This window comes from Pseudomonas sp. (assembly GCF_046581935.1).
Taxonomy (GTDB): domain Bacteria; phylum Pseudomonadota; class Gammaproteobacteria; order Pseudomonadales; family Pseudomonadaceae; genus Aquipseudomonas.
In genome coordinates this window covers 57672-288357 of the sequence record NZ_JAYGFK010000001.1, presented here as the reverse complement: position 1 = coordinate 288357, position 230686 = coordinate 57672, and the positions used below count along the sequence as shown (strand labels likewise).

Sequence of the window (230686 nt, the reverse complement as noted above, 5' to 3'; positions counted from 1 at the left end):
TTTCACCCAAGGCACCGTAGGCTTCGGTCTTGATGTACTCGGTCTGTACAGCGTGAAACTGGACGGTAATCGTGGTGCCGCAAACACCCAGCTGATGCCGATCCATGACGACGGTCAGGCCGCCGACCAATTCGGCCGCACCGCCGTCGCAGCCAAGGCCAAACTCTCCAAAACCGAGCTAAAAGTCGGTGAGTGGGTCGCTGTGCTGCCGGTCCTGCGCGCTGACGACGGCCGCTCGCTGCCGCAAACCTTCCAGGGCGCGCAACTGACATCCAACGAGATCGACGGTCTGACCCTGTACGGCGGCCAGTTCTGGAAGAACAGCCAGCGTAACGATGCCAGTCGCGAAGACATGTCCTTCGGCGGTGTGAAAGGAGATGACTTCAACTTCGCCGGCGGTGAATACAAGTTCAACGGCAACAACACCATGGTCGGCGTCTGGCATGCCCGCTTAGAAGACGTTTACCAGCAGAGCTACGTGCAACTGACCCATAGCCAACCGGTCGGTGACTGGGTATTGGCTGCCAACCTCGGCTACGTCAACGGTAAAGACGAAGGCGCGGCCAAGGCTGGCAAGCTGGACAACAAGGTCTACCAGGGAGCGTTCACCGCCAAGACGGGTAACAACACCTTCACCGTGGCGTACCAGAAACTGAGCGGCGACACCAAGTTCATGCGTATCGACGGCGCCAGCGGCGGCACCCTGGTCAACGACGGTTTCACCAACAGCTACGACAACCCGGAAGAACGCTCCTGGCAGCTGCGTCATGACTACAACTTCGCCGGCATGGGCATCCCGGGTCTGACCCTGATGAACCGCTACGTAAGCGGTGATAACGCCCGCCTCGGCGGACGTGATGACGCCGAGGAGTGGGGCCGCGAATCCGAGCTGGCCTACACCCTGCAGGAAGGCACGCTGAAAAATCTGAGCGTGCGCTGGCGCAACTCCGACGTGCGCCGTGATGGCACTGCCCAGGACGTCCATGAGAACCGCCTGATCATCAACTACCCGCTGTCGATTCTGTAATCCAGCGCAACATCGGCATTGATTACTCCTTTGTGTGAACCTTTCAGCCCGTCCTAGCGACGGGCTTTTTTATTAGCGCGCGGATACGCGTGTGGCAGGGTGCGTTGGGTTTGGCTGAGTGCTCGGAGTACTGCTGTGTGCGGTTATCGAACACAAAAGTAACTAGTTAGAACATTTTGCTTGCCCCCATACAATGACCTGCCAATACTCCAGATTACCCTCAGTCGAATCCCCATAAGCGCCGCCCACGGTGCCGATTCACTCACTGGAGTCGCAGCATGCAGCGTTCAATTGCCACTGTCTCGTTAAGCGGTACTCTGCCGGAAAAACTCGAAGCTATTGCCGCCGCTGGTTTTGACGGTGTGGAAATCTTCGAAAACGACTTGCTCTACTACGCCGGTAGCCCGCGCGATGTGCGCAAGATGTGCGCCGACTTAGGGCTAGCCATTACTCTGTTTCAGCCGTTCCGCGACTTCGAAGGCTGCCGCCGCGACCGCCTGGAAAAGAACCTCGACCGCGCCGAACGCAAGTTCGACCTGATGCAGGAGTTGGGCACCGACCTGGTGCTGGTGTGCAGCAACGTGGCAGCCGACTCGCTCGGCGATGAACAGATTCTGGTCGATGACTTGCGCCTACTCGGTGAGCGCGCGGGCGCGCGCAACCTGCGCATCGGCTATGAAGCGCTGGCTTGGGGGCGCCATGTAAACACCTGGCAGCAGGTGTGGAACATCGTGCGCCAGGCGGATCATCCGGCCCTAGGCGTGCTGCTGGACAGTTTCCATACCCTGTCGCTAAAAGGCGATCCACAGGCAATTGCCGATATCCCCGGTGACAAGATCTTTTTCGTGCAGATGGCCGACGCGCCGATCCTGGCCATGGATGTGCTGGAGTGGAGCCGGCATTTCCGTTGCTTTCCGGGGCAGGGCGAGTTCGACCTGGCTGGCTTCCTCGCGCCTATCCTGAAAAGTGGCTACAGCGGCCCGTTGTCGCTGGAAATCTTCAACGACGGTTTCCGTGCCGCACCGCCTCGGGCCAATGCCGCCGACGGCCTGCGTTCGCTGCTGTACCTCGAAGAGAAGACCCGTCTGCGCCTGGAGAAAGAGGCGGCTCTGCCGGCAGACCCGCAACTGCTGTTTGCGCCGCCGCCAGCCAGTCGCTACGACGGCGTGGAGTTCCTCGAATTTGCCGTGGACGAGGCGCAGGGTGCCAAGCTGGCTGGTTGGCTGGAACGCCTGGGTTTTGCCCGCAGCGGCGTGCATCGCTCCAAGGCCGTCAGCCTGCTCAGCCAGGGTGATATCAAAATCGTGTTGAATGCCGAACCCTATTCCTTTGCCCACAGCTTCTTCGAGGCCCACGGCCCGTCGCTGTGCGCCACCGCCTTGCGGGTCAAGGATGGTGCCTCGGCGCTGGAGCGCGCCCGCGCCTTCAAGGGCCAGCCTTACCGTGGCCTGGTCGGCCCTAACGAGCACGAGATTCCTGCTGTACGTGCGCCAGATGGCAGTTTGATCTATCTGGTAGAGGGCGCCGAGCCGGGCAGCACCATTTACGATAGCGATTTCGACCTCGACAGCCAGGCAGGTGTAGGTGGTGGGTTACAGCGCATCGACCACATGGCTATGGCTTTACCGGCGGATAGCCTGGATAGCTGGGTGTTGTTCTACAAGAGCCTGCTGGATTTCGAAGCGGACGACGAAGTGGTGTTGCCGGACCCTTACGGCCTGGTCAAAAGCCGCGCGATCCGCAGCCGCTGCAGCACCGTGCGTTTGCCGCTGAATGTCTCGGAAAACCGCAACACGGCGATTTCCCACGCGCTGTCGAGTTACCGTGGCTCGGGCGTGCACCATATTGCTTTTTCCTGCGCGGACATCTTTGCCGAGATCAGTCGGGCCAAGGATGCCGGCGTGCCGTTGTTGGATATCCCGCTGAACTACTATGACGATCTCGCTGCGCGCTTTGATTTTGATGACGAGTTCCTCAGCGAGCTGGCCTATTACAACGTACTGTACGACCGCGACGCCCAGGGTGGTGAGCTGTTCCATGTGTACACCGAGGCGTTTGATGAGCGTTTCTTCTTCGAGATCATCCAGCGCAAGAACGGATATATCGGCTACGGTGCGGCCAACGTCGCAGTACGTCTGGCGGCCATGGCTAAGAGTCGCAGCGCGCGCAACTGAGTGCTCGCTAGTTGCCAGGGCAACTGCTCAGTAGCTCTGGCGTCTTCCTTCGGCATGGCGTCGCGCCCATAATCGGCATTATCAGTACTTGGCCGTGAGCCCATAACAATGACAACTGAATTGCTCGAGCCTGCGCTCGAGCCTGCGCTCGAGACTCCGCGCAAGAGCCGTAAGAACAACCCGGAAAAAACCCGTGAGGACATTCTCCAGGCGGCTATCTCTGAGTTCGTTAGCTATGGCCTCTCCGGTGCCCGCGTTGATGCTATCGCCGAGCGCACCAAGACCTCCAAACGTATGATTTATTACTACTTCGGCAGTAAAGAGCAACTCTATGTCGAGGTGCTGGAGAAGCTTTACGGCGATATCCGTCGTACTGAAGGGCTTTTGCAACTGGCCGAGTTGGAGCCGCGTGAGGCGCTGGCGCGGTTGGTTGAGTTCACCTTCGATCACCACGACCGCAACGTTGATTTCGTGCGCATCGTCTGCATCGAAAACATCCACAATGGCGAGAATGTTAAACAGTCCAGCACCATCCGCGCGATGAGCCATAACGTGCTGCAGTTGCTGGATGAAACCCTGCGCCGTGGTGAGGCTAGCGGCGCGTTTCGTCAGGGTCTGCAGGCGCTGGATGTGCACCTGCTGATCAGCTCGTTCTGTTTCTACCGGGTGTCCAATCGACACACCTTCAGCCATATCTTCCAGATCAACCTGGCCGATGATGACGCGCTCAAGGTGCGGCACAAGCAGGTTATCTGCGAGTCGGTGCTGCGCTACCTGCAGGCCTGATTTTCATATCGTGCAGAAACGGCCATGGCGATCTCGCCATGACCGCAGGCTTAGCCATTCATGCTGTGGAAGTGGGCCTGCATGCGTTCGGAGTCAGCGGCAACGCCGCTGAACAGTTCAAACGCCTTGACCGCCTGAAACACTGCCATGGTGCCGCCATCCAAGGTGCGGCAGCCGAGGGTGCGGGCATGCTTGAGCAGCTCGGTTTCCAGCGGGAAGTAGATGATTTCCGCTACCCATAAACCGGCGTGAAGATATTCAGCAGGCAACGGCATGCCGGGCAGCTTGGCCATGCCTACTGGGGTGGTATTGACCAGTCCATCGGCGGTGGCCACTGCGTCGGCCAGATCGCTGCCGAGCACGGCGCGGCCATGGCCAAAATGCGCATTGAGATTGTCCACCAGGCCCTGAGCTCGGCTCGGTTCGACCTCGAAAATGCTCAGTTGCTCAACTCCTTCGCTGAGCAGGGCGTGCGCCACTGCAGCGCCAGCGCCACCCGCGCCCATCTGCACCACGCGGCGCTTGGCTACATTGCCCAGCCCTCGACGCAGGCCTTCGGCAAAGCCCAGGCAGTCGGTGTTGTGACCGACGCGTTTACCGTCTTTGAGCACCACGGTGTTAACCGCGCCAATGCCGCGCGCTTCATTCGATAGCTCATCGAGCAGCGGGATAATCGCCTGCTTGCAGGGGAAGGTGATATTGAGGCCGGTGAAACTCATCTGCTCGGCGCTCTTGAGCAGTTCGGGCAGGGCGTGGATGTCCAGCTTGAGGGCATCCAGGTCGATCAGTCGATAGAGGTAACGGATGCCCTGGGCATCGCCTTCGTGCTCATGCAGGGCAGGGGTGCGCGAGGCCTGAATACCGGCACCAATCAGGCCGGCGAGAATCGATTTCTGGGTGGTCTGGGTCATGGTTTAGGCTTTTAACAGGTGAGCAAAATGGTCGATGGCCAAGCGATAGCCGTTGCTGCCCAAACCGCACAACACGCCGACCGCAATGCCGGAAACAAAGGAGTGATGACGAAACGCTTCGCGTTTGTGCACGTTGGACAGGTGCACCTCGATCACCGGCAGCTCGCTGGCTACCAGCGCGTCGCGAATTGCCACCGAGGTGTGGGTCCAGGCACCGGGATTGATCACGATGCCAGCAAAGCGACCGCGTGCCTGGTGAATCCAGTCGATCAGTTCGCCTTCGTGGTTAGTCTGGCGAAACTCCAGTTGCAGTTCGTGCTGACTGGCTGTGTTTTGGCAAAGTTGGGCGATGTCGGCGAGGGTTTCATAGCCGTAGTTTGCCGGCTCGCGGGTGCCGAGCATGTTCAGATTCGGGCCGTTAAGTACCAGAAGGCTGTGATTCATTGCAATGACCTCTGCTTGTTATTGTGCGTTGGCTGCAGGTAGTTGTACGTCGCTGCAAATAAAAATGTACTAAACGGTTAGTTTGGTCAATTGGCCTAGTGCTGCAATTCTTATCTGTTGCCTGATGCGAGCTGTGTAATGAGGGGGTTATGTATTGCTTGGCTGCGCGTCAGGCCTTGCAGCATCAGCTTTTGCGGCTTGCTGGTGTGGCTCTATCACAGGCATAAAGCCTGTTCGATTAACGCCCGTTTTTTACGTGTTTGAGCGGTAAAGCGCCTAGGGCAATGACAGCGCTGGGTAAATGGCAGCTCTGTAAGCAGTAGCACTGCGTTACCCATAACCAATTCTTTGGTTGTACAGCCGCTTGGCGTTAGGCTTGTGGCTCACTATCCGCTACGGGTTTGCCGTGAATATCGACAACCGCATCAAGTTTCGTCACCTGCTGTGCTTTCTCGAAGTGGCGCGCCAGGGCAGCCTGGCGCGTGCCGCCGAGGTATTGGCGATCAGCCAGCCAGCGGTGTCGAAGACCCTCAAGGAGCTGGAGGAAGTCCTCGCTACCAGTCTGTTCGAGCGCAGCAAGCAGGGCGTTACGCCAACGGCGGCTGGGTTGGCTTTTATGCGCTACGCCGGGCCGAGTGTGCAGGCGCTGCGTGAGGGTGTACGCAGCCTGCGCAGTGGCGAGCATGAAGCCGGGGCGGTACGTCTGGGCGTGTTATCGACGGTGGAAAGCTCACTGTTGCCCGATGTCGTGCGGCGCTTGCACGAACAGCATTCGGCGTTGGTGGTCAGCGTTGTGACCGGGCTTAGCGCCAATCTGCTTGATCAGTTACGGGTCGGTACGCTGGACCTGGTCGTTGGCCGTATGACTGACAGCCCGCAGATCGAGGGGCTGACCTTTGAGCATCTGTACAGTGAATCGATGGTGTTGGTAGTGCGCCCTGGGCATGCGCTGCTCCAGGTTGACCTGCGTGATCGCAGTCAGTTGGGCAACTATCCGGTGGTGCTGCCGTTGGCCGGCACTACCATTCGCCGTTATGCCGACAGCCTTTATGTGCAGTGCGGCATCGTCATGCCGCAGCAGCGCCTGGAAACTCTCTCGGTGGCGCTAAGCCGTCGCTATGTACAAAGCAGCGATGCGGTGTGGATTGCGCCGCAGGATGCCGTGCGCCAGGACCTGGCGCGTGGTGAATTGCTGGAGCTGGATATTGGTCTGAGTGAGCCGGGTGGTTCGGTAGGTATTTGCAGTAACCCCACGGCGGCGCTTTCTTTGGCGGCGCAATGGTGCTGCGAAGCATTGCGAGAGGCGGCGGCTGACTATCGCGAAAACCCTTATCCATAACCATTGGGTTATGGGTAAGGGTGATCTTTTCAATTTCCAGCAAGCCCCCACTGTTGGAAACTTTGGTATGCCTGAGCCTGCAGGCCGCTCCAGCCATTCCAATAAGAGGAGATCGATATGCTTGATGCGCAGAACAGTCGCTTTGTCATTCGTGACCGTAACTGGCACCCCAAGGCCTTTACCCCTGACTACAAAACTTCGATTGCCCGTTCCCCGCGCCAGGCGCTGGTGAGCATTCCGCAGTCGGTCTCGGAAACCAGCGGTCCGGATTTTTCCCACTTGCAGATGGGCCAGCATGACAACGATCTGCTGCTCAACTTCAACACCGGTAGCCTGCCGGTGGGGGAGCGCATCATCGTTGCTGGACGGGTCATCGACCAGTACGGCAAGCCGATCCCGCATACGCTGGTAGAAATGTGGCAGGCCAACGCCGGTGGTCGCTATCGGCACAAGAACGACCGCTACCTGGCACCACTCGATCCCAACTTTGGCGGCGTCGGCCGTGCGCTGACTGACAGCCAGGGCTATTACAGCTTCCGCACGATCAAGCCCGGTCCGTACCCATGGCGCAATGGCCCGAATGATTGGCGGCCAGCGCATATCCACTTTTCCATCAGTGGTCCGTCGATTTCCACGCGGCTGATCACCCAGCTGTATTTCGAGGGTGACCCGCTGATCCCGATGTGCCCGATCGTCAAATCAATCGCCAACCCAGAAGCGGTACAGAGCCTGATCGCCAAGCTCGACATGAGCGCGGCTAATCCGATGGATTGCCTGGCTTATCGCTTCGACATCGTGTTGCGCGGGCAACGTCAAACCCATTTCGAAAACCGCTAAGGAGGAACCGACTATGCCTATCCAACTGCTGCCGGAAACCCCTTCGCAAACCGCCGGCCCCTACGTGCACATCGGCTTGGCCCTGGAGGCCGCCGGTAACCCGAGCCGCCCACAGGAAATCTGGAATCAGATGGCCAAACCGGGTGCACCGGGCGAGCACATCATCCTGGTTGGCAATGTCTACGACGGTAATGGCCACCTGGTACGTGATTCCTTCCTGGAGTTTTGGCAAGCCGATCACCAGGGCCGTTATGACAGCGCTTTTGATCTGGAAAAACCGTTCAACAGTTTCGGTCGTACCGCCACCACCTTTGACGCCGGTGGGTGGACGCTGCAGACGATTAAGCCGGGCGTGGTCAATAACGCTGCCGGCGTGCTGATGGCACCGCATATCAACGTTTCGCTGTTTGCTCGCGGCATCAATATCCATCTGCAAACCCGCCTGTATTTTGCTGATGAGGCGGAGGCCAATGCCAAGGATCCGGTGCTCAACTTGATCGAACAGCCGCAACGCCGCGAGACTTTGCTGGCCCATCCCTGTGAGGTGGACGGCAAACCGGCCTATCGCTTTGACATGCGCATCCAGGGTGACGGTGAGACGGTGTTCTTTGACTTCTAGTGGGCCGGCGGCGGATCAACTGATTCGCCGCCACTTCGATGCCTTGCTAGCGGCCCATGGTTACCGGGCAGATAGCGCACAACAGGCAGCCATTGACCATCTCGGTCAATGGCTTTCTGCGTTTTTGCAGCCGCGTAGGCGCTGGCTGCGCCGCCGTAGTGCTGGGGTTTACCTGCATGGTGGCGTAGGGCGCGGGAAAAGCTTTGTGCTCGATGCGTTCTTCGCCGCCGCGCCAGTGGCACAGAAGCGCCGTGTACATTTTCATGCCTTTCTGCGGGAGTTGCAGCAGCGTATGGGCGCCTACGCCGGCCAGGCCGATCCGTTGATCAAGGCTGCCGACGAAATCGCCAGGCAAACGCGTTTGTTATGTTTCGACGAATTCCATGTGCACGACATCGGCGATGCCATGCTCCTCGGCCGCGTGCTCAACGTGTTAGTGGCGGCGGGCGTAGGAGTGGTGTGTACCTCCAATTACCCGCCAGCCGGATTGTGTGCCCATCAGTTGTACCGCGCGCGATTTCAGCCAAGCATTGCGCTACTGGAGCAGCGTTTTGATGTGTTGCCGCTGGACGGCGGCAGTGACTACCGGCAGCGTTCGGCGCGTGCCTGGGGTAGCCTATGCTGGCCGCTGCAGGAGCAAGCGGACTGGTTGGGTGCTGAGTTGGGTTTGAGCCGTGCGGCTAAGTGTGATTCGAGTCTGCTGGTCAATCAGCGAGCGCTGCATCTACGCGGCTATGAAGGCTCGCGGGCCTGGCTGGACTTTTCCGAGTTGTTTCGTAGCCCACGCTCCAGCGCCGATTATCTGTGGTTGTGTGGCGAATTTCGTGAGCTGGCCATTGGCGGTGTGCCATGTCTGGCCGGTGAGGGCATTGATGTGCAACAGCGTTTTTTGAACTTCATCGACATTGCGTACGACAGTGGCGTCCAGCTGCTGCTCGGCTGTGCCGGCAGTCTGGATGAACTGTTTCCGCGCGGCCTGCATGATGATTTCGCGCGCACCCATAGCCGCTTGCAACAGTTGCAGGCGGTGCCGCTGACTGTCGCCAGCATTAACTGAGGGCATCTGATGTTGCAGATTCTCAGCATCACCGCGCCCATCTTTATCCTGATCAGTATTGGCTACCTGGCCGCGCGCAATGCCTTGGTCAGCCCCGAACAGGTTACCGGCATGGGCCGCTTCGTGGTCACTCTGGCCTTGCCGGCCCTCGTAATGAAAGCGCTGCTTGAGCGTCCGCTGCACGAGGTGTTTGACCGTAATTACCTGCTGGCCTATGGCTTGGGCTCGCTGGCGGTGTTCGTGTTGGGCTTTCTCTTCGCGCGCCTGCTGCGCCGCGAAAGCACCAGCGGCAGCGCCATCACGGCCATGGGCATGTCGATATCCAACAGCGGTTTTATTGGTTATCCGATAGTTGCCATGGTCGTCGGTGAAAAAGCTGCCGTGGGTCTGGCGCTGGGTATTCTGGTGGAAAATCTGCTGATGCTACCTCTGGGGCTGATGCTGGCCGAGGCCGGTGTACAGCAAGGGGGCGGGCTGAGGGCGGTATTGTTCGGCACTCTCAAGCGTCTGGCGAGTAATCCGATCATCATCGCGCTCAGTCTCGGCCTACTGCTGGCGTTGCTGGATGTGCGCCTGCCGGCAGTACCGCTGAGGGTCGTCGACATGCTGGCGCAGGCCACAGCACCGATAGCGCTGTTTGTGATCGGGGCCAGTCTGGTCGGGCTCAAGGCTGGTGGCATGGTTGGTGATGTGCTGCAGGTTAGTTTTGGCAAGCTGATTCTGCACCCGCTGGCGGTACTGCTGATGTTTACCTTGATCCCCGTGCAGGACCCGGTATTGCGTATGGCCGGGGTGTTGTTTGCCTGTTCGCCGATGATGAGCATCTACCCGATTATCGGCCAACGCTTCGGTCAAGCCGGGCGCTGTGCGGCGGCGTTGCTGGGCGCTACGGTGCTGTCGTTTCTGACGATTAGCAGCTTTATCGGCCTGCTAGGTGCCCACTAGGCTGACTGATTGCGGCAGTACTTGGCGTTTGAGGTTAGTAAAGAGAAATTGCGATTATCGAACCAGGGTTCGATAATCGCGCAAAGTTTGGGCTCACTGCACAGGACAATAACAATGAGTGAAGACTCCCGCCTGCCACTCTCGACCCTGGCACCACCCATCGTTGCTTCACCGGCCAAGCGTATTGACGCATTGACCGGCGACCCCAATTTTATGACCTCCCTGGCCCGAGGCCTGGCGGTAGTCCATGCATTTCAGGAGCGTAAGCGCCACCTGACCATCGCCCAGATCAGCCACCGCACCGAGATACCTCGCGCCGCCGTGCGCCGTTGTTTGCACACTCTGATCAAGCTGGGTTATGCCACCACCGACGGGCGCACCTATTCGCTGTTGCCCAAGGTGCTGACCCTGGGCCATGCCTACCTCTCATCGACGCCATTGGCGGTTACCGCCCAGCCGATTCTTGACCGTATCAGCGAGCAACTGCACGAGGCTTGTTCCATGGCCACCCTGGAGGGCGACGAGATTCTCTACATCGCTCGCTCCGCTACCCCGCAGCGACTGATCTCGGTCGACCTCAGCGTCGGTAGCCGGCTGCCGGCTTACTGCACCTCCATGGGCCGCATCCTGCTGGCCGGCCTCGATGACCTGGCCCTGGACGACTACCTGGAGCATGCCGACCTGCAGGTAAAGACCAGCCGCACCTTGCACACCGGTGAAGCCCTGCGCGGCAATATCGAAGAAATACGCCAGCAGGGCTGGGTGATCATCGACCAGGAGCTGGAGATCGGCCTGCGCTCGGTCGCCGTGCCGCTCAAGGACTCCGCCGGGCAGGTGCTGGCCGCGCTCAACGTGGGTACCCACGTCAGTCGCATCTCGCGCCAGGAGCTAGAAACGCGCTACTTGCCGGTGTTGCTGGAAGCTAGTCGGGAGCTGAGCACACGGCTGTTTCACTGAGAGCCTGCCGACGATCTTTTTATCGTCGGCCATGCTGCGTTGAAGTTGGGCTCTAGCTCAAAAGATCGTAAACAGGCTCTGAGGACGTGGTGCAAGCAGTGTGCGTTAATCGCACACTTGGCTGTGGGTTGGATTGAGTCACAGGCCCTGCTCCGGGTACTGTCGGCTGCTTGTAGGTGTTGCCTGACGCCTCTTGCGACCGCTTATCCGGCCGCTGCTGGCGACCGCTCTGGCTCGCATAGAATCAGCCATAGCCTGATAAATAACTGCGCCGAAACCGTGCGCAGTGACATAACAAAAAATTGAGTGCCTAGTTGATGGACAATTGCCTGCTCAGCGCAGCGAGTTGCGTGTTTGACCGTGCCGACCCCTACGCGGTTTCTAGCTATGTCAACGAACACGTCGGCTGCCACGATATCCGTCTGCCGACCATCAGCCACCCTGAGGCCTCGCTCAATCACCGCAAGTTCGCCAGTCTGGATCTGTGCCGTATCAGCTATGGCGGCAGCGTGAGGGTTACCTCGCCGGCGCTGGAAACCATCTATCATTTGCAAGTGCTGCTGCGCGGTCATTGTCTGTGGCGCGGGCATGGCGAGGAACACTATTTCAGTCCGGGTGAGTTGCTGTTGATCAACCCGGATGACCCTGTCGACCTGACCTATTCCGATGACTGCGAGAAATTCATCGTCAAGCTGCCGTCGACCCTACTCGACAAAACCTGCCGCGACAGTCAGTGGCAGCGTCCGGACGAAGGCGTACGCTTCAATTCGCGGCATAGCTTGCAGCAGCTGGAGGGATTTACCGGCTTGCTGCAGCTGGTGTGCAGCGAGGCCGAGAGTTCGCAGACGGTGCAGCAGGTGCAGGAGCAGTACACCCGGATTATCGCCACCAAATTGCTGACCCTGCTGGATAACAATGTCAGTCGAATGGTGCCGGAGCAGGGCGCTGCCAGTTTCGAGCGGATTCTGCAGTTTATCGAGGACAACCTGAAACAGGACATCAACGTCGAGCAACTGGCGCAGCTGGCGCACTGCAGCCCACGCTCACTCTATGCACTGTTCGAGCGGCACACTGGCATTACGCCCAAGAGCTTTATCCGCCAGAAAAAACTGGAGCAAATTCATTGCCGCTTGAGTGACCCGGCCTCACGGGTACGCAATATCACTGAGGTGGCGCTGGATTACGGCTTCCTCCACCTCGGACGCTTCTCCGAAAGCTACAAAAGCGCCTTTGGCGAATTACCCTCCGAAACCTTGCGTCGCCGCGAACCTGATTACACGACTCTGGCGAGGTAGGGTGGACAACGCAAAGCTTGCCCGCCGCAATCGAACGTTGGCTTGAATAAGACAAGGATAAGGGCATCTTCCGCTGCAAGCTTGAGATGTTCACCGATTCATGCCTGTTCGATCTGGGGGGCAGCAGATCTTCGAGGGCAACTGGCTGTACCTTGTTCACGAAAGCCAGATTCCCTAGAAGAACGACTTCTTCACCACGACCACGGGCCACCAGTCGATCTTTATCGTGCGGAACACCGCTCGATAAGTTGGAGGGGTTTGTCGGTTTGCTGAATATGGTCTGCCGCGAGGCTGAGGCTGCCGAGTGCATGCAGCTGGTGCAGGAGCACTACGCAAAGATCCTCGTCAGCAAAATTCTCAGCCTGATGAAAACCAATTTACGCCGCGCTGAACTGGGCGGGACATCGGTAACGTTCGAGCTGAGTGCCGACTATATCGAGCGTAACCTCAAGCAGGATATCTTCGGTGAAGAGTTGGCCCTGCAAGCGCAGATGAGTTTGCGTTCGCTCCGCCTGTTCGAGCGCAACGCAAAGATCACCCTAAACACTAAATCCGTTAGAAAACGCCCGAGCAGGTGAGCGCGTGTCTGGGTTATTCGAATTGCAATGTGCACAATGCCAACCGAGTTGGCGATGGACTTCGGTTTCCTGCATTTGGGGCGTTTTTTCGAGAGTTATCGCAACAGCGTTTGGCGAGTTGCCGTCGGATACGCTTAAGCGGCGGTATTGAAGGCCTGAGCTTGCTGTGGCGCAAACTCAGGCTGCTGTAGTGCGTTAATTCCCGGGAGTGCCTTTTATCTTCTTGTATAGCGTGGTGCGCGAGATACCCAACTGGTTAGCGGTCGCCGAGATATTGCCTCGGTTGACGTGCAGGGCCTGCTCAATGGTGCGTTGTTCAGCGGCCTTGAGTGATGCCGCGGGCGGCTCGCCGGGCGTGCCAAAATCTGGCAGATGTTCTGGATGAATTATTTCCCCTGCACCCGCCAATGCGGCGCCCAGACGCAACACCTGCTCCAGTTGGCGGATATTGCCAGGCCAGCGCTGGGCCTGAAGTATTGTCAGGCTGTCGGCATGCAGGTGTCCACCACCAAATCGTCGCAACAAGGTCTCGATCAGGGAATGCAGATCCTCTCGTTCGCACAAGGCTGGCAAGCGAATCTGAATGCCGTTGAGACGGTAATAAAGGTCTTCGCGAAAACTCCGTTCGTTGATTTTCTGCGCCAGATCGCAATGGGTTGCGCTGATGACCTGAATCTCCAGCGGTAGAGTGTCCGAGCTGCCGAGGCGGGTAATCTGGCGTTCTTGGAGGACTCGCAACAGGCGCGTTTGGAGGGCGGCGGGCATGTCGCCGATCTCATCCAGCAGCAGTGTGCCGCCATTGGCTTCTTCGATACGCCCTTTGGCCCCACCACGCCGAGCACCGGTGAAGGTGCCGTCGGTATAACCGAACAATTCAGCCTCGATCAGGCTTTCCGGAATGGCCGAGCAGTTGATCGCGACAAACGGCGCCTCGGCATTGCCCTGATCGTGCAGGGCTCTGGCGAAGACTTCCTTGCCCGTACCGGTCTCGCCTAGCAGCAATACCGGTATACCCGCCTTGAAGGCTTTGTTGGCGGCTACGAATTGTTGATTCAGCGCGGGATCGTCGCCCAGCGGGGAAGCGTGTGGCCTACGGTATTGCACTTGCATGGCAGTTTTTTGCGCAGCAGGCGAGACCGCATGAACATACAGGCAGGAACCGTCGTTGAGCTTGACCAGGCCGGGCGCTGCCTGAAGTGAAGCCGCTGTGGGGTCGTGCTTGAAGAGGAAGTCCCAATGGTGTTGAGGGCCTTCGCTGGGTAGCGCCTGTAGCCCGAGCAGGCGGCGGGCAGTGACGTTTGCTGCATGGATGCGGCCGTTACCGTCCAGTGCCAGCAAGCCTTGCAGAGGGGTGCCGATCATGCGCGGATCGTGTTGCAGGCTGAGAATCTGGTGGCCGCCCAGGCTCGCAAACAGGCGGTTTTCGGTGGCCATGGCGGCAGTTTGTAATTGCTCCAGTAAGGCCCCGGCATTGCGATTGCCAATGCCAGTGATGTCCAGTGCGCCGACCAGTTCACCCTGAATGCCGTACATCGGCACCGATACACAGAAAAACTGTTCGAACTCACTGAGATAATGCTGGCAGCCCCACAAAACAATGGGCTGGTTTTCAACCAGCGTGCAGCTGGGCGCTGTAGTGCCGATGTCCGATTCGTGGACGCGCCGGCCGACGTGTAAAGCGTCGAGAGGGCCGCCTGTGGGTGCGTGGCGCGAGTGGACGATCACACCACTGGCATTAACGCAGAACAGACTCCAGGACTGCCCGCCGAAAATTTGCCAGAGCCGTTCGATCTCCGGTTTGACGCAGGCTGCCAAATGCCGGTCGGCGGCGTCGAGGCTGAACACCGGGATATTGCCATGGGCGAAACGCGGTTCCCATGGACATACCCCGGCATCCCGGGAGCGCTCCCATGAGCGGGCAACCGTAGGCGGCAGCAGATCGGCAGGTAGCGATTCGCCCTCCCACAGGCGGCGGCGAGCACCTTCAAGACGCTGGGAATCCGGCAGCAAATAGGTATCCATCGGTTGACACCTTTGTTGTTATTGAACAAGCAAGGGCCGACCGGGCAGTCACGAGTCGGCCCTTGCTTGTTAATTCAAACGTCCGACAGCGTCAAGTCGACAGGTGCACTCAGTACAGAAACAACGCTCGGAGGTTGACCCCCAGATCCTCGCGAAAGCCGCCTTCAACTTGTGTGTCGTGGGTCAGTTGAGCGCTGAGCTGAACGGTGGGCGCAACCATCTGTTGAACCTCGAGGCGTACCTGTTGAACCGAGGTTTTTTGCCCGAGGTAATTGCCGTCGAGGAACTGTTTGCCCCCAGTACTCGCCGAGTAACCAAGGGCGACGCGCTGGCGCGTGTTGAAGTCGTAGCGCAGGTTGGCCTGCAACTGGTAGGTCGGATCCTGTTCGAGGGTTTGCTTTCCGGAACCGGCGTCATCGTTGTCACCATAGAGCACCGCATCGCCATATAACTCCATAGAGGCCTTGCCCCACAGCGGTTCGACCCAGCCCAGTTGCAGGTCTAATTTGTAGCGGTTTTCGCCAAGGTTCAGCGCGTTCTGTCGGTCATAGCTGCCTATGGGCAGGTAGACCAGCGGCGTGACGCCGAAGTAACGCCCACTGGCGCCCTTGTCCGGCTGATTGATCAGCCAGAATGTCGCTCCGAGAATAGGATCGGCCAGGCCGCTGGCGCTACCCAGCGACTGCCCGCCGATCCGGGCATTGTAGACATGCCCGAAGGGCAGCAGGATTTGCGGGTCGACGGTTATGCCGGCGATTTCAGTGAAGTGGATCAACCGCAGAATGCTGATGTTGGATTTCAGGCTGGTGGCTCGGGAGCTGTTCTGGCCGCCGTCCGGATTGAACTGGTCGGAGCGGCTGAATTGCTGATACCAGGCGGCAACATTGGTGCCGCTGGGCAGTGCGGTGTAGTCGCCGGCGTTGACGTCGACGGCAAGGGCGTTGGCGGACAGCAGTGAACCGGTCAGCAGAACAGCCGAATGCAAGACATGAAGGCGCACAGTAGGTCGCATGAGAGAGATCCTTTGATTTTTGTTATGGGCGTTGTGCGGGCGGAAGGAGGGGCGCTGGCCCCTCCGGGTCTGATCAGCCGCCGATCTTCAATATCGGTTTGAGAGTGATGCCTTTTTCGCTGTCTTCTGCGGCCTGATTGATTTGGTCGAAGGGGTAGAACTTAACCAGCTTGTCGAACGGGAAGCGCCCTTGCAGATACAGGTCTACCAGCTGTGGAATGAACTGCTGCGGCACGCTGTCACCTTCGACAATGCCACGGATGCTCTTGCCGCCGAGCAACAGATCATTGACGTCGAATTCTGCAGTGGTGCCCAGTGGTGGCGCGCCGACGACGCCCACCACACCGAGCCCGCCGAGCGTATCTACAGCCTGGCGCAGTACCTGCGGGCGCCCGGTGGACTCCAGAGCAAAATTGACGCCACCGCCGGTAATTTCGCGGACTGCCGCAACGACGTCGGTGTCACGGCTGTTGATGGCATGCGTCGCGCCGAGTTCCAGGGCGAGCTCCAGGCGCGATGGCACCACGTCGATGGCGATGATGGTGGTCGCGCCGGCCACCTTGGCCGCCAGTACGGCCGATAGACCTACGGCGCCTGCACCAAAAGCGGCGAAGCGGCTGCCCGGAGTAACTTTCAGCGAGTTGATCACCGCACCGGCGCCGGTCTGAATACCGCAACCCAACGGGCCGAGCAGTTCCAGTGGGGCTGCCTTGGAAACCTTGACCGCATTGTTCTCGCGACTCAGGGCGAACGTCGCGAACGACGATTGGGCGAAGAAGTGGTCGTGCAACGGTTCGCCGTTGGCGTCTTCCAGGGCGCAATGGCCATGGGGGTCGGTACCGCTGAAGTTGCGCGCGAAAAATTCCTGGCAATAGGCGGCGTGGCCACCACCGCAAGGCAGGCAGTGCCCGCAGTAGCCGTAGGTGAGAACGACATGGTCACCGATTTCCAGGCCGCGTACCAACGGTCCCACCGCTTCGACCACGCCGGAACCTTCGTGACCGAGTACCGCAGGCAGCGGTACGGGATAGTACTGATCGCGGACGATCATGTCGGTGTGGCACATGCCGGTGGCAACCACGCGGACCAGCACTTCATCGCCCTGAGGCTCGCGAATGCGTGCGGATTCGATGACGAACGGCGCCCCTTGGGTGCGGGTAACGGCAGCTTTGATGTCGCGAAAGATGGTAGTGCTCATTGTTATTGTTCTCCGGTATTTACAGGGGGTACGCAGGGGCTTCGCCTTTGAGGGTAAGCCATTGCCATTGTGTGAACTCTTCCCAGTTCGCGGCACCGCCGATACTGGTGCCATTGCCCGATGCGCCGACGCCGCCAAAGGGGTTGATCACATCATCGTTCACGGTCTGATCGTTGATGTGCAACAGGCCGGTGCGCAGGCTTTCGCCGAGCTTGAGAGCGCGGCCAACGTCTTTGGAAATGATTGCAGCCGACAGCCCGTACTCGGTGTCATTGGCGAGGCGGATCGCGTCTTCGTCGGTGTCGAACGGCACCACCACGGCCACTGGGCCGAACACTTCCTCATGGAACGCCGGGTTGTCCGGTTGTACATCGCTGAGGACAGTCGCCTGGTAAAACAGCCCGTCATAGGCTCCGCCGACTTCCAGTCGGGCGCCGGCCTGTTGCGCTGCCTGTACAACACGCGCCACATGATCGCGCTGCTGGGCATTGATCAGTGGGCCTAGGTGTACTGCGTCTTGTGCCGGGTCGCCGACCGTCAGGCTCGCGGCCTTGGTGACCAGTCGGTCGAGGAAGCGCTGATAAATTCCGCGCTGTACCAGCAACCGTCCGGTGGACATGCAGATTTGGCCCTGATGCAAATACACGCCCCAGGTGGCGTTGGCCAAGGCGATATCGAGGTCGGCGTCATCGAGCACAATCAGTGAGTTCTTGCCGCCAAGTTCCAGGGATACCTTCTTCAGGTTTCGTCCAGCTGCTTCACCGACTTTGCGCCCGGCGCCGGTCGAACCGGTGAATTGGATCATGGCGATGTTCGGCTCGGCCACCAACGCCGCGCCGGCTTCACTAGCACCCGGAAGGACATGCAAGGCGCCGCAGGGCAAGCCGGCCAGCTCGAACAGACGGGCGATGACAAAACCGCCACAAACCGCCGTGCGCGGATCAGGTTTGAGCAGTACGCTGTTGCCGACAGCCAGAGCCGGGGCGACCGCTCGCATGGCCAGATACAGCGGGAAGTTGAACGGTGAAATCACCCCAATCACTCCCAAGGGACGTCGGCGTGCGAGGCTCAAACGGCCGGGTGTGGAGGGTAATACTTCGCCCTGACTGCGCGATGGCAGCGCCGAGCTTTCGTGCAAGGCTTTGATCGTCAGTCCGGTTTCAAAGGCCGCCTTGGCGCGGGTCGAACCGCTTTCACGAACGATCCAGTCGGCGATTTCGTCGAAGTGCTGCTCGGCGATTTGTGCTGCTCGGCGCAGCACCGTTGCACGTTCGTCGTAAGGGCGGTTGAACCAGTCGTTCTGTACGCCACGGGCGGTCAGGCTGGCACTGTTGACGGTTTCGGCGTTGGCTAGGGCCACCTTACCGAGGATCTTGCCGGTGGCCGGTTCGATCACTGCGCTGGTAGCCTGCGGGCCTTTTTCCCAGGTGCCACTGAACAGGCGTTCATTCCAGAGATCGGGGGGCAGCAGCGTTGACGTCTCGTTCATGGGTCATCCTCGTGATTCGGGGCTTTTTGGAATGCAGCGTTTGACTCGCTGTGAAAGCCGAACAGCACGAGCTGTGCCAACTCCGTAAATACAAGCTTTTGATGCTCTGGAATGTGCAGTTTATGAACAGTTGGGCGGCGGGCTGTTCAATTGATGAACAGTTTCGTTTGAGCGTCTTTGTTAATGCCTGCTGTTGCAGTGAGAAGGGGCAATGCACAAAGCGGATAGAGGTCTGCACAAAGTGGATATTGCCGTGGCGGGGAGGGTCCTAATCTGGGCTGGCCTGAACAATAACAACGGAGCCATGGCGATGAACCTGGGACTCGACTACCTGAACGGCCTGCTGCAAGAAGATAAAGATCAGGGCATTTTCCGCTGCAAGCGGGAGATGTTCACCGACCCGCGCCTGTTTGATTTGGAGATGCAGCAGATCTTCGAAGGCAACTGGTTGTACCTGGCCCACAACAGCCAAATCCCGCAGAACAACGACTACTACACCACCTACATGGGGCGTCAGCCGGTTTTTATCGCGCGCAACAAGGACGGTGTACTGAATGCCTTTATCAATGCCTGCAGCCATCGCGGTGCCATGCTCTGCCGCTTCAAGAGCGGCAACAAGGCCACCTATACCTGCCCGTTCCATGGTTGGACCTTCAACAACAGCGGCAAGCTGCTCAAGGTCAAGGACCCCAAGGAAGCCGGCTACCCGGATAGCTTCGACTGCGACGGCTCTCATGACCTGAAGAAGATCGCCCGTTTCGAGTCCTACCGTGGCTTCCTGTTTGGCAGCCTGAGCGACGATGTCGTGCCACTGGAAGATTTTCTCGGCGAGTCGCGCAAGATCATCGACATGATCTGTGATCAGTCCGCCGAGGGTCTGGAAGTGCTGCGCGGTTCCAGTACCTACGTTTACGAAGGCAATTGGAAGTTGCAGGCCGAGAACGGTGCCGACGGCTACCATGTCACCGCCGTGCACTGGAACTACGCCGCCACCCAGCAGCAGCGCAAACTCAAAGAAGCGGGCGACGACATTCGCGCGATGAGTGCAGGCGGCTGGGGTAAGAAGGGCGGTGGTTTTTACTCCTTCGAGAACGGCCACCTGCTGCTATGGACCCGTTGGGACAACCCTGAGGACCGCCCGCTGTTCGCCGAGCGCGAGCGTTTGGCTGGCGAGTTCGGCGAGGCGCGTGCCGACTGGATGATCGGCAATTCACGCAACCTGTGCCTGTACCCCAATCTGTACCTGATGGACCAGTTCGGCTCGCAGCTGCGCGTGGCCCGGCCGCTGTCGGTGGATAAGACCGAAGTGACCATCTACTGCATCGCGCCGAAAGGCGAGGCTGCCTCCGCCCGTGCCCGGCGCATCCGCCAGTACGAAGACTTCTTCAATGTTTCCGGCATGGCCACTCCCGATGACCTGGAAGAATTCCGCGCCTGCCAGCAGGGCTTTGCCGGCCGCGCCATGGAATGGAACGATATGTCGCGAGGGGCCAAGCACTGGGTCGACGGTGCCGATGAATCGGCCCAGGAAATCGATCTGCATCCGCTGATGAGCGGTGTGCGCACGGAGGACGAAGGCCTGTTCGTATTGCAGCACCACTACTGGCAACAGCAGATGATCAAGGCGCTGCACAAGCAGCAGGACCAGCTGATCCATGTGGAGGGCGCGTAAATGAGCCTTTCCTATGACGCCGTGCGCGACTTCCTCTACCGCGAAGCGCGCTACTTAGACGACAAGCATTGGGACGAGTGGCTGGAGCTGTATGCCCCGGACGTAGAGTTCTGGATGCCGGCCTGGGATGACCGCGACGAGCTGGTGGAAAATCCACAGACGGAAATCTCGCTGATCTGGTACGGCAACCGCAGCGGCCTGGAAGACCGGGTGTTCCGCATCCGTACCGAGCGCTCCAGCGCGACCATTCCGGACACCCGCACCTCGCACAACATCAACAACATCGAGATCGTCGAGCAGGCCGACGGCCTGTGCCAGGTGCGCTTCAATTGGCACACCCTGAGCTTTCGCTACAAGACCGTCGATCACTTCTACGGCAGTAGCTTCTACACCCTCGATACGCGTGGCGAGAACCCGCTGATCAAGGCCAAAAAGGTCGTGCTGAAGAACGACTACGTACGGCAGATCATCGACGTCTACCACATCTGAATCCGTTGCAGAGCAGCCGGTGGGAGGCATGGCTTCCCGCCTAGGGCCTCTGCGCGCCGCTATCGGCCAGAACTACTTTCGCGAGGTGTGCCATGAGCCACAAGATCGCCCTTAATTTCGAAGACGGGGTTACCCGCTTTATTGACGCCAAGCTCGGCGAAACTGTGGCCGACGCGGCCTATCGCCAGGGCATCAACATTCCGTTGGATTGCCGCGACGGCGCCTGCGGTGCCTGCAAATGTTTCGCCGAAGCCGGCCAGTACGACCTTGGTGAGGAGTACATTGAGGACGCCTTGAGCGAGGCCGAAGCCGAGCAGGGCTACGTGCTGACCTGCCAGATGCGCGCCGAGAGTGATTGCGTGGTCCGCGTACCGGCGTCCAGCGAGGTGTGTAAGACCCAGCAGGCCAGCTTCGAGGCGGCGATCAGCGCGGTGCACCAGCTGTCCGACAGCACCATCGCGCTGTCGATCAAGGGCGAGGCGCTTAATCAGCTGGCGTTCCTGCCGGGCCAGTACGTCAACCTCAAGGTGCCGGGCAGCGAACAGAGCCGTGCCTACTCGTTCAGCAGCCTGCCCAAGGACGGCGAAGTCAGCTTCCTGATCCGCAACGTGCCGGGTGGCTTGATGAGCAGCTTCCTCACCAACCTGGCGAAAACTGGCGACAGCATAAGCCTGGCCGGCCCGCTGGGTAGCTTCTATCTGCGCGAGATCAAGCGGCCCTTGCTGCTGCTGGCGGGCGGTACGGGCCTGGCACCCTTTACCGCGATGCTGGAGAAGATCGCCGCCGAGGGTAGCCAGCATCCGCTGCACCTGATCTACGGGGTGACCAACGACTTTGATCTGGTGGAAATGGACCGGCTCGAGGCCCTGGCCGCGCGAATCCCCAACTTTACCTACAGCGCCTGCGTGGCCAACCCGGATAGCAGCTATCCGCACAAGGGTTACGTCACCCAGCACATCGAACCCAAGCACCTCAACGACGGCGAAGTGGACATCTACCTGTGCGGCCCGCCGCCGATGGTCGAGGTGGTCAGCGGCTACATCCGCGAGCAGGGCATCAGCCCGGCCAATTTCTACTACGAGAAGTTCGCTGCTAGCGCCTAGGTGCAAGGGTGACAGTCTTAGCCCGGATGAAATCCGGGGGAATCCGCCAAACAGCCCAGGATTGCATCCGGGCTAAGGGATTGAGGTCGGCAATATGAACAAGCGTTTTCAAGACAAGGTCGCCGTGGTCACCGGTGCCGCCCAAGGCATCGGCCGCCGCGTCGCCGAGCGGCTGCTGGAGGAGGGCGCGCAGGTGCTGGCGGTGGACCGCTCCGAGTTGGTCTTCGAGCTGGCTGAGCATAAAGGCGCGCTGTGCCTGACCGCCGACCTGGAGCAAGCCGCCGATTGCCAGCGGGTGATGCAGGCTGCGGTCGAACGCTTCGGCCGCCTAGACATCCTGATCAACAACGTTGGCGGTACCATCTGGGCCAAGCCGTTCGAGCATTACGCCACCGAGCAGATCGAGGCCGAGGTGCGCCGCTCGCTGTTCCCAACGTTGTGGTGCTGCCACGCCGCCCTGCCGCAAATGCTGGCGCAGGGCAGTGGCGCCATCGTCAACGTCTCCTCCATCGCCACCCGTGGGGTCAACCGCGTGCCCTACGGCGCGGCCAAGGGCGGGGTGAATGCACTCACCGCCTGCCTGGCGTTCGAGACCGCCGAACGTGGCATTAGGGTCAATGCCACCGCCCCAGGCGGTACCGATGCGCCGCCACGGCGTATCCCACGTAACAGCGCCGAACCGAGCGTGGACGAGCAGCGCTGGTATCAACAGATTGTCGATCAGACCGTGCACAGCAGCCTGATGAAGCGCTACGGCACGATTGACGAACAGGTCGGCGCGATCCTGTTTCTCGCCTCCGACGAAGCCTCCTACATCACCGGCGTGACCCTGCCAGTGGGTGGCGGTGACCAGGGATAACCGGGGTTCGTAGGATGGGTTGAGGCATAGGCGATACCCATCATATCGGTCGATGGGTATCGCTGTGCTCAACCTGCGCGGCCCGCCCAATCCTACCCAGCGCAAACACCGCAGTTCATAACAAAAACAACAGAGAGAACCCATGCCATGCGACAGATAGACGTCCACCAAATCATCGACACCGCGCGCTTTAACCGCTTTCACTGGATGGTCATGGCGCTCTGCGCGCTGTTGTTGATCTTCGACGGCTACGACCTGTTTATTTACGGCGTGGTGCTGCCGTCGATCATGCAGGAGTGGGGCCTGACCCCGCTGCAGGCTGGCGCGCTTGGCAGCTACGCGCTGTTCGGCATGATGTTCGGTGCCCTGGCTTTCGGCACCCTGGCCGACAAGATCGGCCGCAAGAAGGGCATCGCCATCTGCTTTGCGCTGTTTTCCAGCGCCACCATCATTAATGGTTTCGCCAGCAACCCCACCGAATTCGGCATCTGCCGATTTCTCGCTGGTCTCGGTTGCGGCGGCCTGATGCCCAACGCCGTGGCGCTGATGAGTGAATATGCCCCCAAGCGGCTGCGCAGCACTCTGGTGGCCATCATGTTCAGCGGTTATTCGGTGGGTGGCATGCTCGCTGCCGGCGTGGGTATCTACATGCTGCCGCGTTTCGGCTGGGAGTCGATGTTCTTCGCCGCCGCCATTCCGCTGCTGCTGTTGCCGCTGATCATCTGGAAGCTGCCGGAGTCGGTGGGTTTTTTGGTGCGCCAGGGGCGCCACGAGCAGGCCCGTGCGGTGTTGCAGAAAATCCAGCCGGGCCTACAGCTTGACGCTGCCGACCAACTGCAGATGAGTGATAGCAAAGGCCGGGGCGTGGCGGTGTTCGAGCTGTTCCGTGATGGCCGCGGGCTACGCACCCTGTGCCTGTGGTTGGCGTTCTTCTGCTGCCTGCTGATGGTCTACGCGCTGGGCTCGTGGCTACCCAAACTGATGGCTAACGCCGGCTACAGTCTGGGTTCGAGCCTATCGTTCCTCCTGGCGTTGAATTTTGGCGGCATGGCCGGGGCGATCCTTGGCGGCTGGCTGGGCGACCGCTTCGACTTGAACAAGGTGATGGTGGCGTTCTTTGTTACCGCCGCCGTGTCGATCAGCTTGCTCGGCTTTGAGAGCCCGACGCCGATACTTTATGGCCTGATCTTTATCGCCGGGGCCACCACCATCGGCACGCAGATCCTGCTGTACGCCGGTGCCGCGCAGTTCTACGGCTTGTCGATCCGTTCCACTGGTCTGGGTTGGGCCTCGGGCATCGGCCGTAACGGCGCCATTGTCGGTCCGCTGCTGGGCGGCGCGCTGATGGGCATCAACCTGCCGCTGCAATTGAACTTCCTCGTCTTCGCCGTACCCGGCGCCATTGCTGCCATCGCCATGACCGTGTTTGCCATCAGCGCCAAGCGCCGGCAGAGCGCGCCCATGGCGCTGAACGTGGCCAAGGCCTGACGCCTTTTATCGCAACAGGGAACCCTGAAATGAGCCAAATCCTGATTGAAAGTGTGGCAGCGAGCATCGTCGACCTGCCGACCATCCGCCCGCACAAGCTGGCGATGCACACCATGCAGAAGCAGACCTTGGTGGTGATCCGCGTGCGTTGCAGTGACGGCTTCGAAGGCATCGGTGAGTCGACCACCATCGGTGGCCTGGCCTATGGCAACGAGAGCCCGGAGAGCATCAAGCAGAACATCGACAGCCACCTCGGCCCGCTGCTGGTCGGTCAGGATGCGGCCAATATCAATGCCGCTATGCTGCGCCTGGACAAGGCGGCCAAGGGTAACACCTTCGCCAAGTCCGGCCTGGAAAGCGCGCTGCTGGATGCCCAGGGTAAGCGCCTCAGCCTTCCCGTCAGCGAGCTGCTAGGCGGCCGCGTGCGTGACAGCCTGGAAGTGGCCTGGACTCTGGCCAGTGGCGACACCGCCCGCGATATCGCTGAAGCCGAGCAGATGCTCGGCCTGCGCCGCCACCGCATCTTCAAACTGAAGATCGGTGCCAACCCGGTTGAGCAGGATCTCAAGCATGTAATTGCCATCAAGCGGGCGTTAGGTGACAGCGCCAGTGTGCGTGTGGACGTCAACCAGGGCTGGGACGAGTCGCAGGCCATCCGCGCTTGCCAGGTGCTGGGCGACAACGGTATCGATCTGATCGAACAGCCTATTGCGCGGATCAACCGGGCAGGGCAAGTGCGCCTCAATCAGCGCAGCCCGGCACCGATCATGGCCGACGAATCGATTGAAAGCGTGGAAGACGCCTTCAGCCTGGCGGCCGACGGCGCAGCCAGCATCTTCGCCCTGAAGATCGCCAAGAACGGTGGCCTACGGGCCGTGCTACGTACGGCGGCAATTGCCGAAGCGGCGGGTATCGCGCTGTACGGCGGCACCATGCTCGAAGGCGCGATAGGCACCCTGGCCTCGGCTCATGCCTTCGTCACCCTGCGCCAGCTGACCTGGGGCACCGAGTTGTTCGGCCCGCTGCTGCTGACCGAGGAAATCGTCAGCGAGGCTCCGGTTTACCGCGACTTTGCCCTGCAGGTGCCGCGTACCCCTGGCCTCGGCCTGACCCTAGACGAAGAGCGCCTGGCGTTCTTCGCCCGCAAGTGACCAAAGAGGTAACCAGCATGCTGTTCCACGTAAAAATGACCGTAAAACTGCCGGCCGACATGCCCCCAGCGCAAGCTGCCCAGCTCAAGGCCGACGAGAAGGAACTGGCCCAGGGGCTGATGCGCGAAGGCAAGTGGCGCCACCTGTGGCGCATCGCCGGGCACTACGCCAACTACAGCGTGTTCGATGTGGTCAGCGTCGAGGCCCTGCACGACACCCTGCTGCAGCTGCCGCTGTTCCCCTACATGGATATCGAAATTGACGGCGTCTGCCGCCATCCCTCGTCGATCCGTGACGACGACCGTTGATTAACCCTAGAACAAAAATCGAGGACACCACCATGACCGTTAAAGTTAGCCACACTAGCGAAATCCAGAATCTGTTCAACGAAGCTGCCGGCCTTAACAACGACCAGGGCAGCCCACGGGTCAAGCAGATCATGCTGCGCCTTATCAATGACGCGGCCAAGCTCATCGAAGACCTGGAAATCACCGACGACGAGTTCTGGCACGCGGTGGATTACCTCAACCGCCTGGGCGGGCGCAACGAAGCCGGCCTGTTGGTGCCGGGCCTGGGCCTGGAGCACTTCCTCGACATCTTGCAGGATGCCAAGGATGCTCAGATTGGCCTCAGCGGCGGCACCCCGCGTACCATCGAAGGCCCGCTCTACGTGGCCGGTGCACCAGTTTGCGAAGGCGAGGCGCGGATGGATGATGGCACTGAACTGGACCAGGCCACCGTGATGTTCCTCGAAGGCGTGGTGCGTGACACCGACGGTCAGCCGGTTGCTGGCGCGGTCGTCGACCTGTGGCATGCAAATACCCAGGGCAACTATTCCTACTTTGACCAGAGCCAGAGCGCCTACAACCTGCGCCGCCGTATCGTCACCGACAGCGAGGGCCGCTATCGCGCGCGCAGCATCGTGCCGAGTGGCTACGGCTGCTCGCCTGACGGCCCGACCCAGGAGTGCCTAAACCTGCTCGGCCGCCACGGTCAGCGTCCGGCGCATATCCACTTCTTTATCTCTGCGCCGGGCCATCGGCACCTGACCACCCAGATCAACCTGGATGGCGAGCAGTACCTGTGGGACGATTTCGCCTATGCCACCCGTGATGGCCTGGTTGGCGATATCCAGTTTATCGAGGATGCCGCTGCGGCCCGTGATCGCGGTGTCGAGGGCAGTCGCTTCGCCACGCTGCAATTCAACTTCCAGCTGCAGCAGGCCCCGGCTCCCGCGGCCGAGCAGCGCAGCGGCCGTCCGCGGGCTTTGCAGGGTGCTTAAGCAGTCCAAGTTTTGCTCTGCCAATCGTCTTCTGTTCGCGGGAGACGATTGGGGTGAGGCCGCACATCGAACAACAAGAGCGTTTCCCAAGGAACGCCAGCTAGACCTTGCGAGGGATCATGAAAGCCTTGTGCAAAGACTTCAGCCTATCCGCTCTGGTGGCCGGTTTTATCGCCACCGTCATCTCTTACGCGGGACCGCTGGTGATCATCTTTCAGGCCGCCGAAAGCGCCGGTCTATCCCATGCCCTGGTGGCATCCTGGGTGTGGGCCATTTCCATTGGCAGCGCCGTGCTCGGCATCGGTCTGAGTCTGCGTTACCGGGTGCCCATCGTGATCGCCTGGTCGGCACCAGGCTCGGCACTGCTGGTGTCGCTGTTGCCGCAGATCAGCCTGAACGAGGCGGTCGGTGCCTATATCGTGGCCAACCTGATCATTCTGCTGGTGGGCCTGTCCGGCACCTTTGACCGCATTATCGGCAAGGTGCCCGGTGCTATTGCTGCGGCTATGCTCGCCGGAATCCTGTTCAGCTTCGGTGCCCAACTGTTTCTGTCGATTGATGAGCAGCCGACCCTGGTGCTGGCGATGTTCGCCACCTACCTGCTGGTCAAACGCCTGGCTCCGCGTTATGCCGTGATGGTGGTGCTGCTGGTCGGTACCCTGATTACCCTGGCCAGCGGCCAACTACGTCAGGATGCGCTGGTGTTCGAACTGGCCATGCCGCAATGGATCAGCCCCGAGTTCAGCCTGGCGGCGACCCTCAATATCGCTTTGCCGCTGGTGCTGGTGGCGCTTACCGGGCAGTTCGTGCCGGGCATGGCGGTGCTGCGTGCCGCCGGCTATCAGACGCCAGCAAGTCCTATCATCAGCGCCAGCGCCCTGGGCAGCCTTTTTTTGGCACCGTTTGCTTGCCATGGGCTGAATCTGGCAGCGATCACTGCAGCCATCTGCACCAGCCGCGAGGCGCATGAAGACCCGCGCAAGCGCTATGTCTCGGCGGTGGTCGGTGGCGTGGTTTACCTGCTGTTCGGTCTGTTCGGCGCGACTCTGGTGTCGCTGTTCGCCGCCTTCCCTCAGGCGCTGATTGCCTCCCTGGCGGGCCTAGCGTTGTTCGGTGCAATAGGTAGTGCGCTGGCCAATGCCATGGGGCAGCCGGCTGACCGCGAGGCGGCGCTGATCACCTTTCTGGTCAGCGCTTCGGGCATGAGTTTTCTCGGTCTGTCCGCCGCCTTCTGGGGTTTGTTGTTCGGCATTGCCGCGCACCTGCTGCTGAGCTGGCACCCGTCTCCACGCCGAGCGGCCCCATCCAACAAACCTGTGGATCCGGCCGCTGAGCCCAAGTCCTGAGCAATTCAATTCCCCTTTGTGCGCGGCCCTGAAAGCCGCCACCTAACCCCCACCACGCCTTGCAGCACCGGCCCGCCAAGCGCGCTGGGGTGGGTTTGTGCAACCTGAAATAACAATAAGAGCCCGTTATGAACCCTATCTGCAGCATTTCTCTTCGTTTCTTACCGCTGGCTATCGCGGGCGCGATTCCTGGCCTGACCAACGCCGCCGACGGCGGTTTTATCGATGGCAGCACGGCGACCCTGAACGCGCGCAACTACTACTTCAGTCGTGATTTTTCCGACATCGTTGGGCCGAATCAGCAGTCCAGGGCAGAGGAGTGGGCCCAGGGCTTTATCCTCAACTTCAAGTCCGGATACACCGAGGGTCCGGTGGGTTTTGGCGTGGACGCCATCGGCCTGCTCGGGATCAAACTCGACAGCGGTCGCGGGCGGGTCAACAGCGGCCTGCTGCCGCTGCAGGAAGATGGTGAGGCAGCTGATGACTACAGCCGCTTGGGCCTGACCGGCAAGGTGCGTATCTCCAAGACCGAGCTGAAACTCGGCGAGCTACAGCCGAACCTGCCGGTGTTGGCGTTTTCCGATATCCGTCTGCTGCCGCCGAGCTATCAGGGGCTCAGCGTCACCTCTAACGAGATCGCCGGGTTGACCCTGCAAGCCGGCCACCTTAACTCCACCAGCCTGCGCAACGAGTCCGGCGACGACAAAATGCTGGCTATGCTCGGCCACCTGCCGCAGCGCGGCGCGGTCAGTGATGCCTTCAACTATACCGGCGGCGACTACGCCTTTAATGCCGCGCGCAGCACTGCCAGCGTCTGGTACGGCCAGCTGGAGGATATCTACAACCAGCGTTTTCTCGGTCTCAAACACAGCCAGTCGCTGGGTGCTTGGACCCTAGGCGCCAACCTCGGTTACTACGATGCCCAGGAGGACGGCGAGCGCCTGCTCGGCGATATCGACAACCAGGCGTTGTTTGCCCTGTTGTCGGTCAAGCACGGCGGCCACACCCTCTACTTGGGCTACCAGGCCATGTATGGCGACAGCGCCTTTCCACGGGTGTTCGCCAACATCACGCCGCTGGGCAACGAGGTGCCGACCTACGAGTTCGCCTCGGCTGACGAGCGCTCCTGGCAGGTGCGTTATGACTACGACTTCAGTGCCATCGGCGTGCCCGGTCTGGTTGCCGGGGTGCGCTATATCCGTGGTGACAACGTCGATGCCCAGGCCACCAACCGTGGCGGCTCACGTTTTGATGGCAAGGACTTTGAGCGCGACCTGGATATTGGCTATGTAGTGCAGAGCGGAACGCTCAAAGGCCTCGGCGTGCGCATGCGCAACGTCGTCGCGCGCTCCAACTACCGCAGCGATATCGACGAGAACCGGCTGATTTTTAATTACAGCTGGAACCTGCTTTAAACCTGGCGGGCCGGGCTTTGTGCCCGGCCTTAGCTGAACGCGATAGTTGTGTTCGATAAACGAACCAATAGTCGATTATCGGATTGTTTGGCCTCGGACCTGGCGGTAACGTCTGCTCACCGGCGTAGTAACGCCACGACACCATACGAGAATCCCCATGGCTGAAATCCTCTCCCTGCGCGAAGCCATCCAGCGCTTCGTCCACGACGGCGACAGCATCGCCCTCGAAGGCTTCACCCACCTGATCCCCACGGCGGCGTCCCACGAAATCATCCGTCAGGGCCGCAAGGATCTAACCCTTATCCGCATGACCCCAGACCTGGTCTACGACCTGTTGATTGGTGCCGGTTGTGCCAAGAAGTTGGTGTTCTCTTGGGGCGGCAACCCCGGTGTAGGCTCGCTGCATCGCCTGCGTGACGCGGTGGAGAAGGGCTGGCCGCAGCCGCTGGCGATCAGCGAGCACAGCCACGCTGCCATGGCCAATGCTTATGTGGCCGGTGCTTCCGGTCTGCCGTTTGCGGTGCTGCGCGGCTATCAGGGGTCGGATCTGCTCAAGGTCAACCCGGATATCAAGTTCATCCAGTGTCCGTTCACCGGTGAGCAACTAGCCGCCGTACCTAGCGTGCGCCCAGATGTCACGGTGATCCACGCGCAGAAGGCCGATCGTAAGGGCAACGTGCTGATTCAGGGCATTCTCGGTGTACAGAAAGAGGCTGCCCTGGCTGCCAAGCGCTGCATCGTCACCGTCGAGGAAATCGTCGACGAGTTGAATGCACCGATGAACGCCTGCGTATTGCCCGGTTGGGCACTGACCGCTGTGTGCCTGGTGCCGGGCGGGGCGCATCCGTCCTACGCCCATGGCTACTACGAGCGCGATAACCGCTTCTACCAGGCTTGGGACCCGATTGCCCGTGACCGCGAAACGTTCACCGCCTGGATCGACACCTATATTCGTGGTACCGCCGACTTTGCCGCCTACCAAGCTCTTATTTCTCAAACCAAGACGGCCCAAGCCAATACAGCGGAGGCCAAATAATGAGCGCCTACAGCACCAATGAAATGATGACCGTGGCCGCATCGCGTCGTCTCGGCAACAGCGACGTAACCTTCGTCGGCATCGGCCTGCCATCCAAGGCCGCCAACCTCGCACGCTTGACCCACGCCCCTGACGTGACGCTGATCTACGAGTCCGGGCCGATTGGTGCCAAACCCACCGTGCTGCCGCTGTCCATCGGCGACGGTGAGCTGGCTGAAACGGCCGACACCGTGGTGCCGACTGGCGAAATCTTCCGTTATTGGCTGCAGGGCGGGCGAATCGACGTCGGCTTCCTCGGCGCGGCTCAAGTCGACAAGTACGGCAATATCAACACCACCGTGATTGGTGACTACCACAACCCGAAAGTGCGTTTACCAGGTGCCGGTGGCGCGCCGGAGATCGCCGGTTCGGCGAAGAAGGTGTTCATTATTCTTAAGCAGGGCCACCGCACCTTCGTCGATAAGCTGGCCTTTATCACTTCGGTTGGCCATGGCGAAGGCGGTGATCACCGCCAGCAGCTGGGCCTGCCGGGTGCTGGCCCGGTGGCGATCATTACCGACCTGTGCATCATGGAACCGGAAGCCGGCAGCAAAGAGTTTGTGGTGACATCGGTCCACCCAGGCGTTAGCCGCGAGCAAATCATTGCCGCAACTGGCTGGCAGATTCGCTTCGCCGAGCAGGTGACTGAGACTGAAGCGCCTCAGGCCTTTGAGTTGGAAGCATTGCGTGCCCTGGAAGCGCGTACCGCTGCCGCCCACGGCCAAGCCGGAGGTGAGGAATGAGCCGCGAAGTATTTATCTGCGACGCCATTCGCACGCCCATCGGTCGTCTCAACGGCGGGTTGTCGGCGGTGCGTGCCGACGACCTGGCGGCGATTCCGCTGCGTGCGCTGATCGAGCGTAACCCGCAACTCGATCCGGCAGCTGTCGAAGAAGTGTTTATGGGCTGCGCCAACCAGTCTGGCGAAGACAACCGCAACGTTGCACGCATGGCGTTGCTGCTCGCCGGCCTACCGGCCAGCGTGCCGGGCGTGACGTTGAACCGCCTGTGTGCCTCGGGTATGGAGGCAGTGGGCGCGGCATACCGCGCGATAGCCTCGGGTGAGATGGAGCTGGCGATTGCCGCCGGCGTCGAATCGATGACCCGCGCGCCCTATGTGCTGGGCAAGGCTGACAGCGCCTTCGGTCGCGCGCAGAAACTGGAAGACACCACCATGGGTTGGCGTTTCATCAACCCGGCGCTGAAAGAGCAATACGGCGCCGAGCCGATGCCGGTGACAGGTGACAACGTCGCCGAAGACTATGGCGTCAGCCGTGCCGACCAGGATGCCTTCGCCCTGCGCAGCCAGCAGCGCGCCGCCGCCGCCCAGGAAGCCGGTTACTACGCCGAGGAAATCGTCCCGGTGCTGATCAAAACCAAGAAGGGCGAGTTCATCGTCGATACCGACGAGCATCCGCGTGCCGATACCAATGCTGAAGGTTTGGCCAAGCTCAAACCGGTTAATGGCGCAGACAAAACGGTTACCGCCGGTAATGCCTCGGGCCTGAATGACGGCGCCTCGGCGATGATTCTAGCCAGCGCCGAAGCGGTGCAGAAGTTCGGCCTCAAAGCTCGCGCCAAGGTGTTGGGCATGGCCAGCGGTGGCGTGCTACCGCGCGTTATGGGCATCGGTCCGGTGCCGGCGGTGCGTAAGCTGTTGGCGCGCCTTGATCTGGATATCCAAGCCTTCGACGTGATTGAGCTGAACGAGGCGTTTGCCGCACAAGGCTTGGCGGTCACTCGCGAACTGGGCCTGGCCGATGACAGCAGCCAGGTCAACCCGAATGGCGGTGCCATCGCTCTCGGTCATCCGTTGGGCATGAGCGGTAACCGCCTGGTGCTGACCGCAGTACATCAACTGGAGAAAACTGGCGGCCGCTACGGTTTGGCGACCATGTGCGTCGGCGTCGGTCAGGGTTTAGCGCTGGCTATCGAACGCGTGTGATTGACGCTGTGGGAGGTTTTTTAGCAGCACGATGGTTGTAGCTTCGTGGCTAAAAAACTTCCCATCTCGCCGCCCATACCGTGCGTAGCCCGGATGAAAGCCGCGAGAGACTGCCGCGTAGGATGGGTTGAGCGCAGCGATACCCATGCCGCCATGACAAGCGCTGGATTCATCACGCCAGTGCTGCGAACCTAGGCTGTAATCACGCGCCTTTGGGAATACACCTCTTGAGTAACCAACTCTTCGACGCCTATTTCACCCAGCCTGCCATGCGCACGATCTTTTCTGATCACGGCCGGGTGCAGGGCATGCTGGATTTCGAGGCCGCTTTGGCGCGAGCTGAGGCAAGCTGCGGGCTGATTCCGCAGGCGGCGGTGCAGCCTATTGGCACCGCCTGCCAGGCCGAGCGTTATGACTTTGCGGCGCTGGCTCAGGCCATCGTCACGGCTGGCAACTCGGCCATTCCGTTGGTCAAGGCGCTGGGCAAGCAGGTCGCTGCGCAAAGTACTGAGGCCGAGCGTTACGTGCACCTCGGCGCCACCAGCCAGGACGCCATGGATAGCGGTTTGATCCTGCAACTTCGTGCCGCTATCAACCTGCTTGAGGCCGACTTGACGCAGCTCGCGGCGGCTTTGGCCGTACAGGCTGAGCGCCATGCTGACACGCCGCTGGCCGGGCGTACCTGGCTGCAACACGCCACTCCGGTGACGTTGGGCATGAAGCTGGCCGGCGTGCTTGGTGCTATTACCCGCCATCGCCAGCGTCTGGCGCAGCTTAAACCGCGCTTGTTGGTGCTGCAGTTCGGTGGCGCTTCCGGCAGTTTGGCGGCATTGGGCGAGCAGGCTTGGCCGGTGAGTGAAGCTTTGGCTCGGGAGCTCGGCTTACTGTTGCCAGAGCAGCCTTGGCATACCCAACGTGACCGTTTGGTTGAGTTCGCCAGTTTGCTTGGGCTGATCGCTGGCAGCTTGGGAAAGTTCGGTCGCGACCTCAGCCTGTTGATGCAGACCGAGGCGGGTGAAGTCTTTGAACCGGCAGCGCCGGGGAAGGGCGGCTCTTCAACCATGCCGCATAAACGCAATCCGGTTAGCGCTGCTGTGCTGATCAGCGCGGCCACGCGTGCACCAGGCTTGGTCGCGACGATGTTCAGCGCCATGCCACAGGAGCACGAACGCAGTCTGGGTTTGTGGCATGCCGAATGGGAAACCCTGCCGGAGCTGTGCTGCCTGGTTTCCGGCGCGTTGCAGCAAGCGCTGTTGCTGGTGCCAGGCCTGGAAGTGGATGCCGCACGCATGCGCAGCAACCTTGAGCTGACACAGGGCTTGGTGCTGGCAGAGGCGGTAAGCATTGCCCTGGCTCAACGCATCGGCCGTGACGCCGCCCATCACCTACTTGAACAGTGCTGCAAACAGGCCGTGCGCGAAGGTGTGCACCTGCGCCAGGTGCTCGACGCTAATCCTGAGGTCAGCGCGCAGCTGTCTGCCGCCGAAATTGAGCAGTTGCTCGATCCGGCCTTGTACCTTGGCCAGGCTCGCCGCTGGGTCGAGCGGGCAGTGGCCGAACACCAGAATTTCTCGTATTAGGAGTGCTTTGCATGTCTGTCGTACAACTCGCCGATGGCGAACTTTATTACACCGTTGACGGCCCTGAAGACGCACCTGTGTTGGTGCTGTCTAACTCGCTGGGCACTGACCTGCATATGTGGGACGTGCAGATCCCAGCCTTCACGCAACACTTCCGTGTGTTGCGTTACGACACCCGCGGCCATGGCCGTTCGCTGGTGACTGATGGCAGTTACAGCATTGAGCAGAACGGCCGCGACGTGCTGGCACTGCTGGATGCACTGCATATCGAGCGCGCGTCGTTCTGTGGTTTGTCGATGGGCGGATTGATCGGTCAGTGGCTGGCACTCAATGCGCCGCAACGCATTAGGCGTCTAGTGCTGTGCAACACGGCGGCAAAGATAGCCAGCGACGACGTGTGGAACCCACGCATCGAAACGGTGCTGCGCGATGGCCCAGCGGCCATGCTGGCACTACGCGACGCTTCAGTCGCTCGCTGGTTCACGGCGGAGTTCGCGGCGGCTGAGCCGGCTAAGGTCGAGCCCGTGGTCGGCATGTTGGCCGCCACCTCACCACAAGGCTACGCGGCCAATTGTGCAGCGGTACGTGATGCGGATTTCCGTGAGCAAGTTGCCAACATCAAGCTGCCAACCTTGATCGTGTGCGGCACGGCTGATGTGGTGACGACGCCCGAGCATGGCCGCTTTATGCAGGAGCGCATCCGTGGGGCCGAACTGGTCGAGTTGCATGCCGCGCACCTGTCTAGCGTCGAAGCTGCCGAGTTGTTTACCCAGCACGTAATGGATTTTCTGCGCGCCTGAGCCTACTTAGTTGCGCGCAGCACACTGATTAAATGGAGCCAGAAATGGACGAGAAACAACGCTACGAAGCCGGTATGCAAGTACGCCGCGCCGTGCTCGGTGATGCACATGTCGAGCGCAGCCTCGAGAAGCTGACGCCGTTTAACGAAGAGTTCCAGGAGATGATCACCCGGCATGCCTGGGGCGATATCTGGACCCGTCCCGGCCTGCCACGCCATACCCGCAGCCTGATCACTATCGCCATGCTGATCGGAATGAATCGCGAAGGTGAGTTGCGCCTGCATCTCAAGGCAGCAAAGAACAATGGCGTAACGCGCGATGAGATCAAGGAAGTGCTGATGCAGAGCGCAATTTATTGCGGCATCCCGGCAGCCAACGCCACTTTCCACCTGGCCGAGGAAGTGTGGGACGAGATGGGCGTGGAATCGTTGCAAGACTAATCGCCAACGGCGGGGAGCGCTGGCTAACACTGGCCAGCGATCACCTCGTCCAATCCCTCGGACCTACGACAACGCCTGAAAGGCCGATGCCGTGCACCTACAACAGCAAGCCGAGCTTCAAGCGTTTGGGCAGTTTAGCCACTACCAACTGATGGGAGCGCGTCAGCCGTTCTTGTAGCTCGCTGTCACTTAGCGGGTAGGGCGCACTCATGCTGACCCAGCGGGCACGGGCCAGATAAGGGGCAGGGCGAATGCCCGGCCGGTCGCAGAAACCGAGAAACAGATCATCGTCGACCTTAAAGGCCAGGCCATCGCGGCTGTCCAGGTGAAATAAGGCGAACATCTTGCTTTGTGCCACCGAGAATACCCGTACGCCGCCCCATTTGATGTCTTCACGGGCACCCGGCAGGCTTAGGCAGAAGGCGGCGATTTGCTCGACGCTCATACGTGACTCACTCACGGTAAAAGACCTGCACCAAGTGGTAGCCAAACTGGCTTTTCACCGGGCCATGTACCTCGCGCACTGGCTTTTTGAAGATCACCTGATCAATCGCGCGCACCATCTGCCCCGGCCGCACCTCGCCGAGGTCGCCGCCTTTTTTGCCGGAAGGGCAGGTCGAATATTTACGCGCCAGCACATCGAAGGCTTCGCCAGCAGCGATGCGTTTTTTCAGCGCAGCGGCTTCTGCTTCGGTTTTTACCAAAATGTGGCGGGCCATTGCCTTTGCCATGAACGGGTCCTCGCTATCAATTGGCATATTGTGCCAGTATTTTCAGCCGCTTAGCGCCTAAGCCAGGCAGGCTCCGATTTTCCCGGGAGCGCTGCGCCAAATTGGCCTAACGTAATACATCCACCTCACGGAATCGCGCGTTATGGACCTCAATGCCATGCTGAAAATCCTGTCCAGCCAGGACGGGTCCGATCTTTATCTGTCCACCGGAGCACCGCCCTGCGCCAAGTTCAATGGCGTGCTCAAAGCGCTCAGTGCCGAGCCGCTGAAGGCGGGTGAGGTGGCGCAGATCGCTGATTCGGTGATGGACATTGCCCAGCGTGAGGAGTTTGAGCGTGAGCTGGAGATGAACCTGGCAATCTCCATTGCGGGCGTCGGGCGTTTTCGTATCAATATCTTCAAGCAGCGCAATGAAGTGTCGATTGTCGCGCGCAATATCAAGCTGGACATTCCCAAGTTCGAAGACCTCAAGCTACCGCCAGTGCTGCTGAAAACTGTGATGGAAAAACGCGGCCTGGTGTTGTTTGTGGGCGGCACCGGTTCTGGTAAGTCGACCTCGCTGGCGGCGCTGATCGACTACCGCAATCGCAACAGCGGCGGGCATATCATCACCATCGAAGACCCGGTCGAGTATGTCCACAAACACAAGAAGTCGATCATCAACCAGCGTGAGGTCGGGGTCGATACGCGTAGCTTCCATGCCGCCTTGAAAAACACCTTGCGTCAGGCCCCGGACGTGATCCTGATCGGCGAAATCCGTGATCGCGAGACCATGGAGCATGCCCTGGCCTTTGCCGACACGGGCCACCTGGCCATCTCCACCTTGCACGCCAATAACGCCAACCAGGCGCTGGACCGCATCATCAACTTCTTCCCAGAAGACCGCCGGCCGCAATTGCTCAACGACCTGGGCAACAACCTCAAAGCCTTTGTTTCTCAACGTTTGGTAAAAACCGTCGATGGCAAGCGGCGCGCCGCTGTTGAAGTGCTGCTCGGTACGCCGACCATTCGTGATCTGATCAAGCGCAACGAGTTTTCCGAAATCAAGGAGATCATGGAGAAGTCGAAAAACCTCGGTATGCAGACCTTTGACCAGGCGTTGATTGACTTGGTCAACGACGGTTCAATCGACGAAGAAGAGGCAGTAAAAAACGCCGACTCGGCGAACAACGTGCGTCTTAAACTCAAGCTGTACCGCGAAACTCCGGCCGCACCTGCGTCAAGCCCGGCCGCTCAGCCTGCTGTCCAGGCCAAGCCAGTGCCGGTTGCTCCGGCTGCAGATTGGGGGCTTGAGTTGAAGCTAGAAGATATTGAACAGGACGCGCCGCCAGAAGACCCAGGCCGGCAAGGCATTTAGCCCGCCTGGGCTAGTCTTTGCCCTTGTTTGCAATGCGATCAGCTACTGCAAGCGTTGAAAGGTGCTGCTCTCAACCGGGTCAGGCGGCGTGGCGGCCTGACCCGGTTATAGCGTTGCCAGCGGCTTAGCCGAAGAAGTACAAGCAGCCTGAGATCACAATCCCCGAGTACACCAACATCAATAAGCAATAGCCCATGATGTCGCGTGCACCCAGCCCAGCGATGCCGAGTAGCGGCAAGGCCCAGAACGGCTGGATCATGTTGGTCCAGGCATCGCCCCAGGCAATGGCCATTGCGGTTACTGCAGGAGCCACCCCGAGTGCTTGACCGGCAGGCAGCATGATTGGGCCTTGCACCGCCCACTGGCCACCACCGGACGGTACGAAGACGTTGACCAAGCCGGCGCTAAGGAATGCCAACACCGGGAAGGTGTCAGCGTTAGACCAGGCAACAAAAGCGTCAGTCATCTGTTTGCCAAGTGACAGACCGTCAGCATTGGCGCCCACCATCATGCCCATGATGCCGGCATAGAACGGAAACTGAATGACGATGCCGCTGATCCCACCAATACCTTCCTGTACTGCGCGCATGTAGCGTTCAGGGGAACCATGCAGGAACAAACCAATAAACAAGAACAGGCCGATAACGATGTTCAGGCTCAGGGCAAAGCCATTGCTGGCGAAGTAGTAAGCGAAGTAAACCGCGGCCAGTGCGACGATGATCAGGTTAAGAATGCGGCTGTCATCCATGCGCTGGGCCAAGGTTTCGCGCGGCAAGTCTTGGTTTTCGGCGTCTACTAGTAAACGTGGGTCCGCTACTTTCGGCTGGCTCGGGTGCATGGCACGGTTTAGCAGCGGCAGGCCGATAACCAACAGCGCAATGATGGTCAGGTTCATCGGGGTGAAGAGGGTGTCGCCAACGCCAATCGCCGAGGTGACAACGCCACCGGTCATGCGTGCCACATCTGTGCCGCCGGTAGCCAAAGACAGCGGAATTGAGCCAGACAGGCCGCCGTGCCAAATCAGGAAGCCTGAGTAAGCCGAAGCGACCAGTAGCGGGTAATCAACCCCTTTAACTTCTCGCGCCAGGGCACGGGCGAACACGGCACCGATGACCAGACCAAAGCCCCAGTTGATCCACGCACCGGCCAATGCCACCAAGGTCACCAACACAATCGCCTGGCCCGGTGATTTGGCTACGCGGGCCAAACTGGCCAGCAGACGATTGACCAGCGGAGCGCTGGCCAGGGCATGACCAGTCACTAGAATCAGCGCCATTTGCATGGCAAAGGTCAGCAAGTTCCAGAAGCCACTACCCCAGTGCTGGGCCATTTGCGGCAGACCCTGGCCGGTACTGAGCATACTGGCAACCAGTACGATCAAACTCAGCAGAATGGCAAAGACAAACGGAGAGGGTAGGTAACGCTGCACGAGCTTTACGCTCAAGGCGGTTATTGATGAGAACATGGTCGATCCTATGTTGTTTTTATGACTGCAGCGCCGATGAGCATCGCCATTGCAGTGGGTTTAACCGGTGCCGTTGAGTGTCGCCGAATCAAGCTCGTGAGGCTATACGCTTGCTGTCTAAATCAGGCTTCTTGCGCCGCCGTACAGCGTTAGAGCTGCGCCGCTAAGCTGTGCACTGCCCACCCGGATCGGCGCATTGGCTAGATAAACGTTAAACCGTCAGTTCGTGGCTGCGAGCAGTGCACTGGCGGCGCGTGAGCCATTGGCTTTACCCAGTACCGTGCAAATGCGTTGGCCCGCCGCCGCGAGTTTATTCAGGTCTACGCCGGTCTCAATGCCTAGCCCGTTGAGCAGATAGAGCACATCTTCCGTAGCGATATTGCCAGTCGCGCCTTTGGCATACGGGCAGCCGCCCAAACCTGCCACTGAGCTATCGAACACGCTGATGCCTTCAAGCAGGCTTGCGTAGATATTGCTCAGGCCTTGGCCGTAGGTGTCGTGAAAATGCCCGGCCAGTTTGTCGCGCGGCACCACCCGGGCAACGCTTTCCAGCAGGCGGCGGGTTGCGCCAGCGGTGCCTTTGCCGATGGTGTCGCCAAGTGACACTTCATAGCAGCCCATATCAAACAGGGCTTGGCTAACCCAGGCGACTTGCTCAGGCGCTATCTCACCCTCGTACGGACAGCCGAGTACGCACGACACATAACCACGCACGCGAATACCGTGCTGCTTGGCCGCCTGCATGACGGGTTCAAAGCGCTCCAGGCTGTCCTTGATCGAACAGTTGATGTTTTTCTGTGAGAACGCCTCGGAGGCGGCGGCAAATACCGCCACCTCTTTAACCCCAGCGGCGATTGCACCTTCTAAACCACGCAGGTTCGGCGTCAGAGCTGCATAGGTAACGCCCGCTCGCTGTTTGATCTGGGCAAATACCGTTTCGCTGCCTGCCATCTGCGGCACCCACTTGGCTGAGACGAAACTGCCGACCTCAATGTAGCCAAGCCCGGCATCAGTCAGGTCATCTACTAGACGCACTTTGTCGGCCACACTGATCGGCTGTTTCTCGTTCTGCAAACCGTCGCGGGGGCCGACTTCGACCAGGCGCACTTGCTTGGGTAGGTTCATCGTTACCTCGCTGTTTATATCGATGGGTATCGCGCACAGATTGCGTTACCTGGCCACATTACGTTGTAGGAGGCACTTTAGCGGCGAGCCTTTCTCGCTTCAGCCGCCGCTTATCCACCTCCCACGGCGCGCTCACCCTATGCGTTGCTTTCCTCGAGTTCGACCAGCACGGTACCTTCGCTGACCATCTCACCTTCAGCGCAAAACAAGGCTTTCACCGTGCCCGCTTGAGGCGCGCGGATGCTGTGCTCCATCTTCATCGCCTCAAGCACGACCAGCGCAGTGCCAGCTTCAACGTGGCTACCAGGCTCAACCAAAACCCGCACGATGCTGCCATTCATCGGTGCGGTCAGGCCGCCTTGCTGGCCATGGCTACGTTGCGCGGCGGCAATGGGGTCGAACATGTCGACCTTGTGCAGCTCGCCTGTCCACTCAATAAATAGGCTGTGCCCGCGCCGAATAACCAGGTGCGCGGTGCGTAAACCGTCACGCTCAACCCACATTTTCTCGCCGCGCAAGGTCAGCAGTGACGGCGCACTCGTGCGTAGTTGCACGCGCTGCTGCTGATCGCCGGTAACCAGTTGCAGATCAATCTCGTTGGCGAGTCCGGCGCGCCATCCTGAGCTCTGCGCCCAGGGTGAATAGCGGTCTTGCTCGTTCGTGGATGGTGACTGGCTTTGTACAAAGGCTTCAGCGGCGAGTTGCCAGAATGCTTCGGGCAACTCGCTTGGCGCAGGTAACAGCACATCCTGATAGCGAGGAATAAACCCGGTATCCAGCTCCGCTGCAGCAAATGCCGGGTGCGCAAGGACGCGCTGCAAGAAGGCCAGATTGGTCCGTACCCCCGCCACATAAGTGTCTTTAAGCATGGCCAGTAAGCGCAGGCGCGCTTCTTCACGGTTTGCGCCCCAGGCGATTAACTTGCCGAGCATTGGATCGTAAAACGGTGATACTTCATCACCTTCCGCCACACCCGAATCAATGCGCCGACCTTCGCCAGCCTGTGCTTGGCGATAAACGCTCAGGTGCCCGGTGGAGGGCAGGAAGTCGTTGGCCGGGTCTTCCGCATAGAGGCGCACTTCAATCGCGTGGCCGTTCAGGGGCACTTGCTCCTGAGTCATCGGCAGAGGTTCGCCGCGTGCCACGCGAATTTGCCAGGCAACGAGATCAAGGCCGGTAATCGCCTCCGTCACCGGATGCTCGACCTGCAGGCGGGTGTTCATCTCCATAAAGAAGAACTCGCCGCGTGCATCGAGCAAGAACTCAACGGTGCCTGCACCGACATAACCAATGGCTTGCGCTGCGGTAACGGCGGCTTCGCCCATGGCTTTACGCTGCGCTACCGACAGGCCAGGGGCTGGCGCTTCTTCTACAACCTTTTGGTGACGGCGCTGAATCGAGCAATCGCGCTCATTGAGGTACAGGCAGTTGCCATGCTGGTCGGCGAATACCTGGATTTCAACGTGGCGGGGCTTGAGTACATATTTCTCCACCAGCATGCGCGAGTCGCCGAAGGATGACTGCGCTTCACGCTGCGCAGAGGCCAACGCTTCAGCCAGCTCAGACTCTTGCTCAACCACCTTCATGCCTTTGCCGCCACCGCCGGCAGTGGCCTTGAGCAGCACCGGGTAACCAATGCGTGCGGCAGCCTCACGGAAGGTTTGCGCATCCTGGGCCTCGCCGTGGTAGCCGGGCACAAGTGGCACACCGGCTTGTTCCATCAATGCTTTAGCCGCTGACTTACTGCCCATGGCATCAATGGCTGAGGCTGGCGGGCCGAGGAAGATCAGGCCAGCTGCTTCGATGGCGCGAGCAAACGCGGCGTTCTCTGAAAGAAAGCCGTAGCCGGGATGAATTGCTTGTGCGTCGCTGGCTTTGGCTGCATCGATAATCGCCTCGATACGCAAATAGCTGTCTGCCGGCTTAGCCCCGCCCAAATCCACCGCCACATCGGCTTCGCGGACGTGACGCGCCTGGCGGTCAATGGCGCTGTGCACGGCGACACTGCGGATACCCAGCTGCTTGGCAGTGTGCATGACGCGACAGGCGATTTCGCCACGGTTGGCGACGAGCAGGGTGTCGATGGTTTTGAATTTCTGGCTCATGCTTTTGGCTCCTGCCAGGCGGGTGTGCGTTTTTCGAGAAACGCCTTGAGGCCTTCTTGCCCCTCAGCGCTGACACGGATGCGGGCGATGGCGTTCTCGGTGTAGCGGCGCAAGGCTGGCGTCAGTACGCCGCTGCCGACTTCGCGCAGCAGATCCTTGCTGGCCTGCATGGCTTGCGGACTGTTGAGCAGCAGGTTATTGATCCAGCTGTCGACCTGAGTCTCCAGTTCAGCTGCTGGATAGCACTCGGCAAATAGCCCTAGTGCATGGGCGCGCTCACCGCTAAAACGCTCGGCCGTCAGGGCGTAGCGGCGTGCTGCGCGCTCGCCAATGGCCTGCACAACAAAGGGGCTGATGACCGCTGGAGCCAAGCCGATGCGCACTTCCGACAGACACAACTGGGCATCACTGGCACCGATGGCCATGTCGCAGCAACTGATCAGGCCCAGCGCGCCACCGAAGGCCGCGCCTTGCACCACGGCCAGGGTCGGGATCTTCAACTGGTATAGGTTGTGCATCAGTTCGGCCAACTCGCGCGAGTCGGCCAGGTTGGCGTTGTAGTCCAGCGTCGCCGCATGTTGCATCCAGGCCAGATCGGCACCGGCAGAAAAGTGCTTGCCACGGCCGCGCAGCAGCAGAAAACGCAGGGTTTTGTCGGCCATCACCGCATCGAGGGCGAGAATCAGCTCGCGGATCATCTCGGCGTTAAAGGCGTTGTTCTTGTCCGCGCGGTTGAGCCAGAGCGTGGCAAAACCGCGTGGGTCTGTTTCCAACTGGATGGTGGTGAAATCGGTCATGGTGTCAGGCTCAAAGATTGTCCGGTTTTTGTGGGAGGGGCCGGGCAGCGATCCGCTTTAGCCGCGAAGTTTTCACGAGCATCGCGGCTAAAGCGGAATGCCGCCCAGCCCTCCCACGGATTACATTCTGAACACGCCAAAAGTGCTCGGCTCGGTCGGCGCATTGAGGCTGGCAGACAACGCCAGGCCCAGAATCTCGCGGGTTTGCGCGGGGTCGATGACGCCGTCGTCCCACAGTCGGGCGCTGGAGTAATACGGGTGGCCCTGACGTTCATACTGTTCGAGGATCGGTTGTTTGAGCGCCGCTTCATCCTCGGCGGAGAAACGTTGCCCAGCGCGGGCTGCCTGCTCGTGCTTGACCTGCACCAGCACGCCGGCAGCCTGTTCGGCACCCATCACACCAATCCGTGCGTTTGGCCACATCCATAGGAAGCGTGGGTCGTAAGCGCGGCCGCACATACCGTAATTACCCGCGCCGAAGCTGCCGCCGATGATCACGGTAAACTTTGGCACCTTGGCGCAGGCGACCGCGTTAACCAGCTTGGCCCCATGCTTGGCGATACCACCGGCTTCGTATTTCTGGCCGACCATAAAACCGGTGATGTTCTGCAAAAACACCAGCGGAATGCCACGTTGGCAGGCCAGTTCAATAAAGTGCGCGCCTTTCTGCGCCGACTCAGCGAACAAAATCCCATTATTGGCGAGAATCGCCACCGGATAGCCGTGGATGTGTGCAAACCCGCAAACCAGAGTCGCGCCAAACAGCGCCTTGAATTCATCGAACACGCTGCCATCGACAGTGCGGGCGATCACTTCGCGCACATCGAATGGTTGCTTGGCGTCCGCTGGAATTACCCCGTACAACTCCTCAGTGCTGTACAGCGGGTTGACCGGCGCACGGTTGTTCAGCACGCCGAGCTTGCGCCAGTTGAGGTTGGCGATTGCACGTCGCGCCAGAGCCAGGGCGTGTTCATCGTCGTCAGCATAATGGTCGGCAACACCGCTGGTTTTGCAGTGCACATCGGCACCGCCCAAGTCTTCGGCACTGACCACTTCACCCGTGGCGGCCTTCACCAGCGGCGGGCCGGCGAGGAAGATGGTCGCCTGGTTACGCACCATGATGGCTTCATCCGCCATGGCCGGCACATACGCGCCGCCAGCGGTGCAGGAGCCCATGACCACGGCGATCTGCGGGATGCCCATGGCACTCATATTGGCTTGGTTGAAGAAGATCCGGCCGAAGTGCTCGCGGTCCGGGAACACCTCATCCTGACGCGGCAGGTTGGCACCGCCGGAGTCCACCAAATAGATACATGGCAAGCGGTTCTGCTGAGCGATGGTCTGTGCGCGCAAATGCTTTTTCACGGTTAACGGGTAATAGCTACCGCCTTTAACCGTTGCATCGTTAGCCACGATCATGCACTCGACGCCTTCGACCCGGCCGATACCCGCTACAACACCGGCGGCGGGCACATCTTCGCCATAGACCTCATAAGCGGCCAGTTGGCTGATTTCCAGGAAGGGCGAGCCGATATCCAGCAAGCGATTGATGCGTTCACGCGGCAGTAGCTTGCCGCGCGAGGTGTGGCGCTCCTGAGCCTTAGCTCCGCCGCCTTGATGAACGCGAGCGAGCAGGGCGCGCAGGTCGTTTACCTGGGTAAGCATCGCGGCGCTGTTGGCGGCGAACTCCGCTGAACGGGTATTGATTTGGGTGTGCAGGATGGCCATTCGGCTCACTCCATTGGTAGCCCGGCTGTAATCCGGGGCATCACTGTGTTTCCCGGATTGCATCCGGGCTACGGATTAGGGTCGTAGGATGGGTTGAGCCTGCGATACCCATCGCAAGCATCGGCATGGGGATTGCTCTGCTCAACCCATCCTACGTTCTACATATCTGGCTTACTTGGTTTCGTTGAACAGCTCGCGACCGATCAGCATGCGGCGGATTTCGCTGGTGCCCGCGCCGATCTCGTAGAGCTTGGCGTCGCGCAGCAGGCGGCCGGTGGGGTATTCGTTGATATAGCCGTTGCCGCCGAGAATCTGGATCGCGTCCAGGGCCATTTGCGTGGCGCGTTCGGCGGTGTAGAGGATGACCCCGGCGGCGTCTTTGCGCGTGGTCTCGCCACGGTCGCAGGCCTGAGCCACTGCATACAGGTAGGCGCGGCTGGCGTTGAGCTGGGTATACATATCGGCGACCTTGCCCTGGATCAACTGGAACTCGCCGATGCTCTGGCCGAACTGCTTGCGGTCGTGGATATACGGCACGATGACGTCCATACAGGCTTGCATGATCCCGGTCGGGCCGCCAGACAGCACCACGCGTTCGTAATCCAGGCCGCTCATCAGAACGCGCACACCGCCATTGAGCTGGCCGAGGACGTTTTCTTCCGGCACTTCGACATTGTCAAAGAACAGTTCGCAGGTGTTGGAACCACGCATACCGAGCTTGTCGAACTTGCTGCCCCGGCTGAAGCCCTTCCAGTCGCGCTCGACGATAAAGGCGCTGATGCCGTGCGCGCCTTTATCCAGGTCGGTCTTTGCGTAGATCACATAAGTGTTGGCGTCTGGACCATTGGTGATCCAGGTCTTGCTGCCGTTGAGCACATAGCGGTCGCCTTGCTTGTCGGCGCGCAGCTTCATGCTAACCACGTCGGAACCGGCGTTCGGCTCGCTCATCGCCAGGGCGCCGATATGCTCGCCGGAGACCAGTTTGGGCAGGTACTTGGCCTTCTGTTCAGCCGTACCGTTGCGCTTGATCTGGTTGACGCACAGGTTGGAGTGCGCGCCGTAGGAGAGGGCGACCGAGGCCGAACCACGGCTGATTTCTTCCATGGCAATCACGTGGGCCAGGTAACCCAGGCCAGAGCCACCGTACTCTTCCTCAACGGTGATACCGAGCAGGCCCATATCGCCGAACTTTTTCCACATGTCGGCCGGGAACTGATTGTCGCTGTCGATGGCCGCCGCGCGCGGTGCCAATTCCGCGGCGACGAAGGCCTGGATCTGGTCACGCAACATGTCGATGGTTTCGCCGTGGGCAAAGTTGAGGGATGGGTAGCTCATGGGGTCACCTTGATTGTCATTATTGGCTAGGCAATTGGTATTGGTTGTCAGGCTTCTGTTCTTTACGTTAACGTAAAGGTGACTTTGCTGGCTGTCAACTCTCATCGCAGAGTGATGAGCGTGCATTGAGCCCCCAGAACAAGCACAAAAAATTGAGGGATACCATGACTTCACCCAGTTATACCTGTGGCCCGCAGGACAAGCCCTTGCTGGCCATGACCATAGGTGCAGCGTTCGACCAGACAGTGGCGCGTTTCACTGAGCGTGAAGCGCTCGTCGTACGCCATCAACAGCTACGTTATAGCTGGGGTGAGCTGGGGGCGGCGGTGGACCGCTGTGCCCGTGCTCTACTGGCCATTGGTATGCAACCCGGCGAGCGCCTCGGCATCTGGGCACCAAATTGTGCTGAGTGGTGTATCGCTCAGTTCGCCAGCGCCAAGGTTGGCGTGGTGCTGGTCAATATCAATCCTGCCTACCGGCTTAGCGAACTTGAATACGCGCTCAAGCATTCCGGTTGCCGTTGGCTGATCTGCGCCGACTCGTTTAAAACCAGCGACTACCACGCGATGCTCGGTGAACTGTTGCCCGAACTGGCTGGCTGCACCGTTGGTGCGCTGCAAAGCCAACTGCTGCCTGAGCTGCGCGGGGTCATCAGCCTTGGCCAGCAGCCAGCTGCCGGCATGTTCGGCTGGTCGGCATTTTTGGCGCGCAATGATGCGATCACCCCAGAGCAGTTGCGCAGCTGCAGCGACCAATTGCAGTTCGATGATCCGATCAACATCCAGTACACCTCGGGCACCACTGGCTTCCCGAAGGGTGCGACCCTCAGTCACTACAACATCCTCAATAACGGCTACATGGTCGGCGAGAGCCTGGGCTTGACCGAGCATGATCGCTTGGTGATCCCTGTGCCGCTCTACCACTGCTTCGGCATGGTCATGGGTAACCTCGGTTGTCTAACCCACGGCAGCACGATGATCTACCCGGGCGCAGCCTTTGAGCCGCTGGCAACCCTGCAGACGGTGGCCGAGGAACGGGCCACGGTGCTCTATGGCGTGCCGACCATGTTCATCGCCGAGCTTGATCTGCCGGAGCGTGCCGGGCTGGATCTGTCCAGCCTGCGCAGCGGGATCATGGCTGGCTCCACTTGCCCGATCGAAGTAATGAAGCGGGTGATCGGCGAGATGCACATGGCAGAGGTGCAGATCGCCTATGGCATGACCGAGACCAGCCCGGTGTCTACTCAGACCGCTGCCGATGATGATCTGCAATGCCGGGTCAGTAGTGTCGGCCGCACCCAGCCGCATCTGGAGAGCAAGGTGATCGACGAGCAGGGGCGCATCGTCCCGCGCGGGCAGGTCGGCGAGCTGTGCACCCGTGGTTACAGCGTGATGCTCGGCTATTGGAACAACCCCACGGCTACCGCCGAAGCCCTCGATCAGGCGCGCTGGATGCACACTGGCGATCTGGCGGTGATGGACGAATTGGGCTATCTGAGCATCGTCGGGCGTAACAAAGACATGATCATCCGTGGTGGCGAAAACGTTTATCCACGCGAGATTGAGGAGTTCCTGTTCAACCACGCGGCAGTTGCCGACGTGCAGGTGGTGGGCATTCCTGATGATAAGTACGGCGAGGAGATCGTTGCCTGGGTCAAGTGTCACCCGGGTCACAACGTGGCAGCGCAAGAGTTGAGCGAGTTTTGCAAGGGCCGAATCGCGCATTTCAAGGTGCCGCGCCACTTTCTCTTGGTCGACGAGTTCCCAATGACGGTTACCGGCAAAGTGCAGAAATTCCGTATGCGCGAGCTCAGCATTGAGCAACTGGCACTCACCGGCAAATCCTAGATTTTGGCATCTGCGGCACCGCTAACTCGGGTGCCGCTTCAGGTCATGGAGAATTCGATGTCCCCGCAACTCAGTCGCTTTGCGTTTCCCGAAAACCTCGAACAATTACCCGACGACCTGCGCCAGCGAATACTCGCGGTGCAGGAGAAGGCTGGCTTCGTGCCCCATGTATTCCTCATGCTGGCCCATCGTCCGGACGAGTTTCGCGCCTTCTTCGCCTACCACGACGCCCTGATGGATCGCGAGTCCGATAGCCTGACGCCGACAGAGAAGGAGATGATCGTGGTCGCTACCAGTGCTCGTCACGGCTGTCTGTACTGCGTGGTGGCGCATGGCGCAGTGTTGCGCATCTACAGCAAGGATCCGCTACTTGCCGATCAGGTGGCGGTCAACCATCGCACCGCGCCGATTAGCGAGCGCCAGCGCCTGATGCTCGACTTTGCTTTCTACGTCGGTCTCGAAGGGGGAGGTCTAGATGGCGATTGGCAGGCACGCTTGCAAGCCGTCGGCTTCAGCCTCGACGATATCTGGGACATTGGCGCTATCACCGCCTTCTTCAGCCTGTCCAATCGCCTTGTGTCGTTGGCGGGTACGCCACCCAACGCCGAGTTTTACCTGATGGGCCGTGTGCCCAGGGTAAAACAGTGACATAACACCTATAGCTGCAACCAGGCTCCCGGCCATCGTGGAGAGCTGAGCATAATTTCGGTGTCTTTACATTGCGTTTTAAGGGCGTGGGCTGGGCTGTGCTCAGCATGGCGGTAGTTCATGTTGATAGTGTATTTATGCATAACGCATCTGATTATTTGCTCATTATTATTTTATAAATGCCTGCCTATACTCGACTCAAGCTGGTTTTAGAGACGGCGACCAGCCAATAGCAGCATTTCTAGGGTGAATACTTATATCTCGATTGGATAAAGACTCATAAGTCGAGATTAGACCTTGGTCGAGTGTTGTCGTTTACGTAAAGGTAATATCGTCAGTAGCGCCATAACCGAATAAAAACAATCAAGGTTAGAGGGCTTCACATGTCACCAGAGTTCGTGTTGGAAACACGCGGTCTGACCAAGGAATTTCGCGGCTTCACCGCTGTGGACTCGGTCGATCTTCATGTGCAGAAGGGGCACATCCATGCCTTAATCGGACCCAATGGGGCCGGCAAAACCACGGTGTTCAACCTGCTCAGCAAGTTCCTCGCGCCCACTAGCGGCGAGATTATCTATCAGGGCAAGCCAATCACCGCTCTGCAGCCGAACCAGATCGCCCGTCTCGGCCTGGTGCGCTCCTTCCAGATTTCCGCGGTATTCGGTCACATGAGCGTGATGGAAAATGTCCGCGTGGCTCTGCAGCGTAAGCTGGGCAATTCCTTTCACTTCTGGAAGTCAGAGCGCAGTCTCGAGACCCTCAACGAGCGTGCCCTGCAGATGCTCGACGAGGTGGGCTTACTCGAATACGCCGATACCCTGACCGTCGAACTACCTTATGGCCGTAAGCGTGCGCTTGAGTTGGCCACTACCTTGGCGCTTGACCCTGCCGTGCTGTTGCTCGACGAGCCGACCCAAGGCATGGGCGGTGAGGACGTGGAAATGGTCATCGGCCTGGTTCGCCGCGCTGCAGTGGGCCGTACCGTGTTGATGGTCGAGCACAACCTCAGTGTGGTCAGTCAGCTGTGCGACCGCATCACGGTGCTGGCTCGTGGCGCGATCCTCGCCGAAGGCGACTACGCCAGCGTGTCCGCCAACCCTCTGGTGCGCGAGGCCTACCTGGGCAGCGAAGCGGCCGTCAGCGAGGAGGCCAGCGCATGAGCAGTCTGCATAGCCCCGATTACGAGCAATTGCGGGTCAGCGACCTGCATGCCTTTTACGGCGAGTCGCACATTCTGCATGGCATTGACCTGCTGGTGCGTCGCGGCGAACTGGTGACCTTGCTCGGGCGCAACGGCTCGGGCCGTTCCACCACCCTGCGCGCGATTATGAACATGGTGGGGCGGCGCACCGGTTCGATCGTGATCAACGGCAATGAAACCCTCGGTATCGCCGCGCACCTTATTCCGCGTCTGGGCGTTGGCTTTTGCCCGGAAGAACGCGGCATTTTCGCCAGCCTCAATGTCGAGGAGAACCTGCTCTTGCCACCCATGGTACGCAGCGGCGGCATGAGCCTCGATGACATCTACGAGATGTTCCCCAATCTCTATGAGCGGCGTTTCAGCCAAGGTACGCGGCTGTCCGGCGGCGAGCAGCAGATGCTGGCCATGGCCCGCATCCTGCGCACCGGCGCCAATCTGTTGCTGCTCGACGAGATCACCGAGGGCCTGGCTCCGGTGATCGTGCAGAAACTCGCCGAGGTGTTGATCAAGCTCAAGAACAAGGGCCTGACCATCGTATTGGTGGAGCAAAACTTCCGCTTCGCCGCCCCGTTGGCAGATCGGCATTACCTGATGGATCACGGGCAAATCGTCGAGGAAATCAGCGCTGCCGAACTGTCATCCAAGCAAGAACTGCTACATCGCTGTCTAGGCGTCTAAACCCAGTTTCACCCTCGAAATATGTAGTACGGCGTGGCCCATGCACGCCGGATCGGGGTTGCTTTGCCCAGCACAACAACAATAACTGTGGAAGGTAACGAGATGAATCTGTTCCAGAAGACTGCAAGCACCATCCTCGCCACCAGCCTGATTGCCAGTGCCGCTCAGGCGCAGATCAGCGACGACGAAATTCGCATCGGCTACCTGGCCGATATGTCCGGTACTTATCGCGACCTCTCTGGCCCAGGCGGACTGGAAGCACTAAAAATGGCGGTCGAGGATTTCGGTGGCCAGGTTGATGGTAAGAAGATTGTGATTTTCAGTGCTGACGACCTGAACAAACCGGATGTCGGTGCTAATACCGTTAGGCAGTGGGTCGATGAGCGCAATGTCGACATGGTCACTGGCCTGGTCGCTTCGTCAGTAGTTCTGGCGGCGAGCCAGGTGGTCGAGCAGGCCGGCAAGTTGGCGCTGATTTCCGGTGCCGCAGCCTCCAGCATTACCAACGAATTCTGTTCGCCCAACCACATCCACTGGACCTACGACTCCTACGCGCTGGCCAACGGTACGGCCAAGGCAGTGTTGGCCAATGGCGGCAAGAGCTGGTTTATCCTGACCGCCGACTATGCCTTTGGCCATGCCATGGAAGCTGACATCACCAAGGTGGTCAATGCCGATGGCGGCAAGGTGTTGGGCACCGTACGCCACCCATTCCCGAGCAGTGATTTCTCCTCATACATCCTTCAAGCCCAGGGCTCCGGTGCCGATGTGATCGCCCTGGCCAATGCCGGTGCCGATACCGTCAATTCGCTGATGACCGCCAGCCAGTTCGGCGTTACCCAGTCCGGTCAGACGCTGGCCGGCATGGTGGTATTCCTCAACGACATTCATGCCATGGGCCTGGACGTGACCCAAGGCCTGATGCTGACCACCGGTTGGTACTGGGACCTCAACGAGGAAACCCGCGCCTGGGCCAAACGCTATGAAGAACGCTTTGGTAGCAAGCCAGGCATGGTGCCGGCGGGTATCTACTCGGCGACCATGCATTACCTGAACGCGATCAAGGCCACCGGCAGCGACGAGTCGCAGACAGTGCGCGCACAGATGATGGCGACGCCGGTCAACGACATGTTCGCGAAAAACGGCAAGATCCGCGCTGATGGCCGCATGGTCCACGATATGTACCTGGCCCAGGTGAAAACCCCGGCTGAGTCGAAGGGCGCTTGGGATCTGTACAAGATCGTCCGCACCATTCCGGGTGACGAAGCCTTCCGCCCGCTGGCCGAGAGCAAATGCAAGCTGCTGTCGCAGAACTGATTGAACTCATCACCCGGCTGCCTACAGCCGGGTGTCACTGACTTTCAGCGGGTGGTAACTCATGACTATGGTATTCGGCATACCGCTGAGCGTATTGCTCGGCCAGCTGTTGCTTGGGCTAATCAATGGCTCTTTCTATGCCTTGCTCAGCCTGGGTCTGGCGATCATTTTCGGTCTGCTGCGGATCATCAACTTCGCCCATGGCGCTCAGTACATGCTGGGAGCATTTGCTGCCGTACTCGGCCTCAACTACCTGGGCATTAACTATTGGATGGCGCTGATTCTGGCCCCGTTATTGGTCGGCGCGCTCGGCATGCTTATCGAGCGTGGTCTGCTGCGTCGCATCGCTGGCGAGGATCACCTCTATGGTTTGCTGCTGACCTTTGGCCTGGCGCTGATCGTCGAGGGTTGTTTCGTCAAGCTATTCGGTGTGTCCGGCGCGTCCTACCCGATGCCCGAGCTGCTCAAGGGCGGTTACAACCTTGGCTTTATGTTCCTGCCTACCTACCGCGCCTGGGTGGTGGTTGCAGCAATCGTGGTGTGCTTGTTCACCTGGTACATGATTGAGCGCACCCGGCTTGGCTCTTACCTGCGGGCCGGCACTGAAAACCCCAAGTTGATGCAGGCTTTCGGTATCAACGTACCGCTGCTGATTACCCTGACTTATGGCTATGGCGCTGCACTGGCGGGATTGGCCGGGGTGTTGGCCGCGCCGATCTATTCGGTTACGCCGACCATGGGGGCCAATTTGCTGATCGTGGTGTTTGCCGTGGTGGTGATCGGTGGCATGGGTTCGATCATGGGCGCAATCGTCACGGGGCTGGCCATGGGCGTGATTGAGGGGCTGACCAAGGTGATCTATCCGGAAGCGGCCAACACCATTGTGTTTCTGGTGATGGTGCTGGTGCTACTGGTTCGCCCGGCAGGACTGTTCGGGAAGGAGGCATAAGCATGAGTAATCTGCACATCAAACAGGCCAGCCAGCTTCTGCCTCCGCAAGTGGTACGCGAGCGCCAACAAGCAGCGCAGCGCCGCAAACTGTGGTTCTACCTAGCGCTGTTGGGCATCGCGTTGGTCGCGCCCTTGGCGGTATACCCGATCTTTCTGATGAAACTGCTGTGCTTCGCGTTGTTCGCCTGCGCCTTCAACCTACTGCTCGGCTATGCTGGCTTGTTGTCCTTTGGGCATGCCGCCTTTTTCGCCACCGGCGGCTATATCACCGGCTACTTACTGAGTGAGTACAGCGGTCTGGGCACAGAGCTGGGAATCCTCGCCGGCACCCTGGCGTCGGCCGCGCTCGGCTTGTTGTTCGGCTTGTTGGCGATTCGTCGTCAAGGCATCTACTTCGCCATGATTACTTTGGCGCTGGCGCAACTGGTGTTCTTCATCTTTGTCCAGGCGCCCTTTACCGGCGGTGAGAATGGTCTGCAAGGCGTGCCGCGTGGGCAGTTGTTCGGGCTGTTTGACCTGAATAACAACATGACCCTGTATTACTTCGTCCTTGCGGTGTTCATCGTTGGCTTTGCCATCATCCAGCGCACCATCCATTCACCCTATGGCCAGGTGCTGAAAGCGATCCGTGAGAACGAGCCACGGGCCATTTCCCTCGGCTACAACGTCGATGCACACAAACTGCTGGCCTTTGTTATTTCCGCAACCTTGACCGGCCTCGCGGGCTCGACCAAGACCGTGGTGTTCCAGCTGGCCTCGCTGACTGACGCGCACTGGCACATGTCCGGCGAGGTGATCCTGATGACCCTGCTCGGCGGCGTCGGCACCGTGCTCGGGCCGGTAGTTGGGGCCAGTGTGGTGATCACTTTACAGAGCTACCTGTCGAACGGCCCACTGGGTGAGTGGGTGCACGTGATTCTCGGGTCGATATTTGTCATCTGCGTGCTGCTGTTCCGAGTCGGCATCGTTGGTTGGGTGCTGAAACTGGCGAAACGTAACTTCTAAAACAAGCCTCCTGTTGTTTGCTCAAGGTGCGGCGCGTGAGCCGCACGGGGAGGCTGTTTGCCTGCTTTACGCCCTGCGAGTCATTGGTGGGGTTGTTTAGACGCCACGGGAAACCCCGTGGGTAATAGGTCGGTTGCTCGGCCGTCGCGGGTATTGCTTGGCAGTTGCTTGCTGGTGTTGCAGCACTACCCACCTAACAAGAAGAGAGATCTATGTACCTATTAAGACCCACCCAGGTATTTATGCTGTCCGGCTTTGCCGCCGCCATCGGCGTTTGCGCACCTGTTTCGGCCGCGCTAATCGCTGATAGCACGGCCGTGCTGGATACCCGCAACTTCTATATGAACCGCGATTTCCGTCAGGACAATGCGCCCCAGTCCAAGGCGGAGGAGTGGGCCCAGGGCTTTATGTTGCGCTTTGAGTCCGGCTATACCGAGGGGCCGATTGGCGTTGGTTTCGACGCCATCGGTTTGCTTGGGGTCAAGCTCGACTCCAGCCCGGATAGGGTCGGCACCGGCATTCTCAAGAGCGACCGTGAGGCACCCAAACGCGCTCAGGATGCCTACGGCGAGGCCGGTTTCACCGCCAAGCTGCGTGCATCGAACAGCACCCTCAAGCTAGGCACTTTGCAGCCAGTGTTGCCGGCTGTGATGCGCAACGACAGCCGTCTGCTGCCGGTGACCTTCCGTGGGGCATGGCTCAATAGCAACGAAGTAAAGGGGTTGAATCTCGACCTCGGCCGCCTCGACCGGATCAATCAGCGAGATTCCTCGGATAACCAGGAGATGACTGTTTACAACGGTAGCAAGCGCAATATCGTGCTGGGCAGCAGTAAAACCAGCGATGAGTTCCTGTTCGGCGGCGGTCGCTACCAATGGACCCCGCAACTGGCCACCAGCTACTACTACGGCGGTCTCGACGGTATCTACAAGCAGCACCTGGTCAATCTGGTGCACCAAATTCCACTGGGTGAGGGGCAGAGCTTCAAAACCGATATCCGCTACGCCCACTCCACTGATGACGGTGGCAGCAACGTCGACAACGACGCCTTCGGCGCGTTGTTCAACTACCGCCTCGGTGGTCATGGCTTTACCGCTGGCTACCAGCACATGAGCGGCGACACCGGCTTTGCCTACATTGCCGGCGCCGACAACGCGCTGATCAACCTTGTGCAGATTAATGACTTCGGTAACCAAGACGAACGTTCCTGGCAGCTGCGCTACGACTTCGACTTCGCGTCTGTGGGGATTCCCGGGCTGAGCCTGATGACCCGCTATCTGTCTGGTGACAACGTCGATCGCGGTGCGGGCCTGAGTGAAGGTAAAACCTGGGAGCGCAACACCGATATCGCCTACGTGGTACAGAGCGGCCCGCTGAAAAACGTCGGCCTGCGTCTGCGTAACGCCACCACCCGCAGCAACTTCGGCAGCAACCTGGACGAGAACCGCTTTATCGTCAGCTACAGCTTGCCGCTTTGGTGAGGCCGGGCTAGTCGCTCAATTTGATTGCTCTCCGGTGTGAAGTTTACCGGGCCTTTGTGGCCCGGTTTTTTTGTCTGCCCCGTGACTTAGGCCCGGCTAGATTCAGCCCGCCCATCTGTACCGCCAGTAAGGCACTGTGCGAGCTGTCGCGTTGACGTTAACGTAATCTATTGTTAGCGTTCCACGGCTAATAGCCATGGCACCATGTCGCACGAGCCTCTGGGCGGCATGTTTCAAGGGCAATCGACCAAGGACCACGCATGACTGCCAAGACCTACAGCATTTCTGAACTGGCGCGCGAGTTGGATGTGACCACTCGGACCATTCGCTTCTATGAAGAGCAGGGCATGCTGTTGCCAACCCGTCGCGGCCAGGAGCGGATCTATACCGCCAAGGACCGGGTGGCACTAAAACTGATTTTGCGCGGCAAGCGCATTGGCTTCTCACTGGCCGAATGCAAAACCCTGATCGAGCTGTACGACCCGCAGGGCGACAACCGTAATCAGCTTGAGATCATGCTGGGCAAGATCGCCGAGCGGCGCCTTCAGCTGGAGCAGCAGTTGCTGGACATCGAGCAGATGCAGTTAGAACTGGATACGGCTGAAGAGCGTTGCCGCGCCGCTTTGCAAGGCGTTCCCTCAACAACGCAATAACCTCTTGGCTGGCAGCGCTCAGTGCTGGGTAGCCCGCAGCGCGCTGCGCAGTGCACTCAGCACCATGTCACGCAGCAACTCGTGGCGTGCCGTTGAATTCATCTCAGGCGTCTCGACCCAAGCCGGTAACTGATTGAGCAGGGCCAGAATGCCGCTTAATGCCGCGCGGCGGCTGTTGCCTAGTGGCTGCCCAGTAAAGCGCTCCACGCTTTCCTCTAACTGCTGCGCGTAGCGCGTGCGAAGCTCGCGGATGTGCGCCTGTTGCTCGCCGGCCAGGCAGTGACTGTCGTATTCAGCGAGACGAAAATACGCGCCCATGCTGTTGTGCAACTGCAAATGGGCGTCGATCAGGCCATGCAGCCGTTCGGTGGGTGTAGTGGCGCGCCGTTGAACCTGGCGGGCGCAGTGCAGCAGTTGTTCGTAGAGCTCCTCGATCAGCTCGAACAGCAGCACTTCCTTGCTTTCGATGTGGTTATAGAGGGAGCCTGGCCTGATGCCCAGGTGCTTGGCCAGATCGCGCATGCTGACAGTACTGAAACCGCGGCTGGCAAATAGGCTCAACGCCTTGAGGCGGGTGTCCTGGTAGCGCGTATTGCTGCCAGCGTTTATCAGTGGTCGCTGTGGCGCTGCTGGCGTAGCGAAGAGGGCGCAGAGTAATTGGGCGTCGCTCATGGCGTGATGGCTTCCATTGTTTGCGTTGCACTGGGCAACGTGTCGGTGCCCTAAACATTGACCTGTCGTCCGCGCAAAACCAAGGTCGCCGGCGCTCAGAATGACTGAGCGTTTTGGCCATAGCTTGGTGTAATGAGGGGAGGCTTAGCCCCGGTTACCAGCCATGAGCAAAACGCGGCGGCCAACTTCCGCCGCCCGCTGATTAAGGTTGCAGGCTGTGCTCGGCCTGACTGCTGGACTCTGCTTAAAGCGGGTAGTGCGCCAGTTCGCGAGCGATCAACAGGCGCTGGATCTCGCTGGAGCCTTCGTAGATCTGGGTGATGCGCGCGTCGCGGTAGTAGCGCTCCACCGGGTAATCCTCCAGATAGCCATAGCCGCCGTGAATCTGCAGCGCTTTGGAGCACACGCGCTCGGCCATCTCGGACGCGAACAGCTTGGCCTGCGATGCCTCCGACAGACAGGCATGCCCGGCACTCTTCAGGCGTGCCGCATGCAGGATCAGCAGGCGCGCGGCGTTGAGCTGGGTGTGCATGTCGGCGAGCATGTTGGCGATGCTCTGGTGCTCAGCAATCGGCTTGCCGAACTGGATACGCTCACGGGCATAACCCAGGGCGGCTTCGAAGGCGGCGCGGGCGATACCCAAAGCCTGGGCGGCGATACCGATACGTCCGCCTTCCAGATTGGACAGAGCAATGGCCAGGCCCTTGCCGCGCTCGCCGAGCATGTTGGCTTCGGCGATGGTGCAGTTATTCAGGGTGACCGCGCAGGTATCGGAGGCCTTGATGCCCATCTTGTGCTCGCTACGGTCGACGACAAAACCGGGGTTGTCGGTCGGCACTAGGAAGGCCGATAGACCCTTCTTGCCCAGATCCGGGTCGGTGACGGCGAAGACGATGGCCAGCTTGGCGCGTTTGCCGTTGCTGACGAATTGCTTGGCACCGTTGAGTACCCATTGGCCGCCCTGCAGTTCTGCACGTGTACGCAGGTTGTGTGCTTCGGAGCCGGCTTGTGGCTCGGTCAGGCAGAAGCAGCCAATCGCCTGGCCGCTGGCCAGTAGCGGCAACCAGCTATCTTGCTGTGTGGGGCTGCCGTATTTCAGCAACGGGCCACAGCCGACTGAGTTGTGGATGCTCATCAACGCGCCAAGTGCGCCGTCACCAGCGGAGATTTCTTCCACGGCCAGGGCGTAAGCCACATAGTCGGTGTAGCTGCCGCCCCAGGTGTCCGGGACGACCATGCCGAGCAAACCCAGTTCACCCATCTGCGCCACCACGGCGTCATCAATCCAGCCGGATTTTTCCCACGCCTGAGCATGCGGGGCGACTTCGCTGCGGGCGAAGTCGCGGGCCATATCGCGGATCATGCATTGTTCTTCGGTCAATTGGCTGTTGTGCATTGCGCTGCTTTCCTCTGTTCAGGTCGCACCATTGCGGCACTCTTTAGGTGGTGCTGGCTAACGTGGGGAGGTCCTTGAAGAAGGCCTGCACCCGCTGCGGATCAAGCTCGGCCAGGGTGGCTGGGTTCCAGTGTGGTGTTTTGTCTTTGTCGATGATCAGTGCGCGGATGCCTTCGATCAAGTCGCCGTGTTCGAACCATTGGTGGTCCAGGTGCAGCTCCTGCGCGAAGCAATCATTCAGCGTCAGCTGCTGACCGCGCTGCAGCAACTCCAGCGTTACCGCCATGGCAAGCGGCGAGCGACTGTCGAGCACCTTTACGGTGTCTTGCGCCCAGGCCTGCAGCTCAGGGTGATTTTCGCTCATCAGGGCCGCGCGAATCGCCGCCAGGTTGGGCAGGGCAAAGTGCTCATCGATAGCCTGGCGCAGGGCGCTGAGCTTAGCAGCGGGCAGCTCGCTGCAGGTCATGCTGTCGAGCACCTGCTGCAAACTCTCCAACGCTGGTGCCGACCAGCTCAGCGTGTCCAGCATCTGGTCGAATTCGCTCAGTCGCTCGCTGGCCAGGCAATGGTCGGCTAGGCCCGCGTAGAGTGCGTCGGCAGCACCCACATGGAGGCCGGTAAGGCCCAGATAAAAGCCGAGTCGGCCAGGTAGCCGGGGCAGGAAGTAACTGCCGCCGACATCCGGGAAGAAGCCGATGCTGACTTCCGGCATGCCCATCTTCACCCGCTCGCTGACTACTCGCAGGGTGGCCGCCTGGGCTAGGCCCATGCCACCGCCGAGGACGAAACCATCGAGCAGCGCCAGCACCGGCTTGGGGTAAGCATGCAGGTACTGGTCGAGGGCGTATTCCTCTGCGAGAAACACCTCGTGCTGCTTGCTGCCCGAGGTGTGGCTGTCGTACAGCATGCGAATATCGCCGCCGGCGCAGAAGGCTTTTTCACCATTGCCACGCAAGACCACAGCGAGCACTTGGTCATCCTGTTCCCAGGCCTGCAAGTGCTGCTGGAGCAAGCGCACCATGGGCAGGGTCAGGGTGTTGAGACCGCTCGGGCGATTGAGCGTGAGGTGACCGATGCGGTTGCGTACATCAGCCAGGATCACCGTTTCGCCGCTGTTCATGCTTCGCTGTCCCGGCGATAGAGCTTGATGATTGCCGAGAAATCCAGTCCACCATTACCTTGCTGGCTGAAGCTCTGGTACAGCTGCTGGGCGGCGGCGCCGAGCATGACTGGCTGGCGTACGTGCTTAGCTGCCTCGGTCGCCAAACCAAGGTCTTTGAGCATCAGATCGGTGCCGAAACCGCCGCTGTAGCCTCGCGAGGCGGGGGCATTTTCCAGCACACCGGGGAACGGATTGTTGATTTCCGAGCTCCAGCAACGGCCACTGGAGGTATTGATGATGCCTGCCAGTACCTTGGCGTCCATGCCCAAGGCCACACCGAGGGCCATGGCTTCGGCGACGCCGACCATGGAGATGCCGAGCAGCATGTTGTTGGCGATCTTGGCCACCTGGCCGTTGCCGCTGGCGCCGCAGTGAACGAGGTTTTTACCCATGGCTGAGAGAATGGACCCCGCTTGCTCAAAGGCACTGGCTGAGCCGCCCACCATAAAGGTCAGGGTGCCAGCTGCAGCACCACCGGTGCCGCCGGAAACCGGCGCATCGAGCATGGGATTGCCTTGGGCGAGGGCCAGCGTCGCCACTTCGCGGGCTGTGAGCGGATCAATGGTCGAGCAGTCGATCAACAGCACGCCTTGGCCGACATGCGCTAACAAGCCGTCTTTACCCTGGTAAACCTGTTTTACCTGAGCCGCCGCCGGCAACATGGTGACGATGGCCTCGACCTTGGCTTGAGCCACCGCCGCGGGGGAGGCCGCAGCCGTGGCACCAGCCTCTACAAGGGTGGCGACAGCTTGGGCGCTGGGGTCGAACACGGTGACGCGGTGGCCTGCTTTGAGCAGGTTGCGGGCCATTGGGCCGCCCATGTTGCCGAGACCAAGAAAACCGATATGCATGGTGGATACCTCTGTAATTAGGTTGGCTCAGCGGTGCTGAAACAGCGGTTGGCGTTTTTCCACGAAGGCGCGCATGCCTTCCTTCTGGTCATGGCTGGCGAACAGCGAATGGAATACCCGCCGCTCGAAGCGCACCCCCTCGCTGAGGCCAAGCTCGAAGGCGCGGTTGACGCATTCCTTGACCAGCATGCTGGCCGGCAGCGATTTAGCCGCAATACCTTGGGCCACCTTCAGGGTCTGCTCCAGTAGCTCGGCAGCGGGGAAGATTTGCGCCACCAAACCAGCCTGTTCGGCTTCGGCGGCGAGCAGATGACGGCCGGTCAGGCACAGCTCCATGGCCTTGGCTTTGCCCAGGGCATGGGTCAAGCGTTGGGTGCCGCCGATTCCGGGAATCACCCCGAGGCTCAGCTCAGGCAAGCCGAAGCGGGCGTTGTCGGCGGCATAAATGAAGTCGCACATCAGCGCCAGTTCGCAACCACCGCCCAAGGCGTAGCCAGCGACCGCCGCAATTAGCGGTTTGCGCCGATTGCCGATGCGATCAGCGGCGGCGAAGAAGTCGTCGAGGTAGATCGACGGGTATTCCTTGTCGACCATCTCCTTAATGTCGGCGCCAGCGGCGAAGGCCTTGGCCGAACCGGTGATAACCATACAACCGACCTCTGGGTCGGCTTCCAGGCGGTCGAGCACCAGGTTGAGTTCGCTGATCAACTGGCTGTTCAGCGCATTAAGTGCTTGCGGTCGGTTGAGGGTGATCAGGCCGACTCGTTCGCGTACCTCGACCAGCAGGGTTTGATAGTCCATAGGCATGTCTCCAAAGGGCCGGCGCAATGCCGGCCCGGCAACCTTATTTGAGGGTGATGGTGGTGTTGACCACGGCGCTGCTGTCGTCCTCGTCGAACCAGCGCTGGGTGACCGTTTTGGTCTGGGTGTAGAAGGTCACCACTTGCTTGCCGTAAGGGCCTAGGTCGCCGAGTTTGGAGCCGCGCGAACCGGAGAAGGAAAACAACGGGACCGGAACCGGGATCGGCACGTTGATACCGACCTGGCCGACGTCGATTTCTTCCTGGAAGTGTCGCGCCGCCGCGCCAGAGCGGGTGAACAGTGCGGTGCCGTTACCGTTCGGGTTGGCGTTGATCAGCTCGATAGCCTCGTTGAGGTTGGCGGCGTGCATGATGCACAGCACCGGGCCGAAGATTTCTTCGCGGTACACCGACATTTGCGGCGTAACACCGGAGAAGATCGTCGGACCGACGAAGTTGCCGTCCTGATAGCCGGGCACCGTCGGGTTGCGGCCATCCAGTTCGAGCGTGGCGCCTTCTTCAATGCCACTGGCGATCAGGCTGTTGATTCGATCCAGCGCCGCGCAGGAGATCACCGGGCCGATATCGGTGCCAGGCTCGGTGCCGCCATTGATCTTGAGGGTCTTGGTGCGCTCGATCAGGTCCGGCAGCCAGGTCTGCGCTTCACCCACCAGGATCACCACTGGCAGGGCCATGCAACGCTGGCCGGCAGCACCGAAGGAGGCTCCCAACAGGCTATTCAACGTCTGCTGTTGGTTGGCATCAGGCAGCACGATGGCGTGGTTTTTCGCCCCCATCATGCACTGCGCGCGTTTGCCGTTCTGCGTGGCACGGTTGTAAACATGGGTGCCGACCTTGGTCGAGCCGACAAAGGACACAGCCTTGATGTCTGGGTGATCGCAAATCAGGTTCACCGCCTCGACGCCGCCGTGGATGACGTTGAGCACACCCTTGGGTACGCCGGCCTCCAGCGCCAACTCAACCAGGCGCATGGTCACCAATGGGTCCTGCTCGGACGGCTTGAGCACGAAGGTGTTGCCGGTGGCGATGGCCATGGGGAACATCCACAGCGGGATCATCGCCGGGAAGTTGAACGGGGTGATGCCGGCGCACACGCCCAGTGGTTGCATCAGGGTGTAGGTGTCGACGCCACTGGCGACGTTGTTGGCCAATTCACCCATCTGCAGGTTGCCGATGCTGGCGGCGTGCTCGACCACTTCGAGGCCGCGAAAAACGTCGCCCTCGGCGTCCGGCAAGGTTTTGCCCTGCTCGGCGGTGAGGATCGCCGCCAGTTCCTTCATGTTCTCGCGGATCAGTTGCTGGTACTTGAGGAAGATCCTCGCACGTGCGCCGATTGGGGTTTTGCGCCAGGTTTTGAAGGCTTCAGCGGCGCTTGCCACGGCGGCGTTCATTTCATCGGCAGTGGCGAAGGGCACGCGCGCCAATACTTCCTGGGTGGCTGGGTTGACGACATCGCGCCACTCGGTGGTCTTCGATTCAACGAATTCGCCATTGATGAGCAGCTTGACGGTGGGGATGCTAGAAACGGTCATAGTCGTGGCCTGCCTGATTTTGTTGGTTCGAATAAAGCCCTCGGCCTGCTTGGCCGAGCGGTGAGGTCGGAGAGAGCCGGCGGGCCGGCCCGGTTTCAGCTCTTGAGCAGCTGGAAGTCGTCTTCGAAGTGTTCCTGCGGTCCGCGGTTGTCACCTTGGCGGCGCTGCACTTCCATCTGTCGCAGTTCCACCCGACGGATCTTGCCGGAGATGGTTTTGGGTAATTCGCTGACAAACTCGATGCGCCGCACACGCTTGTAGGGCGCCAGGTGCTCGCGGGCGAAGGCAAGAATGTTCTCGGCCAGTTCGGCACTGCCGGGTTGGTCGTGGGCCAGAATCAGAAACGCCTTGGGTACGGCTAAACGCACGGGGTCGGGGCTGGGTACCACGGCCACTTCCATCACGGCGGGGTGCTCGATCAACGCGCTCTCTAGCTCGAAGGGGCTGATGCGGTAGTCGGAGGCCTTGAATACGTCATCGGCGCGGCCAACAAAGGTGATATAGCCGTCGGCGTCGATGGCTGCGGTATCACCGGTACGGTAGAAACCGTCCCGCATCACTTCGGCGGTTTTCTCAGGGCTGTCTTCGTAACCGAGCATCAGGCCCAGTGGATGCGGGGCCAGCGGTAGGGCGACTTCGCCTTCGCTGGCAGGCGCGCCATCCGGGTTGAGCATGGCCACGCTGTAGCCGGGTAACGGACGGCCCATGGAGCCGGGTTTGAGCGGCTGACCGGGCGTGTTGCCAACCAGCGCGGTGGTTTCCGACTGGCCAAAGCCGTCCCGCAGCGACAGGCCCCAGGCGTGCTGGATTTGCTCGATGATCTCCGGGTTGAGCGGCTCGCCGGCGCCGACCAGTTCGCGTAGGCGTAGGCGCTCGCGGCAGCCGGCCAGATCTTCCTGAATCAACATGCGCCACACCGTGGGCGGGGCGCACAGGCTGGTGATGCCATAGCGCTCCAGCACCTCGAGCAGTGCTGTGGCACTGAAGCGCGCCGTGTTGTGGATGAACACACAGGCACCCGCGTTCCACGGAGCGAATAAGCAACTCCAGGCATGCTTGGCCCAGCCCGGCGAGGAGATATTCAGGTGCAGGTCGCCCGGCTGCAGGCCAATCCAATACATAGTCGACAGGTGGCCAACTGGATAACTCTGGTGGCTGTGCAGAACCATCTTCGGCTTGCTGGTGGTGCCGGAGGTGAAATACAGCAGCAACGGATCGCTGGCTTTGGTGATGCCTGTAGCGTGGAACTGGCTGGGATAGTCGACGGCATTGGCGTGATTGATCCAACCGCTAACGTTCTCGCCTACGCAAATGCGGGTGCAGCCTTGGGCTTGCTCAGCAAATTTGTCGGTGTGGTTGCTGCCCACTACCAGGTGACGCACTCCGCCTCGCTCGATACGGTCGCGAAGGTCGTCGGCGGTAAGCAGGGCGGTGGCTGGGATCACCACAGCGCCGAGTTTGAAGGCCGCGAGCATGGTTTCCCACAGGGCAATATGGTTGCCCAACATCAACAGAATGCGCTCACCGCGCCGAACACCCAGGTGGCGCAGGTGGTTGGCCACGCGATTGGAGCTTTCGGCCAAATCGGCAAAGCTGTAACGCTGTTCGCTGCCGTCCTCCTCGACAATCCACAGCGCTGGCGCTTGGTTGCCCGCTGCCATGTTGTCGAAATAGTCCAGCGCCCAGTTGAATGTGTCGAGCTGCGGCCAGCGGAAGTCGCGCACGGCGGTGGCATAGTCACTGCGGTGGGTCAGCAGGAAGTCGCGGGCAGCGAGAAAGGGGATGCAGTTGCTATTCATGAATCTGGCCCTGTTTTGTTGTTGTAGGGACTGGCCTGATGCCCGGTTAGACCAGGCTTGTGGATTGAGTATAGGTAGGCATTTGCGCAGTAAGAAGGCGTAAATAAACCGAATGGATATGCATAAATATAATATTTGAGATGGCTCGATCAGCCGGTTATTTAGCCAAATCGGCCTCGCCAAGGCGGGTTGCTCGGGGTATATCTGTGCATATTTACGACGACCACCCTTGAAAGTAGGCGAATGCATATGCAAAAAAATATGGTTGGCGAGAAGCTGAATTGGGATGACCTGCGCTTCTTTCTTGAAGTGGCGCGGACCCGCACCGCCAGCGCAGCGGCCCGACGCCTAGGAGTGGACTACACCACGGTGTCGCGGCGTATCCGCACCCTGGAGCAAAGCCTCGGTGCTCTGCTGTTCGAGAAATCGCGCTCGACCGGTTTTACCCTCACCGTAGAGGGCCAGCGCCTGCTGGGCTATGCGGAAACCCTGGAAAGCACCTTGCTGGCTGCCTGCGAGCAGGTATCCGGCACACGCCAGGGGCTCTCCGGACACCTGCGCATCGCCAGTACCGAAGCGTTCGGCTGCTGGTTTGTCAGCACCCAGATGAGTGGCTTTCTTGAGCGCTACCCGCACATCTCCCTGGACATCCTGCCGGTGCCACACTTCGTCAGTCTGTCGCGGCGCGAGGCGGATATCGCCATCACCCTGGAGCGCCCTGAGCGCGGGCCCTACGTCTGCTCCAAGCTCTGCGACTATCGCCTGCGTATCTACGCCACGCCAGGCTACCTGGCCGGCCATGCACCGATCCATACGCGCGAGGACCTGGCGGACCACCCCTTCGTCACCTATGTCGATGATCTGGCATTCAGCTCCAGGTTGCTCTACCTCAACGATCTACTCCCCGGTGCCACCAGCCACCTGCGCAGCACCAGCGTGATTGCCCAATACCACGCCACTCTGCAAGGACGGGCCATGGCTATTCTGCCGTGTTTCCTGGCCGGGCCAGATCAGCGCCTGTGCGAAGTGTTGCCGGATCAGGTCGATATCATTCGTCAGTTTTGGCTCTCGTACAGCGAAGACCTGCGCAAGCTAAAACGCGTGACGCTGGCCGCCGAGTACCTGCGCGCTTGCGCAGATATCAATCGTCCGCTCCTGATGGGCGAGTCGAGCGAAATGCACTACCTGGCCATGGAGTAGGTGCATCGCACCTGTGATTCAGGCAGTGCGATAGCCCTGTGCCGAGCCAAGCAGGGCGAGTGTTTTGGCATAGAAGAGGGCGTTTGATCGAGTCAAACGCGCGCTAGCTGAATTGCCGCCGAGGCCTTGATATAGCTTGCCGTTAACGTAAAGTTTGGCTGGTTTTACACCTGGCTCCCAACGCGCAGTAGACCCCATTACCCGTACAGAAAGGCACGTGATGCATCAGCCCAGCCATACCCGTGACCCTCAAGACCAGGCCTTGGAGGGCGAACAGATCGATAGTAGCGCCGCTGCGTTGCTAGATAGATCGGCCGTTGCTGGTGACGCTGGGGCAGTGGGCATGCCAGCGAACCCGGTCGAGAAGGGCACCATTTCCGTGCACTTGGTTGGTGAGGCCCTGCAACAGTGGCGCGCTCAGGGTCAGGACTGTGACACCTTGCTGACCCAAGCCGGCATCCCCCCAGTATTGCTCAACAAACCCTATGCGAGGGTTTCCGCGCAGGCTTATGCGCGCCTGTGGCTGGGGTTGTCCAAGACGATGGACGACGAGTTTTTTGGCATGAACCCGCGACGGATGAAGTCTGGCAGCTACGCGTTCATGGCCACTACGGCGTCACGCGAGCCGACTCTGGGTGCGGCCCTGGACACCGCTTTGGCGTTTCTCGGGCTGGTATTTGATGGCCTGACTCCGCGTCTGGAACGCCAAGGCGGGATGGCCGCTATCGTCATCGACGAACCTGCAGGGCAAGCCTGTCGGGCGTTTGGCTGTTTCACTCTGTGGATGATCGTGCATGGGCTGGCCTGCTGGCTGGTGGGACGACGCATCCCGATCCTGGCGGTGGAACTGCACTGCCAAGCACCGGACTATCTCGAAGATTACCGGGTGATGTTCAGCAGCAACTTGCGCTTTGCCCGGCCGCGCAGTCGCTTGTTGTTCAATGCCGAGTGTTTGCAGCAGCCGCTACGGCGCAGCGAGCGCGAGCTCAAGCGATTCCTCGCCGGCGCGCCGGCCAACATTCTGGTGCGCTACCGTGATCCGCGCAGCCATACGGCGCGGATCAAGGTCTACCTGCGTAACCTCAAAGCAGAGCGTTGGCCGGATTTTGAGGCGCTCTCCAGTCACTTTTTCATGGCCCCGTCGACCCTACGGCGCAAGCTCGCCCAAGAGGGCCAGTCATACCAAGGGCTCAAGGACCAAGTACGACGCGACCAGGCCATCGCTCGGTTGGACAGCGGGGAGGGCAACTTCACTGAGCTGGCCTTCGAGCTTGGCTTTGCCGACAGCAGCGCTTTCTACAAAGCATTCAAAAAATGGACCGGCATTACCCCAGGGCAGTACCGCGCACTGATGCATCCAGAGCAATAGAGGCTGTAAAAACGCCCGTCTCCCGATGGTGCTGGCTATTTCCAGAGCCTCTGCGCGCAGTTGTCCAAATCGCTCAGGCTGATAGACGCCTGTCGACATTGTCGCCGTCAGCCTGCAACGCGACTATTTCAGGACAACAACAAAACGAGAGTTACCGACATGCAGGATTATCTGAGCGCTGCTCGCGACTTCGATTTGCCCAGTACGGCCGCCACGACCCTGACGGGTTCCCTCGACGCCCTCAACGCCTGTATTGAGTGCTGTGATCGGCATGCCTTGCCGGGGCGCATCGCGTTGTTCTGGGAAAGCCGCGACGGCAGCAGCGCCAGCTACACCTTCTGTGAGTTGCAGAAACAGGCGTCGCGCTTCGCCAACTACCTCCATGCTCAGGGCGTACGCCCCGGTGATTGCGTGGCGGGCATGCTGCCGCGCAACGTTGAGTTGCTGATCACCATTCTCGGCACTTGGCGTCTGGGCGCGGTTTACCAGCCGCTGTTTACGGCGTTTGGTCCCAAGGCTATCGAGCATCGCTTACAGGGTTCCGGCGCCAAGGTGGTAGTGACTGACGGGGCCAACCGCGGCAAGTTCGATGAGGTCGAAGATGCACCGCTACTGGTTACCGTCGCCGGTGCCAAGGGCCAAGGTATCCAGCGCGGTGACTTCAGCTTCTGGGCCGAGCTGGAGCGCCATTCTGACGAGTTCGAGCCGGTGCTGCGCTCGGCCGAAGACCCATTTCTGATGATGTTCACCTCCGGCACCACTGGCCTGGCTAAACCGGTGTTGGTGCCGCTCAAGGCGATCCTGGCCTTCGTTGGCTACATGCGCGAGGCGGTCGACCTGCGCCCCGAGGATGCTTTCTGGAACCTGGCCGACCCGGGTTGGGCCTACGGCCTCTACTATGCGGTGACCGGTCCGTTGGCCATGGGGCATCCAACCACCTTTTACGAAGGGGCGTTCACGGTGGAAAGTACCTGCCGGATTATCCGCAAGTACGGCATCACTAATCTGGCCGGCTCACCGACTGCTTATCGCTTACTGTTGGCCGCCAAGGCGCAGGTTGAGCCTTTACTTCGCGGGCACTTACGCGCGGTCAGCAGTGCCGGCGAGCCCTTGAGCCCTGAGGTGATCCGCTGGTTCGCCGACGGTTTGGCCACCACGATTCACGATCATTACGGCCAGACTGAGTTGGGCATGGTGCTGTGCAATCACCATGCGCTGGCCCATCCGGTACGTCTCGGCGCTGCGGGTTTCGCCATGCCTGGGCACCGTGTGGTGGTGCTGGACGAACAGCATTGTGAGCTGCCGCACGGCCAGCCGGGCATCCTCGCGCTGGACCGGGCGCGTTCGCCGTTGTTCTGGTTTCCCGGTTATCAAGGTATGCCGACCAAGGCTTTCGTCGGCGATTACTACCTCAGCGGCGACACCGTCGAGCTGAACGAGGACGGCAGCATCAGCTTCGTTGGTCGCAGTGACGACGTGATTACTACCTCTGGCTACCGGGTCGGCCCGTTCGATGTAGAGAGCGCGCTGATCGAACATCCAGCGGTAATCGAGGCCGCTGTAATCGGCAAGCCGGACCCGGAGCGCACCGAGCTGGTCAAGGCCTTCGTCGTCCTGCATCCGCAGTTTCGCGCCGACGCCGCGCTGGCCGAGGAACTCAAACTGCATGTGCGCAAACGTCTGTCGGCGCATGCCTACCCGCGTGAGGTTGAGTTCGTCGCCGAGCTGCCGAAGACCCCCAGCGGCAAGATCCAGCGCTTTCTCCTGCGCAACCAGGAAATCGCTAAGGCCTAGGCGGCCGTCAACTGAACAAGGAACCACAAGCATGCATATCGAAGACCGGGTATTTCTAATCACCGGGGGTAGTTCCGGGCTGGGTCTGGCCACTGCCCAAGTGCTGATCGGCCAGGGCGCCAAGGTGTTACTGGCTGACATTAATGCTGAGGCCGGCGAGGCGCGTGCCGCAGAGCTAGGCAGCAATGCCCGCTTCGTGCAGACAGACATCATTCGCGAGGAAGACGGCCGCCGTGCGGTGGCCGCGGCGCTGCAGGCCTTTGGCGGCCTGCATGGGCTGATTAACTGTGCCGGTGTGGCACCGGCGGAGAAGATTCTAGGAAGGGGTGGCGTGCATGGCCTGGACAGTTTCAGTCGGGTCATCCAGATCAACCTGATCGGCAGCTTCAACATGCTGCGTCTGGCCGCTGAGGCCATGGCTGAGGGCGAACCGAACGCGCAGGGCGAGCGTGGAGTGATCATCAATACTGCCTCGGTTGCCGCCTTCGATGGGCAGATGGGCCAGGCCGCCTACGCGGCGTCCAAGGGCGGTGTGGCCGCCCTGACCCTACCAGCCGCGCGCGACTTAGCCCGCTCCGGCATCCGCGTTATGTGCATCGCCCCAGGCATCTTCGAAACGCCGATGATGGCCGGCATGCCGCAGGAGGTGTACGACTCGCTGGCCGCCAACGTGCCGTTCCCGCCGCGTCTGGGCCGCCCGAGTGAATACGCCGCGCTGGTGCGACACATCATCGAGAACCCGATGCTCAATGGCGAGGTCATCCGCCTGGATGGGGCTTTGCGCATGGCTGCTAAATAAAACGCTGCAATGAATTTGAAAGGGTGGCTCGCCTGCTGGTTGGGCCACCGAGACTACTTAGGTTATGTGGGGTAAGCAGATGTCCATGAATTCCGATCCGGTCGTTATCGTCAGTGCCGCACGCACGCCTATGGGCGGCTTCCTCGGCGACTTTAAGGATGTCACCGCCGCACAACTCGGCGCTGCGGCGATCCGCGCCACCCTCGAACGCGCTGGCTTGGCCAGCGATGCGGTGGATGAGGTGATCATGGGCTGCGTGCTCCAGGCCGGCCAAGGCCAGGCACCAGCGCGTCAGGCGGCACTGGGCGCAGGCCTGAGCCAGGGCACGGTGTGTTCGACAGTCAATAAGATGTGCGGCTCGGGCATGAAGGCGGCGATGTTCGGCCATGACTTGCTGCTCGCCGGCAATGCCGAGGTGGTAATCGCCGGTGGCATGGAGAGTATGTCCAACGCGCCTTATCTGCTGGAGCGGGCGCGCAGCGGTTACCGTATGGGCCATGGCCGGGTGCTCGACCACATGTTCCTCGACGGCCTCGAAGACGCCTACGACAAAGGCCGGTTGATGGGCACTTTTGCTGAGGACTGCGCCGAGGCTTATGGCTTCACCCGTGAGCAGCAGGACGCCTTTGCCATCGCCTCATTGACTCGCGCACAGCACGCTATCAGTAGCGGGCGTTTCAATAGCGAAATCGTCGCAGTGGAGGCCAAGGCCGGCCGCGAGTCGCGTCTGATTGACTGTGACGAGCAGCCGCCCAAGGCGCGCCCGGACAAGATCCCGACCCTCAAACCGGCCTTTCGCGAGGGTGGCACGGTGACGGCGGCCAATGCCAGTTCGATCTCTGACGGCGCGGCCGCGCTGCTGTTAATGCGCCTGTCCGAGGCGGAGAAACGTGGCCTGACCCCGCTGGCCGCGATCCGTGGGCATGCCACTTTCGCCCATGCCCCTGGGCTGTTCGCCACCGCACCGGTTGGTGCCCTGCAACGCTTGATGAAGCGCACCGGCTGGGACGTCGGCCAGATCGACCTGTTCGAGATCAACGAGGCCTTCGCTGTGGTGCCGATGGCGGCCATGCGCGACCTCGATATACCCCACGACAAGCTCAACGTACATGGCGGTGCTTGTGCCCTTGGTCATCCCATTGGTGCGTCTGGCGCACGGGTACTGGTGACCCTGCTTAGCGCGTTGCGCCAGCACGACCTCAAACGCGGCGTCGCATCGCTGTGCATCGGCGGCGGCGAAGCCACGGCCATGGCCATCGAGTTGCTCAACTGAACCGGGAGAACGCCATGATTCCTTCAGAACAAGATTTGCAAATCCGCGACATGGCCCGTCAGTTCGCCCAAGAGCGGTTGAAACCCTTCGCCGCCGATTGGGACCGCGAGCACCGCTTTCCGGCCGAAGCCTTGCGTGAGATGGGTGAGCTCGGCTTTATGGGCATGCTGGTGCCGGAAGACTGGGGCGGAGCGCAGACCGGCCACTTGGCTTACGCCATGGCTCTGGAGGAAATCGCCGCTGGCGATGGTTCCTGCTCGACCATCATGAGCGTGCACAACTCGGTGGGCTGCATGCCGATCCTCAAATACGGCAGTGCAGAACAGAAGCAGCGCTTTCTCCAGCCGTTGGCCGAAGGCAAGATGCTCGGCGCCTTCGCCCTTACCGAGCCCCAGGCCGGTTCTGATGCCAGCGACCTGCGCACCCGCGCACGGCGCGACGGCGAGCACTATGTGCTCAATGGCAGCAAGCAGTTCATCACCTCGGGTAGCCATGCCGGCATGGTGATTGTCTTCGCCGTGACCGATCCGGCAGCCGGCAAGAAGGGCATCAGCGCCTTTGTCGTGCCTACCGATACGCCCGGCTACTCGGTGGTGCGGGTCGAAGAAAAACTCGGCCAGCATGCCTCGGACACCTGCCAGATCCAGCTTGATGAGCTGCGACTTCCGGCCAGTTTGCGCTTGGGTGAGGAGGGCGAGGGATATCGTATTGCCCTCGCTAACCTGGAGGGTGGACGCATTGGTATCGCCGCGCAGGCCGTTGGCATGGCGCGAGCGGCGTTCGAGGCGGCGCGCGACTACGCCCATGAGCGGATCACGTTCGGCAAACCGATCATCGAGCACCAGGCGGTAGCGTTTAGGCTGGCTGATATGGCCACCCAGATTGCCGTGGCGCGGCAGATGGTGCATCACGCCGCGAGCCTGCGCGAGGCTGGCGTGGCCTGTTTAACCGAGGCGTCGATGGCCAAGTTATTCGCCTCGGAGATGGCCGAGCGGGTCTGCTCGGCAGCTATCCAGACGCTGGGAGGTTACGGCTATCTCAAAGACTTTCCGCTTGAGCGCATTTACCGTGATGTGCGCGTATGCCAAATCTACGAGGGTACGAGTGACGTGCAGCGAATGGTAATTGCCCGCAGCCTCTGATCTGTACGTCTGCCTATAAAGCACTGGGGCTGACCAGCAATTCGGCGGTAACGCCATGCTGGCTTGCAGCAGTGTATGGCGTTAGCCGCAGGCATTACGCCACACGGTCCTGTGTGGTGCGGTGAACGAGCAGGCTGCATCATTCACTTTGCGGGGCGGCTCAAGGTTTTACTGCCGCCCTGGCCTCCTGAGCCGTGGCCTGTTGGGAAATTTCGATAATCTGCTCGCGCATCCAGCGGTTGGCCGGGTCCTGGTCGGTGCTTTCATGCCAGTAAATATGCGTTTCCAGCGGCGTCATATCCTTGACCGGCAGCTCGACAAAATGCAGGTCGTTACGCCGGGCGAAGCGCTCTGGCACGGTCATGACCATGTCGGTGTTCTGCAGCACGGTGGTGGCCATCAGGTAATGCTGTGAGCGCAGGGCAATCTTGCGCTGCATACCCATGCGGCCCAAGGCCAAGTCGACATGACCGAGGCCACTACGCCGGCTGGAGATATGGATATGGGTCATGGCCATGTATTCGTCGAGGCTGATTTTTTCCTTGGCCATGGGGTGGCCACGGCGCATGGCGCAGACGTAGCGGTCTTCCATCAGCTTAACGTGACGTACCTGTGGGTCCGTGTTGAGCGGGGCATCCACGGCAAAGTCCAGGCGGCCGGCGGCCAGTTCTTTAGTGGTTTCGCGGCGGCGCGCCAGCATGCTTTCGATATTCACATTCGGCGCCATGCGTCGCAGGCGCTGAAACAGCGGCGGCAGCACAATCGCCTCGGTGAGGTCGGTCATGCTGATGCGGAAGGTTTTGTTGGCCTGGGCCGGGTTAAAGATGCGGCTTTCCTGCACGGAGATGCGCAGTTGCTGCAGTGCATTGCGTACCGGGGCAATGATGTTTTGCGCCATAGGCGTAGGCACCATGCCTTGGGCCGTGCGCACAAATAGCGGGTCATTAAAGGTTTCGCGCAGCCGTGCCAGCGCATTGGACACTGCAGGCTGAGTAATGCCGACGATTTGCCCGGCGCGGGTCAGGTTGGCCTCGGTGTAGATGGCATCGAAGACGACAAAGAGGTTGAGGTCGACCTTGTTGAGATTCATGACGCACTCGCTCCGCAGGTTGTTGTTATGGGTGGATCATATATCGGTGATGAATGTTTATACACGGCGAGAATAGATTAGGTAAATCTTAAGCGCTGTTCTAGCATCATTTCTACTTCACCGAACTCCCTCACACTCAGCGTCAGAAGGTAGCCATCCATGGATTTCGCCTACTCCCCTAAGGTTCAGCAACTGCGTGAGCGCGTTACCGCGTTTATGGAGACCCATGTCTATCCAGCCGAAGCCGTATTCGAGCAGCAGGTCAATCAAGGCGACCGTTGGCAGCCCACCGCAATCATGGAAGAGCTAAAGGCCAAGGCCAAAGCCGAAGGCTTGTGGAACCTGTTTCTGCCGGACTCTGAGCTGGGTGCCGGGCTGACCAATACCGAATATGCGCCGCTGGCCGAGATCATGGGCAGCTCGTTGATTGGTCCAGAACCGTTTAACTGCGCCGCGCCGGACACCGGCAATATGGAAGTGTTGGTGCGTTATGCCAACGACGCGCAAAAGGAGCAGTGGCTCAAGCCGTTACTGGACGGCACCATCCGCTCAGCCTTCGCCATGACTGAGCCGGGCGTTGCCTCATCTGATGCCACCAACATGCAGGCCAGCGCTGTGCGCCAGGGTGATGAGTGGGTGATCAACGGCCGTAAATGGTGGACCTCGGGCGCTTGCGACCCACGCTGCAAAATCATGATTTTTATGGGCCTGACCAATCCGGACGGCCCGCGTCATCAACAGCACTCAATGATTCTCGTGCCGATGGACGCCCCAGGCGTGAAGGTGGTGCGTCCGCTGCCGGTATTCGGCTACGACGATGCGCCGCATGGCCATGCTGAGGTGCTGTTCGAGAACGTGCGTGTTCCCTACGAGAACGTGCTGCTGGGCGAAGGGCGCGGCTTCGAGATCGCTCAAGGTCGCCTGGGCCCAGGCCGGATTCACCACTGCATGCGCTCCATCGGCATGGCCGAGCGTGCACTGAAGCTGATGTGCGAGCGCTCGATCAACCGTACTGCTTTCGGCAAGCCGCTGGCCCGCCTGGGTGGCAATATTGATCACATCGCCGACTCGCGCATGGAGATCAATATGGCGCGCTTGTTGACCCTGAACGCGGCGTACATGATGGATACCGTGGGCAACAAAATTGCCGCCAGCGAAATCGCCCAGATCAAAGTGGTAGCACCGAACGTGGCGCTGAAAGTGATCGACCGGGCGATCCAGATGCACGGCGGTGCAGGGGTCTCCAATGACTTCCCGCTGGCCTACTGGTACGCCATGCAGCGCACCCTGCGCCTGGCCGATGGCCCGGACGAAGTGCACCGTGCGGCAATTGGCAAGTTCGAGATCGGCAAGTACGTGTCTAAAGACGTGATGAAAGCCAGCCGCTAAGGCCCCGGCAATAAGCACAAGGCCCGCAGTTGCGGGCCTTGTGCATTGTGCTTAACGAAGTAATCCAGGCGGGGCAGACTCATCATTGAGGTTGGCGTTTTGTTCTAACCAAAGCAGGCGCATATGCAGTTGAGCCGCAAAGCTGCGTGCTGCTAGCTCCTCATGAAAGGTCAGAGCACGACGGCCAACGCGCACTTGCCAATGCAGGCGGCCATGTTGCATCTGTGGCTCGATGACAACTGCGCTTGGGGGCAAATCCTTCAATCTTTCACCCTGATACTCGGCGGTTTAACCGCGACAATATCACGCCGCAGATCAGTGCGCTGAGGCTCATACACAGGCATTAATCCTTACCCGCATACGTTCTTGGCGCGGCTGAAGCAGTCAGTAGACCCAGACTTCCACACGGCGATTTTTGATTCGCCCCTCATCCGCATTGTTGGCGGCCACGGGTAGCTCATCACCCATGCCGATAATGTCGCGAAAGCTAACCCCACTCTTATTCAGCTCACGCCGTACCGCCATGGCCCGCAGCTTGGATAACAGCTCGGCTCGGGCTGGATCGGCCTTTGCATCGCCGAAGCCAACCAGCACCACCTTGCCTTTTAGTTTGTCTTGCTCGTGCAGGTAAGCCATCACACGGTCGAGATCACGGCGAGCCTTGTTGTCGATAGTGGCGCTGCCTTCCTGAAAACGGAAGTTCACTGACAGCCGCTGAGCATGCTTGGCCAGATCTTGGTAATCGGCTGGCATATTCGCTTGGACGGGGATGGTGACAGCTTGCACCGTCTGCGCGATAAAGCCGTTTTGCTCGACAATTGCCTGGCCGCGCGGGCTTTGCGCGAACTGCACCAGAGCGCGAGCCCAAGGGTTAGTCGATTGTGGCGGGTTGTATAAAAACAGCCGACGCGATAGCGGGTAGTCCTCGGTGGCTATCAAGGTCAGGGTGGGCAGCATCGGTTGTGAATCGCCGGCCGCGATGGCCACGGCTTTGGCCTGACGGATATACGGCAGGCCGATAAAGCCGATGCCGTTGCGATCCTGGCTGACCGCATCGGAAAGTTTTTCGCTGGACTCAAAACGCTTGGCGGTGGCAGACAGGGTTTTGCCATTGGCGCTGAGTACCAGCTCCTTGAAGGTGTCATAAGTGCCGGATTTGTCATCGCGGGCATACACATGAATGGCCCCGGCTGGCGCCGCTAGTTGCGCCCAATCGGTAATCTCGCCGGCGAAAATCTGCGCCAATTGCAGCGTATTCAAGGCGCTGATGGGGTTGCCCGGATGCAGGATGATAGCTAAGCCATCCAGCGCGATAATCTGTTCGGCTGCCGCGCTTTTCAGGTCGCCCAAGGCCTGCAAACTAGCGGCTTCGCTGTCCTTGATAGGCCGTGATGCGGCGGCCAGTTCTGCGCTGCCATCGGCTAATGAGGTAAACCCGGTGCCCGAACCGTGGGCGGCGATAGCAATGCTTACGCTACGACCATCGGCCGTGTTACCGAGCACTCTTTGCTCGTTTTCCACTGCGCCGGTTTCAATGTGCACGGCGCTCAGGCCTTGTTCTTCGAGTAGCCCTTTAACCAGCGCAGGCCCCAGCTTTGCGCCGATGGTGTTGGAACCCTGAATACGCAACACGCTGCCGTTATCGGCGGCAGTTGGCAGGGCAGCGAAAACCGACCAGGGCAGGGCATAGCAGATTGAACCGAGCAGCAGAAAGCTGACGGTGCGAATCCAGGTTTCGCGGTCGGAAATAGAACGGGGGCGGGACATGCGGCAAACACCTTGTATGGGTGAGTGAAAGTGCCGCGACGATAAGACAAACAAGTGACTGCAATATGACAGTCACTGATTTACGCGCCCGCTCTACGCTGGGCTTACTGGCCGAGTTGCAGCCAGATCGGCGCATGGTCTGAAGGCTTTTCCATACCGCGTAGGTCGTAATCGATACCCGCATCCTGGATTCGCGGCTGCAACGTTAGCGAGGCGAGGATTACATCGATACGCAGGCCACGCTTGGGCTCGTCCTCAAAGCCCCGGCTGCGGTAATCGAACCAGCTAAAACGGTCATTCACCGCTGGGTTGAGACTGCGGAAGCTGTCGACTAGGCCCCAGTTTTTCAGGCTGGCCAGCCATTCGCGCTCTTCTGGCAGGAAGCTGCACTTGCCGGTTTTCAACCAGCGCAGGCGATTTGGCTCGCCGATGCCGATGTCGCAATCTTCTGGGGAAATATTAATGTCGCCCATCACCACCAGCGCCTGCTCTGGGCTGAACTGGCTTAGCAGCAGGTTTTGCAGGTCAGCATAGAAACGTTGTTTGGCCGGGAACTTGGTTGGATGGTCGCGGCTCTCACCTTGCGGAAAGTAGCCATTCATCACGGTTACCGGGTTGCCTTGGGCGTCGGCGAAGGTGCCATAGATAAAGCGCCGCTGGGCATCTTCGCCATCACCGGGAAAGCCTTTATGCAGGCTCAAAGGCTCTTGGCGCGAGAGCAGGGCCACGCCGTAATGGCCTTTCTGCCCGTGATAATGCACGTGGTAACCCAGTTTGCGGATGTCTGCCTCAGGGAACTGCTCGTCAGCCACCTTGGTTTCCTGCAAGCCAATGACATCCGGTTGGTGCTTGTCGATCAATGCGGCCAGTTGATGCGGGCGTGCACGCAGGCCATTGATATTGAAGGAGACGATCTTCATGGGCGGCGGTCCTGAATAGGGCGTTGGAAAAGCCGCGATGCTAGCCCATTGCGGGCGCTACCGGCCAGCTTATGGCGGCAGCGGATGCACGGTGCTAACGTGACAGCAGGCCCGATAAATCAACAACAACCGAGGTCAAACACATGCCTAACAGTCTCGCCGAAGTTCGCATGCTCGATAGGGGGTACGCGCGTGAGGCGCGCTCGCTGCTGTATCAAGCCTATCGCCACGACCCTACCTTCGCCTACCTGTTCGAAGCCGAGCGGCCAGGTTATGACCAACGCGTGCGGGCTACCGTGCGTGAGTTAGTGCAGCAGCATTTTGCCGAAGACTTACCAGCCATTGGCCTACTGATTGATGACCGCTTAATCGGTATGGCACTGATCGCACCGCCGCAGCGGCGTATGGACATCACCGAAAGCTGGGCTTGGCGCATGCGCATGCTGCTAACGACAGGTTTTCGTTGCACCAAGCGCTATTTGGAATACCACGATGCGGTGATTGCCTGCTTGCCACCGGGGCCTTACCACGTGTTGCCATTGCTTGGGGTGCATCCGCAATATCAAGGTAAACACCTGGGTGAGCAGTTGCTCGAAGCGCTGCACAACTGGTGCGCGGAAGACGCCAGCTCACAAGGCGTGGTGCTCGATACAGGCAACGGCCACTACCTGGATTTCTACAAACGCCAGGGTTACGAGGAAGTCGGTGAGGTGGCCATCGGGCCAATCATCGAACACGTATTCTTCCATCCCAGCCCACAACTGGCGATCAAGGCCAGCGCCTGAAAATAGCGTGCTCGGTGTGGTTGGCTACCCACCGAGTCGCACTGATGAACTAAATCGGCCTTGAGCTCGTGCTAGCATCTGCGCCATGCCTGCTTTCCCAAACCTTCTCGTCGGTCTTCTCCTTATGTTGCTGAGTGCTACGGTCCTGGCCGAAGCGCAGTTGCGCGTGCGGGTTGAACCGGCCAATGCGGCGCTAAAAAGCAATATTGAAGGCTATATCGGCAGCGTGGGCGAGCGCGATGCTGAGGCCTTGCAACGCTTTAGCCGGGTTGCCGAAAGCCAGGCAGAAAAGGCCGCACAGGCCTTGGGCTACTACCAGGCGATAATCAGTACGGAGGTCCGCGAGGGCAGCACGCCACGGCTCACCGTGCATGTACAACCGGGTGAGCCGGTGCATTTACGTGACGTGGTGGTGCGTGTTGAAGGCCCCGCCACGCAGCTAGCTGCATTTCGACCGCCGAATGACCCACAGCTACGCAGTGGAGCGCAACTTAACCACGGTCGTTACGACGCCGCTAAGCGTGAAATCCAGAATCAGGCATCGCGCTATGGCTTCTTCGCGGGGCGCTTCACTCAGCAACGCCTGACCATCGACCCGGATGCCGGCGTTGCGGATATCGAACTGGTTTACCTCAGCGGCCCACGCTACCAACTCGGTGAGGTGCATTTTGCCGGTGACGCTCCGCTTGATGATCAGTTGCTACAGCGCATGGTGCCGTTTCCGGCCAATAGCCCCTATGACTCTGTGCTGATTGCTGAGCTGTATCAGGCGCTACGTTCCAGCGGTTATTTTGAATCGGTGCAAGTGGACGCCAACCCAAGCAGTGCAGAGGCCGAGCAGATCCCGGTGCAGGTTCAGTTAGAGATGCGTAAGCCGCGCAGCATGGGACTGGGCTTGGGCTTTTCGACCGACGTCGGGCCGCGTGGTCGGGCCAACTGGACCCGGCACTGGGCCAACCCGCAGGGGCACAGCTACGGCGCGGAGTTCGAGTTATCCGCTCCACGGCAAAATATTGGTCTGTGGTATGACGTACCCCTTGATCCGCCGTTGACCGATAAACTGCGTGTGGCTGGCGGCTATCAAGCCGAAGACTTGGCTGATACCGATAGCAGCAGTCGTCTCCTGACAGTCGGCCCTGAATGGCACAGCAAACTGGATAACGGCTGGCAGCGGGTGCTGTCACTCAAGTGGCGGCATGAGCAGTACGATTTGGGCGATGACGCGGGCACTAGCACGCTGTTGATGCCGGGGCTGAGTTACTCCTACCTGCACAGCGATAATCAGATCGACCCCAACTACGGCTACCGGGTGCAGTTCGATTTGGCCGGCGCAGCCAAAGGGCTGTTGTCCGATGCCAATGTGCTTAACGGCAATATTCAGCTCAAAGGGCTGACCACAGTATTCAAGCGGCACCGAATTCTCGGTCGGGTGCAGGTGGGCGGCACTGAATCCAATGGTTTCACCAAGGTTCCGCCGTCACTGCGTTTCTTTGCCGGGGGCGATCAAAGCGTGCGCGGTTATGACTACCAAAGCCTGTCCCCGGAAAACAGTGAGGGCGATAAGGTCGGCGGGCGTTATCTATTTACCAGTAGCCTGGAATATCAATACAGCTTGACCGAGCGTTGGCGAGTGGCGAGCTTTTTTGATCAGGGCAATACCTTCGATTCGCTGCAACTGCCCTCGCTGAAAAGTGCCGTGGGTGTTGGCGTGCGCTGGGTTTCGCCACTCGGCCCGCTGCGTCTAGACCTTGCCCACCCGCTGGATGATCAAGGTGGCATACGCCTGCATTTTTCCATGGGACCGGAACTGTGAAGCCTGTTCTGCGGCGAACACTGTTCGCGCTATTGGGGTTGTTGCTGGTATTGGCGCTTAGCTTGGCGCTGCTGCTCGGTACGCAGGGCGGTAGCCGCTGGTTATTGGCGCAGGTGACTGGGCTGCAGGTTGATGGTTTCAGTGGTCGCTTGGCCGGTAGCTGGAGCGCTCAACGGCTGCAGTGGCAGCAGGGTGATGACCGCGTTCAAGTGCTGACCCCTAGTCTTTCCTGGTCACCTAGCTGCTTACTGCGTCTTACGCTGTGTATCGAGCAGTTGCAAAGCGGGCCGGTCAGCCTGGTCTTTCCCGATGATGGGCAGCCCAGTAGCGAACCATTCAGCCTGCCGGATCTCAGCTTGCCGCTGGCGCTGCGTGTAGAGCAGGTACAGCTCGCAAGTCTGCAACTCAATGGCGTTGAACAGTTGCAGCAGCTCCAGCTTGCTGCGCGCTGGACGGCACAGGGCATGCAGATTGAGCACCTCAGCCTGCATGCTGCCGAGCTGCAGCTGGCATTGCAGGGGCAGCTACAAACCAGCGGTAACTGGCCCTTGCAACTCACCGGTCAACTGCAACTGCCGGCACCCGAACAACAGGCCTGGCCCGTGGCGTTGCAACTCAGTGGTGAGCTGCGGGAGCGAGTGCAACTTAGCGCCAGCAGCAGTGGCTATTTGCAGGGAGAACTTAACGGTTGGTTGCAGCCTTTAGCTGAGCATCTGCCCGCACAGTTGCAACTGCAGGTCGCTGCCTTCAAAGCCAGCGCCGATATGCCGGATAGCCTCAACCTGGAACAGCTTGAGCTGCATGCGCAGGGCGATCTGCAAGACGGTTATAAAGTCACCGGCAAGGCCAGCCTACCAGCAAGCGAAGGGCCGATTGCGCTGGCGCTAGCGGGCTTGCTCAAGGCTGACGGCGCGGCAATCAGCAACTTGAGTCTGACCGCCAGCCCCGAGCAACAGGTGCAGCTCAGTGGCCAGCTGAACTGGCAGCAAGGGCTGAGCCTGGACAGCCGCTTCAATTGGCAGAACTTCCCATGGCAGCGCCTGTATCCGCTGGCTGAAGAGCCACCAGTGTTGTTGCGTACGCTAACCGGTGAGCTGGCTTATGAAAATGGCAACTACCTCGGCCATTTCATCGCGGATCTAGACGGCCCGGCAGGTGCCTTCAACCTACAAAGCCCATTGAGTGGCGACTTGCAGCACCTATATCTGCCCGAGCTGCGCCTGCAAGCCGGGCAGGGCCGCGCTGAAGGTCAGGTCAGTCTGGGTTTTGCTGAGCAACTGAGTTGGGATGTGCGCCTGCAGTTGAGTCAACTCGATCCGGCGTATTGGCTGGCTGGTTTACCTGGCAATTTGGCGGGGCCACTGAATAGTTCTGGCAGTCTGGTCAAGCAACAGCTCAAGCTCAATGCAGACATCGATCTCAATGGCCGTTTGCGCGGTCAGCCGGCCAAGTTGCTGGCGAAATTTGCTGGTGGCTTGGAGCAGGGCGAGCTAAGTGTTTTGGATCTGCGCCTGGGGGATAACCGCATCAGCGGCAAGGCCGCTTTGCAGCAACAACTGAATGGTCAGTTACTGATTGCGATGCCACGATTGGGTCAGCTTTGGCCAGGCTTGCAGGGGCAACTCAAGGGCCAACTGGACCTGGCCGGCAGCCTACAGGCACCTCAGGGCCAGTTGCAGCTGCAAGGTCAGCGGCTGGCCTATGACGATCAACGCCTGCGGCAGCTGAAACTCGATGCCAGCCTGAATAGCGCCCAGCATGGTCAGCTAACGCTGGATGCGCAGGGGATCCAACTCGGTGAGACGGACCTCGGCCAGCTTACCGCTAATGCAGCCGGTGACCGGACGCAGCAAAACCTTGAGTTGCAGCTGCAAGGCCCGTTACTGCAAAGCCACTTGGCCCTGGCCGGCCAGCTGGATAAAGGCAACTGGCGCGGCAGCCTGAGCAAGGCTGAGGTGCAAAGCGGCGGTCAGGACTGGCGTTTGCAACAGCCGGCCACACTGCTGCGACTCGCCAGTGGCCAGCTCACGCTGGGCGCACATTGTTGGCGTTCAGGTGACGCCAGCCTGTGCGCAACGGAGCAGCGCCTGCTGCCTGAACCGAAGCTCAACTATCAACTCAGCAACTTCCCCATGGATAGTCTGGCGGCGCTATGGCCCAAGGATTTCAGCTGGCAAGGCCAGCTCAACGGCCACTTGCAGTTGGAGCTGCCGAGCAGTGGTCCGAATGGCAGCCTGGAGCTGGATGCGGGCAGTGGTGTCTGGCGCATTCGTGAGCAACAGCAATGGTTGGAATTTGCCTACGACAGTCTGCGTCTGAGTACGCAACTGCGCCCACAACGGATCGACAGTTCGCTGCAGCTGCACGGCCCAGCCATCGGTGAGCTGACTCTGCAGACTCAGCTTGACCCTCGGGCGAAGAACAAACCGTTATCCGGCAGTTTCCGCCTAAACGGCCTGGACCTGGCACTGGCCCGCCCGTTTGTGCCGATGGTTGAGCGCATCGCAGGGCAACTCAACGGGGCTGGCACCTTGTCAGGTGGGCTGCTGGCACCACAGATCAACGGCAACCTGCGCATAGAGAATGGCGAAATAGCCGGTGGTGAGTTGCCGATGAACATCGAGCAACTGCAGCTGCAGGCGCAGATTGAGGGTGAGCGGTTACAGCTGGAAGGCGATTGGCGCAGTGGCGAGCAGGGTCAGGGCAGCCTGAATGGCGAGCTGAGTTGGGCCAATGGGTTGCTGGTGGACATGCAACTGAACGGCAACCGGCTGCCCGTGACGGTTGAACCCTATGCAACGCTGGAAGTTGAACCCGATCTGCGCGTGCGCCTGCGTGATGAGCAGCTGTCGGTGGCGGGTAAGGTGCTGATCCCTAGCGGCAAGATCGAAGTCCGCGAATTACCGCCCTCGACGGTGCAGATTTCCAGCGATGCGCGGGTAATCGGTCACGACAGCTCAACGCAGCAGTCCACGGCGATTGCCATGGATATTGACGTTGAGGTCGGTCAGCAACGCTTGACCTTCAGTGGTTTTGGTCTGGATGCCGAATTGTTGGGCCGTGTGCATATCGGCAATGACCTCGACACCCGCGGCGAGCTGAGTTTGAACAAGGGCCGTTTCCGCGCCTATGGCCAGCGTTTGAATGTACGCCGAGCGCGCTTGATGTTTGCCGGGCCGATCGACCAGCCATTTTTGGATATCGAGGCAGTGCGCAAGGTCGATGACGTGACGGCTGGCCTACGCCTCAGCGGTAATGCTGCACAACCGACCAGTACGGTATTTTCCGAACCGGCCATGAGTCAGGAGCAGGCGCTGTCTTACCTAGTGATGGGGCGACCGTTAGGGCAGGGCGGTGGTGATAACAACATGCTCGCACAGGCCGCTTTGGCCTTGGGCATGGCGGGTAGCACCCCGCTGGTTAATAACCTGGCGCAAGGCCTTGGCATCAGTGATTTCCAACTCGACACCCAAGGCTCTGGGGTGACCACCAGCGTGATCGCCAGCGGTAATCTGTCAGAGCGCCTGAGCCTACGGTACGGCGTAGGGGTATTTGAGCCGGCCAACACCATCGCTTTGCGCTACGAACTAAGCCGCAAGCTCTATCTTGAGGCTGCCAGCGGACTGGCCAGCTCCTTGGACTTGTTCTACCGTCGCGACTTTTAGGCCATGTTTCTGCGGGGTAACACTGGATTGAGCCAGTTACTTCGCGTTTAAATTGCATGTCTCGCTCAAAACGTCTGAGCGCTCAAGTCTAAACAGTGAAAACCACTACCACAGTCTTCATATACTGGCCGCCGCTGATAGCCGGGCAGCCATTGTGCTGGCTGGTATAGCCCGATCTGCTGCTGGTGCGCCAACCCTGCAGACAGCAGCGCCTACACGGCAATCGGATAAGCGCAGAGGTACCCGCCTCGCGTTCACTAGAAGAATAAGGAAATAAGCATGGAATTCATCAACACCCTGGTCAATCAACTCAACGGCGTGGTGTGGGGGCCACCCATGCTGGTGATGATTCTCGGTACTGGCCTGTTCCTCATGTTGCGTCTGAAGTTTATGCCGCTGAGCAAGATCGGCGCAGGCTTTAAGCTGATGTGGCAGGGCCGTAAAAAAGACGACGCGGAAAGCGGTGAGATCAGTCCGTTCCAAGCGCTGATGACCTGCCTGGCGGCCACCGTTGGTACCGGCAACATTGCCGGTGTTGCCACCGCTATCTTCCTTGGCGGCCCGGGTGCGTTGTTCTGGATGTGGTGCACCGCGTTGGTGGGGATGGCCACTAAATACTGTGAAGTGGTGCTGGCTGTGCATTACCGCGAGAAAGATGAGCGCGGCGAGCACGTTGGCGGGCCGATGTACGCGATCAAGAATGGCCTGGGCAAAAAGTGGCTATGGCTGGGTACTGCGTTTGCCATCTTTGGTGGTTTCGCCGGCTTTGGTATCGGCAACATGGTGCAGGTCAACAGCATGGCTGCTGCTCTGCAAACCACCTTCAATGTGCCGCTGTGGGTCACTGGTGTAGTGACCATGGTCTTCGTCGGTATGGTGATCCTTGGCGGTATCAAACGCATCGGTAAAGTGGCAGCGACCCTGGTGCCATTTATGTGCGTGGCTTACATCATCGCTGCGTTCGTGGTGCTGGTGGTCAATGCCTCGGAGATTCCGGCAGCCTTTGAAATGATCTTCACCTACGCCTTCAGCCCAGCGGCTGCTACCGGTGGCTTTGCCGGTGCGGCAGTGATGGCGGCGATTCGCTTTGGTGTGGCGCGCGGGATCTTCTCCAACGAGGCCGGCCTGGGTACTGCAGGTATCGCACAAGCGGCGGGCACGACCAACAGCCCGGTGCGCTCGGGGATGATCGGCATGCTCGGGACCTTTATCGACACCATCATCATCTGCTCGATGACTGGTCTGGCGATCATTACCTCCGGCGTATGGACCAGCGGTGCCAGCGGTGCAGCACTCTCGGCGGCAGCCTTCGAGCAGGCCATGCCGGGCGTGGGTGGTTATATCCTGACTATCGCCCTGGTGGTGTTTGCCTTTACCACCATCCTCGGTTGGAGCTATTTCGGTGAGAAGTGCTGGGAGTACATGGTCGGTACCAAGTCGATCCTGCCATTCCGCATTCTGTGGGTGGTAGCGGTGCCATTTGGCGCAATTGCGCAACTGGACTTCGCCTGGCTGGTCGCAGACACCCTGAACGGTCTGATGGCGATTCCTAACTTGCTGTCATTGCTGTTGCTGAGCCCTATCGTGGTCAAATTGAGCAAAGACTATTTCGCGAAAAACTGATGTGTCATCAGGGCTAGCAAGGTAGTCTGAGTTTTTTGCCAGACCGGTTCGCCGGTCTGTAAGGGCGTGAACTTGCCATTTGCGGGGTTCACGCCCTTACTTGCTTCCACTCCCTTAAATCCACAGATAAGGATCTACCCCATGGCACAAGTCACTCTCAAAGGTTCTCCGGTTGAAGTCGCCGGTCAACTGCCACAGGTTGGCCAGCAAGCCCCGGCCTTCAGCCTGGTCGCAGGTGACCTGAGTGATGTGAGCCTGGCCAGCCTGGCCGGCAAGCGTAAAGTTCTCAACATCTTCCCAAGCGTTGATACCCCAACCTGTGCTACTTCGGTGCGCACTTTCAACAGCAATGCCAGCCAACTGGCCAACACCGTGGTGCTGTGCATTTCCACCGACCTGCCGTTCGCCCAAGCGCGTTTCTGCGGTGCTGAAGGCCTGCAGAACGTGATCAACCTGTCGACCATGCGCGGTGCTGAATTCCTCAAGGATTACGGCGTTGCGATTGCTAGCGGTCCGCTGGTAGGCGTTGCCGCCCGCGCGGTGGTGGTGCTGGACGAGAATGACAAAGTGCTGCACACCGAGCTGGTCGCGGAAATTGCTGACGAGCCGAACTATGAAACAGCCATGGCTGTGCTCAAGTAACGGCGTGACGTTGTGAAAAAGCGGCCTACCTCGGTAGGCCGCTTTTTTTATGGCGTAAACAATCTGGATTACTGAGTAAGCATGGCCATCGACTCAGGCGAATAGCGCTCACCCGCAGCAGCCTGTGGAGGAAAAACCGCACTGATTGCGGCGAGCTCTTCAGGGCTCAAGGTGATCTCCAGTGCAGCGATGTTTTCCTCTAGATAACGCCGCTGTTTGGTCCCCGGGATGGGCAGCAGGTCATCACCTTGAGCCAGTACCCAAGCCAGCGCCAGTTGTGATGCTTTGACGCCTTTGTCTGCGGCGATCTCTTCCACCTGTTTCACCAGTTGCAGGTTGCGCGTGAAGTTTTCACCCTGGAAACGCGGGCTGAAGCGCCGATAGTCGTCAGCAGCAAAATCCTCCGCGCTTTTAAAGGCACCCGTGAGAAAGCCTCGACCCAAGGGGCTGTAAGGCACAAAGGCAATCCCCAAGCGACGGCAGGTGGCGAGCACCTCATTTTGTTCTGGGTCTCGCGTCCAGAGTGAATACTCACTCTGCACAGCACTGATTGGATGCACGCGATGGGCGCGCTCCAGGGTTTCAGCAGCCACTTCACTCAAGCCGAGGTAACGCACCTTGCCCTGCTGCACCAGATCGGCCATGGCGCCAACGCTGTCTTCAATCGGCACGTTGGGGTCGATGCGATGCTGGTAATACAGGTCTACATAATCGCTATTCAGGCGTTTTAGGCTGCCAATAATCGCTTGCTGAATATACGCCGGGTGTCCACTGACACCGCGTTTTTGCGGGTCGCTAGGGTCACGCAGCAAGCCAAATTTAGTGGCAATAAAGGCCTTCTGACGTTTGCTCCCAAGCGCATGCCCCAATAGCTGCTCATTACTGTGTGGGCCATACGCATCGGCCGTGTCGAAAAAATTCAAACCCAGCTCCAGAGCCCGATGCAGGGTGGCAATCGACTCGGCCTCATCGACGTTACCCACATAAAACTCACTCATGCCCATGCAGCCCAAACCAATGGCAGAAAGCTGTGGGCCATTACGGCCAAGCAAACGGGTTTTCATGGAAATGTCCTCATCGGTAGATAGAGGAACCAGCTTGCAGCTTGAGTAACGGTGAATAAACCGGTTAAAAGGTCTTTCACTATTTGCTTAATCAAAACAATCAGGTGTTCCATGGATCGATTGTTAGCCATGCGTGTGTTTACCCGCATTGTTGAACTGCAGGCTTTTGGTAAAGCCGCTGACAGCCTCGCATTGCCACGTGCGTCCGTGACGCAACTGATCAAACAATTAGAAGCCCACCTTGGGGCCGCTTTATTGCATCGCACAACACGGCATGTCAGCCCGACACTCGATGGGCAGGCTTACTACCAGCGTTGTGTGGCGTTGCTCGCAGAGCTGGATGAGCTTGAAGAGGCGTTTGCCGAGGGTGGTACGCGTCCCCATGGCAAGCTGCGGGTGGATATGCCTGCTTCACTTGCCCAGCGCGTGATCGTGCCGGCACTGCCTGATTTCATGCAGCGCTACCCGCAGATGGAACTGATACTGGGCGCCAATGACCGCCCTGTGGATCTGATTCGTGAAGGCGTCGACTGCGTTTTACGTGCAGGAGAAGTGCATGACACCCGCCTGGCTGCGCGGGCGATTGCCAACTTGCGCCAGGTTACCTGTGCCAGTGCAGGCTATCTACAAAAGCACGGCACACCAGGCAGCCTGGCTGAACTACACGGGCACCAGGCCGTGAATTTTTTCTCGGCACTAACGGAGCGCTGTTTTGCCCTGGAGTTCATCGTGGATGGCGCTCTGGTAGAGATGTTGCTGCCGGCGCGTATCAGCACCAGCAGTGCTGAAGCCTATGTCGCCGCGTGTGAGGCGGGGCTGGGCATCATCCAGGTTCCGTACTACCACGTGCGTAAGCAACTAGAGCAGGGCGGCTTGCACGAGATACTCGCCGATGTGCCGCCGCCAGATCTTCCGCTTACCGCGTTGTATCCGCCACATCGCCAGCTTTCCCCACGTGTGAGGGTCTTTATCGATTGGTTGATTGAGCTATTCGCCGTGGCCGAAACCCGTTGATTCGTTGCTTGAGGCGCTGAGCACACCCAGCAAAGCTCAGATTAATTGACGAATTTTATTTGCGTATCAGACATTTAGTTACGTAAGGGAAAGGTAAATAGCCGGTAAAGAGGCTTTGCAGACTGGCTGATAGTCAATATCGTTCACGCTCTCCAAGGAAGTGATCGTTGCCATGCCTGATACACAGTCCACCCTCCGTCCTCGTAACCTCTCGCGCCAATGGCTGATTGGCCTGCTATTGCTTGTCCTACTGAGCGTGTTGCTCTGGTGGTTTTGGCCAAGCAAGCCGCAATCACCGCCAATGCGCGGCGGGCCTTTCGGCGATATGGGGGCCGTGCCGGTGCGTGTGGCCAGTGTCAGCCAGGGCGACTTCCCGGTTGAGCTCAAAGCCCTGGGGACCGTCACTGCCTATAACACGGTGAATGTGCGTGGCCGGGTGGATGGTGAGCTGGTCAAGCTGCTGTTTAAGGATGGTCAGCTGGTTAAGGCGGGCGATCTGCTCGCGGTGATCGACCCACGCTCCTACGAGATAGCCTTGCAGCAAGCCCAGGGCGCGCTGCAGGAGCACCAGGCGCAACTGCGTAACGCCGAACTAGACCTGAAACGTTATCGCGGCCTGTACGCCGAAGACTCGATTGCCAAGCAAACCCTCGACACCCAGGAAGCGCTGGTAAACCAATACCGCGGTAGCCTTAAGAGTTTGCAAGCCGATGTTGCCACTGCACGGCTCAATCTCGATTTCACCCAGGTACGCGCACCTATCAGCGGACGCCTCGGCATCCGTCAGGCGGATGTCGGCAACCTGGTCGGTTCCGGCGATACCCTACCGTTGGTGGTCATCACCCAAACCTTGCCAATTTCTGTGATGTTCACCTTGCCGGAAGCCGAGCTGCCAGCCGTGGTGCAACAAATTCGCGCGGGTAAAACCTTGGCTGTTGAGGCCTGGGGCCGCAGTGAAAAACTCAAATTGGCCGAAGGCGAGCTGGAAAGCATCGACAACCTGATCGACACGGCCACCGGTACAGTCAAGCTCAAGGCACGCTTCGCCAATGCCGAGGAAATGCTCTTTCCCAACCAGTTCGTCAACGTACGCCTGCGGGTGAAAACCCTGCAAAACGTCACACTGATGCCCGCAGCAGCGTTGCAGTTTGGTGCCAGCGGCACCTTCGCCTATGTGGTCGATGCTGAAGACAAAGTGCAGCTGACCCCCATCAGCGTCGGCCCCAGCGATGGCCAACTGAATGTGGTCGAGCAGGGCCTCAAGCTGGGCGATCGCCTGGTTCTTGAAGGCACTGACCGCCTGCGTTCGGGCAATAAGGTTGAAGTCATCGACGACAAACCTGCCGTGCCACCGTCTGAGCCAGCAACGCTTGAGGGCAAGGGAGCGCCGCGCGCCCAATGAACGCCTCACGCCTGTTTATCCTGCGCCCGGTCGCCACCACGCTGATCATGCTGGCGATTTTCTTGAGCGGTCTGATCGCTTACCGGCTGCTGCCCGTATCAGCGCTGCCGGAAGTGGATTACCCGACGATTCGGGTGATGACCCTGTATCCCGGAGCCAGCCCGGACGTGATGACCAGTGCGGTCACTGCACCGCTGGAGCGCCAGCTTGGTCAGATGGCCGGGCTGAAACAAATGTCCTCAACCAGTTCCGGCGGCGCATCGGTGATTAGCCTGCGCTTTAACCTGGAAGTGAAACTGGATGTCGCCGAGCAGGAAGTACAGGCCGCGATCAACGGTGCGAGCAATCTGCTGCCCAGCGATCTACCTGCGCCGCCGGTATACAACAAGGTCAACCCGGCGGACACCCCGGTACTGACGCTGGCCATCAGCTCCAAATCTATGCCGCTGCCTAAGGTGTTCGATTTGGTGGATACCCGGTTGGCGCAAAAACTGGCGCAAACCAGCGGTGTCGGCTTGGTCAGTCTGGCTGGCGGACAAAGGCCTGCCGTGCGCCTGCGGGTCAACCCGGAGCTGCTGGCGTCCTATGGCTTGAACCTCAGTGATGTACGCACGCTGATCACTGACAGCAACGTCAACCAGCCCAAAGGCAACTTCGACGGGCCGACTCGGGTGTCGCAACTGGATGCCAACGATCAGCTGAAATCTGTCGACGAGTATCGCGAGTTGATCCTCGGCTACAAGGACGGCGCAGCTTTACGCCTGAAGGACGTCGCGGAAATTGTCGATGGCGCGGAGAACCAGCGCCTGGCGGCCTGGGCCAATCGCAACGAAGCGGTGCTGGTTAATGTGCAGCGCCAGCCTGGGGCCAATGTCATCGACGTGGTCGACCGCATCCAAACCCTGCTGCCCAGCCTGACCAAGAGCCTGCCGGCCAGCGTTGAGGTCAGCGTGCTGACGGATCGTACGGAAACCATCCGCGCGGCAGTAACCGGCGTGCAGCATGAAATGCTCCTGGCCATCGCCCTGGTGGTGCTGGTGACCTTCCTGTTTCTGCGCAAGCTCTCGGCCACCCTGATTCCGTCCATCGTCGTGCCGCTGTCACTGATTGGCACCTTCGGCGTGATGTACCTCGCCGGCTTCACCATCAACAACCTGACGCTGATGGCCCTGACCATCGCCACCGGATTTGTGGTGGACGATGCCATCGTCATGCTAGAGAACATCGCCCGGCATCTGGAGGAGGGCGAAACACCGCTGAATGCCGCGTTGAAAGGTGCCAAGCAGATTGGCTTTACCTTGGTGTCGCTGACCATCTCGCTGATTGCCGTGCTGATTCCGCTACTGTTTATGGCCGATGTGGTCGGGCGGCTGTTCCGCGAGTTCGCCATCACCCTGGCGGTGGCGATCCTGATTTCCTTGGTGATTTCGCTGACCCTGACGCCGATGATGTGCGCGCGCCTGCTCAAGGCAGAAAAGCCTGAGGAAGAAGGGCGCTTCTACCGTGCAGCCGGCGCAGTGATTGACGGCATGATCGCCCGCTACGGTGTGTGGCTGACCTGGGTGCTCAAGCATCAACCACTGACCCTGCTGGTCGCCATCGCCACCCTGGCGCTGACCGTGGTGTTGTACTTGGCGGTGCCCAAGGGCTTCTTCCCGGTGCAGGACACCGGCGTTATTCAGGGTATTTCTGAAGCACCACAGTCAATTTCCTTCCGGGCCATGAGCGAGCGCCAACAGCGCCTGGCCGAGGTGGTTCTGCAGGACCCAGCCGTTGCCAGCCTGTCGTCCTATATCGGTGTGGATGGCGATAACCCAACGCTGAACAGCGGTCGCCTGCTGATCAACCTGACGCCACGGGCCGAGCGTAATGTCAGCGCCAGCCAGATCATCGAACGCCTGCGCCCCGAGTTGGCACAGATTCCCGGTATTGAGCTGTATCTACAGCCGGTGCAAGACCTGTCCATCGAGGATCGGGTCAGCCGTACCCAGTTCCAGTTCAGCATGGAATCACCGGATATCGATTTGCTCGAAGAGTGGGTGCCTAAACTGGTCAGCGCGTTGCGCCAGCAACCGGAACTCACCGACGTAGCCAGTGACCTGCAGAACCGTGGCCTGCAGGTGTATTTGCAGATCGACCGCGACATGGCCGGCCGCCTCGGGGTGAGTGTGGCGGATATCGATAATGCCCTCTACGACGCCTTCGGCCAGCGGCAGATTTCCACGATCTACACTCAGGCCAGCCAGTACCGCGTGGTGCTGGAAAGCGAGAATGCCGGCAGTATCGGCCCGGCGGCGCTACGGCAGATTCACGTCAAGGCGGCTGATGGCCAGCAGGTCGCGCTGTCGAGCCTGGCGCAGATTGATCAGCGGGCTGCTAGCTTGCTGATCAATCATATCGGCCAATTCCCCGCGGCCACCCTGTCATTCAACCTGGCCAGCGGCGTATCGCTGGGTGATGCAGTGGCGGTAATCGAACGGGTTGAGCAGGAGATTGGCGTGCCAACAGCCGTGGAGAGCCGCTTCCAGGGCGCAGCGGAAGCCTTCCGTGCCTCGCTGTCGAGCACGTTGCTGCTGGTTTTGGCGGCCATCATCACCATGTACATCGTGCTCGGCGTGCTTTACGAGAGCTATATCCACCCGATTACCATCCTCTCCACCTTGCCTTCGGCTGGAGTTGGCGCGCTGCTGGCGTTGCTGATAAGCGGTAATGAGCTGGGTCTGATCGCGATCATCGGCATTATTTTGCTGATCGGCATCGTCAAGAAGAACGCGATCATGATGATCGACTTCGCCCTCGACGCTGAACGTAATCAGGGCATGCAACCGGAAGCAGCGATCTACCAAGCGGCGCTGCTGCGTTTCAGACCGATTCTGATGACCACCCTGGCTGCGCTGTTCGGCGCGATCCCGCTGATGTTGGCGACCGGTTCTGGCGCTGAATTGCGCCAGCCGCTGGGCTTGGTGATGGTCGGTGGGTTGCTGCTTAGCCAGGTGCTGACGCTGTTCACCACGCCGGTGATCTACCTCTACTTCGATCGCCTTTCGCGGCGCATCAGTGGTCGCACTGCGGCCGGGCTTGTGGTCAGCCGATGAACCTCTCTGCGCCCTTTATTCGTCGGCCAGTCGCCACGTTATTGCTGAGCCTGGCGATTATCCTGCTCGGCGGCGTGAGTTTTGGTTTGCTGTCGGTAGCGCCGTTGCCGCAGATGGATTTCCCCACCATTACCGTGCAGGCCAGCCTGCCGGGTGCCAGCCCGCAGATCATGGCCTCCAGCGTGGCCACGCCTCTGGAGCGCTCACTCGGTACCATCGCCGGCATCAGCCAGATGAACAGCCGCAGCAGCCAGGGCAGCACGCGGATCATGATCCAGTTCGATCTGGATCGCGATATCAACGCCGCCGCCCGCGAGGTGCAGGCCGCCATCAATGCCTCGCGTGATCTGCTGCCCAGCGGTATGCGCAGCATGCCGACCTACGCCAAGATCAACCCGTCGCAAGCACCGATCATGGTGCTGTCGTTATCCAGCGATGTACTCAACAAGGGCCAGTTGTACGACGTGGCGTCGACCATCCTGGCGCAAAAACTGGCTCAGGTAACCGGGGTTGGGGAAGTGCAGATTGGCGGCAGTTCACTGCCTGCTGTGCGCGTATCCCTTGAGCCGCGTTTGCTCGATCACTACGGCATTGCCCTCGATGAGGTGCGCCAGAGCATCAGCGCGGCCAACGCCAAACGGCCGAAAGGTGCGGTGGAAGATGACGAGCAGCATTGGCAGGTGCAAGCCAGCGATCAGTTGGAAAAAGCCGCCGATTACCTGCCGCTGATTCTTCACTACCAAGACGGCGCAGCGGTGCGCCTGGGCGATGTGGCGACCGTTACCGATGGCGTTGAAGACCGCTACAACAGCGGCTTCTTCAATGACGAACAAGCCGTGTTGCTGGTGATCAACCGGCAGACTGGAGCCAATATCATCGAGACCATCGCCGGCATTCGTGAGCAGTTGCCGGCGCTGCAAGCGGTGATCCCAGCCAGTATCACCTTGCAGGTGGCCATGGATCGCTCGCCGGTGATCACCGCCACCCTGCATGAGGCCGAACAAACTCTGCTGATTGCTGTGGTGCTGGTGATTCTGGTGGTATTCGCCTTCCTTGGCCGTTGGCGCGCGGCGCTGATTCCGGCGTTAGCCGTGCCGGTCTCGCTGGTCGGTACTTTTGCGGTGATGTACCTGCTGGATTTTTCCCTGAATAACCTGTCGTTGATGGCGCTGATCATCGCCACTGGACTGGTGGTGGACGATGCCATCGTCGTGTTGGAGAACATCTCGCGGCATATCGAAGCCGGTGAAACGCCCATGGCAGCGGCCTTCAAGGGCGCACGCGAAGTGGGCTTTACCTTGCTGGCGATGAACCTGTCGCTGGTCGCAGTGTTTATCTCGATCCTGTTTATGGGCGGCATCGTCGAGCGCTTGTTTCGCGAGTTTTCCATCACCTTGGCGGTGGCCATCGTGATTTCCCTGCTGGTATCGCTGACCCTGACGCCGATGCTCTGCGCCCGCTGGCTCAAGGCCGAAACCGTCGCACACCAGCCCAGCGCCATGCAGCGTTGGGGCGGGGCCGTGCAGGCGCGGGTGTTAGGGTGCTACCAGCGCAGCCTGGACTGGGCGCTGCGGCATTCGTTGCTGATGCTGTTCAGCCTGTTGGCGACCATTGCGCTGAACATCTTTCTGTTTGTCATCGTGCCGAAGACCTTTATGCCGCAACAGGACACGGGCCAGCTGATCGGTTTTATTCGTGGCGATGACGGTCTGTCATTCCAGGTGATGCAGCCGAAAATGGAAATCTACCGCCGCGCTGTACTGGCTGACCCTGCGGTGGACAGCGTGGCGGGCTTTATTGGTGGCAGTGGCGGAATCAACAACGCCTTTATGATCGTCCGTCTCAAACCAATCACTGAGCGCAAGATTAGCGCCCAGGCAGTGATTAACCGTCTGCGCAAAGAGGTGCCGAAAGTGCCGGGTGGGCGGATGTTCCTGATGCCCGATCAGGACTTGCAGATCGGCGGACGGGAAGGGCGCAGCTCGGAAAACGAGTTCATGCTGATGTCCGGAGATCTGGACCAATTACGCAAATGGTTGCCGCCCGTGCGCGAGGCGCTGCGTGCCTTGCCTGAACTGACCGATATCGACGCCAAGGAAGTCGAGGGCACCCAACAGATTCGTCTGGTGGTTGAGCGCGATGTGGCCAAGCGCCTGGGCGTGGACATGAACATGATCACCGCCGTGCTGAATAATGCCTTCAGCCAGCGGCAGATTTCGACCATCTATGACAGTCTCAATCAGTACAGCGTGGTCATGGAGATCAACCCGCAGTTTGCCCAGTACCCGGAAACCCTCGACCAGATTCAGCTAATCACTGACGACGGTGAACGGGTGCCGTTATCCAGCTTTGCCCGCTGGGAGCGCAGCCTGGAGGAAGACCGGGTGAGTCACCAAGGGCAATTTGCCGTGGAAAATATCGGCTTTTCCCTGGCCGAAGGGGTCAGCCTGGATCAAGCCAGCCTGGCGATTAATACCGCTATTGCCAGGCTTGGCTTGCCAACTGAAGTGCAAGGCGTACTCGGTGGCACCGGCGGAGCCTTTCAGCAGACCCAGCAAAACCAGCCGTGGATGATTCTGATGGCCTTGGTCGTGGTGTATATCGTCCTAGGCGTGCTGTACGAGAGCTATGTGCATCCGCTGACCATTCTGTCTACCTTGCCCTCGGCCGGGGTTGGCGCATTGCTTGCGCTGCAACTGATGAGCATCGAGTTCAGCTTGATTTCACTGCTCGGTCTATTCCTGCTTATCGGTATCGTTAAGAAGAACGCCATCCTGATGATCGACCTGGCGCTGCAATTGGAGCGTCAGCAACACATGAGCCCCGAGGCGTCGATTCGCCAAGCCTGCCTGCTGCGCTTTCGGCCCATCATGATGACCACCCTGGCGGCGATTCTTGGCGCGCTGCCGCTAATGCTGAGCACTGCCGAAGGTTCGGAAATGCGCCAGCCGCTCGGCATCACTATTGTGGGGGGCTTGGTGCTGAGCCAACTGCTGACCCTGTACACCACCCCAGTGATCTATTTGTATTTCGACCGCCTGCGCCATCGGGTTAACCGCTGGCGCGGTGTGCGCACTGACGCTGCTCTGGAAACCCCGCTATGAATGTTTTCGCTGCCTACCGTTTACCCACTTTGTTGGCCTTGAGCTTGGCCCTGAGTGCCTGCGCCATCGGCCCGGATTATCAGCGCCCGCAGCTGCAAACCCCAGCGCAGTTCAAACAGATTGAAGGCTGGACCCAGGCCAAGCCCGGCGATGTGTTGGAGCGCGGCAGTTGGTGGCAGTTGTATGGCGATACCGAGCTGAATGCGCTGGTTGAGCGGTTGAATATTTCCAACCAGAACCTGGCCGACAGCGAGGCACAGTACCGTCAGGCCCGTGCGTTGGTTCGTGGTGCACGAGCGGAGTTCTACCCCAGCTTGTCGAGCAGCGCCGGCGCTACCCGCAGTAGCGAGGGCAGCGGCACTACGACAACCTCTGGAGGTATTAGCAAGAGCTACGACCTGAGCCTGAATGCTGCCTGGGAGCTGGATATCTGGGGCAAACTGCGCCGTTCGTTGGAGTCCAGCCGTGCCGATTATGAGGCCAGTGCCGCCGATCTGGCTGCACTGAAGCTCAGCCTGCAATCAGAGCTGGTGCAGAATTACCTGCAACTGCGCGTGCTGGATGATCAACAGCGCCTGCTCGATGCCACGGTCGCGGCCTATGCGCGCTCGCTGAAACTCACGGAAAACCAGTACAACGCCGGCATTGTGCCGAAATCCGATGTCAGTCAGGCCTTAACCCAGCTTAAAAGCACCCAGGCGCAAGCTATTGATTTGCAATGGCAACGTGCCCAGTTGGAACATGCGATTGCTGTGCTGATAGGTGTACCACCAAGTGAGCTGAGCATTGCCGTACGCGAGCAATTGCCGGTGTTGCCAACAATTCCTGTGGCGTTGCCATCACAACTGCTGGAGCGCCGCCCGGATGTGGCCGCCGCCGAACGCCGGGTGATGGCCGCCAACGCCGATATTGGCGTGGCTGAAGCAGCGTGGTATCCGGACCTGACTATTTCCGCCAGCGGCGGCTACCGTGGCAGCAGCTTTGCCGACTGGATCGACTTACCCAATCGTTTCTGGTCTATCGGACCACAGCTGGCGCTAACGTTGTTTGACGGAGGCTCACGCAGCGCTGAGCTGGAGCGCACGGAGGCGGCTTACGATCAGACTGTGGCGCAATACCGTCAGTCAGTACTCGACAGCTTCCGTGAGGTGGAGGATTACCTGGTGCAGCTGCGCGTGCTGCAACAGGAAGCAGTGGTGCAACAAGAAGCGCTGGACGCCGCCCGCGAATCCCTGCGTCTGATCGAAAATCAGTACCGAGCAGGAACAGTCGACTTCAACAGCGTGGTCAGTGTGCAGGCTACAGCGCTGAATAATGAGCGTAACAACCTCACTCTGTTGGGCAGTCGTTTGACCGCCAGCGTGCAGTTGATTGCCGCGCTCGGCGGTGGTTGGCAGCAACAGCTGTTGCTGGATGAGCCGCCTAAGGCTGCATCCCAGACTGCTCCTGGCACAGATGGTACAGCCGCTCCTTGAGCAGGGTGCCGGCCTGGCCTAGGTTGGGCCGGGCATACAGCACCAGGTGCATGCCCTCGATAGCCGGTAGGCTGTCGATGACCTGGTGTTCAGCCTGCAGGACGCGGCGTGGTAGCAAACTTATCCCAAGGCCAGCAGCAACCGCGGCGCAGACGCTGGCCAGGCTGGCACTTGAATAGCTAATACGCCAGTTGCGGGCCTGCATTTCCAAGGTCTGGAGCATTTCCTGGCGATACAGACCACCCGGGGCAAATACCGCCAGTGCTAGCGGTTCACGTGGCCAGGCCGGGCTATGCCGGCTGTCCACCCAACACAACGGCTCCGGCCAGGCGGCCAGGCAATCATTGCCGGGGTTCATCTGCTTACTCAGCAGCAGGTCAAACTCGCCTTCGCGGTATTGCCGTAGCAGTTCTGGGCTGAGCCCGCTGCTTACCTCTAAACGCACACTGGTTTGCGTGTCGGCAAAATCGGCGAGCAGCGGCATCAGGCGTTCAGCGGCAAAATCCTCCGGAACGCCGAGGCGCAGTACCCCCTGAATTTGCTGGTTACGCAGCACATCCTCGGCCTCATCGTGCAGCGCCAGAATGCGCCGGGCATAGCTGCACAGTTGCTCGCCTTCTGCGGTCATCAGTATCTGCCGCGCGCTGCGATCAAGTAGACGGCAGCCAAGGTTGTCCTCCAGTCGGCGTATTTGCTGGCTAACGGTTGATTGGGTGAGGTGCAGGCGTTCAGCCGCACGGGTGAAGTTAGCGCAATCGGCCACGGCAACAAAACTGCGCAAGAGCAGATGATCGAGCATCAAAGTATTCCTAGATCAACTTGTAAGCATGCTTATATTTAATTTCAGCATACTTTGTGGCAGCGGGATAATCAGCGCGTTATTGATTAGCTAAATGATGAGTGCATGCATGGGTTGTGATCGCGATTTTCTTGAGCAGGCCATCCGCCTGGCTGAAGTCAGTAACCAGATGACCGCTAGATTTGATTCCTTGGCGCAGCAGGGTCTGCGCATTGAACATGCCGCCCACAGCGCCATAACCCCTGCGTATCAATGCTGGTATGCCCAGCATGCTTAAGCAGTCGTTACGCCATGCCGGCCCTGGTCTGCGTACGTGCGCCTGGGTCGGGGTTTTGGTTGTTCTGGCGCTTAATCTGCGACCGAGCCTGACGTCTATCAGCCCGCTGCTGAATGACATTCGCAGCAGTGTTGGTATGGGTTTTCAGATGGCCGGCCTGCTTACCACCTTGCCGGTGGTGTGCATGGGCTTGGTGGCGCTGCTAAGTGCCCAGGTCGAGGTCCGTTTAGGTGAGGGCAGGGGCATTGCCCTCGGTTTGCTGTGTATTTTGCTGGCTTGTGCGGCTCGTGGATTAATCGATCACAGCGGGCTGCTGGTGTGCTCGGCCTTGTTGGGTGGTTTGGGGATTGCGCTGATTCAGGTGCTAGTCCCTGGGTTGATCAAGCGTCGCTTTGTCGGCCGCGTAGCTCTGGTGATGGGCATCTATTCGGCGGCATTGATGAGCGGCGGTGGCCTCGCCGCCTGGTTTAGTCCGCGTCTAGCGAATAGCTTCGGCCATTGGCATGCCGGGCTGGCTCTATGGGCTTTACCCGCGTTGCTCGCCTTGCTGCTATGGCTGCAAACACCCTGGCGCGCCGCACAAAGCCTATCTGTCGAGCAACGACTGAGTCGGTTTATCCGCAATAAACGCGCCTGGACGCTGGCGTTGTATTTTGGCTTCAGCAACTGCGGTTATATGGCTGTTGTGGCCTGGTTGCCGGCCTACTACCAGCACTTGGGCTGGAGCAGCCAGAACAGTGGCGCGTTACTGGCCTGGATGACGGTGTTTCAGGTGTTGGCTGCGCTGGGCATGCCAGCGCTTGCCCAACGTATGCGTGAGCGCCGTGGTTTGCTGAGCTTCAGCCTGATGACGCAATTGTTGGGTTTTACCGGGCTATTGCTCGCCCCACAACAGGCTGCACTACTGTGGGTGGCGCTGATCGGTTTCGGGCTAGGTGCGTGTTTTGCGTTGAGCTTGATTCTCACCCTGGACCATTTGCAGGAGCCTAGTGCGGCGGGTCAGCTAGCTGCTTTTGTGCAGGGATTTGGTTTCCTAATCAATGCGCTTGCTCCAGCCGCCGGTGGTTTGCTGCGCGAAATGACCGGCGGTTTTTCCACAACGTGGTTGTTGATGATGGCCAGCATCACCTTGATGCTGGCGCTAACGCAGCGTTTTAGCCCCGCCAGTTACTGGCGCATTTCCACCAATGCTCAACAGCCACCCAGCATTGTCGCTTGCGGGTAAGCGGCGGGGGACGTTTAGTTGCGCGATTTACGATTAACCGTTTGCGCCGCTTTGACTGTTTCAGCACCAATATCGGCCTCAAACTGTTGCCAAACCGGTTGCATAGCAGCACGCCAGGCCGCGCGTTGCTCATCGCTCAGGCTGATGATCTGGCTGCGGCCAGACGCCTGCACACGCTGCCGGTCGGCCAGGTTGGCTTCTTCGGATTGGCGGTTAACTTCGAAACTCACTTCATCAATGATGCCTTCCAGCTCACTGCGGATGGCGTGCGGGATGGAAAACCAGAAACGCTGGTTACTCACCAACATGTAATCGAGTACGCCGTGGTTCGTCTCTGTAATAAACGGCTGCACGGTATACAGCTGCTTGCTGTAGATGTTCGACCAAGGGTTCTCGGCACCTTGCACTTTGCCGCTTTTCAAGGCGTCAAAGGCTTCTGCAAAAGGCATGGCCACGGGTGTTGCGCCGACCTGATAGAACTGCGCTTCCAGTACGCTGGACGGCTGAATTCGAAATTTCAAACCTGCAGCGTCTGTCGGTACTTGCAGCGCTTTGGTGGCTGAGAGCTGCTTCATGCCGTTATGCCAATAAGCCAGGCCAATAATGTTGCTAGCTTCCATTGAACGCAGCAGCTGGCGGCCTTTGGCGCGCTTCTGGAAGCGATTGACTGCTTCAAGATCATCGAATAAGAAAGGCAGGTCGAACACCTGCAACTGTTTGGTGTATTTCTCGAACTTGGCCAGTGACGGTGCCAGTAATTGCACCTTGTCGTCAGCTAGCGCCTGCAGCTCATTGTCGTCGCCAAATAGGCTGGAAGCCGGATAAACCTCGACACGAACCTTACCTGCCAGACGCTGATCGACCAATTGCTTGAACAGCAAAGCTCCCTGGCCTTTAGGGGTCTTCTCATCGGCTACATGAGAGAACTTAATAAGGATGGGCTCCTGTTCTTGGGCGGTGCAGAGGTTGAGTGCACCGAACAGCAGGGTGCCAACAGCTATAACAGCAATCGACTTGAACATTGAGGCGTCCTTGGTTGAGGCAGGGCAGTTCTGATTGATCAGGGAATTTAGGCGCTGTACGCATTTTCAAGCGTAGCGGCTTTTCGCCAGCCCCTCTGGTGAGCAACCAGGGGGCTTGTAGATGGCTCAAACTAGAGCGGCGTGGAGGTTACTTCAGTTATGGCGAAGGTGGAGTGCTACGCCTCACGTCTTAACGCTTATTGCGGTTAACTGTTTGCGCCGCTTTGATGATGTCTGCGCCGATCACCCCTTCGAATTGCTGCCATACCGGCCTCATGGCCTGTCGCCAGGCATCACGTTGTTCATCAGTGAGGCTGATGATCTGCGTACCGCTGGTAGCCGCTATGCGATTGCGGTCTGCTTGGTTCGCGGCTTCGGCCTGGCGGTTAACCTCGTAGGTCACCTCATCGATGATGCCTTCGAGCTGGGTACGAATCTGATGCGGAATGGCGTACCAGAAGCGTGGGTTACTCACCAGCATGTAGTCGAGCACACCGTGGTTGGTCTCGGTGATATACGGCTGTACGGTATGCAATTGCTTGCTGTAAATATTCGACCAAGGGTTTTCCGCCCCCTGCACCTTGCCGCTTTTCAAGGCCTCGAAGACTTCGGCAAATGGCAGAACCAGAGGCGTTGCACCCAGCTGACTAAACTGCGCTTGCAGCACGCTGGATGGCTGAATACGGAACGTTAGGCCAGCAGCATCCGTGGGCACCAACAGCGGCTTGGTTGCTGATAACTGCTTCATACCGTTGTGCCAGTAAGCCAGCCCGACAATGTTCTGGCTCTCCATCGAACGCAGTAGCTGGCGACCTTTAGAACGTTTCTGAAAACGGTTAACGGCTTCTAAATCATCAAACAGAAAGGGCAGGTCAAATACCTGCAATTGTTTGGTGTATTGCTCGAACTTGGCCAGCGACGGTGCTAGTAATTGCACCTCATTTTTGCTCAGGGCATCGAGCTCGTTGGCATCCCCGTATAGCGTGGAGTTGGGGTATATCTCGACTTTAACCTTATCTCCCAGGCGCTCTTCAGCGAGCGTCTTGAATAGCAGTGCACCTTGGCCTTTTGGGGTGTTGTCTGCAACCACGTGGGAAAATTTGATGACAATCGGCCCACTGTCAGATGCCGCATGCAAAGAAGTGGAAGCGAGTAGCAGGCTGCCTACAGCGAGGGCGCAAATCGACTTGAGCATAAGCGGTATACCTATTCTTCTTATGTGAGGTGGTGACAACACGCCAGATGACATTGCAACAGTCAAGCAGGAACAGGTTGCCACTGCATGGCTGTTCGCAATGCGCTGCATATATCGCAATGCCTATGCCAGAGTGGCAGCTGCGCTGTAGCGCTTGAGGACTCAGAAAAGTCATGTGAGCGGGCGCACATGACCTGGCGGAAAGCCGCCAAAATAATGCCAAGACAAGCAAGAAACCGCTTACTGAAAAGTGCCTTCCCGCAGGAAGACCCCCACGAATGATTAGCGGCGAATAGCTCGCCAGCCAGTAAACAAACTCAGTACTAGCAGAAGTACAACGCTCAGCAGCGTCCAGTGAGTGAACGACATCCCCAGAATGGTGTAGCTGTTCTGCCCACATACCCCACCGCTCATAAACACGCTGGGCAACCATTCATGCAGCGGTAGGTAAGCGCTATAGAAGGGGAAGGGCGAACAACTGGAACTTTCCAGTACACCGGTCTCGATTAGTACCAGATGCGTGTTGTCATACACCGCCATGCCCGCAGCAGCCAGCAGCAACAGCCAAAATGGCAGGCCCAGCCAACGCAAGCCGAGGGCCTCCAGCGTCAAAATCAACAGACTGATTACACCGCCGCACAGGAGCCATAAACGGATCTGGATGCACAAGGTGCAGGGCTCCCAACCCAGTTGGTGCTGCAAAAGCAGCGCCCCGCCAAGCATGGCGAAGCAGGCGAGGGCAATCAGCGTGAGCAGGGTTTTGAGTGCGGTGGGGCGGGACATCTGAATCTCCGACTGGATTGGCTGTGGCGAATAGCGCGCTGACGTCTCAGACGCATGGCCTATGTTTAAGTTGCGGTGCTCTTGATACAGATAAGGTCAGTAGCGCAAGGATGATCGCCAGCGAATAGGCAAACAAGCCCATAATGATGCGAAGAAGCATTTTCCAGCCGCAAAATGTTGGTTGATGAGCATCGAGCCAGGCACTGCTTAATTACATACGCCGATTGCGCACAGGCGTTCAAGAAGACGCGCACGCCGGGCGCTAATGTTATGCAGTCATATACCCTGACTACTATAAAGGTCATACCGAAAACCTATTGGCCCGTTCGCCGCTCAGCTACCAAGCTAAGCCCACCCCGTTAGGTGAAACAGCAGGAGAAATTCATGTCAAACGAAGCTAAGTGCCCATTCTCGGGCGGCGCTGGAAAAAACACTGTGACTGGTGGCGCGCCAAAGAATGCAGACTGGTGGCCAAACCAGCTCAACCTGAAAATTCTCCATCAGCACTCTTCCAAGTCCGACCCGATGGGGGCTGACTTTAATTATGCCGACGAATTCAAGAGCCTTGATCTGCAAGCCGTGATCAAGGACCTCACCGCTCTGATGACCGACTCGCAAGACTGGTGGCCAGCTGACTGGGGTCACTATGGTGGCCTGATGATCCGTATGGCCTGGCACGCTGCCGGCACTTACCGCATCCACGATGGCCGTGGCGGTGCAGGTAGTGGCAATCAGCGTTTTGCCCCGCTCAACAGCTGGCCGGATAACGGCAACTTGGACAAGGCGCGCCGTCTGCTGTGGCCAATCAAACAGAAATACGGACGCAAACTGTCCTGGGCTGACCTGTTCGTGCTGGCCGGCAATACCGCCTTGGAATCCATGGGGTTCAAAACCTTCGGCTTTGCCGGCGGCCGCCCGGATATCTGGGAGCCGGAAGAGGATACCTACTGGGGGTCGGAAACCGAGTGGCTGGCCACCAGCGACAAACCGCACAGCCGTTACAGCGGCGACCGTGACTTGGAAAACCCGTTGGCCGCCGTGCAAATGGGCCTGATCTACGTTAACCCGGAAGGTCCGGACGGCAATCCTGACCCGCTGGGTTCGGGCCGCGATGTGCGCGAAACCTTCGCCCGCATGGCCATGAATGATGAAGAAACCGTAGCGCTGGTAGCTGGCGGTCACACCTTCGGTAAAGCTCACGGCGCGGGCGATCCGACCTTGGTTGGCGCGGAACCAGAAGCCGCCGGCATCGAAGAACAAGGCCTGGGCTGGATCAATAAGCTCGGCAGTGGCGTAGGTGTTCATGCCACCACCAGCGGTATTGAGGGAGCCTGGAAACCTAACCCCACCACCTGGGATAACGGTTACTTCGACATGCTGTTCGGCTACGAGTGGGAGCTGACCAAGAGCCCGGCCGGTGCCCATCAGTGGACGCCGATAAACTGCAAGCCGGAGCACCTGATTCCTGACGCCCACGACCCGGTGAAAAAACATCCGCCAATGATGACTACCGCTGATATGTCGCTGCGTATGGACCCGGTTTACGAGAAGATTTCGCGTCACTACCACCAGAACCCGCAAGCGTTCGCCGATGCCTTCGCCCGCGCCTGGTTCAAACTGACCCACCGCGACATGGGCCCGCGTGTTCGTTACCTTGGCCCGTTGGTGCCGCAGGAAGAGCTGATCTGGCAAGACCCAGTTCCGGCGGTCGACCACGCCTTGGTTGATGCGCAGGACATCGCAGCCCTCAAAGCCAACGTGCTGGCCAGCGGCCTGTCGATTGCGCAACTGGTTAACACCGCCTGGGCTTCGGCATCCACCTTCCGTGGCAGCGACAAGCGCGGTGGTGCCAATGGCGCACGCATTCGTCTTGCTCCGCAGAAGGATTGGGAGGTTAACCAGCCGGCTGAACTGGCCAAAGTGCTTGCCGCACTGGAAGCCATCCAGCAGAACTTCAATGCCACCGCTACTGGCGGCAAAAAAGTCTCCCTGGCCGACCTGATTGTTCTTGCCGGTGCTGCCGCCGTCGAAGCTGCGGCGAAGAAGGCCGGTGTTGACGTTGTGGTGCCATTCGCCGCAGGTCGTACCGATGCTACGCAGGCGCAAACGGATGTTGAATCCTTCGCCGCACTGGAGCCAAACGCTGATGGTTTCCGCAACTACACCCGTAAGGGGTACGAGCATGTTGCTGCTGAGTTGCTGGTGGATAAAGCACAACTGCTAGAACTGACCTCGCCGGAAATGACCGTACTGGTCGGAGGCCTGCGTGCCCTGAATGCCAACGTCGGCCAAGCCCAGCATGGCGTGTTCAGCAAGCGTGCGGAAACCCTGAGCACGGACTTCTTCGTCAACCTGCTCGACATGAGCACCAAATGGCAGAAGTCCACCACCCCAGGTGTGCTGGAAGGCCGTGACCGCAAAACCGGCGATCTGAAGTGGACAGGCACTCAGGTGGATCTGGTGTTCGGTTCCAACTCTCAACTGCGCGCTCAGGCTGAGGTATATGCCACCAACGATGCGCAAGCGAAGTTCGTGCATGACTTCGTCGCAGCCTGGAGCAAAGTGATGACCCTGGATCGCTTCGACCTCAAGTGATCTAAAAGCAACGCCGTACACACAACTTCGCCCCGTCACGGTCCTCGTGTCGGGGCGAAGTTGTTTATGCAAGTGCCTGATTCAGCTTCAGTTCAGCCAACAGCTTTATTGTGACTGCACTTTTACAGGTAATGGAGTCTCGTTATGGCAAACCCCGGCCTCGTAGCGCACAAAAAGCTCAGCGCAGCGTTCGCACTTTGCGCGTCTGTGTTCACTACCGGCGCGATGGCCAATCAGCCGCAGATCTATGGCCTGCATGAACATGTTGGTCTACAAGAGCTGGCCCTTAAACTGCCGGCCAAATTCGACACCGGCGCAGAAACCGCCTCACTCAGCGCCAAGAATATTCAGGTGTTTAAGCGTGACGGCGGCGAATGGGTGCGCTTTCAGCTGGGCATGAAAGACCCAGAACAAGCTCAAGTCATCGAGAAACCAATCACTCGCATGAGCTATATCAAACGCCGCGCCGGTGACCGCAAACCAGGCGACAAGCAGCTCTACACCGAGCGCCCGGTTATTGAGATGGATATTTGCGTAGGTGATGAGCTGAAGAACATTGAGGTCAACCTGACCGACCGCAGCGCCTTTGAATTCCCCCTGTTGATAGGCTCAACAGCCCTAAAAGAATTCAACGCCGCCGTCAGCCCTGGCGTGCGCTATTCGGCTGGGCAGCCGAGTTGTACGCAGGCGAGTTAGTGGCATGGGCCACACAGAGCCGGCGGAGAGTTCAAATGCTGAACACGTCAATTCAGCTTCGCCCTTGTATTTTCATGCGCCTGTTCTTGAGCAGAATTTATCCCAGTACATAAAAAATCCCCACGGCAAAGAGCAACTGCAGTGGGGTGGGAAGGGCTGGCTGGGCCAACCAAAGGAGCACTGGTAAAGCGGCTAGACGTTGGGTTGCCACCCGCCACCTAGTGCTTTGTAAATGGCGACGATGCCGCGATACAGCTCGACTTCCGCCTGGGCCTGGGCGTCTTCGGCGCTTAGGCGTTCGCGTTCGGCGTCGAGCAGTACGAGGAAGTCCACTTCACCTTCGCGGTAGCGCACACCTGCCTGTTCGGCAGCGGCGCGGCTGGCTTCGGATTGACGCAGCAGGGCGAGTAAGCGCTGTTGACGTTTGCCGTAGTCGCTAAAGGCGTTGGCCGACTCTTCTAGGGCCAGCAGCACCTGCTGTTCATAGTTGGCCAGCGCGCCATCGGCTTCGGCTTCGGCCCCGCGCATACGTGCCCGCACGCTGCCCAGGTCAAACGCTGCCCAGCTGATGGTCGGGGCAATGCCCCAAGCCTGCGCGGCTGATGAACCCAACTGCGAGCCACGCCCGGCGGTGAAACCAAGGAAGCCGGACAGGCTCACCCGTGGGAACAAGTCCGCCGTGGCCACACCGATATTGGCGGTGGCGGCGGCCAGTTGCCGTTCAGCCGCGCGGATATCCGGGCGGCGGCGCAGTAATTCGCCGGGGTCGCCAATAGGCAGGGCTTTGGCAATGGCAGGCAGCGCTTGGGGCGACAGATCCACGCTTAATTGCTCTGGGCGCTGGCCGAGGAGGGTGGCGATGCGGTTTTTCGCCCGCTGTTGTTCAGCTTGCAGCTGCGGCAGGCTGGCTTCGGTGCCGGCCAGGCGGGCATCGCTGCGCAGTACATCAAGCTGGCTGCCGATGCCGGCCTCACGCAATTGCTCGGTGATGGCGCGGGACTTCTGCTGGTTTTGCAGGTTGTCGCGAGCGATGCTTTCACGCAGTTGCGCGCCGCGCAGGCTGCCGTAGGCATCCACCAGCTCGGCGATCAGGCTGACCTGCAGTTGCTGGTAATCCGCTTCGGCAACATCCAGTTCGGCGTCGCTGGCTTCCAGTTGGCGCTGAATGCGGCCAAACAGGTCCAGCTCCCAGAGCATGTCCAGCCCCAGGTCATAGCGCTCGCTGCGCACGCGCTGTTCGGTTACGCCGGGTTGCTGGGCTTTGCCGAACTCACCGCTGGCGCGGCTGGTGATGGTCGGCAACTGGTCGTTGCCTAAGTCATCACGAATGGCCTGAGCTGCACGTAGGCGGGCAAAGGCCACGCGCAGTTGGCGGTTTTCCTGCAAGGATGTTTCTACCAACTGGTTGAGCGTAGGGTCATCAAACTGCTGCCACCAGCTGGTTTCGAAACGCGAGCGGTCGTAGTTACTGCTTTGCGCACTGCTCAGTTTTGCTGCTGCAGTCTGCGGCGTTTGGTAATCCGGGCCAACGGCGCAGGCTGTCAGTGCGAGAGCCAGCAGGCTTATAGCTAGAGGTTTGGCGTTGAGGTTTTTCATGCGTTCACCTCCTGCAAACGGGCTGCTTTACGCGCCTCACGTTTCTCGACAAAACCACGAATCAACACGTAGAACAGCGGAGTCAGCAGCAGGCCGAAGAAGGTCACCCCAAGCATGCCGCTAAATACTGCAACGCCCATGGCATGACGCATTTCCGCACCGGCACCCGAGGACAGCACCAACGGCACAACGCCCATGATGAAGGCAAAGCTGGTCATCAGAATCGGCCGCAGACGCAGGCGGCAGGCTTCCAGTACCGCGCTAACGCGGTCCATGCCTTCTTCCTGTTTTTCCTTGGCAAACTCGACGATCAGGATGGCGTTCTTACAGGCCAGCCCCACCAGTACGATCAGGCCGATCTGGGTAAAGATGTTGTTGTCGCCACCGGCCAGAATCACCCCGGTGATAGCCGACAGCAGGGTCATCGGTACGATCAGGATCACCGCCAGAGGCAGGCTCCAGCTTTCGTACTGGGCAGCCAACACCAGGAAGGCCAGCAGCACACAAAGCGGGAAGACGAAGATCGCGCTATTACCAGCCAGAATCTGTTGGTAGGTCAGGTCGGTCCACTCGAAGCTCATGCCGTTAGGCAGCTCTTCTTTGAGCAACTTGGCCATCGCTGCCTCAGCCTGGCCGGAACTGTAGCCAGGGGCGGCGGCACCGTTGATTTCAGCGGTAAGGAAGCCGTTGTAATGCATCACTCGATCCGGACCTGAGCTGGTACTGACCTTGAGGAACGCCGACAGCGGAACCATCTCGCCACGGTTATTGCGCACTTTGAGCTGGCCGATTTGCTCCGGCTCCAGGCGGAACTGTTGCTCAGCCTGCACGTTGACCTGATAGGTACGGCCAAAACGGTTGAAGTCGTTGGCGTACAGCGAGCCCAGGTAGATCTGCATGGTGTCGAAGATGTCGCTGATCGCCACGCCGTGGGTTTTGGCTTTTTCACGGTCGATGGATGCATCGATCTGCGGCACATTGACTTGGTAGCTGGTAAACACCGACATCGGGTTCAACTCAGGCAGTTGCCGAGCTTTGGCGATGACGTTTTGGGTTTGCAGATACAGCTCGTCATAGCCTAGGTTGCCACGGTCCTGCACCTGCAGGCGGAAGCCGCCGATGGTGCCCAGGCCTTGTACCGGTGGTGGCGGGAAGATCGCCAGATAGGCTTCCTGAATACCGGCGAACTGGCCGTTAAGCTCGGCGGCAATGGCTCCGGCGGACATGTTCTCGCCTTTGCGTTGATCAAAGTCTTTCAGCGCGACGAAAACAATGCCGCTGTTCGGGCTGTTGGTGAAGCCATTGATCGACAAACCAGGGAAGGCAATGGTGTTTTCCACGCCCGGATGTTTGCCGGCGATGTCCGACATGTTCTTGATCACCGCTTCAGTGCGGTCCAGGGTCGCGGCGTCGGGCAGTTGCGCAAAGGCCACCAGGTACTGTTTATCCTGCGGCGGTACGAAGCCACTCGGCGTCGTGGCAAAACCCAGGTACGTCAGGCCCATCAAACCGGCATAAAGCACCAGCGCAATGCCACTGCCGCGCAGCACGCGCTTCACTGTGCCGACATAACCATGGCTGGCGCGGTCGAACACGCGGTTGAACGGTTTGAACAACCAGCCGCCAAACAGCTTGTCGAGCACCACGGAGAAACGGTCCTTCGGCGCGTCATGACTTTTCAGCAACACGGCGGCAAGGGCAGGGGACAGGGTCAGCGAGTTGAACGCAGAGATCACCGTGGAGATGGCAATGGTCAGCGCAAACTGTTGATAGAACTGTCCGCTCAGCCCGGAGATAAAGGCCGTGGGGATAAACACCGCACATAGCACCAATGCCGTGGCGACAATCGGTCCGGTGACTTCTTTCATCGCCTGCTTGGTGGCTTCTACCGGGGTTTTGCCCAAGCCGATATTGCGTTCGACGTTCTCCACCACGACGATGGCGTCGTCCACCACAATGCCGATGGCCAGCACCAAACCGAACAACGACAGCGCGTTGAGCGAGAAGCCGAACATATGCATCACGGCGAAGGTGCCGATCAGCGAAACCGGTACAGCGGCCAGCGGAATGATCGAAGCGCGCCAGGTTTGCAGAAACAGAATCACCACCAACACCACGAGGATGATGGCTTCGAGCAGGGTATGAACAACCGCCTCGATGGAGCCACGCACGAAGATGGTCGGGTCGTAGACGATTTCGTAGTCCACGCCTTGCGGAAAACTCTTCTTCAGTTCGGCCATCCGTGCCCGCACGGCATCCGAGATGGCGATGGCGTTGGAACCAGGGCGCTGGAATACCGGAATTGCCACGGCAGGTTTATTGTTCAGCAAGGAACGCAGGGCGTATTGGCTAGAACCCAGTTCGATCCGCGCGATGTCTTTCAGGCGAGTGATTTCGCCGTTTTCACCGGCGCGAATGATGATGTCTTCGAACTCTTCCTCAGTGACCAGGCGGCCTTGAGTGTTGATCGAGAGTTGGAAGCTGTTTCCTGCATCTGAGGGCGGCGCACCGAGCGAACCGGCAGCGACCTGGCGGTTTTGCTCACGGATGGCATTGACCACGTCAGAAGCAGTCAGGTTGCGCGAAGCCACTTTGTTTGGGTCCAGCCACACACGCAGCGAGTAGTTGCCAAGGCCAAACAGCTGTACATCACCGACACCATCGAGGCGCGCCAGCTCATCTTTAACGTTCAGCGCGGCGTAGTTAGACAGATACAGCATGTCGTAACGGTCGTCCGGCGAGGTCAAGTGCACGACCATGGTCAGGTCGGGCGAGGCTTTATCGACGGTCACACCAAGACGCTGCACTTCAGTAGGCAGGGTCGGCATGGTGCGGGTTACGCGGTTTTGCACCTGTACCTGAGCTTTGTCTAGGTCGGTGCCAAGGGCGAAGGTCAGGGTCAGGGTCATCTTGCCGTCGGCCGTACCCTGCGAGGACATATACAGCATGCCCTCAACGCCGGTAATGGCTTGCTCCAGCGGCGAGGCAACGGTTTCACCGATTACCTTAGGGTTGGCACCGGGGAAGTTGGCACGCACGACTACGGTTGGCGGCACCACTTCCGGGTACTCACTGATGGGCAACTGAAACAGCGAGATCGCTCCGCCAATCAGAATCAACAGTGACAGCACAGCCGCAAAAATAGGCCGCTGAATAAAGAATTGCGAGAAATTCATCGTCGTTTACCTATTAGCCGCGTGGCGCGTTGCTGGCGGTGCTGTTTTTCACCGCGATACGACGGTTGTTCTGGCGCTCGATCGCCTGGCGTTGTTCGGCCAGTTGCGCTTTAGCCTGCTCATCGGCCATGGGCACGCTTTGCGGGTCGACGGTGGAACCGGGGAAGGCGCGTTGTAGACCGTTGACGACGATCTTCTCGCCCTTGGCTAGACCGCTGCGCACGATGCGCAGACCTGCTAGCTTCGGCCCCAACTCAATGGCGCGGTACTGCACGGCGTTGTCCTTATCGAGTACCAGCACGAACTTCTTACCGAGATCCGTACCGACTGCTTCATCCTTGATCAGCGCTGCGTCGTACTGGCCACTGCCGACCAACTTGAGACGTGCATAAAGCCCAGGTGTGAAGCGTCCATCAGTGTTATCAAATACTGCGCGGCCACGGATGGTGCCGGTCTGCGGGTTAACCTGGTTGTCGAGAAAATCCAGCTGCCCAAGGTGTGGGTGGCCTTCTTCGCTGGACAGGCCCAGGTACACAGGGCTGGCATCGCGGGTCTGGCTGCCTGCCTGACGCGCCAACTCGACATACTTGAGGAACACGCGCTCATCCGCATCGAAATAGGCATAGACCTTATCGGTGCTGACCAGCGTGGTGAGGTGACTTTCTCCGGCATTCACCAGGTTGCCTTCGGTGATTTCCGCGCGGCTAACGCGCCCATCAATCGGCGCGGTAACGCGGGTAAAACTGAGGTTGAGGCGGGCGTTATCCAGTTCTGCCTGGATGCCGGCTACAGCAGCCTTGGCTTCTGCCGCAGCGCTTGTACGGGCATCAGCAAGCTCGGCAGAAATGGCGTTGCTCTGGCGCAAACGCTCACCTCGGCTGGCTTCACTTTGCGAGCGGGCAAAACTGGCGCGGGCTTGTTGCAGTTGGGCTTCCAGACGTTTGACTTCGGCTTGGAACGGACGCGGGTCGATCTGGAACAGCAGGTCGCCTTTCTTCACCAGGCTGCCTTCATTGAAGGCTACGCGGTCAACGAAACCCGACACACGTGGACGAATATCTACCGACTCAGGCGCTTCCAATCGGCCAGTGAACTCGTCCCACTCATTGATCGGCTGTTCGATCACTTCTGCCACACTGACTTTTGCTGCAGGCATTTGTTGTGCACTTTCAGGCGCTTTACCGCAGGCGCTCAATACCAACAATGCGGCAAGGGCGAGGGGAAAATGCCAGAGGTTCTTATTCGACTGTTCCATGTGTACTTCCGCCAGAGGGTGTTATGAATGGGCGGAGTCTGCGGCGGTGGGGGGATGACAACGAATCGAACGACTCGAAGATATGTATCACTCAGAATGATGGTTAGTAAGTTTGTATCAATATTGGGCTATGCGAGCGACGCAGTTCAGGCTAGAGCGCGTGCGGATTCAGGTGAGGCGTCTAGATCATCATCGAGCCTTGCGTCTTGAACTACGGATTCTGACACAGGGAGTTTTTGCCTTATGGGCCATCCCTAAAATACGCGTTGGTATTTATCAAACGGTTGAAATCCTAAAGCGGCTTTCTTCAACTGACGCTCAATACGGCGATGGCATGTAGCCGTTTTTAACCGTTTTTAACCGTTTTTCGTCCGTATCAACCCTGCCTCAGGAGCCAGCAGCCAATTATTGTGGAGGCTGGTCGATGATCCCGAGGAGCGTTGAGTGAACACCCACAATGAATTCAAACCCCGCCGACATGACAACGTGCAGCTGTGTGAGGCTGAGATTTCGCAGGTCGCATTTGAAAACGCCCGCATGGCATTGCGTGCTCATTCACAGCTGTCGATCCCGGCGCGCCTAGCCGAGTTGTCCAAACTCAAACAAACCATTCTGGCCAATCGCTCAATGATCATCGAACGGGTCATGCAAGAGGTTGGCAAATGTCGAACAGATGCACTGATCGCGGAAATCCTCGGCACTCTCGATTGGCTCAACTGGCTGGAGAATAATGCCGAACGGCTGCTGAAGCCTGAAAAGATCAAAACCCCGATTACCTTGCTGGGCAAGCAGTCGTTGCTGCTGCATGAACCCTTGGGTGTAGTGCTGATCATCTGCCCCTGGAATTATCCCTTCCATAACGCTATCACCGGTATTGCAGCAGCGATTGCAGCGGGCAATGCGGTGGTCTACAAACCCTCCGAGCACTCACCTTGCAAGGGGCTGATCGAACACGTCCTGGCGTGTTCTCCCATACTCCAGGCTCTGGTCCAGGTGGTTTACGGCAACGGTAGCCTGGGCTCGGCGCTGATCGAGCAACAGCCGGCGAAGATTTTCTTTACCGGCAGTGGCCCAACCGGCAGCAAAATCATGGCTCAGGCCAGTCGCGAGTTGATCCCCGTAGAGCTGGAGCTTGGCGGTAAAGATCCGATGATTGTGTTTGCCGACGCGCCAATTGCGCGGTCGGTGGCGGGTGCGTTGTGGGGTGGCTTCACGAATGCCGGGCAATCCTGTAGCGGCGTAGAGCGGCTGTTGGTAGAGCACAGCGTGATTGATCGTTTCGTTGACAGCTTGGTTCAGGCGGCGGAAAAGCTCGTCGTACGTGTTGGCGATAACGGCGACGCCGATGTTGGGCGCATGACCGTCGGTTTTCAGCGCGACAAGGTCATTGAGCATGTGCAAGATGCCCTGAAGCGCGGTGCCCGCCTGCGATTCGGCGCCATCCCTGAGGCGAATTCCCTAACTGTACAGCCCATAATTCTCGACCGTGTCACGGCGGATATGCGGGTTTGGACCGAGGAAACGTTCGGGCCGGTATTGCCGGTGATGGCCTTTACCAGCGAATCACAGGCCATTGAGTTGGCCAACGACACCCACTACGGCCTGTGTGCCAGTGTGTTCAGCGCTGATGCGCAGCGCGCGCTGCGCGTGGCCGCTGCGCTTGAGGTCGGCGGTGTTTCGATCAATAACGTCAACATGAGCGAAGGCAATCCGGGCTTGCCGTTCGGTGGGGCGAAGAAAAGCGGCTTCGGCAAGCTGCGTGGGCCGGAAGGGTTGCTTGGCTTCACTCGCAGTAAAGCCATACTGATCGACAAGTCCGGCACCAAGATCGAAGCCAATTGGTACCCCTACACACCGCGCAAATTCAAACTGTTCGAGCGTTTCATTCAGGCGCTGTATGGGCCGCGTCGTTTGCGCCTGCTGGCAATCGCCTGGCATGGCCTCAGGCTTGAAGCCTTCAGCCAAAAGCCGCGTGATTGATTGCAGTGTTCAGGCTCGTGTTTGTCGTGGGCCGTGCCCTGTCCAACGCTTGAACGCCTTGCGGAAATTCTGCGCGTCGCTGAAACCAACCTCGCAGGCGACTTCATCCAGGGTCATACGCACATTGCCCAGCAGCGCTAAGGCTCGCTGTTTACGCAGGTTATCCAAGATCGCCTGAAAGGACATGTCGTTCTGTGCGAGTCGACGGCGCAGGGTCCGCTCGCTCATGCACAGTTGCGAGGCAACCGCTGACAGGCTGACAGGGGTGCGCAGATCACGCCCCAGAATGCGCTCGACGGACTCGATAAACTCAACTTCGCCGCCTCGATCAGAACTCATCTCCAGTAACTCGACGACTTGTCGATTGCTCAGCGCATCGTGGGTGCCGATAGGGGTGTTGGCCCAGTGGTTGGCGCAGACAAATAGATTGTGCTTGCGATCAAAGTGCACTGGGTATCTGAACAAATGCTCATAGTGATCGGCGTAGGTTGGCCTTGGGTAACTCAGCTCAATCGAAGATGGGCTGAACGCCGGGCCGGCCAGAGTGCGCGCGATATTCAGAAGCACGCCGAAGGCTTCTTCAACGAGAAAGATCAGAATGTCGGGCTCATGAAATGGGCAGGAGGCTTGGAGCGTGATGTGTCCTGGCGATTCAAGGTGCTCGAAGCTCAACAATGCGCCGGTCTGCTTCTGCATCTCGACGCCCAGCGCTATCGCACTGCCTAGGGTGGCGCTGGTTATCATGGCGTAACCCACCAGGCCCATGGAGGTGATGGACTCTGTCGTGCTCATGTCCAACCCCAATCCTCGGTCGCGGCCCTTGGTCATTTCCAGGGCGCGTTTGATCATCAGGCATGCTTGACGAATCGATACGCGGCTTTGTGGGTTGGCCAGGTCTGCGATGTTGAAACCCAAGCCCATGCACAGCCGGCTTGGGTCCAGGCCCAATTGCACGAGGAGGTCCGCCAGGCTGCGTAACAGGTTGACGGGTAAATCGGCTGTGTGCCGTATCGGGCTGCGCATGCTGTACTCCTCGTTGTGCGCCTACTTACCCAGCATCAGGCGGATCACCAGGCGGGCCAACCGCCCATACGGTGCTGAAACTTTGTCAGACATATTGAAAGGACTCAGCTTGAAAACGCCACGAGCATGGGACAGGCGCACAAAGCCTTCATAGCCGTGGTAGGCCCCTGTGCCGCTTTCACCGACGCCGCCGAAGGGAAGGTCGTCCTGGGTGGCATGCAGCATCGTGCCATTGATCGTCACACCACCCGAACGGGTTTGCTGCAGCACTTGGTTGATGCTGGCTCGATCATTGGAGAAGCAGTACAGCGCCAACGGTTTGGGTCGCGCATTGATAAAAGCGAGCGCCTCGTCGAGAGAGTCATAGGCGATTACCGGCAACAGTGGGCCAAAAATTTCCTCGCGCATGATATCTGTGCTTAGCGGCACATCAGTCAGCAGGGTAGGCGGGATTTTGCGCTCGGTGGTCTGGTCGAACGCCTTGTCCTGCCACACCTTGGCTCCGGCCACGATGACCTGATCCACTAGGTTCAACAGGCGTTCGTAGTGCCGCTGCGAGATGATCGAAGTGTAGTCTTTGTTGCCCTCAATAGTGGGATACAGCTGCTTGGCTACGGCCATCCATTCGGTGGCAAAGCGCTCGACCAGTTGTCGCGGCACCAGCACGTAGTCGGGGGCGACGCAGGTTTGACCGGCGTTGAATAGCTTGCCGATGGCGATCATCCGCGCGGCCTTCTTCAGCGGAAAGTCCTCCGTGAGCACAACCGGCGACTTGCCTCCCAACTCCAGCGTTACCGGGGTCAGGTTGCGCGCTGCGGCCGCCATAACCAGACGCCCGACCTGAGTTGAACCGGTAAACAACAAGTGATCAAACGGCAGCTCGCTGAAGCGACTGGCCAATTGTGCGTCGCCAATGACCACGGTGACCTGATCGGCGGGAAAGGTTTGGGCGAGTAGCTCTTGCAGCAACTCGGCGGTACGCGGCGTCAGCTCCGACGGTTTGATCATCACCCGATTGCCCGCCGCTAGGGCTTCCACTAACGGCACCAGGGTCAGCATCAGTGGGTAGTTCCAGGGGGCCAGAATGCCCACTACACCTAGCGGTTGATAAATCACCCGCGCACTGGCGGGCTTGAATGCCATGCTCACTTTGCGTTTGCTGGGGCGCATCCACGCCTTGAGGTGTGAGCGGATATGCTTGATGCCGTTGACGATGGGCATCAGTTCACTGAGCTGAGTCTCGGCGAATGAACGGTTACCGAAATCCGCACACACCGCTTCCAGCAGTTGCTCATGGTGATCGCTGACCAGACGCGACACGGCGTCCAGGGCGGCGATGCGCTGCTCGTAGGTGGGGGCACCCTGGGCATACACGGCGGTTTGTTGGGCGGTGAACAGTTCATTGAGCAACGGTACGGGCTCAAGCGAAGCGGGCATGCTGCTGACGGGCTGATTCATAACGGTAATCCTTGGGCAAAGTGCAGGAGGAGGGGCGGTGAGAACGCGTGGGCCGTCAGAAGAAATTTTTGCCATCGCCGCGGTAAGTCCGCACGCGGTCCACCACGCGTCCGTTGCTGATCACCAGCAGTTCATCGAAACGCTCACACAGTTCGCCCGCCTTGGCGTGACGAAACAGCACCGGGTCGCCGATGTTCAACGCCTGGTCTAGGGTGTGCCGCAATGGCGTCTGTACTTCGCCGGCGGCTTCGTTGTCGATCAAGCGGCAGCCGCTGGGTAGCCAGGGCCGGGGCAATCGGTCCTTGCCCGCTGGCCCGGAGGCGATGTAACCACCGCCTGAGCAGACCATTACACCGGGTGCCTGGGTGCGCGTCACGGGTAAGGCAAAGCCCGCGGCGGGCGTCAGTTCAAAGACTTGGTAATGGTCGAACAAGGTCGGCGCGTACAGGCCGGAGCCAGCCGCCAACTCGGTAACTGAAGGGTCGAGTCGAGTGCTTTCAAAACTGCCCGTGCCACCGCCATTCACAAAGCGCAGGGTGTGGCCTGCTTTACGCAATGCCTGCACGACCTGCTCACGGCGTTTATTAACTTCGGCAATGGAGCGGCGTTTGAGAAAACGGATGATCCCATTCTTGACGGCTTGGCCTGGCACCGCATCCATCAGTCCGGCAATTTGCCCTTCATAGCCCATCAGGCCTTGCAGCGTGACGCCCTTATGGGCGGCGATATCGGTAGCCAGTCCGAGTGCGCTCGCCACGTCATTGATTGGTGAACGGTGCACGCCAAAGTACAGCCCGGGAAAATCCGATGACATATCCAGATCGATTGCCAACGGCATGACGACACCTTCGGCCACGGCGATTTTGTTGATCGCCTGGACCTGAGCCAGGTTGTCGACCATCAAGGTAATCGAACGCCCACGGCGCAATTGGCAGGCAACTTTTGCCAGGCTGTGCTCATCGACCGTCGGGTAAGCCACGACGATATCGTCAAACCCCAAGCCAGCCAGCCAGGCGGCTTCGGCAGCGGAGTAGCACAGCAGGCCTTGTATAAACGGACCTGCGGCCATGATCGTGCGGATCATCTCCACCGAGCGTATGGATTTGGTCACCAGCCGTACAGGCAGATGCCCGGCGCGTTTGCCCAGGCGCTGAAGGTTGTCGGTCAGTGCATCCAGGTCGATGAATGCGGCGGGTAGCGGCACCCCGGCCAGCACCTGATGGTAATAGGCGTAATCGCGAACGGGTGGTGACTGAGGTGTTTCGACACGTGGCATGAGGGACCCAATGAGTTCAGCAGTAAATGAGATGACCTGTGGTCTCGCTGCTGAGAGGGTAATGGGCACGTGGCTACCATTGAAGGTGCGATCCGGCCTGCCAACGGGTCCGCACCGGCCATGTTCGTGCCCACTTCACGCGCTTGGAACAGGGGCTAGCCGATCCAAATGGCTGACAATCATCGATGCGACCATGGCACAGACGCTCTTGGGGTCCAGGGACTCATCAAACAACAGTTCGATAGTCGTGTGGATCATTTCCACCGCCACCCTGGCAGCTGTGGCGAGCTGTTGCGGGTCCGCCTGTGGGAACACTGTCGCAAGGATACTTGCCTGTGCGCCGGATACTTTCCGGTGCGAGTCGATCCTCACGTGCTCCAGCGCTGGTACCGCGCGCAGCCCTTTGAGTATCCACATGCCGCCCAGGGTTGCATCGGTGACCCGATAGGTTTCCAGGATCAGTTCGGCGAGCGCCGACTCCAGAGCATCGGGCGGTCCGGACAGTAGTTGCGGCGTGATCCAGTGGTCGATCAGGCCGTTCTGCTTTTCCAGTAGACGCTCGCCCAATACCGTCAACAGTGCGTACTTGTTCGGAAAGTAGCGATACAGCGCCGGCGGCGTCAGCCCTGCACATTCGCAAACCAGATTGGTGGACAGGCGCTCGATACCCACATCACACAGGGTCTGCGCGGTGGCAACGAGAATCCGCTCGTAGGTCTCAGTGCTGCGCTGCTGTGCAGGCGGTTTCTTTTGTTCCTGGGTTTTCCCGGTGTTAGCGGCGCGGGCGTTGGCAGTGTTGGGCTTGGCCATAGGTACCTAGCAAAAGAGGTTGAAGAGTCAGCTTATCAAAGTGAGAAAAAAATGTTGCCGAGGGCTTTAATGATAGTTATAACTATCGTGTAGCGATGACTATCATATTGATGCGTCGCTAGTGTGACGGTCTCTTAAAACAAAAAATACAGGTGATGACTATGAATGTGAGGCAATGGCTTTTCCTTTCACTGGCACTGGTGTGCTCCTCCAGCAGTTATGCAGCGGCGGGGCCACAGGAGGCCAAAGGCCTCTGGCTAACGTCGGAAAAGGATGCGGTGGTCAAGGTCGGCGATTGTGCCGACAAGCCAGACGCACTGTGTGGAACGGTGGTCTGGGTCAAGGATGTGGCCTCCATCACCAGCGATTGTGGCGTACAGATCATGCAACTGGGTCGTTATGACCAGAAAGCGTGGCGCGATGGTTGGGTTTTTGATCCCCGCGATCATAAAAAATACAAAGGCGTCGTTCGGGTCAAAGAGGGCGTCCTCAATGTCCGGGCTTTTGTCGGCACCGAGCTCCTCGGCAAGACAGAGCAATTCGAACGCGTTGCCTCACTGCCTCCTACACCGGTTTGCACTCTGTAAATCCGACCTTTCTTGTGGGAGAACCTCATGCGTAAAACTACACACCATTATCTGATGGCTGCTTTGCTGTGGCCTGTCGTTAGCCCATCCTTGGCATTCGCCGACGAGATGGCCAGCTATGCCGTCGACATCACGGCCAAGGCCATGTCCGATGTCAGAACCCGGGGGGTGTCGGATTCCTTGAACCGACCGGGTGCCAAAGTCACCATTCAAGTCGCCCATGAATCAGGCTTGGTAGCTCTTGCCGAATTTACCACCGTCAGTAAGAAACAATTTCTTGAAGGTAATGGCCTGAATGTTCTGCTCGCGGGCGGCTATCGCTTCGGCGATCCGGAAGCGTGGCATTACGGGGTAGGTCTGGCGGCAGAGATGTTCCCCGGGGCAAAGTTCAAAGCACCGAATAAATTCGACTTTGAAACCTTCACCCTCACTGATGAGCGTACGAGCAACTACAACAGCCAGTTCGCCGTATTAGAGGTCGGCTACGGCGCGCTGGAAGGTCGCATCGCCCGCGTATTGTCGAAAACCTATCGTGGCGCTAACACCGGCGGCGTATGCGGGACCCAGTTGCAGTTTCGTGAAGACCCGACCAAGGGTTTGGAATGCTACGCCAAGGGCGACCGCAACTCCCGGGGCAGTATGTTGTATGACCTGGACTACAAATATGCCCTCGGCATGAATACCACGCTCAAACTGCATGCCGGTTATCAGCAAGTCGTTAACTTCTCCGAGGCGAACGAGTCCGACTACGCAATTGGTTTGATCCATCACTTGTGGGGCTTCGATTGGGGGCTTGACTGGGTGACCACCAATACGCGCGCGCGCGAGTTGTATATGGCCGAGGACGGCGGTCATGTGCGCTCCACGGATGACGACCGCTGGGTCGCATCGATTTCGCGTACTTTCTGAGTAAACCTCTATGACTTCGCTTTTCTTATCCCGGACGCCTCAGGCGGTCACCGGCCTGGAGCAACTCGTCCTCGCGGTGGACCTCGGCACCTCAGGCTGCAAGTGCGCCCTGGTTTCATTAGAAGGCGAGATTCGGGCCTGGGCGTTTCACAGTGTGCCGCTGCATGTGAGCGGGTTGAGCGTCGAGCAAGAACCGCAGGATTGGTGGGATGCCTTTCTGCGTGGCGCCAACGAACTGCTGAGTGCTGATCCTGCGCGGCGGCGTCAGGTAATCGCCGTGTGCTGTTCAACGCAGGGCGAAGGTACGGTGTGTGTGGATCAGAACGGCGCTGCCATTGGGCGTGCGATGTTGTGGTTGGATAAGCGGGGGGCCGGCGCAGTAAAAAAACGTATGGGGGGAGGGCGGTTCAGCCTGGCCGGCTACGGGCCGCTCAAACTCTGGCGTTCACTGCGCCTGACCGGCGGCGTGGCTTCGTTGTCCGGTATGGATGCCGCCGGGCACATGGCTTACATCCTCGATCACGAGCCGCTGCGCTATGAGCGAACCCATAAGTTCCTCAACGTGCTCGACTACATGAACCTGCGCCTGTCGGGTCGCTATTGCGCCACCAGCGACTCGATGTTGACGGCATGGATTACCGATAACCGCGACCCTCACCGCATTCGCTACGACGACGGCTTGGTCAAGGCCCTGGGTATCGACGCCGGCAAACTGCCAGAGCTTGTGCGTTCCACTGATGTTATCGGCACGTTACGCCCGGAGCTTGCCGAGACGCTCGGATTGGCAAGCTCCACGCAAGTGGTGGCGGGCGCCGTCGACACCTCGGCGGTGGCCGTCGGCGCCACTGTCAGCGACTTTGCCCCGCACCTCTATTTGGGTACTTCGTCGTGGGTTGGTGCTCACGTCCCATTCAAGAAAACCAGCGTGCGCCACCACATCGCTGCGGTACCCAGTGCCGTCAACGGCCGCTACTTGGCGATGGCTATGCAGTCGGCGGCGGGGGCAAACCTTTCTTTTCTGCGCGACAAGGTGCTGTACCACCCGGATGAGCTGCTCAGTGACGAACAACAGCCGGATGTCTACGCCTTGCTCGACCGCATTGCCGCGCGGGTGCCGCCGGGGTCTAGAGGCTTGATCTACACGCCCTGGCTATGTGGCGAACGCTCGCCAATCAGTGACCCGAGCCTGCGCGCGGGTTTGTTCAACCTGAAGTTAGAACACTCACGGGAGGACATCATTCGCGCCTTCATGGAAGGGGTTGCGTTGAATACGCGCTGGATGTTCGAACCGTTCTCGCGCTTTCTCGGCCAGCCCAGCGAGGTGATCGTGGCCACCGGTGGCGGTGCCCAATCGGACGTGTGGTGCCAGATCATGGCTGACGTCTGCGGGCGCGTTATCCAGCAACCGCAGAACGCGATCCAAACCAACGCCCGCGGGGCTGCGTTCATTGCGGCGGTGGCGTTGGGCAAGCTGCAGTTTCACGATCTATCGAGCCTCAAACGCCCCCATCGCCTGTTTGAACCGTCCCGCGCCACCCGCGCCCTGTACGACGATCAATTCGCCACGTTCCAGGAGGTCCGCAAGCGCCTCGCGCCGCTGTATCGACGCTTGAACCATCCACAGGAGACTGCCTCATGAGTCATGTCCAACAGCAAATCGTCGAGCTTTCGCAGCATCTGTGTCACCGCGGTTTTTTTGCGGCCACGGGCGGCAATCTCGCACTGCGCATCGATGCGCAGCACATCGCTGTCACGCCATCGGCCACCGACTATTTCACCATGCGCCCGGAGGATGTCTGCGTGCTGCGCCTCAAGGATCTGGCGCAGCTCTCCGGTGAACGTGCCCCCACGGTTGAAAGCGGACTGCATGCAAAAATCCTGCGGGCGCGCCCGGACGTGCAGTGCAGCATCCACACGCATCAGCCCGTAGCCAGTGCTTGCACCTTGCTCGGCGAACCGATGGATGTGCCCAACCCTGAACTGTGGAATTCCTTGGGTAAACACATCCCCCTGGTCGGGTACGCGCCTTCAGGCTCCAGCTGGCTGGCCGGCAAGTTCGGCCGGGCCATTCGTTGGGATTACAACGCGTACCTGATGCGCAACCACGGGGTGTTGTGCTGTGGCCCGGATGTCGAGACAACTCTGTCGCGCCTTGAGGACCTCGAGACCTTTTGCCGTGACTACCTGTTACGCCAAATCACTGAACAGTCCCGGCATAAATCACAGTCGCCTGCCGCCGTGGCACGCCTGGTCGACGCCCTGGTGCGTTCCAGCGCTGCCGAAGCCCACTCTTCCTCCGAGACCCCATCATGAACAAGCCTCTTGATCCCACCACATTGCCTGCGATCGCCAATTCAGCGGTTTCGCAATGGCCTGACGTCGACTCGCTATATCGGCGCTTCGATGCGCTGGTAAAACAGCCGATCCGCCCCTTGAAGCGTGAAGCGCTGAGCAAGGTCATGGGCTATTTCGACGAGCGTTGTCAGGGCTCGAAACGACTTTCTGAAGAGGCCAAAAAATTTATCCCCGGGGGCGTGCAGCACAACTTGGCGTTCAACCATCCATTCCCGCTCGCCGTTGCCCAGGCCAAAGGCGCACACCTGACGGATGTCGACGGCAATCGCTATATCGATTTTCTGCAAGCCGGTGGGCCGACCCTGTTGGGCTCCAACCATCCAGCCATTCGTGAGCAGGTCAACCGGATTCTCGACGACTGCGGCCCGGTCACCGGCCTGCTGCATGAGTACGAGGTGAAGCTGGCGCAGTTGGTCTGCGAAGTGATGCCCGGCGTCGACATGGTGCGTCTGCTGGGCTCCGGCACGGAGGCCGTCATGGCGGCGGTGCGCCTGGCGCGTGCGTATACCCGCAAGAAATGGGTGATCAAGATCGGCGGGGCATATCACGGTTGGAGTGACCAGTTGGTGTATGGCATGCGCTTGCCGGGCACCGGCCGTATGGAGGCAGTCGGGATTCCACGTGGCGCCACGGCCCACACCCAGGAGAGCCCGCCGAATAACCTCGATGCCTTGCGCCGGCGCTTGCAGATCAACCGCCTGCGCGGCGGCACGGCGGCGATCATGGTGGAGCCTTTTGGCCCGGAAAGCGGCACGCGTCCGGTGCACCCGGACTTCAACCGCCAACTGCGCAAACTGTGCGACGAGTTCGATACCCTGTTGATTTTCGACGAAGTGGTCACCGGCTTCCGCGCCGGCTTGGGGGGCGCACAAGCGTATTTCAACGTGATGCCGGACATCACCGTACTTGGCAAATGCCTGACCGGCGGCTACCCCATGGCCGGTGCGATCGGTGGGCGCAGAGATGTCATGCAACTGCTCGCCGGCGGCATCGGCACCTCTGCTCGGCGCGCGTTTGTCGGTGGCACGCTGTCGGCCAATCCTTTGTCTTGCGTGGCGGGTTACTACGCCTTACTTGAGGCGCGCAAATTGAATGCGCCCGCCCTCGCGGGACGCGCCGGCGACCGTATGCGTAAGGGGCTCGATGAGATCATCAACCGCCGTGGCTTGCCCTACGTGGCCTATAACATGGGTTCCATCGTGCACCTGCAAACGTCGGGTGTGCTGTTACTGGACACCAGCAATCCACTCAAGCTACTGCGGGCACGCAATGAAGCCAAGTCGCGCAAGCACATGATGGAAGAAATGGGCGCTGCCTATACCGCGCATGGGTTGATCACGCTGGCCGGCAGTCGGATCTACACCAGCCTGGCCGATACCGACGATGTCATCGACGACGCGCTTGAGCGCTTCGATGCCGTTTTTCAATTGGTGTGAGGTGAGCGCGATGCAGGATGTTCTGCGACAACAGTGGCTAGAAATTCGCCAACGGCTGGTCGGCTTGGTGGAGGCGGGGAGTAGCGTTTCTTTACGCATACCGGGCCAGGAACGTATGTGGTGGGGGCTGCTAGATGATGCGGTTCCCAGCTGTATCGACTGGTCGGGGCATGTCATGGGTGACAGCCAGACCCATCATGCCATCTACCGCGCTCGCGCCGATGTAGGCGCGGTTCTGCTCGGCGGCGGCGATTTCGCCAGCAGCCTGAAGGACTTTGGCGGGGTGATGCCGATTTTATTTGATGAGCAAGCTCGGCATATTGGCCATATGGGTGTACCGGCGGACTCAATCCCGGACATTGCCACCGCCTTACAGCGCGGTGGTAACGCCGTGTTGATCAAGGGCGTGCCCGTAACCCTAGGCACCACTGGCACTCGAATGGCGCTTAACGCGCAACTGTTCGAAAAATGCGCCAAGGCATTCACCCTCGCCAAAGCGTCAGGCGCCAAGATGACGCTTCTGCCTTGGTGGGTGGTGTGGGTGGCCAACAGCCGACTGATGAAAGATGAAAAACGCGCGACGCAATGTTTTGCTCGAGGCGAGATTCCGCCGGAAAACAGTGGTTACTGAGACCCTCCAAGAGGTGTAACGCCATGCACATGTCGTCCGCTGTTTCCCGTAAAAACCTGAGTGCAGCCTTGGCGCTGGGCTCGATTGCCGTATTGATGGTGGGGCTGCAACCCTTACTGCTGGGAGAACTGCTGGCGCAAAACCGGCTTTCACTTGAAGGCGTCGGTTTGGTCGCAATGGGCGAAATTCTCTCGCTGGGGTTGGGCGTAGTCCTGGGCGATTTACTGCGTTCGGTGTTTAGCCTGCGCCTGATTACGGTTGTCGCCATCCTGGCGGCATCGGCTATGGACTTGATCACGGCCAATACCACCGGGGATGGCGCACTGGCGCTGACGCGAGCCTTGGCCGGGCTGGCCGAAGGTTTGTTGTTATGGGGGACTGTGAATCTGATCGTCCAAGGCCCTGCACCTGACCGCATGGCGGGTGTATTCATGGTGGTGCAAACCCTTGGCCAAGCGCTGGTGGCTGCGGTATTGGCGTATTGGGTACTGCCTATTCAGAGCGCATCGTCTTATGGCTTCGTGTTTTTAGGTGCGCTGACGGCAGCTTCTTTATTGTTAGTCCAGTGGCAACCCATTCGACTGGCAAGTCAGCAAGCACAGCGCGCGGATGATGGCGGGTTCGGTTGGGGCCTCAATCACCTGCTGTTGTTAGGCCTGGTTTTTATGCAGCTCAGCGCCATTGGTGGGCTTTGGGCTTACCTTGAGCCGTTAAGCAGATACGTGGGGCTTGATGCACAAAACTCACAATTGCTCATTTCCGGCACGCTGTTGATGCAAGTGCTGGGCGGCTGCCTGGGGATTGTCCTGGTGCGCCGAGTGTCGGACTTTTCGTTGTTGGCCGTCGCCGCGTTGTTGTTGGGCGGCATTGCGCTGGGTATGTATTTTTCTGCCGACATGGGCGTCAGGGTATTCCTGGTGTTGTGTGGTGCGTTTGGTTTGGTCTGGCTGATGCTAACGCCGTTCCAAGTGCGTATCGCGCTGCAGCTTGATCCTTCAGGGCGGATAGCCGCGTTGGTGCCGGGCATGCAACTGTTGGGATGTGCCTTCGGCCCCTTGGTGGCATCGCAGTGGGTGGCAGGGGAGAACGCCGAGTACGTGTTGCTGGTCAGTGCCGTGTTATCGCTGATTGCATTGACGTTGGTCGGTTTACTTCGCCTGTGCCCAGCGAGCAAACGTGCCAGTTTTGCGCGCAAAGTGGTGCTGGTGGTTGGCGCATCCTCCGGCATGGGCCGCGGCCTGGCGGTGCGCCTGGCGCAAGAGGGTGCCTGGGTGGTGGCAACGGCCCGGCGCAAGGAGCTGTTGAATGACCTACAACGCGAGATCACGCTTCAGGGTGGCCAATGCATGGTCTCGGCGGTGGATGCGCTGGATGAACACGCGGCGGCCGGACTCGTGGATGAAATCGTCGAGCTGTATGGACGCCTGGACGTGGTTGTGCTCAACGCCGGCGGAGCCCCCGCGCTGGATATGCGAGAGATGAACGCGGCGGATGTCACAGCGTATATGCGCTCGAACTACGATGTGGTGGTCAACTACCTGTTCCCGGCCCTGAAGCAAATGAGTCGTCAGGGGCATGGTTTTGTAGTGCACACCAATTCTCTGGCGGGCTTTCTGGGCGTAACACTTCAAGGCCCTTACAGTGCCGCGAAAGGTGCGCTGCGCTTGCTTATCGATACTTGCCGCATCGAGTTCGGTGGCAGGGGGATCCGGTTTCTTTCCCTCTATCCCGGATTTGTCGCCACCGCCCAGACGGCGAATGACGGCATGCCGGCACCGCTGGAAATATCAGAGGCGGCAGCCGTCGAGCATATGCTGTTTGCCATGCGCAGCCAGCGCTGGGATTACATGTTTCCATGGCCTATGCGGTGGTTGATCCGGTTGGCAGTGATATTGCCTAAACCGCTCACGCTATGGGTTTTACGGCGGGATTTGCCGGCGCGGGCAGATGACTGCAACGCGTCTTCAGCGGTGATCGCCTTCAAGAAAACCTCGGCATAATCGCTTGGCTTATCTGTCCTTTATGTGGTGCGCTGCGTATTCGGCAGCGCGCCCGTCCAGCGTTTGAAGGCGCGCCTGAAGCCCCGTGCATCGCTGAAGCCAATGCTGTGAGCAATGTCAGCTGTCGACATATTGGTGTTTTGCAGTAAGTCGCAAGCGCGCTCGTGCCTGATTCGATCTAGCAGGCCGCTGTACGTCACCCCCAGGTCCGTCAGGCGACGACGCAGGGTACGTTCACTCATGTTGAGTTCTTTTGAAAACGTTTGCAGCGCTTCAGGGTCGTCGAGGTTGAGACGGATATGACTGGAGAGGGTTTCAACCAGGTCATTGCGTGAGCCGCGTCGGTTGATCATCTGGTCCAACTTGGCCCGCAACGGGCCACACACCATGTCGTCATAGTCCGGTAAGCGCGCGTTCAACCAATGGACTTCGCAGATCAAGCGATTTTTCCCAGCCATGAATTTTATCGGGCAACAAAATACCCGCTGATAGGCCTGGGCATAATCCGGACGTGCATAGGACAACTCCACCCTAAGCGGGTTGAAGGCTGGCCCTATCAGCCGCCTTACCACGGACACAGCGCTGGCAAAGGCTTCTTCGATCAAGAACGGTTCTATTTCAAGGTCAAATACCTTGGGTTTGACCTCAATGATGAACTCGGTGGGATGAACACTGGCGCGGTGCTCCAGTAACGCACCGGCATCGCCTTGATGTTCAAGGCCATAGGTGATGGCCTCACCAAGGGTTTTGCAGGTCAGCATGGCCAAGCCTGCCAGTCCCCAGGACACCGGCGTCTGACGCATGCCCGTGGAGAGCCCCAGCGCCGGGTCTTTCACCGCGCGCTGCGTTCGAGTAATCAGCGTTCGGGTCTGCCGGTAAGATAAGCGCATGTCCAGATCAAGCATCTCGGCATAACCGAAACCGAGGCCGCGACAAATGCGTTGCGTCGACAGCCCGCTTTCCATCAAGAGGCTGAACAACGCCCGCACGACGTTTGGCACCACTACAGCTTCATCTTGCTGGGGATGCTGTGTCCAATGCTGCGCAGCGGCTGCGGGTTCTAACATGGGGCGAACGCTCGGTATCAAAAGGGCCTGTAGAGGTTATCCCTACCGTCGCTAATCTAGCACCTGCCGTTCTTCTATCTTCGTCATGACAGCCACGTTTCCTGGGTACCTCGCGTATCTGTCCGCATAGGCCCCCTTAATGGCCGCGAAAGGCTCATCCATAGCGCCTGCTTGCCTTTAGATTTCGTTTCAACACTGAACTGAATATCCAAGGGAAACGCTATGAACTCAGAACCAAATGCAGCGATTATCGACCGAGGAAATGCCGCCTGCATTATTGGCGCGGGGCCGGGTGGGCTGAGTGCCGCACGCGCACTCAAAGCCAAGAAAATCGACTATGACCAATTCGAGCGACATGCGGATGTCGGTGGGATCTGGGACATCAGCAATGTCGGTACGCCCATGTACGATTCGGCGCATTTTATTTCGTCCAGGGACCTGTCGGGCTTTATCGGGTTTCCAATGCCCAAGGACTTTCCGGACTATCCGTCCCATCGGCAAATCGCTCATTACCTTAGAAGTTTCGCCGTTGCATTCGGACTGCGCGAGGCTATTGAGTTCAACACAACGGTCAGCCTGATTGAAAAAGCCCCTGATGGGCACTGGTCCGTCAGCCTAAGTGATGGTTCCACGCGCCGATATCGTTGGCTCGTATTGGCGACCGGGACCAACTGGAAGCCCAACCTGCCAACGTTTCGTGGTGCGTTTAACGGGGAGATACGCCATTCCAATTCGTTTCAATCCGGGGCGGAGTTCCACGGTAAAAACGTGTTGGTGGTGGGGGCGGGTAATTCCGGTGCTGATATTTCCTGCGAAGCCGCCATTCACGCCAAAGAAGCCTTTATCAGCATGAGGCGTGGTTACTACTTCATTCCCAAACACGTATTTGGCGTACCTGCCGATGTGTTCAGTGAAAATGGCCCGCACCTGCCCTTGTGGTTGGCCAGGCCCGCCTTCAAGTTTCTCCTGAAACTGCTGGTCGGAGATCTGACGCGGTGGGGTTTACCCAAGCCTGATCATCGCTTGTTCGAGAGCCACCCAATCGTCAATTCACAGCTGCTGCATCATCTGCAGCACGGCAATATTGCGGTGAGGAAAAACATTGACCGGTTGGAGGGGGATTTCGTCATTTTTGAAGATGGTGCGCGGCAAAGAATCGACCTGATTCTCTGTGCCACCGGTTTCAAATGGGGCGCGGAATGCGCAGCGCAGTTTTTTGAATGGAAGAACGGCAGGCCTTTACTCTACCTGTCGATGTTCAGTCGCACCCATCGTAACCTCTGCGCCATCGGTTACCTCGATCATAACTCCAGTGCTTTCAAGCTGTTCGATACCCAGGCGCTCACCCTGGCTGCGTATTTCCGCGCGCAACTGGATGGGCTCGACACCGCGCGCCAGTTCGATCAGTTGATTCAATGCGACGATCCGGACCTGAGTGGGGGCATTCAGTTCGTTCAATCAGATCGGCATGCGGTGTATCTGGATGCGCGTTCCTTCACCGCCTATCTGGATACGCTGCGTACCCGCATGCAGTGGCCACGCCTGACTGAAGACGTGTATGCGGCAATCAAACTCGAACGGCCTTTCGCAACGCGCGCAGCTCCGGTCGTTCATGACGTGTTGGAGGAAAGTCTGCATGGCAAGTAATACATCATTTACCGGCTGGGTCGCGCTGATCACTGGGGGCGCTGGTGGCCTAGGGCGCGCTATCGCAGCGGCATTGATCGCACGAGGAGTCAAATGCCTGCTGGTCGATATTGATGCTGCACGCCTGGCCCAGGCGGCGGCCGCCCTCGGGCCTCTGGCATTGACCTACCAGGCAGACCTTACCGATCGCGAAGCGCTTGGTGCGCTGGTGAGCCATGTGGGCAACGAGATTGGTCGTCTGGATCTGCTGGTTAATAACGCGGGGATATTGAGCAGCACGCCTTTCGAAATCAGGCCTGTCACTTCGATTGCGCGCGAAGTTCAGCTCAATATGATGGTGCCGTTGGAATTGTGTCAGGCGTTTTTACCCATGTTGCAGCAGGCCAGGGATGGCCGCGTTATATCAATTGTTTCTCTGGGGGGATTGTTCCCCATGCCGGAAACCTGCATTTACTCGGCAACAAAATTCGGCCTGCGTGGAGCCATGCTCTGCTTAGGACTCGATGGCAAACGCTTGGGTGTAAGGTTCTCCATCGTGAATCCATCGGCGACGGAAACACCGATGCTGATGCGGGAAGCCATCGAAGATGGCAACAAGATGCAGTTTATGGATCCGCCGCAAATGCCGGAAGATGTGGCCAATACGGTGATTAAAGCGCTGGAAAAACCTCGGCTAGAACTGTTCGTGCGGCCCAGTGAATCCTGGACCGCACGGTTAGTCATGCTCGTGCCGGGAATTTTGCCGTACGTATTGCCCTTGTTCCGACGCAAGAGTGAAAAAGGGCATCGCAACTATGTGGTGTCCCTCGAACAACGCGGGTTAATAACCAGAGAAGGTGAAGGCTGGCGCCTGAAATGAGCCAAGTGGATAGGTGCATGAGTAGGGAAGGGCGAAGCTGTTGATGAGATCTGTTGTGTGCACCTGACAGAACGTCACGTCGGCTGCATTCTGAGCCTCTGTCTGAAAACAGAGGCATTGGTTAATACAGCTTTTTAGTGCCGTTGAGTTCTGTCACAGACTGTCTGGGTCACCACAGAACATTTGAATGCGCGAACGCAGCCAACGCTCCGCAGGGTCGTTGTCCTGCGCGCCCCGCCAAGCCATGTGCAGCTCGAAGGTCTGTGTTGGGATGGGCAAATCTTCAGCGCGCACCCCGCCTGCAGAGGTCAGAGCAGCCGCGGTGTAATCCGGTACAGAGGCAACAATGTCCGTGCCTGATAGCAAGGTGCTAAGACCATTGAACTGCGGCAGGGCAAGCACCACACGGCGTTTGCGGCCGAGTTTCTCCAGTTCTGCATCGATGAAACCGCTGAGATCACCTGCAAAGGACACCAGCGCATGTGGGCGCGAGCAGAAGTCATCCAGGCTCAGAGGGCCAGGTGCTGAATCAGCACGCAGCAGTTTTGCTTTGCTGCGGCGCAACACCTTGCGTTTGGCGTTGGCCGGGAGTTCTTCCGTGTAAGCAACGCCCACGGAAATCTCGCCAGAGGCCAGCAGTGCCGGCATCAGCAGGTAATTAGTGCGGCGAATCACTAGAACTACGCCCGGCGCTTCAGCGCGTAACCGCTTGATCAACGGCGGCAGCAGACCAAACTCAACATCATCTGAGAGGCCAATGCGAAACACCGCATTGCTGGTGGCTGGGTGAAATTCAGCCGCGCGGCTGACGGCGGTAGAAATCGAGTCCAGCGCTGGAGAGAGCAGGGCGGCGATCTCCATGGCTCGTGCAGTAGGCTCCATGCTGCGGCCAGTGCGTACGAACAACGGGTCATCGAATAAGCTGCGCAAACGGGCGAGGGCGGCGCTTATAGCCGGCTGGCCAAGGAATAATTTTTCCGCCGCCCGGGTCACGCTGCGTTCATGCATCAGCGTTTCGAAGACGATCAGCAAATTGAGATCGACGCGGCGGAGATCGTTACGGTTCATCCGTTGTCCATTCTGGAGTGGCTGCGGTTTTGTGCGCGGATCAGGCTAATGCCGAACGCTATCGCCAGGCAATATGTGCGAAGAAATGATCCACATAAGGTCCATCATCATCGACAAGCATGGTGAATATCAGCTCCGAGCGGTGGAATTGCTGGCAAAGCCCGGATAAAGTCCGTGGCCATAAGAGGTCGTCCAAACTATTCGGCACAGAACCGCCAGATAGCTAGCGCAACCTAAATGGGTCAACCGAAGAGGTTTGCAATGTCCCGCATAGTCCGTTTCCATGAGTTTGGCGAGGCCGATGTCCTCAAAATTGAAGAGCGTTCAGCCCCTGCGCCGGCAGCGGGCGAAGTGCTGGTCGGTGTTGAGGCAGTAGGTGTCAGCTGGTACGACGTGCTCTGGCGGCAGAACTTGGGCAATACGTCCACACACTTGCCGGCAGGCCTTGGCCATGAGCTCGCCGGTGTGGTGCTGGCTGTTGGTGCCGGGATCACTGACTTGGCCGTGGGTGACCGAGTTGCCAGCTTCCCGGGTCACAGCGCCAATCGTTATCCCAGTTACGCTGAGCATGTAGTTTTGCCGCGTAGCTCGTTGACCCGTTATCCAGACAACCTCACCGCGCAACAAGCCGCCGTGCATTACCTACCATCCATGGTGGGCTGGTTTGGCTTTATCGAGCTGGCGCATCTGCAGCCCGGCGAAACCGTGCTAGTAACCGCCGCGAGCCGCTGCTGGGGCCCGTATATTGTGCAGATGGGCAAAGCCTTGGGTGCCACAGTGATAGCGGCTACAGCTTTTGCTGAAGACAGCGACTTTCTCAAGCAACTGGGTGCTGACCACATCATCCTCACCGAGGAGCAGGACCTGGTCAGCCGTGTCAGCAAGCTGACTGATGGGCGTGGCGTCAATGTGGTGATGGATGCACTCGGTGGCCCGCAGATGTGCCTGCTGGGTGATGCCATTGCACCGCGCGGTCGGTTGATCCTGTTCGACTTGCAAGGTGGTAATGAAACGCCATTTCCAGCCTGCGCAGCGTTCCAGAAGAACATCCAGTTCTTCGTGCACTGCATCGGTAACTTCACCGGAAAGGAAGAACTCAACATTCCGCAAGATCAACCTGCGGTTGCCAAAGCTTTGCAAGGTATCAACCAACTGACAGCAGATGGTTTGCTTAAACCGCTAATCGACAAGGTGTTCAATTTCGACGATGTAGTCGAAGCGCATCGCTATATGGAAACCTGTCCAAGCCGTGGCCGTGTGTTGTTGGATCTCGGCTCAAACTGACATAAGCGACATTATCCGTAGCCACGATTAACGTGAGCGCAGTGGATCCTAATCAGAAAGGGTCCACTGCTCATCAAACATCACTTCGCATAATGTATATTATGTTAAACGAGGTGCTGTGTCATAAATGTTCATGAGATCCGCAATCGCGGTCTCATCCTTTGGTAGGTTTGAATCGCCCCTGCCTGATTGGCGAACACAGAGCTAATGGCACCACTACAAGTGGAAATCGCCGGCGGCCTCTGGTTGGTAAAGCACTTTCCTGATTTCAATCCGGCGGGTCCGATCAGAAATTCGCCAGTCGATGGCGTCCCCCTCCTGATAGCCTAGGATGGCGGCGCCGATGTCGGAACACACGGAATATTTGCCGGCGCTGCTGTCAGCGTCTTCTGGGTAGACCAAGGCCACTTCTATCTCTTCGTCGTCCAGCTGCAGCAAGGCTCTGGAGTTCATCGTGACGACATTGCACGCCACCTGATCCGGTTTGACGACTATGGCCCGCTCAAGCTCATGCTCGAGCTCAACAACGGCAGGACCTTCCTCGAGCGCGATCAGGCTCTCTAGCCTGGCCTTGTCGACCTCAGTGATGTAGATCCCACCTGAGTCGCCAACGGCATCCTCACGCAAGAACTGCAGATAGCGCCCCGCCGTCATGAAAAATGTTTTCAATGTCGGTGTTTCGCTCTCTAGCAGAAAGCCGCTGCGCAGAAAAGCTTTCAACGAGCGCGTGTTATCCGGGTGAATCTTGGCGATGAGCTTCGCGGCCCGCATGTCGAGGAAAGCCAGTTTCATGCCTTCGCGGATCGTGCCACCCCCAAGGTTTCGCCCCCATTTGTCGCGGTCTCCGATAGCCAAGACTATCTCGCAATTTGAGCCGGTCTTGATCAGACGAACAAAGCCCACTGGGGTGTCATGCCGGTCATAGGCCATGAAGAATCGGCCGCCCCGGTTGAATAGATGGGTCAGGATCGGCAATTGTGTGCGATCGATGGCTTGCTCGATGGACCGGCAGACATTGTTCGAATCACTTAGATAGCAGGTAACGCGCTCATCCCCCAACCAATCCATCAGCGTCAGCGCGTGTGCCCGAGTAATTTCAGGGCACAGCGAAATGAAAGGCTTGTTCATCTTCACCACACCTATTTGGAAATGATGAAAGCCCTTCATGGCTATGGCCATGACGGTTCTTTCGGCAACCGACTATTTTAAAACATACCGCGAGTAAATGCTGAATAGCCTCGCACTTTTCCTTTGGACACGGCGTAAAGATGCGACTTCCTTTGAGCTGACCACGAAAGCAGGCATCGATTAGGAGATGCCTGCTTTCGTCGCAAGAGGGGTCAACTATCTCAGTCTCGATCCAGTAGGTGAAAACTTGGCAAGGCAATGTGCCAACGAATGGCCGCTAAGCGAATCAGCAGCACGGTGAGCATTGCGACACCCGTATCCAACCAGTGCGGTGTACCCAACGCACGCATGCCAATGAATACCAACGCGCCGGCGATGCAGGCCGTCGCGTAGATTTCCTTCTGAAATATCAGTGGGATTTCATTGCAGATCACGTCGCGCATTACACCGCCCGCGACTCCGGTCATCACCCCCATAATCACTGCAGTGCTATTGGGTACGTTGAACTGCATCGCGACTTCGGTACCAATAACGGTAAACACGGCCAGGCCAAAGGCATCCGCTAACAACAAGCCTTTTTCGTGGATGGGCTGCGTCAGGCGAACCCACACCACGGTGCCAATAGCCGCCAGTGAGGCAACGACGATATACAGGTCATTGCGAATCCAGCTAACTGGGTGGTTGTCCAGAATGAGGTCTCGCAAGGTGCCACCGCCCAAGGCCGTGACAATGGCAATTACCAGTACGCCAAATAAATCCATGGACTTGCGCCCCGCCATCAACGCACCGGTAATGGCGAATACTGCAACGCCGAACAAGTCGGCGAGATAAAACAGTTGAGACATGCTGACCTCAGGAGGACACAGGGGTGCGCATGGTAACGAACTCTTCAGCAGCTGTTGGGTGCACGCCAATAGTTTCATCAAAAACTTGTTTGGTCGCGCCAGCCTTGAGCGCTACCGCCAGGCCCTGAACGATTTCGCCAGCATCCGGCCCAACCATATGGCAACCGAGTACACGGTCTGTCTGACTATCCACCACCAGTTTCATCAGGGTCCGTTCCTGACTTTCGGTCATGGTCAGTTTCATTGGCCGGAAGCGACTCTCGAAGACGCTGACGGTGTAGCCCTCCTCCTTTGCCTGTTCTTCGCTTAGCCCGACAGTGCCTATATTAGGCAGGCTGAATACCGCTGTCGGGATCATCCGGTAATCGACCGGGCGATATTCTTCTAGTTTGAATAAGCGCCTGGCGACGGCCATACCTTCCGCGAGCGCTACCGGCGTCAGCTGCACACGGCCAATCACATCACCAATGGCAAGGATTGAGGGCGTGCTGGTTTGATAGTGCTCATCAACCTGGATAAAACCGCGCTCATCTAGTTGTACATGGCTGTTTTCCAGCCCCAGATTATCCAGCATGGGCCGGCGCCCAGTGGCGTAGAAGATACAGTCGGTCTCCAGTACGCGGCCGTCTTTGAGCGTCGCTTGCAGGCTGCCGTCAGCCTGTTTGTCTATGCGGGCAATATCGCTGTTGAACTGCAGATCAAGGCCACGCTTGTCCAGCTCTTCCTGCAGGTGTCGGCGTACCGCGTTGTCGAAGCCGCGCAGAAAAAGTTCACCACGATAAAGCAGCGAGGTTTGTGCGCCGAGACCGTTGAAGATCGAGGCGAATTCCACAGCAATATAGCCACCGCCAACAACCAGTACGCGCTTGGGCAGCTGTTCAAGAAAGAACACTTCATTCGAGCCGATGGCATGTTCATGCCCTGGCACATTAGGTATCTGCGGCCAACCGCCAGTCGCAATCAGAATATGCTTGGCGCTGTAGCATTTACCGTCCAACTCGACACTGTGGTCATCAACAATCCGGGCGTGTCCCTCTAACAGCGTTACACCGCTGTTAACCAGTAAGTTGCGATAAATGTTGTTGAGTCGTGCGATTTCGCGATTTTTGTTAGCAATAAGTGTCGACCAGTTAAAGCGGGCTGCGCCAAGCGACCAGCCAAAGCCCCCGGCCTGCTCGAAGTCATCGGCGAAGTGAGCGCCATAAACCAGCAGTTTTTTTGGCACACAGCCGACGTTGACACAGGTGCCGCCCAGGTAGCGGCTTTCGGCAACGGCCACGCGCGCACCATAACCAGCGGCAAATCGCGCCGCACGTACACCACCGGAACCGGCACCAATCACAAACAGGTCAAAGTCGTAGGTCATTTCAGCCTCCAAAGCAGGCTGCAAGCATACCCCAAGCCACGCTGGCACCTAAGCTGAAGCACACATTGCAGGAGGAAAACAATTATGCGCCCTACTCTTACCCATGTGGCGTTGCATGTGCCCGATCTGGATGCATGCGTGGCGTTTTACCAGCAGTTCTGTGCGATGCAGGTCATTCACCAGCGCGCCGGAAAAGGTGCAGAAATTGTCTGGATGGCTGAGCCAGGCAAGGAGCACAGTTTTATCTTCGTGATCATGCCTGGTGGCCAGGATCGTCAATTGGCGGCTGATGATTACAGCCACTTCGGTTTTGCCTTAGAGAGCCGAGAACAGGTCGATAGGATTGCAGCGCGGGCGCGCTCGGCTGGGTGCCTAGTCTGGGAACCGCGCGACGAGCCCTTCCCCGTTGGCTATTACTGCGGCCTGCGTGATCCAGCCGGTAACTATGTCGAGTTCAGCTACGGCCAGCCATTAGGGCCAGGCTGCGAGCAGGTAGCGTTACCCTGAATGCACACAGCCACCTGAAGGTGACTGTGTATTACCGAGCAAGGGGCTTATTTAAAAAGCTTTACCGGTTTTATAAAGGTTTTCGAAGCAGAAGTTGGTGGCATCGATATAGCCCTCAGCACCACCGCAATCGAAACGTTTACCTTTAAATTTGTAAGCCATAACGCAGCCATTCTGCGCTTGCTTCATCAGTGCATCGGTGATCTGAATCTCCCCGCCTTTGCCTGGCTCGGTCTGCTCGATCAGGTCAAAAATATCCGGGGTCAGAATGTAGCGGCCGATGATCGCCAGGTTCGATGGCGCGTCTTCCGGCTTTGGCTTCTCGACCATGCTATTAACCCGATAGATGTCATCGCGAATCATCTCGCCAGCAATAACGCCGTATTTGTGGGTCTCTTCCGGCGGAACTTCCTGGATAGCGACAATCGAGCAACGGAACTGGTTGTACAGTTTGACCATCTGCGTCAGCACCGCATCGCCATCCAAGTTCAAGCACAAGTCATCGGCGAGAACCACCGCGAAGGGTTCATCGCCAATCAGCGGACGGCCGCAGAGGATGGCATGGCCAAGACCTTTCATCTCAACCTGACGGGTGTAAGAGAAGCTGCATTCGTTGATCAGGCGACGGATACCAAGCAGGTATTTTTCCTTGTCGGTATCGCGAATCTGATGCTCAAGTTCGTAGCTGATATCGAAGTGATCTTCCAGCGCCCGCTTGCCGCGCCCGGTAATCATGGCGATTTCCGTCAAGCCTGCTTCCAGCGCCTCTTCGACGCCATACTGGATCAGCGGTTTGTTCACGATCGGCAGCATTTCCTTGGGCATCGCCTTGGTGGCGGGCAGAAAACGGGTGCCGTAACCGGCTGCAGGGAACAAACATTTCTTGATCATAGGGAACCTTGAGCAATGGTGTGAAAAGTGCGCCAGCAGTCTATCAGGCTGCGCGGGCCTTACAATGCCCTTGCACAGGCTGGCTATTCCTTTAAAAAAGGAAAGTAACACAGCTCAGCTGACTGCAGGGCTTGGCCAAAACGCTCTGCAAGAGAGCTACCGAGCTTCGACTGTGCGCACGATTACAGGTTCAATGTAATCCACTGTCGCCGTGAGTCAGCCCGCCTACATTTGCATGCCATACTGTCTTGGCCTGCAAAAACGTACAGGCGCAAAAAAACCGGCTACGAAGGCCGGTTTTAGTGGTTTTCAGGTTCATAGAGGAACATCTGAAATCATGTACATGGTGCCCGAAGCCGGAATCGAACCGGCACGGGGTTACCCCCGAGGGATTTTAAGTCCCTTGCGTCTACCGATTTCGCCATTCGGGCGGTAGCGCTACCTTGCTAGGCTCGGACTATATACAGCCCTTAATAGCCTCGCAAGATCTGAAGCTTAAATGAAAAGGCCTCGTAAATCAGTAATCTACGAGGCCTTTCTAATTGGAGGCTGAGGTCGGAATCGAACCGGCGTTCACGGATTTGCAATCCGGTGCATAACCACTCTGCTACTCAGCCTTAAAACTAAACAAACCGTATTAAAGGCATGTCAAAAATTGGAGCGGGAAACGAGACTCGAACTCGCGACCCCGACCTTGGCAAGGTCGTGCTCTACCAACTGAGCTATTCCCGCTTGTCGTGCTGACGGCCGCCATTCTATAGTTTCGTAGCTTTCCGTCAACCCCTTGATTCAAAAAACTTATTTCTTATCAGGGGTGGTCCGTAGGTGCGGCCATGCGGCCATCAGGTACTGCGCCATCGACCACAGGGTGAGCACGGCAGCAATGATCAATAGTGCATACCCCAGCAGCACCCAAGCAGTAAATGCCGGTGGGTTTGCCAGAAGAATCACCAGTGCAACCATCTGCGCAGCGGTTTTCCACTTTGCCAATTTGGATACAGCTACATGCGCCCGAGCACCCAGCTCGGCCATCCATTCACGCAAAGCCGAAACCACTATTTCACGGCCTATGATGATCGCCGCCGAAAGTGTCAGCCAAAGGTTGGAGTGTTCATCGACGAGTAAAACCAACGCCACCGCCACCATAAGCTTGTCGGCGACAGGATCAAGGAAAGCGCCAAAAGGCGTGCTCTGCTCCCAACGGCGGGCCAGGTAACCATCCAGCCAATCAGTTGCTGCGGCAACAGCAAACACTGCGCTCGCCGCCCAATAGCTCCAACTAAAGGGAAGGTAAAACAGCAAAATAAACACCGGTATGAGCAATACACGGAGCACAGTAAGTAGGTTGGGGATATTCATCGACACAACTTGGCGGTAAAGAGAGCCGGCATTCTACTCGCTGTGCAGTGCGGCATAAATCGACTCGGCAAGCTTTTTACTGATTCCAGGCGCTTTGGCAATCTCTTCGATGCTGGCGCGTGATAACTCCTGCAGCCCGCCAAAGTGATTGAGCAGCTCACGCCGCCGCTTCGGACCAACGCCCGCTACGCCTTCAAGTGTTGATGTACGCCGGGCTTTACCACGACGGGCGCGGTGCCCGGTGATCGCAAAACGGTGCGATTCATCGCGAATCTGCTGGATTAGATGCAGAGCTGGTGAGTTTCCTGGCAAGGTGAATTCATGCGCCGCATCATTCAAGTACAGCGTTTCCAGGCCAGGCTTGCGGGTCGCTCCCTTGGCCACGCCGAGCAAGATCAAATCAGGAACCGCAAGTTCTTCAAGGACCTCGCGCGCCATAGCCAGCTGCCCCTTGCCACCGTCAACCAGTAGGATGTCCGGCAGCTTGCCCTCGCCATCTTTGATCTTGCTGAAGCGCCGGGTCAGTGCTTGATGCATGGCTGCATAATCATCCCCAGGCGTCACGCCTTCGATGTTGTAACGCCGATAATCTGATTTCAGCGGGCCTTCCGGGCCGAATACCACGCATGAGGCAACTGTCGCTTCGCCACTGGAATGGCTGATATCGAAGCACTCCAGACGTTGCGGCACTTCATCCATATCCAATGCGAGGGCCAAGGCGTCGAAGCGCGCAGCCACGTGCTGTCGATTTGCCAAGCGCGCTGCAAGGGCTTGCTCGGCATTGGTGACCGCAAGCTGCTGCCAACGAGCGCGGGTGCCGCGCACCCGATAGCTGATGCTCAGCTCACGACCACGCTGCTCATCAATGGCAGCAATCAGCGTGGGAAAGTCCTCGTGCTGAGCATTAACGATCAGCTCACTTGGCAGGTCGCGCTCTTGGTTGCTGAGGTAGTACTGCGCGAGGAAAGCCAGCAACACGCCACTGCTCTCCTCCTCAATGGCTACCTGGGGGAAGAAGTTCTTACTGCCCAGCACCCGGCCACCGCGCACGCTGATTAAATGCACGCACGCGCCACCGGGATTGACCATGGCCGCAACCACGTCAACATCACCAGTGCCGCCCTCCATGCTTTGCTGATCCTGCACCCGACGCAGCAGTGATATCTGATCGCGTAGCCCCGCCGCTCGCTCGAAGTCGAGCGCCATTGCCGCAGTTTGCATGCCCGTGGATAGCTCATCGGTCAGGGCGTTGCTGCGCCCCTCAAGAAACATCACTGAGTGGCGTACGTCATCGGCATATTCGCTGGCTTCCACCTGGCCGACGCAGGGCGCCTTGCAACGCTTGATCTGATACTGCAGGCAGGGGCGCGTACGGTTTTTATAAAAGCTGTCCTCGCACTGGCGCACCAAGAAGGTTTTCTGCAGCAGATTGAGGCTTTCGCGAATGGCTCCAGCGCTGGGATAAGGGCCGAAGTAACGCCCCTTCTGCTTTTTCGCGCCTCGATGGATGCTTAAGCGCGGGAAATCACCATCTGAGAGCAGCACATAAGGGTAGGACTTATCGTCACGCAACAGAATGTTGTATGGCGGTCGCCATTCTTTGATCAGCGTCTGCTCAAGCAGTAGCGCTTCGGTCTCATTCGCGGTAATGGTGGTTTCGATCTGCGCGATACGCCCCACCAGCGCAGCGGTCTTTGGGGCCAAGCCAGTCTGCCGAAAGTAACTGGCCAGGCGGCTTTTCAGGTTCTTGGCTTTGCCTACATAAAGTAGCTTCGCGTCCACGTCGAACATGCGGTAAACGCCAGGACGACCGCTACACGTAGAGAGAAAGGCGCTGGGATCAAAGACAGCGCTGCCGCCGTCAGCTGTTGGCATCAATCATGCCGTGGCGTACGGCCAACAGAGCCAATTCGACATCGCTGGTAATCGACAGTTTCTCGAAGATGCGATAGCGATAGGTGTTCACGGTTTTCGGCGACAGGCACAGCTTGTCAGAAATCACCTGAACTTTTTGGCAGCCAGCAATCATCAGGGCAATTTGAATTTCGCGCTCAGACAACAAATCAAAGGGCGAATTACTGCTCTGTGGCTGAAACGACTTGAGCGCTAATTGCTGGGCGATCTGCGGGCTGATATAGCGCTGACCACTGAATACCATGCGTATCGCTTGCACCATCTCCTCAAGTGCAGCCCCTTTGGTCAGGTAACCAGCCGCACCGGCTTGTAGTAACCGCGTAGGAAACGGGTCTTCCTCACAGACGGTAACGGCAATAACTTTTACATCAGGATAACTGCGCGTCAGTTTGCGCGTGGCCTCAAGGCCGCCGATACCCGGCATCTTGATATCCATCAGGACTACATCAGGCTTCAGTTCGCGGGCTTTCTTCAGAGACTCCTCACCAGACTCTGCCTGGCCAACCACATGTAGGCCTTCGATATCAGAGAGCATGCGGGTGATGCCAGTGCGTACCAGGTCGTGGTCATCAACAACGAGTACCCTGATCAAATATCACCCCGGCTTACGTCAGCCGCTAAGGATCGCGGACTTGGTTGGAATAGCGGAAATTGTACTCAATTCCTGCGTAATGCATAAGCGTCAAAATACAAACGCCAACAAACGTGTAGCAGCCAATGGCGCTCTATACCTATCTTTTTCTACAGGTAACTACCCAAGCCTGAGATGCGCTCAATGCAAGAGTTAAAAAAACATCGAGAACATGCAGGTGGAATAACTAGCGCATGAAAAAAGGGCTAGGTTTTCACCTAGCCCTTTTTTGCTAATTCGCGGCGGGAAACCAGGGATTCGAACCCTGGGAACGCTATTAACGTTCGCCGGTTTTCAAGACCGGTGCATTCAACCACTCTGCCAATTTCCCGTTATTTCCGTGATGCGTACTACAACCGCTATTTAGCTGCTTCAGATCATTTAGCCAACCAACCTGTAACACTTCCGGCGATTGCGGGCCGCATATTACCCGAACGAAACACGCTGTCAAACTCTGCGTATAGGCTCTTTGCATCGCTCTGCTATGATCGGGCCTGATCTTGGTCGCAGACCATCAGTCATTTCAGGAGTGTCGCCATGAACGAACACAATTATGCACTCGACCACACGCAGGTTGAGCAGCAGGAAGTCAGCCGTGTCCTACGCAACACATATGGTCTGCTGGCAATCACATTAGCCTTTAGCGGCCTTGTAGCCTTCATTGCTCAGCGCGCCAATGTGCCCTACCCGAATTTCTTTGTCGTGTTGATTGGTTTCTACGGCCTGTTCTTCCTCACCGCCAAGCTACGCAACTCGTCCTGGGGCTTGGTTTCAACGCTCGCCCTAACCGGTTTCATGGGCTACACCCTAGGCCCGATCCTCAACCGCTACATGGGCATGGCTAACGGCGCCGAAGTTGTCAGTTCTGCATTTGCCATGACCGCGCTGGTGTTTTGCGGCCTATCGGCTTATGTACTGACCACGCGCAAAGACATGAGCTTCCTGAGCGGCTTTATAACTGCAGGTTTCTTTGTTCTGCTTGGCGCAATGGTTGCTGGTTTCTTCTTCCAGATAAGCGGCCTGCAATTGGCAATCAGCGCTGGCTTCGTGCTGTTTTCCTCGGTCTGCATCTTGTTCCAGACCAGCGCCATCATTCATGGCGGTGAGCGCAACTACATCATGGCGACCATCAGTCTGTATGTATCGATTTACAACCTGTTTATCAGCCTGCTGCAGATTTTCGGCATCATGGGCAGTGATGATTAATCAGCTAGCGCCCTAAAAGTCCCGCTTCGGCGGGATTTTTTATGCCTGCTGCGCGCATCTTCCCGACTCAAGCTTTATCATTTCGCCAAATTGGCTCATCGGGATTGCTATGAAGTTCGCCATCGCTGTCTTTTCGCCACCGCACGCGCCCTCCTCACGGCGCGCGTTGCGCTTTGCTCAGGCGGCATTGGCAGGCGGACACGAGATCGTGCGCTTATTTTTCTACCAGGACGGGGTTCACAGCGCCTCAGGCAATGTGGTCTGTGCGCAGGATGAACTTGATCTACCGCGCGAATGGCGTGAGTTTGTGCAGACGCAGCAATTGGATGGCGTTGTATGTATCGCTGCTGCGTTGCGTCGTGGCGTGCTCAACAACGAAGAAGCCGCCCGCTATGAGCGCGATGCCGCCAACCTGAATGCTCCCTGGGAACTCTCCGGGCTAGGCCAGTTGCACGAGGCGACGCAATTGGCCGATCGCCTGGTGTGCTTTGGAGGGCCTTAAAATGAGCAAGTCGCTACTAATCATCAGTCGCCAAGCACCCTGGTCCGGCCCTGGCGCACGAGAGGCGCTGGATATTGCCCTGGCCGGTGGCGCTTTCGACCTGCCGATCGCCATGCTGTTTCTCGATGACGGCGTGTTCCAATTGAGCGCTGCGCAACAACCAGCCAACCTGCAACAGAAAGACCTCAGCGCCAACCTGCAGGCCTTGCCAATGTTTGGTGTAGAGGCGCTGTATGTTTCGCAGCGCAGCTTGGATGAACGTGGCCTGCATCAGCAACCCAGCAGCCTCACCGTCGAGCACCTCGATGATGCAGGACTAAGCGCCTTGATTGACCGTTACGACCAGGTAATTACGCTCTGATGGCTACCTTGCATGTACTCTCGCACTCGCCCTTTACCGATAGCCGCCTGAGCAGCTGCCTGCGCATTCTCGGCAGCCAGGATGCCCTGCTGCTGTGCGGCGACGCGGTATACGCCCTACAAACCGGTAGCGTGCAGCGTCAGGCGCTCGAGCTGATGCCCGAAGCCATTGCGCTTTATGCCCTGGATGAAGATGTGCTGGCTCGCAGCCTTGAGCTGCCGGCACGCTTGAATCTGGTCGACTACCCTGGCTTTGTTGCACTCAGCTGCCAATACGACAAGGTCAATACCTGGCTATGACCCAACTAAACATTGAGGGTCGCCGCCTAGAGCTAGACAAGGACGGCTACCTGATCGATCTCGCCGACTGGTCCGAGGTCGCCGCACAAGCCTTGGCAGAACGTGAAGGCATCAACCTGAGCGCCGATCACTGGGAAATTCTCTGGCTGGTGCGCAGCTTTTACGACGAGTTCCAGCTGTCGCCAGCCAATCGCCCGCTGATCAAATTTATTGCCATCAAACTCGGCCCCGAGAAAGGCAATAGCCTGCACCTCAACCGCCTGTTCAATGGTGCTCCCGCCAAACTTGCCGCCAAGCTGGCGGGCCTGCCCAAGCCGACCAATTGCCTATGAATCTTGTGACCCCGCCGGAACATCCCTTCGCTCAATTTGTGCGCATTCTCGGCAAGGGCAAACGCGGTGCGCGCAACCTGACCCGCGAGGAAGCCCGCGAAGCAATGGGCATGCTGCTCGACGAGAAGGTTGAAGAGAGCCAGTTGGGTGCCTTCTTGATGTTGCTACGCCACAAGGAAGAAAGCGCCGAGGAAATGGCCGGTTTTGCTGAAGCCGTGCGGGCGCGCTTGCAGACGCCTGCAATTCCAGTGGATCTGGACTGGCCAAGCTATGCCGGCAAGAAACGCCACTTGCCCTGGTTTCTATTGGCCGCCAAAGCGCTGGCCAATAGCGGCATTCGCATACTGCTGCATGGCGGTGGGCCGCACACTGCGGGCCGCTTATACAGCGAGCAACTACTTGAGGAGCTAGGCATTCCGCTGTGCCACAACTGGGCGAGTGTTGAACACGCACTCGCCGAACAGCATTTAGCGTTTATTCCCTTGGGCGACTGGATGCCGCAATTGCAGCGGATGATTGATCTGCGCAACATCCTCGGCTTGCGCTCCCCTATCCACTCCCTCACCCGCATTCTTAACCCGCTGGGCGCACGCTGCGGCCTGCAGAGCATTTTCCACCCGGGCTACCAGGCAGTGCATCGCGAGGCCAGTCAGTTACTGAGCGATAACGCCATCGTAATCAAGGGCGAAGGCGGCGAAATCGAGATCAATCCGGACGCCACCAGCCACCTCTACGGAACCGCTAATGGTGAAAACTGGGATGAGCAATGGCCGGCACTGTCGGCACAACGGCACGTCAAGCCGGAGTCACTTGAGCCCGCACATCTGGCGGCGTTCTGGCGTGGCGACGCCGAGGATGCTTACGGCCAGCTTGCCGTGATCAGCACTATGGCGCTTGCCCTACGCGCCTTGGGACGCAGCCGTGAGGCGGCCTTTGATGAGGCGAAAGGCTGCTGGGAGGCTCGTAAAACATCGAATTAACTGATGTTTTTAGGCGTTTTTTTACACCTTTCTATCCAGTGCAAGCCGTTAGACTGAACCTTCATGCATCACGGAGTCAGTCCTATGGGCCTGCTAATAGACGGACACTGGCGAGATCAGTGGTATGACACCGGCGACACCGGCCGCTTCCAACGTGAAGACGCACAGCGCCGCAATTGGATCACCGCCGACGGTACAGCCGGCCCCAGCGGCACTGGCGGCTTTGCTGCCGAAGCCAGCCGCTACCACCTGTATGTCTCACTTGCCTGTCCTTGGGCACACCGCACCCTGATTCTGCGCCAACTAAAGGGCTTGCAACCGCTGATTGGCGTTTCGGTCGTCAGTTGGCTGATGCGCGAGCATGGCTGGACGTTCGACACCGAGCACGGTGCCAGTGGTGATGCCCTCGACGACCTGAGCTACCTGTACCAACGCTACACCGCCGATGACGCTCAATACTCTGGACGAGTGACGGTCCCATTGCTGTGGGACACACAGCAAAAACGCATCGTCAGCAATGAGTCCGCCGAGATCATTCGCATGTTCAACGGTGCCTTCAATGGGCTAACGAACAATCGCCTCGATTTTTACCCCGAGCATTTACGCGAGCAGATCGACGCCCTCAATGAGCGCATCTACCCCGCCATCAATAACGGGGTGTACCGGGCTGGATTCGCTACGCGCCAGGATGCTTATGAAGAAGCGTTCGATGAGCTGTTCAAGGCTTTGGATGCCCTAGACGCTAGCCTGGACAGCCGCCGCTACCTGGCTGGCGAGTATCTGACTGAAGCCGATATCCGCCTGTTCACCACATTGATTCGCTTCGATGCGGTTTACCACGGCCACTTCAAGTGCAACCTGCGCCGATTGGAAGACTATCCCAACTTGTCCAACTGGCTGCGTGAGCTGTACCAATGGCCAGGCATTGCCGAGACAGTGGACTTCACCCACATCAAAAGTCACTACTACGCCAGCCACGCCACCATTAACCCAACCGGAGTGATCCCCAAGGGGCCGCAATTGCTTCTAGACCGGGCGCATGACCGCGAACGCTTGCCAGGTAAGGGCATCTATAAAGGCTGAGGCATAGGCACCTGAGCTCCTTACACAAGAGCTCAAGCGTTAGCGCGACTCAATCCCGGCGAGTAGCGTCTTCGAACCAAGCCAGTTTTTCGCGCAGTTGCACCACTTCGCCGACAATCACCAGGGTTGGCGCATGCACCTCATGCTCAGCCACAAGCTCTGCCAGGTTAGCCAATGTGCCGGTAAACACTCGCTGGTTCTTCGTCGTGCCCTGCTGAATCAAGGCCGCCGGAGTTGTTGCAGCCCGGCCGTGTGCGATCAACTGCTCGCAGATAATTGGCAGCCCCACTAAGCCCATGTAGAACACTAAAGTCTGGCTGCTTGCCGTCAGCTCGGCCCATGGCAAATTGCTGCTGCCATCCTTCAAGTGCCCAGTGACAAAACGCACCGACTGCGCATAGTCACGATGGGTTAGCGGAATTCCGGCATAAGCGGCGCAGCCTGAAGCTGCGGTAATACCTGGCACTACCTGAAAGGGAATGCCGTGAGCTGCCAGCTCTTCGATTTCTTCCCCGCCGCGACCGAAGATGAACGGATCACCACCCTTCAGACGCAATACCCGCTTACCTTCTTTGGCCAAGCTGACCAGCCGCTGGTTGATCTGCTCCTGCGGCAGCGCATGTGCTGCACGCTGCTTGCCGACATAGATGCGTTCGGCGTCACGCCGACACAGGTCGATAATGGCGGGAGCCACCAGACGGTCATAGAGCACCACATCAGCCTGCTGCATCAGACGCAACGCGCGAAAGGTAAGCAAATCCGGATCGCCAGGGCCGGCCCCGACCAAATAGACCTCTCCGAGTGCGCGGGGGGCAATCCCGGCGATCTTTTCCTCAAGTAGGTGCTGGGCTTCTTTCAGTTTGCCGGCAAAGACACTCTCGGCGATTTGCCCTTGAAAGACATCCTCCCAAAACACCCGGCGCTGCTGCACGTCCGGAAATAACCCGCGGACCTGCGCGCGAAATCGCTTCGCCAAACCAGCTAACTGGCCATATGTCGCCGGAATCCAGGTTTCGATTTTGGCGCGAATCAGGCGTGCGAGAACCGGTGCATCACCGCCGCTGGTAACCGCCACGATCAGCGGCGAGCGATCGACAATCGCTGGGAAAATCACACTGCATAACTTCGGCGCATCGACCACGTTGACCGGAATACCCAGCGCCTGAGCCTGTTCGGATATCTGGGCATTCAGAGGCTCGTCATCTGTGGCGGCAATCACTAGCACCACCGCTTGCAGATCAGTCTGCTGATAGGTGCGCTGCAACACTTCGCCCTTGCTGGCGACAGCCATATCGTGCAGCTCTACGACAATTTCCGGTGCCACGACGCGCAGCCTGGCCCCGGCTTCGCTCAAAAGGCGCGATTTACGCAACGCAATTTCGCCACCGCCGACCACCAGTACCAGGCGATCCTGAAGTTTGTGGAACAGGGGAAGGAAGTCCATAACAGCGCTCTTAATCGATTCAAACAAAACGGGGTGGCACTGGCCACCCCGTTACAGGCAACTGAAACCTGACTCAGCCGATTACTTCAATGCCGCCCATGTAAGGTTTCAGCACGTCAGGTACGCGAATACTGCCATCCGCCTGCTGGTAGTTTTCCAATACGGCCACCAAGGTGCGACCCACTGCCAGACCGGAGCCATTGAGGGTGTGCAGCAGCTCTGGCTTACCGGTTTCTGGGTTGCGGTAGCGCGCTTGCATACGGCGCGCCTGGAAGTCACCACAGTTGGAGCACGAGGAAATTTCGCGATACTTGTCCTGGCTCGGCACCCAGACTTCCAAGTCGTAGGTTTTTACCGCACCGAAGCCCATATCACCGGTGCACAGCGCCAGTTTGCGGTATGGCAGTTCGAGTAGCTGCAACACGCGCTCGGCGTTAGCCGTCAAGCTTTCCAGTGCCTCAAAGGATTGGCTCGGCTCAACGATCTGCACCATCTCGACCTTGTCGAATTGGTGTTGGCGGATCATCCCGCGAGTATCGCGGCCCGATGCGCCAGCCTCACTGCGGAAGCACGGTGTATGCGCAACAAGTTTCAGCGGCAGCTGTTTGGCATCGATAATTTCGCCCGCGACGATATTGGTCAACGACACTTCAGCAGTGGGAATCAGATACAGGTCTGCTTCACCTTCGCGGCTGATCTTGAACAAATCTTCCTCGAACTTCGGCAGCTGACCAGTGCCTTGCAATGCCGGTGCCTGTACCAGATACGGCGTGTAGGCTTCTTCGTAGCCGTGCTCGCTGGTGTGCAAGTTGATCATAAATTGCGCAAGGGCACGGTGCATGCGAGCAATCGGACCGCGCAGCAAAGCAAAGCGAGCACCGGACAGCTTGGCCGCAGTCTCGAAATCCAGCCAGCCGTGTTGTTCGCCCAGGGCAACGTGATCCTGAATAGGAAAATCAAAACTGCGCGGCGTACCCCAGCGCGACACCTCGACGTTGCCGTCTTCATCAGCACCGACCGGCACCGACTCGTGCGGCAGGTTGGGAATGCTTAGCAGCAGGTGGTCAAGCTCGCTCTGGATGCTATCGAGCTCACGCTTGCCCTCCTCCAGATCGCTGCCCATCTGGTCAACTTCCGCCAGCAGTGGCGCAATGTCTTCGCCGCGTTGCTTGGCTTGGCCAATGGATTTTGAGCGACTGTTGCGCTCGGCCTGCAGCTGCTCGGTACGGGTCTGTACGGTCTTGCGCTGTGCTTCAAGCGCTTCGAAGCGGGCAACATCAAGGACAAAGCCACGAGTGGCCAGGCGTTCGGCCACTTCATGGAGTTGGGTACGAACGAGTTTGGAATCGAGCATGTTCTGGTCTCAACACATCACTAGGGTTTGCATGGCCTCGGCCATGGCGCGCAATGCCGCGCAGTTTAAGGCTTTAACAGGGGTTGGTGCCACACCACAGATGAGCAGCAATGGCTATTGGTAGAGCCGCGCCAAGCTAATCCCCGCCCAAACAGCGGCAACACCACCGAGGACGCTACACAGCAAATAGGCCAACGCTTCATAGGTGCGGCCGTTTTCAAACAGCTTGAATAACTCAAGACTGAATGAGGAGAACGTGGTGAAGCCACCGAGCAGACCAATGATCAGGCCACTGCGTAGCTCGATGGGCAGGTCGCTGCGCAACAGGAATAAGCCGGATAACAGGCCGATCAGCAAGCAGCCGATGATATTGACGGTGAAGGTGCCCAGATAGAAATGCCGTGGCCACTGCGCCGCAACCCAACTGGCACTGAGAAAACGCAGCACCGACCCCACCGCACCGCCCAGAGCCACCGCCAGTGCCACGCCAATCATGGTTTTCTCCGTTGCCGAGGGCTATTGCTATCTTGGTTCTTCAAGTGCTGCAGCTTGTCGCGAATTTTCAGTTCTAGGCCGCGCGGTACCGGCTGGTAGTACTCGCGTGGTTCGAAGGTTTCGGGAAAGTAATCTTCCCCCGCCGCATAAGCATCGGGCTCATCGTGGGCGTAGCGATATTCGTCGCCATAGCCCAGCTGCTTCATCAACTTGGCTGGGGCATTACGCAGGTGCAACGGCACCTCTTGCGAACCATGCTCGGCTGCATCACGCATGGCGGCATTGAAGGCGTTATAAACCGCGTTACTTTTCGGCGCGCAGGCCAGGTAAACAATCGCCTGGGCCACGGCCAACTCGCCCTCGGGGCTGCCCAGACGCTCCTGCACATCCCAGGCGTTGAGGCACAGGGTCAAGGCGCGCGGGTCGGCATTACCAATGTCTTCACTGGCCATGCGCACCACCCGTCGGGCGATATACAGCGGGTCACAACCTCCGTCGAGCATGCGGGCAAACCAGTACAGCGCGCCGTTCGGGCTGGAGCCGCGCACGGATTTGTGCAGGGCCGATATCTGGTCGTAGAAGGCTTCGCCACCCTTGTCGAAACGTCGACGGGTATCACCGAGCAGGTTGAGCAAAAGCTCGCTATCAATCGCGCTGCCGTCTTCGGCAAGATCTGCCGCGTTTTCCAGAAAATTGAGCAAACGTCGGCCATCGCCATCGGCGGCTGCCTGAAGAATTTTGAAGCTCTCTTCCGGCAGGCTCAGTTGACGCTCACCCAAGCCTTTCGGGTCGCTGAGGGCGCGATCAACCAACTTACGTAACGCACTTTCATCCAGGCTTTTCAACACATAAACGCGAGCGCGCGAGAGCAAGGCGTTGTTCAGTTCGAACGAGGGATTTTCCGTGGTGGCACCGATAAAAATCAGTGTGCCGTCTTCCACATACGGCAAGAACGCATCCTGCTGTGACTTATTGAAACGATGCACTTCATCGACAAACAGAATGGTCTGACGGCCATATTGCGCAGCATGCTGCTGAGCCACTTCCACGGCCTGACGGATTTCCTTAACCCCGGAGAGCACAGCGGAAATCGTCTCAAAATGCGCATCAGAAACCTGAGCTAACAACCGCGCCAGGGTGGTTTTACCCACACCAGGCGGCCCCCAGAAGATCATCGAGTGCAGCGCCCCCTGTTCTAACGCCTCACGCAGAGGCTTGCCACGGGCCAGCAAATGCTCCTGCCCGACGTACTCGTCCAGGCTGGCTGCACGCAAGCGGGCAGCCAGGGGTTGCGCGACGGGGGCTTTGCGAAACAAATCCATGACTGCGGTTTAACGCCTCGAGCTGGTGAGTGTTTACTCTTGAATCACATCCGCGCCAGCGGGAATCTGAAAAGTGAACTGAGCATCATCTTGTGGCACGTTCATCTTCACATTGAGAAACAGGATGTTGGTGCGCTGGCCGATACTATCGATCAACTGCATGTCGTTGAGCACCTTGTTGCGAAACGACAGACGCAAGCTGTCGAACAGGGTGTCTTTGGACTTGGGCTTGAGGATGAAATCAACCACATCACCGGCCTCTTTATGGCTGATATCAAAGTTCTCGCGGATCTTTGAAATATCACCAGACAGCAGCAGAGCAGGTGTATGTGTCAGGCGCTGGTCAAGGGTTTGAATCGTCACTTGCTGCAGATCAGGGTCATACAACCAGACTTTTTCACCATTAGAGACCAGCAACTGCTCCATCGGCGCATCGGTGTGCCAGCGGAACAACCCCGGACGCTTGAGCGCTAACTCGCCGGAAGTCTCTTGCAGTTGAGTTCCGCCGCCATCAAGGGTCAGCTGGGAAAAGCGCGCAGTGATGGTTTGCGCCTGGTTGAGCAGTTCAGTCAAACGCTGCACGGCAACATCATCATCTGCCATAGCGGCAGCGCTAGTAAAACTCAGTACGGTCAGCAACAACATGCGAATCAGGCGCATGGGACTCCTCATCAGTTTGGGCTGGGTATTAATCGCGAACGGGGCTTGGTGCTATGACCTCGCGGGATCCATTTGTGTTCATTGACGTAACAACGCCCGCCATTTCCATGGCTTCGATCATCCGCGCGGCGCGGTTATAACCAATCTTCAACTTACGCTGCACGGCAGAGATAGAAGCTCGGCGACTTTCCAGAACGAAATTCACCGCCTCATCGTACAGTGGGTCTGACTCGCTGCCTTCGCTGCTACCGTCACCGCTGCTGCCATCAAAGCCGCTACCGGATTCTTCAGCGCCATTAAGAATGTCATCGATATAGTCTGGTGTGCCGCGCTGCTTCCAGGCCTCAACGACCCGATGCACCTCTTCGTCGGAGACAAAGGCACCGTGTACCCGAATCGGCAAACTGGTGCCCGGCGGCATGTAGAGCATGTCACCGTGGCCAAGCAGTTGCTCTGCGCCACCTTGGTCGAGAATGGTCCGCGAGTCGATCTTGCTCGACACTTGGAACGCCATGCGCGTAGGGATGTTGGCTTTGATCAGGCCGGTGATGACATCCACCGAGGGGCGCTGGGTCGCGAGTATCAGGTGAATCCCTGCGGCACGGGCCTTCTGGGCGATACGGGCAATTAGCTCCTCAACCTTTTTGCCGACAATCATCATCATGTCGGCGAATTCATCGACCACCACCACGATGGTTGGCAGAGGTTTCAGCAGCGGCGCCTCGTCCTCCATGCTCTCACGTTTGTACAGCGGGTCAGCCAGTGGTTCGCCGGCGTCAATCGCATCTTTGACCTTGCGGTTAAAGCCGGCCAGGTTACGCACGCCCATTTTCGACATCAGCTTGTAGCGACGCTCCATTTCCGCAACCGACCAGCGCAGGGCGTTGGCAGCCTCCTTCATGTCGGTTACGACTGGGCACAGTAGGTGCGGAATCCCCTCGTAGATCGACAACTCGAGCATTTTCGGGTCGATCATGATCAAGCGCGCCTCTTCTGGCGTGGACTTGAACAGAATCGACAGAATCATCGCGTTGACTCCGACCGACTTACCCGAGCCAGTGGTACCCGCCACCAGTAGGTGGGGCATCTTGGCTAGGTCGGTAATCACCGGTTTACCACCGATGTCATGGCCCAAGGCTAGGGTTACTGGCGACTTGGCCTCGTCGTATTCGGGCGAAGACAACACCTCAGAGAAGCGCACAATTTGTCGATCTTCGTTAGGTATCTCGATACCGACCGTGGTTTTCCCTGGAATCACTTCCACAACTCGCACGCTGATGATCGCCATCGAGCGGGCCAGGTCTTTGGCTAAGCCAGAAATACGGCTGACCTTGATGCCAGCTGCGGGCTGAATCTCGAAACGGGTAATCACCGGGCCTGGGTGCACGGACTCGACAACCACCTCAACACCAAACTCTTTGAGCTTGATTTCGAGCAGGCGCGACATGGCTTCCAAGTATTCTGGTGAGTATTTTTTCTGAACTTTCTCTGCTACATCCAAGATAGAAATTGGTGGCAGACTGCCAGCCAAGCCATTGTCTTCAAACAGATTGACCTGCTTCTCTTTGAGTACACGCTTGCTCGGTTCAGGTGCTTTTGGCGCGGCCGGTGGGGTAATGACCGGTGCTACGCGATTAACGCGCTCACTCATGTGCTTGTTTAACGCTTCTTCGCGCTCAAGCAGGCGCTCCTTGACCTTGGCCTGCTCACGGCGATCCAGGGTGATGGGGGCGGACACTTCGCTTACTCGCTCATCGACCTCACGTAGCTGCATCACCAGTTGCTTGCGCTCCAAGCGAGCGCTCCACCAGCGGTTAGCCAGCCCTTGGATTAACTCGATTAAATCCAGGGTGATCTTGCCAGTGAGGTCCATTACCTTGAACCACGACAAATCGGTGAAAATCGTTAAGCCAAACAGGAAAAAAGAGATAAGCAGCAGCGTGCTGCCCTGCACGTTCAGTGCATTGATGGCCAATTGGCCAAGGCTTTCGCCCAGCGCACCGCCTGCAGAAGCTGGCATGCTGGAATCCGCATGAAAGTGGATATAAGCCAGGGTGGCGCCCGATAACACCAAAAATACAAGACCAATCAGCCGCCAGGAAAACAGCCAGCCGCTCCACTGCCATGGTTGGTGACGGGAGCGGAAGACCTGCAGAGTCTTAACCGCTAAAAGCAGTGGGAACAGATAGGCGAAATAGCCCAGCGCCATAAACAGAATGTCGGCGAACCAGGCTCCTGCTCGGCCAGCAGCGTTATGCACCTGCTCGACATTGCTGGTGTGCGTCCAACCCGGGTCAGCCGAGTCGTAGGTCAGCAGCGCCATCCACAGGTAAAGGCAAAGAGCTCCCAGACCAATCAGCGCACCTTCCTTTAATCGAGAAGGTAGTTGCTGACGCCAGATAGGGGCTTGTACGGTTGGGCTAGATTTCTTCAAAACGCATCTGTTCCTGCGCCAACGGCGCCGAATAATTAGTTAACGGCAAATATGCAGCGATTGTACGGGTTTGACCAAGCGATGCCAGGTTCGACCTTTCGCCGATGTCGGCATGGGCAGCTGACTCCCGCTCCCTGCTCGCTTCGGGTAGCATATCCGCAAATATCTTCCGTGCGGCTCAATTGGAGCATGCATTCTCTTTTGTGACAAAGGCTTATGAGGTGTTTTTATGAGCGACGTCAAGCATTCACGCCTGATCATCCTGGGCTCCGGCCCTGCCGGTTATAGCGCTGCCGTATACGCTGCCCGCGCCAACCTCAAGCCTGTGATCATCACCGGCATTCAACCCGGCGGTCAGTTGACTACCACGACCGAAGTGGACAACTGGCCTGGTGATGTTGAAGGTTTGACCGGTCCAGCACTAATGGATCGCATGCAAAAACATGCCGAACGCTTTGAAACCGAGATCGTTTACGACCACATTCATACTGCCGAGTTGCAATCGCGCCCTTTTACCCTCAAGGGCGATAGCGGCACTTATACCTGCGATGCGCTGATCATCGCCACCGGAGCTTCCGCGCAATACTTGGGCTTACCCTCGGAAGAGTTGTTTTCCGGCAAGGGTGTATCGGCCTGCGCCACCTGTGACGGCTTCTTCTACCGTAACCAAGTTGTCGCCGTAATCGGCGGCGGCAATACCGCCGTTGAAGAGGCGCTGTACCTGTCGAATATTGCCAAGGAAGTCCACTTGGTGCATCGCCGCGACAAGCTGCGCTCAGAGAAAATCCTGCAAGACAAACTCTTCGACAAGGCGGCCAACGGTAATGTTGTGTTGCATTGGAACCATTCGCTGGAAGAAGTCCTGGGCGACAACACGGGCGTGACCGGCGCTCGTTTGAAGAATACCGAAACCGGCGTCACAAGTGATCTACCCCTTGCGGGCGTATTTATCGCCATCGGCCATAAGCCCAATACCGATTTATTCCAAGGGCAATTGGAGATGCGTGACGGCTATCTGCTGATCAAAGGTGGCAATGAAGGTAATGCTACCGCCACCAGCATTGAAGGTGTGTTTGCTGCAGGTGACGTGGCCGACCATGTCTACCGGCAAGCCATCACCTCAGCCGGGGCCGGCTGCATGGCGGCACTGGATGTCGAGAAGTACCTCGACGACAACTGATGCTGCTAGGGCGGCGCTGACTCAGCCCGCCCTGCCCTCCTCCCGCCCGAGCACGGCACTGCATATGCTGACGTGGTTGCAACGCGACTCACTGGACTTCCCCCCACTCAACACCGCACTGCGCGAGCCCAATGGGCTGCTGGCGGCGGGCGGTGACCTACGCCCCGAACGTTTGATTCGGGCTTATCGGCATGGCTGCTTCCCTTGGTTTCAGGATGGCCAACCACTCCTCTGGTGGTCGCCAGACCCACGCACCGTGCTATTCCCCGAGCAGCTACATGTCTCGCGCAGTCTGGCCAAGGTTCTGCGCCAACAGTGCTATCGGGTAAGTTTTGACCAAGCGTTCGCTGAAGTCATTCGTGCCTGCGCTGCACCTCGCAGTTATGCAACGGAGACCTGGATAACCAGCCCGATGCAGGACGCCTACATTGAATTACATGCGCGCGGCATTGCTCACTCAGTGGAGGTTTGGCGTGATAACGAGCTAGTTGGCGGACTCTACGGCTTGGCCATGGGCCAATTGTTTTTTGGTGAGTCAATGTTCAGTCGCGCCGATAACGCCTCAAAAGTAGGTTTTGCCACTCTGGTTAAGCATCTGCACGCATGGGGTTTTGTCCTGATTGACTGCCAGATGCCAACTGAGCACTTGATCAGCCTTGGCGCCCAAACCATTACGCGCGCTGAATTTTCAGACTTCCTGAGCCTGTATCTCGACCAACCCAGCCAGGCTGATTGGGTCGCCTAGGCGAGTTGGTCAGCCTGGCTTACACTTCTAGTGTCTGTCATTGTGTCGCCCACGCTAGGTGGTGCGATTTCAATAGACCCAGAGACTGATCTCGAGAGTCGATCATGACTGAGTTGGCCCGCCTAAAGTTTTATGCCACTCAACCACATCCCTGCAGCTATCTGCCCGACGAACAGGCGACAACACTGTTCCTCGATCCCAGCCAGCCGATGGATGCGGAGGTTTATGCCGAGCTCTCAGAAATGGGCTTTCGCCGAAGTGGTGAACACCTCTATCGCCCGCATTGCCAACGCTGTACAGCTTGCGTTCCTGCCCGCATCCCTGCGGCGCAGTTCAACCAGAATCGCCAGCAACGCCGCATATTCAAGCGCAATCAGGATATTCAGGTGCGCCTGGTGCGCCCGGCATTTACCGAAGAATATTACGCGCTCTATGAGCACTACATTGAGCAGCGGCATGCCGATGGCGATATGTACCCACCCAGCCGCGAGCAATTTTCGACCTTTTTAGTGCGCGACCTCGCCTTCTCGCGCTTCTACGAATTCCGCCAAGGCGAGCGCCTATTGGCCATCGCGGTGACAGATGTGCTGCCCAATGGGCTATCGGCGGTTTATACCTTTTACGAGCCAAGCGAAGAGCGCCGCAGCCTCGGGCGCTTTGCCATCCTCTGGCAAATTGCCGAAACAGCGCGCCTAGGGCTGCACGCAGTCTATCTAGGCTACTGGATCAAGAACTGCCGCAAGATGAATTACAAGACCCAATACCGCCCAATAGAGCTGTTCATTAATCAACGCTGGGTCAGTCTTAACTGAAGCCCTTGGCGCAAACCCCAATTTTCGGGCACAATGCACGCCGCTTTTGCCTGGCGCCAGTTGCACCGGGCCATTCATTGGATACCGAGGGCTTTACTGCATGTCGAAAGAAGACAGCTTCGAAATGGAAGGCACTGTCGTCGACACCCTGCCCAACACCATGTTCCGTGTGGAGTTGGAAAATGGGCACGTCGTTACTGCGCACATCTCCGGAAAGATGCGCAAAAACTACATCCGCATTCTGACTGGCGACAAAGTTCGCGTTGAACTTACGCCTTATGACTTGAGCAAGGGCCGCATTACCTATCGCGCCCGTTAACAGGCCGCTGAAAACTCTGTTTTCCGGTATCTGTTACAGCAAGCTCAAGTAAAAACGCCCGGCATTGCCGGGCGTTTTTGTGCGCGTAAGAAAATACGCCTAGGCCATTTCTGCCGTGGTTTCGAAATCGAAGGTCAATTCGCCGCCTTCAATATCGATATGCACCACGCCGCCGTGCTCAGCTAACTCACCAAATAGGATTTCTTCCGCCAGCGGACGCTTGATCTTATCCTGGATCAGCCGAGCCATTGGTCGAGCACCCATCTGCACATCGTAGCCACCTTCAGCTAACCAGCTGCGCGCCGCATCACTAACCTCCAGGGTCACGCGTTTATCCTCAAGCTGCGCCTGCAGTTCGGTGAGGAACTTGTCGACGATGCTTTTGATCACCTCGTGGCTTAGGCGGCCGAACTGGATAATAGTATCCAAGCGATTGCGGAACTCAGGCGTGAAGCTCTTTTTGATGACTTCCATGGCATCTGAAGAGTGGTCCTGATGAGTGAAGCCAATGGACGCTCGCGCTGCTGTTTCGGCACCGGCATTGGTCGTCATAATAACGATCACATTACGGAAGTCTGCCTTGCGCCCATTGTTGTCGGTCAAGGTCCCGTGATCCATGACCTGCAACAGCAGGTTAAAGACTTCCGGATGAGCCTTCTCGATTTCATCGAGCAGCAGCACACAATGCGGTGTCTTGGTAATCGCCTCTGTCAGCAAGCCACCCTGATCAAAACCAACATAGCCAGGTGGTGCACCGATTAGACGCGATACGGTATGGCGCTCCATGTACTCGGACATATCGAAACGAATAAGCTCGACACCCAAGGCTTTGGCCAATTGGCGCGCGGCTTCGGTTTTGCCGACCCCAGTAGGACCTGCAAAGAGGAAGGATCCCACAGGCTTATCTGGCGACTTGAGCCCCGCACGTGACAATTTGATTGCTGTCGACAGCGAATCAATTGCCGCATCCTGGCCAAACACTGTCAGCTTCAGATCACGCTCAAGATTACGCAGCAATTCCTTGTCGGAACTGCTGACGTGTTTTGGCGGAATCCGGGCAATTTTCGCCACGATATCCTCGACTTGCGCCACATCAATTCGAGCCAACCGTTTATCTGCGGGCTGTAGGCGCTGATAGGCGCCGGCTTCGTCGATAACATCAATGGCCTTGTCAGGCATATGTCGATCATTGATGTAGCGCGAGGCAAGCTCAGCAGCGGCCCGCAAAGCTTCATCACTGTACTCAATGCTGTGATGCTGCTCGAAACGCCCCTTCAGGCCACGCAGGATGCCGATAGTGTCTTCAACCGAAGGTTCGACCACATCAACTTTCTGAAAGCGACGTGCCAAAGCACGGTCTTTTTCAAATATGCCGCGAAACTCCTGGAACGTGGTCGAGCCAATGCAGCGAATCTCACCAGAAGACAACATCGGCTTGAGCAGGTTGGATGCATCCATCACCCCGCCGGATGCCGCACCAGCACCAATGATGGTATGGATTTCATCAATAAACAGGATGGCATGAGGACGCTTGCGTAGCTCATTAAGCAGAGCTTTGAGGCGTTTCTCAAAATCGCCACGGTATTTGGTTCCGGCCAGGAGCGCCCCGAGATCGAGCGAGTAGACCACGCTGTCAGCCAGCAGGTCAGGCACTTGATTGTCGACAATGCGTTTAGCCAAGCCTTCCGCAATAGCTGTTTTGCCCACACCGGCTTCGCCGACCAATAACGGATTGTTTTTGCGGCGGCGCGCCAAAATCTGCGCAACGCGCTCAACCTCAAGCTCGCGACCGACCAACGGATCAATACGACCCTGGCGTGCCAACTCGTTCAGGTTGCTGGCATAAGCATCCAGCGGGTTGCTAGAACTAGAGGACTCACCACCCTCTTCGTCCTGCATTTCCTGTTCGCCCTCAGGATGCCCGCCATGCCCCGGAACCTTGGAAATACCGTGAGCAATAAAGTTGACGACATCAATACGCGCAACGCTCTGCTGCTTGAGTAGAAATACAGCCTGACTTTCCTGCTCACTAAAAATCGCAACCAGAACATTGGCGCCAGTCACCTCGCGCTTCCCCGAGCTCTGCACGTGGAATACCGCTCGCTGCAGAACGCGCTGAAAGCCAAGTGTAGGCTGCGTTTCGCGCTCTTCATCATGCTGAGGAATCAACGGCGTGGTGGAGTCGATGAACTCCTGTAAATCATGCCGCAGCTTGTCCAAGCTGGCTCCGCACGCACGCAATACACTGGCAGCGGCCTCGTTATCGAGAAGCGCCAGTAATAAATGCTCAACCGTCATAAATTCATGACGCTTGGTACGAGCCTCCTTGAAAGCCAGATTGAGGGTAACTTCGAGCTCTCGATTTAACATAGCTTCACCTCATGCCCAAGTGGCCGGCGTTAACCGTCCTTCTCTATTTCACAGAGTAGCGGATGCTGGCTCTCTTTCGCATATTGATTCACCTGTGTCGCTTTGGTTTCAGCAATATCGCGGGTAAACACTCCGCACACTGCCCGCCCCTCTGTATGGACGGTCAGCATGACTTTGGTCGCAAGCTCTCGATTCAGGTTGAAAAAAACCTCGAGCACCTCGACCACAAAATCCATCGGCGTGTAGTCATCATTAAACAAGACCACCTTATACATAGGTGGGACCTGCAGGGCAGGCTTTGATTCCTGAACGGCTAAACCGAAGGAGTCGTCCTCATGCTCTGCTGGATGATCCTGATTGAATGTTAGTCGAATCTGGCTACGTGCATGCATTCTGGATAGCTTCGTTAATGGGCAAATGGTCTGTACTAAACAGAGTTTGAACGGCTTCTCAGCCAGTTAGCGCATCGCCTTGACTATCGGCAAAACGGTGTTACAAACAATGGATACCCTGTGTGGGTATTAAAGGGGTTCCACTGCGCTACTGGCGATAGTCAAACAACGCATGGAATTGAAGTGGATGATACTCCAGTGATGGAGTCCTTTGCAGAGGGATATCAGCATGGTTAGCGGTAAGGTCAAGTGGTTCAACAACGCCAAAGGCTATGGTTTCATCCTGGCCGATGGTCGAGATGAGGACCTGTTCGCCCACTACTCGGCTATCCAAATGGACGGCTATAAAACGCTGAAGGCTGGCCAGCCGGTAAGCTTCGATATTATCCAGGGTCCAAAAGGACTCCATGCCGTAAACATCAGCGCAGCTACTGCTACCAATGAAGCGCCTACCGTAGCCAAACAAAGCCAGGACTCGACAGTTGAGGCATGAGTTTCATCTAGGCGGTTAGTATGCCCACAAAAAGGCCGGTCACTTGACCGGCCTTTCTTTAATGTGGCCACCAAATAGAGCGACCACATCTCAGGTCTTGCTACGTTGCTTACATATGCGAAATCAGTGCATCACCGAACGCCGAGCATGACAGCAGCTTGGCGCCGTCCATCAGTCGCTCAAAATCATAGGTCACAGTCTTGGCTGAGATAGCGCCATTAGTGCCCTTGATGATCAAGTCGGCTGCTTCGATCCAACCCATGTGACGCAGCATCATTTCAGCGGAAAGGATTAGCGAGCCCGGGTTCACCTGGTCTTTACCTGCGTATTTTGGTGCGGTGCCATGGGTGGCTTCAAACATGGCAACGGTGTCAGACAGGTTGGCACCCGGCGCAATACCTATACCGCCTACTTCAGCCGCCAGGGCATCCGACAGGTAGTCACCGTTGAGGTTAAGGGTGGCGATTACGTCGTACTCGGCCGGACGCAGCAGGATCTGCTGCAGCATGGCGTCGGCGATGGCGTCTTTAACTATGACGTTCTTGCCAGTTTTCGGGTTCTTGAACTGCATCCAAGGGCCACCATCAAGCAGCGTGGCGCCAAACTCTTCAGCGGCTATTTCGTAAGCCCACTCTTTGAAGGCGCCCTCGGTGAACTTCATGATGTTGCCTTTGTGCACGATGGTCAGCGAGTCACGGTCGTTATCGACGACGTACTGCAGTGCCTTACGTGCCAGCCGCTTAGTACCTTCTTTGGAAACTGGCTTGACGCCGATACCACAGTCCTGGTCAAAGCGAATCTTGGTAACACCCATTTCCTCCTTGAGGAACTTGATGACCTTAATAGCTTCTGGCGAACCAGCCTTCCATTCGATACCCGCGTAAATATCTTCCGAGTTCTCGCGAAAGATGGTCATGTCGACATCTCCCGGCTTTTTAACTGGGCTCGGCACACCTTCAAACCAGCGCACGGGGCGCAGACAAACGTACAGGTCGAGTTGTTGACGCAGCGCAACGTTCAGCGAGCGAATGCCACCACCTACAGGTGTGGTCAGAGGCCCCTTGATGGAAACGACATAATCTTTGACCGCATCCAGCGTTTCTTGCGGCAACCATGTGTCCTGGTCATAGACCTGAGTCGCTTTTTCGCCAGCGTACACCTCCATCCAGGAGATCTTGCGCTCGCCGCCATAGGCCTTCTGCACGGCAGCATCAACGACCTTGATCATAACTGGACTAATATCGACACCGATGCCATCACCCTCGATAAAGGGGATAACTGGATTATTCGGCACGTTTAGAGATGTATCGGCATTGACGGTGATTTTGTCACCGGTGGCAGGCACCTGGATCTTTTGGTATCCCATGCTGGACTCCGTCTTGTGGTTAAACAATCAGATCGCCCGAGAGTACCCCACTTGAATCAGGCGAAACCATATGTTCGTTGGTCTTATGCAGCTAGGCATTCTGTGTCGAGCTGTCGCGGTGATATACTGCGCGAATGACTAACAAGTCATAAGGTGCAGGCCAAAATAAGTGGCTTGCGTCCTGGAACCGTCGGACTGCTACAGCGATTCAATGGCTCAAAATACTCAACACTCTACTGGTGCATCCAACATCACTGCGACAAGACCTCGACTTCAGGCTCACTCATGATGGGCTTTGGCGTTTACCCGCGCATGTCGAGTGCCTATGTACGCTCAGCAAAGAAGAGAGTTAACTCTAAATGTCCATCCCTTCGAAGATCATTTATACCTTCACTGACGAAGCCCCGGCCCTGGCGACTTATTCGCTTCTTCCAATTGTAGAAGCCTTCGCAGCTACCGCTGGGATTGCCGTTGAAACACGCGACATCTCTCTTGCAGCGCGCATCCTCGCCAGCTTTGCTGACCAACTGGATGCCGATAAGCAGGTCGATGACGACCTCGCAAAACTGGCAGTACTGGCTACCTCGCCTGAAGCCAACATCATCAAACTGCCAAACATCAGCGCATCGGTGCCGCAGCTCAAAGCCGCTATCGCTGAACTGCAGGCTCAGGGCTACAACATCCCGAACCTCCCTGAAGATCCGCAAACTGACGCTGAAAAAGACGCCCGCGCGCGCTACAGCAAAGTACTTGGCAGCGCGGTGAATCCAGTGCTGCGCGAAGGTAACTCCGACCGCCGCGCCCCAGCAGCGGTCAAGGCTTTCGTACGCAAGCACCCACACTCCATGGGCAAATGGAGCATGGCCTCGCAGTCCCACGCGGACTACATGCGCGGCGGTGACTTCTTTTCCAGCGAGCAGTCGATCACCATGGCCAAGGCCGGTGACGTTCGCATCGAGTTCGTCGGCAAGGACGGCAAAGTCGAAGTTAAGAAGCAACTTACCCTGCAAGACGGTGAAGTCTTCGACAGCATGTACATGAGCTGCAAAAAGCTGCGTGATTTCTTCGAGAAGACCCTGCAAGACTGCAAGGAAACCGGCGTCATGTGGTCCCTGCACGTTAAGGCGACCATGATGAAGGTTTCTCACCCCATCGTTTTCGGCCATGCGGTCAGCGTCTACTACAAGGACGTATTCGACAAATACGGCAAGCTGTTTGAAGAGCTGGGTGTGAACCCGAACAACGGCATCAGCAGCGTCTACGACAAGATCAAATCTCTGCCCGCATCACAGCAGGAAGAAATTCTTGACGACATCCATGCCTGCTACAGCCACCGTCCAGAAATGGCCATGGTTGACTCGGTCAAGGGCATTACCAACCTGCACATCCCTAGCGACGTGATCGTTGACGCCTCGATGCCGGCGATGATTCGTAGCTCCGGGCAAATGTGGGGTAAGGACGGCAAGCTCAAGGACACCAAAGCGGTAATGCCGGAAAGCACCTACGCCCGCATCTACCAGGAAATGATCAATTTCTGCAAAACCAACGGCGCATTTGACCCAACCACCATGGGCACCGTGCCGAACGTCGGCCTGATGGCGCAGAAAGCTGAAGAGTACGGTTCTCACGACAAAACTTTCGAAATGACTGCTGACGGCAGCATGCGCGTAGTTCTGGCTGACGGCACCGTACTGATGCAGCACGAAGTTGAAGCTGGTGACATCTGGCGCGCCTGCCAAACCAAAGACGCCCCGATCCGTGACTGGGTCAAGTTGGCAGTCACCCGTGCCCGTCAGTCCAATACCCCGGCGATCTTCTGGCTCGACCCTGAGCGCGCCCACGATCGCGAACTGCAGAAAAAAGTTGAAGCCTACCTGCAGGATCATGACCTGACCGGTCTGGATATCCGCGTAATGGGTTACAACGAAGCCATCCGCGTAAGCATGGAGCGCTTGATTCGTGGCCTGGACACCATTTCGGTAACCGGTAACGTACTGCGCGACTACCTGACAGACTTGTTCCCTATCATGGAACTCGGCACATCGGCAAAAATGCTCTCCATCGTTCCACTGATGGCCGGCGGCGGCATGTACGAAACCGGTGCTGGCGGTTCAGCGCCTAAGCACGTACAGCAGTTGATTGAAGAAAACCACCTGCGCTGGGACTCCCTGGGCGAGTTCCTCGCACTGGCGGTTTCCCTTGAAGAGACTGGTATCAAGACCAATAACGCCAAGGCCAAACTACTGGGTACAACCCTGGACGCGGCCACTGGCAAATTACTTGATAACAACAAGTCGCCATCGCGCAAAACCGGTGAGCTGGATAACCGCGGCAGCCATTTCTACCTGGCCATGTACTGGGCACAAGAGCTGGCTGCGCAGACCCAGGACGCGGAACTGCAGGCACAGTTTGCCCCGCTGGCCAAGGCGCTGACCGAAAGTGAAGCAACCATCCTGGCCGAACTGAGCGCGGTACAGGGCAAGCCAGTGGACATTGGCGGTTACTACCGCGCCAATCCACAGCTGACCAGCCAGGCCATGCGGCCGAGCAAAACGTTCAATGCGGCGCTTGCCTCTTTGGCATAAATCGCACGTTTAGAACGCGCAACACTGCAACAACACAAACCCCAGCGCTGCTGGGGTTTGTGCATTTTGCGTGGTAATAATCACGCTATGATCGCGCTTTAAATAACAATTCAGGATGCGTATGAACTGGCAGCCACATATCACCGTAGCCACCGTCATTGAAGACCAAGGGCGTTTTCTTCTGGTTGAAGAAATGGCCGAAGGCCGTGCCGTATTCAACCAGCCTGCTGGTCATCTCGAGGCGAACGAAAGCCTATTACAAGCAGCCATTCGCGAAACCCTTGAAGAAACTGGCTGGGATGTCGAGTTAACCGGTGTGACTGGCATTTACCTGTACACCGCCCCGAGCAATGGTGTGACCTATCAGCGCATCTGCTTTGCCGGCAAAGCGCTGCGCCACCGCCCCGAATACGCCCTGGATGACGGCATCATCGGCCCGCGCTGGCTGAGCCGCGACGAACTGGCCGCCCAGCCGGAACGCTGGCGCAGTGAGTTGGTCTTACGCTGCATTGATGATTACCTAGGCGGGGCATGTTTTGCGCTGTCACTGATCCGCGATTAACGGCCAAGCGCCACTGCCTGCTAGAATCGCCCTCTTTTTCCAAGCCGTGTCCAGTATTCCCATGCCAGATCCAACTACCCAGCGCGTCATTGTCGGTATGTCCGGCGGTGTTGACTCCTCCGTTTCCGCCCTATTACTGCTTGAGCAGGGGTATCAGGTCGAAGGCCTGTTTATGAAGAACTGGGACGAAGACGACGGCACCGAATACTGCACCGCCATGGATGATCTGGCCGATGCGCAGGCCGTGTGCGACAAAATTGGCATCACGCTGCACACCGCCAACTTTGCCGCAGAATACTGGGATAACGTGTTTGAGCACTTTCTGGCTGAATACAAGGCTGGGCGTACGCCGAACCCGGACATCCTCTGTAACCGTGAAATCAAGTTCAAAGCCTTCCTCGACTACGCCCTGATGCTTGGCGCCGATCTGATCGCCACCGGCCACTATGTGCGCCGCCGCGATATCGATGGCCGCACCGAATTACTTAAAGGCTTGGACGCAAACAAGGACCAGAGCTACTTCTTGCATGCGGTCGGCGGCGAGCAGATCGCCAAGACGTTGTTCCCCGTCGGTGAGTTGGAAAAGCCCGCCGTACGCGCCATCGCCGAGAAGTACGCACTGGCTACCGCGAAGAAGAAAGACTCTACCGGCATCTGCTTTATTGGTGAGCGGCGCTTCAGCGACTTTTTGAAACAATACCTGCCCGCCCAGCCCGGCGATATTGAAACCACCGAAGGCGAGATCATCGGCCGCCATCATGGCTTGATGTACCACACCATAGGTCAGCGCCAGGGGTTAGGCATCGGCGGCTTGAAAGACGCCTCTGACGAACCTTGGTACGTACTGCACAAAGACCTGACGCGCAACGTACTGATAGTTGGTCAAGGCAATGAGCACCCATGGCTATTCAGCCGCGCCCTGCTGGCTTCGGAGATTTACTGGGTTAACCCGGTTGACCTGAGCGCGCCACGCGAGCTAACCGCCAAAGTGCGTTATCGCCAGAGTGACCAAACCTGCACGTTGGAGAAAACCGCCAGCGGCTATCGCGCCGTATTCAACGAACCACAACGCGCCGTGACCCCTGGCCAGTCCGTGGTGTTCTACGACGCAGAAATCTGCCTGGGCGGCGGCGTAATCGAAACAGCCGAGCCTTGGACCAGCCGGGATCAGAACGTATGAACCCGATCCGCGAACAATTGATCGCCCTGGGTGCGGTATTCGAATCAGCAGTTTTGGTCGATAAACTGGCACGTACCGGCCAAGTCGGCGACGCTGCGGTGGCCTGCATGATCAACAGCCTATTGGTGCGCGACCCGAAGGATACGCTGGAGGTCTATGGCGGTGATGACCTCAACCTGCGCGACGGTTACCGCGCGTTGGTCGGAGCCCTGGAGCGCGACCCCGCGAGCCTGCAGCGCGACCCACTGCGCTATACGCTGGCGCTGCTGGCACTGGAACGCCAGCTGAATAAGCGTGATGACATGCTGCAAATCATGGGCAGCCGCCTTGATCAGGTGCAGCAACAAGTCGAGCACTTCGGCCCGACCCACGAAAACGTCATCGCCAACTGCGGCGGCCTGTACCAAGACACCATCAGCACCTTCCGCCAGCGCATTCAGGTGCAAGGCGATATGCGCCACCTGCAACAGTCCAACAATGCCGCGAAAATTCGCGCACTGCTGCTCGCCGGCATTCGCTCCGCGCGCTTATGGCGTCAGCTAGGCGGCCATCGCTGGCAGATGGTGTTCAGCCGCAGCAAGTTACTCAAGGAACTCTACCCGCTGCTGCGATCTTGAGCAGGCACATTACAGTTACTGAATTATCACCCGCTGCGCAGTGAGTCAGCGCCTGCATGCTGCAATGCTGCTTTTCACTTCCAGCCTACTGTCTATTTTTCGAAGCAAACGCGGCTGAACGGTCGCAGCCAATCGCGATCAAGCAGTCAATTTCATGTATGATACGCGCCCTTTTCAATGCCCGATTGTCCGAGAACGCCTCCCATGCAGCTTTCCTCGCTCACCGCGGTTTCCCCCGTTGATGGCCGCTATGCCGGCAAAACCAGCGCTCTGCGCCCTATTTTCAGCGAATACGGCCTGATCCGTTTCCGCGTTCTGGTTGAAGTACGCTGGTTGCAGCGCCTGGCCGCCCATGAAGGCGTCGCGGAAGTTGCGCCCTTCTCCGCCGAAGCCCAAGTCGTGCTCAATGAACTGGCCGACAACTTCGCCGTCGAGCATGCCGAGCGCGTCAAGGAGATCGAACGCACCACTAACCACGACGTTAAAGCCGTGGAGTACTTGCTCAAAGAACAAGCAGCCAAGCTGCCTGAGCTGGACAAGGTCAGTGAGTTCATCCACTTCGCCTGCACCAGTGAAGACATCAACAACCTGTCCCACGCCCTGATGCTGCGCGCGGGTCGTGATGACGTGCTACTGCCGCTGATGCGTCAGACCGCCGAAGCCATTCGCGAACTGGCGATCCAATTTGCCGACGTACCGATGCTCTCGCGCACCCACGGCCAGCCGGCTTCGCCGACCACCCTCGGTAAAGAGCTAGCCAACGTGGTTTACCGCCTGGAGCGGCAGATCGCTCAGGTTGCGGCCGTACCGCTGCTGGGCAAAATCAACGGTGCAGTGGGCAACTACAACGCCCACCTGTCGGCCTACCCGCAGATCGACTGGGAAGCCAACGCGCGCCAGTTCATCGAAGGTGACCTGGGCCTGCAATTCAACCCGTACACCACACAGATCGAACCGCACGACTACATCGCCGAGCTGTTCGACGCTATCGCCCGCTTCAACACCATCCTGATCGACTTTGATCGTGATATCTGGGGCTACATCTCCCTGGGCTATTTCAAGCAGCGCACCATCGCTGGCGAAATCGGTTCGTCGACCATGCCGCACAAGGTCAATCCGATTGACTTCGAGAACTCCGAAGGCAACCTGGGCATCGCCAACGCGCTGTTCCAGCACCTGGCCAGCAAACTGCCCATCTCGCGCTGGCAGCGTGACCTGACCGACTCCACCGTGCTGCGTAACCTCGGTGTTGGTTTCGCTCATAGCGTGATCGCTTACGAAGCAAGTCTCAAAGGAATCAGCAAGTTAGAACTCAATGCTCAACGTATTGCTGATGATCTGAATGCCTGCTGGGAAGTGCTTGCCGAGCCAATCCAGACGGTCATGCGCCGCTATGCCATCGAAAACCCCTACGAGAAGCTCAAAGAGTTGACCCGTGGCAAAGGCATCAGCCCAGAAGCACTGCAGACTTTCATCGACGCTCTGGACATGCCTGCCGAAGCCAAAGCCGAACTCAAGCTGCTGACCCCAGCTAACTACATCGGCAATGCCGTCGCTCAGGCCAAGCGTATCTAAACGGTATCAGCCACCCAGACGCCCGGCTGCGCCGGGCGTTTTTATTTACGGGTATTTATTTATTTCAAGGGCTTAGCGATGAATCCTGATACTCCGCTACAACTGCTGGGTGGCCTTACCGCGCGCGAGTTCATGCGTGACTACTGGCAGAAGAAACCCTTGCTGGTACGCCAGGCCATTCCTGGCTTCGAAAGCCCGGTATCGCCAGATGAACTGGCCGGCCTGGCTCTTGAAGAAGAGATCGAATCACGTCTGGTCATCGAGCATGGCGAGCGCCCCTGGGAGCTGCGCCGTGGCCCATTTGCCGAAGATGCGTTTAGCCAACTACCGGAACGCGATTGGACGCTGCTGGTACAGGCCGTCGATCAATTTGTCCCCGAAGTGGCTGAACTGCTGGAAGAGTTCAAGTTTCTGCCTAAGTGGCGCATCGACGATGTGATGATCAGCTTCGCCACCCCTGGTGGCGGCGTCGGCCCGCACTTCGATAATTACGATGTATTTCTCTTACAAGGCTTTGGTAAACGCCGCTGGCAGATTGGCCAGATGTGCGACTCCGACAGCCCGATGCTGCAACACGCGGATCTAAAGATCCTCGCCGAATTCGTTAAAACTGAAGAATGGGTTCTGGAGCCCGGCGACATGCTCTACCTGCCGCCGCGCTTAGCCCACTGTGGTACCGCCGAGGATGATTGTATGACGTATTCCGTAGGCTTCCGTGCGCCAAGCGCTGCCGAAGTTCTAACCCATTTCACCGACTTTCTTGGCCAGTTCCTGCCTGACGAAGAGCGCTACAGCGATGCCGACGCGCAGCCGACCAGTGACCCGACGCAAATCCAGCGTGACGCCCTGGATCGCCTCAAGGCGCTACTTACCGAGCACATGAGCGATGAGCGCCTGCTGATGACTTGGTTCGGCCAGTTTATGACCGAGCCGCGTTATCCAGAGTTGATTGCGGGCATCGAAATTGATGAAGAAGCATTCCTCGCCAGCATGGAGGACGGCGCCGTGCTGATCCGCAATGCCAGCGCGCGCATGGCCTGGTCGGAAGTGGGTGAAGATCTGGTGTTGTTTGCCAGCGGCCAGAGCCGCCTGCTCTCGGCTAGCCTGCGCGAATTGCTGAAGCTGGTGTGCGCAGCCGACGCCCTGCATATCGACAATCTAGGGCCATGGCTCGCTGACGATGAAGGGCGTAACCTGCTGGTTGAACTGGTCAAGCAAGGCAGCCTGGAGTTTGCTGATGAGTGAGATACACGTTCGTCTAGCTGACTGGCAGAAGGATAACGCTGATCTACGGCGTATTCGCGAAGCCGTGTTTATTGCGGAACAAGCCGTACCACCAGAGCTCGAATGGGATGCTGAAGATGCTGACGCCGTGCATTTTCTTGCGCTGGAGGGCGACTACCCAGTCGGTACCGCGCGACTGCTGGACGACGGTCATATCGGCCGCGTTTCGGTACTCAAGGATTGGCGCGGCCTGAATGTGGGCGTAGCGCTGATTCAAGCGGTTATTGATGAAGCAGAAAATCGCGGCCTGACACAACAAATGCTCAGTGCTCAGGTGCACGCGACTGCCTTCTATGAAAAGCTCGGGTTTGTCATTGTCAGCGAAGAATATCTGGAGGCAGGCATCCCCCACGTGGATATGGTGCGTCATAGCGCCTAGAGGCCGAGATGAACAACGAAAACGCCCCGAGTGAATCAACCGAGCCACTGGAACCCATAGAGCTTCCTGCCATCGAGTTCCAATCACCGGGGCGTTTTGCTGTGCACAACCCCGCCAGCCAAAGCAGTCTCAACCCACAGGCTGAACCGGCCCCTTTTGTTCTCGGCGAGCACACGCCGCTGGAGCGTTTTAGCCAGCCCGAACAAGCCCGCTCCCATGCACTTGCCATGCTGCAGCAAGCACAACGCAACCTGTGTATTTACAGTCACGACCTTGAGCCATGGCTTTATCACCACAGCAGCGTGCAAGAAGCCTGCACTCGCTTTCTCCTGGCCAACCCTCGCAACCAACTGCGCATCCTGTTGCGCGACGCCAGTCGTGCGGTCAAGGAAGGCCACCGCCTGCTCAGCCTTTCGCGCCGGCTGTCGAGCAATCTACATATCCGCAAACTGCACCCGGACTACCCTAATGAGGCGCTGGCGTTTCTGCTGGCGGATGACCGTGGCTTGCTACTGTTGCCTGAAGTTGGCCAGCCTAGCGGCTATGCCCTGTATCAAGACCCCGGCCGCAGTCGCCAGCGCCGTGCACAGTTTGATCAGGCCTGGGATACCAGCATGACCGATGCTGACTTACGGAGTTTCTTACTATGAAGGTTCGCGCCCTGTTTGCCGCCTCACTGCTCAGCTGCAGCCTGTCGCTCAGCGCTGCTACCGAGGTAATCCCGCTAAATTTCCGCACGGCTGATGAGGTGCTGGGAGTAGTGCAATCAATGCTCGGTCATGACGGCAAGGTCAATGCGTATGGCAATCAACTGATCGTCAACGCGCAGCCTGCGAAAATTGCTGAAGTACGCACGTTGCTGCAACAGCTCGACACCGAACCCCGACGCCTGCTGATCAGCGTCGACACCAGCGAATCCAGCCAGATGAATGACCGCGGTTATCGCGCCAATGGCAGTATTAGCGCGGGCAATGGTGAAATTCAGATCGGTCAGGGCGAAATCAATGGTCGCGACCAGGTACGCATCATCCGTCGCAGCACCGATAGCCGGGGCGCAGGCACCCAACAAGTGCAGGCCACTGAGGGCTACCCTGCGTTGATTCAAGTCGGCCAGAGCGTACCGTTGACCACTCGCGGCCGTGATGCCTATGGCCAGCCCTACAGCAACACCCAGTATCGCGACGTCACCCGTGGTTTCTACGTTACTGCAAGCCTCAGCGGTGAGCGCGTGCACATCGACATCAGCAGTAACCGTGACCGCCTCAGCCAGTCACAACCCGGAGCGATCGATGTACAAAGCACCGATACTCGGGTCAGCGGCCGCCTGGGTGAATGGATCAGCATCGGCGGCGTCAGCGAGCAAGGCCAGGGCGAGCAAGGTGACTTCCTGCAACACCGCTCAACCCAAGGCCGTGAAGATATGACCATACGCGTCAAGGTCGACGTGGTGAACTAAATCCCCCCAGCTCTGTGCACTCAGCCCCTGCAGAAGCACCGTTCATCGCTGATGACCCATGGCGAGCGCCAAGTAAGCTCACGGATCGCAATCCTGGAACGCTAATCCGCCAACTAGAGCCATAGAAACTGACTTGCCGGTCGCTTTTAGATTTATGTAGTAGTAAAAAAAAAGCACTACAAAATAATTGACGAACACTTTAAGCGGAGGCATGATGGCCCCGCTCCCGCTAATCAGAGGTGCTGAAAAGCCCTCCGGATCGCGCTCCAACTTACCGTCAGAGCCGATTTGCGTTGTAAAGCCCACAAGGCCGTTCGATGAGATTGCGACTGGAACGAAGTTGTCCTGAGGGACGGGGAAGCGTTTAACAACAGTGTGCATCAGGCCACTACAGGTTGAGTTCTACGGCAGCCACAGCCGGAACGCTAAATGACTCCGTCATTTACAACCATTGCAGCCAGCACTTTGTTGAGCTCGTCACCCTCCTCCCGGATAAATTCCGTCCCACGTCAATTTCTCAACGTTCTGCAGTGAGCAACAACACCCTCCAGCAACACAGGTGTTCAGTGGGGAAGTCGGTGCTCAACCAAATACATACTTTGAAGGATTGACCATGTCAGCTTATCAAAACGACATCAAAGCCGTTGCCGCCCTTAAAGCTGCTGCTGGCAGCAGCTGGAGCGCTATTGACCCTGAGTCCGTGGCCCGTATGCGCGCTCAGAACCGCTTCAAAACCGGCCTGGAAATCGCTCAGTACACTGCCGACATCATGCGCAAAGACATGGTTGAGTACGACGCTGACTCCTCCGTATACACCCAGTCGCTGGGCTGCTGGCATGGTTTCATCGGTCAGCAAAAGCTGATTTCGATCAAAAAACACCTGAAGACCACCAACAAGAAGTACCTCTACCTGTCGGGCTGGATGGTTGCTGCTCTGCGTTCGGATTTCGGTCCGCTGCCGGATCAGTCCATGCACGAGAAAACCTCGGTTTCCGGCCTGATCGAAGAGCTGTACACCTTCCTGCGCCAGGCTGATGCCCGCGAACTGGACCTGCTGTTCTCCGCTCTGGACGCTGCTCGCGCTGCTGGCGACAAAGCCAAAGCCGATGACCTGCAGAACCAGATCGATAACTACGAAACCCACGTAGTGCCAATCATCGCCGACATCGACGCTGGTTTTGGTAACCCAGAAGCCACCTATCTGTTGGCCAAGCGCATGATCGAAGCAGGCGCTTGCTGCATCCAGATCGAAAACCAGGTTTCTGACGAGAAGCAGTGCGGTCACCAGGACGGCAAAGTAACCGTTCCTCACGCCGACTTTATCGCCAAGATCAACGCTGTTCGTTACGCGTTCCTTGAGCTGGGCATCGACAACGGCGTGATCGTTGCGCGTACCGACTCCCTGGGTGCTGGCCTGACCAAGCAAATCGCCGTAACCAAAGAGCCAGGCGACCTGGGCGACCAGTACAACTCGTTCCTCGATTGTGAAGAAGTTTCTGCTGCCGATCTGGGCAACGGCGACGTGGTGATCAACCGTGGTGGCAAGCTGCTGCGTCCTAAGCGTCTGCCTTCCAACCTGTTCCAGTTCCGTGCTGGCACCGGTGAAGCACGCTGCGTACTGGACAGCATCACTTCCCTACAGAACGGCGCTGACATGCTGTGGATCGAAACCGAGAAGCCACACGTCGGCCAGATCGCAGAAATGGTTAACGAAATCCGTAAAACCATCCCGAACGCCAAGCTGGTTTACAACAACAGCCCATCGTTCAACTGGACGCTGAACTTCCGTCAGCAGGCTTACGATGCTCTGGTTGCCGAAGGCAAGGACGTTTCTGCTTACGACCGCGCCAAGCTGATGAGTGTTGATTACGACACCACCGAACTGGCTCAGATCGCTGATGAACGCATCCGCACCTTCCAGCGCGACGCTTCTGCTCAGGCTGGTATTTTCCATCACCTGATCACTCTGCCGACTTACCACACCGCCGCGCTGTCCACCGACAACCTGGCCAAAGGCTACTTCGCAGACCAAGGCATGCTGGCCTATGTGAAAGGCGTTCAGCGCGAGGAGATCCGTCAAGGTATCGCCTGCGTTAAGCACCAGAACATGTCCGGTTCCGACCTTGGTGACGCGCACAAAGAGTACTTTGCTGGCGAAGCTGCTCTGAAAGCCGGCGGTAAAGACAACACCATGAACCAGTTCAGCTAAGAGCAAGGTTCACTCAACCGAGACCACGAACAAGGTTGAGTGTGTTGAAGAGAAACCCCAGCAGAAATGCTGGGGTTTTTTTATGCCTACTATCTATAGTGTTTCGGATTAGCCTGAAGGTTGAACATGTCCAGTAACCGCTTAAGCCGCATTGTCGGCAAAATCCATCGACTGCCCAGCGGCCTGCAAAGCCTGGCGCTGTCGTTGCTGTTCGGCTCCCAGGTGAAGTTCGCCGGTACTGCCAAAGTGCGTGTTCACACGCTGACTCAACAGCAAGCCGTGATGAGCATCGCCAACAAACGCCGCGTGCAAAACCACATCAAAGGCGTGCATGCCGCCGCCATGGCTTTGCTGGCCGAGTCCGCGACGGGGTTTCTGGTAGGCATGAACGTGCCGGACGACAAGCTGCCGCTGATCAAAAGCCTCAAGGTCGACTACCTTAAACGCGCTACCGGTAACCTGCGCGCTACAGCCAGCCTCACGCCGGAGCAGATTAAAGCCATCCACACCGAGGAAAAAGGTAAAGTCTTGGTTGCAGTAACAGTTACTGATGACGCCGGCATCGAACCGATTCAGTGCGAAATGCTCTGGGCTTGGGTCAGCAAGAAGCGGTAATCAATGGCCGTAAAAAAGGGAAGCCACGCTTCCCTTTTTGCTACGCGTAATCGACTGCCTAAATTCGGAACTGCCGAACCAGCGCGCCAAGACGCTCACCTAGGCTGGCCAAGTTACGTGCAGTCTGCGCGCCCTGCTGAGTTTCGTCGGCCACACTGTCTACGGCTACGGCGATCTTATGCACGCTGCGATTGATCTCCTCGGCTACAGCGGTTTGCTCCTCGGCCGCACTGGCAATCTGCGCATTCATCGCGTTGATGGTGCCGATCAGCTGCGCGATTGCATCCAGCGACGCCCCTGCACGGTTAGCCTGCTCGCTGGTCACATCACCGGCATCACTGGAGCGACGCATTGCCGTCACTGCTTCCTGAGTGCCTTTCTGCAAGCGATCAATCATGCCCTGGATTTCTTGGGTACTCTGCTGGGTACGGCTAGCCAGCGCGCGAACTTCATCGGCGACCACCGCAAAGCCGCGGCCTGCCTCACCGGCACGCGCAGCCTCAATGGCCGCGTTAAGCGCCAGTAGGTTGGTCTGCTCGGCGATTGAACGAATCACATCCAGCACGCTGACAATCGACGACACGTCTTTCTGCAGGGTATCGAGAGAGACGCCGCTGTTACGGATGTCCTGCACCAAGGTATGAATGCGCTCGATACTGCCATCGACTACCTGTTTAGCTGCCTGGCCTTCAGTGTCGGTTTTCTGCGCGGCTTCTGCGGCACCTTGAGCGCTTTGCGCGACTTCATGAGCGGCTGCTGACATTTCGTTGATTGCCGTGGCTACCTGGTCAGTCTCATGACGCTGGCGCTCCATGGCATCTTCCGAACGCGAAGCCTGAGCCGAAACCTGACCAACCAGCTCAGTCAGCTGCCCAGTCATATCGGCAATCTGCCGCACCAGATTATGGATTTTCTCGACAAAGCGGTTGAACGAGCCAGCCAGTTGGCCCAACTCATCGTCACTATTGATCGGCAGCCGACGGGTCAGGTCGCCCTCACCTGCGGCAATATCATCCAGATTGTCTTTGATCTGTTGCAGAGGACGAAGAAAGGTATTACTCAAAACCACGCCGACAATACCGAAGATAACCAGCAAAACGACGGCAACGATCATGATGCTGGTAATGATGGTACTGATACGGTTATCGATCTCTACCTGTATCGTGGCAATTTGCGCCTCAATGCCGTCCAGGTTAATTGCCGTACCCACCGCCATATCCCATTTCGGTAGGTAATAGCTGTAGGCCATTTTCGGCACCTGCACTGACTCATCAGAAGGCAGTGGCGAGCTGTAATTAACGTAATACGTATTGTCCTTGGCAACCCTGACCAACTCACGGTTTATGTACACACCATTGGCATCTTTGCGGTCGTTCAGATTCTTGCCTACATCCACCGGGCTCTCGCCCCTAAATAGGCGAACCACATTGGAGTCATGACCGAAGAAGTAACCGTCTTTGCCGTACTTGATTTTCGACAAGACGCTAATGGCTTGTTCACGGCCGGCTACATCACCTTGCGCTGCGGAGTCATACAAGGTTTTTACCGAGCCGATAGCTATTTGCATGTAGTTCTGTAGCTCGTTGCGGCTTTCCTGCAGCAAGCGCTCACGCTTTCCTTCTATTTCCGTTTGGGCCATGTTTTGTAGCACCCGTGCTGCTGCACCGCTAATGACCAAGGCAAATAGCGCCACTGGTATCAGAGCTAGCAGCACGACTTTTGTTTTTAATGTTAGGCGCATCATGCCAATCCTTACTTAGGGAGTACTGCAAAATAAAAACGGGGCTACCAGTGTATCGGTAGCCCCGCTGAAATATTGAGTCACCTGTGCACATTACACAGCAGGTATCGATGCCCCGGTTAAATAACCATAGCTGCAGCCCAGCCGAATACCAACAGCGGTAAGTTGTAGTGCAGGAAGGTTGGCACCACGCTGTCCCAGATGTGGTTGTGCTGGCCGTCAACATTGAGCCCGGAAGTTGGCCCCAATGTCGAGTCAGAGGCTGGCGAACCGGCATCGCCCAGTGCACCGGCAGTACCCACAATGCACAAAATGGCCAACGGGCTGAACCCCAACTGCAGCCCCAGCGGTACAAAGATCGCGGCGATGATTGGCACCGTAGAAAATGACGAGCCAATGCCCATGGTTACTAGCAAACCCACCAGCAGCATCAGCAACGCGCCGAGTGCTTTATTTTGACCGATCAACGCCACCGAGCTATCGACGAGAGTTTTTACTTCACCAGTGGCTTTCATCACCTCAGCAAAACCGGCAGCGGCAATCATGATGAATCCAATCATCGCCATCATCTTCATGCCTTCAGTGAACAAGCCGTCAGCTTCTTTCCAGCGCACTACACCGGAAACCGAGAAAATGATGAAGCCGGCCAGGGCCCCGATAATCATCGAGTCCAGCCACAGCTGGACAACAAAGGCCGCGGCAATTGCCGCCCCTGCCACTAGAAGGCTCAGCGGGTTATAGGCAACCTCTACGCGCTCGACCTGCTCAATCTTGCTGAGGTCATACACGCGCTTCTTGCGGTAGCTGAATAGCACCGCCACCATCAGCCCGAAGAACATGCCCAATGCTGGAATCGCCATGGCTTTGGTGACATCCAGGTTCGTGGTGTCGACACCGGCGCTAGCGACATTAGCCAGCAAGATGTCATTCAGAAAAATCCCGCCAAAACCCACCGGTAGAAACATATACGGAGTAATCAGGCCGAAGGTCAGCACGCAGGCAATCAATCGGCGATCAAGTTGTAGTTTGCTCAAGACATAGAGCAACGGCGGTACCAGCAGTGGGATAAAAGCAATGTGAATAGGCAGGATATTCTGCGAGGAAATAGCCACAAGCAGCAGCAACGCGATCAGCAACCACTTGAGCAGACCTGCGCCTTTAGCATCCTGCTTACCAACCATGGCCAGAGCTTTGTCTGCCAAAGCATGCGCCAGGCCAGATTTGGCAATCGCCACAGCAAATGCGCCCAACAAGGCATAGGACAATGCCACCGTTGCACCGCCGCCAAGGCCTTTGTTGAATGCGGCCAGCGAGCCTTCAATACCCAAGCCGCCCATTAGGCCGCCGGCCAATGCTCCAACGATCAAGGCCACCACAACATGCACACGGCACAAGCTGAGGATCAGCATGATCCCCACTGCCGCAACGACTGCGTTCATCGATTTACTCCCGCAATTAAGTAGGTCCGCGAAGGTTTTAACCTTCTTTGGATGCTGCGCCGGATCGGCGAAGGGCGCGTACTCTGCACAATGCTGACTAACCTGTCAAAACGACCGTAAAATATTTTGCACGATACGTTGGTAATTTCGTATAGGCTACAAGCTGTCGCGGTGCAATGACCTGCAATTTGCTCTGTATTTCTTTAAAGACGCGCACATATCCGCCGATAGGCGCTTCAGTCTCAGTAAAACGAAGGCTCTGAAAATGCTGTTCAGCCGACTCTCTATCCAGTTGAAAATAACCTTGCTCGCAGGCCTATGCCTGTTGGCCATCGTCGTTGTTCTGGTATCAGCTTCGATGATCCAGGCCTCACGCAACGCCGACCTGGTCAAACAAGCCAGCTCAAAGATGCTCGAAGACTCAGTACAACTGCGCATGGAAGCACGCGGCGAATCCCAAGCACTGCAAATGCAGCGCTACTTTATGGATGCCTACCAGTACGGTCGCAGTGCTGCGAGCCAAGTGCTGTTTATTCGTGAACAAGCAGAAAAACGCTTTCTTGATGCATTTGACCTGCGCGAAGACCTAACCCGCCAAATTCGTAGCTCGCTGGAGGCCAACCCCAGCTTGCTCGGTATCTATGCCGTGTTCGAGCCCAATGCCCTGGATGGCAAGGATGAGCTGTTCGTTGATCAGGATGCCTTAGGCAGTAACGACAAGGGCCGTTTCTCGCTCTATTGGTCACAAGGTGCAAAAGGCGACCTGAGCGCCGAGGCCATGACTGAGGCAAGCCTTAACGATGCAACTCCAGGTATCAGCGGTGCGCCTTACAACGCTTGGTACACCTGCCCGCTGCAGAGCAAGCGCGTGTGCTTGCTCGAGCCTTATATCGATGACTCCGATGGTGTGAAAACCCTGATGACCAGCATCGCCTTTCCCCTGATCCAGGGCGACAAGGTGATCGGCGTGCTGGGCGTGGACATCAGCCTGGCAAGCTTGCAAGAGCTCAGCAACAGCGGACACAAGAGCCTTTTCGGCGGGGCTGGTCATATCAGCATAATCAGCTCCACGGGGTTACTCGCTGCACATAGCCGCGATAGCAGCCTACTCGGAGGCAAGCTGGCAGCAGCGTTTAGTGAGCAGCATGCAGAGATGGTTCGCTTGCTCGGCGGCAACCGGCCTGAAGTCCTGCAGAAAGATAATATGCTGCAGGTGCTACAACCCTTGTTGCCAATCCCTGATGCTAAACCTTGGGGCGTTTTGCTCGAGGTGCCGAAGAAGGTTTTGCTGGAGCCCGCCACCCAGCTTGAAGCACAAATGGATGAGCTGAGCTCGCGCGACAGCTTAATTTCATTGGGCTTGGGTCTGGCGGCGGGTTTGATAGGCATCCTCCTGATCTGGCTGACTGCATTGGGGGTTACCCGGCCAATTCTCGGGGTCGCCGCGATGCTTAAAAATATTGCCAGTGGCGAAGGTGATCTGACACGCCGCCTGGAATACGCCAAAAAGGATGAACTGGGTGAGTTGACCAGTTGGTTCAATCGCTTCCTCGATAAGCTGCAACCGATCATCGCTGACGTTAAACACAGCGTGCAGGATGCCCGCAAAACCGCCGACCATTCTGCGTTGATCGCCAGCCAGACCAGCGATGGTATGCAGCAGCAATACCGCGAAGTAGACCAGGTTGCCACCGCCTTCCAGGAAATGAGTGCCACCGCTCAGGATGTTGCGCACAACGCCGCCCAAGCCGCCGAAGCCGCACGCACGGCGGAACAGGCCAGCCGCGAAGGCATGAGTGTGATCGGTAAAACCACGTCAACCATCGAACTACTGGCCAATGAAATGAATGTGGCCATGCAGGAAGTCGAAGGCCTAGCCGACAGCAGCGAGAAAATCGGCTCGGTACTGGAAGTCATCCGCTCGATTGCCGATCAAACCAACTTGCTCGCGCTCAACGCCGCTATCGAGGCTGCCCGCGCCGGTGATGCGGGGCGCGGCTTTGCGGTGGTCGCCGATGAAGTACGCAACTTGGCCAAACGTACGCAAGATTCGGTGGAGGAGATTCGCCAAGTAATCGAAGGCCTACAAAACGGCACCAAGGAAGTCGTCAGCACCATGCACAGTAGCCACAGCCAAGCTCAAGGCAGCGTGGAACAGGTTGGGCAAGCAGTCGCCGCACTGCAGCGGATCAGCCAAGCAGTCGGCGTAATCACCGACATGAACTTGCAGATTGCCAGTGCTGCGGAAGAGCAAAGCTCAGTAGCGGAGGAAATTAATCGCAACGTGGCCTCAATCCGTGATGTGACCGAGTCGATTTCCGCCCAAGCCGATGAGTCCGCCAAGATTAGCCAAGGCTTGAATGAGCTGGCCAATCACCAGCAAGCCTTGATGGACCAGTTTCGCGTCTAACGCGATGCATCGCACGATCGAAACGCCGCTCTGGCGGCTGTTTCCTTGCAGCGCAGACTAAGGGCCGCTAGTCTGCGATTTTCTTTGCAAGAGGTGCACGATGCTCAATATCGCTCTGGTCGCCGGCTCAGGCCGTAGCAACAGTCAATCGGGCAAAGTTGCCCGATTCTTGCGTCAACGCCTGATTCAACTGGGCCATACCAGTGATGCGCAAAGTCACGTTATTGACCTGGGTCTTGCACCCCTGCCCCTGTGGCCGAGCGACGACACTGGACCGTGGCCGTTGTTCTGCAAGCAATTGGCCGCTGCTGATGCGGTGGTGATCATTTCGCCAGAGTGGAACGGCATGGCTTGCCCGGCCATCAAGAACTTCTTCATTTACGCCAGCAAGGCTGAACTGGCGCATAAACCCGGCCTGCTGGTTGGGGTTTCTTCCGGTGTTGGCGGGGCTTATCCGATCAGTGAGCTACGGGCCTCAAGCTATAAGAACTGCCGGCTCTGCTACCTACCCGAGCACCTGATTGTGCGGGGCGTTGAAAAAGTGCTGAACAGCCCACAGCCGAGCGATGAAAACGATCAGCGCCTGCATACACGTATCGATTATGCGTTGGATATTCTGGTTAAGTACGCGCAAGCGCTGGGGCCTGTACGCGCCAGTATCGACATGACTGACCCGGCTTTTGCCAACGGCATGTAGTGATTGGTGTGTGGCGTGCTTGAGCCACTCAGGCGCGCTTCACTGGTAACACTACATTGACACACAGCCCACCTAGCGCACTGTCGGTTAAGTGCATCTGACCGCCCCAAGCGTCAATGATGTCGCGCACGATGCCCAACCCCAGTCCATGCCCGGCCACCTGTTCGTCCAGGCGACTGCCACGGCTAAGTACTTCATCACGCAACTCGGCCTGAATCCCCGGGCCATCATCCTCAATAGTCAGCAGATAGGCCTCAGCTTCACGGCTGATGCTCAGTTGCACCTGGCTATCTGCCCACTTACAGGCGTTATCCAGTAGGTTGCCCAGCAATTCCAGCAAGTCTTCACGGTCCCAGGGCAAACGCAACCCAGGCGCGGCATGCCAGCCGAGCTGAAGCAGGTTGCCGTGGATCATCGTTAGGGTAGAAAACAACTCAGGTAGCTCGCTGGCGCAATCGAAGTGCGCACCCGGCAACGCTTCACCCGCTAATCTCGCCCGCCCTAGTTCACGCGCAATACGCTGCTCAATTTGCTGCAGTTGGGCGTTGAGATTTTCCCGCAACTCGGGCAATTGCTTGAGTTCTTCACGGGAGGCCAGGCTGACCAGAACGGCCAACGGCGTCTTCAGCGCATGGCCCAGATTGCCCAGGGCATTACGTGAACGCTTTAGGGTGTCTTCGGTATGCATCAGCAAGTGGTTGATCTGCGCCACCAGCGGCTCCAGCTCCAACGGGACTTGCTGGTCCAGCTGACTACGTTGGCCTTGTTGCAGCTGCATGATCTGCCGCCGCGTCAGCTCCAGTGGCCGCAGTGCACGGCTGACGATCAGGCGTTGCAGTAACAGAATCAGCACCAAGGCGGCGATGCCTAAACCAAGGAGAACCTTTAACACCTGGCTGAAGCTGTCCAGAATCGGCGTGTAATCACGAGCAACGTGAATCACGATGTGCTGGCCAAAGCGCTGGTAGTCGGCCCGGTAGATCAACCAGTGCTGGCCCTTGGGTCCATCACCGAGATCATCCTGTAGGCCGGGTTGCGCAACCTGCGGCATGTCGCGATCCCACAACGAGCGTGATCGCCAGCTTTGTTCGGCAAAATCGATACGAAAATACAACCCAGAGTAAGGCCGTTTATACGCTGCACTCAGGCGGCGCTCGTCCAACTGCGGCCCATCAGGGCCACGCACAATGGCACCTAGCAAGGTTTGCGCTTCGTCCTGCAGGGTTGTTTGGATGTAACTGCGCAGGCTGCGATCAAACAGCCACAGGCTGCTTTGCGCCAGCAGCACGCCGATAATCAGCAACACACCGGCCAGGCCCAGACTTAGACGCCGCTGAATTGATTTCAAACAGCGTCTCCGCTGAAACGGTAGCCTTGGCCACGGCGGGTTTCGATAATTTCACGGCCCAGCTTGCGGCGCAGGTGGTTGACGTGCACTTCGATAACATTGGAGTCGCGTTCGCTCTCACCGTCGTAGAGGTGTTCAGCCAAGTGGCTTTTCGACAACAGCTGACCTGCATGCAACATAAAGTAGCGCAGCAAGCGAAACTCGGCGGCAGTTAGCTGGACCTCCTGATTATTGCGACTGACCGTCTGCCTACTTTCATCTAGTTGCAGGCCGGCAGCCTCCAATTGTGGCTGGTTGGCCAAGCCTTTGGCGCGGCGCAACAACGATTGAATGCGCAGTTGCAGTTCTTCCGGGTGAAAGGGCTTGCTTAGGTAGTCATCCGCACCGGCCTTGAGCCCCTCTATGCGCTCGGCCCAAGAGCCACGCGCAGTCAGGATCAACACCGGCGTGTTCATGCCGCCAGCGCGCCATTCTTGCAGTACCTGTAACCCAGGTTTGCCCGGCAAGCCAAGGTCGAGAATGATCAAGTCATAGGGCTCGGTCGCTCCCTGATAGGCCGCATCACGACCATCGGCCAGCCAGTCAACGGCATAACCCTGACGCGCCAAACCAGCCAGTAACTCATCGGCCAGAGGCACATGGTCTTCAACCAACAGTAAGCGCATCAGTCGTCTACCTCATCCTTGAGCACTTCAGCAGTGCCAGCGTGTAACTCCAGCTCGCGAACAACGCCTTGCTCGGTCACCAACTCAACTTCATAGAGCAGCACGCCGTCTTCTTCTTCAAGTTCCACTTCCAACAGAACGGCTCCGGGATGACGCTGCATGGCTGCCTGGATCAACTGATCAAGTGGCAGAATCAGCCCCTCGCGACGCAGGCGTAAAGCCTCATCCTGATTCAAGTCACGGGCGCTGCTGCTGAACGCCAGGCTCAGCAGCAGGCCCAACAGTAGCGGGCGCATGGCCCGGGCCGTGGTGTTCATCAATCGTCTCGTTGGTTTTTCAGGACTTGAGCGTTAGTGGCGTCCAATTCGACATCCCACTGCACGCCTTGGGCGTCGCGAATTTCGACCTGGTAGATGTAGCGGCCGTACTCTTCTTCCAATTCGGTGTCTTCTTTTTTGGCGCCAGGGTGAAGCGCCAAGGCTGCTTCATTGAGTTTCTCAAACGACTGAATGGTTCCTGCATCACGTAGCTTGATGGCCTCATCCGGGCCAAGATCACGAGCCTGGACCAAACCGGCAGTCAGAGTCAGGGCAGCAGCAGTAAATACGCTAGTCAGTGTTTTCATGTTCAAGCTCCTTATGGAAATTGCTTTCGACGTAAGCCACGTTACTGCACACGACTTAACTCAAACTGAATGCGCTTAACCGGTTGCTCGCCAACCAATGCCTACCGTTTGTATTCAACATTCACGCACTGAAGCCACTTGGCCTAAAAGGCCAGCGCTCTATAATCGCTGCCTTGCGCGATGGAGACCAGCATGAGTGCGATTTTAATCAAGTCCCCTGCCCTAACAATCAAAGCCGGCAAACGAGCCCTCGCGCGCATTCGCGAGCGAGGCCTGCAGCCTGCCGATGTCGGTATTCTGCCAGGTGCCGCAGGTGGGCCGAAGGCGTTGGGCATTCAGGGGTTAGACCTGGCACTGTTCGGCGACTGGCTACAGCGTGAGCCACGTGAACGCTCATTAATTGGCGCATCGATCGGCTCCTGGCGTTTTGCCAGCGCCTGCTTACCCGATGCCAAGGCAGGGCTCATTCGCCTGGGCGAGCTGTATACCGCACAACGCTTTGCCAAAGGCGTGAGCATGGCGCAGGTGTCAAACAGCTGCAGCCTGATGCTTGAGCAGTTGCTGGGCAACGATGAAGCCAGCATCCTCAGCAACCCGCATTACCGCTTGAATATCGTCGTGGTAAAAAGCCATGGCCTGCTCCAGCACGACAATCGCGGCGCACTCGGCCTGGGCCTGTCTTCGGTGATTGGCAGCAACCTGCTGGGCCGCCCGCGCCTGGCCAAACACTTCGAGCGGGTGATTCTGCACGATGCCCGCCTGGCGCCGCCGCTGGGTGCGCTTAGCGACTTTCCCTCGCGCTATCTGCAACTAGACAGCGGCAATCTGCGCCATGCGTTGCTGGCCTCAGGCTCCATTCCGATGGTCATGCAAGGGGTTCGCGATATCCCCGGTGCCGGCCCCGGCACCTACCGCGATGGTGGCCTGCTCGACTATCACCTCGACCTGCCATACAGCGGTGAAGACATCGTGCTCTACCCGCACTTCACCGACAAGGTCATTCCCGGCTGGTTCGACAAGAGCATGCCCTGGCGTCGCGGTGACGCTGAGCGTCTGCAGGATGTGTTGCTGCTTGCCCCCTCGCACGACTACCTGGCGCGCCTGCCCCACGGCAAACTCCCTGACCGCAAGGACTTCAGCCGCTACCTGGGCGATGATGCCGGCCGCGAGCGCTACTGGCGTAAAGCCATGAGTGAGAGCCAGCGACTCGGCGACGAGTTTCTCGAATTGGCGGACAGCGGCCGCCTCCACGAGCGCATGCAGGCACTTTGACAAGCACGTAAGAATCTATCGGCGCACACATGACCACGGATGGACAGAATGAAACTTGCAGTCGCCGTTATTCACGGCATTGGCACCCAGCCCGATAGCCGTGACGCTGAAGGGCAACATAGCTTTGCCCAAAGCTTGATTGCCGGGCTGCGCCAACGCCTTGGGGTAGATGCCGAACAGGTCGCCTTTCAAAGCTTGTATTGGGCCAGCGTGCTGGATAAGCGCCAACTGGACTTCCTAGACAAGCTGAAAGATCAACCCGTGCGCTGGGTGTGGCTACGCCGCGTCGTCACCCTATTTCTCGGCGATGCCAGTGGTTACCGCAAAGTCAGCCAGGCCTACGACACGACCTACGAAGAAGTACACCAATGCCTGCGCAGCGGCCTGAATGCTCTACGTGCCAAGGTTGACGCAGACACCCCACTGGTCGTCCTCGCCCACTCCTTGGGTGGTCATATATTTTCCAATTTCGTCTGGGATCAGCAGCGCATTAATAAAGTCGAGAGCTGCCCGCTCGATCCCTTTCTAGCCCTGGAAACCCTTAGCGGGCTGATTACCTTCGGCTGCAACATCCCGCTGTTTACCTTCGCCTACAACCCCGTAGTGCCGATCCGCTTTCCCGGCCATTGCCTGACCCAAGCGGTAACTGAACAAGCGCGCTGGCTCAACCTGTATGCACCTGCAGACCCTTTGGGTTACCCGCTGCGTCCATTAGACAATTATGCCGCCGTGGTAGCTGAGGACCGCGCCATGCCAGTGGGGCCTTGGTATAAACGCCATACCCCACTAAGCCACCTGAGCTATTGGGATGACCGTGGTTTTCAGCGCTATGTCACCGACTATCTGCGGCAATTGCTAACGGCCTGCAACGGGCCTGAGAAGAACTAAACAGCAGCGCCTTCATCAGGTTTCTGTGTTTGCCCGATTAAAATTGTGATTTACCAGACAATTTCTTGCATTTTTTGGCAAACATGTGACTTAACGGTCAACTTCACTCATCAACACCTATGACTGGCAAGCACGAGTCAAGTGTTTGCCCTTGTGTATTTGGGATCACCTCGGAGAAACCGACCCCATGAACGCTCCCCTGCGTTTTAACGAAGCCCTGCTGATTGCTGACCGTGCCTTTCAACCTTTCCAATGCGTTGCCTGGGCACCGCAAGACGGTACCGGCAACCTCAGCCTGAGCGTGATTGATCGCACCAGTACCCGGCTGCTGGGCCGTACCCAGCTGTCGAGCACGATTTACAGCGACCCGGTACAGTTTGCCGACCTGCTCAAACAGTCGCGCGAGCAACTCAGCCAGCAAGGTTTCGCCCTGGAGCCATGGAGCATGCCGGAGTAATCCGCTGCGTACCCAAGGGCTCTGAGCTGCCAATCGACCCCTCTTGTCAGAGCCCTTCTTCTCTCCTACTCGCTTCCCAGGCGAAGCTGTAATAGCCATATCTGTGGGCTTATTGTCCTTATTGCCAATTAACTGTTAAGCGCAGCGATGCATCCAGCGCTTATCGAAGCACGCGCAGATCTTCAACCAGGAGTTGACCATGGGCCAGCTGCTATGTGGGCGCGTCGCCTGAATTACAGCTGCCCAAACTGCACGGAGGAATCACTCCTGCGACCACGGCGGCCAGCAGACAAACTCTTGAAATACCCGGCATCCACCAAACGCCTCAGTAAGTCCTGACATGTAGCGTTGCTGGCCAAAGCTACTATTCTGTAGTGCAGGAGGGCGATATGAAAAACCAAGAAGAGAACAAACCGCTGACACTGTGGGAAATGCTGCAGAGTGTGCTGAGTGCGGCGCTTGGAGTGCAGAGTGGGAAGAACCGCGCACGGGATTTCTCCCGTGGCAAACCCAGTCACTTCATCATTCTGGGCGTATTGTTCACCGCCATATTTGTGCTGACGATTTTTGGCATCGTCAAGCTGGTCCTGCACTTGGCCGGTGTTTGAATCACTGCAACAAACTACTGTTCCGCCAGCAACTCACAGGCTGTCGGTAGCAGCCAATGCGTATCACGCTCACCATGAATAACCCGTAACTGTATGCCCAGGTCATTCGCTGCAGCCTGCTTAAAGTCGATGTGGCTCGTTGGAGTATCCGGGACTGAGAAACTCCGCAGAGGCAGAACACCAGCGCCTGCCTAGCTGACCTAAGTAGCCGCCGCTAATGCGCTAAGCGCCTGCAAACATACGGTGTATATCCAGTAAAAAGCAGGCTTCAACACGCCATAGTCGCCTAAGTGCTGACGAAGAATATCGGCAATCCCAAGCCGATTGGCCTTCTGTGCGCCAAGACGAGTGCCGGACGAATAGTTACAATCGCGCCCTTCACTTCTCTAGCCTTTTGGTTCCCTATGACGCCCCTGGAAATTATCGCCTCAGCCCTTGGTGTGTGGGCCGTCTGGCTAACCGTACGGCAAAATCGCTGGTGCTGGCCATTGGGCTTGCTGATGGTGCTGATGTACACCTGGATCTTCTATGGCGGCAAGCTGTACTCGAACATGTTGCTGCAAGGCGTTTATGCCGTGCTGCAAGGCTATGGGTGGTGGCAGTGGACACGTGGTGGCAGCAACCAACAAGGTGTGCAGGTCAGCCGGCTGAGTCAGCAAGGCATACTGCTTAGCTTGGTGAGCGGTGCTGCTGGTGCTGTTGCTCTCGGTTACTTGATGGCCACGTTCACCGATGCCGCTGCGCCCTGGCAAGATGCAGCGTTGAGCGCCTTCAGCCTGGTTGCCCAAGTGTGGATGGCGCAGAAACGCGTCGAATGCTGGCCGTTGTGGATAGGCCTTGATCTGCTATTTGTGGCGCTGTTTCTGCAACAAGGACTTTACCCAACAGCCGCCCTGTATGGACTGTTTACCCTACTAGCGGTTAATGGCTGGCTAGCCTGGCGGCGTGATCGCGCCTTGGCTTGCGCATGAGGGTTCTGGTGCTCACAGGGCCAGAATCCAGCGGTAAAAGCTGGCTCGCCGAAGAAATTCGCGCGGTATTTGGCGGTGTGCTGGTTGGTGAGTATGTGCGCCACTTTATTGACCGTGAGCAACGCGACACCTGCTACGCCGACATCAGCGCCATCGCTCAAGGGCAGCTTGCCTGGGAGGATCAGGCCAGAGCAGCCCGCCCTGCATTGCTGATTCTCGACACCCACCTGCTGAGCAATATCCTCTGGAGCCAGACGCTGTTTGGCGACTGCCCGGCCTGGATCGAGCAGGCCCTGCTAGCGCGGGACTACCACCTGCACCTGTTGCTGGACCCAGCCTCCGTACCCTGGGTCGATGATGGTCAGCGTTGCCAGCCCGAGCTTGCCCAACGTGTAGCGTTCTACCAGCAATGCGAGCTCTGGTTGCGCCAACACCATCAGCCACTGCAGTGCATTCAAGGCAACTGGAGCGAACGGCGCATGCAAGCACTGGCTACAGTCGAACAGTGGCTTGGTTCAACGTACCAACACACTGGTCCAGGCCAGCAATAAGCTCAGACAAACAACAATCGTCAGTGGGCGGCGCAATGCCGGGTACCACTGCGGTGCCAAACCTAGCCTGACTGCCCGCATATCCGCAGCATACAAACCCGCAAACGCCAGCAAGCAAAGCGGTAATGCCAAGCTAGTGGGCATTCCGCCACTGATCGCCAACCAACCCAATAAAGGCGGCACTACAGACAAGCCCAGTTGCACCTGTGCGGCCTCGCCAGCGTTCTCCGCACGCATGGCCAGCCCCCAGTGGATCGCGCCCATGAAAGCCAGAATGACCGCTGAATAGTCCAGTAAGGCCCTTAAAACCACTACTCGCCAGCCCTCTGGCGTCACCCAGATGCCCAGTGCTCCGCTGATAAAAGGTATTAGCCCGGCATAACCCAGCAGCAATGCCAGCTTTGGTGGCTGCGGCGCGTCAAATGGATGCATGTACTCACTCCTGCTGAGTAATCCTGAATAAACCGCACTGTAAAGCCATCCTCCAGAGCGGCAGAAGCAAAATTATTACGTTGTCCGGTAATGGCTGCTTGCCATCCTTGACTGTAGTTGGCATAACTCGAACAAATAAAAACTCCCACAAGGACGTACCGATGCGCACTCTCCGCCGGGCCCTGTACGGACTTCTTTTGTTGCTGGGCGTGGGGCTGCTGATTGCCCTGTATTTCATCGCTAATCCCAACCTCCCGCGCTATCAGCAGCCCGAGAAACTGCACTACCTCGATCAGTGGTCAGTTGAAGAGCGCCAGACCTACTACTACACACCACAAGGTACTCAGGTCAAAGGTCTGCGTTATGAGTGGTTCAGCGCCTTAGAGTTGCCTTTCAGTAGTAAAAAATTTGCCACAACGGATTATCTGGCGCGCTTCGGCTTCCTGATTGACCCTGACCAGCAAGCGACACAGCTAAACCCCGGCAACCTGCCAGTCGGTTTTGCCCGCCACAGCGATGCTGAGAGCGGCGAGAATTACCTGGATATCAGCTGCGCCGCCTGTCACACCGGCGAGCTGCGCTACCAAGGCCAGGCGGTACGCATCGATGGTGGTGCCGCGCTGCACTCACTGGCATCCACCGTACCGACACTGCGCGGCGGCAGCTTTGGTCAAGCGCTCGGCATGAGCATGGCCTTCACCTATTACAACCCATTGAAGTTCAACCGCTTCGCCAAGCAGGTACTAGGCGATAAATACAGCAGCCACAAGGCACAGTTGCGCCGCGACTTCAAAGTGGTGCTCGACCGCCTGCTCGGTACGGCCTTCAACGACTGGCATCGCGGCCTCTACCCTACTGAAGAAGGCTTCGGCCGCACCGATGCGTTCGGGCGTATTGCCAACAGCGTGATGGGCGATGCCATCGACCCAAGCAACTACCGAGTTGCCGATGCCCCGGTGAGTTACCCGCAAGTCTGGGACATCTGGCGGTTCGACTGGGTGCAATGGAACGGCTCAGCCATGCAACCCATGGCCCGTAATGTGGGCGAAGCCTTGGGCGTTGGCGCAACGTTGCGGCTGCTCGATACAGATGGGCATCCGGTTGTAGAAAGCCAACGCTATGCATCCAGTGTGCGCCTGCGTGATCTATTCACCCTGGAAGAAACGCTGAAGAAGTTGCAGCCGCCTGCCTGGCCAGAAGAAGTGTTCGGCAAAGTCGACCTGCCCTTGGCCAGTCGTGGCCGCGCACTGTTTAACGAAAACTGCGCCTATTGCCACGCCCCCGACCCGAAAACGCCCGAGGATAGCTACGCTCCAGCACGCGATCCTGAGTGGCGTATGCACGTGATCAAGACATCTATTGTCGGCACAGACCCTACGACTGCCGACAACATCGCCGACCACCGTTTTGACATCAGCAAGCTGGGCTGGACCAAGGCCGAATTGAGCAAGCTGGATGTCCGCCTGTTTGGCGCGAAGCTCGACGATATCGACATGCGCAGCATCTCCAGCGCCAAGGCTCTGGCCTATGTCACCGCCTATGTGGAAAACCGTGCGTATCAAGATGCCGGGATTTCGGCTGAGGAACGCCAGCACATGGACGGTTTCGGCCTGCCCATCGGCGTCCAGGAAATACGCGGCTACAAGGCGCGCCCGCTGGACGGCATCTGGGCCACCCCGCCGTTCTTACATAACGGTTCGGTGCCGAGCCTGTTCCAGTTGCTGTCACCAGTCTCCGAGCGACAAGGCCAGTTCTGGGTGGGCAATTTTGAGTTCAACCCCAAACAGATTGGCTATGACAGCGAGAAGTTTACCGGCGGCTTTCTGTTTGACACCACGATCACCGGCAACAGCAACCGTGGCCATGAATTCCGCGCTGGGTGCCGTGCAGATGGCGTCATTGGCCGAGCCCTGCAGCCAGAAGAGCGCTGGGCGCTGATTGAATACCTCAAGGTCCTCGGTAACCCGGCACTGGAGCAACAGCTGCAACCCATTGCAGGCAAAACCTGGACGCCCGGCCCTTCTTGCCAGAACTGAACCGCGCTACCTGCAAAGGCACGCTGAGAATAATTAAAAGGAATTCACCGCATGTTTAAACGACTTTGGCTCTGGCTTGGCCGCGTACTGGGCAAGCTGCTGTTGTTGGTAGTAGTGATCGGCTTGGGTGGCTGGGCCATTGGCACCGCTTACTACGGCTGGAAGTTCTCCGGGCCGGTCTCGAGTGAAGAGCAGATCCCCGCCGATGAGGCCGCCCTGACGCAAGGCATCATCGAAGATGCCATCCGCGTGGTCGAACAACACCGTGACAACACCCGCGTGCTGCGCGATGCCCACGCCAAAGCGCATGGCTGTGTAAAGGCCGAGGTCACCGTCAATGCCGATCTCGACAGCAGCCTGCAACGCGGTGTGTTCAGCGAGCCTGGCAAAACCTGGCAAGCCTGGATGCGTCTGTCCAACGGCAACGCCTATCCGCAGTTCGACAGGGCGCGTGATGCGCGGGGCATGGCGATCAAACTGCTGGATGTGCCGGGTGAGAAACTTACACAAAGCCCACAGCACGCTGATGAACAGGATTTTGTGATGTTCAACCACCCGGCGTTTTTTGTCCGCGATGTGGCTGAATACAAAAGCAACTTCGCCGCCCAGGCCGATGGTAAACAAGTCGCAGCCTTCTTCCCGAGCTGGAAGCCCAGTACCTGGGAAATCCGCCACCTGATCATTGCCCTAAAGACGCTCGCCCCGGCCCCAGAAACACCGGTAGCAACCACCTACAACTCCATCGCCCCATTCAAGTTGGGCGAGCACAACATCAAATACCGGGTGATTCCACAGCCAGAAGCCTGCCCGGAGTATCAGTTACCAGAGCAGAACCATGCCCTGCCGAACTTCCTGCGTAATGCGCTCTACCAGCAACTGTCACTGGATCGCGCGCCGGCCTGCTTTGCCCTGCAGGTACAACAGCAGAACCCTGATTACTACATGCCCATTGAAGACCCCAGCGTGGAGTGGGATGAAACGATCTCGCCGTTCGAGACAGTCGCCACGATCAAAGTGCCCGCGCAGGACTTCGATAGCAGTGAGCAAAACCTGTTTTGCGACAACCTGTCCTTCAACCCTTGGCATGCACTGCCCGAGCACCGTCCGATTGGCGGCATCAACCGCCTGAGAAAGGCGGTTTACGAGGCTGTAAGCATTTACCGGCTGGAGCGCAATCAACCCTAAAGCAGCCTGGCAACTCTCTGGCCTCGGTTAACAAGGTATGAGCTGGTAACATTCGCACCTTGTTAAGCGTGCTGCCAGACAGCCGACCGCCAGAGAGAAATGCCGTGGAACTGTTCAAAGAGTTTATGTTCGAGGCCGCACACCGCCTGCCTCACGTCCCTGACGGCCATAAATGTGGCCGCCTGCATGGGCATTCGTTCAAGGTGGCGGTGTATATCGAAGGTGAGGTTGATCCTTATACCGGCTGGATTCGCGACTTCTCCGAGATCAAGGCGATCTTCAAGCCACTCTACGAACAGCTCGATCATAACTACCTGAACGATATTCCTGGCCTGGAAAACCCGACCAGTGAAGTGCTGGCCAAATGGATCTGGCAACAACTCAAACCACTGCTGCCTGAGTTGTCCCGCATCCGCATCCATGAGACCTGCACCAGCGGCTGCGAATATCGCGGCGACTGATCTTGCACTTGCTTAGTGCCTAGTTGGCCAGCCCGGTTCGCCACAGCGCCGGGCTGCAAACCAAACTAGCCAAGCTCAACGCCGAACTCCCGCAGACGGCGTTTGAACTCTTCTTCGTCGATATCCTTAACGCCTAACTCACGGGCTTTGCTCAGTTTCGACCCTGCCCCAGGCCCCGCAACGACAACGCTGGTCTTGGCGGACACAGAACCCGCCACTTTAGCCCCCAGCTTCTCCAGTTCCTCTTTGGCCTTATCGCGGCTGAACGACTCCAGGCTGCCGGTTAGTACCCAGGTTTGACCAGCCAGCGGCAAGCCTTCGATGACTTTCTTCTCGCTGTGCCAGTGCATGCCAAAAGCCTTTAGCTGTGCCTCAATGGCGCGCGCGCGATCGGCGTTAGCAACAACCGCGAAAAACTCACGTACCGCATTGGCTTGTTTCTCGGGCAGGGCTTGGCGCATATCCAACCAATCAGCCGCCAGCACAGCGTCTAGGCTGACAAACTTATCTGCCAGCTTCTGCGCACCGCCAGGGCCGACAGAAGGAATGTTCAGCTTGTCGAGCATCCCCGCCAAGGTCGCGCTGGCGCTGAACTCCGCCCCCAGCTCGCCCTGTTCTTGCAATTGCAGGCCGCACTCGTCGCTGCTCAACAAGGCCGCAATGACCTGTTGGTTATGACTGTCGGCAAAGAAGCTGTGAATCTCATGTGCCACTTCCAAACCGACGTCCGGTAGGTAGGTCAGCACTTCCGGCAGTGCTTGCTGAACACGCTCCAGCGACGCCAGCGCACGGGCTAACACTTTGGCCGTTTCCTCACCCACATCAGGAATGCCAAGGGCGTAGATAAACCGCGCCAGGCTTGGTTGTTTACTGTCCTTGATCGCCTGCAGCAGCTTGTTGCTGGAAACCTCGGCAAAGCCTTCCAGGTTGATGATCTGCTCAAAGCTCAGCTTGTACAGATCGGCAGGAGAGCCAATCAGTTGCTCATCAACCAGTTGTTCAATGGTCTTGTCGCCCAGGCCTTCGATATCCATGGCGCGGCGTGAGACGAAATGGATGATCGCCTGCTTGAGCTGGGCAGCGCAGGCCAAGCGACCGACACAGCGGTACACCGAACCCTCGCTAAAGGTTTCTTTGCCCTTGCTGCGTTTAACCAGTTGTGTGCGCTCAACGTGGGAGCCACACACCGGGCAGCTCTCGGGAATCTGTACTGGCCGAGCATCCTCCGGGCGGCGCTCAGTGACCACGGCCATCACCTGCGGAATCACATCACCGGCGCGGCGGACAATCACCGTGTCGCCGATCATCAAGCCCAGGCGCGCCACTTCATCCATGTTATGCAGAGTGGCATTAGCCACCATCACACCGGCTACTTTGACCGGTTTGAGCCGCGCCACCGGGGTCACGGCGCCGGTACGGCCGACCTGAAACTCCACGTCGAGCAGCTCGGTCAGCTCTTCTTGCGCGGGGAATTTATGAGCAATAGCCCAATGCGGCGTGCGGGCGCGAAAGCCCAGCTGCTGCTGGTCTTCAATGGTGTTGACTTTGAACACCACGCCGTCGATGTCATAGGCTAGGGCCATGCGCCGCTCGCCAATATCGCGGTAGTAATCCAGGCAAGCCTGCACGCCTTTGGCCAGTTTCAGTTCGCGGCTAATGGGAATGCCCCAGGCCTTGAGCTGTTCGAGCATGCCAACCTGAGTGGTCGACACCTCGCCGCTGACTTGGCCAACGCCATAGCAGCAGAATTCCAGCGGCCGACTGGCGGTGATCTTCGGATCAAGCTGACGCAAACTGCCCGCCGCCGCGTTGCGCGGGTTAGCGAAGGTCTTGCCACCGCTCTCGGCCTGTCGGGCATTGAGCGCCTCAAAACCAGCCTTGGGCATAAACACCTCACCGCGCACTTCCAGCACTTGCGGCCAGCCCTCGCCTTGTAGCTTGAGCGGTACGTTACGAATGGTTCGTACGTTGCTGCTGATATCTTCGCCGGTACTGCCATCGCCACGGGTGGCACCGCGTACCAATTGACCGTTCTCATAACGCAGGCTGACTGCCAAGCCGTCGAGCTTGGGTTCGCAGCTGTACGCCACCTCAGCACCAGCGCCGAATAGGTCTCCGCCCGTTAGACCCAAGCCACTTTGCACGCTGCGGTCGAAGGCGCGTAAGTCCTCCTCCTCAAACGCATTGCCCAAGCTCAGCATGGGGACTTCGTGGCGGACCTCGCCAAACGCGCTGAGCGCCTCACCGCCAACACGCTGAGTCGGTGACTCGGCTGTTATCAGCTGCGGATGCTCGCTCTCCAGCTTTTGTAATTCGCGAAACAGGCGATCGTACTCGGCATCGGGAACGCTCGGCTCATCGAGGACGTAATAGCGGTAGTTATGTCCATCGAGTTCGGTACGCAGTTGCAGAATGCGTTGGGCGGCAGTCGAGGCGTCGGTCATTGCAGTGTGCTCTCAAACGAAAAGAGCAGCCTTGGCTGCTCTCTTGTATTACGTAGGGTTATTCAGCGCTTGTTGGTCAGTTGCTTACGCTCATATTCCACGATGCGCTGACGGTAATGCTCGATGGTTTGCGCGGTCATGACACTGCGTTGATCATCCTTCAACTCGCCGCCCAGTTCATGCGCCAGTTTGCGTGCCGCAGCCACCATTACATCAAATGCCTGCTTAGGATGACGCGGGCCCGGCAGTCCAAGAAAGAAGCTCACTGCGCGCGTGCTGAAACCTTCGATATCGTCGAGATCAAAGGTGCCGGGCTTCAAGGCATTGGCCATGGAGAACAGCACTTCACCATTACCCGCCATGCTCTCGTGGCGATGGAAGATATCCATCTCACCAAACCGCAGGCCGCTTTCAAGAATGTTCTGCAACAGAGCCGGCCCTTTAAAGCCATCTTCATCGCGGGCAATAACATTGATTACCAGCACTTCTTCAACCGGCGGTAATTCTTTGTTGAGGTCTTTGTTATAGCTGCTCGATTTAGTGGCAACTTGCTCATCTACTGGCGTGAGGAGTGTCGGCACCGGCTCTTCTAGGCCCAGATTCAGGTCGCCCTGATGAGGTTCGCCAGTGCGCCGGCGATTCAACTCACGGGCGCTCAGCGATGGTAAATCTTCTTCATCTAGAGAAGGTTCATGGCTGCGGTCAACGACCCTTGGCGTGCTAAGCAGATCAGGGTCACTGTCATCATCCGGCAGATTGGCAAAACTGCGGTCAAGTTTGAACTTGAGCTTGCCCTTGCCACCACGCATCCGCCGCCAACCATCGAACAAGATGCCGGCAATCACAATAATGCCGATGACAATCAGCCACTCACGCAGACCGAATTCCATGAAATACCTTAACCCCTAATAAAAAATGTGATGATAAAGGCCTTCCTAGCCTATTTACTAACCCTATTACGTAACGCCAAGCCTATGTTCTGACAGGCCTTTCCCTGATTTTAAACGTCACGTCTAAACAGTGCGCATTAAGCTATCACGACGAAAGATAACTTTACACCGCCCTGCGCTTCTTATGAGTCAACCAATGCCAGCGCTTGTTCCACATCCACGGCAACCAAACGTGAACAACCCGGCTCGTGCATGGTAACGCCCATCAACTGATCAGCCATTTCCATGGCGATCTTATTGTGGGTGATATAGATGAACTGCACAGTTTCTGACATTTCCTTTACCAACCGTGCATAACGCCCGACGTTGGCGTCATCAAGCGGCGCATCTACTTCATCGAGCATGCAAAACGGTGCGGGGTTGAGTTTGAAGATGGCAAACACTAATGCCAGCGCGGTAAGCGCCTTTTCACCGCCCGAAAGTAGGTGAATGGTGCTGTTCTTTTTGCCCGGCGGACGCGCCATGATCGTTACGCCGGTATCCAACAAGTCTTCGCCGGTCAGTTCCAGGTAGGCGTTACCGCCACCGAAAACTTTCGGGAATAAAGCCTGCAGGCCAGCGTTAATCTGGTCGAAGGTTTCCTTAAAGCGATTACGGGTTTCTTTGTCGATCTTGCGAATGACATTTTCCAGGGTATCCAGCGCCTCCACCAAATCGGCGTTCTGCGCATCCAGATAACGCTTGCGTTCGGACTGCTGCTGGTATTCGTCAATTGCCGCCAAGTTGATCGGCCCAAGGCGCTGAATACGCGCAGCCAGGCGCTCCAGCTCGTCTTCCCAGGTCTTCTCATTGGCCTCAGCCGGCAGGCTGGCGAGCACACCATGCAGGTCGTAATTGTCTTCCAGCAATTGCTCCTGCAAGGCTGTACGTCTTACGGTCAGCGACTGCCAGTCCATACGTTGCTGCTCTAATTGACCGCGCAGTAATTGCGCTTGCTGTTCGGCTTGAGTGCGGCGCTTTTCCGCGTCACGCAGTTCGCGGTCGGCATCTTCAAGAGCCAGTCGTGCCAGTTTGAGCTCATCTTCCACGGCCATGCGCTTATCAAGCTGCTCTTCGAGCTTCATGCGCAGCTCTTCCAGCGGTGCTTCGCCCTCCTCCAGGTTGAGGTTGAGTTGCTCGCGTTTCTCATGCAGACGCTCTGCTTGCAGCTCCAGGCGCTCCAGGGCTTGCCTTGTGGAGTCATGCTGGGCTTTCAGCGAGCCCAGGCGCACGGCCAATTGGTGCGCGTGATCTTTATGCTGACGCGCCTCCTGACGCACGCGATCCAGACGTTCGCGCAAGCTGTCGCGACTGGCCAGTAGGCTTTCACGCTGCTCGTTGTCATTAGCCATAGCATCCAAGGCATCCTGCAATTGCAAGCGCGACTCGCCCAGTTGCTCGTGTTCGATTTCGCGCTGCTCGGCCAGCTCCAGCAATTCACTGTCCAGACGCGTGCGGCGCAAAATCAGTTGTTCAACCTTGGCTTGCCCGGCAGATAGCTGCGCTTTCAGTTCACCCAAGCGGCGCGCCTGATCTTGCGCCTCGCGGCGTTGTTGCTCGCGTTGCTCTTCCTGGCTGCGCTGGCTTTCACGCAGTTGCAGCAAACGCTCGTCAAGCACAGCCAGCGCGGCTTCGCGCTCATCGCGCTCCAGGCTTAGCCGTTCGATTTCCTGACCACGGGCCAGCAGGCCGCTTTCTGCTTCGCTGGCCCGGCGCACACGCAGGAAGTGCCGACCGACCCAGTAGCCGTCACGGCTGATCAGACTTTCGCCTTCAGCCAAACTCAGGCGTGCGGCCAGCGCATCATCCAGGCTCTGTACCGGTTTAACCTTGGCTAGCCAGGGCGCCAGATCGACGCTGGCTTCAACTTTATCCAGCAGGCTGCCGGCAACCCGCGCACAGCCCTTACTCGGGCTGGCCAGGCGCAGATCGCCCTGGGTCAGGCCGGAAAAATCTAGGTTCTGAAAATCATCCAGCAGTACGGCCTGCAGATCGGCACCCAGCACGGTTTCAACGGCCAGTTCCCAGCCGGTTTCAACACGCAGGCCCTCAGCCAGGCGTGGGCGCTCATTAAGCTGCTGCTCGCGCAACCATTCGCTGGTGCCTTTACCGGGATCGAGTGCGGCTTGCTGCAGCGCTTCCAGCGAAGCCAGCCGGCCATTCAACCGTTGCAATTCGCCTTGCGCTTGCTGCTGGGCCTGACCGCTGTGCTGCAAGTCATTGCGCAGCTGCTGCAGACGCTCGGCTTGCTGCTCTTCTTCTAACTGCAAGTCTTCCAGACTGATTTCACTGGCGGCGATCTGCTCGCCCAACTCGATAATCGCAGCATCTTCCGGGTCAGCTGCCAGTTGTTGCAGCTCATCGGTCAAACGCCGCTGGCGCTCGGCCAGACGCTCCAGGCTCTGCTCCAACTGGGCGATGCGCGACTGCTGTACTTCCGCCTGACGCCGTGGTTCGGCGCTACGCTGGTTAAAGCTGTCCCACTGATCCTGCCAACCCTGCATGGCTTCTTCAGACTCTTCCAACCCCGCGGCAGACTCTTCTGCCGCGGCGGCCGTCAGTTCCTGTTCAGGCAGGAGCATTTCCAGCTCTTCGCCAAGGGTTGCCAGTAACGTGCGGTCATGGCCCAGGTGCGACTCGGTTTCCAGGCGGGCTCGCTCAGCTTCGTTGAGGTCGTCCTGCAATTGGCGCAACCGCTGCTGACCATGCTGAATGCTCTGTTCGATGCGGGCGATATCGCCGCCCACCGAATAGAAGCGCCCCTGCACCAAGTTGAAACGTTCACTCAACTCATGGTGACCATCACGCAGGCGCTCAATACTGGCATCAGCATTGCGCTGCTCGGCTATCAGCGCTTCGAAGCTGACTTCCTGGTTGCTGATTACCGCCTCGCGGCTACCAACCTGCTCATTCAATGCCTGCCAACGCAAGGCGGTGAGCTGGGCCTTGAGCTGGCGCTCTTCGGCTTTGTATTCCTGATACTTCTCCGCCGACTGAGCCTGGCGATGCAGGCGATCTAACTGACGCTCCAACTCTTCACGCAGGTCGGTCAGGCGCGCCAAATTCTCATGGGTACGGCGAATGCGGTTCTCGGTTTCGCGGCGGCGCTCCTTGTACTTGGAGATACCGGCCGCTTCCTCAATAAAGTTACGCAGGTCTTCTGGCTTGGCCTCGATCAGCTTGCTGATCATGCCCTGCTCAATGATCGAGTAGCTGCGTGGCCCCAGGCCGGTGCCGAGGAAGATATCGGTGATATCGCGGCGACGGCATTTGGTGCCGTTAAGGAAGTAGGTGTTCTGGCTGTCGCGGGTGACCCGGCGGCGGATCGATATTTCGTTGTAGCCGGCATACTCACCCGTCAGGGTGCCGTCGGAGTTGTCGAAGATCAGCTCGATAGAGGCCTGGGTCACCGGTTTACGGGTATTTGAGCCGTTGAAGATGACGTCGGTCATCGACTCGCCACGCAGGTTCTTCGCCGAGCTCTCGCCCATCACCCAACGTACGGCGTCGATAATGTTCGACTTGCCACAGCCGTTAGGCCCAACTACCGCCGCCATATTACTGGGGAAGGTCACGGTGGTCGGGTCAACAAAGGACTTGAAACCGGCCAGTTTGATGCACTTTAGCCGCATAAACGGTCTTCCTTAGGACTCGGCCAGTGCTGCCAGCACCAGCTGGCAATTGTGTTCACCGTAGCCCTGCAATGCCTCGCGCACGGCCTGGTGATCACGGGCAATAATCGCTTGCAGTAAGGCTGCGAAGGTATTGAGAAACTGACCCATTTCACCTTTGCGTCGCTCCAGCGCCAGGTGGTAGGTGCGGCTGATGGCTGGCAGCAAGTTCTCCACCGTTTCCTGCAAATAGGGGTTATTCGCGAACGGGAACGCAGCACGCATGATATCGAAGCTACTTTCTACAAAGCTGTTGATGTCTTCACGCTGCAGGCTGTCCTGCAGGCGTTGCTGAATCACCAGGAAGGGCCCGAGATCGGCCTCGACTTGCCAGCTATCAGCCACCGCTTTACCCAGCAGGATGTAGAGCTCCATGACCAGAGCGTAAAGACTCTTGACGTTGTGCGGCGTCAGCTCGGCCACCTGAGCACCACAGCGCGGCGGGATCACGATCAGGTGGCGACGCTCAAGAATCAACAACGCCTCACGCACAGACCCTCGGCTGACATTCAACGCCTGGGTGACCTTCTGCTCCTGAATCCGCTCACGAGCTTTCAACTCACCACGAATGATGCGCTCGGCAAGGTGATGGGCGATCTGCTCTGCGAGGCTATCCGGTGCCTTGAACGTCATGATGATCCTTAGGCTCTATCTGACCTATTGGGGAGGGAGGCTTAAAGCGGCTAAACCCTCGCCAGGCTTGGCCTGAGCTGTCGAGCGCCGGCGCGAGTGTAACACAGGGTGTTACCGGGCCAAGGCCATCGCCGCCCTGCTTTCAAACCAAAAGGAGGGCTGCCAAGGGCTGGGCACGAAAGCTGATTGTCCTACAATCTAGCGGCACCCCTACTCCAACAATAAAAAGGACGGAGCCACCATGTTCGAACGCCTACCCTCCAACTGGATGCTTGTTATCAAAAGCATCGGCTACTGGTTCTGGTTGATTCCCGTTCTGGGTATTCCCTTGAGCTACTACTGGTCACTGAACAGCCAATACGCCGATGCTTGGCCATGGCTAGTAGTCCTAACAGTATTCGGGATCATTCCTCTATTGGATTTCATTGTCGGCCGTGATCCTGCCAACCCTGATGAAGCCATTCAGGTGCCGCAGATGGAACAGCAGGGTTACTACCGCCTACTAAGCCTGGCTACCGTACCGGCACTGTTGAGCATGCTTGGCTGGTCCGGCTGGGTCTTCGTCCACCATGAGGCCTGGAGTTGGCTCGGCCAACTGGGCTGGGTGCTCTCGGTCGGTACCGTTACCGGCGCGATTGGCATCACCGTAGCCCATGAGTTCATTCACAAGGACCCACAGTTGGAGCAGAATGCCGGCGGCCTATTACTGGCTGCTGTGTGCTATGGCGGCTTCAAGATTGAACATGTGCGCGGCCATCACGTGCATGTATCGACCCCTGAGGATGCCAGCTCTTCGCGCTACGGCCAGAGCCTCTACGCCTTCCTGCCACATGCCTATGTGCACAATTTCCTCAACGCTTGGAGACTGGAAGCCGAGCGGCTGAAACGCAAAAACTTGCCGTCCCTGCATTGGCGTAATGAGCTGATTGGCTGGTACGCCGTCAGCGGACTGTTTCTGCTTGGCTTCAGCCTGGCACTCGGCTGGCTCGGTGCGCTGTTCTTTATTGCGCAATCAGTGGTCGCCTTCACCTTGCTGGAAATCGTCAACTATGTGGAACATTACGGCCTACATCGGCGCAAGCTGGAGAGTGGCCGCTATGAGCGCACCAACCCGACGCACTCGTGGAACAGCAATTTTCTGCTGACCAACCTGTTCCTCTTCCACCTGCAGCGCCACTCTGACCATCACGCCTCAGCCAAACGTCGCTATCAGGTGCTGCGCCATTTCGAAGACAGCCCGCAATTGCCCAACGGCTACGCAGGGATGATCGTCCTGGCGCTTTTCCCGCCCCTATGGCGAGCAGTGATGAACCCGCGAGTGCGCGCTTATTACGCCGGCGAAGAGCACCAACTGACCGACTCACAATTGACACATAGCTAAGCGCCACTTAGTGCACTGATAAAGAACGCCAAGGGCAGTACCCTTGGCGTTTTTTATTGCTGGTACGTTTACTCAGCAGAGGTCGTGCTTGGCACAAAAGCGGCTAGCGGTTTAGCCGAATATCGGGCGTTGCCGCGATTAGCTACGCCTTGCAACAATCACTGAGTTGAATGGTTAAATATTTATTGACCCAAAAGTCAGAAAAATCTAGATTTGCGCGTCCCACATGGAAACGCTGTGCGTGCCTAGCACCGGTGTTTGAGCAGAGCCTGAACGAGAAAAATAAAGTGCCTGGAGGTCGTCCTTGATCCAGTTTTTACTCAACCGGGAGCTGCGAACTGAGTACGCCCTCGACCCAAATGTCACCGTGCTCAACTACCTGCGCGAACACCTCGGCAAATCTGCAAGCAAAGAAGGCTGCGCCTCTGGCGACTGTGGCGCCTGCACGGTTGTCGTCGGTGAATTAGTGGGTGAGCGTGTGCGTTATCGCAGCCTCAACTCATGCCTAACCTTTGTTTCCGCCTTGCACGGCAAACAACTGATCACCGTTGAAGACCTCAAACACCAGGGCCAACTGCACAGCGTGCAACAGGCCATGGTCGACTGCCATGGCTCGCAATGTGGTTTCTGCACCCCTGGCTTTGTGATGTCGCTGTTTGCGTTGCAAAAGAACCAGACCGGCTTCAACAAAGCCGACACCCTGGAAGCGCTGGCCGGCAACCTTTGCCGCTGTACCGGCTACCGCCCCATCATCGACGCTGCCGAACAAGCGTGCTGCCAGCAGCAACCAGACCAGTTCGACGCCTTTGAGGCGCAAACCGTCGCGCAACTGCAAGCCATCATCCCGCGTGCCACCGCCGAACTCGGCAACGCTGACAAGCGCTGCCTGCTACCGCTGACCGTGGCGGACCTAGCCGATATCTATGCGGCCAACCCCGACGCGCGCCTGCTGGCTGGCGGCACTGACCTGGCTTTGGAAGTCACCCAATTCCACCGAGAGTTACCGGTAATGATCTACGTCGGCCATATCGAAGCGATGAAGCGCGTCGAAGTGACCGAAAGTAGCATCGAAATCGGCGCTGCCACCGCGTTGTCCGACTGCTATCAAGCGCTGGCCCAGAACTACCCGGACTTCGGCGAACTGCTACAGCGCTTCGCCTCCTTGCAGATCCGCAACCAGGGCACCCTGGGCGGCAACATCGGCAACGCCTCGCCGATTGGTGATACCCCGCCGCTGCTGATCGCCCTTGGCGCGCAAATAATCCTGCGCAAAGGCAGTACAACCCGCACCCTGCCGATTGAAGAGTACTTCCTCGACTACAAGGTGACGGCCCGCCAGGAAGCCGAATTTATCGAGAAGGTCATCGTGCCGCGCCCTCGGGCGAATCAAACATTTCGCGCCTACAAGGTCTCCAAACGCCTGGATGATGATATTTCCGCAGTTTGCGCCGCCTTCAACCTGCTGATCGAAGATGGCGTGGTGCAGAGCGCACGCGTGGCCTTTGGCGGTATGGCGGGTATACCCAAACGTGCCGCTGCTTGCGAGGCCGCACTACATGGCTCAGCGTTGACCGCCGAGCTGGTCGAGCACGCCTGCACGGCCCTGGCGGAAGACTTCACCCCGCTCAGCGACTTTCGCGCCAGCAAGGAATACCGCTTGTTCATCGCCCAAAATCTGCTGCGTAAATGCTTCCTTGAGCTACAAACTCCCGACATCGAAACCCGGGTGACCGCCTATGTCTAACCGCCATGTCGTTAAAAGCCAGGCTGAGCTGGCCGAACTGTTCCGCGCCGACATCACCACTGGCGTCGGCCGCAGCGTCAAGCATGAGAGCGCCGAAAAGCATGTCAGCGGCGAAGCCATCTACGTCGATGACCGCCTGGAATTCCCTAACCAGCTGCACGTCTATGCGCGCCTAAGCGACCGTGCCCACGCACGCATCATCCGCATCGACACCGCGCCCTGCTACACCATTCCTGGCGTGGCCATTGCCATCACCAGCAAGGATGTTCCCGGCCAACTGGATATCGGCCCGGTGTTTGCTGGCGATCCGTTGCTGGCAGACGGCAAGGTCGAATACGTCGGCCAGGTGGTTATCGCCGTCGCGGCCAACAGCCTGGAAGCCGCCCGCAAAGCCGCCATGGCAGCGGTCATCGAGTACGAGGACCTTGAGCCGGTACTCGATGTGGTCGAGGCGCTGCGCCAGAAGCACTTCGTTCTCGACAGCCATCAGCACAAGATTGGCAACTCCAGCGCCGCACTAGCCACGGCACCGCGCCGGCTGCAAGGCAGCCTGCACATCGGCGGCCAGGAGCACTTCTACCTGGAAACCCAGGTTTCCTCGGTAATGCCCACTGAAGATGGCGGCATGCTCGTCTACAGCTCGACGCAAAACGCCACCGAAGTGCAGAAGCTGGTGGCCGAAGTTCTTGGCGTGCCGATGCACAAAATTGTTATCGATATGCGCCGTATGGGCGGCGGTTTCGGCGGCAAGGAAACCCAGGCCGCAGGCCCGGCGTGCCTCTGCGCGGTGATCGCGCACCTCACCGGCCGGCCGACGAAAATGCGCCTGCCGCGCGTTGAGGACATGCAGATGACCGGCAAGCGCCATCCGTTCTACGTCGAGTACGACGTCGGCTTTGACGACAATGGCCTGCTGCACGGCATCGAAATCGAACTGGCCGGCAACTGCGGCTATTCGCCGGATCTGTCCGGCGCAATCGTCGACCGGGCGATGTTCCACGCTGACAACGCCTACTACCTCGGTAACGCCACCATCAACGGCCACCGCTGCAAAACCAACATCGCCTCGAACACAGCCTACCGCGGCTTCGGTGGCCCGCAAGGCATGCTCGCCATCGAAGAGATCATGGATGCAGTGGCCCGCAGCTTGGGTAAAGACCCGCTAGAGGTGCGCAAAACCAACTATTACGGCAAGACCGAGCGCAACGTCACCCATTACCACCAGACCGTCGAACACAACGTTATCCACGAGATGACCGCCGAGCTGGAAGCCAGCAGTGACTACGCCAAACGCCGCCGTGAAATTATTGAATTCAACCAAAAAAGCCCGGTACTGAAAAAAGGCCTGGCGCTGACGCCGGTTAAGTTCGGCATCAGCTTTACCTCGTCGTTTCTCAACCAGGCTGGGGCGCTGATTCATATCTACACCGATGGTTCGATCCACCTCAACCACGGCGGCACCGAGATGGGCCAAGGCCTCAACACCAAGGTCGCGCAGATCGTTGCCGAGGTGTTGCAGGTGGATATTGCGCGCATCCAGATCACCGCGACCAACACCGACAAGGTGCCCAACACCTCACCAACCGCCGCCTCCAGCGGCGCTGATCTCAACGGCAAAGCCGCGCAAAACGCCGCCGAAACCCTCAAGCAGCGCCTGATCGACTTCCTCGCGCGCGAGTACAGCGTCACCCCGGAAGACGTTGAGTTCCGTAATGGCCAGGTGCGCGTGCGCGATCAGTTCCTGAGCTTCGAAGAGGTGATTGAAAAAGCCTATGTTGGCCAAGTCTCGCTCTCCAGTACCGGTTTTTACCGCACACCGAAGATCTTCTACGACCGCGATAAAGCTGCCGGCCGGCCGTTCTACTACTTTGCCTATGGCGCAGCCTGCTGCGAAGTGATCGTCGACACCCTGACCGGCGAGTACAAGATGCTGCGTACCGACATCCTGCATGACGTCGGCGCCTCGCTAAACCCGGCCATCGACATCGGTCAGGTCGAAGGCGCGTTCGTTCAGGGCATGGGCTGGCTGACCACGGAAGAGCTGGTGTGGAGCGACAAAGGCAAGCTGCTGACCAACAGCCCGGCCAGCTACAAAATCCCGGCCATCGCCGACATGCCGTTGGATCTAAGGGTCCACTTGGTGGAAAACCGCAAGAACCCGGAAGACACCGTATTCCACTCCAAAGCTGTCGGCGAACCACCCTTTATGCTCGGCATCGCCGCGTGGTGTGCGATCAAAGATGCAGTGGCCAGCCTTGCGGACTACCGCGTGCAGCCAAATATCGATGCGCCAGCCACGCCGGAACGCGTGCTGTGGGGCGTGGAACACATGAGAAAACTGCAGCGACCCCCCAAGGCAGCGGCCACGCCTGAAACACCTGCTGCCCCTCTGGAGGCCTAACCATGAGCTGGATCAGCGCCCTCTCCGAACTTCAGCAACAGGGTCAACCTTGCGTGCTGGTGACCATCATCGAAGAGCGCGGCTCAACCCCGCGCAATGCCGGCTCGAAAATGCTGGTCACCGCCGAGCGCATCTTCGAAACCATCGGTGGTGGTCACCTGGAATACAAGGCAATGGAACTAGCCCGCGAGATGCTTGCGACGCGCAGCCAAAACACCCGCCTGGAGCGCTTCAGTCTGGGTGCTAGCCTCGGCCAGTGCTGTGGCGGTGCCACCGTGCTGCTGTTCGAGCCCATGGGCCAACCGCAAGCACAGATCGCCGTGTTCGGTGCCGGCCATGTGGGCCGCGCTTTAGTGCCGCTACTGGCCAGTCTGCCGTGCAAAGTACGCTGGATCGACTCCCGCGAGAGCGAGTTCCCAGAGCTGATACCAGCGGGCGTGGAAAAAGTGGTCAATGAAGAGGTGCTTGATGAAGTCGAGCGTATGCCCACTGGCAGTTACTTTATCGTCATGACCCACAACCACCCGCTCGACCTTGAGCTGACGGCAGCAATCCTCAAACGTAATGATTTCACTTACTACGGCTTAATCGGCTCACAAACCAAACGCGCCAAATTCGAACACCGCCTGCGTGATCGCGGCTTCGATGCAGCCGTGGTGGCACGTATGCGCTGCCCGATGGGCTTGGCTGAGGTCAAAGGCAAACTGCCGGTGGAAATAGCGGTATCTGTCGCCGGTGAAGTGATCGCCACCTATAACGCCACCTTTGGCAGCAAAGAAGGCGGTTTGGAAAACAACAAGGGCGAAGCCACTGTCAGCAAACTGCTGCCCGTGTCGCGCCGCACCCGAACCTGAATAGTGCGCCCTGCACAACTGCCCCATTGATTGAGATAAGCGTTACATGAGCAACCCAGTGAAAGCCTACCGTGCCGCGATCCTGCACAGTATTGCCGACCCAGCTGTAGTCGGTGTTGAGCAATCCTACGAGTACTTTGCCGATGGCCTGCTGGTTATCGAGAAGGGTCAGGTGGTCCGTGTCGGTCATGCTGCCGATCTTTTAGCCGAGCTAAAGGGTGTAGAAATTACCGAGTATCAGGATGCCCTGCTCACGCCTGGTTTTATCGATACCCACATCCACTTCCCGCAAACCGGGATGATTGCCTCTTACGGCGAACAACTGCTGGATTGGCTGAATACCTACACCTTCCCGACTGAACAGCAGTTTGCCGACAAGGCGCACGCGGCCGAGGTAGCGGGAATTTTCCTCAAAGAACTGCTGCGCAATGGCACCACCACTGCACTGGTGTTCGGCAGCGTGCACAAGCAGTCGGTGGACGCCTTCTTCGAAGCGGCCGAGGCGCTGAATCTACGGATGATCGCCGGCAAGGTACTGATGGACCGCAACGCCCCGGACTACCTGACCGACACAGCTGAATCAGGCTATGCCGACAGCAAAGAGCTGATCGAGCGCTGGCATGGCAAAGGCCGCCTGCATTACGCCGTAACACCGCGTTTTGCCCCGACCAGCACCCCGCAGCAGCTGGCGTTGGCGGGCAAACTCTTCGCTGAATACCCTGATCTGTACATGCACACGCACCTGTCCGAAAACCGCCAGGAAATCGAATGGGTCAAGGCACTGTTCCCTGAGCGCAAAGGCTATTTGGATGTGTACGACCACTTCAAACTGATCGGCGCACGTTCGGTATTCGCCCACGGCGTGCACCTGTGCGACGAGGAATGCCAGCGCTTGGCGCAAACCGGTTCGGCCGTGGCCTTCTGCCCAACGTCCAACTTGTTCCTTGGCAGCGGCCTGTTTGATCTGAATAAATTGGAAGCACATGGCGTGCGTGTTGGTCTGGGCACCGATGTCGGTGCGGGCACCAGCTTCAGCCAGCTGCAATCGTTGAACGAGGCCTACAAGGTCATGCAGTTACAAGGCAAGAAGCTCGACCCGTTCAAGTCGCTGTACCTGGCCACCCTCGGCGGAGCCCATGCGCTTTATTTGGACGACAAACTGGGCAACTTCCTGCCCGGCAAAGACGCTGACTTCGTCGTGCTCGACTACAACGCCACGCCGCTGATCAGCTACCGCATGCAACAGGCGAAAACACTGAGCGAAAAACTCTTTGCCCTGACCATGCTCGGCGACGACCGTGCCATCAAAGAAACCTTCGCTGCCGGCAAGTCGGTGCATCGCCGCGATTAACCCGTAACGCGACATCTGCAGCCTCTACCCCAAAAAAAGCCCGCTGCTTGAGCGGGCTTTTTATTTGCGGCAGCTGTTACGCAGTGGCAAACAACTCCGCAATCTGCGCCTGCGCCGCTTTGATTGCATTGGCGCGCGGCTCGTCGCCATACGCAAGACCTTCGGCACGCACGATTTCGATATCAGTAATGCCGAGGAAACGCAGTACCAGCAACAGATATTCCTCATGCGCCTGCCCGCTTGTCTGGCCAGCGTGGATACCACCGGCTGTAGACACAATCACTACTTTCTTACCGCCTGCCAGGCCTTTGGGGCCATTCTCGTCGTAGGCGAAAGTCTTGCCGGCAATAGCTACACGATCAATCCAAGCCTTGAGCTGAGTCGGCACCGTGAAGTTGTACATCGGTGCACCAATAACAATGGCGTCAGCATCAAGAAACTCAGCAAGCGTTGCTTCTGCCAGTTCGACTTCATGCTGCTGCGCAGCGTTACGCAGTTCGGCTGAGGTGCCGCCGGCCGCCAGGCTGGCAGCGGACAGATGGCTCAATGCATCGCTGGCCAGATCGCGATAAATCACCTGAGCCTCAGGCGCTGCAGCCTGCCAGGCCTCAACCACAGCGTGGCTGAGTTGGCGAGAAGCAGACGAGTCGCCGAGGATGCTCGAATCAAGGTGCAGTAATTTCATGACAATCTCCAAATTGAGATCGCCCCACGGCGATCAAGATGCTGGAGATACTATCGATGAAAGCAATAGCCGATTAGTCAGCGCAAATGCGATAGTTCGTTCTACTGATAGGACGATAAACCCATGCACGATCTTAACGACCTGTTCTACTTCGCCAAAGTGGTCGAGGCTGGCGGCTTTGCCGCAGCCGGACGTACCCTTGGCATCCCCAAATCACGCTTATCGCGGCGTATTGCCGAGCTGGAGAATCGCCTCGGTGCTCGGCTGCTGCAACGCACCACGCGCAAGCTGATGCTGACTGACATTGGCGAGCGCTACCTGCGCCACTGCCAAGCCATGCTGCAGGAAGCGGAACAAGCTGAAGAGACCGTGGCCAGCCTAACCAGCGAGCCACGTGGGCGTCTGCGGGTCAGCGCGCCAGGCGGCATCGCCCTGCTAAGCGACCTAGTGGTGAGTTTTCTCGCGGCCTACCCAAAGGTGCAACTGGAGCTGATTCAAACCAGTCGCCGCATCGATCTACTCAACGAAAGCGTGGATGTCGCCTTACGCGTGCGCAGTGCAGAAGATGAAGATCCAACACTGATCACCCGACGCCTGCTGCCCGCCCAAGCCTTCATGGTGGCAGCGCCGGCCTTACTGCTGGATGCCAGCATCAAAACGCCAGACGATCTCTCTGCACTGCCTGCATTGGGTGCCCTGGAAACCGACCGTAAAATTCACCTGAGCTTCCAACATGGCAGTGGCCGTGTGCAGGAAGTCGTATTGGAAGCGCGCCTGGCCATCGACGACTTCAACGTGCGTAAACACGCCGCGCTGAACGGGCTGGGCTTCACGATGCTGCCCGAACCCTTATGCCTGGAAGAACTCGATGACGGCAGGCTCGTCCGCTTGCTGCCGGATTGGGCACTGCCTACAGGTAACCTGCAGGCGGTCTATACCCATCGCCGCGGCATGCTACCGGCAGTGCGCGCCTGGATAGAGCACATCAGCGAGGCTTTTAGCCACTGGGATCACTCGGTATAGCGGTTTACACAAGTAGAAATCGCTGTAGCACGCCCGACACCAACTGCCCATCAAGCAACAACCAGTCGATCAACAGCACTTGATGCGCGGCAACGATCAGCCAGAACACCAACTGAAAGGACAGCTTGCGCGTCTTGTGTCGAAAACACTGCTGCGCCACCAGCGCGCCAGGCCAGCCGCCCAGCAGCTCAACAATATGCAGGATATTTTCCGGGGTGCGCCAGCGACCCGCCTGGGCGCTGGACTTGTCCCGCCAGTACTGCAGAAAGCTGAGCAGACTGGCCAGCGGATAGACCACCAAGCCCCAGACCGCCCCGAATTGCATAAGCAACTGCCAACTGGCCAATACGGGCAGCGCGCAAAGCGCCGCCAACAGCACCAGCTTAAAGCTCAGATGTTGAATCGGCCCGCCATCGCGTGCAGGTTTCTGCCGCGCCCGGGGTTTGGTTGCTGGCTTGGCTACTGACGCGGCAACGGAGGACGCGACGCGGGGTTTACGGCGAATAGCCGGACGATCAAGTGCGAGTTCACCAGCCAAACGGATATGTTCCGCGCGCGGTCGCCCCTGGGCATCCATGCCGGCGATATACATCACCTGATCCCCGGCTACTGGGCGGCGATCACCGCGCATCGCCGAGATGTGCGCAAAGAGTTCTGCACCACCGCGCTCCGGCTGAATAAAACCAAAGCCCTTGTCGTCATTCCAATTGCGCAACAAGCCGCGCTGCTCCATAGCCATCCATCTCACGGATTAGAAAGGCACGCACTTTAGCGGTTCAAACCGGGTAATGGCGACCCAGGAATGCCAGCAGCACGCTATTAACCTGCTCAGCCTGCTCGTTCTGAATCCAATGCCCGCAATCCTCTAATACATGCTGTTCGAGCTGGGTTACGCGTTTAGGCATTTGCTTGAGGGTATAGGCCTCCAGCGTACCCACGGGGTCCCGATCACCGATAAGGAACAACGCCGGTTGCGCAATCTGCTGCTCAGCCAGAGCCTCGCTACGCTGCCAGTTACGCTCAAAGTTGCGGTACCAATTCAATGCACCATAGAAACCGCGCCCCTGAAATGTGCGTAGGTAATGCGCAAATGCCTGGTGGTCACACCAGGCTGGTAGCGTGCCGGGGTCTTGCATGCCATCGAACAACCCGCTGCCGGCAGGTTTCTCTTGCAGAAAAAAATCCTTGGGTACGGCTGCCGAGGTGTTGTGCATCATCATGCGCAGCGTGCGTGGAATGTCGGCGTCCATTTCCGCTTCAGCCACACCAGGCTGCTGAAAGTGCAGGATGTAATGGAAGCGTCCGGCATACAGCTGACGCATGATCTCTGTAGCCGGTTGTTTGGGTCTCCCGCCAAACGGCACCGCCATAGCAACCACCGCCTGCACACGCTGCGGCTCAAGCAAGGCCAGGTGCCAGGCAATCGGCGCGCCCCAATCATGGCCGACCACACACACCTGATGCTGGCCGAGCTGGTCCATGGCGGCTTGGATATCGGCGCAAATGGTCAGCACGTCATACGCAGCGGGGTCACTCGGCGCACTGCTCTGACCATAGCCGCGCATTTCCGGGATCAACACGCGATAACCAGCAGCCGCTAATGGTGCGATTTGCTCGCGCCAGGAGTGCCAGCATTCGGGGAAGCCGTGCAGTAGCCAGACAGCTCGCCCCGTTTCAGGACCGCTGCTGTATAGGCTCAGGTCGATGCCATTGACCTGAAGTAGTTGATGCTCAAGCTGATCCATATCTGCCTCCGCTATTCGACACCACTATGACAAAGGCGCACCCGAAGATGCGCCTTTAATTCAAATGCCGAATGCAGTTGCAACAGTCAGTCCTGCACGGTGCTCCAGTCGATCCACTGCAGTTGCCAGGTTGCCAGAATCAGCAAACCAAAAACGATGCGATACCAGGCGAATACGGCATAGCTGTGGTTACCAATAAACTTCAGTAATGCCCGTACAGCGATCATCGCGAAGATAAACGAGGTGACAAAACCGATGGCGAATACCGGCAGATCACTGGCCTTAAACAGATCGCGGTACTCGTAACCTGAATACACGGCAGCCCCAACCATGGTTGGCATGGCCAGAAAGAAGGAAAACTCGGTGGCGGCCTTGCGTGACAAGCCAAACAACAGACCGCCGATAATTGTCGCCCCAGAGCGTGAAGTACCCGGAATCATTGCCAGGCACTGGGCGAAACCAATCTTCAGCGCATCTTTCCACGTCATATCATCCACACTCTCGGCATGGACCAAATGCTGGCGCCGCTCTGCCCAGAGCATGATCCCCCCACCAATCACTAACGCCAGAGCCACGGTAATTGGGTTGAACAGGTAATGATGGATAAGATCGGCAAACACCACACCTAGCGCGACGGCCGGTAGAAAGGCAACCAACAGGTTGGCGGTAAAGCGCCGCGCCTGAGGCTCTTTGGGCAAGCCCACAACGATGTCGAGGATCTTGCGGCGGTACTCCCAGACCACAGCGAGAATCGCCCCAAGCTGAATGATGATATTGAAAGCCATCGCCCGCTCGCCGCCGAAGCCAATCAGGTCGGCAACAATGATCTGATGCCCAGTACTCGAAATCGGCAGAAACTCAGTAATGCCCTCAACAATGCCCAGAATAAGTGCCTGAACAGCAACCCAAAGATCCATCCCACTCCCCAATACGTGCACTTCTGACACGAGCAATAACGATGATGAATCTGCACGGGCGTCGACATTCTGCTCTGGCGAAAGGTTCCCTATAAGCAGAAAAAACTTCTAAATCACACACTTAACACGCAGCTGCGCAAATCCTAACAGAGAACATGCTGGCGCAGTGCCTCCACCCTATAGATGCACTGATATCACAGGCATACAAAAGCTATTGGCCGTTAGCCTTCTATATTTTTCTTATTAGCCTAAGGTCTAGCGTAGGAAGACCACGCTTCCAGCCTATAAGTGTGCTTCACACTAAAAAACAGGGAGTTCCATCCCATGAACAGCTTGCGCAGCCTGCCAATCAACCGCCGCCTGTGGCTGATCCTTGCCGTCGCGATCATCATGTTGGTGATTCAAGGCACACTGCTACTGCAACAGATCCATTCCGATCTATATGCCGCCAAAAGCGAGAAAACCCAGCACGTGGTGCAGAGCGCAGCCGGCATTCTGAAGTATTTTCATGACCTGGAAGTTACCGGCAAACTGTCTCATGAGCAGGCTCAGAAACAAGCCATGGACGTGATACGCGGCCTACGCTATTCCGGTCAGGAGTATTTTTGGATTAATGATCAGACCCCAGTGATGATCATGCACCCAACTAATCCAAAACTTGAGGGGCAGAACCTCTCAGGCTTCAAGGACCCTGACGGCAAGGCTCTGTTCAATGAAATGGTGGCCATTAGTAAAAGCCAAGGAGCCGGCCAGGTAAATTATCGCTGGCCAAAACCCGGTGCCAATGATCCCGTTCCCAAAATCTCCTACGTTGAACTATTCCAGCCGTGGGGCTGGATTATTGGCTCGGGCGTTTACGTGGATGACGTTCAGGCAGAGTTCCAGACCCAGGCGCTACATGCCTCTATCGTTGGCCTGGCGATTGCGATTTTAGTCGCCGTACTGGTGGTGCTGATCATCCGTAGCATCACTCAGCCCTTGCAACAGGCGGCAAATGCCATGGCGAACATTGCCAGCGGCGATGGTGACCTGACGCGTAATTTGGATACTCACGGTAATGATGAGCTGTCTGCGCTCTCCAGACACTTCAATGTATTTACCGAAAAGCTACGCCAAGTCATCAAGCAGTCACTCGACTCCGCCGGCAAGCTCGATGCATCCGCCCGCGAGCTTGGGTATATCTCCGGCCAGGCGCAGCAACACAGTGAGCAGCAATCACAGCAGATGGAGCTGGTGGCTACAGCGATAAATGAAGTGACTTATGGCGTACAGGATGTAGCGAAGAACGCCGAGCACGCCTCATCCGAAGTGCGCGCGGCTGAAGAACAGGCCAGGCAAGGCCAGCAGAATATCGAGGCCAGTCTGCGCCAGATCAACGAGCTGTCCGCCACCATTAACCAAGCCGTCAGTGTGATTCAGGCGCTGGCCCAGGAAAGCACACAGATCGGTGGTGTGTTAGAGGTAATCCGCTCCATTGCCGAGCAGACCAACTTACTTGCACTCAACGCCGCTATTGAGGCCGCTCGCGCCGGCGACCAGGGTCGCGGCTTTGCTGTGGTGGCCGATGAAGTACGCTTGTTGGCCCAACGTACGCAGAAATCGACAGCAGAGATCCAGGTGATGATCGAGCGCCTGCAGGGCAACTCAGAGGCGGCAGTCAAAGTCATCAACGACAGCAGCAAAGCCTCGCAGCAGACCATCGAGCAGGCCAGCCAAGCAGGCGCTAGTCTCACCCAGATTGCCAGCGGGCTGCGCAACCTAGCCGGGTTGAACGCCTCCATCGCCAGCGCTACGCTGCAACAATCGCATGTGGTCGACGACATCAATCAGAATGTCACTCAGGCCGCCAGCTTGGCCCACAACAATGCCACGGCGGCACAGCAATCCAGCGATGCAGGACAACACCTAGGCCAACTGGCCGAACAACTGAACAGATTGCTTGGACAGTTCAAAGTATGAGCAGTATGGAACATCAGGAAGTCGACCTCAGCAAACCGCAAAACCAAGACCTGATCTGGGACTTGGACAGCATCGCTCGGCGCGAACTAGCCGAGCGTTTTATCAAGCTGTTCGAGAATCGCCTGTGCGTTTACTCCGAATCAACGCGGCAGCTTTATACCAACTACGACTTGCACTTTCCCAGTGACCTCGGACGCAAGATGGTTGTGCTGCCTAACCCCTATGCTTTCCACGACACCCTGCATGGCATTGAAGCGCAGTCGGTACTCAAGACCGGGCTGTGCGTATTGCCCGGAGTGGTTTTGAACAAGCCAGGCCTACTGCTGAGCACACTGATCAAGGAAGGTGGTCCAGCACCAAAAACCATGCCCTTCAAACCGGCGCTGGCGCAGATCATCAGCAATCAGAAGAAGGCCGGGGACATTTTCCTACCGATAATGATGAAAGGTGATTTACGCGAGCTAAATCAGCAAATGCCCTACATACACCTGCATCGCCTACAGGTCGGCCGCCTGACCCGCTTGTCCAGCTTCGAGCGCGATGACATCCAGCAAACGATCACCCGCAAACTACTGATGCTCTATCGCCAAGCGGACAGCCTGAACTGCCACTGAATATTGCCAGTGACAGCTATTACTGCTGACTGACCCAGAATATGGCGGTAAGGACGAAGATTAGGATCAAGGCAAATATGGCTTTGGCATCGACCACGCTGTCTGCATTATCCGCTTCACGATGTTCGCTCATGGGCTACCCCTTTTATTGTGTTTATAGGTGAATCGTCTGTAGCAGTTAAGACTAGCGAACGCGCTTCCTCAAGCCGCCCAGCTATGTTCACTTACGGTCTTATCCCTTTAAGTTCTTTCCATATACTCAAACATCACTTTTGCGCATAACTCTGAGCTGGTATCTTCCTCGGCCTCCGCCAGGAGTGCGCGGCCGTGCGCGCTGATTAGCTGTAAAAAGCCTGATAACAGGACACAACATGTACGTATACGACCAGTACGACCAAAAAATCGTCGAAGACCGCGTCAAGCAATACCGCGATCAAACCCGCCGTTTCCTGGCTGGCGAACTGAGCGGCGAAGAATTCCGCCCGCTGCGCCTGCAAAATGGCCTGTATATCCAGCGCTTTGCGCCGATGCTGCGCGTTGCCGTGCCATATGGCCTGATGTCGTCTGCGCAAGTACGCATGATGGCCAAGATTGCCCGTGACTACGACAAGGGTTACGCGCATATCAGCACCCGGCAGAACGTCCAGTTCAACTGGCCAGACCTGGAAGACGTTCCTGAAATTCTCGCCGAGCTGGCAACCGTGCAAATGCACGCAATCCAGACCAGCGGCAACTGCATCCGCAACACCACCACCGACCAGTTTGCCGGTGTGGCCAAGGATGAACTCATCGACCCGCGTCCGTGGTGTGAAATTATCCGTCAGTGGTCGACCTTCCACCCCGAGTTCACCCACCTGCCGCGCAAGTTCAAGATTGCGGTTAATGGTGCGGTCAGCGACCGTGCCGCCATCGAAGTGCACGACATAGGCCTAGAAGCGGTACAGAACGACGCTGGTGAGCTGGGCTTCCGTGTCTCTGTCGGTGGCGGCCTGGGCCGCACGCCGATTGTCGGCAGCTTTATCAACGAATTCCTGCCGTGGCAGCACCTGATCAGTTACCTCGACGCCATATTGCGTGTGTACAACCGCTATGGTCGCCGTGATAACAAATACAAGGCGCGCATAAAAATCCTGGTCAAAGCCCTCACTCCGGAAGTGTTCGCCGAGCGTGTTAGCGCCGAATGGGCCCACCTAAAAGATGGCCCTAGCACCCTGACCGAAGCTGAAGTGGCGCGCGTGTCTGCACACTTTATCGACCCAGCCTACAAAGCCCTCGACGATCAGGACGCCGCCTTGGCTGCACTTGATGCTGAACATCCAGGCTTTGCCCGCTGGCGTAAGCGCAACACTTTCGCGCACAAGAAGCCTGGTTATGTGGCTGTCACGCTGTCGCTCAAACCGACTGGTGTGGCACCGGGCGATGTCACCGACAAGCAGTTCGATGCCATCGCTGATTTGGCTGATCGCTACAGCTTCAGTGAAGTACGTAACAGCCATAACCAAAATATCATCCTGGCCGATGTCGAGCAGGCGCAGCTATTCACCCTCTGGGGCGAGCTGCGTGAACATGGTTTCGCCACGCCAAACGTGGGCCTGCTAACCGACATCATTTGCTGCCCTGGCGGTGATTTCTGCTCGCTAGCCAACGCCAAGTCGATTCCGATCGCCGAAGCAATTCAGCGCCGCTTCGATGACCTGGACTACCTGTTCGATCTCGGCAATATCGACCTGAATATCTCCGGTTGCATGAACGCCTGCGGCCATCACCACGTCGGCCACATCGGCATTCTCGGGGTGGATAAAAAAGGTCAGGAGTTCTATCAGGTCTCCCTCGGCGGCAGCGCCGGCCGTGACGCCAGTCTGGCGCAGATCCTTGGCCCCTCCTTCGCCGAAGCAGACATGGCTGATGTCGTCGACAAGATCATCAAGGTCTATGTCGAACAACGTAATGACGAAGAGAGTTTCCTCGACACCTTCCGCCGTATCGGTGTCGCACCGTTCAAGGAGCGCGTTTATGCAGCGAATCATTAAGAACGGCCAGCTAGTTGATGAAAGCTGGCACCTGCTACCCAAGGACGCCACGCTGGATGGCATATCCAACTGCGACGACCTGATCGTGCCGCTGGCCCTCTGGGTCGAGCACAGCACAGCGCTCAAAGCACGCGATGGTGGCTTAGGTGTATGGCTGGACGCCGGTGAGGAAATCGAAGAGATCGCCGATCAACTGGACAACTTCCAGGTCATCGCGTTGAACTTCCCGGCTTTCACCGATGGCCGCCATTGCTCCACCGCCTATCTGTTGCGCAACCGCTACGGTTACACAGGCGAAGTACGCGCCATTGGTGACGTGCTGCGCGACCAGTTGTTCTCCTACCTGCGTGTGGGCTTCGATGCCTTCGCTTTGCGCGAAGATAAAGACCCAATGGACGCCTTGAAAGCCTTCGAGGAATTCAGTGAGGTCTATCAAGCCTCGACGGACCAACCACTGCCGCTGTTCCGTCGCCGCGCCTAATCGGCACAAACAAAAAGGCCACCTTTCGAGGTGGCCTTTTTGTTTCTCGCTACTCAGCCGAGTTTGACCAGAATCCGCCCAACCTGTTTGCCTGCGAGCACCTGAGCAATCGCCGCAGGTAGCTGCTCAAGCGTCACTTCGCTGACCAGCGCCTCCAGATTGACCTTCCACTGCACTGACAAGCGGTCCCACATCGAGGCTTTCACCACCAGCGGTAGCTCAACCGAATCGACGCCCAGCAGATTTACCCCACGCAGGATAAATGGCAGCACACTGCCGTTGAAGCCTACGCCGGCAGTCAAGCCACAGCATGCGACGCTTGCCCCGTAACGCAGCGACTTGACCACATTGAACAGGATATCCCCGCCTACGCAGTCCACGGCACCAGCCCATTGCTCTTTGAGCATCGGTTTGTTGGTTCCGTCTAACAGTTCAGAGCGCAGCACAATTTGCTGCGCACCCAAGGCTTTAAGGTAATCCGCTTGTTCTGCCTTACCTGTCGAGGCGGCAACGTGGTAACCCAGCGCGGTCAGCAAGGCCACCGCGACACTGCCCACACCACCGGTAGCTCCGGTCACCAGCACGGTTCCAGCATCAGGCGTCAGCCCAGCCTGTTCGAGCTTGTCGACACAGAGCGCAGCAGTCAGCCCAGCGGTGCCAAGGATCATGGCCTCGCGCAGTGACAGGCCTTTAGGGCGCTTCAACGCCCAACCGGCAGGAATACGAATGTATTGGCCAAAACCACCGGAGGTGTTCATGCCCAGGTCGTAGCCGGTAACAATAACCTCATCACCAACGCTGAATTCAGCCACGCTGGAGGCCTCAACCACACCTGCGGCATCAATACCCGGCGTGTGCGGAAAGCTCTTGGTAACGCCCTTGTTGCCACTGGCCGACAGCGCGTCCTTGTAGTTAAGCGAGGAATAGGTGACGCGAATCAGCAACTCGCCAGCTGGCAAATCATCAATTTCGCGCGACACAACCACCTGTTCGAAACGGCCCGCAGCACTTTCACGGGCCTGCAATGCACTGAACTTGCTCATCTTCTTCCTCTGTTTGAGAGACGATTACCAGAAGCGCTGTTGATTCAACCGGCTCAACCAGTTCAGGACAAAACGATCCAGCGCTACGCTGCCCGCCAGCCCAACACGCTCCTGCAGGGTTTTCTTCTCGGCATAATGCAAATGAAACAGCTCGGCGCTTTTCGCCCGCTCTGCCAGGTATTCGTCACTGGTCTTGAGTTCGTCAACCAGCTTTTTCTCAAGCGCCGCCAGGCCCAACCAGACTTCACCGGTGGCAATCTGCTCCATGTCCAATTGCGGGCGATAGCGTGAAACAAAACCTTTGAATAACTCATGGGTGGTTTCCAGGTCTTCCTGGAACTTCTCCCGGCCTTTCTCGGTATTTTCGCCAAACACGGTCAGCGTGCGTTTGTATTCACCGGCAGTCAGCACCTCGAAATCAATCTCATGCTTCTTCAGCAGGCGATGCAGGTTAGGCAGCTGGGCAACCACCCCGATCGATCCAAGAATGGCAAAGGGGGCGGAAATAATCTTCTCGCCAATGCAGGCCATCATATAGCCGCCGCTGGCTGCAACCTTGTCGATACAGATGGTCAGTGGCACGCCAGCCTGACGAATGCGTGCCAGCTGCGAGGACGCCAAGCCATAGCTGTGCACCATTCCACCACCGCTTTCCAAGCGCAGCACCACTTCATCCTGCGGTGTTGCCATTGTTAGTAAAGCAGTGATTTCGTGGCGCAGGCTGTCGGTCGCAGAGGCTTTGATATCGCCATCGAAGTCCAAGACATAAACGCGTGGTTTCTGAATACCGGCTTTCTTTTCCTGCTTAGCCGCCTTGGCTTCAGCCTTAGCAGCAGCTTTTAACTGATCCTTATTGAGCACCGCGTGCTCGACGCGCTCATGCAATTGCTTGAAAAAATCATTGAGCTTATTGACCTGCAACTGGCCAGTGCCCTGGCGACCTTTACTGCGCAGCGCCGCAATTGTTACCAACACCAGCAAAATGGCCACAACCAGGGTCACTGTCTTGGCCAGAAAGCCGATGTACTCTGCAAAAAACTCCACGTCTTCCCCTCTTGTTACGGTGACAGCGCCCTTTCGTCGAAACGCTGATTGCCCTCAAGCATACCGAGGCCATGGGTTGACGGCCAGCAAGCAAGACACAGACATTCAGCGCACCCACGCAATTCAAACAAGCGTATGTTTTTTCGTTGACAGCCACAGAGCTTCCTCATACCCTCGCCAAACTTACACCGTAGTGGAATCCAGCGGACGTGGGCAGTATCTACCTGATTAGACATGGCCAAGCCTCATTTGGTGCTGACGATTACGATGTGCTATCAGCCATCGGAATACGCCAGGCCGAAGTACTGGGCGCACACCTCGCGCAGCTTGATACGCGCCTTGATCGCTGTGTCAGCGGAGCGCTACGCCGCCAGCAAGACACCGCCAATGCGGCACTCACGCAACTGCGAGAGGCGCAACTTTCAGCACCTGCGCTGGAAGTTGACGCGGCGTTCAATGAATTCGATGCCGACGCAGTGATCCGCGCCCTGCTCCCCGATCTACTCCCAGAAGAACCAGAAGCCCTGCACACGCTGCGCAACGCTGCACAGAACCGTGCCGAATTTCAGCGCCTGTTTGCCAAGCTGATTGGTCGCTGGGTTTCCGGCGAGCATGACAAGCCCGGCCTGCAAAGCTGGCAGGCTTTCGTCGAGCAGGTTAGCGGCGGGCTTGCGCGCCTGCTGGAGCAGGCAAACAACAAACAAAACATTGCAGTGTTTACCTCTGGCGGCACCATTACTGCTCTGCTGCATCTAATTACCAGCATCGCACCAGCGCAGGCTTTCGAGCTGAACTGGCAAATTGTTAACACATCACTAAGCTGCCTGAAGTTTCGTGGTAAGCAAGTGAGCCTGGCTTCCTTTAACAGCCATGTGCATTTACAGCTGTTGAAGGCGCCGGAACTCATCACCTATCGCTGAGTCCGGCCCACTGCACCCTCACGGGCGCTAGTAAACCCCAAGAAAAAGGAAAACATCATGAGCGTTGCAGACATCGTCCAAACCATGCACTCCAAGTTCAACGCCAGCGCTGCCGCCGGCCTGGATCTCGTGTTCCAGTTCAACATCGAAGACGGCGAGAACTACGCCCTGATCGTCAAAGACGGCACCTGCGCCGTTGAGAAAGGCGACAACGCCAATGCTAACGTGACCCTGATCATGGATACCGAAACCCTGAAAGGCATCACCAGCGGTGAAACCGATGGTATGCAAGCATTCATGTCCGGCAAACTGCGCGCTGAAGGCGACATGATGCTGGCCATGAAACTGGGCGAGCTGTTCCCGGTTTAAGCGGCAAGGCAAGATCGTTGAAAAAGAAACCGGGGTCGTTGACTCCGGTTTTTTTTCGTCTGCAGCCTATATCTGCACGGCTAATCAGGCAGCTTGATTGAGCAGCAACACGCCAGCCTATAAAGGCCTGTAATCCTTGTTAGGCAATGGCTGCAGCATTAGATTAGCTAATTATCTTAGGCACCCATCATAAGTAGAAGGGATAAACATGGCGCTTACAGACCAGTCCACCCGTATCCGCGAAGGCGAAGAACTTGATGCTACGGTCATCGACCAGTACCTCAAGGCGCATATTTCTGGTTTGACGGGCGAGCCACGCATCAGCCAGTTTCCCGGCGGCGCCTCAAACCTGACTTACTTGCTCGAATATCCGAACCAAGAATTCGTCCTACGCCGCCCACCGTTTGGCCACAAGGCTAAATCTGCCCATGACATGGGCCGCGAATACCGCATTCTCAATCAGTTGAACGCCGGTTTCCCTTACTGCCCGAAAGCCTACGTGCACTGCACGGATGAGTCGGTGATTGGTGCCGAGTTCTATGTGATGGAACGGGTCAACGGCATCATTCTCCGTTCAGAAATGCCGGCGGAACTGAACTTCAGCGCCGAGCAGACCCACGCGCTGTGCAAAAGCTTTATCGACAAGATGGTCGACCTGCACAACGTTGATTATCAGGCTTGTGGCCTAGGCGACTTGGGTAAACCCGAAGGTTATGTGCAGCGGCAGATCAGCGGCTGGAGTGATCGCTACGACAAAGCCCTGACGCCTGACGCGCCGCTGTGGGAGCCCGTCAAAGCATGGCTCAAGGACAAGATGCCAGTTGACCACCATAAGCCCGGCATCGTGCACAACGACTACCGCTTTGACAATGTGATCCTCAATCCGCAGAACCCAAGCGAGATCATCGGAGTACTGGACTGGGAGCTGACCACCATCGGTGATCCGCTGATGGACCTCGGTAACACCCTCGCCTACTGGATTGAAGCCGCTGATCCAGCGCCCGTGCAACTGATGCGCCGCCAGCCAAGTAATGCCCCTGGCATGCTCACCCGCCAGCAGTTCGCCGATTACTACGCCGAACGCTCGGGGATTGAGATCAAGAGCATTGATTTCTACTACACCTACGGTTTGTTCCGCCTAGCCGGCATCGTGCAGCAGATCTACTACCGCTTTTACCACGGCCAGACCCAGGACAAACGTTTCGCGCAGTTCATTCACATGAACAAGCTACTGGAGCAGATGAGCCTGCAGGTCATCAATAAATCGCAGTTGTAAACGGCCGAACAGGCCCTCAATAAGAAAGGAAAAAATCATGTCCAAGACCCATCTGTTCGACCTCGACGGTAAGATCGCTTTCGTCTCCGGTGCCAGCCGTGGCATCGGTGAAGCCATTGCCAAACTGCTGGCCCAACAAGGCGCGCACGTCATCGTTTCCAGCCGCAAGATCGACGACTGCCAGAAAGTCGCTGACGCGATCATCGCCGAGGGCGGCAAAGCCACCGCCGTTGCCTGCCATATCGGTGAAATGGAGCAGATCAGCAACGTCTTCGCACAGATCAAAGAGCAGTTCGGCCGCCTCGACATCCTGGTCAATAACGCTGCCACCAACCCGCAATTTTGCAACGTGTTGGACACTGACCTGGGCGCGTTCCAGAAGACTGTGGATGTGAACATTCGTGGCTACTACTTTATGTCCATCGAAGGCGGCAAACTGATGAAAGCCAACGGTGGTGGCAGCATCATCAACGTGGCCTCGATCAATGGCGTATCGCCGGGCGAGTTCCAAGGCATCTATTCGGTGACCAAAGCAGCGGTAATCAGCATGACCAAAGTGTTCGCCAAGGAGTGCGCGCAGTTCGGTATTCGCTGCAACGCCCTGCTGCCGGGCCTGACCGATACCAAATTCGCCTCAGCGCTGGTGAAGAACGACGCCATCCTCAAACTCGCCCTGCAACGCATCCCACTCAAGCGCGTGGCCGAGCCAAGCGAAATGGCCGGTACTGTGTTGTACCTGGCCAGCGATGCCTCTAGCTACACCACTGGCGTAGCGTTAAATGTTGACGGTGGTTTCCTTTCCTAAGCGCACACTTGGGCAAGCAGAGCGACCCAAAAAAGGGACCTAATGGTCCCTTTCTTATTGTTTAGTGGAAACAGGTCAAATACTGAAGCGCGCCACCAGCGCATTCAAATCCACGGCCAGGCGCGACAACTCCTGGCTAGCTGCACTGGTCTGATTCGCGCCGGCCGATGATTGCATCGACAAATCGCGAATATTCACCAAGTTGCGGTCCACTTCGCGGGCCACCTGCGCTTGCTCTTCCGATGCACTGGCAATAACCAGATTACGTTCGTTGATTTGCGAAATGGCAGCAGCAATATCATCCAACGCTTGCCCAGCAGCCTTTGCCACATCTAGCGTTGAGCGCGCACGACTGTTGCTGGTTTGCATGGCATTGACCGCTTTGTCTGTGCCCTGCTGAATACCGCTAACCATTTGCTCGATCTCACGGGTCGACTGCTGAGTACGGTGCGCCAGGGCACGTACTTCGTCTGCTACTACAGCAAACCCGCGCCCGGCCTCACCAGCCCGCGCCGCTTCGATTGCAGCGTTTAGCGCCAGCAGGTTGGTCTGTTCGGCAATCGAACGGATCACATCCAGTACCTTGCTGATATCACGCACTTGCCCGGCCAGCTGTTCAACTTCAGTCGCTGTATTGGTCACATCGTCAGCCAGGTGACTGATCGACTCCACGGTCTGACGTACCTGCTCACGGCCGTGCTGTGCGGTACGATTGGACTCGCTGGAGGCTTCAGAAGTGCTGACGGCGTTACGCGCCACCTCCTCTACCGCACTGGTCATCTGATTGACCGCAGTAGCAGCTTGCTCGATCTCATTATTTTGCTGATGCAAGCCACGCGTGGAGTCTTCCGTCACCGCACTGAGTTCTTCTGAAGCAGAAGCTAATTGAGTCGAAGAATCGGAAATGTTCTGGATGGTGCTGCGTAGGCTCTGTTGCATACTCTTCAAGGCACCCAGCAGGCGGGCAGGCTCATCAGAACCCTGCACCGCGATTACCTGAGTCAGGTTACCGCTGGCCACCACCTCAGCCACATGCACGGCTTCACTGAGTGGCCTGACGATGCTACGAGTTAGCAGCATCGCCAGAATAATGGTCAACACGAGCGCCAATGCGATCATTGCAATGACCCAAAAGCGTGCATTGGCAAAGACATCATCTGCAGTTTGCGCGGCAGCAGTTGCACCGGTACGGTTTAAATTCGACAGTTCGATCAACGCTTTGGCCATGCTATCGGCATTGCCATTGAGTGGCCCCTCAAAGACCTTCATCGCAGCCTCACGATCATTACGCCGCATAGCCTCAATAATCTTCTGCCACTCTTGCAGATAACTACCTTCCGCTTGTTTGAAGTGATCGTAAAGCGCCTGTTCTTCGGCACTGGAAATCAGCTTTTCATAACTGTTTTGCGCTTCGCTCAGGTTATTTTTAAGTGCTTCTGCATTAGCGATGTTCTGTTGATGATGCAATTCATCAGTGTTGAGCATCATGCGCAGTGTCAAGGCGCGCAGGCGCATGATGTCTTGGTTCATCTGGCCTAAATTGAGAATGCTGGGTAGCCAGTTTTCGTTTATCTGATCTGACTCCCGGTTCATTTCGGACATTTTTAATTGCGAAAAACTGCCCAGCAACAAAACCAACAACGCGACCAGGCCGAAGCCAAGCGATGCTCTGGGGGCAATATTGAGGTTTCTTAGTGTCATTTCGTCACCGCATTCCTTTTCTGGTCTCGCGGTCAGATTAGTAACACCAAGGACATCGCGCCAGTTTGCGCGTAATACCGCTAACCAGACCCGAAAACAGCACCAGCGGTTATATATCGCTCTATTATCGTTAGCTATAAAAAACCCGAGCGATAGCTCGGGTTGGTGATATCAACCTTAGCAAGCTCAACGCACCGTAAAGTCCTGCTCCAGTAACTTGCGGTCGTCTTGAAACACCATAAAGCGCCACTCGCCGGGAACCACCTCATGCACCTCGGTGAATTCAAATGCCATGACATCTTGCGGCGCGCCGGGCACCAGTTGTTGCGTCACCACAAACTTGTCGTGACGTTTGCCGTCGGGCGTGATGACACCTGGGGTGAGGTACAACAGCGTTAGCGGTGAGTCGCCTGCAACCTTGCCAGCCAGGTTGTAGCGCATACCGAATTTGGTACCAAGCTTGGCAGGGATCACCCGACCGGGTTCGATCTGCTGATTGCTGCGAGTCAGTACCCGCTCACCGGCCTGAAAGTCCTGATAATCGCTGGCGAAAACACCGTACTCGATAGGCCCTTGCACGGTGACTTCGGCATGCGCCAGGCCACTGATCAGCATGCATGCCGCGAGGGCAGTGAAACGGGTGTATTGCATATCGCGCTCCTTAATTTAGTTAGCGCGAGCCTATGACACCCATGTGACGAGACTGTGACAGCTCTATTCAGTGACTTCGGCCTGTACCTTGCGCGGTAACACGGCGAGGAAGTTGTCCCGCGCCACCTGCTGCGCCACCGCCTCCGGCAACGCATCGAGGAATGGCGCAAAGCCATTCAGGTAATCAGCCAACCCATCAAAACGCCCCACCACGTCGGAGCCGAGCATAAACCGCGCGGGATAACTGCTAACCAGCTTCACCCAGGCTGGGTCCGGCTTGCCGTCAGCGTCGAGCAGGTAAGGCCGTAGCACCGTCCAGGACAGGTCGATGTACAGGTTGGGGTACTGCTTGAGCATTCGCTCAAGCGTGGGCAAGAGAAAATCCAGCTTCTTCTGATGGCGATGGATCTCCTTGCTGGTGCCGGCGTGCGCCCAGATAAACCGCACATGCGGGTGATTGCGCAGCGGGTCTTCGATCTCTTGCAGGTAGAGCGGGTTGCGCTCGCGCTTTGAGGTGATATTGGAATGCAGCATCACCGGCAGATCATATTCGGCGGCCAGGTGAAAAACCCGTGCAAGGGCCTCGTTGTTAGCCCGCGGCACATCACCATGAATCAGCGCAGTGAGGTCATCGTGACGGGTGAATACTTCACCAATGCCCTGCCATAAACCCGGGTCCATTTCGAGCATGCGCCGGACATGCGCATCGGCATTTTTGTCATTCGGGTTGAAACCTGAAAGGAACGGATGCAAGCGCTTACGCTGCTCGGCGGGCACCTGTTTGTAAGCATGCGCCACCAGCACGTCAGTCGCGCTGTACCAGTAGGCATTGGCATCATCGCCGGCGTAGTAACGCGGTCGCTTGGGTTCGTTCTCGTGCCATTTCTTGGCCACTGGAATGCCAGAGAGCATCACATGCTCAATATTGCCGGCAGCCATCTGCTCAAACAGCTCGGTCATGCCGGCGCTTTCCTGAAAGAAATCGACGTAATGAAGGTGTGCGTCGCTGTAGCGATAGTCGCGAGCCTGGGCAAACTGGCTAGCAAGACCCAGCAACAAGGCAAAGCTTATGCGTAATGCAGGCAATCGGTTGTCCTCCTGACAGTCAGAACAAACATAGACCGTGGCTATTTAGCGCAAGTTCAGGAACTGAGCGTTTTAGCGCCACCAGCTAGGCAAATAGCACCATAAAAGCCACAAGCAATAGCAGAAAGCACCAGAGTGATGCGAGGCGAGTGACAATTTACCAGCGTCAGTAGCCTGTCCCGTGATGGCACTTGGCTTGCAATGCAACAGCAAGACCTCTGAAGGAACTCGCCATGCTCCAGCTATTGCGCTCAACCCCACGCAAGAATACGGATGACGCGGCACTTGATGCGCTGATCAACCAACACGACCTAACCACTCGCCTGAGCGAGAACTATCGCTGGATGTCACGCCTGAACGACTTCAGCGCCGGCCTGCATCAGCGCATCCGCACCAGCTTAGGCGCAGCCGTTGGTATTGCCTCGCACGCCCCGCAACTGGCGCGGATTGCTGCTGACAATCAGCAAAGCGGACAAACCTTGGCGCAATCTTCGGAATTGATAGCCAGTGCTAGCGAACAGGTAACCACCACCCTCGACGCCGAACTGGTGCCTGGTGCTGCCGAGGTTGCTCAGCTCTCGGCTGAAGTTACGGCCACCCTGCACACTTGCCAGCAAAGCGGTCAGGCTGTGCTGCAACAAGTTGAAGTCATCGGCAAGAGCGAGCAACAACTGGAGTTAGTGATTCAACAACTGACCAGCCAACTGGAAGAAGTCAGCAAGGTCATCGGGGTGATTGCCAGCATCTCCCAGCAAACCAACCTGCTCGCACTCAATGCGGCCATCGAAGCCGCTCGTGCCGGTGAGCACGGCCGCGGCTTTGCCGTGGTCGCCGAAGAAGTACGGCGCTTGGCTGGGCATACAACCGATGCAACCAGCCAGGTCAGCGACATCATTGAGCGTTTTCGCAGCGGTATGCATCAGCTCACTGAGGCCGGTACACACATGCATCTGGCTGTAGCAGATGGCCGCGAGGGCATGCTGGCAGTTGGCAGCGGGCTCGACAGTACCCGTCAGGCCATGGATCGCCTGGACAATCGAGTGGGCCAAATTGCCGCCGGTACGGAGCAGATCGGCCAGGCCGTACGCTCGATCAATGGTGACGTACAAGACATTGCCCGCGTGGCTGGCGAGTTATTGGGCAAGGCTGGGCAAGTGCTGCATCACAGCCAGGCCGTGCGCGAAAATGGCGACCGATTACTGGCTGGCCTCGGCGACTTCCGCCTGGAAATTCACCATGTCGTCCAGGCCAGTGTCGAGCAGCTCGCTCGCCAAGCCAGCATGAGTGGCGATGTAGCCAGTGCCGAACGTCAGCTCAGCGAAACACTCGACTGTGACGCCCGTTTTGAGCTGTTCTACCTCGTCGACAGCCATGGTGTGCAGATATCCGAAAACATCTTCGCCAGCGATGTGAACCATAGCGCAACCAGCAGTTGCAAAGGCCGCGACTGGCAGCAAAGGCCATGGTTTCGCGCGGCAGCCGATACCTTGTCCAGCCATATCACCCAGGTCTATCGCTCATCAGCAACCGATGATTTTTGCTTCACTATTGCAGTGCCCATCCTCGATTCACGCGGTCAGTTGCTAAGGGTATTGGGGGCAGATGTTCGCCTGTCGGCGCTAGTCTGAGGCCCCTACCATGGGCTAGTCTGGCCACTTAGCCCATGGCGTTGGAAATCAAATGATCAGCATCAGTAACGAGAAAGGCCTGCTACAACGCATCAACATCGGTCCACACACCTTGCACAGCGATGTCTCGGTAGAGCTCGGCGGCGAAGGTTCCGCACCTGATCCGCACGACCTGTTCGACGCGGCTTTAGGTGCCTGCAAAGCCTTGACCCTGGCGCTCTACGCCAAACAACGAGGCTTACCACTGGAAGGCCTTGATGTAACGCTGAGCCGCGACAACAGCCAGGAGCGCCAAGGTGTTTACGGCTTAACTGTCGAACTAACTCTGCATGGCGCGCTGGATGAAGCGCAGCGCCAACAGCTGTTGCGGGTTGCCGATAAATGCCCGATCCACAAACTGATGACCAGCAGCGAGGTTCAGATCAGCACACAGCTGCGTGAGAACGCATCATGAGTGACCTCCTGCTGATCACACCACGCCAGGAAGATATCTCGGGGCAGCCCATCCTGCGCCCTCTGCCTTCGGCCAAGTGCCGCAGCGTTGGGCCGTTCGTGTTCTTCGACCATATGCTGGAAAAAACCTACCCGGCCGGTAGCGGCATGAATATCAACCAGCACCCACATATCGGCCTGTCCACCCTCACCTACCTGTTCGAGGGACAACTGCAGCACAAGGACAGCCTCGGCTCGGATCAGCTAGTTAGCCCCGGTGAGGTCAGCTGGATGACCGCCGGCAAAGCCGTGGCACACGTCGAGCGCACGCCGCCAGACTTGCAGCAAAGCGGCTCGCGCATGCATGGCCTGCAGGTGTGGTTGGCCATGCCCGCAGAGGATGAGCAAGGCGAACCCAGTTACAGCCATCATCCCGCGAGCAGCTTGCCGCGCAGTACCAGCATGGGCGTCGACATCTGCCTGATTGCCGGCAGCGGCTTCTGCCTGCAATCACCCGTACCGGTGCTGTCCCCAACGGTCTATGCCGAGATCAAGCTGGCTGCTGGTGCAGCGCTGCAAGTTCCCGCCGAACATGCCGAACGCGCGCTGTACTTGATTGATGGCGAGGCGACATTGGATGACCAACAACTGCCTTTACGCGGCCTGTTGGTGCTGCCCGAAGGCGAGACTTACACCCTCAGCGCCTGCAGCGAGAGCCACGTGGTGTTGATCGGCGGCGCGCCGATTGGCCCACGGCGGATCAACTGGAATTTCGTCGCCAGCGACCAGGCCCTGATTGACCAGGCTCGCCAACGCTGGGCCGCACAGGATTGGCCAAGTGTGCCGGGCGAAACCGCACGAATCGAACTGCCACGCTGACCGAGAACATTTGTTGCACTCGCGCGACATCCAAACAGGTCGCACTCGGGTATAACCCTTGGCACGCTCACACACTCAGGAACCCGGTGCATGGCGCAGTCGCTGTTTGATTACGAAAGCCATCTGGAAGCCTGTGCTCAGCAGGACGACCGCGCATTCCAGGCGCTCTACCAACAGGAGGCCGCGCAGATGCTCGGGTTGGCAATCACCTTGCTCGGCCGTCGTGATCAAGCCGAAGACTGTGTGCACGATGCCTTTGTGCAGATCTGGCGCAACGCCCAACGTTTTCAGCGGGCCCTTGGCAGCGGTCGCGCGTGGATCTACAGCATCCTGCGCTACCGCGCGCTGAACCAGCTACGTAGCCGTGGCCGTACGGTAGAGCTGGATGACGACTTTATCGAACGCGCCGCCGACGACAGCCCGCAGGCCGCCGAACTGCTGGAGCAACAAGGCGAACATCAGCAACTGCGCCGCTGCCTGCAGGGCATCGAACGCAATCGCCGTCATCCGATTCTGCTGGCCTTCTATCGCGGCCTGACCCATGAACAAATCGCCAACCGCCTGACCACCCCGTTGGGCACCATCAAAGGCCGTATCCGCGCCGGATTACGCGCGCTGCAGGAGTGTTTGCAAGCATGATTACGCAGCAACCTGCCGAACGCCGCGCATTAATCGGCGAATACGTCCTGGGCCTGCTCGATGAAGCCGAAGCCGCTGAAGTGCGCGAGCTGATTGAACACGACAGCGAAGCCGCGCAAATGGCCCTGCAGTGGCAGCAGCACTTTCTTGAGCTAAGCGACCAATTGCCGCCACAGACACCCTCAGCGCAATTATGGCAACGCCTGCAGGACAGCCTCGGCCTGACGCCAGCCGTCAGCAACGTCAACAGCTGGCTGGCCTGGTGGCAGAGCCTGACCACCTGGCGCCTCACCAGCGCCGCTCTGGCCTTCGCACTGATCATCGCCGTGCTGCCTGATCTATGGCGCACGGATACTGCCGCCAACAGCTACACCGTGGTGCTGCAAGCGCCAGGTGAGGCGGCTAAACCAGGTTGGGTGGTGCATGTCGACGGCACTGGCGGCTTGCGTTTGCAACCGTTGCTGAGCGATCAGATCCCGGCCGATCGTTCCGTGCAGTTCTGGACCCTTATCGACCCAGCCATCGGCCCGCGCTCGCTGGGCCTGGTGGAGCCGGGCAAACCGCTGCAACTGTCTGCCGAACAGATTGGCGCGGTACAACCCGGCCAGCTGTTCGAACTGACCCTGGAACCGGCCGGCGGCTCGCCCAAGGACCGGCCAACCGGCAAGGTGCTGTATATCGGTCGTGCGGTTATGGCATCGATCAACTGAGGTTGTTTGCAAAAAAACTGAATTTATTTTCAGGCGACGACATCCAAACGTTCTCTCGTGGGTATAGCTATCAGGTGTTTCATCGAGGCACCTGCAAGGCGGTTCTTAGCCGGCCTTGCATCGATGCTGGATAACCACAGATGAGAGAACGCATATGAACAGCCTCAATACCCTGCTGACCGCTGCCGTTACCACTGCCACCCTCAGCCTCGCCGCTGGTACTGCCAGCGCAGCAACCCTACTGGCCCTGGGCGCCGACGGTCAGCTGTTCAAGATCGACAGCGCCAGCCAGAAAATCACCGCGACCATGTCTGCCAGCAGCCCAAGCCCGCTGCGTGGCATCGATGTACGCCCGGCCAACGGCATGCTCTATGCGCTGGGCGGTGACAATCAGCTCTACACCCTGGATCTGAGCACTGGCGCAGCCAGCAAGGTCGCCAGCCTGAACAAGCAGCTGCCGGGCAGCGGCCAGGCCGTAATCGACTTCAACCCGGTGGCTGACAAAATGCGCATGCTGGCCGCCGACGGCACCAACTTCCGCGTCAATGTCGACACCGGTGAAGTGGTAGTCGATGGCTCCGTAGCCTATGACGCTGATGGTCCTTATAAGGGTAAAAGTGCCCAAGTGGTGGCTGGGGCCTACACCAACTCCTATGCCGGCACCCAGGCAACGTCGCTGTACAACGTCGACCTGGCCAGCAGCAGCCTGATGCTGCAAAACCCGCCAAACGATGGTATCCAGCAAGTGGTTGGCATGGTCGCCGATGGTCTGAAGAACGCGGCGATGGACATCGCCAGCGACGGCAAAGGCGGCAACACCGCCTACCTGTTGACCGGCACCACGCTGCATACCTTGGACCTGGCCAGCGGCAAGCCAATGACGCTAGGCGATGTTGCCGGCCTGCCGGGCAATATCATTGATATCGCCGTACTGCCGGGCATGTAAGCAACGATGCGGGAAGGCCACCCGGCCTTCCCGTTCACGGTTTATTTGGCAAAGGTTTCATCGAAAAGATTATCCATGGCCTTGAACGCGCGAGCTGCCACCAGCGGGTGGTATTCATTGCGCCCTGGCACATTGGCCTCCGGGTTGGTGAAGGAATGCACCGCGCCGCCGTAGCTGACCAATTGCCAATCGGCTTTCGCCGCTTTCATCTCCGCCACAAAGCCCTCCAGCTGTTCTGCTGATACAGATGGGTCATCCGCACCATGTAGCACCAGGACCGGTGCCTTGATGTTTTGTGCATCACGCGGATCAGGCGTATCCAGGTTGCCATGGAAGGACACAAAGCCTTTTAGCTGCGCACCAGAACGGGCCAGTTCCAGTACCGCCCCGCCACCAAAGCAGAAACCGATAGCGCCTAGCCGCGTGGTATCCAATGGCACCTGCCCGGCCTGCGCTTTGAGCACCTCAACCGCCGCCTGCGCCCGTTTGCGCATTAATGGCCTATCGCTGCGCACCGTCGTGGCCGCTACCTTGGCTTCATCGGCATTAGTCGGGCGAATAGCTTTGCCGTACAGGTCGGCAACGAATATGACGTATTTATCAGCAGCCAGCAGCGCGGCCTTGGTTGCCGCGTTTTCATTAACGCCCATCCAGTTAGGCACCATCAGCAGGCCCGGACGCGGCGTAGTGAGCGTATCGTCATAGACCATCAGGCCTTCAAAGGCTTCACCGTCAATTTCATACGGCACCGGTTTAACCACTACGGCCGCATCGGCCATGCCGATCATTCCAGCGCATAACAGGGGCAATAGATTTTTCGTAGACATGGCGATTTCCTGATGGGCTTGAGCAGAACATCAACCATAGTCCGCCGCATCAGGATGACCAAGCGCCGCAGCGGACAACACACTGGGCAAAGGTTTCAGCCTGTTTCGCAGCTACGCTTGCTCTGCCCAGCGCTCTTTTATTTCCAGAATCGCCGGTAACTGTTGGATAAACAGCTCAACCAAGTGCGGATCAAAGTGACGACCGCGCTCCCTATTCAGCAGTTCAACAGCGTCCTCCACCGACCAAGCGGCTTTATAGGGACGCACACTGGTCAACGCATCAAACACATCGGCAATCGCCACGATGCGCCCCTCAAGCGGGATGTCCTCGCCGCTCAGACCATTGGGGTAACCACTGCCATCCCACTTTTCGTGGTGCGACAGGGCAATGCGCTGCGCCGTAC

199 protein-coding genes, 4 tRNA genes and 7 pseudogenes (2 of these 210 only partly in view) are annotated in these 230686 nt (G+C 58.1%); 128 read left to right on the top strand and 82 right to left on the bottom strand.

From position 1 onward, the window contains the following. The 3 genes from VCA57_RS01275 to VCA57_RS01265 form a co-directional block, all read left to right on the top strand. Nucleotides 1–1027, top strand: the 3' portion of a protein-coding gene (locus VCA57_RS01275; RefSeq protein WP_411183139.1) for an OprD family porin. It extends 242 nt beyond the left edge of the window; 1027 of the gene's 1269 nt are visible here — the last part of the coding sequence; its start codon lies beyond the left edge, outside the window; it ends in the stop codon at nucleotides 1025–1027. A gap of 278 nt (nucleotides 1028–1305) precedes the next feature. Continuing rightward, nucleotides 1306–3201, top strand: coding sequence for a 3-dehydroshikimate dehydratase QuiC (gene quiC, locus VCA57_RS01270; RefSeq protein WP_411183138.1), 1896 nt, complete (start codon nucleotides 1306–1308; stop codon nucleotides 3199–3201). A 108-nt stretch (nucleotides 3202–3309) separates the two neighbouring features. Beyond that, complete coding sequence (locus VCA57_RS01265) at nucleotides 3310–3987, top strand: TetR family transcriptional regulator (RefSeq protein ID WP_411183137.1); 678 nt, start codon at nucleotides 3310–3312, stop codon at nucleotides 3985–3987. Between the two features lie 50 nt (nucleotides 3988–4037). On the opposite strand, the gene VCA57_RS01260 is transcribed toward VCA57_RS01265, so the two are convergent. Further along, complete coding sequence (locus VCA57_RS01260; RefSeq protein ID WP_411183136.1) at nucleotides 4038–4898, bottom strand: shikimate dehydrogenase; 861 nt, start codon at nucleotides 4896–4898, stop codon at nucleotides 4038–4040. Between the two features lie 3 nt (nucleotides 4899–4901). Then, complete coding sequence (aroQ, locus tag VCA57_RS01255; RefSeq protein WP_411183135.1) at nucleotides 4902–5342, bottom strand: type II 3-dehydroquinate dehydratase; 441 nt, start codon at nucleotides 5340–5342, stop codon at nucleotides 4902–4904. Between the two features lie 406 nt (nucleotides 5343–5748). Between aroQ and pcaQ the strand changes: the two genes are divergently transcribed. From pcaQ to VCA57_RS01210, 9 genes and pseudogenes are all read left to right on the top strand, one after another. After that, nucleotides 5749–6681 (top strand): pca operon transcription factor PcaQ, encoded by a 933-nt coding sequence (gene pcaQ, locus VCA57_RS01250; protein WP_411183197.1) that lies wholly within the window; start codon nucleotides 5749–5751, stop codon nucleotides 6679–6681. Between the two features lie 117 nt (nucleotides 6682–6798). Continuing rightward, complete coding sequence (gene pcaH, locus VCA57_RS01245) at nucleotides 6799–7518, top strand: protocatechuate 3,4-dioxygenase subunit beta (protein WP_411183134.1); 720 nt, start codon at nucleotides 6799–6801, stop codon at nucleotides 7516–7518. A gap of 13 nt (nucleotides 7519–7531) precedes the next feature. Further along, the gene (pcaG, locus tag VCA57_RS01240; RefSeq protein WP_411183133.1) at nucleotides 7532–8137 is read left to right on the top strand and encodes a protocatechuate 3,4-dioxygenase subunit alpha; all 606 of its coding nucleotides are present in this window, start codon (nucleotides 7532–7534) and stop codon (nucleotides 8135–8137) included. Continuing rightward, entirely contained in the window at nucleotides 8127–9194 is a 1068-nt protein-coding gene (zapE, locus tag VCA57_RS01235; protein WP_411183132.1) for a cell division protein ZapE, read from the top strand. The genes pcaG and zapE overlap by 11 nt, the downstream gene beginning before the upstream one ends. A 9-nt stretch (nucleotides 9195–9203) precedes the next feature. After that, a complete protein-coding gene (locus VCA57_RS01230) occupies nucleotides 9204–10139 on the top strand; it encodes an AEC family transporter (RefSeq protein ID WP_411183131.1) in 936 nt (311 codons plus the stop codon). A 114-nt stretch (nucleotides 10140–10253) separates the two neighbouring features. Beyond that, on the top strand, nucleotides 10254–11096 hold the full coding sequence (locus VCA57_RS01225) for an IclR family transcriptional regulator C-terminal domain-containing protein (RefSeq protein ID WP_411183130.1): 843 nt from the start codon (nucleotides 10254–10256) through the stop codon (nucleotides 11094–11096). Between the two features lie 317 nt (nucleotides 11097–11413). Further along, on the top strand, nucleotides 11414–12391 hold the full coding sequence (locus VCA57_RS01220; RefSeq protein ID WP_411183129.1) for an AraC family transcriptional regulator: 978 nt from the start codon (nucleotides 11414–11416) through the stop codon (nucleotides 12389–12391). A gap of 65 nt (nucleotides 12392–12456) precedes the next feature. Next, nucleotides 12457–12566 (top strand): annotated as a pseudogene (locus tag VCA57_RS01215) (hypothetical protein); the annotation flags it as partial. 64 nt (nucleotides 12567–12630) lie between these two features. Next, a pseudogene (locus VCA57_RS01210) lies at nucleotides 12631–13120 on the top strand (AraC family transcriptional regulator); the annotation flags it as partial. A 44-nt stretch (nucleotides 13121–13164) separates the two neighbouring features. Here VCA57_RS01210 and VCA57_RS01205 read toward each other — a convergent pair. The 4 genes from VCA57_RS01205 to VCA57_RS01190 all read right to left on the bottom strand — a co-directional run bounded on the left by VCA57_RS01205 (nucleotide 13165) and on the right by VCA57_RS01190 (nucleotide 18690). Beyond that, nucleotides 13165–14991: a sigma-54-dependent Fis family transcriptional regulator gene (locus VCA57_RS01205; protein WP_411183128.1), complete on the bottom strand. Its 1827-nt coding sequence runs from the start codon at nucleotides 14989–14991 to the stop codon at nucleotides 13165–13167. A gap of 109 nt (nucleotides 14992–15100) precedes the next feature. Continuing rightward, nucleotides 15101–16003 carry a transporter gene (locus VCA57_RS01200; RefSeq protein WP_411183127.1) on the bottom strand — a complete coding sequence of 301 codons (903 nt, stop codon included), beginning with the start codon at nucleotides 16001–16003 and terminating at the stop codon, nucleotides 15101–15103. A 73-nt stretch (nucleotides 16004–16076) separates the two neighbouring features. Then, entirely contained in the window at nucleotides 16077–17201 is a 1125-nt protein-coding gene (locus VCA57_RS01195; protein WP_411183126.1) for an NAD(P)-dependent alcohol dehydrogenase, read from the bottom strand. A 19-nt stretch (nucleotides 17202–17220) separates the two neighbouring features. Beyond that, nucleotides 17221–18690, bottom strand: coding sequence for a benzaldehyde dehydrogenase (locus tag VCA57_RS01190; RefSeq protein WP_411183125.1), 1470 nt, complete (start codon nucleotides 18688–18690; stop codon nucleotides 17221–17223). Between the two features lie 310 nt (nucleotides 18691–19000). On the opposite strand from VCA57_RS01190, the gene benA reads away from it, so the two are divergent. The 16 genes from benA (at nucleotide 19001) to pcaC (ending at nucleotide 35335) form a co-directional block, all read left to right on the top strand. Beyond that, on the top strand, nucleotides 19001–20362 hold the full coding sequence (gene benA / locus VCA57_RS01185; RefSeq protein WP_411183124.1) for a benzoate 1,2-dioxygenase large subunit: 1362 nt from the start codon (nucleotides 19001–19003) through the stop codon (nucleotides 20360–20362). Further along, on the top strand, nucleotides 20363–20851 hold the full coding sequence (gene benB / locus VCA57_RS01180; RefSeq protein WP_411183123.1) for a benzoate 1,2-dioxygenase small subunit: 489 nt from the start codon (nucleotides 20363–20365) through the stop codon (nucleotides 20849–20851). A 92-nt stretch (nucleotides 20852–20943) separates the two neighbouring features. After that, nucleotides 20944–21954, top strand: coding sequence for a benzoate 1,2-dioxygenase electron transfer component BenC (gene benC / locus VCA57_RS01175; protein WP_411183122.1), 1011 nt, complete (start codon nucleotides 20944–20946; stop codon nucleotides 21952–21954). A 94-nt stretch (nucleotides 21955–22048) separates the two neighbouring features. Next, a complete protein-coding gene (locus VCA57_RS01170; RefSeq protein WP_411183121.1) occupies nucleotides 22049–22813 on the top strand; it encodes a 1,6-dihydroxycyclohexa-2,4-diene-1-carboxylate dehydrogenase in 765 nt (254 codons plus the stop codon). A gap of 147 nt (nucleotides 22814–22960) precedes the next feature. Continuing rightward, a complete protein-coding gene (locus VCA57_RS01165) occupies nucleotides 22961–24301 on the top strand; it encodes an MFS transporter (RefSeq protein ID WP_411183120.1) in 1341 nt (446 codons plus the stop codon). Between the two features lie 29 nt (nucleotides 24302–24330). Then, nucleotides 24331–25452 (top strand): muconate cycloisomerase family protein, encoded by a 1122-nt coding sequence (locus VCA57_RS01160; protein ID WP_411183119.1) that lies wholly within the window; start codon nucleotides 24331–24333, stop codon nucleotides 25450–25452. 17 nt (nucleotides 25453–25469) lie between these two features. After that, on the top strand, nucleotides 25470–25760 hold the full coding sequence (gene catC, locus VCA57_RS01155) for a muconolactone Delta-isomerase (protein ID WP_411183118.1): 291 nt from the start codon (nucleotides 25470–25472) through the stop codon (nucleotides 25758–25760). A gap of 32 nt (nucleotides 25761–25792) precedes the next feature. Then, complete coding sequence (gene catA / locus VCA57_RS01150; protein ID WP_411183117.1) at nucleotides 25793–26734, top strand: catechol 1,2-dioxygenase; 942 nt, start codon at nucleotides 25793–25795, stop codon at nucleotides 26732–26734. Nucleotides 26735–26853: 119 nt separating this feature from the next. After that, nucleotides 26854–28080: a benzoate/H(+) symporter BenE family transporter gene (locus VCA57_RS01145; RefSeq protein WP_411183116.1), complete on the top strand. Its 1227-nt coding sequence runs from the start codon at nucleotides 26854–26856 to the stop codon at nucleotides 28078–28080. Between the two features lie 128 nt (nucleotides 28081–28208). Next, complete coding sequence (locus tag VCA57_RS01140) at nucleotides 28209–29495, top strand: OprD family porin (RefSeq protein ID WP_411183115.1); 1287 nt, start codon at nucleotides 28209–28211, stop codon at nucleotides 29493–29495. 157 nt (nucleotides 29496–29652) lie between these two features. Beyond that, nucleotides 29653–30531, top strand: a complete 879-nt coding sequence (locus VCA57_RS01135; protein WP_411183114.1) for a CoA transferase subunit A — start codon at nucleotides 29653–29655, stop codon at nucleotides 30529–30531. Continuing rightward, complete coding sequence (locus VCA57_RS01130) at nucleotides 30531–31313, top strand: CoA-transferase subunit beta (protein WP_411183113.1); 783 nt, start codon at nucleotides 30531–30533, stop codon at nucleotides 31311–31313. Before VCA57_RS01135 ends, VCA57_RS01130 begins: the two co-directional genes overlap by 1 nt. After that, complete coding sequence (gene pcaF / locus VCA57_RS01125) at nucleotides 31310–32515, top strand: 3-oxoadipyl-CoA thiolase (protein WP_411183112.1); 1206 nt, start codon at nucleotides 31310–31312, stop codon at nucleotides 32513–32515. The genes VCA57_RS01130 and pcaF overlap by 4 nt, the downstream gene beginning before the upstream one ends. A 227-nt stretch (nucleotides 32516–32742) precedes the next feature. Next, on the top strand, nucleotides 32743–34095 hold the full coding sequence (locus tag VCA57_RS01120) for a 3-carboxy-cis,cis-muconate cycloisomerase (RefSeq protein WP_411183111.1): 1353 nt from the start codon (nucleotides 32743–32745) through the stop codon (nucleotides 34093–34095). Nucleotides 34096–34106: 11 nt separating this feature from the next. Continuing rightward, complete coding sequence (pcaD, locus tag VCA57_RS01115; protein ID WP_411183110.1) at nucleotides 34107–34895, top strand: 3-oxoadipate enol-lactonase; 789 nt, start codon at nucleotides 34107–34109, stop codon at nucleotides 34893–34895. Nucleotides 34896–34939: 44 nt separating this feature from the next. After that, nucleotides 34940–35335 (top strand): 4-carboxymuconolactone decarboxylase, encoded by a 396-nt coding sequence (gene pcaC / locus VCA57_RS01110; RefSeq protein WP_411183109.1) that lies wholly within the window; start codon nucleotides 34940–34942, stop codon nucleotides 35333–35335. Nucleotides 35336–35432: 97 nt separating this feature from the next. Here pcaC and VCA57_RS01105 read toward each other — a convergent pair whose 3' ends face one another. Beyond that, entirely contained in the window at nucleotides 35433–35795 is a 363-nt protein-coding gene (locus VCA57_RS01105; RefSeq protein ID WP_411183108.1) for an MmcQ/YjbR family DNA-binding protein, read from the bottom strand. Then, nucleotides 35788–36066, bottom strand: a complete 279-nt coding sequence (locus VCA57_RS01100; RefSeq protein ID WP_090253882.1) for a peptidylprolyl isomerase — start codon at nucleotides 36064–36066, stop codon at nucleotides 35788–35790. Before VCA57_RS01100 ends, VCA57_RS01105 begins: the two co-directional genes overlap by 8 nt. A gap of 142 nt (nucleotides 36067–36208) precedes the next feature. Between VCA57_RS01100 and VCA57_RS01095 the strand changes: the two genes are divergently transcribed. Then, nucleotides 36209–37423, top strand: a complete 1215-nt coding sequence (locus VCA57_RS01095) for a PilT/PilU family type 4a pilus ATPase (protein WP_411183107.1) — start codon at nucleotides 36209–36211, stop codon at nucleotides 37421–37423. Nucleotides 37424–37547: 124 nt separating this feature from the next. On the opposite strand, the gene VCA57_RS01090 is transcribed toward VCA57_RS01095, so the two are convergent. The 6 genes from VCA57_RS01090 to VCA57_RS01065 all read right to left on the bottom strand — a co-directional run bounded on the left by VCA57_RS01090 (nucleotide 37548) and on the right by VCA57_RS01065 (nucleotide 45978). Continuing rightward, complete coding sequence (locus VCA57_RS01090; RefSeq protein ID WP_411183106.1) at nucleotides 37548–38888, bottom strand: short-chain fatty acid transporter; 1341 nt, start codon at nucleotides 38886–38888, stop codon at nucleotides 37548–37550. Nucleotides 38889–39107: 219 nt separating this feature from the next. Continuing rightward, nucleotides 39108–40013, bottom strand: coding sequence for a hydroxymethylglutaryl-CoA lyase (locus VCA57_RS01085; protein WP_411183105.1), 906 nt, complete (start codon nucleotides 40011–40013; stop codon nucleotides 39108–39110). A gap of 137 nt (nucleotides 40014–40150) precedes the next feature. Next, nucleotides 40151–42118: an acetyl/propionyl/methylcrotonyl-CoA carboxylase subunit alpha gene (locus VCA57_RS01080; RefSeq protein ID WP_411183104.1), complete on the bottom strand. Its 1968-nt coding sequence runs from the start codon at nucleotides 42116–42118 to the stop codon at nucleotides 40151–40153. Continuing rightward, a complete protein-coding gene (locus VCA57_RS01075; RefSeq protein WP_411183103.1) occupies nucleotides 42115–42915 on the bottom strand; it encodes a gamma-carboxygeranoyl-CoA hydratase in 801 nt (266 codons plus the stop codon). Before VCA57_RS01075 ends, VCA57_RS01080 begins: the two co-directional genes overlap by 4 nt. Before the next feature lie 120 nt (nucleotides 42916–43035). Beyond that, nucleotides 43036–44643 (bottom strand): carboxyl transferase domain-containing protein, encoded by a 1608-nt coding sequence (locus tag VCA57_RS01070; RefSeq protein WP_411183102.1) that lies wholly within the window; start codon nucleotides 44641–44643, stop codon nucleotides 43036–43038. Between the two features lie 171 nt (nucleotides 44644–44814). Continuing rightward, nucleotides 44815–45978, bottom strand: coding sequence for an isovaleryl-CoA dehydrogenase (locus VCA57_RS01065; RefSeq protein ID WP_411183101.1), 1164 nt, complete (start codon nucleotides 45976–45978; stop codon nucleotides 44815–44817). A 164-nt stretch (nucleotides 45979–46142) separates the two neighbouring features. On the opposite strand from VCA57_RS01065, the gene VCA57_RS01060 reads away from it, so the two are divergent. The 9 genes from VCA57_RS01060 to VCA57_RS01020 all read left to right on the top strand — a co-directional run bounded on the left by VCA57_RS01060 (nucleotide 46143) and on the right by VCA57_RS01020 (nucleotide 55759). After that, complete coding sequence (locus VCA57_RS01060; RefSeq protein WP_411183100.1) at nucleotides 46143–47825, top strand: AMP-binding protein; 1683 nt, start codon at nucleotides 46143–46145, stop codon at nucleotides 47823–47825. Nucleotides 47826–47882: 57 nt separating this feature from the next. Further along, nucleotides 47883–48473 (top strand): peroxidase-related enzyme, encoded by a 591-nt coding sequence (locus tag VCA57_RS01055; protein WP_411183099.1) that lies wholly within the window; start codon nucleotides 47883–47885, stop codon nucleotides 48471–48473. Between the two features lie 383 nt (nucleotides 48474–48856). Further along, nucleotides 48857–49633 (top strand): ABC transporter ATP-binding protein, encoded by a 777-nt coding sequence (locus tag VCA57_RS01050; protein WP_411183098.1) that lies wholly within the window; start codon nucleotides 48857–48859, stop codon nucleotides 49631–49633. Continuing rightward, nucleotides 49630–50352, top strand: a complete 723-nt coding sequence (locus VCA57_RS01045) for an ABC transporter ATP-binding protein (protein WP_324730701.1) — start codon at nucleotides 49630–49632, stop codon at nucleotides 50350–50352. The genes VCA57_RS01050 and VCA57_RS01045 overlap by 4 nt, the downstream gene beginning before the upstream one ends. A 102-nt stretch (nucleotides 50353–50454) precedes the next feature. Then, a complete protein-coding gene (locus VCA57_RS01040; RefSeq protein WP_411183097.1) occupies nucleotides 50455–51669 on the top strand; it encodes an ABC transporter substrate-binding protein in 1215 nt (404 codons plus the stop codon). A 61-nt stretch (nucleotides 51670–51730) separates the two neighbouring features. Further along, complete coding sequence (locus tag VCA57_RS01035) at nucleotides 51731–52618, top strand: branched-chain amino acid ABC transporter permease (protein WP_411183096.1); 888 nt, start codon at nucleotides 51731–51733, stop codon at nucleotides 52616–52618. 2 nt (nucleotides 52619–52620) lie between these two features. Then, nucleotides 52621–53625, top strand: a complete 1005-nt coding sequence (locus VCA57_RS01030) for a branched-chain amino acid ABC transporter permease (RefSeq protein ID WP_411183095.1) — start codon at nucleotides 52621–52623, stop codon at nucleotides 53623–53625. A 212-nt stretch (nucleotides 53626–53837) separates the two neighbouring features. Then, a complete protein-coding gene (locus VCA57_RS01025; RefSeq protein ID WP_411183094.1) occupies nucleotides 53838–55106 on the top strand; it encodes an OprD family porin in 1269 nt (422 codons plus the stop codon). Nucleotides 55107–55366: 260 nt separating this feature from the next. Next, complete coding sequence (locus tag VCA57_RS01020; protein WP_411183093.1) at nucleotides 55367–55759, top strand: MerR family transcriptional regulator; 393 nt, start codon at nucleotides 55367–55369, stop codon at nucleotides 55757–55759. Between the two features lie 18 nt (nucleotides 55760–55777). Here the strand turns inward: VCA57_RS01020 and VCA57_RS01015 are convergent, their stop codons facing one another. From VCA57_RS01015 to VCA57_RS00985, 7 genes are all read right to left on the bottom strand, one after another. Further along, nucleotides 55778–56431, bottom strand: a complete 654-nt coding sequence (locus tag VCA57_RS01015; RefSeq protein WP_411183092.1) for a TetR/AcrR family transcriptional regulator — start codon at nucleotides 56429–56431, stop codon at nucleotides 55778–55780. 244 nt (nucleotides 56432–56675) lie between these two features. After that, a complete protein-coding gene (locus VCA57_RS01010; RefSeq protein ID WP_411183091.1) occupies nucleotides 56676–57827 on the bottom strand; it encodes an acyl-CoA dehydrogenase family protein in 1152 nt (383 codons plus the stop codon). Nucleotides 57828–57870: 43 nt separating this feature from the next. Then, complete coding sequence (locus tag VCA57_RS01005) at nucleotides 57871–58947, bottom strand: enoyl-CoA hydratase/isomerase family protein (protein ID WP_411183090.1); 1077 nt, start codon at nucleotides 58945–58947, stop codon at nucleotides 57871–57873. Continuing rightward, nucleotides 58944–59858 (bottom strand): 3-hydroxyisobutyrate dehydrogenase, encoded by a 915-nt coding sequence (mmsB, locus tag VCA57_RS01000; RefSeq protein ID WP_411183196.1) that lies wholly within the window; start codon nucleotides 59856–59858, stop codon nucleotides 58944–58946. Before mmsB ends, VCA57_RS01005 begins: the two co-directional genes overlap by 4 nt. 9 nt (nucleotides 59859–59867) lie before the next feature. After that, nucleotides 59868–60641 carry an enoyl-CoA hydratase gene (locus tag VCA57_RS00995; RefSeq protein ID WP_411183089.1) on the bottom strand — a complete coding sequence of 258 codons (774 nt, stop codon included), beginning with the start codon at nucleotides 60639–60641 and terminating at the stop codon, nucleotides 59868–59870. A 43-nt stretch (nucleotides 60642–60684) separates the two neighbouring features. Beyond that, nucleotides 60685–62193, bottom strand: a complete 1509-nt coding sequence (locus tag VCA57_RS00990; protein WP_411183088.1) for a CoA-acylating methylmalonate-semialdehyde dehydrogenase — start codon at nucleotides 62191–62193, stop codon at nucleotides 60685–60687. A 95-nt stretch (nucleotides 62194–62288) separates the two neighbouring features. Next, on the bottom strand, nucleotides 62289–63992 hold the full coding sequence (locus tag VCA57_RS00985; protein ID WP_411183087.1) for an AMP-binding protein: 1704 nt from the start codon (nucleotides 63990–63992) through the stop codon (nucleotides 62289–62291). 249 nt (nucleotides 63993–64241) lie between these two features. Here VCA57_RS00985 and VCA57_RS00980 point away from each other — a divergent pair, with 249 nt between their 5' ends. The 6 genes from VCA57_RS00980 to VCA57_RS00955 all read left to right on the top strand — a co-directional run bounded on the left by VCA57_RS00980 (nucleotide 64242) and on the right by VCA57_RS00955 (nucleotide 71569). Further along, nucleotides 64242–65192 carry a LysR family transcriptional regulator gene (locus VCA57_RS00980; RefSeq protein ID WP_411183086.1) on the top strand — a complete coding sequence of 317 codons (951 nt, stop codon included), beginning with the start codon at nucleotides 64242–64244 and terminating at the stop codon, nucleotides 65190–65192. A gap of 343 nt (nucleotides 65193–65535) precedes the next feature. Next, the gene (locus VCA57_RS00975) at nucleotides 65536–66561 is read left to right on the top strand and encodes an AraC family transcriptional regulator (RefSeq protein WP_411183195.1); all 1026 of its coding nucleotides are present in this window, start codon (nucleotides 65536–65538) and stop codon (nucleotides 66559–66561) included. A gap of 159 nt (nucleotides 66562–66720) precedes the next feature. Further along, on the top strand, nucleotides 66721–68355 hold the full coding sequence (locus VCA57_RS00970; RefSeq protein ID WP_411183085.1) for an acyl-CoA synthetase: 1635 nt from the start codon (nucleotides 66721–66723) through the stop codon (nucleotides 68353–68355). A 31-nt stretch (nucleotides 68356–68386) separates the two neighbouring features. Then, nucleotides 68387–69154 carry a 3-hydroxyacyl-CoA dehydrogenase gene (locus VCA57_RS00965; RefSeq protein WP_411183084.1) on the top strand — a complete coding sequence of 256 codons (768 nt, stop codon included), beginning with the start codon at nucleotides 68387–68389 and terminating at the stop codon, nucleotides 69152–69154. Nucleotides 69155–69239: 85 nt separating this feature from the next. After that, entirely contained in the window at nucleotides 69240–70427 is a 1188-nt protein-coding gene (locus VCA57_RS00960; protein WP_411183083.1) for an acetyl-CoA C-acyltransferase, read from the top strand. Nucleotides 70428–70441: 14 nt separating this feature from the next. After that, nucleotides 70442–71569, top strand: coding sequence for an acyl-CoA dehydrogenase family protein (locus tag VCA57_RS00955; RefSeq protein ID WP_411183082.1), 1128 nt, complete (start codon nucleotides 70442–70444; stop codon nucleotides 71567–71569). Nucleotides 71570–71729: 160 nt separating this feature from the next. Here VCA57_RS00955 and VCA57_RS00950 read toward each other — a convergent pair whose 3' ends face one another. Beyond that, complete coding sequence (locus VCA57_RS00950) at nucleotides 71730–72659, bottom strand: LysR family transcriptional regulator (protein WP_411183081.1); 930 nt, start codon at nucleotides 72657–72659, stop codon at nucleotides 71730–71732. A gap of 159 nt (nucleotides 72660–72818) precedes the next feature. Between VCA57_RS00950 and VCA57_RS00945 the strand changes: the two genes are divergently transcribed. Continuing rightward, a complete protein-coding gene (locus VCA57_RS00945; protein WP_411183080.1) occupies nucleotides 72819–74048 on the top strand; it encodes an acyl-CoA dehydrogenase in 1230 nt (409 codons plus the stop codon). A 384-nt stretch (nucleotides 74049–74432) separates the two neighbouring features. On the opposite strand, the gene VCA57_RS00940 is transcribed toward VCA57_RS00945, so the two are convergent. Further along, on the bottom strand, nucleotides 74433–75815 hold the full coding sequence (locus tag VCA57_RS00940; RefSeq protein WP_411183079.1) for a phosphate ABC transporter substrate-binding/OmpA family protein: 1383 nt from the start codon (nucleotides 75813–75815) through the stop codon (nucleotides 74433–74435). 104 nt (nucleotides 75816–75919) lie between these two features. Next, a complete protein-coding gene (gene xthA / locus VCA57_RS00935; protein ID WP_411183078.1) occupies nucleotides 75920–76735 on the bottom strand; it encodes an exodeoxyribonuclease III in 816 nt (271 codons plus the stop codon). A gap of 143 nt (nucleotides 76736–76878) precedes the next feature. Here xthA and VCA57_RS00930 point away from each other — a divergent pair, with 143 nt between their 5' ends. From VCA57_RS00930 to tpx, 5 genes are all read left to right on the top strand, one after another. After that, complete coding sequence (locus VCA57_RS00930; protein ID WP_411183077.1) at nucleotides 76879–77520, top strand: GNAT family N-acetyltransferase; 642 nt, start codon at nucleotides 76879–76881, stop codon at nucleotides 77518–77520. Between the two features lie 85 nt (nucleotides 77521–77605). Next, complete coding sequence (locus tag VCA57_RS00925) at nucleotides 77606–79333, top strand: autotransporter assembly complex protein TamA (RefSeq protein WP_411183076.1); 1728 nt, start codon at nucleotides 77606–77608, stop codon at nucleotides 79331–79333. Then, nucleotides 79330–82998: a translocation/assembly module TamB domain-containing protein gene (locus VCA57_RS00920; RefSeq protein ID WP_411183075.1), complete on the top strand. Its 3669-nt coding sequence runs from the start codon at nucleotides 79330–79332 to the stop codon at nucleotides 82996–82998. Before VCA57_RS00925 ends, VCA57_RS00920 begins: the two co-directional genes overlap by 4 nt. 279 nt (nucleotides 82999–83277) lie before the next feature. Continuing rightward, complete coding sequence (locus VCA57_RS00915; protein WP_411183074.1) at nucleotides 83278–84621, top strand: alanine/glycine:cation symporter family protein; 1344 nt, start codon at nucleotides 83278–83280, stop codon at nucleotides 84619–84621. Nucleotides 84622–84762: 141 nt separating this feature from the next. Continuing rightward, nucleotides 84763–85263, top strand: a complete 501-nt coding sequence (gene tpx, locus VCA57_RS00910; protein ID WP_411183073.1) for a thiol peroxidase — start codon at nucleotides 84763–84765, stop codon at nucleotides 85261–85263. Nucleotides 85264–85331: 68 nt separating this feature from the next. On the opposite strand, the gene VCA57_RS00905 is transcribed toward tpx, so the two are convergent. Continuing rightward, nucleotides 85332–86327 (bottom strand): aldo/keto reductase, encoded by a 996-nt coding sequence (locus VCA57_RS00905; RefSeq protein WP_411183072.1) that lies wholly within the window; start codon nucleotides 86325–86327, stop codon nucleotides 85332–85334. Nucleotides 86328–86438: 111 nt separating this feature from the next. Here VCA57_RS00905 and VCA57_RS00900 point away from each other — a divergent pair, with 111 nt between their 5' ends. From VCA57_RS00900 to VCA57_RS00880, 5 genes are all read left to right on the top strand, one after another. Beyond that, nucleotides 86439–87341: a LysR family transcriptional regulator gene (locus VCA57_RS00900; RefSeq protein WP_411183071.1), complete on the top strand. Its 903-nt coding sequence runs from the start codon at nucleotides 86439–86441 to the stop codon at nucleotides 87339–87341. Between the two features lie 172 nt (nucleotides 87342–87513). After that, nucleotides 87514–88743: an MdtA/MuxA family multidrug efflux RND transporter periplasmic adaptor subunit gene (locus tag VCA57_RS00895; protein WP_411183070.1), complete on the top strand. Its 1230-nt coding sequence runs from the start codon at nucleotides 87514–87516 to the stop codon at nucleotides 88741–88743. Next, entirely contained in the window at nucleotides 88740–91838 is a 3099-nt protein-coding gene (locus tag VCA57_RS00890; protein WP_411183069.1) for an MdtB/MuxB family multidrug efflux RND transporter permease subunit, read from the top strand. Before VCA57_RS00895 ends, VCA57_RS00890 begins: the two co-directional genes overlap by 4 nt. Next, a complete protein-coding gene (locus VCA57_RS00885; RefSeq protein WP_411183068.1) occupies nucleotides 91835–94942 on the top strand; it encodes an efflux RND transporter permease subunit in 3108 nt (1035 codons plus the stop codon). Before VCA57_RS00890 ends, VCA57_RS00885 begins: the two co-directional genes overlap by 4 nt. Next, nucleotides 94939–96417 carry an efflux transporter outer membrane subunit gene (locus tag VCA57_RS00880; protein WP_411183067.1) on the top strand — a complete coding sequence of 493 codons (1479 nt, stop codon included), beginning with the start codon at nucleotides 94939–94941 and terminating at the stop codon, nucleotides 96415–96417. Before VCA57_RS00885 ends, VCA57_RS00880 begins: the two co-directional genes overlap by 4 nt. Here the strand turns inward: VCA57_RS00880 and VCA57_RS00875 are convergent. Beyond that, on the bottom strand, nucleotides 96365–97216 hold the full coding sequence (locus tag VCA57_RS00875; RefSeq protein WP_411183066.1) for a LysR family transcriptional regulator: 852 nt from the start codon (nucleotides 97214–97216) through the stop codon (nucleotides 96365–96367). The two genes, VCA57_RS00880 and VCA57_RS00875, sit on opposite strands and share 53 nt — an antisense overlap. A 109-nt stretch (nucleotides 97217–97325) precedes the next feature. On the opposite strand from VCA57_RS00875, the gene VCA57_RS00870 reads away from it, so the two are divergent. Next, a complete protein-coding gene (locus VCA57_RS00870; protein WP_411183065.1) occupies nucleotides 97326–97493 on the top strand; it encodes a hypothetical protein in 168 nt (55 codons plus the stop codon). Next, nucleotides 97486–98718, top strand: coding sequence for a CynX/NimT family MFS transporter (locus tag VCA57_RS00865; RefSeq protein ID WP_411183064.1), 1233 nt, complete (start codon nucleotides 97486–97488; stop codon nucleotides 98716–98718). Before VCA57_RS00870 ends, VCA57_RS00865 begins: the two co-directional genes overlap by 8 nt. A gap of 14 nt (nucleotides 98719–98732) precedes the next feature. On the opposite strand, the gene VCA57_RS00860 is transcribed toward VCA57_RS00865, so the two are convergent. The 3 genes from VCA57_RS00860 to VCA57_RS00850 form a co-directional block, all read right to left on the bottom strand. Continuing rightward, entirely contained in the window at nucleotides 98733–99740 is a 1008-nt protein-coding gene (locus VCA57_RS00860) for a DctP family TRAP transporter solute-binding subunit (RefSeq protein WP_411183063.1), read from the bottom strand. A gap of 190 nt (nucleotides 99741–99930) precedes the next feature. Further along, a complete protein-coding gene (locus VCA57_RS00855; RefSeq protein WP_411183062.1) occupies nucleotides 99931–100935 on the bottom strand; it encodes a TRAP transporter substrate-binding protein in 1005 nt (334 codons plus the stop codon). A 282-nt stretch (nucleotides 100936–101217) separates the two neighbouring features. Further along, nucleotides 101218–101718: a disulfide bond formation protein B gene (locus tag VCA57_RS00850; RefSeq protein ID WP_411183061.1), complete on the bottom strand. Its 501-nt coding sequence runs from the start codon at nucleotides 101716–101718 to the stop codon at nucleotides 101218–101220. 384 nt (nucleotides 101719–102102) lie between these two features. Here VCA57_RS00850 and katG point away from each other — a divergent pair, with 384 nt between their 5' ends. After that, the gene (gene katG, locus VCA57_RS00845; RefSeq protein ID WP_411183060.1) at nucleotides 102103–104313 is read left to right on the top strand and encodes a catalase/peroxidase HPI; all 2211 of its coding nucleotides are present in this window, start codon (nucleotides 102103–102105) and stop codon (nucleotides 104311–104313) included. Between the two features lie 225 nt (nucleotides 104314–104538). Then, a complete protein-coding gene (locus VCA57_RS00840) occupies nucleotides 104539–105009 on the top strand; it encodes an ATP-dependent zinc protease (RefSeq protein WP_411183194.1) in 471 nt (156 codons plus the stop codon). A gap of 192 nt (nucleotides 105010–105201) precedes the next feature. On the opposite strand, the gene VCA57_RS00835 is transcribed toward VCA57_RS00840, so the two are convergent. Genes VCA57_RS00835 through mexE form a run of 3 tightly spaced genes read right to left on the bottom strand, consistent with a single transcriptional unit; the run spans nucleotide 105202 to nucleotide 111036 of the window. After that, a complete protein-coding gene (locus VCA57_RS00835; RefSeq protein WP_411183059.1) occupies nucleotides 105202–106605 on the bottom strand; it encodes an efflux transporter outer membrane subunit in 1404 nt (467 codons plus the stop codon). Further along, the gene (locus VCA57_RS00830) at nucleotides 106602–109781 is read right to left on the bottom strand and encodes an efflux RND transporter permease subunit (RefSeq protein WP_411183058.1); all 3180 of its coding nucleotides are present in this window, start codon (nucleotides 109779–109781) and stop codon (nucleotides 106602–106604) included. Before VCA57_RS00830 ends, VCA57_RS00835 begins: the two co-directional genes overlap by 4 nt. A gap of 13 nt (nucleotides 109782–109794) precedes the next feature. Then, nucleotides 109795–111036, bottom strand: a complete 1242-nt coding sequence (mexE, locus tag VCA57_RS00825) for a multidrug efflux RND transporter periplasmic adaptor subunit MexE (protein WP_411183057.1) — start codon at nucleotides 111034–111036, stop codon at nucleotides 109795–109797. A gap of 444 nt (nucleotides 111037–111480) precedes the next feature. Between mexE and VCA57_RS00820 the strand changes: the two genes are divergently transcribed. Then, a complete protein-coding gene (locus tag VCA57_RS00820) occupies nucleotides 111481–113016 on the top strand; it encodes an aldehyde dehydrogenase family protein (protein ID WP_411183056.1) in 1536 nt (511 codons plus the stop codon). A 9-nt stretch (nucleotides 113017–113025) separates the two neighbouring features. On the opposite strand, the gene VCA57_RS00815 is transcribed toward VCA57_RS00820, so the two are convergent. The 4 genes from VCA57_RS00815 to VCA57_RS00800 all read right to left on the bottom strand — a co-directional run bounded on the left by VCA57_RS00815 (nucleotide 113026) and on the right by VCA57_RS00800 (nucleotide 117583). After that, complete coding sequence (locus VCA57_RS00815; RefSeq protein ID WP_411183055.1) at nucleotides 113026–114039, bottom strand: AraC family transcriptional regulator; 1014 nt, start codon at nucleotides 114037–114039, stop codon at nucleotides 113026–113028. 21 nt (nucleotides 114040–114060) lie between these two features. Continuing rightward, the gene (locus VCA57_RS00810) at nucleotides 114061–115497 is read right to left on the bottom strand and encodes a coniferyl aldehyde dehydrogenase (RefSeq protein ID WP_411183054.1); all 1437 of its coding nucleotides are present in this window, start codon (nucleotides 115495–115497) and stop codon (nucleotides 114061–114063) included. Nucleotides 115498–115552: 55 nt separating this feature from the next. Further along, nucleotides 115553–116773 carry an amino acid deaminase/aldolase gene (locus tag VCA57_RS00805; RefSeq protein ID WP_411183053.1) on the bottom strand — a complete coding sequence of 407 codons (1221 nt, stop codon included), beginning with the start codon at nucleotides 116771–116773 and terminating at the stop codon, nucleotides 115553–115555. Between the two features lie 135 nt (nucleotides 116774–116908). Continuing rightward, the gene (locus tag VCA57_RS00800) at nucleotides 116909–117583 is read right to left on the bottom strand and encodes a TetR/AcrR family transcriptional regulator (protein ID WP_411183052.1); all 675 of its coding nucleotides are present in this window, start codon (nucleotides 117581–117583) and stop codon (nucleotides 116909–116911) included. A gap of 161 nt (nucleotides 117584–117744) precedes the next feature. Here VCA57_RS00800 and VCA57_RS00795 point away from each other — a divergent pair, with 161 nt between their 5' ends. From VCA57_RS00795 to VCA57_RS00765, 7 genes are read left to right on the top strand one after another with little or no spacing between them, the layout of a single operon-like run. After that, a complete protein-coding gene (locus tag VCA57_RS00795; protein ID WP_411183051.1) occupies nucleotides 117745–118170 on the top strand; it encodes a DUF2147 domain-containing protein in 426 nt (141 codons plus the stop codon). Nucleotides 118171–118197: 27 nt separating this feature from the next. Then, the gene (locus VCA57_RS00790) at nucleotides 118198–119079 is read left to right on the top strand and encodes a TorF family putative porin (RefSeq protein ID WP_411183050.1); all 882 of its coding nucleotides are present in this window, start codon (nucleotides 118198–118200) and stop codon (nucleotides 119077–119079) included. A gap of 10 nt (nucleotides 119080–119089) precedes the next feature. After that, on the top strand, nucleotides 119090–120718 hold the full coding sequence (locus VCA57_RS00785) for a xylulokinase (RefSeq protein WP_411183049.1): 1629 nt from the start codon (nucleotides 119090–119092) through the stop codon (nucleotides 120716–120718). Then, nucleotides 120715–121392: a class II aldolase/adducin family protein gene (locus VCA57_RS00780; RefSeq protein ID WP_411183048.1), complete on the top strand. Its 678-nt coding sequence runs from the start codon at nucleotides 120715–120717 to the stop codon at nucleotides 121390–121392. The genes VCA57_RS00785 and VCA57_RS00780 overlap by 4 nt, the downstream gene beginning before the upstream one ends. Continuing rightward, nucleotides 121389–122870: an aspartate aminotransferase family protein gene (locus VCA57_RS00775; protein WP_411183047.1), complete on the top strand. Its 1482-nt coding sequence runs from the start codon at nucleotides 121389–121391 to the stop codon at nucleotides 122868–122870. Before VCA57_RS00780 ends, VCA57_RS00775 begins: the two co-directional genes overlap by 4 nt. A gap of 10 nt (nucleotides 122871–122880) precedes the next feature. Then, entirely contained in the window at nucleotides 122881–123501 is a 621-nt protein-coding gene (locus VCA57_RS00770) for a hypothetical protein (protein WP_411183046.1), read from the top strand. A 23-nt stretch (nucleotides 123502–123524) separates the two neighbouring features. Then, entirely contained in the window at nucleotides 123525–125501 is a 1977-nt protein-coding gene (locus VCA57_RS00765) for an SDR family NAD(P)-dependent oxidoreductase (protein WP_411183045.1), read from the top strand. 20 nt (nucleotides 125502–125521) lie between these two features. On the opposite strand, the gene VCA57_RS00760 is transcribed toward VCA57_RS00765, so the two are convergent. Further along, nucleotides 125522–126568 carry an AraC family transcriptional regulator gene (locus tag VCA57_RS00760; protein ID WP_411183044.1) on the bottom strand — a complete coding sequence of 349 codons (1047 nt, stop codon included), beginning with the start codon at nucleotides 126566–126568 and terminating at the stop codon, nucleotides 125522–125524. A 222-nt stretch (nucleotides 126569–126790) separates the two neighbouring features. On the opposite strand from VCA57_RS00760, the gene VCA57_RS00755 reads away from it, so the two are divergent. Together VCA57_RS00755 and VCA57_RS00750 are read left to right on the top strand one after the other, a co-directional pair. Continuing rightward, the gene (locus VCA57_RS00755; protein ID WP_411183043.1) at nucleotides 126791–128215 is read left to right on the top strand and encodes a flavin-containing monooxygenase; all 1425 of its coding nucleotides are present in this window, start codon (nucleotides 126791–126793) and stop codon (nucleotides 128213–128215) included. After that, a complete protein-coding gene (locus VCA57_RS00750) occupies nucleotides 128205–129074 on the top strand; it encodes an SDR family NAD(P)-dependent oxidoreductase (protein ID WP_411183042.1) in 870 nt (289 codons plus the stop codon). The genes VCA57_RS00755 and VCA57_RS00750 overlap by 11 nt, the downstream gene beginning before the upstream one ends. Before the next feature lie 153 nt (nucleotides 129075–129227). Here VCA57_RS00750 and VCA57_RS00745 read toward each other — a convergent pair whose 3' ends face one another. Next, nucleotides 129228–130142 (bottom strand): LysR family transcriptional regulator, encoded by a 915-nt coding sequence (locus tag VCA57_RS00745; protein ID WP_411183041.1) that lies wholly within the window; start codon nucleotides 130140–130142, stop codon nucleotides 129228–129230. Between the two features lie 261 nt (nucleotides 130143–130403). On the opposite strand from VCA57_RS00745, the gene VCA57_RS00740 reads away from it, so the two are divergent. Further along, nucleotides 130404–131426 carry a zinc-dependent alcohol dehydrogenase family protein gene (locus VCA57_RS00740; protein ID WP_411183040.1) on the top strand — a complete coding sequence of 341 codons (1023 nt, stop codon included), beginning with the start codon at nucleotides 130404–130406 and terminating at the stop codon, nucleotides 131424–131426. A gap of 216 nt (nucleotides 131427–131642) precedes the next feature. Here VCA57_RS00740 and VCA57_RS00735 read toward each other — a convergent pair whose 3' ends face one another. From VCA57_RS00735 to gorA, 3 genes are all read right to left on the bottom strand, one after another. Beyond that, nucleotides 131643–132605 carry a GNAT family N-acetyltransferase gene (locus VCA57_RS00735; protein ID WP_411183039.1) on the bottom strand — a complete coding sequence of 321 codons (963 nt, stop codon included), beginning with the start codon at nucleotides 132603–132605 and terminating at the stop codon, nucleotides 131643–131645. Between the two features lie 170 nt (nucleotides 132606–132775). Continuing rightward, a complete protein-coding gene (locus tag VCA57_RS00730) occupies nucleotides 132776–133399 on the bottom strand; it encodes a trimeric intracellular cation channel family protein (RefSeq protein WP_411183038.1) in 624 nt (207 codons plus the stop codon). Between the two features lie 7 nt (nucleotides 133400–133406). Continuing rightward, nucleotides 133407–134765 carry a glutathione-disulfide reductase gene (gene gorA / locus VCA57_RS00725; RefSeq protein WP_411183037.1) on the bottom strand — a complete coding sequence of 453 codons (1359 nt, stop codon included), beginning with the start codon at nucleotides 134763–134765 and terminating at the stop codon, nucleotides 133407–133409. Between the two features lie 84 nt (nucleotides 134766–134849). Here gorA and VCA57_RS00720 point away from each other — a divergent pair, with 84 nt between their 5' ends. After that, nucleotides 134850–135272 carry a VOC family protein gene (locus VCA57_RS00720; RefSeq protein WP_411183036.1) on the top strand — a complete coding sequence of 141 codons (423 nt, stop codon included), beginning with the start codon at nucleotides 134850–134852 and terminating at the stop codon, nucleotides 135270–135272. A 51-nt stretch (nucleotides 135273–135323) separates the two neighbouring features. Here VCA57_RS00720 and galU read toward each other — a convergent pair whose 3' ends face one another. From galU to VCA57_RS00680, 8 genes are all read right to left on the bottom strand, one after another. After that, on the bottom strand, nucleotides 135324–136163 hold the full coding sequence (gene galU, locus VCA57_RS00715) for a UTP--glucose-1-phosphate uridylyltransferase GalU (protein WP_411183035.1): 840 nt from the start codon (nucleotides 136161–136163) through the stop codon (nucleotides 135324–135326). A 344-nt stretch (nucleotides 136164–136507) separates the two neighbouring features. Beyond that, nucleotides 136508–136594, bottom strand: a tRNA-Leu gene (locus VCA57_RS00710). Between the two features lie 112 nt (nucleotides 136595–136706). Then, a tRNA-Cys gene (locus VCA57_RS00705) sits at nucleotides 136707–136780 on the bottom strand. A gap of 39 nt (nucleotides 136781–136819) precedes the next feature. Next, nucleotides 136820–136895: transfer RNA gene (locus VCA57_RS00700), tRNA-Gly, on the bottom strand. A gap of 66 nt (nucleotides 136896–136961) precedes the next feature. Next, entirely contained in the window at nucleotides 136962–137522 is a 561-nt protein-coding gene (gene pgsA / locus VCA57_RS00695) for a CDP-diacylglycerol--glycerol-3-phosphate 3-phosphatidyltransferase (RefSeq protein ID WP_411183034.1), read from the bottom strand. A gap of 33 nt (nucleotides 137523–137555) precedes the next feature. Then, entirely contained in the window at nucleotides 137556–139397 is a 1842-nt protein-coding gene (uvrC, locus tag VCA57_RS00690; protein ID WP_411183033.1) for an excinuclease ABC subunit UvrC, read from the bottom strand. After that, nucleotides 139384–140028, bottom strand: a complete 645-nt coding sequence (gene uvrY / locus VCA57_RS00685; RefSeq protein WP_411183032.1) for a UvrY/SirA/GacA family response regulator transcription factor — start codon at nucleotides 140026–140028, stop codon at nucleotides 139384–139386. Before uvrY ends, uvrC begins: the two co-directional genes overlap by 14 nt. Before the next feature lie 282 nt (nucleotides 140029–140310). Beyond that, nucleotides 140311–140398: transfer RNA gene (locus VCA57_RS00680), tRNA-Ser, on the bottom strand. Between the two features lie 206 nt (nucleotides 140399–140604). On the opposite strand from VCA57_RS00680, the gene VCA57_RS00675 reads away from it, so the two are divergent. The 7 genes from VCA57_RS00675 to VCA57_RS00645 all read left to right on the top strand — a co-directional run bounded on the left by VCA57_RS00675 (nucleotide 140605) and on the right by VCA57_RS00645 (nucleotide 144830). Then, nucleotides 140605–141273 carry a Bax inhibitor-1/YccA family protein gene (locus VCA57_RS00675; RefSeq protein WP_411183031.1) on the top strand — a complete coding sequence of 223 codons (669 nt, stop codon included), beginning with the start codon at nucleotides 140605–140607 and terminating at the stop codon, nucleotides 141271–141273. Nucleotides 141274–141382: 109 nt separating this feature from the next. After that, nucleotides 141383–141775: a sulfurtransferase complex subunit TusD gene (tusD, locus tag VCA57_RS00670; RefSeq protein WP_411183030.1), complete on the top strand. Its 393-nt coding sequence runs from the start codon at nucleotides 141383–141385 to the stop codon at nucleotides 141773–141775. 1 nt (nucleotide 141776) lies between these two features. Further along, the gene (gene tusC, locus VCA57_RS00665; protein ID WP_411183029.1) at nucleotides 141777–142136 is read left to right on the top strand and encodes a sulfurtransferase complex subunit TusC; all 360 of its coding nucleotides are present in this window, start codon (nucleotides 141777–141779) and stop codon (nucleotides 142134–142136) included. Then, nucleotides 142136–142435, top strand: a complete 300-nt coding sequence (tusB, locus tag VCA57_RS00660) for a sulfurtransferase complex subunit TusB (RefSeq protein WP_411183028.1) — start codon at nucleotides 142136–142138, stop codon at nucleotides 142433–142435. Before tusC ends, tusB begins: the two co-directional genes overlap by 1 nt. Further along, nucleotides 142432–142767 carry a TusE/DsrC/DsvC family sulfur relay protein gene (locus VCA57_RS00655; protein ID WP_411183027.1) on the top strand — a complete coding sequence of 112 codons (336 nt, stop codon included), beginning with the start codon at nucleotides 142432–142434 and terminating at the stop codon, nucleotides 142765–142767. Before tusB ends, VCA57_RS00655 begins: the two co-directional genes overlap by 4 nt. Then, nucleotides 142764–143747 (top strand): glycosyl transferase family protein, encoded by a 984-nt coding sequence (locus VCA57_RS00650; RefSeq protein WP_411183026.1) that lies wholly within the window; start codon nucleotides 142764–142766, stop codon nucleotides 143745–143747. The genes VCA57_RS00655 and VCA57_RS00650 overlap by 4 nt, the downstream gene beginning before the upstream one ends. An 84-nt stretch (nucleotides 143748–143831) precedes the next feature. Further along, nucleotides 143832–144830 (top strand): glutathione S-transferase family protein, encoded by a 999-nt coding sequence (locus tag VCA57_RS00645; protein ID WP_411183025.1) that lies wholly within the window; start codon nucleotides 143832–143834, stop codon nucleotides 144828–144830. A 49-nt stretch (nucleotides 144831–144879) separates the two neighbouring features. On the opposite strand, the gene cysG is transcribed toward VCA57_RS00645, so the two are convergent. The 6 genes from cysG to ftsK all read right to left on the bottom strand — a co-directional run bounded on the left by cysG (nucleotide 144880) and on the right by ftsK (nucleotide 152539). Further along, nucleotides 144880–146274 carry a siroheme synthase CysG gene (cysG, locus tag VCA57_RS00640; protein ID WP_411183024.1) on the bottom strand — a complete coding sequence of 465 codons (1395 nt, stop codon included), beginning with the start codon at nucleotides 146272–146274 and terminating at the stop codon, nucleotides 144880–144882. 73 nt (nucleotides 146275–146347) lie between these two features. Beyond that, nucleotides 146348–147628, bottom strand: coding sequence for a serine--tRNA ligase (serS, locus tag VCA57_RS00635; protein ID WP_411183023.1), 1281 nt, complete (start codon nucleotides 147626–147628; stop codon nucleotides 146348–146350). Nucleotides 147629–147742: 114 nt separating this feature from the next. Further along, nucleotides 147743–148123: a fluoride efflux transporter CrcB gene (crcB, locus tag VCA57_RS00630; protein WP_411183022.1), complete on the bottom strand. Its 381-nt coding sequence runs from the start codon at nucleotides 148121–148123 to the stop codon at nucleotides 147743–147745. Continuing rightward, nucleotides 148120–149445 carry a replication-associated recombination protein A gene (locus VCA57_RS00625; protein ID WP_411183021.1) on the bottom strand — a complete coding sequence of 442 codons (1326 nt, stop codon included), beginning with the start codon at nucleotides 149443–149445 and terminating at the stop codon, nucleotides 148120–148122. The genes crcB and VCA57_RS00625 overlap by 4 nt, the downstream gene beginning before the upstream one ends. A 33-nt stretch (nucleotides 149446–149478) precedes the next feature. Next, nucleotides 149479–150105 (bottom strand): outer membrane lipoprotein chaperone LolA, encoded by a 627-nt coding sequence (gene lolA, locus VCA57_RS00620; RefSeq protein WP_411183020.1) that lies wholly within the window; start codon nucleotides 150103–150105, stop codon nucleotides 149479–149481. Between the two features lie 28 nt (nucleotides 150106–150133). Further along, complete coding sequence (ftsK, locus tag VCA57_RS00615) at nucleotides 150134–152539, bottom strand: DNA translocase FtsK (protein ID WP_411183019.1); 2406 nt, start codon at nucleotides 152537–152539, stop codon at nucleotides 150134–150136. A 229-nt stretch (nucleotides 152540–152768) separates the two neighbouring features. Between ftsK and trxB the strand changes: the two genes are divergently transcribed. The 4 genes from trxB (at nucleotide 152769) to infA (ending at nucleotide 155595) form a co-directional block, all read left to right on the top strand. Next, nucleotides 152769–153719, top strand: a complete 951-nt coding sequence (gene trxB / locus VCA57_RS00610; protein ID WP_411183018.1) for a thioredoxin-disulfide reductase — start codon at nucleotides 152769–152771, stop codon at nucleotides 153717–153719. A 64-nt stretch (nucleotides 153720–153783) separates the two neighbouring features. After that, nucleotides 153784–154464, top strand: coding sequence for a leucyl/phenylalanyl-tRNA--protein transferase (aat, locus tag VCA57_RS00605; RefSeq protein ID WP_411183017.1), 681 nt, complete (start codon nucleotides 153784–153786; stop codon nucleotides 154462–154464). Nucleotides 154465–154568: 104 nt separating this feature from the next. Continuing rightward, nucleotides 154569–155276, top strand: coding sequence for an arginyltransferase (locus tag VCA57_RS00600; RefSeq protein ID WP_411183016.1), 708 nt, complete (start codon nucleotides 154569–154571; stop codon nucleotides 155274–155276). Nucleotides 155277–155376: 100 nt separating this feature from the next. Continuing rightward, nucleotides 155377–155595: a translation initiation factor IF-1 gene (infA, locus tag VCA57_RS00595; protein WP_002553999.1), complete on the top strand. Its 219-nt coding sequence runs from the start codon at nucleotides 155377–155379 to the stop codon at nucleotides 155593–155595. Nucleotides 155596–155694: 99 nt separating this feature from the next. Here infA and clpA read toward each other — a convergent pair whose 3' ends face one another. Further along, on the bottom strand, nucleotides 155695–157965 hold the full coding sequence (clpA, locus tag VCA57_RS00590) for an ATP-dependent Clp protease ATP-binding subunit ClpA (RefSeq protein ID WP_411183015.1): 2271 nt from the start codon (nucleotides 157963–157965) through the stop codon (nucleotides 155695–155697). Between the two features lie 29 nt (nucleotides 157966–157994). Next, nucleotides 157995–158357, bottom strand: a complete 363-nt coding sequence (clpS, locus tag VCA57_RS00585; RefSeq protein ID WP_411183014.1) for an ATP-dependent Clp protease adapter ClpS — start codon at nucleotides 158355–158357, stop codon at nucleotides 157995–157997. 229 nt (nucleotides 158358–158586) lie between these two features. Here clpS and cspD point away from each other — a divergent pair, with 229 nt between their 5' ends. Continuing rightward, a complete protein-coding gene (gene cspD, locus VCA57_RS00580) occupies nucleotides 158587–158850 on the top strand; it encodes a cold shock domain-containing protein CspD (protein WP_411183013.1) in 264 nt (87 codons plus the stop codon). 109 nt (nucleotides 158851–158959) lie between these two features. On the opposite strand, the gene icd is transcribed toward cspD, so the two are convergent. Beyond that, complete coding sequence (icd, locus tag VCA57_RS00575; RefSeq protein WP_411183012.1) at nucleotides 158960–160216, bottom strand: NADP-dependent isocitrate dehydrogenase; 1257 nt, start codon at nucleotides 160214–160216, stop codon at nucleotides 158960–158962. Between the two features lie 359 nt (nucleotides 160217–160575). On the opposite strand from icd, the gene VCA57_RS00570 reads away from it, so the two are divergent. From VCA57_RS00570 to VCA57_RS00530, 9 genes are all read left to right on the top strand, one after another. Further along, on the top strand, nucleotides 160576–162801 hold the full coding sequence (locus VCA57_RS00570) for an NADP-dependent isocitrate dehydrogenase (RefSeq protein ID WP_411183011.1): 2226 nt from the start codon (nucleotides 160576–160578) through the stop codon (nucleotides 162799–162801). A gap of 121 nt (nucleotides 162802–162922) precedes the next feature. Continuing rightward, nucleotides 162923–163363, top strand: a complete 441-nt coding sequence (locus tag VCA57_RS00565) for an NUDIX hydrolase (protein ID WP_411183010.1) — start codon at nucleotides 162923–162925, stop codon at nucleotides 163361–163363. A gap of 61 nt (nucleotides 163364–163424) precedes the next feature. Further along, nucleotides 163425–164543, top strand: a complete 1119-nt coding sequence (gene mnmA, locus VCA57_RS00560) for a tRNA 2-thiouridine(34) synthase MnmA (RefSeq protein WP_411183009.1) — start codon at nucleotides 163425–163427, stop codon at nucleotides 164541–164543. Next, on the top strand, nucleotides 164540–165160 hold the full coding sequence (gene hflD, locus VCA57_RS00555; RefSeq protein ID WP_411183008.1) for a high frequency lysogenization protein HflD: 621 nt from the start codon (nucleotides 164540–164542) through the stop codon (nucleotides 165158–165160). Before mnmA ends, hflD begins: the two co-directional genes overlap by 4 nt. 204 nt (nucleotides 165161–165364) lie before the next feature. Then, entirely contained in the window at nucleotides 165365–166735 is a 1371-nt protein-coding gene (purB, locus tag VCA57_RS00550) for an adenylosuccinate lyase (RefSeq protein ID WP_411183007.1), read from the top strand. Between the two features lie 78 nt (nucleotides 166736–166813). Then, entirely contained in the window at nucleotides 166814–167980 is a 1167-nt protein-coding gene (locus VCA57_RS00545; RefSeq protein WP_411183006.1) for a JmjC domain-containing protein, read from the top strand. Beyond that, nucleotides 167973–168398, top strand: a complete 426-nt coding sequence (locus tag VCA57_RS00540; RefSeq protein WP_411183005.1) for a GNAT family N-acetyltransferase — start codon at nucleotides 167973–167975, stop codon at nucleotides 168396–168398. Before VCA57_RS00545 ends, VCA57_RS00540 begins: the two co-directional genes overlap by 8 nt. A gap of 8 nt (nucleotides 168399–168406) precedes the next feature. After that, nucleotides 168407–169048 carry a histone acetyltransferase HPA2 gene (locus VCA57_RS00535; protein WP_411183004.1) on the top strand — a complete coding sequence of 214 codons (642 nt, stop codon included), beginning with the start codon at nucleotides 168407–168409 and terminating at the stop codon, nucleotides 169046–169048. Then, nucleotides 169045–169854: a secretin N-terminal domain-containing protein gene (locus VCA57_RS00530; protein ID WP_411183003.1), complete on the top strand. Its 810-nt coding sequence runs from the start codon at nucleotides 169045–169047 to the stop codon at nucleotides 169852–169854. Before VCA57_RS00535 ends, VCA57_RS00530 begins: the two co-directional genes overlap by 4 nt. Before the next feature lie 78 nt (nucleotides 169855–169932). Here VCA57_RS00530 and VCA57_RS00525 read toward each other — a convergent pair whose 3' ends face one another. Further along, entirely contained in the window at nucleotides 169933–170235 is a 303-nt protein-coding gene (locus tag VCA57_RS00525) for a hypothetical protein (protein ID WP_411183002.1), read from the bottom strand. Nucleotides 170236–170467: 232 nt separating this feature from the next. Between VCA57_RS00525 and VCA57_RS00520 the strand changes: the two genes are divergently transcribed. Both VCA57_RS00520 and VCA57_RS00515 read left to right on the top strand, forming a co-directional pair. Beyond that, nucleotides 170468–172063: an isocitrate lyase gene (locus VCA57_RS00520; RefSeq protein WP_411183001.1), complete on the top strand. Its 1596-nt coding sequence runs from the start codon at nucleotides 170468–170470 to the stop codon at nucleotides 172061–172063. Between the two features lie 126 nt (nucleotides 172064–172189). Then, a complete protein-coding gene (locus tag VCA57_RS00515; protein WP_411183000.1) occupies nucleotides 172190–172678 on the top strand; it encodes a DUF4442 domain-containing protein in 489 nt (162 codons plus the stop codon). A 58-nt stretch (nucleotides 172679–172736) separates the two neighbouring features. Here VCA57_RS00515 and VCA57_RS00510 read toward each other — a convergent pair. The 3 genes and pseudogenes from VCA57_RS00510 to VCA57_RS00500 form a co-directional block, all read right to left on the bottom strand. Continuing rightward, nucleotides 172737–173753 (bottom strand): annotated as a pseudogene (locus tag VCA57_RS00510) (methyl-accepting chemotaxis protein); the annotation flags it as partial. A 90-nt stretch (nucleotides 173754–173843) separates the two neighbouring features. Then, nucleotides 173844–174317, bottom strand: a pseudogene (locus VCA57_RS00505) (cache domain-containing protein); the annotation flags it as partial. Between the two features lie 221 nt (nucleotides 174318–174538). Further along, nucleotides 174539–175858, bottom strand: a complete 1320-nt coding sequence (locus VCA57_RS00500) for a Na+/H+ antiporter family protein (protein ID WP_411182999.1) — start codon at nucleotides 175856–175858, stop codon at nucleotides 174539–174541. 265 nt (nucleotides 175859–176123) lie between these two features. On the opposite strand from VCA57_RS00500, the pseudogene VCA57_RS00495 reads away from it, so the two are divergent. From VCA57_RS00495 to VCA57_RS00485, 3 genes and pseudogenes are all read left to right on the top strand, one after another. After that, nucleotides 176124–177410, top strand: a pseudogene (locus VCA57_RS00495) (HAMP domain-containing protein); the annotation flags it as partial. 102 nt (nucleotides 177411–177512) lie between these two features. Continuing rightward, on the top strand, nucleotides 177513–178268 hold the full coding sequence (locus VCA57_RS00490) for a methyl-accepting chemotaxis protein (RefSeq protein WP_411183193.1): 756 nt from the start codon (nucleotides 177513–177515) through the stop codon (nucleotides 178266–178268). A 100-nt stretch (nucleotides 178269–178368) separates the two neighbouring features. Continuing rightward, complete coding sequence (locus VCA57_RS00485; protein WP_411182998.1) at nucleotides 178369–178965, top strand: NADPH-dependent FMN reductase; 597 nt, start codon at nucleotides 178369–178371, stop codon at nucleotides 178963–178965. Nucleotides 178966–178993: 28 nt separating this feature from the next. Here the strand turns inward: VCA57_RS00485 and VCA57_RS00480 are convergent, their stop codons facing one another. The 4 genes from VCA57_RS00480 to VCA57_RS00465 are packed head-to-tail and all read right to left on the bottom strand — an operon-like array spanning nucleotide 178994 to nucleotide 181603. After that, on the bottom strand, nucleotides 178994–180313 hold the full coding sequence (locus VCA57_RS00480) for a sensor histidine kinase (protein WP_411182997.1): 1320 nt from the start codon (nucleotides 180311–180313) through the stop codon (nucleotides 178994–178996). Then, on the bottom strand, nucleotides 180310–180978 hold the full coding sequence (locus VCA57_RS00475) for a response regulator transcription factor (RefSeq protein WP_411182996.1): 669 nt from the start codon (nucleotides 180976–180978) through the stop codon (nucleotides 180310–180312). Before VCA57_RS00475 ends, VCA57_RS00480 begins: the two co-directional genes overlap by 4 nt. Continuing rightward, nucleotides 180978–181274, bottom strand: a complete 297-nt coding sequence (locus tag VCA57_RS00470) for a PepSY domain-containing protein (protein WP_411183192.1) — start codon at nucleotides 181272–181274, stop codon at nucleotides 180978–180980. Before VCA57_RS00470 ends, VCA57_RS00475 begins: the two co-directional genes overlap by 1 nt. Before the next feature lie 20 nt (nucleotides 181275–181294). Further along, the gene (locus VCA57_RS00465; RefSeq protein ID WP_411182995.1) at nucleotides 181295–181603 is read right to left on the bottom strand and encodes a PepSY domain-containing protein; all 309 of its coding nucleotides are present in this window, start codon (nucleotides 181601–181603) and stop codon (nucleotides 181295–181297) included. A 192-nt stretch (nucleotides 181604–181795) separates the two neighbouring features. On the opposite strand from VCA57_RS00465, the gene VCA57_RS00460 reads away from it, so the two are divergent. The 6 genes from VCA57_RS00460 (at nucleotide 181796) to VCA57_RS00435 (ending at nucleotide 186350) form a co-directional block, all read left to right on the top strand. Continuing rightward, nucleotides 181796–182875 carry a patatin-like phospholipase family protein gene (locus VCA57_RS00460; protein ID WP_411182994.1) on the top strand — a complete coding sequence of 360 codons (1080 nt, stop codon included), beginning with the start codon at nucleotides 181796–181798 and terminating at the stop codon, nucleotides 182873–182875. Between the two features lie 48 nt (nucleotides 182876–182923). Next, entirely contained in the window at nucleotides 182924–183763 is an 840-nt protein-coding gene (locus tag VCA57_RS00455) for a hypothetical protein (RefSeq protein ID WP_411182993.1), read from the top strand. A gap of 187 nt (nucleotides 183764–183950) precedes the next feature. After that, nucleotides 183951–184220, top strand: coding sequence for a hypothetical protein (locus VCA57_RS00450; RefSeq protein ID WP_411182992.1), 270 nt, complete (start codon nucleotides 183951–183953; stop codon nucleotides 184218–184220). 389 nt (nucleotides 184221–184609) lie between these two features. Further along, on the top strand, nucleotides 184610–184828 hold the full coding sequence (locus VCA57_RS00445) for a DUF2970 domain-containing protein (RefSeq protein ID WP_411182991.1): 219 nt from the start codon (nucleotides 184610–184612) through the stop codon (nucleotides 184826–184828). Between the two features lie 404 nt (nucleotides 184829–185232). Beyond that, nucleotides 185233–185799, top strand: coding sequence for a nicotinamide riboside transporter PnuC (gene pnuC, locus VCA57_RS00440; RefSeq protein ID WP_411182990.1), 567 nt, complete (start codon nucleotides 185233–185235; stop codon nucleotides 185797–185799). Then, a complete protein-coding gene (locus VCA57_RS00435) occupies nucleotides 185796–186350 on the top strand; it encodes an AAA family ATPase (RefSeq protein ID WP_411182989.1) in 555 nt (184 codons plus the stop codon). Before pnuC ends, VCA57_RS00435 begins: the two co-directional genes overlap by 4 nt. Here VCA57_RS00435 and VCA57_RS00430 read toward each other — a convergent pair. Beyond that, nucleotides 186315–186782, bottom strand: coding sequence for a DUF3429 domain-containing protein (locus VCA57_RS00430; protein ID WP_411182988.1), 468 nt, complete (start codon nucleotides 186780–186782; stop codon nucleotides 186315–186317). The genes VCA57_RS00435 and VCA57_RS00430 overlap by 36 nt on opposite strands. 161 nt (nucleotides 186783–186943) lie before the next feature. Here VCA57_RS00430 and VCA57_RS00425 point away from each other — a divergent pair, with 161 nt between their 5' ends. From VCA57_RS00425 to queD, 3 genes are all read left to right on the top strand, one after another. Further along, nucleotides 186944–188818 (top strand): di-heme-cytochrome C peroxidase, encoded by a 1875-nt coding sequence (locus tag VCA57_RS00425; RefSeq protein WP_411182987.1) that lies wholly within the window; start codon nucleotides 186944–186946, stop codon nucleotides 188816–188818. Nucleotides 188819–188869: 51 nt separating this feature from the next. Next, entirely contained in the window at nucleotides 188870–190003 is a 1134-nt protein-coding gene (locus VCA57_RS00420) for a catalase family protein (protein WP_411182986.1), read from the top strand. A gap of 104 nt (nucleotides 190004–190107) precedes the next feature. After that, on the top strand, nucleotides 190108–190464 hold the full coding sequence (gene queD / locus VCA57_RS00415) for a 6-carboxytetrahydropterin synthase QueD (protein ID WP_411182985.1): 357 nt from the start codon (nucleotides 190108–190110) through the stop codon (nucleotides 190462–190464). 65 nt (nucleotides 190465–190529) lie between these two features. Here the strand turns inward: queD and ligA are convergent, their stop codons facing one another. The 4 genes from ligA to VCA57_RS00395 form a co-directional block, all read right to left on the bottom strand. Then, the gene (gene ligA, locus VCA57_RS00410; protein WP_411182984.1) at nucleotides 190530–192908 is read right to left on the bottom strand and encodes an NAD-dependent DNA ligase LigA; all 2379 of its coding nucleotides are present in this window, start codon (nucleotides 192906–192908) and stop codon (nucleotides 190530–190532) included. A 62-nt stretch (nucleotides 192909–192970) separates the two neighbouring features. After that, nucleotides 192971–193798, bottom strand: coding sequence for a cell division protein ZipA (zipA, locus tag VCA57_RS00405; protein WP_411182983.1), 828 nt, complete (start codon nucleotides 193796–193798; stop codon nucleotides 192971–192973). Between the two features lie 182 nt (nucleotides 193799–193980). Continuing rightward, complete coding sequence (gene smc / locus VCA57_RS00400) at nucleotides 193981–197469, bottom strand: chromosome segregation protein SMC (protein ID WP_411182982.1); 3489 nt, start codon at nucleotides 197467–197469, stop codon at nucleotides 193981–193983. Between the two features lie 12 nt (nucleotides 197470–197481). Beyond that, nucleotides 197482–198141, bottom strand: coding sequence for a GntR family transcriptional regulator (locus VCA57_RS00395; RefSeq protein WP_411182981.1), 660 nt, complete (start codon nucleotides 198139–198141; stop codon nucleotides 197482–197484). Nucleotides 198142–198382: 241 nt separating this feature from the next. On the opposite strand from VCA57_RS00395, the gene VCA57_RS00390 reads away from it, so the two are divergent. The 5 genes from VCA57_RS00390 to guaD all read left to right on the top strand — a co-directional run bounded on the left by VCA57_RS00390 (nucleotide 198383) and on the right by guaD (nucleotide 205872). Beyond that, nucleotides 198383–199522, top strand: a complete 1140-nt coding sequence (locus VCA57_RS00390) for an alkane 1-monooxygenase (RefSeq protein ID WP_411182980.1) — start codon at nucleotides 198383–198385, stop codon at nucleotides 199520–199522. Nucleotides 199523–199826: 304 nt separating this feature from the next. Next, the gene (gene xdhA / locus VCA57_RS00385; protein ID WP_411182979.1) at nucleotides 199827–201266 is read left to right on the top strand and encodes a xanthine dehydrogenase small subunit; all 1440 of its coding nucleotides are present in this window, start codon (nucleotides 199827–199829) and stop codon (nucleotides 201264–201266) included. Beyond that, nucleotides 201259–203667 (top strand): xanthine dehydrogenase molybdopterin binding subunit, encoded by a 2409-nt coding sequence (xdhB, locus tag VCA57_RS00380; RefSeq protein ID WP_411182978.1) that lies wholly within the window; start codon nucleotides 201259–201261, stop codon nucleotides 203665–203667. Before xdhA ends, xdhB begins: the two co-directional genes overlap by 8 nt. Nucleotides 203668–203669: 2 nt before the next feature. Then, on the top strand, nucleotides 203670–204521 hold the full coding sequence (gene xdhC, locus VCA57_RS00375) for a xanthine dehydrogenase accessory protein XdhC (RefSeq protein ID WP_411182977.1): 852 nt from the start codon (nucleotides 203670–203672) through the stop codon (nucleotides 204519–204521). Between the two features lie 46 nt (nucleotides 204522–204567). Further along, nucleotides 204568–205872 carry a guanine deaminase gene (guaD, locus tag VCA57_RS00370; protein ID WP_411182976.1) on the top strand — a complete coding sequence of 435 codons (1305 nt, stop codon included), beginning with the start codon at nucleotides 204568–204570 and terminating at the stop codon, nucleotides 205870–205872. Nucleotides 205873–205948: 76 nt separating this feature from the next. Here the strand turns inward: guaD and VCA57_RS00365 are convergent, their stop codons facing one another. Further along, nucleotides 205949–206557, bottom strand: coding sequence for an FMN-dependent NADH-azoreductase (locus VCA57_RS00365; protein ID WP_411182975.1), 609 nt, complete (start codon nucleotides 206555–206557; stop codon nucleotides 205949–205951). A 123-nt stretch (nucleotides 206558–206680) separates the two neighbouring features. Here VCA57_RS00365 and VCA57_RS00360 point away from each other — a divergent pair, with 123 nt between their 5' ends. Beyond that, on the top strand, nucleotides 206681–207580 hold the full coding sequence (locus tag VCA57_RS00360; protein ID WP_411182974.1) for a LysR substrate-binding domain-containing protein: 900 nt from the start codon (nucleotides 206681–206683) through the stop codon (nucleotides 207578–207580). A 4-nt stretch (nucleotides 207581–207584) separates the two neighbouring features. Here the strand turns inward: VCA57_RS00360 and VCA57_RS00355 are convergent, their stop codons facing one another. From VCA57_RS00355 to VCA57_RS00345, 3 genes are all read right to left on the bottom strand, one after another. Next, entirely contained in the window at nucleotides 207585–208313 is a 729-nt protein-coding gene (locus VCA57_RS00355; RefSeq protein ID WP_411182973.1) for a DUF1294 domain-containing protein, read from the bottom strand. A gap of 43 nt (nucleotides 208314–208356) precedes the next feature. Beyond that, nucleotides 208357–209325 (bottom strand): alpha/beta fold hydrolase, encoded by a 969-nt coding sequence (locus VCA57_RS00350; protein ID WP_411182972.1) that lies wholly within the window; start codon nucleotides 209323–209325, stop codon nucleotides 208357–208359. Nucleotides 209326–209411: 86 nt separating this feature from the next. Further along, the gene (locus VCA57_RS00345; RefSeq protein ID WP_411182971.1) at nucleotides 209412–210242 is read right to left on the bottom strand and encodes an undecaprenyl-diphosphate phosphatase; all 831 of its coding nucleotides are present in this window, start codon (nucleotides 210240–210242) and stop codon (nucleotides 209412–209414) included. A 324-nt stretch (nucleotides 210243–210566) separates the two neighbouring features. On the opposite strand from VCA57_RS00345, the pseudogene VCA57_RS00340 reads away from it, so the two are divergent. The 5 genes and pseudogenes from VCA57_RS00340 to VCA57_RS00320 form a co-directional block, all read left to right on the top strand. Further along, nucleotides 210567–211346: pseudogene (locus VCA57_RS00340) on the top strand (cache domain-containing protein); the annotation flags it as partial. Between the two features lie 120 nt (nucleotides 211347–211466). Further along, nucleotides 211467–212201: a methyl-accepting chemotaxis protein gene (locus tag VCA57_RS00335; protein ID WP_411183191.1), complete on the top strand. Its 735-nt coding sequence runs from the start codon at nucleotides 211467–211469 to the stop codon at nucleotides 212199–212201. Continuing rightward, on the top strand, nucleotides 212198–212815 hold the full coding sequence (locus VCA57_RS00330; RefSeq protein ID WP_411182970.1) for a hypothetical protein: 618 nt from the start codon (nucleotides 212198–212200) through the stop codon (nucleotides 212813–212815). The genes VCA57_RS00335 and VCA57_RS00330 overlap by 4 nt, the downstream gene beginning before the upstream one ends. A gap of 371 nt (nucleotides 212816–213186) precedes the next feature. Then, nucleotides 213187–214845: a nitrite/sulfite reductase gene (locus VCA57_RS00325; RefSeq protein WP_411182969.1), complete on the top strand. Its 1659-nt coding sequence runs from the start codon at nucleotides 213187–213189 to the stop codon at nucleotides 214843–214845. Continuing rightward, nucleotides 214829–215326, top strand: a complete 498-nt coding sequence (locus VCA57_RS00320) for a DUF934 domain-containing protein (RefSeq protein ID WP_411182968.1) — start codon at nucleotides 214829–214831, stop codon at nucleotides 215324–215326. The genes VCA57_RS00325 and VCA57_RS00320 overlap by 17 nt, the downstream gene beginning before the upstream one ends. A 53-nt stretch (nucleotides 215327–215379) precedes the next feature. Here VCA57_RS00320 and VCA57_RS00315 read toward each other — a convergent pair whose 3' ends face one another. Together VCA57_RS00315 and sohB are read right to left on the bottom strand one after the other, a co-directional pair. Next, nucleotides 215380–216369 (bottom strand): YhdH/YhfP family quinone oxidoreductase, encoded by a 990-nt coding sequence (locus VCA57_RS00315; protein WP_411182967.1) that lies wholly within the window; start codon nucleotides 216367–216369, stop codon nucleotides 215380–215382. Between the two features lie 24 nt (nucleotides 216370–216393). Continuing rightward, the gene (gene sohB / locus VCA57_RS00310) at nucleotides 216394–217413 is read right to left on the bottom strand and encodes a protease SohB (RefSeq protein ID WP_411182966.1); all 1020 of its coding nucleotides are present in this window, start codon (nucleotides 217411–217413) and stop codon (nucleotides 216394–216396) included. 209 nt (nucleotides 217414–217622) lie between these two features. On the opposite strand from sohB, the gene VCA57_RS00305 reads away from it, so the two are divergent. The 4 genes from VCA57_RS00305 to VCA57_RS00290 all read left to right on the top strand — a co-directional run bounded on the left by VCA57_RS00305 (nucleotide 217623) and on the right by VCA57_RS00290 (nucleotide 220783). After that, nucleotides 217623–218333: a histidine phosphatase family protein gene (locus VCA57_RS00305; protein WP_411182965.1), complete on the top strand. Its 711-nt coding sequence runs from the start codon at nucleotides 217623–217625 to the stop codon at nucleotides 218331–218333. Between the two features lie 54 nt (nucleotides 218334–218387). Then, nucleotides 218388–218702 (top strand): SCP2 sterol-binding domain-containing protein, encoded by a 315-nt coding sequence (locus tag VCA57_RS00300; RefSeq protein ID WP_257778594.1) that lies wholly within the window; start codon nucleotides 218388–218390, stop codon nucleotides 218700–218702. Nucleotides 218703–218910: 208 nt separating this feature from the next. Beyond that, a complete protein-coding gene (locus VCA57_RS00295) occupies nucleotides 218911–219978 on the top strand; it encodes a phosphotransferase family protein (protein ID WP_411182964.1) in 1068 nt (355 codons plus the stop codon). A gap of 37 nt (nucleotides 219979–220015) precedes the next feature. Continuing rightward, nucleotides 220016–220783, top strand: a complete 768-nt coding sequence (locus VCA57_RS00290; RefSeq protein WP_411182963.1) for an SDR family oxidoreductase — start codon at nucleotides 220016–220018, stop codon at nucleotides 220781–220783. Between the two features lie 75 nt (nucleotides 220784–220858). Here the strand turns inward: VCA57_RS00290 and VCA57_RS00285 are convergent, their stop codons facing one another. From VCA57_RS00285 to VCA57_RS00275, 3 genes are all read right to left on the bottom strand, one after another. After that, nucleotides 220859–222484: a methyl-accepting chemotaxis protein gene (locus VCA57_RS00285; protein ID WP_411182962.1), complete on the bottom strand. Its 1626-nt coding sequence runs from the start codon at nucleotides 222482–222484 to the stop codon at nucleotides 220859–220861. A gap of 186 nt (nucleotides 222485–222670) precedes the next feature. Continuing rightward, on the bottom strand, nucleotides 222671–223135 hold the full coding sequence (locus VCA57_RS00280) for a DUF3859 domain-containing protein (RefSeq protein WP_411182961.1): 465 nt from the start codon (nucleotides 223133–223135) through the stop codon (nucleotides 222671–222673). A 63-nt stretch (nucleotides 223136–223198) separates the two neighbouring features. Then, a complete protein-coding gene (locus VCA57_RS00275) occupies nucleotides 223199–224221 on the bottom strand; it encodes an amidohydrolase family protein (RefSeq protein ID WP_411182960.1) in 1023 nt (340 codons plus the stop codon). A gap of 722 nt (nucleotides 224222–224943) precedes the next feature. On the opposite strand from VCA57_RS00275, the pseudogene VCA57_RS00270 reads away from it, so the two are divergent. The 7 genes and pseudogenes from VCA57_RS00270 to VCA57_RS00240 form a co-directional block, all read left to right on the top strand. Continuing rightward, nucleotides 224944–225285 (top strand): annotated as a pseudogene (locus VCA57_RS00270) (methyl-accepting chemotaxis protein); the annotation flags it as partial. Between the two features lie 216 nt (nucleotides 225286–225501). Further along, nucleotides 225502–225849: a PDC sensor domain-containing protein gene (locus VCA57_RS00265; RefSeq protein WP_411183190.1), complete on the top strand. Its 348-nt coding sequence runs from the start codon at nucleotides 225502–225504 to the stop codon at nucleotides 225847–225849. Nucleotides 225850–225901: 52 nt separating this feature from the next. Continuing rightward, nucleotides 225902–226303, top strand: a complete 402-nt coding sequence (locus tag VCA57_RS00260) for an OsmC family protein (protein WP_411182959.1) — start codon at nucleotides 225902–225904, stop codon at nucleotides 226301–226303. Further along, on the top strand, nucleotides 226300–227160 hold the full coding sequence (locus tag VCA57_RS00255) for a pirin family protein (protein ID WP_411182958.1): 861 nt from the start codon (nucleotides 226300–226302) through the stop codon (nucleotides 227158–227160). Before VCA57_RS00260 ends, VCA57_RS00255 begins: the two co-directional genes overlap by 4 nt. 90 nt (nucleotides 227161–227250) lie before the next feature. Further along, nucleotides 227251–227799 carry a sigma-70 family RNA polymerase sigma factor gene (locus VCA57_RS00250; RefSeq protein ID WP_411182957.1) on the top strand — a complete coding sequence of 183 codons (549 nt, stop codon included), beginning with the start codon at nucleotides 227251–227253 and terminating at the stop codon, nucleotides 227797–227799. After that, nucleotides 227796–228509, top strand: a complete 714-nt coding sequence (locus VCA57_RS00245) for an anti-sigma factor domain-containing protein (RefSeq protein WP_411182956.1) — start codon at nucleotides 227796–227798, stop codon at nucleotides 228507–228509. The genes VCA57_RS00250 and VCA57_RS00245 overlap by 4 nt, the downstream gene beginning before the upstream one ends. A 154-nt stretch (nucleotides 228510–228663) precedes the next feature. Then, entirely contained in the window at nucleotides 228664–229455 is a 792-nt protein-coding gene (locus VCA57_RS00240) for a DUF4394 domain-containing protein (RefSeq protein WP_411182955.1), read from the top strand. Nucleotides 229456–229496: 41 nt separating this feature from the next. On the opposite strand, the gene VCA57_RS00235 is transcribed toward VCA57_RS00240, so the two are convergent. Next, on the bottom strand, nucleotides 229497–230282 hold the full coding sequence (locus VCA57_RS00235; RefSeq protein WP_411182954.1) for a dienelactone hydrolase family protein: 786 nt from the start codon (nucleotides 230280–230282) through the stop codon (nucleotides 229497–229499). Between the two features lie 111 nt (nucleotides 230283–230393). After that, nucleotides 230394–230686: the final stretch of a two-component system response regulator gene (locus VCA57_RS00230; protein ID WP_411182953.1), read on the bottom strand. 706 nt of this gene lie beyond the right edge of the window; the window shows 293 of its 999 coding nt (coding positions 707–999); the start codon falls outside the window, past its right edge; its stop codon occupies nucleotides 230394–230396.

What these genes read in the sequence shown, in the direction of transcription:
- quiC (WP_411183138.1), top strand. Translation starts at nt 1,306, where the DNA reads ATGCAGCGTTCAATTGCCACTGTCTCGTTAAGCGGTACTCTGCCGGAA.
- VCA57_RS01265 (WP_411183137.1), top strand. Translation starts at nt 3,310, where the DNA reads ATGACAACTGAATTGCTCGAGCCTGCGCTCGAGCCTGCGCTCGAGACT.
- VCA57_RS01260 (WP_411183136.1), bottom strand. Translation starts at nt 4,898, where the DNA reads ATGACCCAGACCACCCAGAAATCGATTCTCGCCGGCCTGATTGGTGCC.
- aroQ (WP_411183135.1), bottom strand. Translation starts at nt 5,342, where the DNA reads ATGAATCACAGCCTTCTGGTACTTAACGGCCCGAATCTGAACATGCTC.
- pcaH (WP_411183134.1), top strand. Translation starts at nt 6,799, where the DNA reads ATGCTTGATGCGCAGAACAGTCGCTTTGTCATTCGTGACCGTAACTGG.
- pcaG (WP_411183133.1), top strand. Translation starts at nt 7,532, where the DNA reads ATGCCTATCCAACTGCTGCCGGAAACCCCTTCGCAAACCGCCGGCCCC.
- VCA57_RS01230 (WP_411183131.1), top strand. Translation starts at nt 9,204, where the DNA reads ATGTTGCAGATTCTCAGCATCACCGCGCCCATCTTTATCCTGATCAGT.
- VCA57_RS01225 (WP_411183130.1), top strand. Translation starts at nt 10,254, where the DNA reads ATGAGTGAAGACTCCCGCCTGCCACTCTCGACCCTGGCACCACCCATC.
- VCA57_RS01220 (WP_411183129.1), top strand. Translation starts at nt 11,414, where the DNA reads ATGGACAATTGCCTGCTCAGCGCAGCGAGTTGCGTGTTTGACCGTGCC.
- VCA57_RS01205 (WP_411183128.1), bottom strand. Translation starts at nt 14,991, where the DNA reads ATGGATACCTATTTGCTGCCGGATTCCCAGCGTCTTGAAGGTGCTCGC.
- VCA57_RS01200 (WP_411183127.1), bottom strand. Translation starts at nt 16,003, where the DNA reads ATGCGACCTACTGTGCGCCTTCATGTCTTGCATTCGGCTGTTCTGCTG.
- VCA57_RS01195 (WP_411183126.1), bottom strand. Translation starts at nt 17,201, where the DNA reads ATGAGCACTACCATCTTTCGCGACATCAAAGCTGCCGTTACCCGCACC.
- VCA57_RS01190 (WP_411183125.1), bottom strand. Translation starts at nt 18,690, where the DNA reads ATGAACGAGACGTCAACGCTGCTGCCCCCCGATCTCTGGAATGAACGC.
- benA (WP_411183124.1), top strand. Translation starts at nt 19,001, where the DNA reads ATGAACCTGGGACTCGACTACCTGAACGGCCTGCTGCAAGAAGATAAA.
- benB (WP_411183123.1), top strand. Translation starts at nt 20,363, where the DNA reads ATGAGCCTTTCCTATGACGCCGTGCGCGACTTCCTCTACCGCGAAGCG.
- benC (WP_411183122.1), top strand. Translation starts at nt 20,944, where the DNA reads ATGAGCCACAAGATCGCCCTTAATTTCGAAGACGGGGTTACCCGCTTT.
- VCA57_RS01170 (WP_411183121.1), top strand. Translation starts at nt 22,049, where the DNA reads ATGAACAAGCGTTTTCAAGACAAGGTCGCCGTGGTCACCGGTGCCGCC.
- VCA57_RS01165 (WP_411183120.1), top strand. Translation starts at nt 22,961, where the DNA reads ATGCGACAGATAGACGTCCACCAAATCATCGACACCGCGCGCTTTAAC.
- VCA57_RS01160 (WP_411183119.1), top strand. Translation starts at nt 24,331, where the DNA reads ATGAGCCAAATCCTGATTGAAAGTGTGGCAGCGAGCATCGTCGACCTG.
- catC (WP_411183118.1), top strand. Translation starts at nt 25,470, where the DNA reads ATGCTGTTCCACGTAAAAATGACCGTAAAACTGCCGGCCGACATGCCC.
- catA (WP_411183117.1), top strand. Translation starts at nt 25,793, where the DNA reads ATGACCGTTAAAGTTAGCCACACTAGCGAAATCCAGAATCTGTTCAAC.
- VCA57_RS01145 (WP_411183116.1), top strand. Translation starts at nt 26,854, where the DNA reads ATGAAAGCCTTGTGCAAAGACTTCAGCCTATCCGCTCTGGTGGCCGGT.
- VCA57_RS01140 (WP_411183115.1), top strand. Translation starts at nt 28,209, where the DNA reads ATGAACCCTATCTGCAGCATTTCTCTTCGTTTCTTACCGCTGGCTATC.
- VCA57_RS01135 (WP_411183114.1), top strand. Translation starts at nt 29,653, where the DNA reads ATGGCTGAAATCCTCTCCCTGCGCGAAGCCATCCAGCGCTTCGTCCAC.
- VCA57_RS01130 (WP_411183113.1), top strand. Translation starts at nt 30,531, where the DNA reads ATGAGCGCCTACAGCACCAATGAAATGATGACCGTGGCCGCATCGCGT.
- pcaF (WP_411183112.1), top strand. Translation starts at nt 31,310, where the DNA reads ATGAGCCGCGAAGTATTTATCTGCGACGCCATTCGCACGCCCATCGGT.
- pcaD (WP_411183110.1), top strand. Translation starts at nt 34,107, where the DNA reads ATGTCTGTCGTACAACTCGCCGATGGCGAACTTTATTACACCGTTGAC.
- pcaC (WP_411183109.1), top strand. Translation starts at nt 34,940, where the DNA reads ATGGACGAGAAACAACGCTACGAAGCCGGTATGCAAGTACGCCGCGCC.
- VCA57_RS01100 (WP_090253882.1), bottom strand. Translation starts at nt 36,066, where the DNA reads ATGGCAAAGGCAATGGCCCGCCACATTTTGGTAAAAACCGAAGCAGAA.
- VCA57_RS01095 (WP_411183107.1), top strand. Translation starts at nt 36,209, where the DNA reads ATGGACCTCAATGCCATGCTGAAAATCCTGTCCAGCCAGGACGGGTCC.
- VCA57_RS01090 (WP_411183106.1), bottom strand. Translation starts at nt 38,888, where the DNA reads ATGTTCTCATCAATAACCGCCTTGAGCGTAAAGCTCGTGCAGCGTTAC.
- VCA57_RS01085 (WP_411183105.1), bottom strand. Translation starts at nt 40,013, where the DNA reads ATGAACCTACCCAAGCAAGTGCGCCTGGTCGAAGTCGGCCCCCGCGAC.
- VCA57_RS01080 (WP_411183104.1), bottom strand. Translation starts at nt 42,118, where the DNA reads ATGAGCCAGAAATTCAAAACCATCGACACCCTGCTCGTCGCCAACCGT.
- VCA57_RS01075 (WP_411183103.1), bottom strand. Translation starts at nt 42,915, where the DNA reads ATGACCGATTTCACCACCATCCAGTTGGAAACAGACCCACGCGGTTTT.
- VCA57_RS01070 (WP_411183102.1), bottom strand. Translation starts at nt 44,643, where the DNA reads ATGGCCATCCTGCACACCCAAATCAATACCCGTTCAGCGGAGTTCGCC.
- VCA57_RS01065 (WP_411183101.1), bottom strand. Translation starts at nt 45,978, where the DNA reads ATGAGCTACCCATCCCTCAACTTTGCCCACGGCGAAACCATCGACATG.
- VCA57_RS01060 (WP_411183100.1), top strand. Translation starts at nt 46,143, where the DNA reads ATGACTTCACCCAGTTATACCTGTGGCCCGCAGGACAAGCCCTTGCTG.
- VCA57_RS01055 (WP_411183099.1), top strand. Translation starts at nt 47,883, where the DNA reads ATGTCCCCGCAACTCAGTCGCTTTGCGTTTCCCGAAAACCTCGAACAA.
- VCA57_RS01050 (WP_411183098.1), top strand. Translation starts at nt 48,857, where the DNA reads ATGTCACCAGAGTTCGTGTTGGAAACACGCGGTCTGACCAAGGAATTT.
- VCA57_RS01045 (WP_324730701.1), top strand. Translation starts at nt 49,630, where the DNA reads ATGAGCAGTCTGCATAGCCCCGATTACGAGCAATTGCGGGTCAGCGAC.
- VCA57_RS01040 (WP_411183097.1), top strand. Translation starts at nt 50,455, where the DNA reads ATGAATCTGTTCCAGAAGACTGCAAGCACCATCCTCGCCACCAGCCTG.
- VCA57_RS01035 (WP_411183096.1), top strand. Translation starts at nt 51,731, where the DNA reads ATGACTATGGTATTCGGCATACCGCTGAGCGTATTGCTCGGCCAGCTG.
- VCA57_RS01030 (WP_411183095.1), top strand. Translation starts at nt 52,621, where the DNA reads ATGAGTAATCTGCACATCAAACAGGCCAGCCAGCTTCTGCCTCCGCAA.
- VCA57_RS01025 (WP_411183094.1), top strand. Translation starts at nt 53,838, where the DNA reads ATGTACCTATTAAGACCCACCCAGGTATTTATGCTGTCCGGCTTTGCC.
- VCA57_RS01020 (WP_411183093.1), top strand. Translation starts at nt 55,367, where the DNA reads ATGACTGCCAAGACCTACAGCATTTCTGAACTGGCGCGCGAGTTGGAT.
- VCA57_RS01015 (WP_411183092.1), bottom strand. Translation starts at nt 56,431, where the DNA reads ATGAGCGACGCCCAATTACTCTGCGCCCTCTTCGCTACGCCAGCAGCG.
- VCA57_RS01010 (WP_411183091.1), bottom strand. Translation starts at nt 57,827, where the DNA reads ATGCACAACAGCCAATTGACCGAAGAACAATGCATGATCCGCGATATG.
- VCA57_RS01005 (WP_411183090.1), bottom strand. Translation starts at nt 58,947, where the DNA reads ATGAACAGCGGCGAAACGGTGATCCTGGCTGATGTACGCAACCGCATC.
- VCA57_RS00995 (WP_411183089.1), bottom strand. Translation starts at nt 60,641, where the DNA reads ATGGACTATCAAACCCTGCTGGTCGAGGTACGCGAACGAGTCGGCCTG.
- VCA57_RS00990 (WP_411183088.1), bottom strand. Translation starts at nt 62,193, where the DNA reads ATGACCGTTTCTAGCATCCCCACCGTCAAGCTGCTCATCAATGGCGAA.
- VCA57_RS00985 (WP_411183087.1), bottom strand. Translation starts at nt 63,992, where the DNA reads ATGAATAGCAACTGCATCCCCTTTCTCGCTGCCCGCGACTTCCTGCTG.
- VCA57_RS00980 (WP_411183086.1), top strand. Translation starts at nt 64,242, where the DNA reads ATGCAAAAAAATATGGTTGGCGAGAAGCTGAATTGGGATGACCTGCGC.
- VCA57_RS00975 (WP_411183195.1), top strand. Translation starts at nt 65,536, where the DNA reads ATGCCAGCGAACCCGGTCGAGAAGGGCACCATTTCCGTGCACTTGGTT.
- VCA57_RS00970 (WP_411183085.1), top strand. Translation starts at nt 66,721, where the DNA reads ATGCAGGATTATCTGAGCGCTGCTCGCGACTTCGATTTGCCCAGTACG.
- VCA57_RS00965 (WP_411183084.1), top strand. Translation starts at nt 68,387, where the DNA reads ATGCATATCGAAGACCGGGTATTTCTAATCACCGGGGGTAGTTCCGGG.
- VCA57_RS00960 (WP_411183083.1), top strand. Translation starts at nt 69,240, where the DNA reads ATGAATTCCGATCCGGTCGTTATCGTCAGTGCCGCACGCACGCCTATG.
- VCA57_RS00955 (WP_411183082.1), top strand. Translation starts at nt 70,442, where the DNA reads ATGATTCCTTCAGAACAAGATTTGCAAATCCGCGACATGGCCCGTCAG.
- VCA57_RS00950 (WP_411183081.1), bottom strand. Translation starts at nt 72,659, where the DNA reads ATGAATCTCAACAAGGTCGACCTCAACCTCTTTGTCGTCTTCGATGCC.
- VCA57_RS00945 (WP_411183080.1), top strand. Translation starts at nt 72,819, where the DNA reads ATGGATTTCGCCTACTCCCCTAAGGTTCAGCAACTGCGTGAGCGCGTT.
- VCA57_RS00940 (WP_411183079.1), bottom strand. Translation starts at nt 75,815, where the DNA reads ATGTCCCGCCCCCGTTCTATTTCCGACCGCGAAACCTGGATTCGCACC.
- xthA (WP_411183078.1), bottom strand. Translation starts at nt 76,735, where the DNA reads ATGAAGATCGTCTCCTTCAATATCAATGGCCTGCGTGCACGCCCGCAT.
- VCA57_RS00930 (WP_411183077.1), top strand. Translation starts at nt 76,879, where the DNA reads ATGCCTAACAGTCTCGCCGAAGTTCGCATGCTCGATAGGGGGTACGCG.
- VCA57_RS00925 (WP_411183076.1), top strand. Translation starts at nt 77,606, where the DNA reads ATGCCTGCTTTCCCAAACCTTCTCGTCGGTCTTCTCCTTATGTTGCTG.
- VCA57_RS00915 (WP_411183074.1), top strand. Translation starts at nt 83,278, where the DNA reads ATGGAATTCATCAACACCCTGGTCAATCAACTCAACGGCGTGGTGTGG.
- tpx (WP_411183073.1), top strand. Translation starts at nt 84,763, where the DNA reads ATGGCACAAGTCACTCTCAAAGGTTCTCCGGTTGAAGTCGCCGGTCAA.
- VCA57_RS00905 (WP_411183072.1), bottom strand. Translation starts at nt 86,327, where the DNA reads ATGAAAACCCGTTTGCTTGGCCGTAATGGCCCACAGCTTTCTGCCATT.
- VCA57_RS00900 (WP_411183071.1), top strand. Translation starts at nt 86,439, where the DNA reads ATGGATCGATTGTTAGCCATGCGTGTGTTTACCCGCATTGTTGAACTG.
- VCA57_RS00895 (WP_411183070.1), top strand. Translation starts at nt 87,514, where the DNA reads ATGCCTGATACACAGTCCACCCTCCGTCCTCGTAACCTCTCGCGCCAA.
- VCA57_RS00890 (WP_411183069.1), top strand. Translation starts at nt 88,740, where the DNA reads ATGAACGCCTCACGCCTGTTTATCCTGCGCCCGGTCGCCACCACGCTG.
- VCA57_RS00885 (WP_411183068.1), top strand. Translation starts at nt 91,835, where the DNA reads ATGAACCTCTCTGCGCCCTTTATTCGTCGGCCAGTCGCCACGTTATTG.
- VCA57_RS00880 (WP_411183067.1), top strand. Translation starts at nt 94,939, where the DNA reads ATGAATGTTTTCGCTGCCTACCGTTTACCCACTTTGTTGGCCTTGAGC.
- VCA57_RS00875 (WP_411183066.1), bottom strand. Translation starts at nt 97,216, where the DNA reads ATGCTCGATCATCTGCTCTTGCGCAGTTTTGTTGCCGTGGCCGATTGC.
- VCA57_RS00870 (WP_411183065.1), top strand. Translation starts at nt 97,326, where the DNA reads ATGGGTTGTGATCGCGATTTTCTTGAGCAGGCCATCCGCCTGGCTGAA.
- VCA57_RS00865 (WP_411183064.1), top strand. Translation starts at nt 97,486, where the DNA reads ATGCTTAAGCAGTCGTTACGCCATGCCGGCCCTGGTCTGCGTACGTGC.
- VCA57_RS00860 (WP_411183063.1), bottom strand. Translation starts at nt 99,740, where the DNA reads ATGTTCAAGTCGATTGCTGTTATAGCTGTTGGCACCCTGCTGTTCGGT.
- VCA57_RS00855 (WP_411183062.1), bottom strand. Translation starts at nt 100,935, where the DNA reads ATGCTCAAGTCGATTTGCGCCCTCGCTGTAGGCAGCCTGCTACTCGCT.
- VCA57_RS00850 (WP_411183061.1), bottom strand. Translation starts at nt 101,718, where the DNA reads ATGTCCCGCCCCACCGCACTCAAAACCCTGCTCACGCTGATTGCCCTC.
- katG (WP_411183060.1), top strand. Translation starts at nt 102,103, where the DNA reads ATGTCAAACGAAGCTAAGTGCCCATTCTCGGGCGGCGCTGGAAAAAAC.
- VCA57_RS00840 (WP_411183194.1), top strand. Translation starts at nt 104,539, where the DNA reads ATGGCCAATCAGCCGCAGATCTATGGCCTGCATGAACATGTTGGTCTA.
- VCA57_RS00835 (WP_411183059.1), bottom strand. Translation starts at nt 106,605, where the DNA reads ATGAAAAACCTCAACGCCAAACCTCTAGCTATAAGCCTGCTGGCTCTC.
- VCA57_RS00830 (WP_411183058.1), bottom strand. Translation starts at nt 109,781, where the DNA reads ATGAATTTCTCGCAATTCTTTATTCAGCGGCCTATTTTTGCGGCTGTG.
- mexE (WP_411183057.1), bottom strand. Translation starts at nt 111,036, where the DNA reads ATGGAACAGTCGAATAAGAACCTCTGGCATTTTCCCCTCGCCCTTGCC.
- VCA57_RS00815 (WP_411183055.1), bottom strand. Translation starts at nt 114,039, where the DNA reads ATGCGCAGCCCGATACGGCACACAGCCGATTTACCCGTCAACCTGTTA.
- VCA57_RS00810 (WP_411183054.1), bottom strand. Translation starts at nt 115,497, where the DNA reads ATGAATCAGCCCGTCAGCAGCATGCCCGCTTCGCTTGAGCCCGTACCG.
- VCA57_RS00805 (WP_411183053.1), bottom strand. Translation starts at nt 116,773, where the DNA reads ATGCCACGTGTCGAAACACCTCAGTCACCACCCGTTCGCGATTACGCC.
- VCA57_RS00800 (WP_411183052.1), bottom strand. Translation starts at nt 117,583, where the DNA reads ATGGCCAAGCCCAACACTGCCAACGCCCGCGCCGCTAACACCGGGAAA.
- VCA57_RS00795 (WP_411183051.1), top strand. Translation starts at nt 117,745, where the DNA reads ATGAATGTGAGGCAATGGCTTTTCCTTTCACTGGCACTGGTGTGCTCC.
- VCA57_RS00790 (WP_411183050.1), top strand. Translation starts at nt 118,198, where the DNA reads ATGCGTAAAACTACACACCATTATCTGATGGCTGCTTTGCTGTGGCCT.
- VCA57_RS00785 (WP_411183049.1), top strand. Translation starts at nt 119,090, where the DNA reads ATGACTTCGCTTTTCTTATCCCGGACGCCTCAGGCGGTCACCGGCCTG.
- VCA57_RS00780 (WP_411183048.1), top strand. Translation starts at nt 120,715, where the DNA reads ATGAGTCATGTCCAACAGCAAATCGTCGAGCTTTCGCAGCATCTGTGT.
- VCA57_RS00775 (WP_411183047.1), top strand. Translation starts at nt 121,389, where the DNA reads ATGAACAAGCCTCTTGATCCCACCACATTGCCTGCGATCGCCAATTCA.
- VCA57_RS00770 (WP_411183046.1), top strand. Translation starts at nt 122,881, where the DNA reads ATGCAGGATGTTCTGCGACAACAGTGGCTAGAAATTCGCCAACGGCTG.
- VCA57_RS00765 (WP_411183045.1), top strand. Translation starts at nt 123,525, where the DNA reads ATGCACATGTCGTCCGCTGTTTCCCGTAAAAACCTGAGTGCAGCCTTG.
- VCA57_RS00760 (WP_411183044.1), bottom strand. Translation starts at nt 126,568, where the DNA reads ATGTTAGAACCCGCAGCCGCTGCGCAGCATTGGACACAGCATCCCCAG.
- VCA57_RS00755 (WP_411183043.1), top strand. Translation starts at nt 126,791, where the DNA reads ATGAACTCAGAACCAAATGCAGCGATTATCGACCGAGGAAATGCCGCC.
- VCA57_RS00750 (WP_411183042.1), top strand. Translation starts at nt 128,205, where the DNA reads ATGGCAAGTAATACATCATTTACCGGCTGGGTCGCGCTGATCACTGGG.
- VCA57_RS00745 (WP_411183041.1), bottom strand. Translation starts at nt 130,142, where the DNA reads ATGAACCGTAACGATCTCCGCCGCGTCGATCTCAATTTGCTGATCGTC.
- VCA57_RS00740 (WP_411183040.1), top strand. Translation starts at nt 130,404, where the DNA reads ATGTCCCGCATAGTCCGTTTCCATGAGTTTGGCGAGGCCGATGTCCTC.
- VCA57_RS00735 (WP_411183039.1), bottom strand. Translation starts at nt 132,605, where the DNA reads ATGGCCATAGCCATGAAGGGCTTTCATCATTTCCAAATAGGTGTGGTG.
- VCA57_RS00730 (WP_411183038.1), bottom strand. Translation starts at nt 133,399, where the DNA reads ATGTCTCAACTGTTTTATCTCGCCGACTTGTTCGGCGTTGCAGTATTC.
- gorA (WP_411183037.1), bottom strand. Translation starts at nt 134,765, where the DNA reads ATGACCTACGACTTTGACCTGTTTGTGATTGGTGCCGGTTCCGGTGGT.
- VCA57_RS00720 (WP_411183036.1), top strand. Translation starts at nt 134,850, where the DNA reads ATGCGCCCTACTCTTACCCATGTGGCGTTGCATGTGCCCGATCTGGAT.
- galU (WP_411183035.1), bottom strand. Translation starts at nt 136,163, where the DNA reads ATGATCAAGAAATGTTTGTTCCCTGCAGCCGGTTACGGCACCCGTTTT.
- pgsA (WP_411183034.1), bottom strand. Translation starts at nt 137,522, where the DNA reads ATGAATATCCCCAACCTACTTACTGTGCTCCGTGTATTGCTCATACCG.
- uvrC (WP_411183033.1), bottom strand. Translation starts at nt 139,397, where the DNA reads ATGCCAACAGCTGACGGCGGCAGCGCTGTCTTTGATCCCAGCGCCTTT.
- VCA57_RS00675 (WP_411183031.1), top strand. Translation starts at nt 140,605, where the DNA reads ATGAACGAACACAATTATGCACTCGACCACACGCAGGTTGAGCAGCAG.
- tusD (WP_411183030.1), top strand. Translation starts at nt 141,383, where the DNA reads ATGAAGTTCGCCATCGCTGTCTTTTCGCCACCGCACGCGCCCTCCTCA.
- tusC (WP_411183029.1), top strand. Translation starts at nt 141,777, where the DNA reads ATGAGCAAGTCGCTACTAATCATCAGTCGCCAAGCACCCTGGTCCGGC.
- tusB (WP_411183028.1), top strand. Translation starts at nt 142,136, where the DNA reads ATGGCTACCTTGCATGTACTCTCGCACTCGCCCTTTACCGATAGCCGC.
- VCA57_RS00655 (WP_411183027.1), top strand. Translation starts at nt 142,432, where the DNA reads ATGACCCAACTAAACATTGAGGGTCGCCGCCTAGAGCTAGACAAGGAC.
- VCA57_RS00650 (WP_411183026.1), top strand. Translation starts at nt 142,764, where the DNA reads ATGAATCTTGTGACCCCGCCGGAACATCCCTTCGCTCAATTTGTGCGC.
- VCA57_RS00645 (WP_411183025.1), top strand. Translation starts at nt 143,832, where the DNA reads ATGGGCCTGCTAATAGACGGACACTGGCGAGATCAGTGGTATGACACC.
- cysG (WP_411183024.1), bottom strand. Translation starts at nt 146,274, where the DNA reads ATGGACTTCCTTCCCCTGTTCCACAAACTTCAGGATCGCCTGGTACTG.
- serS (WP_411183023.1), bottom strand. Translation starts at nt 147,628, where the DNA reads ATGCTCGATTCCAAACTCGTTCGTACCCAACTCCATGAAGTGGCCGAA.
- crcB (WP_411183022.1), bottom strand. Translation starts at nt 148,123, where the DNA reads ATGATTGGCGTGGCACTGGCGGTGGCTCTGGGCGGTGCGGTGGGGTCG.
- VCA57_RS00625 (WP_411183021.1), bottom strand. Translation starts at nt 149,445, where the DNA reads ATGGATTTGTTTCGCAAAGCCCCCGTCGCGCAACCCCTGGCTGCCCGC.
- lolA (WP_411183020.1), bottom strand. Translation starts at nt 150,105, where the DNA reads ATGCGCCTGATTCGCATGTTGTTGCTGACCGTACTGAGTTTTACTAGC.
- trxB (WP_411183018.1), top strand. Translation starts at nt 152,769, where the DNA reads ATGAGCGACGTCAAGCATTCACGCCTGATCATCCTGGGCTCCGGCCCT.
- aat (WP_411183017.1), top strand. Translation starts at nt 153,784, where the DNA reads ATGCTGACGTGGTTGCAACGCGACTCACTGGACTTCCCCCCACTCAAC.
- VCA57_RS00600 (WP_411183016.1), top strand. Translation starts at nt 154,569, where the DNA reads ATGACTGAGTTGGCCCGCCTAAAGTTTTATGCCACTCAACCACATCCC.
- infA (WP_002553999.1), top strand. Translation starts at nt 155,377, where the DNA reads ATGTCGAAAGAAGACAGCTTCGAAATGGAAGGCACTGTCGTCGACACC.
- clpA (WP_411183015.1), bottom strand. Translation starts at nt 157,965, where the DNA reads ATGTTAAATCGAGAGCTCGAAGTTACCCTCAATCTGGCTTTCAAGGAG.
- clpS (WP_411183014.1), bottom strand. Translation starts at nt 158,357, where the DNA reads ATGCATGCACGTAGCCAGATTCGACTAACATTCAATCAGGATCATCCA.
- cspD (WP_411183013.1), top strand. Translation starts at nt 158,587, where the DNA reads ATGGTTAGCGGTAAGGTCAAGTGGTTCAACAACGCCAAAGGCTATGGT.
- icd (WP_411183012.1), bottom strand. Translation starts at nt 160,216, where the DNA reads ATGGGATACCAAAAGATCCAGGTGCCTGCCACCGGTGACAAAATCACC.
- VCA57_RS00570 (WP_411183011.1), top strand. Translation starts at nt 160,576, where the DNA reads ATGTCCATCCCTTCGAAGATCATTTATACCTTCACTGACGAAGCCCCG.
- VCA57_RS00565 (WP_411183010.1), top strand. Translation starts at nt 162,923, where the DNA reads ATGAACTGGCAGCCACATATCACCGTAGCCACCGTCATTGAAGACCAA.
- mnmA (WP_411183009.1), top strand. Translation starts at nt 163,425, where the DNA reads ATGCCAGATCCAACTACCCAGCGCGTCATTGTCGGTATGTCCGGCGGT.
- hflD (WP_411183008.1), top strand. Translation starts at nt 164,540, where the DNA reads ATGAACCCGATCCGCGAACAATTGATCGCCCTGGGTGCGGTATTCGAA.
- purB (WP_411183007.1), top strand. Translation starts at nt 165,365, where the DNA reads ATGCAGCTTTCCTCGCTCACCGCGGTTTCCCCCGTTGATGGCCGCTAT.
- VCA57_RS00545 (WP_411183006.1), top strand. Translation starts at nt 166,814, where the DNA reads ATGAATCCTGATACTCCGCTACAACTGCTGGGTGGCCTTACCGCGCGC.
- VCA57_RS00540 (WP_411183005.1), top strand. Translation starts at nt 167,973, where the DNA reads ATGAGTGAGATACACGTTCGTCTAGCTGACTGGCAGAAGGATAACGCT.
- VCA57_RS00535 (WP_411183004.1), top strand. Translation starts at nt 168,407, where the DNA reads ATGAACAACGAAAACGCCCCGAGTGAATCAACCGAGCCACTGGAACCC.
- VCA57_RS00530 (WP_411183003.1), top strand. Translation starts at nt 169,045, where the DNA reads ATGAAGGTTCGCGCCCTGTTTGCCGCCTCACTGCTCAGCTGCAGCCTG.
- VCA57_RS00525 (WP_411183002.1), bottom strand. Translation starts at nt 170,235, where the DNA reads ATGCACACTGTTGTTAAACGCTTCCCCGTCCCTCAGGACAACTTCGTT.
- VCA57_RS00520 (WP_411183001.1), top strand. Translation starts at nt 170,468, where the DNA reads ATGTCAGCTTATCAAAACGACATCAAAGCCGTTGCCGCCCTTAAAGCT.
- VCA57_RS00515 (WP_411183000.1), top strand. Translation starts at nt 172,190, where the DNA reads ATGTCCAGTAACCGCTTAAGCCGCATTGTCGGCAAAATCCATCGACTG.
- VCA57_RS00500 (WP_411182999.1), bottom strand. Translation starts at nt 175,858, where the DNA reads ATGAACGCAGTCGTTGCGGCAGTGGGGATCATGCTGATCCTCAGCTTG.
- VCA57_RS00490 (WP_411183193.1), top strand. Translation starts at nt 177,513, where the DNA reads ATGCAGCAGCAATACCGCGAAGTAGACCAGGTTGCCACCGCCTTCCAG.
- VCA57_RS00485 (WP_411182998.1), top strand. Translation starts at nt 178,369, where the DNA reads ATGCTCAATATCGCTCTGGTCGCCGGCTCAGGCCGTAGCAACAGTCAA.
- VCA57_RS00475 (WP_411182996.1), bottom strand. Translation starts at nt 180,978, where the DNA reads ATGCGCTTACTGTTGGTTGAAGACCATGTGCCTCTGGCCGATGAGTTA.
- VCA57_RS00470 (WP_411183192.1), bottom strand. Translation starts at nt 181,274, where the DNA reads ATGCGCCCGCTACTGTTGGGCCTGCTGCTGAGCCTGGCGTTCAGCAGC.
- VCA57_RS00465 (WP_411182995.1), bottom strand. Translation starts at nt 181,603, where the DNA reads ATGAAAACACTGACTAGCGTATTTACTGCTGCTGCCCTGACTCTGACT.
- VCA57_RS00460 (WP_411182994.1), top strand. Translation starts at nt 181,796, where the DNA reads ATGAGTGCGATTTTAATCAAGTCCCCTGCCCTAACAATCAAAGCCGGC.
- VCA57_RS00455 (WP_411182993.1), top strand. Translation starts at nt 182,924, where the DNA reads ATGAAACTTGCAGTCGCCGTTATTCACGGCATTGGCACCCAGCCCGAT.
- VCA57_RS00450 (WP_411182992.1), top strand. Translation starts at nt 183,951, where the DNA reads ATGAACGCTCCCCTGCGTTTTAACGAAGCCCTGCTGATTGCTGACCGT.
- VCA57_RS00445 (WP_411182991.1), top strand. Translation starts at nt 184,610, where the DNA reads ATGAAAAACCAAGAAGAGAACAAACCGCTGACACTGTGGGAAATGCTG.
- pnuC (WP_411182990.1), top strand. Translation starts at nt 185,233, where the DNA reads ATGACGCCCCTGGAAATTATCGCCTCAGCCCTTGGTGTGTGGGCCGTC.
- VCA57_RS00435 (WP_411182989.1), top strand. Translation starts at nt 185,796, where the DNA reads ATGAGGGTTCTGGTGCTCACAGGGCCAGAATCCAGCGGTAAAAGCTGG.
- VCA57_RS00430 (WP_411182988.1), bottom strand. Translation starts at nt 186,782, where the DNA reads ATGCATCCATTTGACGCGCCGCAGCCACCAAAGCTGGCATTGCTGCTG.
- VCA57_RS00425 (WP_411182987.1), top strand. Translation starts at nt 186,944, where the DNA reads ATGCGCACTCTCCGCCGGGCCCTGTACGGACTTCTTTTGTTGCTGGGC.
- VCA57_RS00420 (WP_411182986.1), top strand. Translation starts at nt 188,870, where the DNA reads ATGTTTAAACGACTTTGGCTCTGGCTTGGCCGCGTACTGGGCAAGCTG.
- ligA (WP_411182984.1), bottom strand. Translation starts at nt 192,908, where the DNA reads ATGACCGACGCCTCGACTGCCGCCCAACGCATTCTGCAACTGCGTACC.
- zipA (WP_411182983.1), bottom strand. Translation starts at nt 193,798, where the DNA reads ATGGAATTCGGTCTGCGTGAGTGGCTGATTGTCATCGGCATTATTGTG.
- smc (WP_411182982.1), bottom strand. Translation starts at nt 197,469, where the DNA reads ATGCGGCTAAAGTGCATCAAACTGGCCGGTTTCAAGTCCTTTGTTGAC.
- VCA57_RS00395 (WP_411182981.1), bottom strand. Translation starts at nt 198,141, where the DNA reads ATGACGTTCAAGGCACCGGATAGCCTCGCAGAGCAGATCGCCCATCAC.
- VCA57_RS00390 (WP_411182980.1), top strand. Translation starts at nt 198,383, where the DNA reads ATGTTCGAACGCCTACCCTCCAACTGGATGCTTGTTATCAAAAGCATC.
- xdhB (WP_411182978.1), top strand. Translation starts at nt 201,259, where the DNA reads ATGTCTAACCGCCATGTCGTTAAAAGCCAGGCTGAGCTGGCCGAACTG.
- xdhC (WP_411182977.1), top strand. Translation starts at nt 203,670, where the DNA reads ATGAGCTGGATCAGCGCCCTCTCCGAACTTCAGCAACAGGGTCAACCT.
- guaD (WP_411182976.1), top strand. Translation starts at nt 204,568, where the DNA reads ATGAGCAACCCAGTGAAAGCCTACCGTGCCGCGATCCTGCACAGTATT.
- VCA57_RS00365 (WP_411182975.1), bottom strand. Translation starts at nt 206,557, where the DNA reads ATGAAATTACTGCACCTTGATTCGAGCATCCTCGGCGACTCGTCTGCT.
- VCA57_RS00360 (WP_411182974.1), top strand. Translation starts at nt 206,681, where the DNA reads ATGCACGATCTTAACGACCTGTTCTACTTCGCCAAAGTGGTCGAGGCT.
- VCA57_RS00355 (WP_411182973.1), bottom strand. Translation starts at nt 208,313, where the DNA reads ATGGAGCAGCGCGGCTTGTTGCGCAATTGGAATGACGACAAGGGCTTT.
- VCA57_RS00350 (WP_411182972.1), bottom strand. Translation starts at nt 209,325, where the DNA reads ATGGATCAGCTTGAGCATCAACTACTTCAGGTCAATGGCATCGACCTG.
- VCA57_RS00345 (WP_411182971.1), bottom strand. Translation starts at nt 210,242, where the DNA reads ATGGATCTTTGGGTTGCTGTTCAGGCACTTATTCTGGGCATTGTTGAG.
- VCA57_RS00335 (WP_411183191.1), top strand. Translation starts at nt 211,467, where the DNA reads ATGGAGCTGGTGGCTACAGCGATAAATGAAGTGACTTATGGCGTACAG.
- VCA57_RS00330 (WP_411182970.1), top strand. Translation starts at nt 212,198, where the DNA reads ATGAGCAGTATGGAACATCAGGAAGTCGACCTCAGCAAACCGCAAAAC.
- VCA57_RS00325 (WP_411182969.1), top strand. Translation starts at nt 213,187, where the DNA reads ATGTACGTATACGACCAGTACGACCAAAAAATCGTCGAAGACCGCGTC.
- VCA57_RS00320 (WP_411182968.1), top strand. Translation starts at nt 214,829, where the DNA reads ATGCAGCGAATCATTAAGAACGGCCAGCTAGTTGATGAAAGCTGGCAC.
- VCA57_RS00315 (WP_411182967.1), bottom strand. Translation starts at nt 216,369, where the DNA reads ATGAGCAAGTTCAGTGCATTGCAGGCCCGTGAAAGTGCTGCGGGCCGT.
- VCA57_RS00295 (WP_411182964.1), top strand. Translation starts at nt 218,911, where the DNA reads ATGGCGCTTACAGACCAGTCCACCCGTATCCGCGAAGGCGAAGAACTT.
- VCA57_RS00290 (WP_411182963.1), top strand. Translation starts at nt 220,016, where the DNA reads ATGTCCAAGACCCATCTGTTCGACCTCGACGGTAAGATCGCTTTCGTC.
- VCA57_RS00285 (WP_411182962.1), bottom strand. Translation starts at nt 222,484, where the DNA reads ATGACACTAAGAAACCTCAATATTGCCCCCAGAGCATCGCTTGGCTTC.
- VCA57_RS00280 (WP_411182961.1), bottom strand. Translation starts at nt 223,135, where the DNA reads ATGCAATACACCCGTTTCACTGCCCTCGCGGCATGCATGCTGATCAGT.
- VCA57_RS00265 (WP_411183190.1), top strand. Translation starts at nt 225,502, where the DNA reads ATGAGTGGCGATGTAGCCAGTGCCGAACGTCAGCTCAGCGAAACACTC.
- VCA57_RS00260 (WP_411182959.1), top strand. Translation starts at nt 225,902, where the DNA reads ATGATCAGCATCAGTAACGAGAAAGGCCTGCTACAACGCATCAACATC.
- VCA57_RS00255 (WP_411182958.1), top strand. Translation starts at nt 226,300, where the DNA reads ATGAGTGACCTCCTGCTGATCACACCACGCCAGGAAGATATCTCGGGG.
- VCA57_RS00250 (WP_411182957.1), top strand. Translation starts at nt 227,251, where the DNA reads ATGGCGCAGTCGCTGTTTGATTACGAAAGCCATCTGGAAGCCTGTGCT.
- VCA57_RS00245 (WP_411182956.1), top strand. Translation starts at nt 227,796, where the DNA reads ATGATTACGCAGCAACCTGCCGAACGCCGCGCATTAATCGGCGAATAC.
- VCA57_RS00240 (WP_411182955.1), top strand. Translation starts at nt 228,664, where the DNA reads ATGAACAGCCTCAATACCCTGCTGACCGCTGCCGTTACCACTGCCACC.
- VCA57_RS00235 (WP_411182954.1), bottom strand. Translation starts at nt 230,282, where the DNA reads ATGTCTACGAAAAATCTATTGCCCCTGTTATGCGCTGGAATGATCGGC.